Here is a 224,726-nt window from a genome sequence, read left to right as displayed (position 1 = left end):
CCGCAGGCAGGGCCTCGATCACTTCGTCGGCGAGCGAACGGCGCGCGGCCTCGCGGATGCGCGCGTCGTCGCCCATCGCCTCCAGCCGGCCGACGCCGATGTTCTCGCGCGCGGTGAGGTGGTAGCGCACGAAGTCCTGGAAGATCACGCCGATGTTGCCGCGCAGGTCGTCGAGATCAAAGTCGCGCAGGTCGCGGCCGTCGAGCAGGATGCGGCCTTCGTCGGGCTCGTAGAGGCGCGCGAGCAGCTTCACGAGCGTGGTCTTGCCCGCGCCGTTCTCGCCGACCAGCGCGAGCACCTCGCCGGCACGAAGCTCGAAGTCGAGCCCGCGCAGCGCCCAGCGCTCCGCATCGGGATAGCGGAAGCCGACGTTCTCGAACACGAAGCCGCGCTCGATCGGACGCGGCACCGCACGCGCATCGGGCGGCGACGTGATCTCCGGCGTGATCTCGAAGAACGAGAACAGGTCGTCGAGGTAGAGCGCCTGGCCGGCGACCTGCGAGAAGCCCACCAGCAGGCCCTCGAGCAGCTGGCGCAGGCGGCGGAAGCTGCCGGCGAGGAACGTCAGGTCGCCGATCGAGAAGTCGCCCTGCACGGTGCGCCAGACGATGTAGGCGTACGCGACGTAATAGCCGAGCGTGCCGAGCGCGGCGAACAGCGTGCCCCACAGCGCGCGGCGCCGGGCGAGCGCACGGCTCGCGAGGAAGAAGCGGTCGGCGAGTGCGCGGAAGCGGTCGATCAGGAAGCGGTGCAGGCCGAAGATCTTCACTTCCTTCGCCGTGTCCGCGCTCGCGCCGGTCTGGCGCAGGTACTCCAGCTGCCGTCGCTCGGGCGTCCACTGGAAGTTGAGCGAATAGCCGAGCGCGTTGAAGTGCGACTCGCCGACGAACGCGGGGACCAGCGCGACCGCGAGCAGGAGAATGAGGCCCGGCGCGTAGGCGAGCAGGCCGACCGCGAAGCTCACCACGGTGATCGCGTCCTGCAACTGGCCGAACAGCTGGCCGAGCAGGTTCATGCGGCCCATTGTCTGCCGCCGCGCGCGGTCGAGGCGGTCCTGCAGGTCGGGGTCCTCGAAATCCTCGAGGTCCAGCGTCGCGGCATGCTCCATCAGCCGCACGCTGGTCGCGTTGGTGAAGAGCTCGGAGAGCAGTGTGTCCGAATAGTTCGCGAGGCGCGCGAGCAGGTCGGCCGCCACCGCAATGCCGAGCTCGAGCGCGAGCAGCATCGCGATCGTGTCGAGCTGGCCGCTGGCCCAGGCGCCCCGCAGGTCGTCGCCGATGCCGACGCCGAGCAGGCGCACCGCCTCGTCGATAATCAGCTTGCCGATGTACAGAAGCGCGACAGGCAGCAGCGCCTGCAAGAGGCGCAGGGCGAGGCTCGCCAGCGCCAGCGAGGGGCTGGTGCGCCAGATCTGCACGAGGAACGGGCGCAGGTTGCGCAGCGCATCCAGGCGCTCGCGCAGGGGGAGGGCCGCGCGGGCGGACGATGAGGCGTTGGGAGGCATCGCGCGATTGTCGAAGCGGTCGAGCGGCAGGGCGTGAAGGGCACGATGCTCACACGATGGCGACACCGCGACGACGCCGCGCCGACCGCGCTGAATGCGCGACGACGTTCACGCTCGGGGTCGTCGCGCATTCAGCGCGGCTCGGCTAGGGTCGTGTCGTCACCGAGGAGGACCCCGCCATGAAACGACTGATGATCGCGACCGCCATCGCTGCCCTCGCGCTCGCCGGCCCCGTGGCCGCGAAGAACGGCAATGACCACGGCAAGGGCAAGGGCCACGGCCACAAGGGCAAGGCGCATGCCGAGCACGTCGTGCACGTGCCGGTGCGCGTGGTGCGCGGCCAGGTGCCGGTGGTGCACGGCCGCCACGACAACGGCCTGCACCTCGGCCACCAGAAGCGTGCCTGGGCCCGCGGCGAGCGCCTGCCCACGACGTACCTCGTCCCCCGCTATTACGTCGAGGACTACCGCGTGTACGACCTCGCCCCGCCACCGCGCGGGATGGTCTGGGTACAGCCCTACGAAGATGCGCGCCGCTTCTATCTTGTGCAGGCGGCGACCGGCCTGATCACGCAGATCTTCGGCCGCTGATGCCGCAGCGCGAAGGCCCCGCTCCGGCGGGGCCTTTTCGTGTCTGGCGTCAGCCGCCCCCGACGATCGCGAGCAGCGCCTCGACGTCGACCGGCTTGACCAGATGGTGGTCGAAGCCCGCCGCGCGGGATTCGGCGCGGTCGGTGGCGCTGCCGTAGCCGGTGATCGCCACATAGAGCGAACCCGGCGCCGGGCCGGCGCGCAGCGTGCGCGCGAGGGTGTAGCCGTCGATGCCCGGCAGGCCGATGTCGAGCAGGTAGATGTCCGACGGGTCGTGCAGGGCGGCGTCGAGGGCGGCACGCGCATCGCGATGCACCCGCACGTCGTGGCCGTGCAGGTCGAGCACCATGCCGAGCGCCTCCGCGGCGTCGATGTTGTCGTCGACGATCGTAACGCGACGTCGCCGCGCCGCGGCCGGCGCCTCGGGCGGCGCCGGCAACGGGAGCGCGACGTCCGCCTCCGGCAGCTCCACGACGAAGCGGCTGCCGCGGCCCGGGCCGTCGCTGTAGGCCGCCACCGTGCCGCCGTGCGACTGCACGAGGTGGTGCACCAGTGCGAGCCCGAGCCCGAGCCCGCCGTGTGCGCGATCGGGGCTGCGCCGGCCCTGCGAGAACAGCTCGAAGACATGCGGCAGCAGCGCCGGCTCGATGCCCTGGCCGTCGTCCGCCACGGCGATGCGCACGAGGCCGTCGCCGCATTCGACGTCGACGTCGATGCGTGAGCCGTCCGGCGAATACTTCGCGGCATTGTTGAGCAGGTTCGCGACCACCTGGATCAGGCGCGTGCGGTCGCCGCACAGCCGCGCGGGCCGATCCGGCAGGCGCACGGCGAGCCGGTGCCTGCGCGCATCGAGGTCCGCGCGCGACTGCTCGACCGCGCCGGCGACGATCGCCGCGGCGTCGAGCGGTTCCTTGCGCAGCGTGATGAGCCCGCGCGTGACGCGCGAGACGTCCAGCAGGTCGTCGACCAGGTCGCGCATGTGCCCGGCCTGCCGCGCGATGATCCGCGCGATCTCGCGAACGCGCGCCGGCTCGTCGGCGACGCGGTCGAGCAGGTGCGCCGACGTGCCGATCGGGGCGAGCGGATTGCGCAGCTCGTGCGCGAGCATCGCGAGGAACTCGTCCTTGCGGCGGTCGGCGTCTGCGAGCGCTTCCTGCGCCGTCTTGACGTCATGGATGTCGACCGACGTGCCGAACCAGCGCACGACCTCGCCGCTTGTCGGATCCCGGTACGGCTCGCCGCGCACGAGGAACCAGCGATAGGTGCCGTCGGTCGATCGCATGCGGTGCTCGATCGACAGCGCGCGGCCCGTGGCGCGTGCGTTCTCGAAGGCGGCGACGGTGGTCGGGATGTCGTCCGGGTGGATCCACTCGGCCACCGCCGGCCCGTCGCCGGCGGCATCGAGCGCGAGGCCGGTGTAGTCCGTCCAGCGGCGATTGAGGAACTCGACCGTGCCGTCGTTGCGTGTGATCCACACCAGGTGCGGGACCGCATCGGCCATCAGGCGGAAGCGTTCCTCGCTCTCGCGCAGTGCGGCCTCGTTGCGGCGGCGGTCGATGTGCGGGAACACGCGCGCGGCGACGCCGCGCAGCAGGCGCACCTCGTCCTCGCGCCACGTGCGCGGCGCGGCCTGCGTCACCGACACCGAGAACCGCCAGGCGCCGTCGCGCAGGAAGGGCACGATGACGAACGCGTGGATGCCCAGGCCGGCATACGACGCGGCGTCGACGCGCTGGTCGCGCGCGGTGTCCTCGACCGCGACCGGCTCGCCGCGCCGGAGGTCCGCGGGGAAGTCGCCGAAGAAGATCGCATCGAGCCGATGGCGACCGTGCAACGCGCGCCCCTCGCCGCGCCAGCCGGTGGCGATGTCGAGCACGCCCGCAGCCTCGTCGATCTCGCTGAACTCGCAGCTCGCCACGCCCAGCAGGCGCGTGAGCCGCTCGGCGACCTTCGCGAACACCGCGTCGAGCGCCTCGCCGCGCGCCAGGTCATCGGACAGCTCGGTGAGAAGCGCACGGTGCGCGTCCTGGCGCTTGCGCTCGCTGATGTCGTGCACCTCGAGCACGGTGCCGACCACGTCGTCACCGTCGCGGATCACACTCGCGGCGAACCAGACGTCGTAGAAGCGGCCGTCGCGATGGACGAACACCTCTTCGCCCTGCGTGCCGCGCTGCGCGAGCACGGCCTCGCCGATCGGGCAGGCCTCCATCGGGAACGGCGTTCCGTCGGGGCGCACGTGGTGGACGACGTCGTGCAGCAGTCGCCCGCGCATCTCGTCCATGCGATAGCCGGTGAGGGCTTCAGCCGCGGGGTTCATGTAGGTGCACCGGTGCGCGGCATCGAGGATGAACAACGCCGCGGTGGCGTTGTTGAGGATGTCCTCGAGGGGATTCTCGCTGCCGCTCACGGAAGGCTCGCTGGGCCGGGTGCGCGTCGAGTATCGCCGGCCCGTGTGACGAGCGACAGGGCAAGCGCGGTGGATCGCGACGCGGCGCACGCCCGCGCGGGGCTGCGCGCTCAGCGCGCCGCGTGGACCAGCAGCGCGCCGCCTGCGGCGAGCGCGAGCACGCCCAGCGTAGGCGCCGCGAGGCGAAGGTCGGCGCGCGATGGCAGGCTCGCATTGAGAAGCGTCCCCGCGACCCAGGCATGGAGCGCGAGCAGGGCGCCGTCCGCACCCGGCGCAAAGGCGGCCAGCCAAGCGATCGACGCGGGCAGCAACAGCAGCGGGGCGAGGGCGATTGCGCCGGTGCGCCACCAGCGCGGCACGAAGGCGACGGCGCCGAGCCGCCAGCCGTGTGCAGTCGGCTCCGGCCACAGGCGCGGCCGCTGCGGACGGGCACCGAGTACGAACGCGACCGCGTAGTGCGCGAGCTCGTGCGCCGCGGTCCCGGGCAGCGCGAACAGCGCATAGGCCCACATCCCGGCACGCGCGACCACCCGCTGCAGCACCAGCACGGCGGCGACCGCGAGCAGGGCCGGCAGCGGAATGTCGGCGAGACGCACGGCGAGGGCTTCGGGCATCGGCATCGATGCAGTATCGCCATGGGACGGCGCGGCGCGTAACCGGCTCCGCGAGCCCATACCACGCCCATCAACTGCGACGCCGCGCCCGGTGGCGCTACTTCGCGGCCGTGAGGATCTCGCGGCCGTCGGCGGTGACGGGACGCTTGCCGAGCGCCGCGCGATAGCGTGCGTAGAGCGCCTGCACCTTCTCGATGTAGGCCCGCGTCTCGCGATACGGCGGCACGCCGCCGTAGCGGGCGACCACGCCGGCGCCGGCGTTGTAGGCGGCGGCCACGAGCACCAGGTCGCCACGGTAGCGCTTCATCAGCTGCTTGAGGTGGCGCGCGCCCGCGTCGATCGACTCGGCGGCCGACAGCGGATCGCGCACGCCATAGTCGCGCGCGGTCTCGGGCATCAGCTGCATGACCCCGAGCGCGCCCTTGGGCGACACGGCGGCAGGATCGAAGCCGCTCTCGGCATGCGCGATCGCGCGTAGCCAGGCCTCATCCACGCCCGTACGCTTGGCCGCGGCCTTGAACTGGGCGGCGAAACGGTCGATCCGCGGCGCACCGACCTTGCCCAGGCCCATGTGCGCGGGCTCGCCCTTGGGCGTTTCGACAGTAAAGGCGAGCACCTTCTTCGAGCCCGGCAGGTTGCGCGTGCTGTAGACGGTGCGGCCATCCTGCTCGCGCTCGTAGAGCGTGCCGCTGACCACGCCGAGCGCGCCCCACAGGTTCGGCACCTTCACCGCGTCGTCGGCGACGGTCTTGGCCTCGCAGCGCGAACCGGGCTCCGGCGCCGTCGCCAGGCTGACCGTGCCGTCGCGTACGCACCGGTACACCGTGCGCGCCGCCACGGACGGCGCGAGCAGCAGGAGGATGACGAAAGTGAAGGCGCGAAACATGCGCGCAGTCTAGGGACCGCGCCTGTACCCGGCCTGTGCCGATGGTTGAGACGCTTGGCTGAGCCCGTTACATGCCACGGCTGCAGACGCGCATGCAGCGACTCAGTCGCCGCGGGAAACCCCGTACCGATCGCTGTCGCCGCCGCGACGACGCGCGAGCGAATCGTCCTGCCCACCGGCGAGGCCGTTGCTGTCGCGGTCGCGCTGATGGTCCTCGATGAACTCGCCGCGGTCGGCGAGGCTCGCGTCGTGCAGCCGGTTCTCCGGGCTGCGGCCCTCGTCGGGGCCGGTCATGTTCTCGCGGTTGCCGCTGGGGACGCCGCGGGTCGTGTCGGGGGACGTATGCGTGCTCATCTCGATGCTCCCGCCGCGAACACCACGGCGTGAATCGAGGCTCGCACCGCATGCGTTAGCCGCCGGCGAGCGATGGGTCGCGGATGCGTTACAGCGTCGGATTCACCACGTTCCGACCGCCTCGGGCCTAGCCTTGGGCCTTCGATCCCCCGGAGACGGTCATGGCGCACATCGGCATCGGCAGCAAGAAGATCCATTACGTTTGGATCGTGCTCGGCGTGATCGTCCTGCTCGCGATCGCGTACGGCTGGGCCAGCGGCGCCTGAGGCCCGCGCCGGGCCGCGCGGGTCATCCGCTGCGGCCGGGTCCGAAGAAGTCGTCCCATTCGCGGAGCAGGCGCGCGAGCGCTGCGTTCTCCGTCGATGCTGCACGTCCGGGCGCGAGCGCGTCGATCCATGCGTCGTTCGATGCCGCGCGCTGGTGGCGGCGCTGGAAATCGCGGAAGCCCATGTGCCAGGTATCGAACTGCCGTGGCACGCCGTCGGCCTGCGCGATCACGGCCACGTCCACGTGCAGGCGCGAGGCCCGGATGCGTTCGAACGTGCGCTCGACCGCGGAGGCCTCGCCTTCGAGGTACTGGACGATGCGGTCGCCCGATTTCAGCAGCGCGCCGGTGATGCCGCGCAGCGCGTTGAGCGTGCGCGAGCGGATGAGTACGAGGTCGAGTTCGGCGTCGGTGAGTTCGGTCGTCGCGCGGCTCGCATAGACGAGCGCATGGACGCGATCGAGCACGGGTCGCTCGCTCACGGGCCCGTCAGGCGGGATTGCGGTGCTCAGGCGGCTTGCGACGCCGCTGCGGCGTCGACAGGCGCGGCTGACGCCCGGACAGACTCGACGGCGGCCACGACCATGGCCGTGGCATCGTCGTGGCGCGTGCGCAGGCTGCGCGCCATCACCAGCCGCGCATCGCGCGTCACGATCGCGTGCCCGTGCTCGGCATGCTGCACATAGGCCGTGGCCGGCTCGTTGCGCACGAACAGCAGTCGCCAGCCGCCCTGCTCCAGGTGGCTCAGCTTGGCGCGCTGCGAGAGGGCAAGCCGGCGGCGCACCTCCGGGCCGGGCAGCGGGCGACAGCGGCGGCGGTCGTAGATCAGCATGGCGGGTCCGGCGGACGTCGGGATTTCCGTTATGCCAGATCGACGTGACGACGGTATCGGGACTTCCACCCAGATCCGGCTTGGCCGGCCTGAACGGTTCGGCTGCGCGGCCTGACGGTCGCCGGGTCAGTCGCCGCCTGTGGCGAGCCGCTCCTCGATCCGCATGAACGCCGAGCGGTCGCCGGGCACGTCCGGCACGCCGGTGGCGAAATAGGCGACGCCTTGCCCGGTGGCCGGGTCGATCCACAGGCCGGAGACCAGTCCGTAGGCGAGCCCCGCGTGCCCGATGCGCCTGCGGCCGTCGCCGAAGGGGTCATCGCGGCAGCCGGGGCGAGCCGTCCCGAGGATCTGGATCGCGAGCCCGAAGCCGCAGTAGAACCCCTGCGCGGACGCCGGCGCCTCGTCTTCCGCGGTCTGGCCATTGCCGGGGGCGTACTGCCAGTGCGGCGTGGCGAGCATTCGGATCGACGCCGGCCGCAGCAGGCGCCGACCGTCGACCTGGCCCTCGGCCAGGAGCAGTCGCCCGATCTGCACGAGGCCGCGCGCGGAGATGCGCAACCCGCCCTGGGGCGAGAACAGCGCGCCATTGCGCCCCGCACGCCACAGCGCGAGGTCGCAGCCACCGCCGGCGGCCGGCAGCACCGGGCACGGCGGACGGCGGCCCTGCAGGTCGTCGCGCAGCGGGCGCCGGTCCGCGTCGTACAGCACCACCGCGCGTGCGACGGCGCGATCGTCGCAGGTGGTCCAGTTGAAGCACGCATCGATGCCGAGCGGTTGGAACACTTCGGCATCGACGAGGCGGTCGAAGCGCTCGCCGGTCGCCGCCTCCATCACCGATGCGACCACCGGCGAGCCGAGGTTGGCATAACGGAAATGCGTGCCCGGCGCGTGCCCGGAATCCCAGGCACGTGGATCCGCGACGAGATCGCGCAGCGCACCGTCGAGCGGGACCGCGTAGTAGCCCGCCGCGTCGGTGAGGCCCGCGCGATGCGAGAGGAGCAGGCGCAGCGTGACCGGCACGTCGGGGTGCGCGGGATGGCGCATGCGCCAGCCGAGCCAATCGGAGACGTCGCGATCCAGGTCGAGCCGCCCGGCTTCGACGAGCCGCATGACGGCGAGTGCCGTCACGAGCTTGGAGATCGACGCGACGCGCACCGGCGAGTCGAGGTCGACCGCGCGTCCCGCAGCGATGTCGGCAAGGCCCTCCGCGTGCGCCGAGGTGATGCCGGACGCGTCGAACGCCACGCGCACCGAGGCCACGGGGGCGTGCGGCGCGGCGTGGGCATGGCCGGCGACAAGCAGCATCAGGGCGGTCAGGCACGCTCGCATCGACGTCTCCAGCGGGGGTTGCGGTCCAGCGCGCCAGGGTGGCCACAGCGGGCACGGCCGGTAGAATGCGCCCACAGGGAAGGGGGAATCCACCATGCATCGTCGTCTTCTCGCGCTGGCGTTCGCCGGCGCGTCGTTCACCGCGGCTGCGCAGAATGCGCCGGCCAAGCTCGAGACCAGTGGCGCCCTGTTCGGCGTGCGCGAGACCGTGCAGCAGGCCGACCTGTCGCCGGACGGCACCAAGGTGCTCTACGTCACCCCGGGGCCCGGGCGCACGACCTACGTGCATGTCGCGGATGTCGGCGGCAGCACGCCGCGCGTCGTCACGCGCGTGGATGGCAACCCGGAGCGCATCGCATGGTGCCGCTTCGCGACCGACGTCCGCGTGGTCTGCAACGTCCGCGGCGAGGCCAACAGCGGCGGCCTGATCATCCCGTATTCGCGGCTGGCGGCGATGGACCTCGACGGCCGCAACGTCAAGCCGCTCGGCCAGCGCGACAGCCAGTACGACGGCTCGCTTCGGCAATACGACGGGGACATCATCGACTGGCTGTCGGGTGAGACGCCGGTGATCCTCATGGCGCGCCGTTACATCGCCGAAGCCGGCAAGATGAACACGCGGATCGTCCGCAGCGAGAACGGGATCGGCGTGGATCGCGTCGATGTCACGACGCTGAAGACGGAGGAGGTCGACGCGCCCAGCAAAACCGCGGACTTCTTCCTCAGCGATGGTCGCGGCACGGTGCGGATCAAGGGCTGGCGACCCACGCAGGGCGCCACACAGCAGCTGGTCGACCGCGTGGAATACGCCTATCGGTTGCCCGGCCAGAAGAGCTGGCAGCCGTTCTCGTCATGGAGCGATGACTCGGGCATGGCCCCAATCCACGTCGACGGCGAATCCAACAGCGCCTACGTGCTCAAGAAGCTCGATGGTCGCATGGCGCTGTACCGCGTGAAGCTCGACGGCTCCCTCGCCAGCGAGCTCGTCTACAAGAACGACAAGGTCGACGTGGCCGGCGTCGCCACGGTCGGACGCAACGCCCGCGCCGTCGGCGTGACGTTCGTGGAAGACAGCCGTCGAACGATCTACTTCGATCCCACGTACAAGGCGCTCGCCACCGCGCTCGGCAAGGCGTTGCCGAACCTGCCGATGATCGACTTCATCGCGACGTCCTCCGACGGCAACCGCGTCCTCATCAATGCCTCGAGCGACGTCGACCCCGGACGCTTCTACGTCTTCGACCGCGCGAAGAAATCGGTGAACGAGATCCTGCTCGCGCGGCCCGCGCTGGAAGGCGTGAAGCTCGCGAAGGTGAAGGCGATCACCTATCCGTCCGCGGATGGCACGCCGATCCCCGCCTACCTCACGCTGCCCCCGGGCGCGGAGTCGGCCAAGGGCCTGCCCGCGATCGTGATGCCGCACGGCGGCCCGGAGGCGCGCGACGAGTGGGGCTTCGACTGGTTCGCGCAGTTCTTCGCGCACGAGGGCTATGCCGTCATCCAGCCGAACTATCGCGGCTCGGCGGGTTACGGCGACGAGTGGATGCAGGAGAACGGCTTCCGCGGCTGGAAGACATCGATCCAGGACGTCACCAGCGCCGCGCGTTGGCTCGTCGCGGAGGGCATCGCGGATCCGTCGAAGCTCGCCGCGGTCGGCTGGTCCTACGGCGGCTATGCCTCGCTGCAGGCCGGGGTCGTCGAGCCTTCGTTGTTCAAGGCGCTCGTCGCCGTCGCGCCCGTCACCGATCTCGCCTTGCTCAAGGCGCAGGCGCGGGACTACACGAGCGCCCGCATCGTGCGGGACTTCATCGGCGCGGGTGCGCATGTCGAAGAAGGGTCGCCGCTGCAGAACGTGCAACGCATCCAGGCGCCCGTGCTCATGTTCCACGGCTCGATGGACCTCAACGTGCGCATCGAGCATTCGCGCCAGATGGACAGGAAGCTGCGCGCGGCCGGCAAGTCGAGCGAACTCGTGGAATACGACGGCCTGGAACACCAGCTCGCGGATTCGAATGCACGCGCGCTCATGCTCGATCGCATGGCGGCATTCCTGCGCACGCACCTGGGTGCGCCAGCAAGGGCGGGTAGCCCCTGAGACGGCTAGAGCCGGCCTCAGATCCGTCGGTCTTCCACCCTGCGTCGCGAGCCTTGCGACGCGCTCGGCGTCGCAGACGCCGCCTACTCGGTTCCGGAGTTCAGCATGCGCCGTTCCATCCCGTTTGTCGCCCTGTCGGCTGCGATCACTTTCGGCCTGCTTGCCCTGCGGGCCACGGAGCCTACGCGGACCGTATCGGCCGCTGTGGCCGGATCCGCCGTGGTCTCGTCCAACGTGCCCATGGTGCGCCTGATGTCCTCACGCAGCGCCGTGCGCATCGACACCACCCAGGGCGAGGTCGGCGGCATGAGCTTCTCGGTGGGCTTCGCCGAAGGCAGCGGGCTGCTCGAGCTCGCGGCGTCACCGCCGGCAGGTCTCGAAGTCGTGGAATTGCCCATGCAGCGCGGCCGCAACTACGCCGCAGTGCTCCGTACGACCGCGGGCCTGCCGGCCGGCCAGTATCTGGGCAGCCTCACCGTGCGCGCATGCGCGGCGCGGCCCTGCGCGGGCGACGAGTTGGCCACCATAAGCATCCCCTACCGGATCAACGTCGGCGCGACGCGTGTGGTGGAGACGCCGGGCGAGTGGGCGACGTTCCAGGCCGACATGGGGCATACCGGCTACTTGCCGGTCCATCTCGACACGGGCAAGTGGCGCACGAAGTGGACGTGGACCCGTCCAACGTCCGGGCCGCTCGCGAACGTCGTTACGGAGGGCGGGCGCGTCTTCATCACCGAGCGCCTCTGGAATTCCGTCGCGTACGTGAATGCGCTCGACGAGCGCACCGGCACGACCGTCTGGTCCCTCTCGTATCCGAACCTCGCGCTCGGACCCGCCACCGTCGCAAACGGTCGCCTCTACACCTACGCGACGGGATCGCCCAGCTCCGCGCTGCTCGCACTCGATACATCGAATGGCGAGCAGGTCTATCGCACGTGGTTCGGTAGCGGCTACCGGAGCCCGTTGGCACCCGCCGTGCGTGACGGCATCGCGTATCCGACCGTCGAGAGCTACTACCGTTCCATCCGTGCCGTCGGGCCGACGGGAAGCGTCGCCTGGCAGGCCCCCTATGGCGACCTCGACATCGACGCCGTCGCGCTCGACGGTACCTGGCTCTACCACTACGACGGCGACTCGCTAAACGTCATCGACCCGAAAGACGGCAGCGTAGTGAAGTCGATCGCCGATCCGTACGCGTCGCCGTCCTACGACACCGCCTTCGTCGGCGCTCCGATCGTGACGTCGCCCGGGAACGTGATGGCGTTCAGCGGCAAGGCGTCGGCCTACTACGGCAACAGCGGTCGCCTGCTGGTCAACTACTCGATCGCAGAAGGCAAGGCACGCTGGCGCTCGGCACGGCCCTATGTCACGCATGCCGCGACGGGCGACGGCGTCATCGTTGCAGGCTCGAACGCACCCTTCTCGCTGGATGTGCTGAGCGAGTCCACCGGGCAGTTGCTCTGGTCGTGGGCCCCGCCGGCGAACGACTACAGCTTCCTCACGTCGACGAACGTCGTCCTGACCAAGAACCTGGCGTTCGTCAGCACGGGGAACGCCGTCTACGGTATCGATCTGGTCACCCGCAGGGCGGTGTGGTCGTTCCCCGTGCCGGGCCACCTGTCTCTGTCGCCGAGCGGCACTCTGTTCGTAATGGAGCCTTTCAACGGCGAGTATGCCAATACTCACCAGCGTGTTTTCGCGATCGGCGGCTACCGGTAACCGCGCGCAACTGTAGCGGTCCAGCGCTGCAGTCGTCGGCTGATCCGGGGCGTGCCGACATCAAGCATTGCGCGGCTGCAGGCCCTGCACCGCGTTGAGGAACGTCGCGGCATCGAACGGCTTGCGGCAGACGCGCACGTCGCGGAAGCGCTCGGGGAGCCGTTCGGGGTCGTTCGCCGTCGCGAAGACGAAGGGCAGTCCGCGCGCGAGCAGCGCGTCGGCGACGGGATAGACGGTCTCGCGCCCGAGGTTCACGTCGAGCACGGCGCCGTCGATCTCCGGCAGCGTCTCGAGCAATGCGAGCGCGTCGGCGACCGAAGCGATCGGACCCACCACCTCGGCGCCGAGGTCGCCCAGCGTGTCCGACAGGCCGACCGCGAGCACGAACTCGTCTTCCACCAGCAACAGCCGGAGCCCACGAAGGGGCAGGTCCGATGCGCTGGCCGCAGGTGCGGCCTGCGCTGGCGTCTCGCCGGCCGAGAGGATCGCGTCCGCGGCTGCTGCAGGCTCCGCCGAGGCCGATGCGGTGAGATGCACCGCTCCGTCGAGCCCGCTCATGGCAGCCGCTCGATACGGTGCTCCGCGCTTTCGCACAGTACCGCGCGCCCCGGCTCGGTCGCGCGCGCGACGACGCGCACGCGGCGGCCCTGGAGCGTCTCCGGTGATTCGACGGCCTGTGCACGGCACAGGTTCCAGCGCGCAGGCAGTTCCACCGCGATCGTGCCCGACGCGTCCGACGCGACGCGGATCACCGCGTTCCCGTCGTAGGTCCATGGCGTCATGTCGACCGCGGTGACGCGTCCTTCGAAGTGCAGTTCCGCACTGCGTGGCGCCGGCGCAGGGGTCGCACAGCCCTGTGCGAGCAGCATCGCGAGCAAGGGGAGGGCGAGGGATGTCGTGGGGCGGTGGTTCACGGCGGAGGTGTCGACGGGCAGGGGTGGATAGGATCGGCGGCCGGCCGCTCAAGTCGGGTGAAGCCTTCGCCGACGGCTGAGCACTTCAGCGCAGGTGCGCTTCACAGTCCAGCGGTGCCTTGATACGACGGCCCCACCGAGCGGCCGTCACGATGCGTCCGCGCACGGCCGCCTAATGTCGCGCCACGTCATCCGCGGAGCCGGCCCATGCCGCAGTCGATCAGACCCGAGCACGCATCGTTCGTCCAACGCAATGGGCTCACGCTCGCGTTCGCCGCGCTGATGCTGCTTTCGCTGGTCGGGCATGCGTTGACCGGCTGGTCGCGCGCCAACGAGGACCACCGCGAGCACGGCGAGGCGCCCGAGGCGTTCGCGCACTACCTCGGCAGCGGTGAATTCCTCTCGACGCTGTTCGAGAACTGGGAGAGCGAGTTCCTGCAGATGGGCCTGTTCGTGCTGCTCACCGCGCACCTGCGCCAGCACGGGGCATCGGAGTCGCGCCCGCTCGACCTGGCGGAGGAGAAGGCGTCGGAGGAGCCACTGCCCCCGGTCGAGCAGCGCCCCTGGCCGGTGCGCCGCGGGGGTGCCTGGCGCAAGGTATACGAGCATTCACTCAGCGGTGCGCTGCTCGTGCTGTTCGCCATCTCGTTCGCGCTGCACGGGTACAACAGCTGGCGCGACGAGGTCGAGGACAGCGCGCGGCATCGCGAGCCGCCGCCGACCCTCGTCGAGCACGTGACCGGCCCCGGGTTCTGGTTCGAATCGTTCCAGAACTGGCAGAGCGAGTTCCTCGCCGTGGTGTCGCTGGTGCTGCTCTCGATCGTGCTACGCGAGAAGGACTCGACCGAGTCCAAGCGCGTCGAGGATCCGCATTCCAAGACCGGAGCCTGACGTAAGAGAAACGCGCACGGCAGGCCGATGCGGCCACGTCGGAATGCGATTTCGCGACGTCGCGGGCAGATGCGGAAAATCCATCACGGGAGCGCCGAAAAGCCATTGCGTGGTCACGCGCGGCGGGCGTAGCGTCGAGCCACGTCCACCGCACGAGGAGCAGCGCCATGGCCGCCTACGCCGATGCCCCACGCAATGACGCGATCGCGCAGATCAACATCACCCCGCTCGTCGACGTGATGCTGGTGCTGCTCGTGATCTTCATGATCGCAGCGCCCGCTGTCACGCAGACGCTCGCGACGCGCCTGCCGGCGGATACGCGGATCGAGACGAAGCCGTCGATGCCGCTGCAGCTTGAAGTGACGGCCCTCGGCGAGTTCACGCTCGACGGCCGGGCGCTGGCCGAGCCGGCGCTGCGCGCAGCTCTGGCCGAGGTGGCGCGCAGGGCGCCGGACACGGTCCTTCGCATCCGCGCATCGGACGCGGCCGATTACCAGGCGTTCGCGACCGCGCTCGCCGCCGCACAGGGCAGCGGCCTGGTGAACCTCTCGGTGCAATGAACCTGTGGGCCCGCAGCACGCGGGCCCATCCTCACCCTTAGCCGTCGCGCGTCTCGCTCAGCGCGGACTGCACGGCCTGTCGCACCACGTCGATCACATTGCGCGCAGCGCCCTCCACCTCGGGCAGGTTGTCGACGAAATCCTGGAACAGGCGGCTGCGATCGATGCCGGTCTGCTTGGAGATCGCGTCGGTGAGAGCCAGCACCACCACGCCCACGCCGACCGACATTTCGCCCAGCGCCTGACCCACCGCCTCCGCGACGGAGCGCGCGAGTTCGTCCTGTTGCATCGTCGAGACCTCCACGGTTGAGGGAGGCGACGCTACACCCGCCGCGGCAATGCCGCGCGAAGACGCGCTATCAGCCGCCGGCGGCGGGCTCGGCGGCGGCGACGGCCGCGGGCTTGCGCGGCGTGGCGGCGTTGGCGGGCGCCGCAGCATCCGCGGGGCGCATGTTGCGCAGGCCGCGCGCGAGCTCCGCCATGGCCTGGCCGAAGGCATTCTTCGAGGCCGCGCGCTGCGGCTGCGGGTTCACCGACGCCGGCGACGATACGCGCGCGGGATCGTCCGTGCGGACCGGACCGGCCGCATGCGAAGGGGCGATCGACGCGGCGGCGAGCAGGAGGGCGAGGGCAGGCAGTCGCATGGTAGGGCTCCAGGGCATTCGCGGCAGAGCCTGCGCAGCGCGGGCCGCAGGGGCCGTGAAATACCGGCGCGTGCCGACGGGCGAACCGCGCGCGTATCGGATCCGCTCAGCGACGTCGCTGGGGTGTGAGCACGGCAGCCTCGCCATCCCTCGACGGACCCGAGGGCCGCGTATATGGCGCCGCGTCGGGGAACGTCGCGTGCCGCGAGCATCGTGCCGGCGCGATGCCGGCTCACTTCGCGAACAGCTGTCCCTCGATGTCCGCGAAGGCCTTGAACTCGAGCGCGTTGCCCGACGGATCGAGCAGGAACAGCGTGGCCTGCTCCCCGGGCTGCCCGGCGAACCGCACGTGCGGCGCGATCACGAAGCGCAGGCCGGCGGCCTCCAGCCTCGCGGCGAGGACATGCCAGTCGGGCAGCTCCAGCACCACACCGAAGTGCGGGACCGGCACGTCATGCCCGTCGACCGGGTTCTCGCCCTGCACCGCGCGCGGCAGGCCATCGACCTGGTGGCAGACGAGCTGGTGGCCGTAGAGGTCGAAGTCCACCCAGCGCTCGGCGCTGCGCCCCTCGGGGCAGCCGAGCACCCCGCCGTAGAAGGCGCGCGCCGCGGCGATGTCGTGCACGGGGATCGCGAGATGGAAGGGCGTGAGGCGTGGCATGCGGGCCGGTGTCATGCCGCGCTGCGCGCAGGGCGCAGGAGGTCCTTCTCGGCGCTGAGCGCGGCATCGGCCCGTAGGTAGACCGCCTCGGGGGATTCGTCAGCGGATCCGGCGCGTGCGCTGCCGACCAGAACCTGCAGTCCGGTCGCCTGCGCGAAGACCTCGGTGCCCAGGCGCAGCTTCGCCAGCGCGGCCTCGGCATCACCGTGCAGCAGCGCGACGCTCTCGCCGGTGCCGGTCACCCGGCTCACGCTGTCGCCGGGTCGCATCGCCTCGTCGAGCAGCGCGTCGAGCTGGTGCAGGGTCTTCTCGACCGCACGGTCCCCGAGCCGCTCGACGGCGCCGGCGAAGTCCTGCACCTGCAGGATCGCGATGGAATACGGCTGGCCGTCGTGCACGGCGCGCGCGGCGGGCTCGAGGTCGGCCGTGCGGCGATGGTCGCGCTCGCGCTTGGCGGCCTCCATCAGGTTCATCGTCAGTCGCGCGAGCGATTCCAGCGCGAGCCGCTGCGGCTCGCTCAGGGCGCGTGGCGCGTGGTCGATCACGCAGACCGTGCCGATCGCCTGACCGCCCGGCGTCACCAGCGGCATTCCCGCATAGAAGCGCGCGGCCATGTCGCCGGTGACGAAGGGATTGTCGGCGAAGCGCGGGTCGGCCGGCAGGTCGCCGACCTCGAAGAGCTGGCCGGGCTGGCGGATCGCGTGGTCGCAGATCGCGTGCTCGCGCGGCGAGCCCGTGCCGTCGACGCCCACCTTCGCCTTCCACCACTGGCGGTCGCGATCGACCAGCGAGACCAGCGCGATCGGCGCATCGCACAGCATCGAGGCCAGGCGTGCGATGTCGTCGTAGGCGGTCTCCGGCAGGGAGTCGACCATGCGATAGAGGTCGAGCTCGCGCTGGCGTGTGGATTCGTCGGGGCTGGGCGTCATGGGCGGGTCCGAGGTGGAGCGCGAGTGTCGCAATGCGGACGCGGCGCCATCAACCGGCCTCCCACGCTGTCTTCGCGATCGTGAATGTACGGCGCGCGGCGGCGGCCGGATTCACGTGCCACCGACCGCGCCCGTCAAGGATGGCGGAACGACCGAGGGAGCCGCCATGACCGACCGCAACGCCCGTTTCCACGTCCCGACCGTACTGATGACCGCGCTCGCCTGCGCGGTGCTCGCGGCCTGCACGCGCAGCCCCAGCCCTGCCGGCGATGGCAGCGCCGCCGCGCCGCCGGCCCCCGCGACGGGCGCAGGTGCCCCGGGCTCCGCGACCGGTACGCCCGGCATGCAGGACGGCCAGCCGGGCGCGCCGGGCAATGCGCTGCCGGTGGCGCCGGGCACGGGGGCACCGGCGACGCCGGCCGTCGTGGCCGCGCCGGCCGATGCGCAGCTCGCGAAGGACAGCCCCCTGCGCGCGCAGGTCCTGCTGGAGCGCGCCTTCTTCTCGCCAGGCGAGATCGACGGCAAGAAGGGCAGCAACATGCAGCGCGCGGTGAAGGCGTTCCAGACGGCGAATGCACTTCCGGTCACCGGCACGCTCGACCAGGCCGCCTGGGACCTGCTCAATCGCGACACCGCGCCGGTCCTGGTGCAGTACACGCTCACCGCCGAGGACCTCGCCGGACCGTTCGAGAAGACCCCGAAGTCGCCGATGGACATGGCGAAGATGGAGGCGATCCCGTACGAGTCGGCGGTGGAGAAGATCGCCGAGAAGTTCCACATGTCGCCGGGCCTGCTGAAGGAGCTCAACCCCGGCGTCGATTTCGCGGCGCTCGATACGGCCGGCGGCACCGACGCCAAGCCCGCGGGCGCCACTGCCGCCAAGCCCGCCACCGGCACGACGTCGAACGGCGGTGGTGCGGGCAGCGTGGGCGGGGCCAAGCCCGCCATGCCCACGACCGGCGCGGCCGCCAAGCCGACGACACCGGCCGCCGGCAGCACGACCGCGGGCACCCCCGGGGTTCCCACCCCGGCGACGACGGCGCCGTCCGGCCCGCCGGCCGCTGGCACCGTCATCACCGTGCTGCACGTGCAGCCGGCCGAACAGTTCCCGACGCCCGCGAAGATCGTCGTCGACAAGTCCGACTCGGCACTGCTGCTCGTCGACGGCGCCGGCAAGACGCTCGGCCAGTTCCCGGTCACCACCGGCAGCGCGCGGTTCCCGCTGCCGATCGGCGATTGGAAGGTGACCGCCGTGCAGCAGAACCCGGTCTGGCACTTCGATCCGAAGCTGATCGCCGGCAGCAAGAAGACCGACAAGGAAGCCGACGTGCCGCCGGGCCCGAACAATCCGGTCGGCCTCGTCTGGATCGGCCTGACGAAGGAGCACTACGGCATCCACGGCGCGCCGCATCCGGACCGCGTCGGCAAGACCGAGTCGAACGGCTGCATCCGCCTGACCAACTGGAGCGTGCTCGCACTGTCGAAGGTGGTGACCGAGGGCATGCAGGTCACGATGCGCGAGTGACCGACGCGCCGCGCGGGCATCGGGCCCGCGCGGCGAATGCTCACGAGAAACGCTCACGAAAAAGGCGCGGACCTTGGGCCCGCGCCTTTGCAGTGACGGGTGTTGGCCTCAGCGCTCGTTGCCGCCGCGGCCGCCCTGATTTTCACCGCGATTGCCGCCACCGCTCGCCTCGCCGCCCTTGCGGCCGGCCTCGCGTGCTTCTTCCGACGTGAACTCGTGTGCATTGCCGCTGCGATGCGCGGCGCGCCCGCCCTCGGATGCGATCTCGCGCTGCTGCTCGGTATCCATCGACGCGAAACCGCGTTCGCCCGAGCCGCTGCTGTCGCGACCGCCCTGGTTTCCACCCTGATTACCGCCGCGACTGCCCTGGTTGCCGCCCTGATTACCTGCCATTTCGCACTCCTTCGTCTGGGGTGGGCCCGGATCCCGAGCCCGCAGCCAGATTGCGTATCGGCGCGTAAGCGTCGCGGTAGAGAATCGTTCGGCGGACTTAACCCGCTTCATCGAGCTGAGCGGCACTCGACGCGCGAGGTCACGCTGCGCTCAGGGCAAGCAGCGGTGTATCCCGCCGCGCATCGGGATGACATCGCCATCAGGGCGGCGTGGCGGCGCTTATGATCCCGCCATGCCCGAGCCGCCCATGAGCCCACACGATCCCCGCGTCGACGCCTATATCGAGCACGCCGCCCCGTTCGCGCGGCCGCTGCTGGCCGAGCTGCGTCGGCGCGTGCATGCCGCCGGGCAGGAGATCGACGAGTCGATCAAGTGGCGTCATCCCGCGTTCCTACACGGGGGTCGCATCGTCGCGTTCATGGCGGCCTTCAAGGCGCATGTCGGTTTCGGCTTCTGGACGCCGAAGGGCGCCGACGATGCCGACGGCATGGGCCAGTTCGGGCGCATTACCGGCATCGAGATGCTGCCGACGCAGGCGCGCATTAACGCTGGCCTTCGCGAGGCGATCGCACGGCATGCCATGCCCGCGCCGCGTGCGCGTGCGCCGCGGCCGGAGCTCGAGACGCCTGCGGCGCTGCGTATCGCCCTGGACGCGAATCCCGCCGCCAAGGCGGCCTTCGAGGCCTTCGCGCCGAGCCATCGCCGCGAGTACGCCGAATGGATCGCCGACGCCAAGCGCGAGACGACGCGCACGCGTCGCGTGGCACAGGCGATCGAATGGCTGGCCGAGGGCCGCCCGCGCAACTGGAAGTACATGTCGCGCGGCTGAGCCGCGTCAGGACGCCCGCATCTGCAGCATCGGCGCGCGCGTCGCTACGGTGCCCGCGCCGCCCTGCTGTGCCGCCTCTGCGAGCAGTGCCTGCAGCGCACCGATGTCGACCGGCTTGCTCACGTGATGGTCGAAGCCGGCCTCCCGGCTGCGCTGGTGGTCCTGCGGCTGGCTCCAGCCGGTGAGGGCCACCAGCACCACGTCCTCGCGGCCCGACGCGCGGATGCGTCGCGCGACCTCGTGGCCGTCCATGCCGGGCATGCCGATGTCGAGCAGCACGACGTCGGGCGCGAAATCCTCGACCGCGGTCAGCGCCGACGGCCCGTCGAAGACCACCTGCCGATCCAGGCCCAGCAGGTCGAGCACCATGCCCATCGACTCCGCGGAGTCGGCATTGTCGTCCACCACGAGCACGCGCAGTCCGGTCGAATCGGCCGTGGCGACATCGGCGGGCGCACGTTCGGGCACCCGGCCACGCGGCTCGGCGGTGGCGAGCGGGAGCGTCACGATGAACTCCGAGCCGCGGCCGGGGCCGTCGCTGCGCGCGCTGACCCGCCCGCCATGCATCTCGACCATGCTGCGCACCAGCGTCAGGCCGATGCCGAGGCCGTCGTGCGCGCGATGGGCCTCGCGACGTCCCTGCGTGAACAGTTCGAAGACGTGCGGCAGCATCTCGGGCTCGATGCCGATGCCGCGATCACGCACCGTGACGTGCACCTCGTGCTCGTCGTGGCTGACCTCGACGGTGATGCGGCCGCCCGGTTCGGCATACTTCGCGGCGTTGTTGAGCAGGTTGCCGAACACCTGCGCGAGGCGCACGCGGTCGGCATCGATCCCGAGCGCGACATCCGGCATCCGGATCTCGATCGTGTGACGGCCTGCCTCGATCAGCGGCCGGCTCAGTTCCACCGCGTTCGCGATCGTGTCGGCGAGGTCGGTGCGCTCGCGGCGCAGCGTGATCGTGCCGCGCGAGATGCGCGAGACGTCGAGCAGGTCGTCGACCAGCCGCACCATGTGGTCGACCTGCCGCTTCATCATCAGGCAGAGGTCGCGGTCGTCCTCGGGCAGGCGGCCGTCGGTGGACAGCAGGTGCAGTGCATTGCGCACCGGCGCGAGCGGATTGCGCAGCTCGTGGCCGAGCATGGCGAGGAACTGGTCCTTGCGGCGCGCGGTCTCGGTGAGCGCGTCGTGCGCGCGAGCGAGGTCCTCGAGCTGGTCGCGGATCTGGTACTGGCGCTCGCGCGCCCGCAGCGCCGTGCGCACGTTGCTGGTGAGCGCCGCCAGCCGCAGCGGGCGCTCGAGGAGCATCACGTTGCCGAGCTGGGAGAGCGCGTCGCTGACGTGGCGCGACTCGCTGTCCTCGCGCGCGAGGATCATCACCGGCAGGTCCGACCAGCGCGGCTGCACCTCGATCGCACGGGCCAGCACCTGGTGCGCGCCGTAGGCGAGCAATTCTTCGCAGACGAAGACGGCGCCCGCGCCGCGCGCGAGCTCCGCGTCGAGTTCCGCGGGGCTGTGGCAGGGATGGCAGGCGATGCCCTCCCGGGCGAGGACATCGGCCGTGAGTGACGCATCCCGCTGTGTCGGCAGCAGGAGCAGCACCCGCATGGCGAGTCCCGCGCTGGCATACGACGGGCTCATCGCGGGGTCGGGGCGGTCGGAGGCGGTGGGCCGTCGGCCTCGTACGGCACGCCGGTGAGCACGCCACGGAACTGGCGCAGCGGCTCGCCGATCACCACGCCTTCGGACGAGATCGCCATCGGGCGGATGGTGCGTTCGTGGCCACCGGTGCGCTTCTTCAGCACCGAGATCGCCTGGCGCACTTCGCCGTGCGTCTCGAAGTAGCGCAGCAGGATCACGGAATCAGCGAGGTAGCTGATGTCGATCGGGCTTTTCATCTGCCCGATGAGCCCCTGCTGCGCGCTGATCAGCAGGGTGACCACGCCGCGGTGCGCGAGGTAGGTCAGCAGCTCGTGGATCTGCACGAGCATGAAGCCTTCCTCGGGCATCGCGCTGAGGTAGCCATTGAGGCTGTCGATCACGATGGTGCCGACGCCCTCCTCGACCACGCGACGGATCCGGTGCGCGAACTCCCCCGGGGAGAGCTCCGCGGGATCGATCGATTCGACCCGCAGGCTGCCGTCGTCGATGCGTGCGTCGACGTCGAAGCCGATGCTGCGCGAACGGGTGACGAGCGCGCGGATCGTCTCGTCGAAGGTGAAGATCGCCGCCTTCTCGCCGCGCGCGGTCGCCGCGAGCGCGCAGGCGGTGGCGAGCGAGGACTTGCCGGTGCCGGCGGCGCCGATCAGCAACGTGCTGGTGCCCCGGTGCAGACCGCCGCCGAGCAGCGAATCGAGCTCGACCGAGCCGCTGGACACGCACTCCTGGATCGCCTCGCGCCGGTGGTCGGCGGCGACCAGGCGCGGGAACACGCGCAGCCCGCCGGTCTCGATCTGGTAGTCGTGGTAGCCGCTCGCGAAGCGCCGGCCGCGGAACTTCGTCACCCGGAGGCGGCGGCGGTCGCCGCCGTATTCGGGGTTGAGCTGGTGCAGGCTGATCGTGCCGTGGACGATCGTGTGCACGTGCAGGCCGTGCTCGGCCGAGGCGCAGTCGTCCAGCAGCAGCACCGTGCACTGCTGGCCCACGAAGTACTGCTTGAGCGCGAGCACCTGTCGGCGGTAGCGCAGCGGCGAACCCGCGAGCAGGCGCAGCTCGGCGAGCGAGTCGAACACCATGCGGTGCGGACGCAGCGCCTGCACCTGCTCGAGGATGCGCTTGGTGGTATCGCCGAGTTCCACCTCGGACGGGTGGAACATCGTGTAGTGCGAATCGGGATCGAGCGAATCATGCGGCGGCGCGAGCTCGTGCACGTGCACGCCCTCGAGCGACCAGCCATGGGAGGCCGCGACCTCCTCCAGCTCCCGCGCCGTCTCCGAGAGGGTGACGTAGAGCACGCGCTCGCCCTGGCGGACGCCCTCCAGCAGGAACTGCAGCGCGAGGGTCGTCTTGCCCGAGCCGGGTACGCCCTCGATCAGGTAGAGCCGGTGCGGGGTAAACCCGCCATTGAGGACGGTATCGAGCCCCTGGATCCCCGAGCGGAGCGGGGGCGGAGGCGAGTCGGGGATCGGACGGTCGGTCATCGAAGCGAGCTGGGTACTGTCGAGCCGTGGACACGGCCACGGCAGGCAATGGAAGCATGCAGATGTGAAACAGGCGTTATTTTGGCCGTGCCCGGGACCGTCAACAAATGCCCCGACGCGCCGATAACGGACCCGGGGCCGCCCTGCGGCGCATCGCCAGACGCCGGACGCCGGCCCGCACGCCATGACGCATCGCCAATCGACCCCGGGCCCCAAGGCCCGCGGCGACAACCGGGAACGTCGCCCAGGACTTCAGGGCCGCGGCGTCGACCCGTGGCGGGCCGACCGTGTCTAGCTGGGTCGATGCGCTGGCGCCCTCGTCGATCCGGCGCCAGCTGATCGTCACCGTGGCCGCGGTGCTCGCGGTGCTCACGACCGCCTTCATTACCAGCCAGGTGTTGCGCCAACGCGCGGCGCTCGCGGCGGAGCATGCGCAGCGTACCGGGGGGCTCGCGGCCGGCTTGGCGGCGCAACTCGGCAGGCCGCTCGGCCGTGGCGACGCACGGGCCGCGCAGGCAGTGCTCGACGGGCTGCGCAGCCTGCCGGGCCTCCGCCACGCGGTCGTGTTCGACCGCGCGGGCCGGCGCATCGCCGGGAGCCGCGGTACCTCGTCGGCGCTCCCGTCGCCGGGGCTGGCGCCCGCACGTCCGCATTCGCTCGTGGAGTCCGCGGCCTTCGTCGAGATCGCGATGCCGGTGCGCCGTGGCGGTCGCCATGTGGGCTGGCTGCGCCTCGCCACCGACTCCCCGGAGGCGGCACGCGCGGTCGATCGCGCGCTCGGGGAGGGAATCATCGCGGCGCTCGCCGCCATCGCCATCGGCACCGCGTTCGCGCATGCGCTGGGTCATCGCGTGACGCGCAGGCTCTATGGCCTGCTGGAGGTCGCCGACGCGACCCGCGAGGGCCGGCGCGACCTGCGCGCCCGCGCGAGCCGCGTGCACGAGGTCGCGCGGCTCGCCGATTCGTTCAACGCGATGCTCGATGCGCTCGCCGAGCGCGAGCAGGCCCTCGCGCGGTCGAACGAGGAACTGGAGGCCCGCGTCGAGGAGCGCACCGCCGAGCTCGCCGAGAGCGCTGCCAACCAGCGCGCGATCCTCGAGCAGGCGAACGACGCCTTCATCATGGTCGACGAGGACGGCCGCGTCGTCGAATGGAACCGCGCCGCGCGCACGATCTTCGGCTTCACGCGCAGCCAGGCCATCGGCCGCCTGCTCACCGACCTCATCATCCCCGAGGCGCAGCACGCCGCGCATACGCGAGGCATGCGGCGCTACCTTGAGACCGGCGAGACGAGCGTCGTCGGCCGCCGCGTGGAGATGCTCGCCTGCACGCGCGATGGCCGCGAGATTCCCGTCGAGATGTCGATGCGCTCGCGCTATCGCGGCCAGCAGCGCTACTTCGACGCCTTCCTGCGCGACATCACCGAGCGCAAGCAGCTCGAGGTGTCGCTCGCGATGCAGGCGCTACACGACTCACTCACCGGCCTGCCCAACCGCCGTCTGCTGCTCGAGTCGCTGCCGCGTGCGATCCAGCGCGCCGACCGCAGCGGCACCGCGCTCGGCGTGTATTTCCTCGACCTCGACGGCTTCAAGCAGGTCAACGACACGCTGGGCCACGACGCCGGCGACGCCGTGCTCTGCGAGTTCGCCTGCCGCATCCGCGACGCTGTGCGCGCGGTCGACATGGTCGCGCGCCTCGCCGGCGACGAGTTCGTCGTCGTCGCCGAGGCGTTCAGCAATCCGCAGCCCGACGCCATGACCGTGGCCGCCAAGCTCGTGCGCGTCGGCGAGGCGCCGTACGTGATCGGCGACACCGAACGGCGGCTGTCGTCGAGCGTCGGCGTGGCGATCTACCTGCCGGGCAGTGGGGTCGACACCGCGACGCTGCTGCACCGTGCCGACGAGGCGATGTACGCCTCCAAGCACGGCGGCAAGGCGCGGGCGACCGTGTGGGCGCCTGCGCCGGCGGGGGTCGCCGCGGTCGATGCCGATCGCGCCTAGGCGAGCACCTCGACGGCGTCGCCCACGCGCAGTACGCCACGGGCGCGCGGGATCAGGTTCATCCCGAACGTGACGCCGGCGGGCGTGCGGCGGTACGTCGTCAGCGTGCGCAGCGGCTCGCCGTCGGGATCGCGTGTCATGCTCGCCGGGTCGACGGTGGTGAACACGCAGCGCGTGCACGGCTTGACCGCGTCGAACTCGACCGCACCAATGCGCACGCGTCGCCAGCCGTCCTCGGCGTGCGCCGCCGCGCCGTCGACCACGATGTTCGGGCGAAAACGCGTCATCGGCACGGGCCGCGCGAGCCGCGCATTCAGGCCGTCGAGCGCCGCCTGCGAGATCAGCAGCACGGGGTAGCCATCGGCGAAGCTGACCTCGTCGCCGCCGTGCGCGTACGCCGGATCCACGGGGCGCGCGGCCTCGTCGTCCATGTGCACCAGCTGCACCGGAAAGCCGAGGTAGGCCGTGAGCCATGCGTCCGCCTCGGGCGAGACGGCACGCGCGTCGACGCGGTCCTTCCAGATGGCGACGACCCGGCGCGGCCCGGTTGCCGGACCCGTCGCCAGCGACGCCATGCCGTCGGCCTGCAGCCGCAGGCCGTCGGGCCCGGGCTCGGCGAGGATCCCGACCATGCGCGGATGCTGGCGTGCGGTGACAAAGCGCCCGTCCGCATCTATGACAAGCCAGCGCCGATCCCCGGCGGGCCCACGATGCTCGATGTCGAGTCGCTCGACCTTCGCGGGCGCGCAGGACTTGAGCGGGTAGCGGTAGAGGCCGGCGATCTGCATGCGGCGAGGCTAAACGCGGCGCGGCCGATGGGCCAGTACGGCCGCTGCCGCTATCATCGCGGCTTTCCGGGGAGGGATCCATGAAGAAGAGCATCATCTGGACGGCGATCGCCGCGACGACGGCGTGCGCCGCATGGGCCGGCGCGTCGCGCATCGATCGCATCGCCGCGCGCGTTTTCGCGGGCAACACGACGTCGGCGCCGGCGACCGCCACGGCGCGCGGCCCGCTGCAGTCGGAGCCGGTCGTGGCACCCGCCGCAACGGCCGAGACGACGCGCAGCTCGCGCTACGGCACGCCTTCGGTCGGTGCCGAGGTCGGCGACCCCGGCTCGTTCGGTCGCTCCGTCCGCTTCCTGGGCGCGATGTTCGGCCAGGGCATCACGTTCTCGAGCAATTGCGGGGGTGTGATCGGCAACACCATCTGCGTGCCCGTCGACGCAACGACGGGCGAGGGGACCGCGAGCCTTCCGGACTTCGCCACCCAGACGCTGCCCGCCGGAAGCATGCAGAACCTCCTCTGCCACTGGGCCACGCCGTTCACCGTCGCGACGTTCAACAACCGCACGGGCGTGAACCGTCGCCGTCACTACGTCCGGCTCCAGGCCACGATCACGCTCGAGAACCCCGGCCTGGTGCTTCCGCATCGCACTGATCCGTCCACGCGTGCGCCGCTGGCCGGCTCGATCAGCTTCGGCCTGCCGTCGAGTGAACTCGCCGAGCGCCTCGACGCGACCGAAAGCTGGAGCGAGTCGCTCAGCTTTACGCGCACCTGTGCCGGCGGCTTCTTCAGCCGCAGCGTGCTGGCCACCCAGTACGGCCTGTCCGATGCCGAGATCCGCGCCGTCTATGCCAGCCCGACGCAACTGCGGATGAAGCTCGACGTCGCGACCGCCGGCGTGAGCAGCGGCAGCGCGACCTATCTCGTGCGCTGGGTCGGCGACTGATCCCTTGACCGCACCGCTACGGCGTCGCCTCGATGCGCGGGAAAGGTCGATAGGCGACGCGCGACAAGTCGATTGTTAACCGGGAAGGGAGAACGGAATGCACAGCCGATTGGCTTGGAGTATCGTCGCCGTCGCAGCGGCATGCGCGGCATGGGCCAGTGCACCAAAGGTCGAACGGCTGGCGGCGCGAATATTCGCGACCGGTGCGCGTCCTGTGGCGTCACCGATGCCGACACCGCCGATTGCGACTCCACGGCCGGCCGGGGTGGAGCCGACACCTGACCCCACGCTGACGCGCGGTTCGCGCTATGTCGGGGTTCTTCCCGGCAGCGAAGTCGGTGATCCGGCGAGTTTCGGTCGCGCGGTGAGATTTCTCGGCCTGATGTCCTCGCCCGGGATCGTATTCATGGAGGACTGTACCGGCGTGGCGCCCGGCGTGATCTGCCTCAAGCCGAACAACAACGGCTTGTCGCACAATCTCAAGGACATCGCGGTCCAAACGCTTCCTGCGGGCAGCATGCACAACTTGCTCTGTCACTGGCAGTCGCCAAGTCTCGTCGCCACGCTGAGCAATCCGAACGGACCCGAGGACCGCGTCGCCACATTCCGGGTGTGGCCGTTCCTGGTGATTGCTAATCCGGGGCTCGCTCTACCGCACCGCACCGATCCCGTCACCGGCGAGCCGCTCAACGGCGAGATCGAGCTGAGTTTGGCAAGGACCGCAATCAACCACGTCCTCGATACCGGCGAACGGATCGACGACCAGGTGAGCGTGAGCCGCACGTGCGTGGATGGCTACTTGAGCCGCGCCTATCTGAAGAACACGCTGGGAATGTCGGAGGCGGAGATCGCCGCGTTCTACAACAGCCCCACGCAGCTGCGCCTTTCGCTGTTCGTCTACACCGCAGGGGTCGAGTACGCCAGCGTGCAGTATTCCATCCGCTGGGTCGGCGACTGATCGCGCTCACCCCTGCGCGAGCTTCTCGCGCTGCATCCGCTCGAGCTCGATCTGCTCGCGCTTTTCCTGCTGGCGGCGCAGTTCCTCCTTGCGCAGCGCCTCGACCTCCTCGGGGGTCGGGGCGGCGTCGAGCGAAAGCGACACGCCGGCCGCGGCGGCAGGCTCGCCGCGCTGGCTCTTGAGCTTGATCGCCAGGCGCAGCTCGTTGGCCGAGTCGGCGTTGCGGATCGCCTCGTCGTAGGAGATCCGGCCCTCGTTGTAGAGCTCGAACAGCGCCCAGTCGAATGTGCGCATGCCGAGCTCGCGCGACTTGTGCATGATTCCCTTGAGCTCGTGGAACTCGCCCTTGAAGATCTTCTCGGCGATGGTCGGCGTGTTGATCAGGATCTCGACCGCCGCGGCGCGGCCCTTCCCGTCCTCGGTGCGGACCAGCCGCTGCGAGACGATCGCGCGCAGGTTCGCGGAGAGATCCATCAGCAGCTGCGTGCGGCGCTCCTCCGGGAAGAAGTTGATGATGCGCTCCATCGTCTGCGAGGCGCTGTTGGCATGCAGCGTGGACAGGCAGAGGTGCCCGGTCTCGGCGAAGGCGATCGCATGCTCCATCGTCTCGGCGTCGCGGATCTCGCCGATGAGGATTACGTCGGGTGCCTGGCGCAGGGTGTTCTTGAGCGCGTGATGCCAGCTGTGCGTGTCGACGCCGACCTCGCGATGGCTGATCAGCGATTTCTGCGACGTGTGCGCGTACTCGACCGGATCCTCGACGGTGATGATGTGGCCGGCGGAGGTCCGGTTGCGATGGTCGATCATCGCGGCGAGCGAGGTCGACTTGCCCGAGCCGGTGCCGCCGACCACGAGGATCAGGCCGCGCTTGTGCATCACCAGCTCTTTGAGCACCGGTGGCAGGTGCAGCGAGTCGAACTGCGGGATCTCGGCAGCGATCGTGCGCAGCACCATGCCAACAAAGCCCTGCTGCTGGAACACGTTCACGCGAAAGCGCGAGACGCCGGGTAGCGCGATCGCGAAATTGCATTCGAGCTCGGCCTCGAACTCCGTGCGCTGCTTGTCGTTCATCAGCGACTGCGCGAGCTTGGCGGTGACCACACCGGTGAGCTTCTGCGGGCTCAGCGGTGTCATCTGCCCGTTCGCCTTCATGCTCGGCGGGAAGTCGTGCGCGATGAACAGGTCCGAGCCGCCCGCCCGCGCCATGGCGGTCAGCAGCTTGTGCATGTAGTCGCGGGCCTGGTCGTCGGTGAGCTGGGTCATGCGGGCGGTCGCGTGGGGGAGGGGCGTCTCCGGTAACGGCCGCGGGGGCGTGCGATGAAGCGGCCTGCACGCGGCGTCGCCGCCGGCCGTCCGAGACTGGACGCCGGTCACAGGGCAGGAGCGCCATGGACATGCTCGCGTTCAAGCAGGCGGCCGATGCCGTTTCGCTCGTCATCGACGCGGCGGGCGTGCTCGTGATCGTCGCCGGCATCGCCTGGGCCCTCATCGGGGTGTTCCGCGCGTGCCCGACGCCCGTGCAAGGCGACCGCGGCGACGCGCGCTACCGCCGCCTGAGGCAGGACGTGGGCCGCGGCATCCTGCTGGGGCTGGAATTCATGGTTGCCGGCGACATCATCCGCACCGTCGCGGTGGAGCCGACGGTGGACAGCCTGCTGGTGCTGGCCGGCATCGTGCTGATCCGCACGTTCCTCAGCCTGTCGCTGGAAGTCGAGCTGGAGGGCCGCTGGCCGTGGCGGGCCGGGCGGCCGCGTTGACCGGCGCGTCAGCCGGCGTCGGGCACCAGGAAGTACGGCTCGACGGTACCGCGCAGCTTGAGCGTCATCGGCTGCCCGCGGCGGTCGCGTGCGCGACCGGCCTGCACCCGCACCCAGCCCTCGCTGACGCAGTACTCCTCGATGTCCTGCCGCTCCTGCCCGTTGAAGCGGATGCCGACTCCGCGCTCGAGCAGCGCCGCGTCGTGGAAGGGGCTGCGAGGATCGGTAGCGAGGCGGTCGGGGAGGGCGTCGGTCATGGCGGCGGGCTGGCGGGAAACGGGCGGCATTATGGCCGACGCACACGCTGCCGCGTTTGCATGCGCTGCGCTACCGTTCCGGCATGACCGGACCCGTGTACCGCCTCGAGCTCGATCCCCGTCCTCACCACCTGCACGCCCGCGTGAGCGGGCCGAACGACACCGTCGAGGTCTCGATCGCCTACTGGAGCGAACTCGCCGCGGCCTGCGAGGCGGGCGGCGTACGCCGGCTCCTGGTGGAGGAATTGCTCGAGGGCCAGGCAGCGCCGGACGACATGGACACGGTGGTCGAGGGCCTGCTGCAGCTCGGCTTCCATGACATCCGCATCGCGTTCGTCGACGCCACCGAGGACGCCACGCTGCTGCTCGGCGCAGAGATCCGCGCGCAGCGCAGCGGTCTCGTCGGGCGCGTCTTCCGCAGCGTCGCGGAGGCCGAGCGCTGGCTGCTCGCGGACCTCGCGGCACCGGCAGGACCACGGCCGCCTGCGGTCTGAACAGGCGACGGGCGGCCGTTGCAATTGCAGGGGATACCCTCTACGGTACCTGTGCTGCTCCGGGGGTCACCGTGACCTGTGACCCGATGCTGTAGATCTTCGATCCGCTCCATCGTTGCTAGATCACTCCTTGTGAACAGCGCCATCGTCGCCAACCGGCGGCACTTTCAATTGTTCCAGGAGTTACACAAATGTCCCGCGAATCCGGCACTGTGAAGTGGTTCAACGACGCCAAGGGCTTCGGTTTCATCAGCCGTGAGAACGGCGAAGATGTCTTCGTCCACTTCCGCGCCATCCAGACCCAGGGCTTCAAGAGCCTGAAGGAAGGCCAGAAGGTCACCTTCACCGTGACGCAGGGCCAGAAGGGCCTGCAGGCCGAGGCCGTCCAGCCGGAGTAATCCTCCCGCTGGCCCCTTGGGTCACGTGATACTGAAAGCCCGGCTTCGGCCGGGCTTTCTTTTTGCGTGTGGCGTTTTCCCGAGTCCGGCCCAGGCGGTGCGACGATGACCGGCCTGGCTGATGCGCCGGTCGCCGAGGTTGCGCGACGCACGAGCCGCGGCGAAGGTTGGCGATACACGCTGCACGGTGTTCGTCGATCCCATGACACTGCGCCACGGACCCTCGGGTCTCGTGACGCCACCTGGTGACGCTACGTGGTGACGCGATGCGCCTACGCGCCGTCGTGGACACCGTCGCCGCCGCGATGCTTGGCCGCGTACATGCGCCGGTCGGCGCGCGCGATCAGCTCCTCGACGGCCGCCGTCCCGGCACCCGGCTCGTGCACCACCACGCCGATGCTCGCGGAGATTCCGACCGCGGCCTCGCCCAGCTGGACGGGGGTGGCGAGCGCGGCACGGACCTTTTCGGCCACCTGCCGCGCCTGCCTGCGGGGATCGCGCACGTTCTCGAGCACGATCACGAACTCGTCGCCGCCGAGCCGCGCGACGATGTCGGTCTTGCGCACCGATGATGCGAGCCGGCGCGCGCATTCGCGCAGGAGCTCGTCGCCGGCGTCGTGGCCGAGCGTGTCGTTGACCTGCTTGAAGCGGTCAAGATCGACGAACATCACCGCCGTCGCGCCGTCCTGTCGCGCACTGCGGTCGAGCGATCGCGGGAGGCGCTCGAGCAGGCCGCGCCGGTTGGGCAGGCCGGTGAGCGCATCCTCGCGCGCCTGGCCTTCCAGCACCGCCATCAGCCGCTCGAGCTCGCGAGTGCGCTCGGCGACCTTTGCCTCGAGCGCCTCGTGCGCCTGCTGCAGCGCCTGCTCGGCACGCTTGCGCGCGGCGATGTCCTCGACGGCGAGGAGGTAATGCGCGGGCACGCCGTCGGCGTCGCGGCGCAGCGACAGCGTCTGCAGGGTCCAGGTGTCCTCGCCGCCGGCGTGCAGGCGCGCCTCGATGGCGACGCTTTCGACCCGTCCGGCGAGCACGTCGGCAAGGCCCCGGCCGACCGCGGCGCGGTCGTCGGGATGGAGTGCGTCCAGCAACGCGCCGTGCGCGCCGCGGGGGCCGAGCAGCGTGGCGAGCCGGCGGTTCACGCGCATCCAGTAGCCGTCGAGCCCGACGTGCGCCATGCCGATCGCAGTCTGCTCGAAGGCGAGGCGGAAGCGCTCTTCGCTGTCCTGCAGTGCGCCCAGCGCGGCCTGGCGCTCGGTGACGTCCTGCACGAGCGTGAGAATCGAGCTTACCGCGCCGCTGTCGTCGAACAGGGCCGAGTCGAACCATTCGCAGACGCGCACCCGGCCGCCGCGGGTGCGCATGCGCACGGTGTGGGTCGCGCGGCTGCATTCATGCCGGAAGAGCCGGTCCATCGCATCGCCGACGTCGCGCGCGTCGGCGGCATCGAGGAACGGCCACTGCGGCAGCGTGCGGCGCGCGACCTCGTCCTCGGCCCAGCCGAACATCTCGGTGGCACGACGCGACCAGTGCACCACGCGCAGGCGCGCATCCCATTCGATGCTCGCGAGCGGGGAATTGTCGGCATGCAGTTGCAGGCGTGCGAGCGCGCCGTCGAGCTCGCGCGTGCGGTCGGCGATCCGCCGCTCCAGCTCCTCGCGGTGCCGGAGCATGGCGTCGCGTGCGCGCACCTGGTCGGTGACGTCGCGCGCGGTGCCGTACAGGCGGCCGTCGTCGAGGTGGCGCAGCGTCCACTCCAGCCATCGCCAGCCCCCGAAGCGCGAGCGTAGCCGCATGCGATGGCCGGCGTCGCCGACGCCGCTGCGCACGTCGCGCACGAAGGCGGCCGTACGCTCGGCGTCGTCGGGATGCAGCAGGCTGGCGAGCGCGCGGCCGTCGAGCTCTTCGGCCGGCCAGCCGAGGGTCGCCTCCCACGCGGGATTGGTTTCGACGAGGCGGTCCCGCGCGTCCAACACCGCGAGCAGGTCGGGGGTGAGCGCGAAGAACAGGTCGCGCTCGGCCAGGGCACGCTCGGCGGTGTCGTCGGCCGGCTGCACGAGGAAGCCGGCCGGGCGGCCGTGCACGCCGGGCAGGGCGACGACGTCGAGGGCGATGCCACGGGTGGAAAGCGCGAGCCGCAGGCGGGGACGCTCGCCGGCGAGCAGCGGCGCGAGCGGTGGGTCGGTCGGCGCGCATCCGGCGAGCGCGTACAGCGGCGGGCAGGGGTCTCCGACCAGGGCGTGCATCGGCGCATTGGCACGCAGCCACAGGCCCTCGGCGTCGAGGCAGCCCAGCGGCGCGGCGGCGGCCGCGACCGCCTGCGCGAACGGTGCGAGCACCGGGTCGAGCGTGGCGTCGGCCGTGCTCACGCCGTCGCCAGCGCGCCGCCGGCACGCATGTGCGGCCACGGTGCAATCGCGGCGCGGGGCGCGCCGATGGGGCGGGCGGACGTCATCGAACCCCCTGTCGGTCGGACGGACGCACGGCGGGACGGCCGGTCGGGAGGCGCAGGGTGCGCCGGCGGGCGGTGGAGATCAAGGGCGTGGGCCGCGCGCGTGCCTTGTCGCTCAAGGCGTCGGCACGCCGTGGGCTCCCCGGCACAGGGCGTTCCAGCCGCTCATGGTGGCGCTTCGAACGATCATGATCGCGACCGGCGGGTCAGCCGCGGCTCGCGGCCTCAGCCGTAGGGGCGAGGCACATATCGGGGCTCGAATCCGATGCGATGCGGCGGCGCGAGGCGGGAAACGTTCGCGCGCTGAGCACGCGGTCCTTCAGGGCTCGCGGCGGGTAGGTGGCCCGGCGCCTCCAACCCCACCTCAGGCCGACGGGGGATGCGCGCCCGCTCCGTTCTGCGGCCCGTGGCCATGCGGCAGGTAGGTTCGCTCGAGTTCCCCACGGTCGAGGGCCCGCACCTGGACGATCTGATCGAGGAAGAGGTCGATCCAGCCGGCCCGTTCGGGTGCATCGAGCGCGGGCTGCTCCAGCCGCACGGTGGCGTTGGAGCCCTCGCGGCCGCTGCGGTCGAAGAACTGCTGGATCGTCGGACGGCCGGACACGATGCCGGCGAGCACCCGGCCGTCAACGAGGGTGAGCTCGACATGGGCGTCGTTGGGCAGCTCGAAGATGCGGGCCTGCAGGCGATCGATGTCGACCTGCGCGGTGTAGACGGTGTCGGCGGTGCGCATGGCGGTGGTCCGTAGGCGATGCGATGACGCTATGCGCGCCGCCGGCAACCGCGGGTGAAGCCGGGTGCGGCTTCACGCCGCCTGCCACGGCCGCTGGTCAGCATCGGCAGCGACCGGCGGGAGGCCGGAAGGAGGCGGACATGCTGCGTTATCTCCTCGTCTTCGTGGCCGGCGCCCTGCTCGGTGCGAACGTAGCCTGGTACTACGCGACGTCGCGCGCGACCGTCGCGCCCACGTCGGCCACCGCGCCACCCGCACGCGCCCAGCCGACGGTCCATCCCGATGCCGTCCGCGCGGCCACGGCCCCGGCCGACCCGCATCCCGATACGTCCCCCACGCCGGCCGTGCGGCCTGCGACGGGCGCGTCCGGCATGGCGCCGCCGTCCGCGGCGCCCGTACGCGCGCCGAGCGGCCTGGTCATCCCCGTCCAGGGCATCCGCCCCGACCAGCTGGTCGACACCTATACACAGAGCCGCGGCGCAGGCCGCCTGCACGAGGCGATCGACATCATGGCGCCGGCAGGGACGCCGGTGCTCGCGGCGATCGAGGGCCCGGTCGCCAAGCTCTTCACCAGCGAGCGCGGCGGGATCACGGTCTACCAGTTCGACCCCGAGGGCCGCCGTGTCTACTACTACGCGCACCTGCAGGGCTATGCGCCGGGCCTCGCCGAAGGGCAGGTCCTCCGGCAGGGGCAGGTGCTGGGCTACGTCGGCAGCACCGGGTCGGCGACCCCCGATGGCCCGCACCTGCACTTCAGCATCGGTGAGCTCACGCCGGAGAAGAAGTGGCACCGCTCGGTCGCGATGAACCCCTATCCGCTCCTCGCGGGCGCCGGAACCCGCTGACGGCTCAGTGCACCGTCTGCGGGCGTGCCTCGAAGCGGCGGGCGTAGTCGCGCTCGTCGGCCACGCGCTCCACGAAGTCGTCGTCCAGCTCCGGCGCGCCGTAGACGGCGTAGGCGACCTCCCCGTCCTCGCGCACGCCCAGCTGGCGCAGCCGGTAGCGCGAGGCGCCGCCGCCGGTGTTCTCGGGGTAATGCATCGGCGGCTGCGGGCCCGCCATGTCCAGCTCGCTGTTGTCCACCACTCCGCCGACGAAAAGGGCACGCAGCATGTCGTCTCCTCGCAGTTTGCCTGCGGCCAGACTGGCTCCGCCGGCGTTCGGCGGCGATGAAGCGCGCGTGGTGGATGCGGCAACGGGATCACTACACTGGCCCCCCCTGCCGGCTGGCCTGCTCGTGCACGACGACCCCGCCCTCGATGCCCTGTTCCTGCCCTTCGACGACGGCACGCTCGCGCCGCCGCGGGCAGCCGCCTTCCTCGGCGCGCGCGACGGCGCCGCGCCGCGGCGCTGGCTCGGCGACGACGCGGCGCTCGAGCAGGGCTTCCGGCCGCTCGCCGACGCGCTGGAGCGCACCGGGCGCTGGACGGTGCGCCCGGAGCTCGAGGGCGGCGCGTTCGACACCGTGCTGGTCCTGCCGCCGCGCCAGCGCGAGGAGGCCCGCGCACGTCTCGCCCGGGCCGTTTCCCTGCTCGCGCCGGGCGGACGCGTGGTCGTGGCGGCGCCCAACAACGCCGGCGCGCGCAGCCTGCAGGACGACCTCGCCGCGCTCGCCGGTCCGGTGGGCGTGCTGAGCAAGCACAAGTGCCGCGTCGTCTGGACCGCGCCGCTCGACGGCCCGGCCGACGCCGCGCTGCAGGCCGACTGGGCCGGGCTCGATGCGCCGCGGCGCATCGCCGACGATGCCTGGTGGAGCCGGCCCGGCCTGTTCGCCTGGGACCGGGTGGATCCTGCCTCCGCGCTGCTCGTGCGCCACCTGCCGTCGGGGCTGCGCGGGGATGCGGCCGACCTCGGCGCCGGCTGGGGCTACCTGTCCGCGACGCTGCTCGCCACGTCGCCCGGGCTCACCCGCCTCGACGCCTTCGAAGCGCAGCACGCCGCGCTCGAGCCGCTCGGGCGCAACCTCGCGGCATGTGCCGGCACGGTGCCGGCGACCGCGCACTGGCACGACGTCACTGTCGGCCTGTCCGGGCGTTTCGACGTGATCGTCAGCAATCCGCCGTTCCATGCCGACGACCGGCGCGACCGCCCCGAGCTCGGCCAGCGCTTCATCACCGCCGCCGCCGCGGCGCTGCGCCCGGGCGGACGCTTCTGGATGGTTGCCAACCGCCACCTCCCCTACGAGGCGACGCTGCGGAGCGCCTTTGCGCAGGTGCGCCCGCTCGCCGACGAGCGCGGCTTCAAGGTCTACGAGGCCGTGCGATGAAGCTGCTCCGGCTGGTCGCCAACCTCGGCTACGGCTCGCGCCGGCAGGTGCAGCAGATGTTCCGCGAAGGTCGCATCACCGACGCCGCCGGGGAGGTGCTCTACGGCGACGACGTGCGCGAGGCGCATGAGGTGCGCCTCGACGGCGAGCCGCTCGATCCCGGCCCCGGGCTCGCGCTCATGCTGCACAAGCCGGTCGGCTACACGTGCTCGACGAAGGACGCCGGGCGCATCGTCTACGACCTGCTGCCCGCCCGCTTCCGCCTGCGCGACCCGGTGCTCTCCACCGTGGGCCGCCTCGATCGCGACACCACGGGACTGCTGCTGATGACCGACGACGGCGCGCTGCTGCATCGGATCATCTCGCCGAAGCAGCACGTGCCGAAGGTCTACGAGGCGACGCTGGCGCAGGACCTGCGCGGCGACGAGGCCGCGTTATTCGCAAGCGGCACGCTGATGCTGGAGTCGGAGACCACGCCGCTCGCACCCGCGCAGCTGGAGGTGCTCGGCCCGCGCCATGCACGCCTGACGATCACCGAAGGCCGCTACCACCAGGTGCGGCGCATGTTCGCCGCCGTGGGCAACCACGTCGAGGCCCTGCATCGCGTGCGCATCGGCGGGCTCGACCTCGGCGAGCTGCCGGCCGGCCAGTGGCGTGCGCTCGACGCGGCGGACATCGCACGCATCTTCGCCGTGCCGCCGGCATAAGGCAGGGCTCAGTCGCGCAGCAGCCCGCGGTAGGCGGCCGCGCCGAGCCGGCGCATTGTTTCGATGTTCCTGTTGACGATCGCGTCCGCGTCCGGGAACGCCGCGACGGCGCGATCGATCGAGGCCTCCCGCAGCAGGTGCAGGATCGGGAACGGCGCGCGGTTGGTGAGGTTCGACGGATCGTTTGGGGGTTCGCCGGCGAAGACGTAGTCGGGATGGAAGCTCGCGACCTGGATCTCGCCCTCGAGCCCGAGCCGGCCCACCAGCGCATCGGCTTCGCCGAGGAAGTCGTTGTAGTCGAGGAAGTCGCCGAGCACGTGCGGGTGGATCAGCAGCGTCGTGTCGACCGCGTCGGGCGGCGTGTCGCGCAGGCGCAGCAGCTCGGCCTCGAGGTCGTCGCGCAGCGCGTCCGTTTCCGTCGCCGCACTGACGACGTAGCGCACCTGGCCCTTCACGTGCACGGCCTTCGCGAACGGACACAGGCCCAGGCCGATCACCGCGCGCTCGAGCCAGCGTCGCGTCGCGGCGACGACCTCGACGTCGGTCGGCGTCATGCGGCGATGCTCAGTCGCGGAAGTTGTCGAACTGCAGCGGGCGCTCGAAGTCGCCGGCACGCAGCAACTGCATCGCGGCCTGCAGGTCGTCGCGCTTCTTGCCGGTCACGCGCAGCTTGTCGCCGTTGATCTGGCTGTCGACCTTGAGCTTGGCGTCCTTGATCGCGGTCTGGATCTTTTTGGCGAGGTCGCGCTCGATGCCCTGCTTGACCAGCACCGTCTGCCGCGCGCCGGCGAGGTTGGTGAGCACGTCCTTGAACTCCAGGCAGCGCACGTCGATGCCACGGGCAATCAGGCGCGCGCGCAGGATGTCGGTCATCTGCTTGAGCTGGAAGTCGCTCGGCGCCGACAACGTGATCGACTCGCCCTCGTGCTCGAACTTCGCCTCCACGCCCTTGAAGTCGAAGCGCGTGGACAGCTCGCGATTGGCCTGGTCGACGGCATTGGTGAGCTCGTGGGCGTCGACTTCCGAGACGATGTCGAAGGAGGGCATGGGAACCGGGGTCGGGAAAAAGCGGGGCGACAGTGTACGGCGGACGGCAGGCGCCGCTGCGTGGCCTGCATGCCACGATCCGTAGGATCGGCCGGCGCCGCTTCCGGTGCATGCCCGTACCGCCGATGCCGCTTCTGCTGCCTGTCCTCCTGCTCCTCGCCGTGCTGCTGCTCGCGCTGCCGCTCTGGGCGTTCGGCGTCGTGGGCCGCCTGCGCCGGCCACCGCGCCCGCGCCGGGCGATGCCCTGGCAGCTCACCCTGCAAGGGCTCGTGCTGGCCTTCGGCGTTTCGGCATACGGGGCGGTGGCCTGGACGTGGCGGCCGGACATGGGCCCGGCGATCGCCGGAGGCCTGCTCGCCGGGGCGCTCGCGGGTGCGGGGTCGGCGGCGTCCGCGCGCCTCGAACGGCGCGGCGAAGCCTGGTACCAGACACCGAACCGCCTGTTCTTCCTGTTGCTCGCGATGCTCGTGCTTGCGCGCATCGGCTGGTCCGCCTACGGCGTGCTGGCCGACCTGCAGCCGTCCCAGGCACCGCTGCTCGCCGGTCTCGCGGCGATGCTGGCGGGCTATCCGCTGGCCCAGGCCTGGTGGCTGCGCGCGCGCCTGCGTCGCGCGATGCGCTTGCGCTGACCGCCGCCGCATCGCAGGCTGGTCCGCCGCCCCCGAAGGCCCCGCGTCGGTGAATACGCACCAGCCGCTCCGCGCGGCCGTCATGATGCTCGCGGCGGTCGCGGCGTTCTCGCTCATGGACGCCGGGCTCAAGCAGCTCTCCACCCACTACGGCGCCTTCCAGGTCGCCGCGATCCGCGGTGCGGCCTCGCTGCCGTTCGTGCTGGCCTGGGCGCTGCATCGCGGCGGCGTCGGGCCGCTGCTGCGCGTCCGCTGGCCGCTGCACCTGCTGCGCGGCGCGCTCGGCATCGCGATGATGGCCTCGTTCGTGTATGCGCTGAAGACGCTCCCGCTGTCGACCGCGTACTCGATCTTCTTCGTCGCCCCGCTGCTGATCACCGCGCTATCGGTGCCGCTGCTGGGCGAGCGCGTCGGGCCGCGGCGCTGGGCGGCGATCGCGGTGGGCCTGCTCGGCGTGGTGGTGCTGCTGCGACCGAGCGGCGACGGCCTGCTGAGCCTGGCGTCGCTCGCCGTGCTGGTGTCGGCGCTGATGTACGCCGTGAGTGCGATCAGCGTGCGGCTGCTCGCCCGCAGCGACAGCACGCAGGCGATGATGGTCTGGCTCCTCGTGCTCATGGCGCTCGGCGCCGGCCTGCTCGCGGTGCCGGACTGGCGCCCGCTGCGCATGGACGATGCCTGGCTCGCGCTCGGCATCGGCGTCGTCGGAGCGCTGGGGCAGTACGCGATCACCGAGGCGTTCCGCCTCGGCGAGGCCTCGTTGATCGCGCCGCTGGAATACACCGCGCTGGTCTGGGGCGTGCTGCTCGACTTCGGCCTGTGGGGCGTGCTGCCGGGCGGCCGCACGTGGCTGGGCGCCGCGATCATCGTGGGCAGCGGCCTCTACCTGCTGCGGCGCGAGCGCATCCGCGCGCAGGACACGCAAATCGTTACGACTCCGTAAAACCGACCGACGGCGCGCCACTGCGGCGCGCGCGGCCCGATCCTCGCGGCTTCCATTCCAGGGAGTCGTTTCGATGGACCGCATCCTCGCCACCACCGCCGCACTCGCCGTCTCGCTCGCGGTCGGTGCCGTCGTCGTCGCCGCCACCGCCGGGCCCGAGCAGCCGGACGAGACGCCGGCGCTCGACCGCAGGGCCGCCGACGTCGTGCCGGACGCGCGGCGGCTTCAGCTCTCGCGCGCCGCCCGCGTGGCCGCGAAGCCCGCCAAGGGCCCGACGGTGGAGGAGGTCGGCGACGTCGACTCGTTCGGGCGAAAGCTCACGTGGCTCGGCGTCACCAATGCCTTCCTGGAACTCGCGCCCACGTGCGATCCCACCAGCGGCACGCTGTGCCAGCCGCTCGCGGGCGGCTCGGCGGTCACGCCCTTCAACTTCACCGATGCCGTGCGCATCGAGCTGCCCAAGGACGCGTCGAAGTCGCTGCTCTGCTACTGGTTCTCGCCGGTGCTGACGGTGAACTATGCGAACCCCACCGCGAGTCCGGTCGTCGCGCGGCTCAATTACAACCCGACGCTCACCGTCGAGAACCCGGTGCTCGCCGATCCGGCGCTGATCGACCCGTCCACCGGCGCGCCGTTCGGTGGCCGGCTGGAGACCGGCATGACGTCGTCCGAATCGTTCCAGGTGCCGCTGCCAGCCGGGCTGTCGATCACCGAGCGCACGCGCGATTCGGCCGTCTGCATCGCCGGCTTCATCAATCGCCGCAACCTGATCGACGGCTACGGGCTCACGCCGGCGCAGGCGGATGAATTCTTCCGCCAGCCGACCACCGTGCGGCTCAACGTGCGCGGCAGCGCGCAGTACGTCGGCTTCGCCTCGCTGGTATTCGGGCTGCGGATCATCGGCGACTGACCTTCGTGCGCTTCGGAGCCGGTGCAGGGCGCGCCGGCTCCGGATCCGCTGCGATGGCGCCGTAGCGGCGCTGGCAGACGTCGCACCAGAACGCACGGCGCTCCAGCTTGCCGAGATGCCGGCAGAAGCTCAGCGGCGTGCCGTCGCGTGGGCAGGTCTTCTTGGCATGCACCTGCCAGTGCTGGCGCAGGGTGAATTCCCTCTTCCAGTGCAGGAAGTCGAAGCTGTACTCGCGTGCCTGCTTGATCATCTCGCCGAGCTTGCGCGACGGCAGGTCGCCCACGCGCGTCTCGGGGTGCACGCGCACGCGATGCAGCACCTCGTTCTTGATGATGTTGCCCACGCCCGAGAACACGTCCTGGTCGAGCAGCGCGTCCGCCACGATCGTGCCGGGCATCGCCGCGAGCTTGCGGCGCGCGGCACGCGGGTTCCACGCGTCCGACATCACGTCGGCGGACCAGTCGTAGATCTCGTCGAGCGGCTCGTCGATGTAGCGCACCGCGCTCGAGTAGAAATTGAGCTCGCGCTTTCGGGTGAACTGCAGGGACAGCCGCACCGGCTTGTCCTTGCGCGCGTCGATGCACCAGCTGCCGAACATCAGCATGTGCACGCGCACCGCGACGTCGCCGAAATCCATCAGGAAGTGCTTGCCCCAGGTGCGCGCGGCGACCAGCCGCCGGCCCCGCAGACGCTCGAGGTCGATGCGCGTGTTGCCGGCCGCTTCCTCGACGCGCAGGCCCACGAGCGGCTCGACCGCCTCGCGCAGCATCACCAGCGACGGACCTTCCGGCATGGCTTCAGCGCCGCAGCGAGTCGAGACTGCCCTGCAGCGCGGCGGCGAGCGCCGCATCGCCACTGACCAGGTCGGCCCAGCGCAGGTCCAGACCCTTGCGGCGGCCCTTCGGCACCAGGCGCAGGCCGTCGGCATCGATCGTGAGCGTATAGGCTTGGCCCTCGACGTCGATCTCGCGTCGCAGCGGGCCCTCGAGCTTGGTCGTCATGCGGCCTCCGGGCGATGCGGGCACGCTAGCCGCGAGGCGCGGCAGGACGCGTGAACGACACGGCTCCACGAGGGCTTGGTGCTCGATCGCCACGCGGTGTTCCCGTGCACGGTGCGAGCTTGCAGGGCGAATGCGCGCCACGGTCGGCGCTGCGCTCCCGATGGGGAATGTCGAATCGACGGACTAGGCATGGGGTCCGGACGGTGCCGGTCGGGCGGTCCCTCCGTGCTTGCGCTGGTGGGCTGCCGACGTCGCTACTAAGGTGGACGGCGCAGGGCCTCGGCCTCAAGACGCTCAACGGAATGACATCGCCGAGAAGTAGCCGCGTGCAATCGACGACGCCGCGCGTGGGTGCATCGACGTCGGCTGGAACGCCCAGCGCTCCGCGACAGCGTGTGCCTTGCAGCCGCGGGTCGCCACGGCGATCGGGTCATTCGGGCGTCGCGTCCGCATCACGCATCACCCGCCTGCCCGCAAGGACCGACCCGGAACGACGACGGGCCCCGAAGGGCCCGCCGATACCGCTTCGACCCTCGCGTCAGAAGCGCGCGCCGATGCCGAGGCCGACCACGACCGGGTTGGCCTCGACCTCGCCGGCCGGTGCGCCGTTGAGCTTGAGGTCCGACGAGCCGTGCAGGTAACGCACGTCGCCGCGTGCGAACCAGCGCTCGCCCAGGTTGACGTCGGCGCCGACGGTCGCCATCGGGCCCTTCGCGGTCTCGATGCCGATGCGCCGCCCGGCCAGCGGGCCACCGGCCTGCGCCTGCTCGTCGTCGAAGTTCATCTCGTAATAGCCCAGGCCTACGAACGGGCGCACCGTGCGCTCCGACGCGCCGAAGTGGTACTGGCCGCTCACCGCGTACGGCTGCGCATCGACGCTGCCGGCCTTCGTGTCCCCGACCTTCACGCGGTGGCCGAACTTGTCGGCCGCGCCCCAGGCTTCGATCGCGACGTTCTCGTTGACGTACCAGCTCGCGCCCAGCGTGGGCGCGACGTCGCCGTCGATCTCGGCGCGTGCGCCGGTCGCGGTCGTGGCGTCGCCCGTCGGCTCGGACTGCGCGACGCCGCCCACGATGGCGAAGCGCTTGCCGGTGGTGCCCGTCTCCTGCGCAAGGGCGCACGGCGCGACGGCGAGGGTGCCCAGAAGGGCGAGGGTCGAAAGATGCTTCATGGAGTGGCCTCCTTGTAATCGTTTGCATGCCCGGAACAGGCGGACCCAACCTAACCTCCGGCATCTGAACCCTCATTGCCCCGCGGACGGCTGCTTGCACGTCGACGCGACACGCGCATCGCTAGTGCGCGCGCGAATGGCGCGTGGTTGGCGCCGTCGCGCCATCGGGGCGAGAATGGGCCTCTTTGCGCTTGGGCGGAGTTCCGCATGGCTGACCTTAAGGAAGCACGCGTCCCCGACATCGGTGACTTCGATGGCGTGCCGGTGATCGAGTTGCTCGTCGCGGTGGGCGACACCGTCGCCGCCGACCAGGGCCTGGTCACGCTCGAATCCGACAAGGCCACCATGGAAGTGCCCGCGCCGTTCGCGGGCGTGGTGCGCGAGATCCGGGTCAAGCTCGGCGACAAGGTGGCCGAGGGTGCGGTGGTCGCGATGATCGAGCCCGCCGAAGCGGGCGCTTCGGGCGGCGGGGCCGCGCCGTCCTCGGAGGCCAGCGATGCACGCGGGATGGACACCGCACAGGTGGCCACGCCCGCGGGCCAGCCGCGTGCGGCCGAGACCGCCACGCAGGTCGAGCCGGTCGCCACGTCCGGCCAGCCCGACAAGCTCGCGCAGCGCGAGATCGCGCAGCATGCGCCTGCCTCGGCCGGAGCCGCAGCCGCGGTCGCAACGCCGGGGCCGGCCGCAGCCGATGCGACGCGTACGCCACCTGTGACGTTCGACGCCGGCGAGCTGCTGCCGGACCGGGTGCCCTATGCGAGCCCGGCCGTTCGCCTCTTCGCGCGCGAGCTCGGCGTCGACCTCGGCCGCGTCACGGGCTCCGCCCGGGGCGGCCGGATCACCAGGGAAGACGTGCAGCAGCACGTCAAGCAGGTGATGCAGGGCGCGGTCGCCGCACCGTCGGCGGCGAGCGCGCCCTCGCTTGGCGGCGGCCTCAACCTGCTGCCATGGCCGAAGGTCGACTTCGCGAAGTTCGGCGAGATCGAGACGCGCGAGCTCTCGCGCATCCAGAAGCTCTCGGGTGCGAACCTCGCGCGCAACTGGGCGATGATCCCGCACGTCACGCAGTTTGATGATGCCGACATCACCGATCTCGAGGCGCTGCGCGTGTCCCTCAACGAGGAGTACGCCAAGGCGAAGGATCCGACCAAGCTCACGATGCTCGCCTTCCTCATCAAGGCGTCCGTCGCCGCGCTGAAGAAATACCCGACGTTCAATGCCTCGCTCGACGCGACCGGCGAGAACCTCGTGCTCAAGAAGTACTTCCACATCGGCTTCGCCGCGGACACGCCCAATGGCCTCGTCGTCCCGGTGGTCCGCGACGCCGACAAGAAGGGCGTCGCGCAGATCGCGCACGAGATGGGCGAGCTCGCGAAGAAGGCGCGCGACGGCAAGCTCGGCCCGGCCGACATGTCCGGCGGCTGCTTCTCGATCAGCTCGCTCGGTGGCATCGGCGGCACCAAGTTCACCCCGATCGTCAACGCGCCGGAAGTCGCGATCCTCGGCGTGTCGAGGTCGGCGATGCGCCCGGTGTGGGACGGCACGGACTTCCAGCCGCGCCTGATCCTGCCGCTGTCGCTCAGCTACGACCATCGCGTGATCGACGGCGCCGCGGCGGCACGCTTCACCGCGTATCTCGCGCAGCTGCTCGGCGACATGCGGCGCGTCCTGCTCTGACGATGGCGAACGGCGCGGCACGCCGGATCGACGCCGCGGGTGACCGCATGCGCGATGTGGCGCAGGACGGCTGGAAGGGGCTGCAGCCGCTGCTCGACTTCGAGCTGTTCCGCGTCGCCGGGCTCGACCTCACCGTCGGCGAGCTCGTCGCCGCCCTGCTGTTGCTGATCGCGGCGTTCATCGTCTCGAAGATCGCCTCGCGCGCGCTCTGCCGCTTCGGCGAGCAGCGCGGGGCCAACGCGGCGGCGGTCTACACGATGAGCCGCGTACTGCGTTACGCGCTACTGGTGATCGGCGTGCTGCTCGCGCTCGAAGTCGCGGGCATTCCGATCACGAAGTTCGCGGTATTCGCCGGCGCCCTCGGCGTGGGCCTGGGCTTCGGCCTGCAGGCGATCTTCAACAACTTCGTCTCCGGCCTGATCCTGCTCTTCGACCGCTCGATCAAGGTCGGCGATTTCGTCGAGCTCGAATCCGGCGTGCATGGCATCGTGCGCGACATCAAGATCCGCGCCACGCGGATCATGACGAACGACAACCTCAACATCCTCGTGCCCAACTCCGAGTTCGTCAGCGGGCGCGTGGTGAACTGGACGCTGCTGGAGACCACGCGCCGCCTGCACGTGCCCTTCGGCGTGGCCTACGGCACCGACAAGGAGCTGGTGAAGCGCGCCGCGCTCGAGGCCGCGCACGAGGTGCCGTTCACGCTCACGCAGGACGGCCCACGCGGGCCGCAGGTCTGGCTGGTCGGCTTCGGCGAGAGCTCGCTCGATTTCGAGCTGGTGGTCTGGATCGATGCGGACGCCACCAAACGGCCGAGCGCCGTGAAGGCGGCCTACTACTGGGCGCTGCACACCGCGCTGGTGAAGCACGGCGTGGAGCTGCCGTTCCCGCAGCGCGACCTGAACCTGCGCAGCCTCTTCGGGCACACCGGCCCGGGCGCGGTGGCCATGCTGCGCGGTGACGCCGTGGCCTTCGAGCCCGCGATGCCGCCCGAGGCCCCACCGCCGAGCGAGGCCGAGCGCGCCGCGCTCGCCGACAATGATGCGCAGCACGACGTCGAGCGCGAGGCGCGCGAAGAACCCCTGATCGAGCCGCCCGTGGCGGCCGGTCCCACGAGAAACGAGGAACGCTGATGGCCCGCCAGATCGAAGTGAAAGTCCCCGACATCGGCGACTTCGACGCCGTGCCCGTGATCGAGGTGCTGGTCGCGGTCGGCGATCGCGTGTCGAAGGATCAGGGCCTCGCCACGCTCGAATCCGACAAGGCGACGATGGAGGTGCCGTCGTCGGACGCGGGTGTCGTCCGTGAGTTGCGAATCAAGGTCGGCGACCGAGTCGGCGAGGGCGTGGTGATCGCGATCCTCGAGGCGGAAGGTGAGGGCGACGCGACGCCGGCCGCGGCGGCATCAGGCACACCGGACCAGCACGCCGCGCCCACGACGTCTTCAGCGCCGAATGAGAACGCACCGGGCACCGCGAATGGGGCCGCGCCATCCGGGGACGCGGGTGCCAAGGGCTATGGCGATGCGAAGGGCGGCGCGCCGTCGGCGTCCTCCGCGGCGACCGCGGCGCCGTCGCCGGCCGCTGCACCGGCGACCGGGCGCAAGGCGGACATCGAATGCCGCATGCTGGTCCTCGGCGCGGGCCCCGGCGGCTACACGGCCGCGTTCCGCGCCGCGGACCTCGGCCTCGACACCGTGCTGGTCGAGCGCTACGCCAGCCTCGGAGGCGTCTGCCTCAACGTCGGCTGCATCCCGTCGAAGGCGCTGCTGCACGCCGCGGCCGTGATCGACGAGGCGCAGCATGCGAAGGACTACGGCATCACCTTCGCCGCGCCGCAGATCCAGCTTGACGCCCTGCGGACCTACAAGGAAAAGGTCGTCGGCCAGCTGACCAAGGGCCTCGCCGGGATGGCGAAGCAGCGCAAGGTGCGCACGGTGCAGGGTACCGGCCGCTTCGTCTCCCCGAACGAGGTCGAAGTGCAGGGCGAGGCCGGCACGCAGCTCATCCGCTTCGAACACTGCATCATCGCCGCCGGCAGCCAGGCGGTGAAGCTGCCGAACTTCCCGTGGGGCGATCCGCGGATCATGGACTCCACCGATGCGCTGATGCTCGCCGAGATCCCGAAGTCGCTGCTGGTCGTGGGCGGCGGCATCATCGGGTTGGAGATGGCGACGGTCTACCGCGCGCTCGGCTCGCAGGTCACCGTCGTCGAGCTCGGCGCGCAGCTGATGCCGGGCGCGGACACCGACCTCGTCAAGCCGCTCGCCGATCGCCTGAAGAAGCAGGGCGTCACCGTGCACCTCAACGTCAAGGCCGCGGGGGTCGAGGCGTCGGAGGCCGGCATCCGCGTCACGTTCGAGGCGATGCAGCAGGGTGGCAATGCGCCCGAGCCGCAGACCTACGACCGCGTGCTCGTCGCCGTCGGCCGCAGCCCGAACGGCGCGAAGATCGGCGCCGAAGCCGCGGGCGTGCAGGTGGGCGAGCGCGGCTTCATCCCGGTCGACCGCCAGATGCGCACCAACGTGCCGCACATCTTCGCGATCGGCGACATCGTGGGTAACCCGATGCTCGCGCACAAGGCCACGCATGAGGGCAAGCTCGCCGCGGAAGTCGCCGCCGGCGAGAAGCGCGATTGGGTTGCGCGCGTGATCCCGTCGGTGGCCTACACCGATCCCGAGATCGCGTGGGTCGGCGTCACCGAGACCGAAGCGAAGGCGAAGGGCCTGAAGGTCGGCGTCGGCAAGTTCCCGTGGGCGGCGAGCGGTCGCGCGATCGGCATCGGCCGCACGGAAGGCTTTACCAAGCTGATCTTCGACGAGGCCACGCACCGCGTGATCGGCGGTGGCATTGTCGGCGTGCATGCAGGGGATCTCATCGCCGAGGTCGCGCTCGCGATCGAGATGGGCTGCGAGGTCGCCGACATCGGCATGACGATCCATCCGCATCCGACGCTGAGCGAATCGGTCGGCATGGCCGCCGAAGTCTTCGAAGGCACCATCACCGACCTCTACATCCCGAAAAAGAAGTGATGCGCACCCTCGGCCTGATCGGCGGCATGAGCTGGGAGTCCACGCTCCCGTACTACCGGCTCGTCAACGAGCGCGTTCGCGAGCGCCGCGGCGGGCTGCATTCGGCGAAGCTGCTGCTCTACAGCGTCGACTTCGCGGAAGTCGCGGACCTGCAGCATGCCGGTGACTGGGACGGCGCCGCTGCGCTGATGGTCGATGCGGCGCGTCGGCTGCAGGCGGGCGGTGCCGAGGCGATCGTGATCTGCACCAACACGATGCATCTGCTCGCGCCCGCGATCGCGGGCGCCGTCGACCTGCCGCTGCTGCACGTCGCCGACGTGGCCGCGGCCGCGATCCGCGCGCGAGGGCTCAATCGGGTCGCGCTGCTCGGCACACGCTTCACCATGGAGCAGCCGTTCTATCGCGAGCGTCTGGAAACGCACGGCCTGGACGTGCTCGTCCCGGAAGCGGACGAGCGCGACGACATCCATCGCGTGATCTACGACGAGCTCTGTCGCGGCGAGATCCGCGGCGACTCGCGCGAGCGCTACCGCGCGATCATCTCCGCGCTCGTCGCGCGCGGCGCGCAGGGCGTAGTTCTCGGCTGCACGGAGATCGGCCTGCTCGTCGGCGCCGGCGATGCCGATGTCCCGCTGTTCGACACCACGGCGCTGCATGCACGCGCCGCAGCGGATTGGGCGCTCGAAGAGCAATAGGATCCGCGCCGTCGCGTCGGCTTCGAAAGGGGCGGGGCGCGGCGCTCGGCTGATCGCCCTGGGGCGGCTGACGGTCGCTCGTAGTACCACGCATGCGCACCGCGTCGCGGCGGGCGGCTCCATCCCGAGGGCATCGTGCGGTGTGGCCCTGCATCGTCGGGCGCTCGTCCAACACGTCGATACGGCCTGCGAGCGGTGCATGTCCCGGTCGCCGGAAAAGCGAAGCCCCGGCGGGGCCGGGGCTTCAGCCCGTCACGGCGCGACCGTCGACGAGGAGAGAGGGCGTCGCGACGGAGCGGGCCTCCATAGGAGTCCGCACGCCCCGGTAAGTTCCCGGACGCGGCGCGGCGGTCCTACCGTTCGTCGTACGCCCCGGCCGAGCCCGCGGCACGCCCGTGGCGAGGGCGCGCGTCACGGCGGGCGCTCGAGGACCGGGCTCGCAATCCACACGCATATCCTTCGCGCGCACGGCCGCGCCGGCGGGCTTGCCGCCCCCCAAGGGGCGAAGCGGCCGACGCGATCAGGCCCGTGTCCGCGGCGCGCCGCTTCGAGTCGGCATGCCACGCAAATCCTCCAGCGCGTCGCCTTGGCGCATCCGAGCCGCCGCCGGGCCGGGCGATCGATCGGGGGCCCAGCGCACCGGGGACCGGGGCCGCGCCCGGCAGGCATGGCTTTCCGCGGTTGCCCGGAAACCTCACGCGTTCTATACTTTTCCGGCTCCCCAGGGCGCTTTTGCGCGCCCACCCCTCGACCAGCGAGACCGACGTGCAGCCCTCCTTGTCAGTCGCTCGCCGCACCGCGGTGCGCGCGTCCGTCTGGCAGCTCGGCGCCGTCCTCCTCCTGGCCTTGGTGCTCCGTCTGGCCGCCGGTCCCGCGCATGCGGGTGCGGCACTGGCCGGCGGGCTCGCGATGACCCTGGGCAGCGCGCTCTCGGCCTGGTTGATGGTCGGCGGCGGCGTCAGCCCGGCCGGCGTGGTGCTGGGCCGATGGTTCCTCGGCATGGTCGCCAAGTGGTTCGTGGTGTCGACCGGCATCGGTCTCGCACTCGCGGCCTGGCACCTGCCGGCACTGCCGGTCCTCGGGGGCGTGGTCCTCGCGCTGGTCGTGAACGTGCTCGTGGCGACCCGGCGCTAGCCATCCGGGCGGTATTCGAATCGCGGAGTTCCAAGAGATATGGCGTCCGAAGCGGAACTGACCCCTTCCGGGTACATCCAGCACCACCTGCAGAACCTGACGTTCAAGGTCGACGAGGGCGGCTTCTGGACGCTGCACGTCGACACGCTCGCGATGGCGCTGCTGATGGGCCTCGTGATGGTCGGCATGTTCTGGCTGGCCACGCGCCGCCCGACCGCGGGCGTGCCGGGCAAGTGGCAGGCGTTCGTCGAGATCTGCCTGGAGTTCGTCGACCGCCAGGCGAAGGACACCTACCACGGCAAGAGCAAGCTGGTGACGCCGATCGCGATCACCCTGTTCTTCTGGATCCTCCTGATGAACCTCATCAAGATGATCCCGGCCGACTTCATCGCCAAGCCGCTCGAGCTCGTCGGCGTGCACTACTTCAAGCCGGTGCCGACCGCCGACGTGAACGCCACGCTCGGCATGTCGATCAGCGTCTTCTTCCTGATGCTCTTCTTCGCGCTGCGCGCGAAGGGCATCGGCGGGTTCACGAAGGAATTCCTGACGGCGCCGTTCGGCAAGTGGATGCTGCCGTTCAACCTGATCCTCAACATCGTCGAGTGGCTGAGCAAGCCGGTGTCGCTGGCGATGCGACTGTTCGGCAACATGTTCGGCGGCGAGATCGTCTTCCTGCTGATCTGGGTCCTCGGCGGCGCCGGCATCCTCGGTGCGCTCGCCGGCGGTGCGTTCGGCCTCGGCTGGATGCTGTTCCACCTGCTGGTCATCCCGCTGCAGGCCTTCATTTTCATGATGCTGTCGATCGTCTACCTGAGCCTGTCGGAAGACGCGCACTGATCCTGCCCGCTGCACCCCTTTTCAGTTCCACCTTCACCTTCAACTAGCGCTGTCCCGGAGAGAACCATGGAAAACTTCCTCGCACATTTCGCCGCCGTCGAAGCCTCGACCGCCCTGGCCATCGGCATCATGATCGGTCTCGCCGCGCTCGGCGCCGGTATCGGTCTGGCCATCATGTCGGGCAAGTTCCTCGAGTCCGCCGCGCGTCAGCCCGAGCTGATCCCGGTCCTGCAGGTCCGCATGTTCATCACCGCCGGCCTGATCGACGCCGCGTTCATCATCACGGTCGCCGTCGCGCTGCTGCTCGCGTTCGCCAACCCGCTGTCGGGCCGCGTTGCTGCCGCGAACACCGGTACGGCCGCTGCCGCTGCCCAGTAATCCGGGCACGAGTGCCGCGGGCCAGTACGGCTCGCGGCACGGTGGTCACGCAGGCGCCTCGCGCCTCGCCGTCCCCTCCAGGCAGAGCGTCAGCAGATGAATATCAACCTCACCCTATTCGCCCAGGCGCTGGCCTTCGCAGGCCTCATCTGGATCATCGCGACCAAGATCTGGCCGCCGCTGCTCGGTGCCATCGAGGAGCGCCAGCGCAAGATCGCCGAAGGCCTGTCGGCCGCCGACAACAGCCAGAAGGTGCTCGAGCAGGCGCAGTCGAATGCCGACGCGGCGGTGCGCGAAGCGCGTGGCAAGGCCAACGAGATCATCGAGCAGGCGCACCAGCGCGCCAACCAGATCATCGAGCAGGCCCGCCAGGAAGCGATCGCCGAAGCCAACCGCCAGAAGGCGCTCGGCGAAGCCGAACTCGTCGCGACCGCCAATCGGGCCCGCGAGGAACTGCGCGGCCAGGTGGCGACGCTCGCCGTCGCCGGCGCCGAGAAGCTCCTGCGTCGCGAGATCGACGCGAACGCGCACCGCGCATTGCTCGACGAGCTCGCGCAGCAGCTCTGACCGGAGTCCATCGATGAGCCAGGCCCTGACTCTCGCCCGTCCCTACGCCCGCGCCGCGTTCAACGCCGCGAAGGACGAAGGCCGCGTCGCCGCGTGGTCGCAGGCGCTGGCCTTCGCCGCGCGCGTGGCGGCCGACCCGCAGGCGCACGCGGTGCTCAAGCATCCGCAACTGACGTCCGCGCAGGCGGCCCAGCTGCTCGTGATGGACGGCGGCGACGCGAGCGTCGCGCGCTTCGTCCAGATGCTCTCCGACAACCGCCGCCTCGAGCTGCTGCCCGAGGTCGCCGGCCTGTTCGAGCAGTTCCGCGCCGAGGCCGACCGCGTGGTCAAGGCGCGCGTCACCTCGGCGACGAGCCTGTCCGACGCCGAGCTGGCCGCGATCCGCGACGGGCTGCGTCGCCGCTTCGGCCGCGAGGTCGAGCTGGAGACCGCGATCGACGCGACGCTGATCGGCGGCGCGGTGATCGACGCCGGCGACGTCGTGATCGACGGCTCCGTCCGCGGCAAGCTCGAGCGCCTGCAGTCGGCGCTCGCCGCGTAACGCCCCGAATTCATCTACTCCCGGGCCCGCGCCCGGAACCAGGGAACCTCCCATGCAGAACACGCTCAACCCGTCCGAAATCAGCGAACTGATCAAGACCCGCATCGAGCAGGTCGGTCTGGCCGCCGAGGCCCGCAACGAAGGCACCGTGACCTCCGTGTCCGACGGCATCGTCCGCATCTTCGGCCTGGCCGACGTGATGCAGGGCGAGATGATCGAGCTGCCGGGCGGCACGACCGCGCTCGCGCTGAACCTCGAGCGCGATTCCGTCGGCGCCGTGGTGCTGGGTGACTACGAGCACCTGCGCGAGGGCGCGGTGGCCAAGACCACCGGCCGCATCCTCGAGGTGCCGATCGGCCCGCAGCTGCTCGGCCGCGTCGTCAATGCACTGGGCGAGCCGATCGACGGCAAGGGCCCGCTGGGCGCCGCACTGAGCGCGCCAGTCGAGCGCGTCGCGCCGGGCGTGATCTGGCGCAAGTCGGTCGACCAGCCCGTGCAGACGGGCTACAAGTCGGTCGACTCGATGATCCCGATCGGCCGCGGCCAGCGCGAGCTGATCATCGGCGACCGCCAGACCGGCAAGACCGCCATGGCCGTCGACGCGATCATCGCGCAGAAGGGCACCGGCATTAAGTGCATCTACGTCGCGATCGGCCAGAAGAACTCGACCGTCGCCAACGTCGTGCGTCGCCTGGAAGAGCAGGGCGCGCTTGCGCACACGATCGTCGTCGCGGCCACCGCGTCCGAGTCGGCCGCGATGCAGTACATCGCGCCGTACGCGGGCTGCGCCATGGGCGAGTACTTCCTTGACCGCGGCGAAGACGCACTGATCATCTACGACGACCTGTCCAAGCACGCCGTCGCCTATCGCCAGATCTCGCTGCTGCTGCGCCGCCCGCCGGGCCGCGAGGCGTACCCGGGCGACGTGTTCTACCTGCACTCGCGCCTGCTCGAGCGCGCCTCGCGCGTGTCCGAGGAGTACGTCGAGAAGTTCACCGGCGGCCAGGTGACTGGCAAGACGGGTTCGCTGACCGCGCTGCCGATCATCGAGACGCAGGCGGGCGACGTGTCCGCATTCGTGCCGACGAACGTCATCTCGATCACCGACGGCCAGATCTTCCTCGAGACCGACCTGTTCAATGCCGGCATCCGCCCGGCCGTGAACGCCGGCATCTCGGTTAGCCGCGTCGGTGGCGCCGCGCAGACCAAGATCATCAAGAAGCTCTCGGGCGGCATCCGTATCGCGCTCGCCCAGTACCGCGAGCTCGCGGCGTTCGCGCAGTTCGCCTCCGACCTCGACGAGGCGACCCGCAAGCAGCTCGAGCGCGGCCAGCGCGTCACCGAACTGATGAAGCAGAAGCAGTACGCCCCGCTGCCGATCGCGCTGCAGGCGTTGTCGATCTACGCCGTCGACAAGGGCTACATGGACGACGTGCCGGTCTCGAAGATCGGTGCCTTCGAAGCCGGCCTGCACGCGCACTTCGTCAATACGCAGGGCGAGCTGTCGAACCGCATCACGCAGACCGGCGCGTGGGACGACTCGATCGAGGGCACCTTCAAGCAGGTGATCGCCGAGTTCAAGCAGACGGGCAGCTGGTAATCCCAGCGGTCATTGGGGGCGCGGTCGCCGCGCCCCGATCCCGGTAGCAGCAGAAGAGCGAGCGAGAGATGGCAGGCGGACGCGAAATCAAATCCAAGATCAAGAGCGTGCAGAACACCCGCAAGGTGACGCGCGCGCTCGAGATGGTCTCCGCCTCGAAGATCCGCAAGGCGCAGGACCGCATGAAGACCTCGCGCCCGTATGCGCGGGTCATGAGGCAGGTGATCGGCCACCTCGCCCAGGCGAGCAGCGATTACCGGCATCCGTACATGGTCGAACGCGAGAGCGTGAAGCGCGTGGCCTATGTGATCGTCTCGAGCGATCGCGGCCTGGCCGGCGGCCTCAACAACAACATGTTCCGCAAGCTGGTCGGCGAGTTCCGCCGCTGGCAGGAGCAGGGCGTGGGCGTGGACGTGGTCACCGTCGGCCAGAAGGCCGCGGTGTTCTTCCGCCGCCTTGACGTCGAGACGCTCGCCACGGCGACGCATCTCGGCGACAACCCGAAGCTCGAGCAGCTGATCGGCGTGGTGAAGGTGGTGCTGGATGCGTACGAGGCCGGACAGGTCGATCGCGTCTTCCTCGCCTACAACCACTTCGTGAACACTATGAGCCAGCAGGCGACGTTCGACCAGCTGCTCCCGCTGCCGCCGGCGACGGAGACGGTCGCGCGCCACGACTGGGACTACATCTACGAGCCCGACGCGCCGACGGTGCTGGAGCACGTGATGCAGCGCTACATCGAGGTGCTGGTCTACCAGGCGGTGCTCGAGAACATCGCCTCCGAGCATGCCGCGCGCATGGTCGCGATGAAGGCCGCGAGCGACAACGCGACCAAGCTCATCGGCACGCTCAACCTCGTCTACAACAAGGCCCGCCAGGCCGCGATCACCCAGGAAATCTCGGAGATCGTCGGCGGCGCCGCCGCGGTCTGATGCCACCCCGCTGAGCGCGTCGCCCGCGCTCGCACTCACCGAATCGGCTTACCAAGGAAACATCCCATGAACGCTCAGGTCACTCCCAGCACCACGGGCACCATCGTCCAGATCATCGGCGCGGTCGTCGACGTCGAGTTCCCGCGCGACGCGGTGCCGCGCGTATACGATGCGCTGAAGGTCGACGGCACGGCGATCACGCTGGAAGTCCAGCAGCAGCTGGGCGACGGCGTCGTGCGCACGATCGCGCTCGGCTCGACGGACGGCCTGAAGCGCGGCCTCGTCGCCAACAACACCGGCCGCGCGATCGCGGTGCCGGTCGGCGCCGGCACGCTCGGCCGCATCATGGACGTGCTCGGCACGCCGATCGACGAGGCCGGCCCGGTGCAGGCGTCGGACTTCTGGGAGATCCACCGTGCGGCGCCGTCGTACGAGGATCAGTCGTCCGGTTCGGACCTGCTCGAGACGGGTATCAAGGTCATCGACCTCATGTGCCCGTTCGCCAAGGGCGGCAAGGTCGGCCTGTTCGGCGGCGCCGGCGTCGGCAAGACCGTCAACATGATGGAGCTCATCAACAACATCGCGAAGGCGCACTCGGGCCTGTCGGTGTTCGCCGGCGTGGGCGAGCGTACCCGCGAGGGCAACGACTTCTACCACGAGATGAAGGACTCGAACGTCCTCGACAAGGTCGCGATGGTCTACGGCCAGATGAACGAGCCGCCGGGCAACCGCCTGCGCGTCGCGCTGACTGGCCTGACCATGGCCGAGTACTTCCGCGACGACAAGGACCCGGCCACGGGCAAGGGCCGCGACGTGCTGCTGTTCGTGGACAACATCTACCGCTACACGCTGGCCGGTACTGAAGTGTCGGCGCTGCTCGGCCGCATGCCGTCGGCCGTGGGTTACCAGCCGACGCTCGCCGAGGAAATGGGCGTGCTGCAGGAGCGCATCACCTCGACCAAGACCGGCTCGATCACCTCGATCCAGGCCGTCTACGTGCCCGCGGACGACCTGACCGACCCGTCGCCGGCGACCACGTTCGCCCACCTTGACGCCACCGTCGTGCTGTCGCGAAACATCGCCTCGCTGGGCATCTACCCGGCGGTCGACCCGCTGGACTCCACGTCGCGCCAGCTCGACCCGAACGTCATCGGCACCGAGCACTACGACGTGGCGCGCAAGGTCCAGTCGACGCTCCAGAAGTACAAGGAGCTCAAGGACATCATCGCGATCCTCGGCATGGACGAGCTGTCGGAAGAGGACAAGCAGGCCGTGTCGCGCGCCCGCAAGATCGAGCGCTTCTTCTCGCAGCCGTTCCACGTGGCCGAAGTCTTCACCGGCTCGCCGGGCAAGTACGTCGCGCTGAAGGACACGATCCGCGGCTTCAAGATGATCGTCGAGGGCGAGTGCGACCACCTGCCGGAGCAGGCGTTCTACATGGTCGGCGGCATCGAGGAAGCGTTCGAGAAGGCCAAGAAGCTCGCCGGCTGAGCCGGATGACTTCCGCGGGGCCGGCCTGATCCGGCCCCCGATGCTCCACGAACCGAACGGGAACACCATGGCATCCACGATCCGTTGCGACATCGTCAGCGCCGAGCAGGAGATCTTCCACGGCGAGGCCGAGCTGGTCGTCGCGACCGGCGAAATGGGCGAGCTCGGCATCGCGCCGAAGCACACCCCGCTGATCACGCGCCTGAAGCCGGGCAAGGTCGTCGTGACCCTGCCGGGCGGCGAGCACCTGGACTTCGCGATTTCCGGCGGCATCCTCGAGGTGCAGCCGCACGTGGTGACGGTGCTGGCCGATGCGGCGATCCGCGCCGAGGACATCGACGAGGCCGCGGCGCGCGCCGCCAAGGCCGAGGCCGAGCGCATCCTTGCGCAGAAGGACCCGAAGATGTCGCTCGAGCAGGCGCAGGCCCAGCTGGCGATGTCGATCGCGCAGCTCAGCGCGCTCGAGCGGCTGCGGCGCAACCTCAAGCACTGAGGCGTCACTCCGACCTGAAGAAACGCCGGCCCTGCGCCGGCGTTTTTTGTTGGGGGTGACCGACGGTATGCCCGGGCTTGGATACTCGTGCGGTGTCGAGGTCGATCGTCATGGGTCGTCCGATCGACACGGGAGCGCGGCGCGGATGAAAAGGGTCGGCGGCCTCAAGTGTCCGCGACGAATCCGTCGTCACCGGAGTGTTCCGCAGTCGGAGCACATCGGATTGCCGCGTCACCACGCCCTATGTGCGGCTAGGTGCGCCCGATACGAGGACACATGCCGTACCGGCATCGACGGAGCACGTAACGTGGTGGGTTAGCGCCGATACACCCAATGGCGCGAAAGCCCGAAGCCCACGATGCCGAGCACGAGCTCGACCGCCGGTTTGGCGAGCCAGGCCGACTGCAGGCCCACCGTGTTCTCGATCATGCCGAGCGACCAGGTCGACACCGCGGTGGTGCCGAGCCACATCAGGCCGAAGCGTGCGAGCTGCGGGCCGCCGACCGTCGTGTGCTCGCCGGCGAACGTCACGCGGCCGTTGAGCCAGAAGCCCAGTGCCGCTCCGGCGATGCGGCCGAGCACGTTCGCCGCCTCGATCGACAGGCCTGCATGGCTCAGCGCCACCACCATCGCCCAATCGAGCAGCCATTGCAGGATGCCGATGGTGAGGTAGTTGCGGCCTTGGCGGGTGAGGCTCATCGGAGGCTCGATGCTGGAATGCGCCACCACTCTAGGTCGCTGGTGATCACGGTGGGGTCGGCGCCCAGCCGGGCGAGCGCCGCACGGCGGCTGGGATGCAACTGCGACGTGCGGCCGAACGCATGCGCGATCTTCTCGCGGCGTAGCAGCGCCGCCCAGCACGTGCCACTTGGGTCGCGATCACATGCCGCGGCGGCCGCGCTCAGGCGAGGCGAATACCAGGTCGCGGTACGACCCGCCGCGCCAAACTCCGCGTGTCCGCTCCCGGTGAGGTCGAGTACCGCGCCCGCGCCGCCTCGCTCCCGGATCACGGCGGCAACGCGGCGCTCGGGCGCGTACTCGTCGAAAAGCGGCGCGTCCCTACCCGCGGCCGCGAGGGCGCGCTTGACGCCACCGGTGCGCAGGGTCCAGTAGGCGTTGCCCAGGTAGGCGAGGTTGAGGGCGCATAGCAGGCCGAGCGCTCGCATCGCGTGTCGCGTCGACAGGCTCCGTTGCAGCACGAGGAGCGCCGGCGGAACCAGCAGCACGAGGCCGACTACGGCGTAGCGGGCGTACTGGATGAAGACGAGCGGGAGCAGCAGCGCGACCGCGCCGCATACGACGGCTAAGCGCGTCCTGCGTTCCCGGAGCGCGGCGAGCATCGCGCCGCCGAGTGCCACGAGCGTGAATCCCAGTGCGCCATCCCACCCTTCGAAGAAGCGGGATGTCGTGAAGGTCAGGTCCCACGGGAGCCGAGGCCCGAAGCCGGTGAGCCAGCGCGTGTCAGTGAATTCGACCGCCGGAAACGCGGGCGAACGGAAGACGTGGTTGAACAGCGGGAGCACGGGGTTTCCGCTGATCCATGCAGCGTACGCATAGCTCGACCCCCCCACGCCCAGCGCCGCGGCGAGTGCCATAACCACCGCGGCGGGCATCGTTCGAAGCTGCGCTCGCCAGCGCCAGAGGCCGGCGGCCACGATGCCGACGGCGGCCAGGCCGTGCAGGCTCTTCAGGCCGCACAACAGTCCGCCGAGAAGCCCGGCCGCGAGGAGATGCCGCCGGTCCGGGCGACCGTGCAGCACAAGCGCCATCAGCGCGACTGTCGGTGCCGTCGCCGGCAGCTCGGTCTGCATGCCGCCGAGCTGCGCCAGCACGAACGGCGTGCTCGCATGGAGCGCCAGCGACAGCCAGCGCATCCACGGCACGAGGCCTAGTGCACCGCCCAGCGACCAGAGCGCGGCCGACGCCGAGGCCAGCCACAGCAGGTTGACCGGTCCCCGGGCCTCGCCGCCGGCGATCGTCTGCGCGATCGCCTGCAGCACGTCACCGGCCCATGGGGCCAGCGACCACGCCTGGTGCGTCGGATCGAGCATGTAGCGACCGGACGTCGCCAGTTGCCACGGCAGGTTGAGGTGATAGGCGAGGTCGTCGAACTGGACCGTTGGCAGCCAGCTGCCGGTCGAGGCGAGGCCGACCACCGCCATGACGACCGCCGCGGTTCCCGGCGCCGCGACGACGGCGCGTCGCCACGCTCCCCGCGCCACCCGCAGTTGCAGGGCGACGTGCCTGCGTCGCCAAGCCACCAGCGTGACGAGCACCGGTAGGTAGGTCCAGGCGTGATGGACCGGTAGGGGCAGCAGCCATCCCGTTGCTCCGGCGATGACCGCGGCGCCAAGGAGCCCGGAGAGTCCCGGTGACCGCGGGAACCCGGCCAGCGAGCCGATGGCCATCGCGCCGAGCGCGAGCAGCAGCGCGGCCCCGGTGGTGGCCACGCCCGCCATCGCCACCGCGCCGATCATCCACACTGCCAGCAGGGCCGATGCCCAGGACCACCGGCGAACGCGCACCGGCACGACGGCCGCGAGTGCCGCCAGCGCGACCAGGACGAGTGCTTCGACGATCCGCAGGCGTGACAGGTCTTCCCACATCGCGTGGCCGACGTATCCGGCCGCGCATGCGAAGAAGCCCGCGCCGACGAGCACGCGCTCGACGCCGGGGCGCGGGGGAGGGAGGGAGGCGGGGGACGACACGGCCGGCATCCTAACAGCGCACCGCTAGAATCCCGGTTCCCGAACACTCGCCGGACCGCCATGACCGCGCCCCTGCACGTCATCATCCTCGCCGCCGGCGAGGGCAAGCGCATGAAGTCGACCCTGCCGAAGGTGCTGCAGAAGGTCGCCGGCCAGCCGATGCTGCAGCACGTCGTCGACACCGCACGGTTGCTCGGCGCGCGCGGCATCCACGTCGTCTACGGCCATCGCGGCGAGCAGGTGCTCGAGGCCTTCGCCGGGCAGGACGACCTCGACTGGGTCGAGCAGACGGTGCGCCTGGGCACGGGCCATGCGGTGCAGCAGGCGATGCCGCAGGTCGAGCAGGACGCGCGCGTGCTGATCCTTTACGGCGACGTGCCGCTGATCCGCGAGGCGACCCTGAGCCGCCTGCTCGCGGCGGAAGACCGCATCGCGATGCTCGCGGCCGAGCTCGACGACCCGACCGGCTACGGGCGCGTGATCCGCGACGCGGCCGGCAAGGTGGCCCGCATCGTCGAGCACAAGGACGCGACGGACGACGAGCGCGAGATCACCACCGTCAACACCGGCATCCTCGTGGCCGATGCCGAGCCGCTGCGTCGCTGGCTTGCGCACCTGTCGAACGACAATGCGCAGGGCGAGTACTACCTCACCGACGTCTTCAACGCCGCCGCCGACGAGTTCAGCCCGGCCGAGATCGTGCGCGTCGACGATCCGCAGGAGGTGGAGGGCGCGAACGATCCATGGCAGCTCGCGCAGCTCGAGCGCGCGCTGCAGCGGCGCTGCGCGCAGGCGCTGTGCGTGGCGGGCGCGCGGCTGGTGGACCCCGCGCGCTTCGACCAGCGCGGCACGGTGCGCGTGGGGATGGACGTGGAGATCGACGTCGACGTGATCCTGGAGGGCGAGGTGACGCTCGGCGACGGCGTGCGCATCGGCCCGTTCTGCCGTCTCAAGGACGTCGTGCTCGGGCCGGGCACCGAGGTGCGCGCGCACTGCGACCTCGAGGGCGTGGTGGTCGAGGGCGCGGCGCAGATCGGCCCGTTCGCGCGGCTGCGGCCGGGCACGGTGCTCGCCGACGGCGTGCACATCGGCAACTTCGTCGAGACGAAGAACACGCGCATGGGCGTGGCGAGCAAGGCGAACCACCTGAGCTACGTGGGCGATTCGATCGTCGGCACGCGCGTGAACATCGGCGCCGGCACGATCACCTGCAACTACGACGGCGCGAACAAGCACCTCACCACGATCGAGGACGAGGCCTTCATCGGCTCGAACACCGCGCTGGTGGCGCCGGTGACGGTCGGCCGCGGCGCGACGATCGGCGCCGGCTCGGTGATCACCCGTGACGCGCCGCCCGGCGAGCTGAGCGTGGCGCGCGCGCGGCAGGCGACGATCGAAGGCTGGCAGCGGCCGAAGAAGCAGCCGAAGTAGCGATCCAGAGCGGTCGACCTGCCGGGGGCGCCGCGGCGGGCGGCTCGCGCTCGCCAGGCTCGTGGCAGGCGCAGGGTCCGGCGGATGTCGGCGCCACCGTGTCAGCGTCCCGCTGCCGTTCCAGGCCGACATGCGCCCCGATACGGCGACGCAGCCTTTCGCCGCGCGGGCTTCCCGTCGCATGCCGGACCCAGCCCCGGACCCGCCCCCGCAGGCATCCCGTGATTCCCGCATGACTGCCGCCGCGGCGCACACAAGCAAGATCGCGCCACAGGGGCCGATGCGCGGCGGGGACCGCCGGGCGTGGGGGTTTCCCCCTGCCGACGTGGTGGAAATCCCGGCTGGGCCTGCGGGCGCCAGGCGAGGAGAGTCGAAGGCCCCCCACTCCGCCGGGAGCCCGCCATGCGCCATCTCGTCCCCCGTTCCATCCTGGGCCTCGCCATCGCCGCGGGCCTCGGGCTGTCCAGCACCGCCGACGCGGCCGCGTTGATCTCGCCCGAGCTGCAGCAGCGCCTCGCGCTGCAGCCCACGCACCGGGTGATCGTCACGTTCAGTGACCGCGCGCAGATGCCGCGCCTGACGACGCTCACCTCGCAGATCCTGCCGCTCAAGTCGCTGCCGATGGCGGGCGCGCTGCTGACCTCCGCGCAGGTGCGCGAGGTGGCGAAGTGGGAGGGCGTGGAGAGCATCTATTTCGACGCGCCACTCAAGTACTTCAACTACGACGCCGGCCAGATCACCGGCGGCCATGTCGTGCAGGACGCGATCGGCCTGACCGGCAAGGGCGTCGCCATCGCGGTGCTCGACTCGGGCGTGGATGCCACGCATCCGGATCTCCCGCGCGGCGCGAAGGTGATCCAGAACGTGAAGCTCGTCGGCGACCTCGGCACTGCCGGCGCCTCGACCTACATCGAGAACGTGCCGAACACCGACACCACCAGCGGCCACGGCTCGCACGTGGCCGGCACCGTCGCCGGCACGGGCGAGGCGTCGATCGCCGACGCGCGGCGCCCGCGCGCGCATGCGGGCATCGCACCGGGCGCGCAGCTCGTCGGCCTCGGCGCCGGTGAGGGCCTCAGCATCCTGCACGCGTTGATGGGCTTCGACTACTCGATCGCGAACCGCGAGAAGTACGGCATCGACGTCATCACCAATTCCTGGGGCGCCTCCGGCGGCGCCTACGACCCCAGCAACCCCATCAACAAGGCGAGCTACGAGGCCTACCGACAGGGCATCGTGGTGACCTTCGCCGCCGGCAACGACGGCCCATCGGAAGACGTCCTCAATCCGTACGCGATCGTGCCCTGGGTGATCAACGTCGGCTCCGGCACGAAGGCGAAGGATCTCTCCGACTTCTCGAGCCGCGGCCTCGAGGGCGACTTCTACAAGCACGTCGACGTGGTCGCGCCGGGCTCGAGCATCATCTCCACGCGCGCACTCAACACGATCCTGCCGGCCCTCGGCCCGGTCCTGGACCCCGCGAACCCGACCTACACGCAGTACTACGCGAGCATGAGCGGCACGTCGATGGCGACGCCGTTCGTGGCGGGCACCGCGGCGCTGCTGCTCGAGGCGAACCCCGACCTCTCGCCCGACCAGATCGAGAACATCCTGGTTTCGACCGCGTCGCCGATGAACTACCCCTACCACGTGGTGGGCGGCGGCTACATCGACGTGCTCAAGGCCGTCGACGTGGCGAGCCGCACCGTCGGCCAGCGCGGCGCCTTCCTGCAGGGCGTGCGCCAGTGGTCGAGCAAGGGCGCCTGGCTCATCGCCAACGAGAGCGACGCGCTGATCAGCTACAGCGGCAGCTGGTCGACGGCGACGGGCAGCAACGCCACCGACGGCACCTTCCAGAAGGCGACCGTCACCAAGAAGTCGGCGCCGCGGCTCACGCTGGCCTTCGAGGGCCGCGACGCGCAGCTGCTCTATCCGCGTGATGCGCGCGGCGGCCTCGCGGACGTCTACGTCGACGGCAAGAACGTGGGCCGGATCAGCTTCTATGCCGAAACGCCGGTGCGCAGCAGCTTTCCTCTCACCGGGCTGGCCGCGGGCCTGCACAAGGTGGAGCTGCGTGGGTTGTCGGGCAACATCTATTTCGACGGCAGCCTGACCGAGGGCAAGCTGTACCCGACCACCACCACGCTCAGCACCACGGCGCAGCGCTACACCGGCACGATGGGCCCGTCGGCGGAGAACCTGGAAATCGACGAGTACGCGTTCGAGGTCGGTGCCGACGTCATCTCGATCAAGGCGGTGCTCGGCTGGACCGGTGGCGTCGACATCGACTTCGCGCTGGTCGACCCCGACGGCGTGGAAGTCGCCACCGCGGCCACGCTCACCAACCCCGAGACCTTGGAATACGCCGTCACCAAGCCCGGCACCTACACCTACCGGGTGAAGGGCTATGCGACGGTGCTGGCGAACTACACGATCGACGGCACGCTGACCCGCGCGACGACGACCGTCGCGCGCTGACCCTGCGTCGTGGACCGCGCGATGCGCGGCCGGCCGGCGCCGGTCGCCCATCGCGCGGTTTTTTCGTGGCGGGGCGCGCGACCGCGAGGGCGGATCAGTCGGGCAACGTCATCGAGACGCAGAGCCCGCCGTCACTGCGGTTGGCGAGCGAGACGCGGCCGCCGTGCGCCTCGGCGATCTCCCGCACCAGCGCCAGCCCGAGGCCGGTGCCGTTGCGCTTGGTCGAGTAGAACGGCAGCAGCGCGTTCGCGAGCACGGCCTCGTTCATGCCCTGGCCGCGGTCGAGCACGTCGAGTCGCCAGGCGTCGGGCAGGCGCCGCACGAGCAGCTCGACCTGCTCCGCCGGCGAGCCCGATTCGTGCGCGTTCTTAAGCAGGTTCAGGAGCGCCTGCTCCATCTGCGCGGCGTCCAGCCGCGCCGCGCCCTCGATGTCGGTCGTGCCCGCGAACGCCACCTGCGACCGCAGCTGCGCGAGGAAACGCGCCCATTCGACCGTCTCCAGCCGCGGCGCCGGCAGCTTCGCGAACCGCGCGTAGTCGCGGATGAAGCCCTCGAGATGCCGGGCACGCTCCTCGATCGTGGTGAGCGCGATGGGGAGCTTCTCGTACTGCCCGCGGCGCAACAGCTCGGCGCCCGAATGCGCGAGCGAGGCGATCGGCGCGAGCGAATTGTTGAGCTCGTGGCTGATCACGCGGATGACTTTCTTCCAGGTCTGCACTTCCTGCCGGCGCAACTCCGCGGTGAGCTGGCGCAGCAGCACCAGCTCGTGGCGCCGGCCGTTGAGGCGGAAGTGCCGGCGCGACAGGTGATAGATCTCCTCGGCATCGGCATCGCCCACGGTGAACATCGCGTCGCCACCGCGCTCGAAGGCATCGCGGAAGGCCTCGGGCGCGCGCTCGAGCAGTTCGCCGAAGGCCTGGCCCTCGAGCCGGCGGCCGTCGCCGAGCATGCGCCGCGCCGCGAGGTTGCCGTGCACCACGCGCCGCGCCGGGTCGACCAGGACCATCGCGACGGGCGTGTTCTGCACCATGGTGTCGAGCAGCAGCTCGCGCTGCACGAGCGCGAGGCGTTGCTCGCGCAGCACCTGGCCAAGCTGGTTGTGCGCGTCGACGAGCTCGCCGAGCTCGCCACCGCCGTCCCAGTTCAGCCCGAAGCTGAAGTCGCCGTCGCGATAGCTCGCCACGGTGCCGGCCAGTGCACGGAACAGCGAGCGCGCGGGCGAGGTGAGCCGGCGTGCATGCAGCGCCAGCAGCGGGGCAATGGCCAGTGCGACGGCCGCCGCGGCGATCCAGCGGTGCGCGACGAACGGCTCGAGTGCGAGCGCGACCAGCGCGCCGCCGAGGACGTAGGCCCACGCCACCGCGGTGAACTTCAGCCACAGCGGCAGACGGCGCAGGCGCCTCAGCATGCGGGCTGCCCGTGCGCCATCGGGATCACGCGCCCGCGCGCCCGAGGCCGAGCCGCTCCATGCGCCGGTACAGCGCCTGGCGGCTCAAGCCGAGCTCCTGCGCGGCCTGCGCGACCACCCCGCCATGCCGCGCGAGCGCCGCTTCGATCGCGGCGCGGTCGGGCTCGTCGCCGGTGCTCGCCGGCGGGGCCGGCAGGCCCAGGTCGGGCGCCGCGATGGCGTCCGCACGGGAAAGCAGGGCGGCGCGCTGGATCACGTTCCGCAGCTCGCGCACGTTGCCGGGCCATGCATGCGCGAGCAGCGCACGCTCGGCATCGGTGCCGAGGCGCTTGCCGGTGGGAAGGAAATGCCGTGCGAGCGGGAGGATGTCGTCGGGACGCTCGGCGAGCGCGGGCACGCGAACCTCGACCGCATTGAGGCGATAGAAGAGGTCCTGGCGGAAGGTGCCGGCGGCGATCATCGCAGGAAGGTCCGCATTGGTCGCACTGACCACGCGCACGTGCACGCTGCGCTCGCGGTTGCCGCCAAGGCGCTCGAAACGCCCCGTCTCCAGCACGCGAAGCAGCTTCACCTGCCCCGCGGGCGGAAGGGTTCCGATCTCGTCGAGGAACAGCGTGCCGCCGTCGGCGGCCTCGAACTTGCCCTCGCGGGCGCGGTTGGCACCGGTGTAGGCGCCGGCCTCCGCGCCGAACAGCTCGGCCTCGATCAGCTCGGCGGGCAGCGCGCCGCAGTTGAGCGCGACGAACGGCCCCGAGGCCACGGGTGAGTTCGCATGCACGATCTCGGCGAATTTCTCCTTGCCGGCCCCATTCGGCCCGGTGATCAGCACCGGCAGTTCGGAGCGCGCGACCTGGCAGGCGAGCGAGAGCGCGGCCTCGGTGGCCGCGTCCGCGAACACCACGCCGCGCAGCTCGAACTCGCGCGAGAGTGCGTCCTGGCGACGCTTCTCCGACGTCCGACGCCGCGTGATCTCCTGCCGCGCCTGCGAGAGCTCGAGCAGGTTGTTGACCGACGCGAGCAGCTTGCGGTCGTCCCAAGGCTTGCCGAGGTAGTCGGCGGCGCCGGCGCGCACGAGGTCGACCGCCGCCTCCAAGTGGGTCCACGCGGTGAGCAGGATCACCGGGAGGTCCGGATGCCGCGCGCGGATCTCCGCGAACAGTGCGCGGCCTTCCTCGCCCGAGGTCGTGTCGGCGCGGAAGTTCATGTCCTGCACGACGAGATCGATCGGCTCGCGATCGAGCAGCGCGAGGCCGTCCTCGGGCGACTGCGCCGCGACCGTCTCGATGTCATGCAGCGAGAACAGCACGTCGAGGGCGGTGGCGACGGCGGGGTTGTCGTCGATGACGAGGATGCGGGCCATCAGCACTCGGCGTGGAGTGCCGCCTCCGCACGGGCGGAGGCGGCGGGTGGTGAGTCGATCGTCCCCGAGGGACGCGTCAGGCGCTGCGGGTCGCGATCGCCGGCGGCACCGCGGACGCGCGCCAGGCCGGTCCGTATACCGCCAGTATGCCCAAGCCCCAGAGCGTGAGCATGCCGAAGGCAAGGTATTCCAGCGGCAGGCGCGGCAACTCGAGCTTCGCGACGAGCAGCTGGTTCAGCCCCAGCGCGAGCGCGACGCCGAGCACGATGCCCACCGTGCTGATCATCGCGTTCTCGACGAGGAAGTAGCGCAGGATGTCGAAGCGCCGCGCACCGAGCGCACGCCGCACGCCGATCTGCTTGCGACGCTGCGTGACCCACAGGCTGGCGAGGCCGACGATGCCGCTGCCGGTGACCACGAGCAGGCCGATCGTGACCGCGAGCAGCATGCCCGCGACCGACTTCTCGGCCTGGTAGCGCTGCGCACGCGCGGTCTCGGCCGCATCGTTGAAGATCAGCACGCGATCGTCGCGCAGCTTGGCCAGCTGGTCCTCGGCGGCGCGCATCACGCGCTCGCGCTGCCCCGGCTCGGTGCGCACGATGTAGCTGGCCTGCGCGGCGAGTTGCCGCACCGGCAGCACGAAGCTGCTGTAGGCGTTGTCGCTCGACTGCGCGAACGGCGTCATCAGCTGGTCGATCACGCCGACCACCCGCATCGGGCGTGCGTCCGGCCCGCTGCCCAGATGCACGGTCTTGCCGACGACGTTCGCGTCATCCGGCCACAGGCGGCCGGCGAGCTGCTTGGTGACGATCACCACGTCCGCGCCGACGTTGCCCGTCTCCGGATCGAACGTCTCGACTTCCTGCGGCGTGAAATCGCGGCCCTCGACGAACTTCGAGCCGTAGGCCTCGGTGACCGTGTCCGGCGTGAAGTAGGCGGCCGCCCCCAGGCCCGACGACGGGTCCGTCGGGCGGGTCGAGAGCGACAGGCCCCAGCCGCTCTGGGTCATCGGGAACTGGTTCGTCCACGCGGCGCTCGCGACGCCCGGGATGGCCTTGAGGACTTCGACGTCACGCTTCTGCATCGCTTCCGTGTCCGGGATCTCCCCCGTGCCGTCGAAGGTCAGGTAGAAGGTGTTCGCCTCGTCGATGCCGCTGGGTCGCGCGGAGCGGTCGAGCCGGTCCTTCACGATGTAGAGCGCATTGGAGATGATCGCGAGCGTCAGCGCGATCTGCGCGGCGATGAGTACCGCGCCGGTCTTGCTGCGCAGCAGGGAGGAGAGGATGGGGCGGATTTCCATGACGTTCTCCGGTCACTGCGACTTGAGTTGGACGGCCGGACGCACCAGGCAGGCGCGCCAGGTGGGCAGCAGGCCGGCGAGCAGGCTGGCGCCGAGCGACAGGCCGAACGCCGTGGCGAGCATCACGCCGTCCATGCGCGCCATCGCCTCGATCTGCTCGGACTGCGAGGCCATGTAGGCGAGGATCGCGAAGGCGAGCCCCACGCCGACCACGCCCCCGACCACGCCGACCACGCCCGACTCGATCAGGTACTGCTTGAACACCTCGGCGCGCGTGGCGCCGAGCGCGCGGCGTACGCCGATCTCGCCGCTGCGCGCGGTGAACTTCGCGAGCAGCAGGCCCACCACGTTGACCAGGCAGACCAGCAGGAAGCCGAAGGCGAGCCACGTCTGCAGGCGGCTGTCATCGCCGACCACTTCCTGCTCCTCCAGCCACTCCATCACGCTGTAGAGGCGGTTGTTGACCGGTCGCTCGAAGCGGCCGAACTTCTTCTGCTCGGTCACGTAGTTGTCGAGGAATGCCTTGTACTCCGTGCGGGCGCCGGCCGACGCGAGCTCGACCCAGAACTGGACCCAGACGCATTCGGAGTTCATCAGGCCCTTGTAGCCAGGCTCGAGCTCGCCATTGATGTTGCAGTTGACCGAGCCCTGCGGATCCATCTCGTTGGCGATGGCGTTCGCAAAGGGCAGGTAGATGTCCTCGAAATCGAAGGTGTTCCCGCCGATCAGGCGATAGAACTTCGGCAGGGGCGCCCAGTCGCCGACCACGCCGGTGACGGTGTAGTCGCGACGGTCGAAGCGGACGGTCTTGCCGACGGGATCGGCATCGCCGAAGGCACGCTCGGCCAGGTCGCGCGAGATCACGGCCACGTTCCCGCCGCGCGAGTCGTCCTCCGCGCTCCAGGCACCACCGCGATCGAACGGGACGTCGAACATCGCGAAGAAGTCCGCATTGACCGCCGCACCCTGGGTCAGCATCGGGCGGGCACCCGCCTTGCCGGTCTCCACCGCGCCGCCGATGCCGAGCAGCGCCGTCGAGCGCTGGCTCTTGCCGGATGCGCGCAGGGCCATCGCATCGCGATAGGTGAGCTGCGGCGGCGGGTCGTCGCTGGGGTCGGGTTGCTGCGCGGGTGCATTGTCGAGCAGCGGCACGAACAGGCGGTCGGACTTCTGCGGGATGGGATCGCCGCTCATCACGTACAGCAGCGTGAGCGAGGACATGCTCGCCGCCACGCCGACGGCCAGGGTGAGCACCATCAGCGCGGTGAGCACCGGATTTCGCCGCAGGTTGCGGACGCCGAGCTTGAGGTAGTAACCGAGCATGGCGGCGTCCTCAGACCGGCTGCGAGGCGAGCGAGGCGGCCACCGCGCTGAGCGCCGGGCCGTGCGAGATGTCGGTCACCTGCCCGTCGATGATGTGCACGTTGCGCTGCGAGCGTGCAGCCAGTTCGGGATCGTGCGTGACCATGATGATGGTCGTGCCCTCGCCGTTGAGCTCCTCGAGCAGCTCCATCACGCCCCGCGCCATCTGCGAGTCGAGGTTGCCCGTGGGCTCGTCGGCGAGCAGCAGGCGCGGGCTGCCGGCCAGCGCGCGCGCGATCGCCACGCGCTGCTGCTGGCCGCCCGAGAGCTCGGCCGGGTAGTGCTTCATGCGCGAGGACAGGCCGACGCGCTCGAGCGCCTGCTCGATGCGCTTCTTGCGATCGGCCGCGCTGAAACCGCGGTAGCGCAGTGGCACATCGACGTTGTCGAAGAGATTCAGGTCGGCGATCAGGTTGAAGCCCTGGAAGATGAAGCCGATCTTCTCGTTGCGCAGGCGCGAGCGCTGGTTGTCGTTGAGCCCGCGCGTGTCCACGCCGTCCAGCCAGAACTCGCCGCCGGAGAAGTCCTCCAGCAGGCCCGCGATGTTGAGGAACGTGGTCTTGCCTGAACCTGAGGGGCCGGTGACCGCGACGAATTCGCCTTCCTTGACGTGGATGTCGAAGCCCCGCAGCGCGTGCGTCTCGATCATGTGGGTGCGGTAGACCTTGCTGAGCTGGGACATGCGGAGCATGGCGGGATCCTTCTGCGGGGATGGGAATGCGGTTACTGGGCGATGGAGACGCGCGCGGCGTCGCCGAAGGTGTCGCTGCCGGCGATGACCAGGCGATCGCCCGGCTTGGCGCCGTCGAGGATCTCGACCGCGGCGATGCTGGTCGCGCCGATGCGCAGGGGGCGCTTCTCGGCCGTATCGCCGTCGACGAAGTAGGCGTAGCGGCCGCCGTGCGCGTCGACGAACGGGCCGCGCGCCACCATCAGCACGCCCGGCTTCTCCTCGATCAGCACGCGCGCGGTCACGCGCTGGTTCTGGCGCAGGCCGGGCGGCTGCTTGCCGTCGGCGAATCGCACGCGGGCGAGCACCTGGCGGTTGACCACCTCGGGCGAGACGGACGCGATCGTCGCGAGCGCGGTCACCGCGCCGATGCGGACTTCCGCGGTCATGCCCAGGCCGAGGTCCTCCGCATACGTCTCGGGCACCTCGAGCTCGACCTCGAGCTGCGAGAGGTCGACGACGGTGAGCAGCGCGGTGTTCGCTGCGACGACCGCACGCTCGGCGACGAGCGTGGTGCCGATCACGCCGTCGATCGGTGCGCGCACCTCGAGCTCGGCCACGCGGCGTGCGAGCTCGGAAACCACCAGGCGCTGGCGCTGCGCCTGCTGCGCGCTGGTCTGCACGCTGAAGCCGGCGCTGCTGCCGGCAAGCTGCGCACCGCGCACCGCGTTGCGATGGCGGATCTGCGCGGTCTTGAGCGCGTCCTGCGCGCGCAGGTAGTCGATCTCGGCGAGCGCACCGCCCTCGAAGCCGCGGCGCGTGCGGTCGAGGTCGCGCTGCGCGGCCTGCAGCGCGATCGCGGCCTCGTCCGCTTCCTGCTTGGCGTCCAGCCGGCTGCGCGAGGCGGCGATGCGCGCGGTGCCGGATTCGGCCTCCATCTGCTGCAGCGTGGACCGCTCGCGCAGCAGTTCGCTCTCGAGCTCGGGCGAGACGAGCCGCGCGAGCACGTCGCCCTTCTTCACGGTGTCGCCCGCCTTCTTCTCGAAGACGACGGTCGCGGAGACGGGCGCGTACAGCGTCGGGCTGACCGCCGCGACCACGCGCCCGTTCACGGACGCGTCGCGCACCAGCGTGCCGCGGGTGACCTCGGCGATGCGCAGGCGGTCGGCGTCGATCGAGCGGCTGCCGCCGAAGCGGGCGGAGACGCCGAAGGCGAGGAGGGCGGCCACCGCGGCGCCACCGCCGGCCAGCAGCAGGCGCTTCCGGCGCCGGCCCGGTGCGGGCGTCGAGACGGGGATGTCCTGCGCGGAGGTGTCGCGGATGCTCATGGAATACGGCTCGCTCGAACGATGCGTTGCAAGCGGCTTTAAGCACGGAACGTGCCAGCGGCAAGTACTTGATCGCAAAGGCTCCGATGCGCGCGGCCGGTGTCCGCGGACACCCGCACTGTCCGGCGGACAGGGGTGCCGGCGGCTACACTAGCCGCCTTCCCGGAGGAGCTCCCCCCAATGTGCGGCATCGTCGGCGCGATCGCGGATCGCGATGTGGTCCCCGTCCTCGTCGAGGGCCTCAAGCGCCTCGAGTACCGCGGCTATGACTCCGCCGGCATCGCCGTCATCGACCACGACGAGGTCCGCCGCGTGCGCCGCACCGGCCGGGTGGCCGAGATGGAGGCCGCCGCGCGCGAGGAAGGCTTCGCGGCCTCGATCGGCATCGGCCACACGCGCTGGGCCACCCATGGCGGCGTGACCGAGGCCAATGCGCATCCGCACACCAGCCACGGCGTCGCGCTGGTCCACAACGGCATCATCGAGAACCACGAGGCGCAGCGCGAGCGCCTGCGCGCGCTCGGCTACACGTTCGAGTCGCAGACCGACACCGAGGTCATCGCGCACCTCATCCACTCGCACCTCGCGCAGGGCAACGACCTGCTCGGCGCGGTGCAACGCGCCGTGCGCGAGCTGCACGGCGCGTACGCGCTGGCGGTGGTGAGCCGGCAGGAACCGGGTCGCCTCGTGGCGGCGCGCATGGGCTGCCCGCTGCTGGTCGGCCTCGGCGAGGGGGAAAACTTCGTCGCCAGCGACGTCTCGGCGATCGTGCAGGCCACGCGCCGCGTCATTTTCCTCGAAGAGGGCGACACGGCCGACGTCACCCGCGCCGGGGTGCGCGTCTTCGACGGCGAGGGCAAGGCGATCGAGCGCTCGGTGCACATGTCCGACGTCTCGCTCGCCTCGCTGGAGCTCGGTCCCTACCGGCACTTCATGCAGAAGGAGATCCACGAGCAGCCGCGCGCGGTCGCCGACACCATCGAGGCGCTGATGGACGAGGGCCGCTTCGACGCGAACCTGTTCGGCCAGGACGCCGAGAGCGTGCTGCGCGACGTCGAGGGCGTGCAGATCCTCGCCTGCGGCACCAGCTACTACGCCGGCCTGACCGCACGCTACTGGATCGAATCGATCGCCAAGCTGCCCTGCAGCGTGGAGATCGCGAGCGAGTACCGCTACCGCGATGCCGTCGCGAACCCGAAGCACCTCATCGTCACCATTTCGCAGTCGGGCGAGACGCTCGACACGATGGAAGCGCTCAAGTACGCCAAGAGCCTCGGTCACGAGAAGACGCTGTCGATCTGCAACGTGCCCGAGAGCGCGATCCCGCGTGCGAGCCGGCTCGTCTACTACACCCGCGCCGGCGCCGAGATCGGCGTGGCCTCGACCAAGGCCTTCACCACGCAGCTCGTCGCCCTCTTCACGCTGACCTGCACGCTCGCGAAGCTGCGCGGGCACCTGTCGGCGGAGCAGGAAGCGGCGCACATCGATGCGCTGCGCCAGCTGCCGGGCACGGTGCAGCACGCGCTCAACCTCGAGCCGCAGGTCATGGCCTGGAGCGAACGTTTCTCGCCGAAGCAGCATGCGCTGTTCCTGGGCCGCGGCATGCATTACCCGATCGCACTCGAGGGCGCACTCAAGCTCAAGGAGATCAGCTACATCCACGCCGAGGCGTACCCGGCGGGCGAGCTCAAGCACGGCCCGCTCGCGCTTGTGGACGAGGCGATGCCGGTCGTCGTGATCGCCCCGAACGACGCGCTGCTGGAGAAGGTGAAGTCCAACATCCAGGAAGTGCGTGCGCGCGGCGGCGAGATGTTCGTCTTCGCCGACGCGGACAGCCAGTTCGGCGAGTCCGAGCAGGTGCACGTGATCCGCACGCCGCGCAATGTCGGCGTGCTCTCGCCGATCGTGCATGCGATCCCGGTGCAGATGCTGGCCTACCACGCCGCGCTCGCCCGCGGCACCGACGTCGACAAGCCGCGCAACCTCGCGAAGTCCGTCACGGTCGAGTAGGGCGCGTGGCCTGGCTCGCCGTGAAGTACGCGATCACCGCCGCGCTGGTGGTGATCGTCTCCGAGGCGGCCAAGCGCAGCGATCGCCTGGGCGGCCTCGTCGCGGCGCTTCCGCTCGTCACGGTGCTCGCGCTGGTCTGGCTGCATGTCGAGAAGCAGCCCGAGGCCAAGATCGCGAGCCACGCCTGGTACACGTTCTGGTACGTGCTGCCGACGCTGCCGATGTTCCTGCTGTTCCCGATGCTGCTCGCGCGCTTCGGCTTCTGGCCGGCGCTCGGCGCGTCCGCCGCGATCACGATCGCGTGCTTCGTGCTGACCGCGTGGGCGGCGAAGCCGTTCGGCATCGTCCTGCTGCCCTGAGCCGCAGCGTGACCGCGCTCACGCCACGAGGCTGAGCGTTTCACGAACCTTCGACCGCGCCCTCTTGAGTCGGCGTGTAACTGCTGCCTACAGTCGAAGCCGGCACGGCCGATGACCGTGTCATGGCTCCCGGGCGCCTCGCGCCGTCGCGAGGCCCTCGTGGGCGGCTTCGACGCGAGGTGTGTATGTCCGCAATGCTGCAGGGTGCGCCTGCCGAGCTGTGGCAGGCCCTGGTCCATGAGGCAGGGGCGCGCGCGGGTTGTCCGCTCGACGCGCATCGCGAGAGCTACCTGGTCTTCGTGCTGCTGCGCCACCAGCGCGACGGGCAGCTCCTCGCGCGCACGCAGGCGCTCGAATGGCTGCAGGCGCAATCGCAGGCCGGCAGCCTGCGCGAGGAGATGCTGCGCGACGTCGGCGACCACTGCCTGCTGATCGCCGGCTTGTACCCGGCGTTGGCCGAGCGCCGGCGCGTCACCGTCGACTACTTCGTCGAGCTCGGGCGCAGCGCCTATCTCTCGATCGCCGACGCGGGGCGTTCCGCCTATGCGGCGCTGTTCGGGCAGATGGCGGGGAGCTATATCGAGCTGGTGCGCACGCTGCGCGCCGTCCGGCCGGTGGCGCCGGACCTGCCCTGGCAGGAGCCCTGGCTGCTGCCCGCCGGTGCACGCCACTGATCCACGGGCGGCACGGTTTCCTGTCTAATCGGGGCTTCGCCCTCGGGCAAGGGCAGGGAGCCCACGTGGTGGACGGCGACGCGATCTTCTCGGCACTGCCGCGCGACTCGGAGACGGTCGCGATGCTCCTGCGTACCGACTGGTCGGCCACGCCGCTCGGGCCCGCCGAGACCTGGCCCGAGGCGCTGCGCGTCGCGGTCGGCATCTGCATGAACTCGCGCTTCCCCATGTTCGTCTGGTGGGGCGGCGAGTTGATCAATGTCTACAACGATGCCTACACGCCCATACTCGGTGCGCGGCATCCGGCGGCGTTCGGCCGCCCCGCCCAGGGCACGTGGCAGGACATATGGGACGTGGTCGGCCCACAGGCGCGCGCCGTGATGGAGCGCGGCGAGGCGACCTGGAACGAGCGCGTCCTGCTGGTGATGGAGCGCCACGGCTACACCGAGCAGACGTGGTTCACGTGGTCCTACAGCGCCATCCCCGACGGGCGCGGCGGCATCGGCGGCCTGTTCTGCGCCTGCACGGAAGAGACCGGGCGGGTGCAGGCCGAGCGCGAGCGCGACATGCTGCTCGAGGAGCTCGAGTACGAGCGCGGGCAACTCGCGCAGGCCTTCGAGCAGTCGCCCGCGTTGATCGCCCTCACCCGTGGCGCCACGCACGTCGTGGAATTCGCGAACGACCGCCTGCTCGACCTCGTCGGCGGTCGCCCTATCCTCGGCCTGCCCGCGCGCGACGCCTGGCCGGAGGCGGCGGCGGTCCACGCGATCCTCGACGACGCCCGGGCGAGCCACGAGCCCATCGTCGCGCGCGAGTTGCCGCTGCCGGCCCGACGTGAGGCCGACGGGCCCACCGAAACGCGCTACGTCGACTTCACCTTTCGCGCCCGTCGCGGGCCCCACGGCGAGGTCACCGGCGTGCTCGCGCACGGCGTGGACGTCACCGAGCGCCGGCACTCGGAAGCGCGCGACCGCTTTTTCCTGCGGCTGGACGAGTCCGTGCGTGCGCTCGCCGACCCCGCCGCGATCATCGGCACGTATACGCGGGCGGTCGCCGAACACCTGCAGGCCGACCGCTGCGCCTATGCCGACGTCGACGAGGCGGCGGGCACGTTCGACCTCGTCGGCGACCACGCGCGCGGCGTGCCCACGATCGTCGGCCGTTACCGGCTCGAGGACTTCGGCGAGCACTTCGCGCGGCTCACGCGTGCCGGCGCGCCCTACCGCATCGACGACATCGAGGTCTCACCGCTCGCGCCGCCCAACCTCGAGGCGTACCGCCGGGTCGGTATCCGTGCGGTGGTGAGCGTGCCGGTCATGAAGGGCGGGCAGGTCGTCGCCTGCATGGCGGTGCACCAGACCGCGCCGCGCGCCTGGACCGACGAGGACGTCGACCTGCTCCGGCAGGTCGCGTCGCGCTGCTGGGACTCGTTGGAGCGTGCGCGCATCGAGCGGGAGCTTCGCCTCAGCGAGCGTCGCTACCGCGCGGCGCTCGATGCGACGAGCTCGATCGTCTGGAGCTTTTCGTCCACCGGCGAGATGCAGGTGCCGCAGCCGGGCTGGGAGGCGTTTACCGGGCAGACGTTCGAGGCCAGCCGCGGCTACGGCTGGGTCGCCGCGCTGCATCCCGACGACGCCGACGCCGCGCTCGCCGCGTGGGCCGATGCGGTCGCCGGCGAGCACGCGCTCCACCAGCGCCAGCGACTGCGCCGGCGCGACGGCGCCTGGCGCATCTGCGACGTGCGCGCGGTGCCGGTGCGCGACGAGGACGGGCAGGTCCTCGAATGGGTCGGTACGCATGCCGACGTCACCGAGCGCGTCGAGTTCGAGCGCTCGCTGCAGGAGAGCGAGGCACGGTTCCGCACCATGTCCGACCAGGCTCCCGTGATGGTCTGGGTGACGCGCGCGGATGGCTTCTGCGAATACCTCAACGCCCGCTGGTACGAGTTCACCGGGCAGCGCGAGGCCGAGGCGATCGGCTACGGCTGGCTCGATGCCGTGCATCCCGACGATGCGGAGCGTTCGAAGGCCACGTTCGTGCGTGCCAATGCCGCGCACGAGGCGTTCTCGTTCGAATACCGCCTGCGTCGTGCCGATGGCGCCTGGCGCTGGTGCGTCGACAGCGCGGTGCCGCGCTTCGACGGCGAGGGCACGTTCCTCGGCTTCGTCGGCTCGGTCATCGACATCACCGAGCGCAAGCGCGTGGAGGATGCGCTCACGTCCGAAAAGCGGGTGCTGGAGCTGATCGCGACCGGTTCGCCGCTGCACGACGTGCTCGAGACACTGCTCCTGCGCCTGGAGAGCCAGTCCACCGACGGCATGCTGTGCTCGGTGCTGCTGCTTGCCGAGGACGGCCAGTCGCTGCTGCGCGGTGCCGCGCCGAGCCTGCCGGAGCCGTACCGGCAGGCCTCGCACGGCTTGCCCGTCGGCCCGGGCGTGGGCGCCTGCGGCAGCGCCGCCTACGAGCGCCGTATGGTGATCTGCGCCGACATCGCGCACGACGCGCGGTGGGAAGGCGCGCAGGAGATCGCGGCCGAGCACGGCCTCGCCTCGTGCACGTCCAATCCGATCCTCGGCAGCGACGGCCGCCTGCTCGGCACGCTCGCCCTCTACTACCGCACGCCCCGTGCACCGGGCAGCCGCGACATGGAGCTCGCGCGGCTGGGCACGCATCTCGCGGGCATCGTGATCGAGAAGCACCAGCTCGACGAGCGCCTGCGCCGCTCGCTGGAATCCGAGCAGCAGGCGCGGCGCGTCGCCGAGCGTGCCAACCGCATGAAGGACGAGTTCCTCGCCACGCTGAGCCATGAGCTTCGCTCGCCGCTCAATGCGATCCTCGGCTGGGTCTCCATCCTGCGGCTGCGCAGCGGCCTGCCGCCCGAGGTCGTGCAGGGCGTCGACGTGATCGAGCGCAACGCCCGTGCGCAGGCGCAGATCATCGAGGACCTGCTGGACATGAGCTCGATCATCTCCGGCAAGATCTCGCTGGAGCGGCGCGAGGTCGACGTCGCCGCGCTCGTCCACAGTGCGATCGAGACCGCCCTGCCGAATGCACAGGCGCGTGGCCTGCAGCTCGAGGCGCGGATCGACGACGACGCACGCGTCGCGGTCGAGGGCGACCCGAACCGGCTGCAGCAGGTCATGTGGAACCTGCTCAGCAACGCCATCAAGTTCACGCCGAACGGTGGCAGCGTCGACGTGCACGTGCGGCGGGCGGACGGGCACCTCGAGATCGCGGTGCGTGACACGGGTGCCGGCATCGACGCCGCCTTCCTGCCGCATGTCTTCGAGCGCTTCCGCCAGGCCGACGCCTCGATGAGCCGACGCCACGGCGGTCTTGGCCTCGGGCTCTCGATCGTGCGGTCGCTCGTCGAGCTCCATCACGGCACGGTGCGCGCCGAGAGCGCGGGCCTCGGGCAGGGCGCGGCCTTCGTCGTCGCGCTGCCCCTGCCGGTGCGGGCGCGGGTCGAGGCCACGCGCGACGACGGGCGCGCGGGCGGCCGGCTGCGGCTCGACGGCCTGCGCGTGCTGGTCGTCGACGACGATCCCGATGCGCGCACCGTGACGCGCTGGCTGCTCGACGAGGCCGGCGCCGCTGCCAGTGCCGCGGCCGATGCGCAGGATGCGCTCGAGCAGCTGGCGCACGCCGAGTTCGACGTGATGGTGAGCGATATCGGCATGCCGGGCGTGGACGGCTACGAGCTGATGCGCCGCGTCCGCGCGGGCGTCGCGCAGCCCGACATCCCCGCGGTCGCGCTCACCGCCTACGTTCGGCCGCAGGACCGCATCCGCGCGCGTGAGGCGGGCTTCCACGCCCACCTCGCCAAGCCGGTCGATGCACAGGCGCTCGTCGGCCTGCTCGCGCAGTGGGTGCGAGCGGCGTCCTGATGCGCGAAGGGGCCGCGTGTGCGGCCCCTCCGTGGTCCCGAGACGAACGCTCGCTCAGGGCGTCGGCGCGTAGCGCAGCGTCAGGAACCAGGTGCGGCCGGGCTGGTTGTAGAAGGCCACGGTCTCGTAGTCGCGGTCGAAGACGTTCGCCACGCGCGCCTGCAGGCGCCAGTCGCGCGCGAACGCGTATTCCGCGCGCAGGTCGACCAGGCCGTAGCCGCCGAGGCGACGGGTGTTTGCGAGGTCGTCGTAGCGCTCGCCTTCGGCCGACGCGGTGACGCCGAACCGGAAGGCGCCGAACGACCGGTCGAGATCGATGCGGCCGCTCGAGCGCGCGCGGCGGGGCAGGTACGGATCGACGCCGGCCACCGAACGATCGCGTGCATCGACGCGGCTCAGGCTGCCGGCGAGGTCCCAGTCGGCGAACGTCGCATTGACGGTGAGCTCGGCGCCGCGCAGGCGTGCGCGCTGGATGTTGTCCGGCGCGAACAGCAGGAAGTTGTAGGCGATCAGGTCCTCCACGCGCGAGTCGTAGGCATCGAAGCGGACGGCCATGGCGTCACTCGTCCAGCCGATGCCGGCCTCGACGGTGCGCGAGCGCTCCGGCTCGAGCTCGGGATTGCTGAAGCCGGGAAAGTAGAGCTCGTTGAACGTCGGCGCCTTGAACGCATTGCCCGCGCCGACCGTCGCCCGCCAGCCGCCGCCGAAGTCGACGCCCAGCGCGAGGTTGCCGGTCGAGTACTCGCCGAACTGGCCATTGTCGTCCTGCCGCGCGCTCGCCTGCAGGTCGACGGCGCCGAAGTCACCGAGGTACTGCGCGAACAGCGCGCGGTTGCCGCGGCGCGTGCGGTCGAAAGCGGTGGTGCTGCGCACGACGTCGCGCGTCCAGTCGAAGCCCACGCTGACGCGATGCGCGGGAGCCAACGCGAAGTCGCCCTGGAGCGTGGCGCTGTCGCGGTCGGTGGAGAAGAAGTTGCTGAAGATCGTGTCGTTGCGGAAGTTGTCGGACCCGTCGCGATTGCGACCGCCGGACAGGCGCAGCGTCGCGCTCTCAGACGGCGTCCACGCGAGCTCGCCGCCGACGACCTGCTGCACGGTCTCGGAGCGGTTCACGAACGAGCCGTCGTACTTGTTGTCGCCCTCCGCGCGCAGGGCATGGCCGGCGAAGGTGAGGCCGTCCGTGATCTCCAGGCCGCCGCGCAGCGAAAGCGCGTCGCGCGCGTAGCCGTCGCGATCGGGCTCGGTGGTGAAGCAGCCGGCGAATACCGGCGCACCGAAGCCGCGGCAGGCGTTGATGCCCTCCGACTGCTGCCGCGAGAAGTCGGCACCGATCCAGCCGCGGCCGATCGCGCCGCCGAAGCCCGCGCTCGCCTCGTACGTCTCGTGGCTGCCGATGCCGACGGCGAAGCGCGGCGCGGGCGCGCCCTTGTCGCGTCGGGTGAAGATCTGGATGACGCCGCCGATCGCCTCGCTGCCGTACAGGCTCGAGCGCGGGCCGCGCACGATCTCGATGCGCTCGATCAGCTCGATCGGCAGGTCCTGGAACGCGACCAGGCCCGACGTCGCCGAGCCCATGCGCACGCCGTCGACGAGGACCAGCACGTGGTCGGATTCGCTGCCGCGCAGGAAGACGGTGGTCAGCTTGCCGAGCCCGCCCTGGTTGCCGATCGAGACGCCCGCGCGGCCGCGCAGCAGCTCGGGCAGCGAGCGTGCCTGGCTGCGCTCGATCTCCTCGCGCTCGATGACCTCGACGGGCGCGACCGCATCGCGCACGGCCACCGGAATGCGATTGGCGGTCACCACGACCTCGTCAAGCGCGTCGGCCGACTGTGCGACGGCGGTCGGGGCGAGCGCGGCGAGCAGCGCGGCGGACAGGATTCGGAACTGCATTGGGTACGTCTCCGGCGGGCACGCGGCAGGCGTGCAGGAAAAGGTCGCGGAGGACGCACGAGCGGATGCGGCGCAGCAGCGCGCCGTGGCCGCTGCGACGCCCTCCGCATCGCATCAGTCGAGGGAAATTCCCCGTGCTCCAGGCCGGTCTCCGGGCTCGCGAGTGGATGCGGTCGCATCCGCCGCCGGCGCCTTCCCGTGACGTGGCGTCACAGTGGCCGATGCCGGGGCTTGGCTCGCTTACCGTTGCGGGGGCAGCGCCGGACTGGCGGATCGCTTCGATCGCGCGTCACCGGCTTCCCGTTTCAACCCGGCACCGAAGGCGGCGGGTCACCTGAAAGCGCGCGCAGTCTACGGCAACGGCCGCCGACATGCCTGCCGGCAATCAGAACGACAGCGTGTCGGGTGTGTCGGCAGTGGCATCCGCGTCGATCGCGGCCGGGTCCATCGCATCGCCCTGGATCACGATCACGTCGGATGCCGCCGGCGTGCGGCGCGAGCCGGGCAGCAGCGCGACCGCGGCCTGCGCCTGCGCGGCGAGCTCGCTGCGACGCATGGGATCGACCTGCTGCCAGTGGCAGCCCATCAGCGCGCCTTCCAGCGCGTAGAGCAGGTTGAGGCTCGGCTTGAAGCCGGCGCGCTTGACGCGTACGTAGGCCTCGAGCGCGCCGACTGCGAGCAGGTCGTCGTGCGTGCGCAGCCCGACCTGGCGCAGCCACGCCGACGACTTGCCGCCGATGTTGAGCAGCTTCGGCGCGGCGTCCATCAGGCGATCGACTCGACGAACGCGCGTGCGATCGCCTCGAGGCCGTGCTGGTCGTCGGCGTCGAAGCGGTCGGGTTCCGGGCTGTCGAGGTCGAAGACGCCCACGAGCGTGCCGTCCGCCGCGATCAGCGGCACGACGACTTCCGAGCGCGAGGCCGAATCGCAGGCGATGTGGCCGGGGAAGGCATGCACGTCGGGCACGCGCTGCGTCTCGCGCGTGCTCGCGGCCGCACCGCAGACGCCCTTGTCGAGCGGGATGCGCACGCAGGCCGGCAGCCCCTGGAACGGGCCGACGACCAGCTCGGTGCCGTCGAAGAAGTAGAAGCCCACCCAGTTGAGGTGCGGCAGCGCGTGGTAGACCAGCGCCGACAGGTTCGCCGCATTGGCGATGCGATCGCGCTCGCCATGCAGCAGGCCACGGGCCTGCTCGAGCAGCTGCGCGTACTGGTCCGGCTTGCCACCGGTCAGCGGGGAAGCGATGAAGGTCATGCGCGCAGTCTACCAGCGGGGTTCCGGCCGCCTGCCCGTGCAGGAGGTCATCGCACCGCCCAGCGCCGGTGGGCGCCGTCGCCCCCGACTTCCGGCACGTGATCGCCGGATCCGGCCACTCCTAAACTGGCGGGTACAGAATTGAGGAGAGCCGCATGCGTCGGGTCCTGTTGATGTCGGTCGTGCTGGTCGCCGGGCTTGCGGGACTCACCGCATGCGGGGGCGGCGATGCCAAGGGCCCGGGCGGCCCAGGCGGTGGCCCGGGCGGGCCGGGCGGTCCGCCGGGTGGCATGCAGCTTCCGGTCGAGACGTACGTCGTCAAGCCGCAGTCCTTCGCCGCCGGCGTGAGTGGCGTCGGCAGCCTGCGCGCGGACGAGCAGGTGGTGGTGCGGCCGGAAGTCGGCGGCCGCATCGCGCAGATCCACTTCACAGAAGGCACCTCGGTCCGTGCGGGGCAACCGCTGTTCTCGCTCGACGCGAGCCTCGCGCGTGCCTCGCTCAACGAGGCGGCCGCGAACCTCGAGAACAGCCGTCGCGCCGCTGCGCGCACGGGCCAGCTCATCGGCCAGCAGATGATCTCGCGCGCCGACCACGACCGCGCGCGCGCTGCCCTCGGTGTCGACCAGGCACGCGTCGCCTCCGCTCGTGCCGCGCTGTCGAAGATGACCCTCACCGCGCCGTTCTCCGGGCAGGTCGGCCTGCGCGAGGTCAGCGTCGGCGAGGTGGTCAACGCCGGGCAGGCGCTGGTCACGCTGGTCCGGCTGGATCCGATCGAGGTCGACTTCAGCGTGCCGGAGAGCCAGATCCCGAACCTGCGCCGCGGCCAGAAGGTGCGCATCGAGGTGGACGCCTATCCGGGCGACAGCTTCGGCGGCGAGGTGGTGGCGATCGACCCGGTGATCGACCCGGTCAGCCGCAGCTCGCGCCTGCGCGCACGCATCGGCAACCCCGATGGCCGACTGCGCCCGGGCCAGTTCGCGCGCCTGCAGCTCGACACCGGCGCAGGCCAGACCACGGCGCTGCTCGTGCCGGAGCAGGCGCTCATGCAGGACGGCGCGACGCGCTTCGTCTACACGGTGGTGGCCGGGAAGGCCAAGCGCACCGAGATCCGCACGGGCGCGCGTACGCCGGGCTTCGTGCAGGTCACCGACGGCCTCGCCGCGGGCGACGTGGTGATCACGGCCGGGCAGGCGAAGCCGATGATGCGCGATGGCGTGCCGGTGGCGTCGGTGAATGCGCCGGCAGCCCCTGCGAACGCGGCGACGCCGGCGAAGCCGTCGTCGACGACTACTGCACCGGCGAAGTAACCAGCGAAGGCCCGGAGCGGGCCACACGGATCCGAAGTCGCCCGCGACGAGGATCCACGAAATACCAGCGTGACGCGCCCGCCCGCACTCCGATGCGGGCACCGAACCGACGAGGCGACCCGTGGTCCTTTCCGACATCTCCATCCGCCGCCCGGTCTTCGCCTGGGTGATCAACATCGTGGTCGTGCTGGTCGGCATCGTCGCCTACACGCGGCTCCCGGTGCGCCTGATCCCGAACGTCGACACGCCCGTCGTCACCGTGAGCACGAGCTATCCCGGCGCGAGCGCGCAGGTGATCGAGTCGCAGATCACCCAGCCGATCGAGGACGCGCTGTCGGGCGTGGAGGGCATCGAATACATCCAGTCGGTGAGCCGCGAGCAGTCGAGCCAGGTCTCGATCCGCTTCCGCCTCGACCGTGATCCCGAAGCGGCCGCGTCCGACGTGCGCGACCGCGTCGGTCAGGCGCGCGACTTCCTGCCCGAGGAAGCGCGCGAGCCGATCGTGCAGAAGCAGGAGGCCGACGCCCAGCCGATCATCTGGATGGCGTTCACATCCGACCGCCACACGAAGCCCGAACTCGCCGATCTCGCCGACCGCCTGGTCAAGGACCGCGTGCAGACGATCCCCGGCGTCGCGCAGGCGCAGGTGATGGGCACGCGCCACGCGATGCGCATCTGGCTGCAGCCGCAGCGCCTGGCCGGCTTCGGGCTCACGCCGCAGGACGTCGAGGCCGCGCTGCGCCAGCAGAACGTGGAGATCCCCGCCGGACGCGTCGAAGGTACGGCGCGCGAGTTCAGCGTTCTGTCGGAGACCGACCTGCGTACGCCCGCGCAGTTCGGCGAGATCTCGCTCGGCGAGTCCAACGGTGCCGTGGTGCGCTTGCGCGACGTCGCCAAGGTCGAGCTCGGCGCGCAGGAGGACCGCTTCCGTGCCCGCTTCAACGGCCGCGATGCAGTGCCGCTGGGCGTGGTCAAGCAGGCGGTCGCCAATCCGCTGGAAATCAGCGCGGGCCTCAAGGCGATGATCCCGGAGATCCAGCGCACGCTGCCCGAAGGCGTGAAGGTCGAGATCGCCTACGACTCGACGGTCTTCATCGAAAAGTCGATCGAGGAAGTGCGCAACACGATCGTCGAGGCCGTCGTGCTCGTGGTGATCGTGATCTTCCTGTTCCTGCGCAGCTGGCGCGCGGTGCTGGTCCCGCTGATCACCATCCCCGTCTCGCTGATCGGCGCCTTCGCGTTGATGTACGCGTTCGGTTTCACCATCAACACGCTCACGCTGCTGGCGATGGTGCTGGCGATCGGCCTGGTGGTCGACGACGCGATCGTGATGCTCGAGAACATCTACCGGCACGTGGAGGAGGGCATGCCGCCCTTCGAGGCGGCGCTGAAGGGTTCGAAGGAGATCGGCTTCGCGATCGTCGCGATGACGCTCACGCTGGTGGCCGTCTACGTGCCGCTCGCCTTCTCGACCGGCCGCACCGGCAAGCTGTTCGTCGAGTTCGCGCTGACGCTCGCCGGCGCGGTGCTCGTGTCCGGCTTCACCGCGCTGACGCTGTCGCCGATGATGTCGTCCAAGCTGCTCAAGACCAACGAGCAGCACGGGCGCTTCTACCTGGCCGGCGAGCGCGTGCTGCGCCGCCTCGACGACGCCTACCGCCGCGTGCTGCAGGCGGCATTGCGCTGGCGCTGGGCGGTGATCGCGGGCGGCCTCGCGCTGTTCGTCGGCGCCGGGGCGCTCTACATGTTTCTGCCGAAGGAACTCGCGCCGCAGGAGGACCAGGGCCTGGTCATCGGCTTCGGCGTCGCGCCCGAAGGTTCCACGGTCGAGTACACCGACAAGTACGCGCGCCAGATGGAAGGCATCTTCGCGAAGACGCCGCATGTCGACCGCTACTTCCAGATCGTCGGCTTCCCGTCGATCACGTCCACCATCGGCTTCGTGGGCCTGGAGGACTGGTCGAAGCGCGACATGAAGTCCTCCGACGTGCAGGGCATGCTCTTCCCGCAGTTCATGGGCATCCCGGGCGTGATGGCCTTCCCGACGCTCCCGCCCGCGCTGGGCCAGCAGGGCTTCGGCCAGCCGGTGAGCTTCGTCGTGCAGACCACCGGCTCGTGGGACGAGCTGGGCGCCACGGTGCAGAAGCTCATGGCGAAGATGGCGGAGAACCCGCAGCTCACCAATCCCGACACGGACCTCAAGCTCGACAAGCCGCAGCTGAAGATCGACGTGAACCGCGACAAGGTCGCCTCCGTGGGCAGCAACGTCTCGGCCGTGGGTCGCACGCTGGAGACGATGCTCGGCGGGCGCAACGTGACGCGCTTCAAGATGGGCAGCGAGCAGTACGACGTGATCGTGCAGGTCGAGGACGCGGATCGCCGCACGCCGGGGGATCTCTCCAACATCTACGTGCGCGGCAGCGATGGCGCGATGGTGCAGCTGTCGAACCTCGTCGACGTGCGCGAGACCGTGGCCGCCAAGGAGCTCAACCACTTCAACAAGCTGCGCTCGGCGACGATCAGCGCGGGCCTCGCGCCCGGCTATGCGATGGGTGATGCGCTGACGTGGATGGAGGGCGCGCTGAAGGAGGTCGCGCCGGATGCGCAGTACGACCTCTCCGGCCAGAGCCGCGAGCTGCGCGAGTCGTCGAACGAGTTCGGCTTCATCCTCGGCCTTGCGCTGCTCTTCATCTTCCTCGTGCTCGCCGCGCAGTTCGAGAGCTGGGTCGATCCGTTCATCATCCTGCTTTCCGTGCCGCTCGCGGTCTTCGGCGCGTTCCTTGCGCTCAAGTTCACCGGGGGCAGCTGGAACATCTATTCGCAGATCGGCATCGTCACGCTTATCGGCCTGATCTCGAAGCACGGCATCCTGATCGTGGAGTTCGCGAACCAGTTGCAGGAGCGCGGCGAGGCGAAGCTGGAGGCCGTGGTCGACGCCGCGGCGCTGCGCCTGCGGCCCATCCTGATGACGACGGGTGCGATGGTGCTCGGCGCAGTGCCGCTCGCGATCGCGACGGGCGCCGGTGCCGAGGCGCGCAACCAGATCGGCTGGGTGATCGTGGGCGGCATGACGATCGGTACGCTGTTCACGCTGTTCGTGGTGCCGGTCGTCTACCTGCTGCTTGCGCGCGATCACCGCGCGGCGGCGCAGCGCCTGCAGGCGCACGACGTGGCGCGCCCGGTGGGAAATCCGGCGCACTGAGGCGCGTCGCGGCGTTGGAGCGTCGAGGTGCTGGAAACGGCCGGGAGTTCCCGGCCGTTTCCGTTTTCGGGCGCATGCGTGGCGACTGTCGTTATCGCGCCCGCGATCTCTTCTGCGGACATCGACACTGGGCGCCGGGCATGCGGGCCGGTTCGTGCGAGTTGCAGCAGGTGGCGAACGTGCGGGGTCGATGGTCGGAGTAGCGCTGCGCCGAGAGGCGGCCGGTGCTTAGCCGGGGTGTGGTGCCCTCGCCGGGTAAAGCGGTATCGATGGGACGCCGCGCGTGGCGACGCGTTCGTCGGCGCGGGCATGCGGGTGTCCACCTTGCGCCAACAAAAAAACCCGGCAGCCGAAGCTGCCGGGTTCGATTTCCAGTGGGAACTGGAGAGAGCGGTTACTTGTTCTTCTGGCCGGTCGCGGCGTTTGCGGCCTGCTGGGTCGCCTCGGTGGCGCCCTTGGTGGCCTGCGCGAACTGCTCCTGAGCCTGCTTGACGGTCTCGTTCGCGCCACGGGCGGCGGCTTCGAACTGGCCCTTGGCGATCTGCGCGACGGCCTCGTTGGCCTTCACGACGCGGCCCAGGACGTCCTGGCCGGTGGTCAGCGTGCGCTCGACGTTCTCGCGCGCGACCTGCGCGCCCTTCGGCCACAGCGCCTTGGCGCCGTCGAAGTCACGGACCTGCGAGGCCTCGCCGAGGAAGGCGAAGGTCGCCGTGGCGCGGTCCTCGATCGCGGCGAGCTGCAGGCCGAAGATCGCCTGCGCGTTCTCGAGGGCGAGACGGTTGATCCGGGCGGCCGTGTCGGCAAACTCGCGGGTGGCGTTGGCGAACTGGTCGTTCATCTGTGCGTACATGGCGGACTCCTGATGCGGCCCGAAGACCGGTACTGCGTGGATGGTGCGTTGCAGCATAGGCGCGCCCATGTTGCGCTGCAACAACCGTTCGTCGGACGTTGCCGGCAGCTCAGGAACCTGATAGCGGCTGTAGCGCGGCGCCTACGGCCGTTCGATCACGCCACTTCTGGCGCCGGGCCGGTGTAGCGGCAGCCGGAGGTGCAGGTCTCGTGCACCGTGACCTCGGCCAGCAGCGGCAGCGAAGGCGCCAGCCGGTCCCAGATCCACATCGCGAGCCGTTCGCTCGTCGGGTTCTCCAGGCCCTCAATATCGTTGAGGTAGTGGTGGTCGAGCCGGTCATAGATCGGGCGGAATGCGGCCTTGATATCCGCGAAGTCCATGACCCAGCCGGTCTCCGCGCCCGGCTCGCCCCGGACCCGGATCTCCACCCGGAACGAATGCCCGTGCAGTCGCGCGCACTTGTGGCCGGACGGGACGTTCGGCAGCCGGTGGGCGGCCTCGAGCGTAAAGACCTTGAAGATATCCATGCCGCCATTGTACGGACGCCACGCGGCCGGCCGCCCGGTGTGCAGCCGGCGTGAAAATGACGTCTGTTAACGTGCGGTTTCCCCCGATTCCGTACGCGCAACGTGCCGCTCAACCCCCCGAATCCCCCGTTCCAGTCCGGCCCGACGCCTCCGGGGCGCAGCGGGCGGCCGTGGGTGATCACCGCGCACGTCCTGCTGCTCGCGGCGGCGTATGCGCTGCTCGCCTATCCGGGGCTGCGCTGGGGAATCGTGCACGGGGTCGGCGCCCCGGTGTGGCCGGCGGCCGGCGTCGCGCTGGCGGGGCTGCTGTTCGGCGGGGCCCGCCTGTGGCCGGGCGTCCTGCTGGGTTACCTGCTGGCCGCTGCGCTCAACGGCTCTCCGCATGCCCCTTGGGCGATCACGGTGGTCGCGACGGGCAATACGCTGGCGGCGCTTGCCGGATGGTGGATGCTCCGGCGGCTCGGCTTCCATCCCGCGATGGAGACCTCCCGCGACTACATCCTGTTCCTCGGCGCGGCCACGCTCGCCGCCGGCGTTGCGACCGCGGTCGGCACCTTCACGCTCGGGGTCTCGTTCCGGCTCGACGCGGCGGGCCTGCAGGCGTTCGCGTCGCACTGGTTCCTCGGCGATCTGGGCGGCGTGCTGCTGGTCGGTACGCTCCTGCTGGCCTGGACGCAGGCACGCCTGGTGCGGGTGCCGGGCGGCGCGCTGCAGTTCGCCGGCTGCCTGGGACTGACCGCGATGGTCGGCGCCTACGTCTTTCTGCGCCAGGACGAGCGGCTCTACACGTTCCTCGGCTTCGTCCCGCTGATCTGGGCCGCGCTCGCGCTGCGCCTGCGCGGTGCGAGCCTGGCCTGCACGATGATGGCCCTGTTCGGCATCTGCGGCACGGCGCTCGGCTACGGCCCGTTCTCCAGCGAGGATCTCGACCAGCGCTACCTCGACCTGCAGCTGTTCGTCGTGGTGATGGCGGTGGCGATCCAGGTGCTCGCGGTCGTCGCCGACGAGCGCCGCGCGCAGAAAGCGCTGATGCTCAGCGAGGCGCGGCTCAAGCTGGCGCTCGAGGCGTCGGACACCGGGCTCTGGAAGCTCGACATGGCGACCGGCGCGATGAGCTTCTCGCCCGAGTGCAGCCGCATCACGGGCTTGGGCCCGCGCGCGTTCGACGGCACGCGCAGCGGCGTGGTGCAGCTCCTGCATCCCGACGACCAGCCCGGCGTGCGCGCGGCATTCCGGCGGGCGATGGAGACGCGCGGCCTGTTCGAGGCGCAGTTCCGGCTGTGCCGCCCCGACGCCGGGGATCTCTGGATCGAGGCGCGCGGCCGTGCGCTGTACGGCTCCGACGGGCGTGCGCACACCGTGCTCGGCACGCTCACCGACGTCACCGAGCGCCGCGAGGCCGCGCGCCGGCTCGCCGACCAGGCCCGCCTGCTCGACCTCACCACCGACGGCATCTACATCCGCGACCTCGACGGCACGATCAGCTACTGGAACGCCGGCGCGGCGGCGATGTACGGCTACAGCGCCGACGAAGCCATCGGCCGCAAGGCCTGGCAGCTGCTCAATACCGAGTTTCCGGAGCCGTTCGGCGACATCGAGGCGCGGCTCCACGCCGACGACCGCTGGGAAGGCGAGATCGCGCAGTACCGCAGCGACGGCGGTCGCCTGCACGTGCACGCGCGCTGGGTGCTCACGCGCGATCCCGAGGGGCGCCCGCAGGGCGTCATGCACACCAATACCGACATCACCACGCGCAAGCAGGCCGAGGAGACCGGCGTCTTCCTCGCCGAGCTCGACCGCCGCATCGCACAGGCCGGCAGCGCGGACGAGGTCGGCGACGCGGGTCTTGCGCTGCTCGGCGAGCACCTGCGCCTGCTGCGCTGCACGCTCACCGACATCGATCTCGACCACGGCCGCATCCGCACGCTGCACGAATGGACCGATGGCGCGCCGCGTGTCTTCGGTGCGTTCGACGCGCGCGAGTTCTTCACCACCGAGCTGGGAATGGCGCTCGCGTCGGGCGAGACGGTTGCCGTCAACGACCTGCGCAGCGATCCGCTCACCGCGCCGTTCGCGGCGAACTACCTCCCCTACGGCACGGTCGCGCTCGCCGCGGTCTCCTATGTGGTCGAAGGGCGGCTCACCGGCACGCTCACGATCGCTTCGGGTCGTCCACGCACCTGGCGGGCACACGAGCTGAAGCTGTTGCGCGAGGTCGTCGCGCGCCTGTGGCCGGCGATCGAGCGCGCGCGCTCGGTGGCGGCGCTGCGCGAATCCGAGGCGCGCTTCCGGCAGATGGCCGATACCGCGCCGATCATGATCTACGTCACCGAGCCGGACGGCCGCTGCACCTACGTGAGCCGGCGCTGGTCGGAATTCACCGGCCGCATGGCGGAGGCGGAGCTCGGTTTCGGCTGGGCCGACGTGCTGCACCCCGACGACCGCGAGCGCGTGCATGCCGCATTCGAGGCCGCCAACGACGCGCAGGAAGCGCACGTGCTCGAGTACCGCGCGCTCCGCTGGGACGGCGCCTATCGCTGGATGCATGCGACGGGCCGCCCGCGCTTCGGCGCCGGCAGCGAGTTCCTCGGCTTCATCGGCGGCATCCTCGACATCACCGAGCGCCGCGAGGCCGAAGAAGCGCTGCGCGAGGCCGATCGCCGCAAGGACGAGTTCCTCGCCACGCTCGCGCACGAGCTGCGCAACCCGCTCGCGCCGATCCGCAGCGGCCTGCACGTGCTCAACCTCACGGCCGATGCCGAGATCGCGCGGCGCACGCGGCAGATGATGGACCGCCAGCTCGACCACATGGTGCGGCTCGTCGACGATCTGCTCGACGTCTCGCGCATCACCAGCGGCAAGGTGGTGCTGCAGCGCCAGCGCATCAGCCTGCAGGACGCCGTGCGCGCGGCGATCGAGTCGGCGCGGCCGTCGATCGAATCGGCGCGCCACCGGCTCGTCGTCGACCTCGACGAGGCGCCGCTGTGCGTCGATGCCGATCCCACGCGCATCGCGCAGGTGATCGGCAACCTGCTGACCAATGCGGCGAAGTACACGCCCGATGGCGGCGAGGTCCGGCTGCATGCGCATGCCTGCGACGGCGAGGCCTGCCTCAGCGTCACCGACACCGGGCTCGGTATCCCGCCCGAGGCGATCGGCGAGGTCTTCGGCATGTTCGCGCAGGTCAACCGCACGCTCGATCGCGCGCAGGGCGGCCTCGGCATCGGCTTGGCGCTCGCGCGGCGGCTCGTCGAGATGCACGGCGGCGCGATCGTCGCCGAAAGCGCGGGCCTGGGGCAGGGCAGCACGTTCACGGTGCGCCTACCTCTTGCCGCGGAAGCACCGGCGGGCGACGTCGCGATGCGCGGGGACGCACCGACGCCGCACGCGCGGCGGGTTCTCGTCGTCGACGACAACCGCGACGCGGCCGAGAGCCTGGCGATGATGCTCGAGCTTGAAGGGCATGCCACGCGCGGGGCGTTCTCCGGCGCGGACGGGCTCGAGGTCGCGCGCGGCCTCGGGCCCGACGTCGCCTTCCTCGACCTCGGCATGCCCGGCATGAACGGCTACGAGCTTGCCCGCGCACTGCGGGCGCTGCCAGGGCTCGATGGGATCTACCTCGTCGCCGTGAGCGGTTGGGGCGGCGAGGAGGACAAGCGACAGTCGGCGGACGCGGGCTTCGACCTGCACCTGACCAAACCGGTCAGCGTGGCGACGGTGCATGACGCGATGCGGCGCCTCGATGGGGTGGAGGCGGCAGCGGTCGGCTAGATGCGTCGCTGCGTGGGCCCCCGCGGCGTGCAGTCGGTCGCAGCGTGCGAACCGACCGATCATCGTCTGCGACCTACGCAGTACCTGCCGTGCGACCAGAACGATGGCGGCTTAATGAGCGCGACACGGCGATTTGATCGGCTCTTCATTTCACGCCGCGTAGAACCTGCGAATCGCTCCCACGGCCGCATCCATGTCCGCCCGCGCCTCCTCCGACTGGACTCTCAACCTCACCGAGGCGACCGCCACGCACGTGTCGGGCGTCACCGTCGTCGCCATGCCGGCGAGCGGCCGTCGGCGCTACCGCGTGATGCCGTTGCCGGGCACGCTGCCGGTGCCCGGCATGGGGCTGTCGGAGGAGGACTACGAATTCCTCGCGCAGGTGATGGGCGAGCGCGTGCGCGAGGGCTGCCGCCTGCTGCTCGAGCAGCTCCGGCGGCATCGCCTGCCGACGCTGGCGATCCATTGACCGCGCCGATTGCGTACCGTGAGGCACGCATGGCCCCGCCGTCGCCGCACGTGCAGGCCGTGGAGCCAACCGAATAATGCGATCGGCGTGACGGGTCGCAACCGCCTGTAGACTGCAGCTCCCGGCTGGCTGGCGTCGACATGTCGAACTTCGGTTCCGTACTGAAAGGTGAGATCGCGCGCGTCGCCCGCAAGGAGATCAGGGGTGCGGTCGATCCGCTGCGCAAGGCGAACGCGAACCATCGCCGCGAGATCGCGGAACTGAAGCGGCAACTCGCCGCGCTGCAGAAGGAGCTTCGCCTGCTCACGCGGCCGGTGCGCGCGCGCGCGGCTGTTGCGGAGGGCGACGCGGCCAAGACGCGCTTCGCTGCGAAGGGCCTGAAGTCGCTCCGCGCGCGCCTGGGCCTGTCGGCGTCGGACTTCGGCCGGCTTGTCGGCGCGAGCGGCCAGTCGATCTACAACTGGGAAGCCGGGAAGGCGGTGCCACGCGCCGCGCAGCAGGCCGCGCTGGTGGCGGTGCGTGGCCTGGGCAAGCGCGAAGCGTCCAAGCGGCTCGACGCGCTGTCGTAGGACGTCACCCCGCCCGGACCGGCGCCCGGCGAGGGTGCGTGTCGGGCGGTGCGCATGACATCCCCGGTATCGGGCCGGGTGCGCACGATGCTCGCGCCGGGGTGTCGCGTCCCGCCCGCAGCGAGGCCTGCTTCCTCCGACGCACCTTCTTCAGCCGGTGGTCCCGCGGTGCGGTGCGCCCCGGCGTGTTACGGCAGCGGCACCGTCGACGACCGGCGTCCTGCCACGGTATGGACTGAAACCCAGCATACGACCCAGCCACGTGCCGCGGATCAGCAGCTGATAGCTCGCGAGGAGCACGACCGATGCGGAAGCGAGCAGGAGGGGCAGCTCGACCGCGAAGGGTGCGTGCACGCGCGAGAGCAGGACTTGGCCGGCTGCGATCACCGGCAGGTGTGCGACGTAGATCCAGAACGACGCATCGGACAGGTAGCGGCGCCAGCCTGCGGGCCGGTCGGCGAAGGCGAGCAAGAGCCCCACGAGTGCGAAGACCCACGCCCAGCCGCTGACCGCGTACAGCGTGGCGAACGCGGCGGTGCGTGTCGCGCCGCCGGCTACCGCAGGATCGGCCGAGGGGCTCGCTCCCACCCACGCCAGGCACGCGACGGACGCGATCATCGCGACGCCGAGCGCGCTCCGCCAGGACGTGCGGTGCGCCGCCATGCCGTCCGCAACGGACTGCAGCAGCCAGCCATAGGCGAACGCCGAGCCGTATGCGAGCACCGCCGCCACGTTCGGATACAGCGACCGGTCCGGCGTCGGCACGCCGAACCACGGCATCCACTCCGGGAGCATCAGCAGCCCGATCGCCATGGGCAATGCAACGAGCCAGCGCCCCAGCGCGTGCGTGCCCACCGCGCCCGCGGCCCGACGTAGGCGCTGCATGAGCGCCGGCGCGACCCATCGCCCGGACGCCGAGCGTCCCACGAGCGCGGCGACATAGAACAGGACCAGCACATGGAGAAACCACAGGTGCGTGAGTGGAAAGCTGTCGGCCGTAAAGCGGGGTCCGGGCGGTGGCGAGGCCGGTAGATGGCCGCCATTGCGCAGCCAGGCGTTCCAGATCATCACGGCGATGATGGCTGCAAAGACGGGTGGCCACGCCGCGAGCAGGGGCACGAGCACGCGCCTTGCCCGGTTGCGCACGAAGCCGAGGGGCCCGCGCCGCTCCACGAGTTGCCGCCCGAAGTAGCCGGCGAGCACGAAGAACACCAGCATGCGGAACGAGTGGATCCAGAAGAATGCGCCTGACGCCACAACCGACTGCGCCGGGTCGGACACCAGCCAGAACTGCGAGGCACCGGGCATGTAGGACATGCACGCATGGAGCACGACGCCGAGCAGCAGCGCGCCCGCGCGCAAGGCGTCCAGTCCGTGGATCCTGTCGATCGTTGCGTGCGCGCTCATCGGAGTTCCTTTGTCGAGGTCCTCCGTGATTGGCGCGGGCGCACCGGTTTGTCACAGCGTGCGTCGCCCGGGGGCGCATCGCGCGCGGCTCTACCTCGGCACCCGCACCATCCGCTCCAGCAGGTGCTCCACGGTGCGTTCCGGATCCGCGCACCGCCCGGTGTGCACGGGCGAGGTCTGGATCAGCGCACTGCGCTTGGCCGTCAGCCAGTGGAAGCGCGCGCGTCGCGGGAGCTCACCGATCGGGCCGCTGCCGGGCCGTCCTTCGCAGATCGCGACGATCGCGCCGAGCTGCTGCGCCACCAGCTCCAGGTCGACGGTCGGGCTGAGCGTCAGCAGTCGCGCGCGATCGAGTTCGACGCGCGCCAGCAGGATCCGCCCCGATGCCGTCGCGAGCAGCACGCCGGCGTTGAGGAATTCCTCGCGCTCCACGCGGGGCACGACCCGCAGGATGGCGTAGTCGTAGAGCTCACCCGTGTGCACGGCGCGCCTCCTCCACGAAGGCACCGCGCTGCTCCAGGCGCGCGACGAGATAGTCGACGTAGCGTGCGCGCATGGCAACGGGTGCCTCCCCCAGCCAGTCGTCGGGCACGCGGCCCAGCACGTCTTCGAAGAGGTCACGACCGAGGCGCGCCGCAAGCTCGGCGTCCACATCGGCGATGCGCGATGCCGCAGGCAGCAGCACATGCTCGCGGACGAGCGGGAATGCACTCGACGGATCGGCGGGCTGCGAATCCCAGCCGTGGTGGAAGTACAGGGCGGCGCCGTGGTCGATGAGCCACAGATCACGATGCCAGACCATCAGGTTGGGGTTGCGTGCAGTCCGGTCGACGTTGCTGATGAAGCTGTCGAACCAGACGATGCGCGACGCCAGCATCGGGTCGGGCAGGCCGGCCACGGGATCGAAGTTCGCGGCCCCGGGCAGGAAGTCGAGCGCGAAATTGAGCCCCGCGCTCTTCCTCACGAGTTCCTGGATCTCGGCATCGGGCTCGGTACGGGCAAGCTCGGGGTCGAGCTCCACGAGCGCCTGCTCCGGCACGCGCAGGCCGAGCGCCTCGGCGATCCCGCCCGCGACGACCTCGGCGACGAGCGCCAGCACACCCTGTCCCGCACCGCGGAATTTCAGGACATGCAACCCGAGGTCGTCGCCTTCCACGATCGCGGGCATCGAGCCGCCTTCGCGCAGCGGCGTGACGTAACGGGTGGCGACGACGGTTCGGAGCACGGCGGTGCCTGGGGGTGCGGCGCTCCAGTATCCCGCACCGGAGCCGTGGCGATGCCGATGCACCGCCCGGCGGCGGGAGGGACAGACCGTGGTGGCGGGCCGCAGCGCGTTGGATCGGGTTGTCGCGCGGGCGCCGGCCGTCGACGCGGCAGGTCGCGAGGCACATCCGCGCCGGCGGAGCGAGCGCGCGATCGACGCGGATCCGCGGCGCCTGCAGGCCGTGAGAAGCATGCCGACGCCACCCGCACGGCTCCATGTCGGGACGGCAACAGACCACGCACGGCATTCGCACGCCACCTCCACGTGTACGTGCGCTGCCGCGGCGACGCGCGGACTCACTCCGCCTTGAAACCCCGCCCTGCATGCTCCGGCCATGCGCGAAGAACAACGCTGGCCGTCCACGCTCTGGATCACGCGCCATGGGCAGTCCGCGGGCAATGTCGCGCGCGACGCCGCGCAGGCGGCGCGTGCGCTGTCGATCGACTACGACGTCCGCGACGCGGATGTCCCCTTGTCCGACCTCGGCGCGCACCAGGCTGAGGCGCTCGGCGCCTGGTTCGCGCGCCTTCCGGAGGCCGAGCGTCCGAACGTGTTCCTGTGCTCGCCCTACGTGCGCGCGCGGCAGACGCTCGAGCATGTGGTCGCCGCGATGGGCGTGGCGCCGCAGGCCATCGTGCAGGACGAGCGCCTGCGCGAGCGCGAGTTCGGCATCTTCGACGGGCTCACGCGGCTCGGCGTCGAGGACCGCTATCCTGACCAGGCGCGTGCGCTGACGACCATCGGCAAGTTCTACCACCGCCCGCCCGGCGGCGAGAGCTGGTGCGACGTGATCCTGCGCCTGCGCAGCGTGATGGACACGCTCGCGCTGGAGTACCGCCACTGCCGCGTGCTGATCGTGGCACACCAGGTCACGGTGCTCTGCTTCCGCTATCTGATCGAGAAGATGACCGAGGCCGAGGTGCTGGCGATCGACCGCGAAGGCGACGTCGTCAACTGCGGCATCACCGAATACGGCCTCGTCGCCGATCCGGAGCCCGTGGGCCGCCTTGCGCTGCGGCGCTACAACTTCGCCGCGCCGCTGATGCAGGCGGGCGAGGCGGTGACGACGCAGCCCGACCGGCCCGTGGGCCGCAAATGAGCTCGCGGCGTCCGACGGCGATCGATGCGGCGTGGCTGCGACGGCATCCGCTGCCAGCGCCGGACCACGAGGGCGACAAGCGCGCCCGCGGACAGGTGCTTGTGGTCGCCGGGGCAGGCGAGATGCCGGGCGCCGCGGTGCTGTGCGCCGTCGGCTGCCTGCGCGCGGGTGCCGGCCGGCTGCAGGTTGCCACCACCGCGGCGGCGGCCCCGCTCGTCGCATCGGCCGTTCCGGAGGCGCGCGTCATCGCCCTTCCGGAGACGCGCGGCGGAGCGTTGGCGAAGGCCGCGCAGGCGCGGCTGGATGCCCTCGCGGCGGATGCGGACGCCGTCGTCGTCGGCCCCGGGCTTCTCGATGCCGACGTCACGGCGCGGATGCTCGCCGGCTGGCTGGCCGCGCTGCCGGCGATCCCCGCGATCGTCGATGCCGCGGCACTCTGCGCGCTGGCGCATCGGGGGCCCGGCGCTGGTGGCGACGCCACGTTGATCCTCACGCCGCATGCGGGGGAGGCGGCGCGGCTCCTCGGGCGGCCGCGCGAAGCGATCGAGGCCGACCGGCTCGGTGCCGCGCACGAGATCGTGTGGAGGTTCGGCGCGATCTGCGTGATGAAGGGCGCGACGAGCTACGTGGTGGGCCCGAGTGCCACGAGTGCACCTCCGACCGTGCTGGAGAATTCCCGCGGCAATGTCGGGCTGGCCATGTCGGGCTCGGGCGACACCCTCGCCGGCATCGTCGCCGGTCTGGCCGCGCGCGGCACCGATCCGCTCGACGCCGCGGCCTGGGGCGTCCACCTGCACGCCGCCGCGGCGGAAGCGATCGCTGCGCGCCAGGGCGTGCTCGGCTTTCTCGCGCGGGAACTGCTCGACGAGATTCCGTCGATCATGAACCGGGCGCCGTTGCAGAAGCGGCGATAGCGAAGCGAGCGTCGGTGCGCCGCGCGGCGTGCATGCGCAAATGCTCGGGTGCATGACGCCGTGATCAGTGCCTTGCAAGCGCGATTTCGATGCGTCGGCCACGCGTGCATCCGCGCCGCGCCCGCGTAGTGCATGCGCATGTGCGATGGAGTCGCGCGGCTGACGCGTGACTCGTGCCCATCTCGATGGCCCGGCCAAGCGTGGAAAGCAACAGAGCCGGATGTGCGATGGGTTTACCCGCTGCGGATCGGGCTCGCGCGTCCAGTCGAGTCAACGGCGATGCGCTAGCGCAGTGCCCTCTGCATACGTTCTGTGCAGACACGGGGCGCACGGATGCGGGCGGGCCGGTGCAGCGTCGCAACCAGCGAGGCCGGTGGCCGGGGGGCCATCAGCGCCAGCGCGGTGCACTAGTGTCGCGAGTTGCCTCTCGGATCGTTCGCTACGCTGCGCCCGGCATCCTGTGTCATCGGCCTTCAAGCTGAAGCGCGCGCTCCACTACCGGCATCGCCCAGCGCGGCGTGTCGGCGAGCTCGCGCGGTGTCGTCGGATAGAGCACATGCCCGTCCTCGACCTGCAGAACCCGCCGCGGCGTCGGCACCACGCCATCCGCGCCGGCCTCCTCGCTGTTGTCGTAGACGCCGAGCACTGCCAGGTGCGGCAGCAGATCGATCAGGTTGCGGAGCGAGGATTCCCACCGCGCGCGGATCTTCGCCTCGTCGATGTGGTGCCCGCCGCGCGCGACGCGTGCGGCGACGCGGGCGAGGTGGCGTTCGAGCGAGTCGAGCCCGCAGAACCACATCATGACGTCGTGCGTGTCGGCCGCGCGTGCTAGCAGCGCCGGAATCGTGCGGCCGCCCAGCGTGGTTTCGAAGGCGTGGGACCTGCGCCGGTCGAGCGCGATTTCCAGGCGCTCGCGGCCCTCGTGCCATGCCCGGGAGTTGGCCTCGTCCGGCGACAGGCCCGCGGCGATGTAGGTGCGCGTCGCCTCGTCCGGGTTGTACCAGTCGTCCCGGTCCACGCCGAGCGACTCGAGGTGCAGCCCGCCCACCGAGCTCTTGCCGGCACCGTTGACGCCGGCGAGTACGAAGACGACCGGCCGGGCCGTCATTAAAACCGGTCGCCCGCCTTCAGGCGTCCACCAAGGTCGACGCGCGTGCGCGCCGCGTTCCGCAGCCGATCGCCGAATTCCGACTCGTCCCGGGTGGCCAGCCGCTCGAGGAACTGTTCGCGCAGTCGATCCACCGAGGGCACGTCGCCCGTGAGCTTCTGGACGCGTTCGCGCAGTTCGCCGATCTCGCGATCGAGCCGTTCGAGTTCCTGCCGCGAGACGACCACCGCCTCGACGTCGCCGTGGTTGGTCACCACGACGCGTCCGCTGCTGCGGACCATCGACAGCACGCGGCGCCAGGTCTTCTGGACCTGCGTCGACGTCGCCTGCGGCACGTCGCGAAGGGACGGGGTATCGACGCTCAGGGGATAGCCCATGGCACAACTCCGGCTTCAGTCGCTGCTGATAATACGCAAAATGCGGAAACTGCGTATGAACCGGTGAGCCGGTGGCGAATGCCGATCCCGGGTGGACGCTTATGGCCACGCGCTCACGCCGGGCGCAATCGGGCCTTCCCGAGAGCCTACGAATCCCGGCAGGTCGAATTCCGCTGCCTGGACGGGAAACGTGCATCGCGCTGCAGCCGTAACACGTCCCGGGCGCGCGATCACTCGCCTCACCAGCGAGGCCATTAAGGCGTACCAAGCACCGCCCATCTATTGCAATATTAGCCAATTAGCTAATAGTATGCCTTGCATGAACATTGATAAGACGTTCGAAGCCCTCGCGTCACGACCTCGGCGGCAAATACTTGCCTACCTGTCAGAGCTCGAGCTCACGACGGGTGAGCTGGCAGAGCGGTTTGGTATGAGCGCGCCGACGATCTCCCGCCACCTGTCGCTGCTCGAGGATGCGGGACTGGTATCGAGCGAGCGCCAAGGGCAGCGCGTGCTGTATCGACTCAATCGCGACACGCTCGTGAATTCGCTGACCGGGTTCGCATTCGAGATCTGCCCGGTGGGCGGGCCGCTGAAGCGCGAGTCCCGTCGCGTGGCCGCTGCAGGCAAGGGCGAGAAATGACCCGACTCCCCGGCTGCATCGCGGGACACCGCGTGCGCGCGTTGGCGCTGCGCTCGGTCGTCGACGGGGAAGTGCGGTACGCGCCGCGCAAGTCGTTGTGGTTCATGGGCATGGCCGCGGCCGCGATCTTCGGCGGCGGATCCACCTTCAGTCTGGCGGCGTTCGCGCTCTTTATCGTGACGACCGCGATCGTGCTGCTTTTTGGCCACTCACTCGGCAGCCATCGGAAGCTCATCCACGACAGCTTCCAGTGTCCTCGATGGCTCGAGTACACGCTTGTCTATCTTGGGGTTCAGGTCGGCCTCGCAGGCCCGTTCGGACTGCTTCGGCAGCATGAGCTGCGCGACTACGCGCAGCGGCTGCCCGAATGCCATGACTACCTTCGGCATGGCAGCGGCTTCTGGCGCGATGCCTGGTGGCAGCTCAATTGCGAACTGCATCTGCGCTCCGCACCGGCCATCGACATCGAGGCACGCATCGCGGACAACCGCTTTTACCGGTTCCTTGAGCGGACGTGGATGTGGCAGCAATTGCCCTGCGCCCTTGTCTTCTTCGCCTGGGGCGGCTGGGGCTTCGTGTTCTGGGGCGTGTGTGCGCGCGTCACCGCCGGCGTCTTCGGCCACTGGTTGATCGGGTATTTCGCGCACAACCACGGTGCGATGCGCTTTCTCGTGCGCGGCGCCGCGGTGCAGGGGAGGAACATCCCGCTGGTGTCGCTGCTGACCATGGGCGAGTGCTGGCACAACAACCACCATGCCTATCCCGGCTCGGCCCGGCTCGGCCACGCTCGTGGCGAATGGGATCCGGGCTGGTGGGCCCTGTGCGCGATGCAGCGTCTGGGATGGGTGCATTCGCTGCGCCTGCCGGAGCACCTGGCGCCACGTCCTGAACTCGAAGCCGTGGCAACCGAAGCCGCGAGCGCCGCAATGAACCGCCGTTTCTATCCGGCCGCGCAATGCCATGACTGATTCCGCGTCGACCGACCCGCGCCAGCCTTCGCTTCCACTCTCCTGGTTCTGGCCGATCGCAGCGGGGGTCCTGGCCGGACTCGCCTTGCGCTTCGTGTTCTCCGGCAAGCCAGGTGACTCCTACGCAACCATGATGGCGTCCTTCATTCTGCTCACGCCGCTGGTGGTGGGTGCATCGACCGTCTACGTTGCCGAGCGGCAGCGCCAGCGCACCAGGCGCTACCACTTCTTTTCGGCTGCATTGTCGAATGTGTTGTGCGTCATCAGCTCGATGGCCGTCCTGTGGGAAGGCCTGATCTGTGTCGTCTTGGTCGCCCCCTTGTTCGCGATCGTCGGTGGCCTGGGCGGAATGCTCATGGGAGAGATCTGTCGCCGAACCAAGCGGCCGGGGTCGTCCCTTTCCAGTTTCGCGGTGCTGCCTCTCGTTCTTGGTTTTCTGGAGACCGGCTTGCCGCTTCCCCAGAGCATTCGCAGCGTCGAGCGGCAGGTCCACATCGATGCGCCGCCAAGCGTGGTGTGGCGGTACCTGCAGAATACCGGCCAGATCACGGCCGCCGAGGTCGAGCAGGGCTGGATCTACCGCATCGGCGTGCCGCTGCCGGAAATCGGCGTCACCGAGCACGGCGTCCAGGGCAGCGTCCGGCATCTCCGGATGGGGAAGGGGATTCACTTCGACCAGGTCGTGGCGGAGGAACGTCCGGGCCGGTACATCCGCTGGACCTATCGCTTCGCGCCTGACTCCGTGCCGCCGCGCGCCCTCGACGACCATGTCGCGATGGGTGGCGCGTACTTCGACATGCTCGATACCTCGTACACGCTTAAGCCAAGCCGGTCGGGTACAGACCTGCGCATCCGCATGCAGTATCGCGTGAGCACCCAGTTCAACTGGTATGTCGCACCGATCGCCGATGCGTTGTTCGGGAATTTCGAGGAGACCATTCTCCGGTTCTATCGCAGACGCAGCGAATCGGCTTGACCGACGGGTAATCCCGGTCGAAATGCTCGCCTTTCCGGGCTAGCGCAGAGCGCAGGGTCGAGGCAGTTGCACTCACAACGATTCGGAAGGGCTCCGCCTTGTCGCCGTGACTTCCCGATTGGAACGCCGCTGGCGAGCGGGCGCCGTCCGCACGCACGGTGCGTTGGCCCACCCAATACCCAGGTCTGCTATTGGCCGAAAGCGGACATTGGCGGTCAACGCTACGCTCAGGTGCCATCAGCCCGGAGCGTCCCCAATGCTGCATCACAGACTAGTACTAGCCGCGCTGGGGCTCTCGCTTCTCGCGGGATGCCAACTCGCCCCGACGCAAGGTGCTGAGAGCACTGGACTGGCCGACGCCCACACACACCTTTCTTGGTACGGCGAAGAAGCACTTGCCGCGTTGGCGGCCGCTGGGGTCACCGCGGTCCGCGATTGCGGCGGGGACGTCGAGACGTTGCGACGTTGGAACACCGAGATCGCGGATGGATCGCGAGCCGGCCCGAAGATCTACATGTCGGGGCCCGCCATAGACGGACCCAAGGACGCGAAGTTTCGCCTTAAAGTCGCCTCGCCACAGGAAGCGAGAGAAGCGGTGAGGAAGCTCGCTGCCATGCGTGTCGATTTCATCAAGACACACAACGCACTCCCTCGCGATGCCTATTTCGCGGTACTCGCTGAGGCGAGCGTCGTCGGACTGCGCGTCGCATCCCACTTGCCTAAGGGTGTGGCCGCTTGGGAGGCCGCGGACGCAGGGGTGGACAGCATTGAGCATGCGGCCGAGTCATTACTGGCAAGCCCCATCTACGCCGGCTTCGCAACCGATGTGGATAGCGCGATGACGTGGTGGGATTCACCGGCGGGTGATGCAGCGATCCGACACCTGGCGGACAGGCGAGTGGCAGTGACTCCCACGCTGGTGACCTACGCGGAAATGTCCGAATTACGGCGCGGTACGGATGCGTACGACGGACGGCAGCGCGTCCTGGCCTTTCTGATCAGGCTCACCGGACGCTTGCACCGCGGCGGCGTGACGATTCTGGCGGGCAGCGATTTCGCGGGTACGGAGCTCCCAATGCGGCCTGGTACATCGCTGCTTGCCGAGTTGGCGCTGCTGGAGCAGGCCGGTCTATCGCGCGCCGAGGCGCGAAAAGCCGCAGGAGCCAACATTCTTGAGTGGGTCAAGCCCACCGGACCGCAAGGGTAGTCGAACCCGCCCCGGTGCAGTGCTGCTCAATCGTCCACGACAGGCGTGCCAACAACATTCGGTGGTGTCCGCTTTCGACCCAAAGCAGACATGGCCGCGCAGGATGGGGATTCCCGACCCGAGTCGATGCCTGGAGCAGCTCAGTCAAGGCATTGCGTGGCTCTCTCCTTGAACCCCAGCAGCCGCCGGCAGGCCGCCACTATTAGTTCATGCCGCCGCTCCGCGACGCTGTCCGCAATGCCGACTGCGTCAAATCCCACAAACCGGCTGAGCGCTTCCGGGTGTCCAAGATCTTGGGACAACGTCGCAATGAGGCTCGCGGCGACATCCGGGTTGATTCCTTCGGCGAGCACGAGCGATGCGATCATGTAGGCGTCATCTAGGTTGCCGATGGCGCCATTCTCGCCATCGGCCTCGAGATCTCGTTCCTTCGCAAGGCGCTTTGCGCTCCCGTCATGCTCAGGCCGCACGGCTAACTCAGTTCGGTTCGGGCGACAAAGCCCCTAAGAAGGCCTCGAGGTCGGCTATATCGCGCTCGCTGAGCCGAATCCTCGCGCGGCGTAGGCCGTGTCCACGCGATAAAAGCTCGGACTGGCCGGTCGCCGCTTTCGGTGCAGCCACGTAGTGCGCAATGACACCTCGCAGAGAGGCGATCTGACCCGCATGCATGTAGGGAGGACGATCCGCGACGCCTCGCAACCCGGGCGTCTTAAACGCACCTTCCATTGACGGGTCTTCATCGGTGAGAAACGCGAGTTCCTGGCACTCATTCGGATCAGCATCGCTGTATCGGCCGATGCAGCTGAACTCGTCAGCTTTGATCTTCCCGAGGACGTCCGCTCGCCCCCGATCAGCCGGGGCGCCGCCGGCCGCGGGTACACCCGTATTGTGAAACGAGCTGTCTGTGAGCAGCGGCCCGTTGTGGCACGTGACGCATTGACCACGCCCAATGAACACTCGCAGTCCTGCGATTTCGCTCGGAGTGAGAGCACTTTCCCCTACCGGTCCGCGTTGTTTTGCGGTCAGGGCGTAGCGGTCGAACCGCGACGGCTTGTGCGTGACCGTCCGCTCGAACGCCGCAATTGCCTTTCCCATGTTCGCGTAGGCTCGATTCACGACCTCCTTAGTTGCAGGGTCAAGTGCAGCCCAGGCAGTCCGCTGGGCCGGCGTACCCAATGGACCTGCCTCCGTCGGGATATTGGCCATCTCAGGCAATGGGCCGAACACTCCCTCGTATGCGTCGGAGTAGTACTTCGCTAGAAGACGGACGAGACCCACACGGGTACCGCCATGCTCGGCAGCGTCTTCAAGCGGGCCCAAGGCCTGTGACCACAAACTGTCTTTTCGACCGTCCCAGAAAAGCCAGGGGCTATAGACGGCATCGGCGACAGGCATCGAGCGGCGCTTCCCCGTGCCGACACCGACGCCGACAGGTCGGCCGTCCTGGAACCCCCGCCCCGGGTCATGACAACTGGCACAGGCCACTAGGCCGTTGCTGCTCAATCGCTTGTCGAAAAACAAGGCTCGGCCAAGCGCGGCCGCGGCGGGGTCGTCCGCGTAGCGGTTCGATGGGTCTGGCGGCGGCGCGGGAAGCTTGTCGAGCCGAAGGGAATTGATAGTCGCGAGTTCGTCCGCCGTCCATAGGGGCGTGGAAGGTCTGGAGGCCGACGCTCCCGCGAGAAGGATGGGACAAGCGAGTAAGACTGGATACAGGCTGCGGCGGGCTTTCATGACCAATGCCCGTCATTGAGCGGAGCTGCCCAGCACGGTGTTGAACGTCACCGTGTCGGACGCCTGCTGCGCGTCGAGCTTTAAGCGTATTTCCCACCATCCCGACATGTTGAACTTCATGCCCTCAAGCAGGTAGACGCCTTCGCCAACCTCTCGGGTGACCCGTGGCTGAGTAGGAAATCCGTGGCCGTGTTGCGGCATGCCACCGTCGACGGCGATTCGTGCGTTACGAACCGGCGCACCTGTGATATCGACCACCCGGATTTGCCAGGAATGGAGCTTGTTGACCGCTGGCGTCGTCGGAGGTGGCTCGAGCTCGACTACAAAAGCCTGATGGTCGGTCGGGTGCTTCAGCGTCAGGTCCAGATCTGCCGGAACCGACGCGCACGCCGACATTGCTAGGAACAGTGATACGAGCAGGACGGGTCTGATAGAACGGATCATGGCAATGCATCCTTGGTAGGGCGCCCGAGCGCTGGCCGCACGACGCCATTCACGCCTAGCGGCGCGGGAGAAAATTGAGCTCTTGAAGCGTTGCGCTTGCGCTAGCTGCTATGCGGCGTGACTGGCGAACCGCTCGCGATACGCCTTGGGTCCGATACCGAACTGCCGCTGAAACGCCCTTCTTAGGGCCTGCTCATCGCCGTAGCCGGTGTCGTCGGCCACCGTCTTGAGTGGCAGGTCTGTCGACTCCAAAGCGCGGCACGCCGCTTCCAGTCGAATGGCGTCCACCATCTTCGCCGGCGTGACGCCCATCTTGGCCGTGTACATGCGTGCAAACGTACGCGGGGTCATGTTGAGGTGCTCCGCGAGGCGGTCAACGGTGAGGTGGGCGCGAAGGTTCGATGCGATCCATTCGTGGAGGTCACCAAAGCCACCCGGGTCACGAACTTGCGCGGATAGCGGTGTGCTGAACTGGGATTGGCCGCCCGAGCGCTTGATGAACATCACCAGGCGCCGGGCCGTATCGATGGCGACGTGATGCCCGAAGTCGTCTTCGATCAGTGCCAAAGTCATGTCGATCCCAGCGGTCACCCCGGCCGAGGTCCAAAGTGACCCATCGCGCACGAAGATCTTGTCTGCATCCACGGCGATGTCGGGATGGCTATCCCGTAGCCGTGGCGCCCATTCCCAGTGGGTGGCCACAGTCTTGCCGTCCAGTTGTCCGGCCTTCGCGAGAAGAAATGCGCCGGTGCATACCGAGCAGAGGCGCCGCACTGACGGTGCCCGCCGCGCGACCCAGTCGATTAACTTCTGGGGCGCGCTGTAGGTCTCGCCCTTGCAGCCGCCCGGCGCGATCAACGTGTCGATGACCTCGTCATCCAGTGACGCGACCGCGATCGTGTCGATCGCCAGGCCCGAGCTGGTCATCACCAAGCCGCCGTCAGCCGATGCCACAACCGTGTCGTAGCGCCCAGGCGAATTGACCCCGCAATGGCGCGAAGCGGTGGCCAGGGCCTGCAGCGGCCCGCACAGGTCGAGCACGTTCATGTGCTCATACGCCAGCAGGACCACCCGGTAGGGGGGGGCCGATCGAGATCTCAACTCGGTAGGCATATCGAGACCCTCAAGTCTCAGCGACAGGTTCAACGGAGGTAGCCTGGGTACTCGAAGTCGAGCGCAACGCTCTTCGCCGTCTGCTTCCCGTACCGCGCAGCAATGCCCGCGAGTGCCGAGTCGAACGCCTTGCCCGGCGCCACGTCCGTCAGCGGCGGGAGCAGCAGGTCGACCTCTTTCGTCTTCCCCACGGCATCGGGGACGAACCGAAGCCCGAACCGTGTAGTGACGGGATCGGGGGTCCTACTGACCGAAAGTGCCTGGCTTCGACCCGTGCGTGAGTAAGCGTCTGCCGTGATGGCCAGACTGATCTCGTCCATGCCCGCAACCAAGGGAACCCCCACACGCTGGTCGCTACGTAGGTACGGATTTACGACGTACTGCATGGCAAAAGCGCTGAGGTTGCCGAAGCGGGGCCGGAAAGACTCGCTGTCGTGGCGCGGGCTGTAGTCCGCCACGCCCATCTCGGCGGCGAGGGCAGCCGCGCGCTCCTTGCCCGCCATGGCCTCGACGAGTGCAAGGGACGTCGGCATCGCGGCGCTGATCCCGGCGCTGGAGATCATCTTTCCATCGGATACGTATCGCGTATTGCGGACCCAGTGGGTCAACGGGTGCATCTGGATGCGCGCGCTCTCAGATGCCCAATGAGCCGTCGCCCACTTGCCGTCCAGCAGTCCCGTGGCGCCGACCGTGAAGGCGCCATCGCAGATGCTGACCACAGTAGCCCCCTTACGGGCCTGCTCCCGGATCCACGCGGACACGGTCGGGTCCTTGTAATTCTTCAGTGCGGGCACGATCACGTAGTCCGCACCTTCGGGGTGCTGCTCGTCGAATTCGGCCATCGTGGTGTCGAGCTCGGCCTGGAGTGCCGGCAGGAACTTCATGGGGCCTTCGTGGGCCGCGACGGCCACGGTCTCTATTCCGGCCCGCCTGAAGACGCCGTACGGGATCGCGAAGTCGGTCAGTTCGGTACCGCCGTTCTCGGCAGCGATCGCGACGAGGGGGCGGTCCCCACCATGACCAGGAATCCACGCAGGAATGGAGGTGGGTGGCGCCGAGCCGTTCTGCGGCGGCAGAGCTGCCGCAGGTGTGGCGAGACCGGCAATGCCGGTGGCAATTGCTGCAGTGGCGGCGAGCAGCACCGGGGGCCGGCGGCGAGCGGTGAGCGGGTTCATGAGGAGATCCTTCGAATGAGGGTGGGGGCTGGCGAAAGTCTCTGGCGGCCCAATGCTGGGCGAAAGGACAGCGAACCATCACTTCCTGCCATCTGTATGCCGGCGTCAAACCGGCACGTCCGTCCGTCGGTGGCACGATCTGCCCCCTCGACCAATGCCCCGACCAAGCGGAAGATCAGCGGGGCGCTCCCGTTTCCAGGAGCGACCCGAACTGGCGCTTCAATGCGAGGTGCAGCGGCACGTCTGGCCGGTCTGACAGCCGCAGGTGCATCCCGAAGCAGGCGCCGGGGTCCGGCAGCCGCAGGAGCACGAAGGGCCCGAGCAGGGATTGCAGGTACAGGGCGCGCTGGCCGTGGTGTCGTTCATTTGGCTACTCCAGTGATCGTGGGCGGGAGTGCCCACGCCACGAAGCTTCCGCCCCGCGCCCCTTCAGGTCTTGAATTTTTGGGCTGACCTTTCAGAAGCGGCCATGAGTACTGCAGAGCCGACGTCAGAGTCTCGGAAGCGACCGATAGCCGGAGTTGGCCGCGTCATCGTCTGGCCTGGAGCCAGCATCTGGATCGGTCGGCATGTGGGCTACGTGCGTGAGCACGCTCACCACGCCATTCAGATTTCGCTCGCACTCGAGGAACCTTTCCGGATCAGGGACGTGGTCGCGGACGAATGGCGGGACGTACGGGGTGCTGTGATCCAGCCGGACCGATCTCATGAGCTGGATGGTCGTGACCAATCCGTAGCGACGCTCTTTATTGAACCTAATTCGTCCGCAGGCTTCGCGCTCCGCAGGCGCTTCGGCGGACGCGACGTCGCGACGCTCTCCGTAGACGAGAGTGAGCACGCTGTGGCAGCGATACGTACCCAATACAACGCGGCCGAGTCTAATGACGTACTGGCAGGATGCGCACAGGGAGCGATCTGCCGCATTGCTGGCAATGCTGCCGAAGGTAGCCCGTCTGACCCTCGCATCACCGCTGCACTAGGTTGGATGCGCGAGCGGTTGTCGACACCGCTGCGCCTTGAGGAGGTTGCAGGCGCCGTCCACCTATCACCCGGTCGCTTTCGCCACTTGTTTGTCGCGCAGACGGGTACGTCGTTTCGCGCTTGGATCCTTTGGGCAAGGGCTGAAGCGGCCATCGAGGCAGCGACACATGGCGGCTCGTGGACCGAGGCGGCTCAAGGCGCTGGGTTTGCTGACGCTGCCCACTTCACCCGTACCTGCCGTCGAGTCTTCGGCATAGCGCCGACCATGCTGGTCTTCGAGTGACTGGCCGGTGACCCAAGGAGCACTGCGGGGCTGGCCCGATGTCTGCTATTGGCCGAAAGCGGACATCGGCCAGCCCCCGTACATCCCTACGGCTGTCCCTTCCAGATCGGTGGCCCGGACCTGGCCTTGCCGTACTTCGAAACGCCGAATGCGCGCTTCGCGTTCGATGGGGGGCTTGACAGGCCCGGCCACGCCAGCGCCAGGACCACGGCACCTCCGGCGCCGGTGCCGGCGCGCGCAGTGCACCGATGACGCGACCCGTCCGTGCGGTGGCGCCGCATCAGCGTGCGGGGCGCTCGCGCTTCGCCGCCTCGAGGCGCTCGTCGCGCGCTTGGCGCTCCTGCCCGAGCGCGGCGTCGCGTGCGCCGCGGCTGGCTTGAATCGCGGCATCCCGCCGGGCCCGGGCGGGGTCGATGATCCCATCGCGCTTGGCCTTTGCGCGCTGCAATGCCCCATCGCGGACCGCGATGCCGATGCGCTTCGCGTTGTAGTCGAGATGGACGTTTCGACTGATCTCGTTGTATTTCCGGTGGGCGGCGGCACTGAGGCAGTTGTATCGCGCGTGATGCGTCGCCGAGGTCTCATTGTAGGCACCGTGCTGTTCGCCCGAGGCGCAGTTGTAGCGGCGATGCGCGTTCGCCATGCGCTCGTTGAACAACGCGGTCAGTGTCGCCGCCGTGTCGGCGGCAAGGTATTCGCCACCCCCGGCGGCGGCGATCGGGCGCAGTTGCTCCGCCGTGCGCGCATCGACGCCGAAGCCGATCACGTTGACCGTCACCGCGATGCCGGACTCGCGCAGGGCGCGCGCTGCCGCCGTCGGGTCGCCGTTGCAGGTCTCTTCGCCATCGGAAACCAGGTAGACGAGATTGCGTCCGCCGGCGCCTTTGGGAAAGTCGTTCGCGGCCGCCTGCAGCGCAACGGCGATCGGCGTCCATCCGCGCGGTTCGAAGCTCGCCATCGCGGTGCGGAAACGCGCGGCATCGAGCGTCGAAAACGGATGCACGAGCGTGGTGCCGCGGCACGACTCGGCCTTGCCCGCCGGCGTGTTGTCGCCGGTGTGGCCATACACGCGCAGCGCGACCTGTGTCCCGTTCCCGAGCCCCTCCACGAATGTGGTCAGCGCGCTCCGTGCCGCGTCCATCTTGGTCGTCGCGCCGAGGCGCGCGGCCATCGAGCCCGAGGCATCGAGCATGAGCAGCACGCGCGTCGGGCCGGTCGTGCCGACCGCGTCGTCAGCGCATTCAACCGCACGTGCGTCCACTGCCGCCGGGCATGCGTCGTAGTCGCCGCCGAAGCGCTGCACCAGGCTCGCGTAGTACGTCGCGTCGTCGGCGGCCACGGCGCCCTGAGGGGATCGCGGTGCGGGCGTCGCTTCGGGCGCGGGCTGTCGCGAGCATGCGACGGCGACGACCGCGACAAGTGCGGCGCACGCGCAGGTGCGGGAAAAGGGTTCCATCCGACCGGCTCCTATTTATGGCACGTGCGCATTCTCGCGGACGGCCGTTAGGCCGGGATGAGGCGCCGCGCCGCAGCTGCCCATGGTCCGTTACATCGACTCCGACAGACAGGCCGATGCGATGCTGCCCGCTCCGGCCAGTGCACTAACAGCGACTCGGGGCCGAGGAGGTAGGTGAGTGGCCGAAGCACCATGGCGCAAGCAAGCCAGGCAACGTAGGTGGGTCGTTGATACAGCAGCCAGACGCCGGCTCCCCATGCGCGCTCAACGGCACCGCCTTCAGGATTGCGGGGAGCATGAGGCTCGCGAACGTGCCGTCACTCGACGACTCTGGGTCAGCCGGTGCAACAGCTGGCTGTGCAGAAGGAAGTAGACGCCGGCGAGCACCATCAGCACCAGGTCCACCGTGCGCGGTAGCGGCCTGCGGTCGCCGCCTCGGCGAATGCGGATTGCCATTGAGTGCACCACGAGGCGACGGCCGTCGGGCGTGCAGGATAGGAGACGAATGCGCCAAGTCCTCTGTCAGGCGCGCTGCCTGGATCGCCGCCAAGCCGGTGTCGATCCACGCGTGAGCGTGATGCCCCAAGGTCTGCAAGCGACCCGAAGTGGACATCGCATCTGCTACTGCGTCCGTGATGGCTCGACTGGCGCATGTTGCCAGCCGCACTCGTGCGCAGGCACGGGCGCAAAGCCGTTGTTGCACGCGCAAATCCGTTCGGTGGATTACGGGCGCGCCCCAGAGCCTAGCGGGGGCGAGGGCGATGCCGGCTGGGATGCGGGCAGACCCGGCGTGGCCGCCCGTGTCGGGAACGACGTGGAAGCGGGCGTTGGCGACGCTGACGATGGCGTCGTACCGGGCGTCGTCGACGTCGGGACGGTGGGTCCGGGAATCACCCCTCCGCCCGGCGTGGCCCGCGTGTCGACTGCAGACGGCGTCTGCGGGCGCGGCGTGCCGGAGGTCGCGGGCGAGGCAGCCACCTGGGATCGCGCAGCGCTGCCGGCGGCATTACCGGGCGTCGCCGTGGACGCGGTGTTGCCCGCGCCGGGCGAAAGCGATCCTCTCGAAGCGGCTGCAGGCGTCGTCGTCGCCGTCGATGGAGCCGACACCGCGGGCATTGAGACGGGCGTGGCCGCACGGCGTGCATCCTCGGCTGCACGTTGTGCAGCTTGGCGCGCGGCGCGTGCGGCTACCGGATCCTCCGACGCGGTCGCCGCGGGATTGAGCGTGCTGGCGCGGATCCGGTCGGCCTGCGCCTGGTTGGCCATCTGGTTGAGCGGCAGATAGTCGCTGCGGAAGTTGAGCTCCACCGACGAGTTCAATTCGAGATCGGTATTCATCTCCTCGGTCGACTGCGTGCGCTGCGTCGACACGTAGCCGATCGTGTTTTCCACCTCCGCGCTCGCGCCCCACGGCCCCACGCCAAAGCTGCCGCCGCCTTTGATGCGGTTCTGCACACTGGTCTGGCTGCCACGGTCCTCGTTGGCGGCGCTGCGGGTGTCGATGTGGAAGCGCATCGCCGCGTTGATCTTGCCGCTGTCGACGACGATGCGCTGCATGCCCATCATCACCATGGTGGCGAGCATCTGTTGACGCTGGCGCGCGAGATGCCGGCGCGCGAGCGGCACGAGTTGCTCCGGATTGCTGGTCGACAGCTCATCCTCCGGTGCCATGCCGAGGGTCGCGCGGATGATCTCGGGCGGTGGCATCGAAGCGCCTCCGCGAAGCCGCAGGCGGGCCTCGGCGACCTCCTCAGGATCCGGCGCCTCGCCCGGTTCGACCTCGGGCGCCTCGTACTCGATCGATTCCGGGAACTGATCCGCCAGCCATTGGCGCACGCGCATCAGCCCGAACTGCGTGCCCTCGAAGCCTTCGGCCGATGCCGAGACCGCATTGAGCAGGTTGACGTACTGCTGCATCTGCGTCTGGTTGGAGTCCAGCATCGCGCGGAAGACGCCGTTGATGAGATCGGTGACGAAGCGCGGGAATGAGACCGCATTGAGCACGTTCTGCGTCGTCTGGGCGATGCGGTCGGCGGCGGCGCCAAACGCCGGCTGCGACTGCGCGCGCGCGAGCGGCGCAGGCGCGGGCGCGGTCTGCGTCTTCGCCTCGTCTTCTTCCTCGATCAGGCGCGCGGCGAGCGCCGAGACGCGCACCATCGCGTGGGCGAGTGCGCGTCGGGCGCCGGGATCGAGCTCGCGATAGCCCGACGCGCGCTGCAGCACGTCGCGCACGGCGTCACGGATCCAGCCGGGCGGCTCGCCATCGTGCATCGTCGTTGCCCCCGACGTGCGCCGGGCCGCTTGCTGCGCGGGAGTGGGTCGCGGTGCGTGCAGGACCGCAGGCATGGCGGCCTCAGGCGGCGACGGGCAGGGGCAGGGCGGCCGGAGCGCCGACCGGGCGCGGCGACGCTGCGGCGTCCAGCCAGCGCTGTGCGGCCATCACGAGCGCACCGGTCTCCGCGTCGCGCGGGTCGAGCGCGAGGCTGTCGCCGTCGTAATGACCCGCGAGCCAGGCGAGGACCGTCTGCCCGGCACGGCCGCGATCGGCATGCCGCTGCACCGCGCCGGCGTCGCCCGGAGTCACGCCGTCGCCACTGGCTGCCGTGGCGACCAGCGACCACAGCGAGTGCGTGCCGAAGGCGACCTGCAGCATGCGGTCGCGGAGGAAGGCGATCGCCAGGTTGAGCGTCTCGACGACGTCGCGCGCCGCGATCGAGGCCATGGCGTCGATGCGCTGCGCGAGGAACTCGGCGAGTGCCTGCGCGGCGCCGGCGAGGCCGACGTGCTCGTGCAGGTCGGGCCTCAGGCCATCGACGCCCGCATTGTCGGCCTGCGCCACGATCGCGCGGCACAGCGCCGTCATCAGGCGCTCGAAGTGCGGCGCCTCGATCACGCGCGCGAAGATCGCCTCGCGCTCCTCGGCCTGCAGGCGCTCGCGGCGGCTGCGCCAGAAGGCATGGATCGACTGCGCGGCCGGGCCGAGGGGCTGGGTGATCGCGCCGCTCGCGAACAGGCCTGCGACAAGCTCCGCGCACCGCAACAGGCCGGCTGCCTCGAGCTCGGCGGCGAAGTAGAGCGGCCCGGCCGCGCGCAGGGCCGCGGCGTCCATCGCATTGGGCGCGCCGGGCGGGAGGTCGATCGCGCCGGGGTCGAAGACGAGCGCGCGTGCGAAGGCCTGTTCGTGGCCCGCCACCTGCGCGGCGGCGAATCCGAGGGCCTCGACCAGCGCGGCATGCGCCGGTCGCCACGGCAGTCGCACATCCGGCGGCGGCGCGGCGACGCGCACGACGCCCTCAGGCGGTGGCGGCCGCGCGCGGCGGCGGCAGGTTGGGGTCGACCGGCGTCGAATTGCCCTGGATCGCCGCGATCATCGCCGGCGAGGCGAGCTTCTCCATCGGGAAGTAGTCGCTCTTGAAGTTCACGCGCACCTCGCCGGTGAGCTTGGCCTTCATCTCCTGCTTCGACTCCGACGTCTCCTCGACCGACGACGCGACGGTCGTCATGTGGCTCTGCACGTTGGTGTTGCGGCTGGCGGCGCCGCCCCAGCCGAAGTGCGCGCCGGCCACGGTCGTGTTGCGGTTGTAGCTGGATTGCCGGTCGGTGAGGCTCGAGCCAGCGGTGCGCTGCGCTTCGTCGCTCGCGCGCATGTCGAAGACGACCTTCGCATTGATGGTGCCATCCGTGACCACGATGCGGTTGATGCCGAGGATCACCATCGACGACAGCAGCTGCTGACGGCTGCGGGCCATCTGCAGGCGCGCGGCCTGCACGATGCGCGCCTCCTGCTCAGCGTCGGAGAGGTCGGTGATCGGTTGCGCGAGCTGCAGCTCCTGGTTGATGCGCGTGAGCGCGGCGTCAGGATCCTCGACGTCGTTCATCGTGATCGCGGGGCCGGCCTCGCCGTCGCCGATCGAGAGGTCGGCGGGGAACTTGGACACGAGCCAGTCGCGCGCGCCGTCCATGCTGATGTTGTCTTGCGCGAACTCGTCGATCGACTGCGAGACGGATTTCAGAAGCTCGCCGTAAGCGTTCATCTGCTGGATCGAGGCGTTGACGATCGCCTGGAAGACGTTCTGGATCAGGCCGCCGACGAAGGCCGGGAAGTCCACCGAGCCGACGAATTTCTTGAAGTTGTCGGCGCCCTGGCGCACGGAGCCGGCGTCGAAGTCGCTGCCCGCGAACGTGCCGACCTTGTCGGACGCCTTGCGCTTGGCCTGGTCGACGGGGTTGTTGAGCGCGCGCACCGGCACCGGCGCCGGCACGCCCAGGGCGAGCGCGATCGGCGCGGGCGCCGAAGAGAGCCCACCGACCGCCTGCGGCTCGTCGCGACGCAGCACGCCCTTGCCGGGCGTGAGTTCCTGCCGTGCGAGGTCGTCGGGATTGGCCATGTAGGAGGCGACCCGCACCATGTTGCGCGCGATCTCCTGCTGCTCGTGCGGCGGCAGCGCACGGAACCCGGGCGAGGACTGCAGCATCTGCCGCACCTGCGGGCGCACCACGTCGAGCGTGGCGTCGCCCAGCCATGCGGGTTCGCTGCGGGGAAGGCGTTGCGCGACGGCGGACATGGCGGGGGCTCCGGTGTCAGGCGATGGGGGCGGCGGCCGGTACGGGCGCGGCGGGCGAGGGGGGTGCCGGCCGTGCGGCGAGCGTCTTGACCATGCCGGGCTGTGCATTCATCTGGATCGCGGCGATCGACTCGGGATTCGCGAGCTTCTCCAGCGGCACGTAGTCGCTCTTGAACTTGACCTTCATCGTGCCGGCGAGCGAAGCCTTGGCGGTGAGCTGCGAGTCGCCCTGGGTCTGCGTGATCGACTGCATCGAGATCAGCGGCTGGCTGACGCTCTTATAGTCGCCGCGCGTGTAGAAGCTCGCATCGCGGCGCTGCTCGATGATCCGGCCGTCCGGCATGCGCGCGAGCGTGCGAGTGGGGCCGCTGCGCGAGATCTCGCCGCCGGCGACCTGCTCGGTGGTGACCGTCGCGTCGCCGTAGTCGAAGGCCTGCGCCGTGTGCTGGAACTGGAAGTTGTCGCGCGCCTGGAAGTCGTACATCACCTTCGCCGTGAGTTCGCCATCGGTGACCACGATCCGGTTGATGCCGAGCATCACCATGGTTGCGAGCAGTTGTTGCCGGCCGCTCGCGATCTGCGTGCGGGCGGCGGGCACCAGCAGCGCCTCGACCAGCTCGTCGTCGAGCCGCTCGATCGGGCGGTCGAGGGGGAGCGACTGGTTGATGCGCGCGATGGCGGCGGCCTCGTCGACGTCCTCGCGGACGACCACCCGCGGCTGGGGCGCGGCCGGGGCCTCGTTGAACGCGCCGGCGCCGAAGCCGAAGGGATCGTCGCCGCCCGTCTGCAGCTGGAAGACGTCCGGGAAGGTCTGCACCAGGTGGTCGCGGCCCTGGTTCTGCGTGGTGTTCTCGTCGCGGAAGTCGTTGAGGCTCTTGGAGACGTCGGCCACGAGCTTGGCGTAGGCCTCCATCTGCTCGATCGAGGTCTGCACGATCGAGTGGAAGACGCCGTTGATCAGGCCGGCGCAGAAGTCGGGGAAGTTCACCTGCTGCAGCAGCGCGCCGGCGACGGCCGCGCCCTCGCGCGCGCCCTGCGCGTCGAACTTGGGGACCGACGGCGGCGCGTGCGGATCCTCGCCTGCGAGCGCGCGCACCTGCGCGGTGGGGCGGGCGACGTCGCCGCGCGGCGCGACCAGCTCCTCGCCGATGCGCACCATGCCCTGCGCGAGCTCGCGCTGCGCCTGCGGCGAGAGCTGGCGGAACGCGGGGCTCGCCTCGAGCAGGCCGCGCACGGCCTGGCGCACCGGCGTGCGGGCGTCGGGCGCGGGCCGCGCATAGGTGCGCGAGGCCGGTGGGAACAGGGAGGCGCGGGTGGCGGACATGGCGGGCTCCGGAAAGGTCGGCGGTCCGAGGGCGTGGCGGCGACGCTGCGGACGCGTGTCCGCCACCGTCCGCTACTGCAGCGCGCGGGCCTCCTCGAGGGTGTCGCGCATCTCGAACTCGATCGGCCGCACGTAGAGGCTGATCCGCGCGGGTGAGACGGGGTTCACCCGGATGCTGAGCACGGAGAAGTGACCCTCGTCGCCGCTGTCCATGCCGAAGGCATCGAGCCAACGGGTGAGCGCGGCGAGCTGGCGCGGGCGCTCGGACAGGCCGAGCTTCAGCAGGTCGAGGAAGCGCGAGGGCAGGTCGGGGATCGCGGCGAGCAGCACCTCGAGCTTGAGCTCGGCGCCTTCCGGCGTCTCGCGCACGCCAACCAGCACGCCGCCGGGCGGCAGCTCGAAGCGCCCGCCAAGCGCGACGCCGACGATGCGCATCAGGCTCGGCAGCTGGTGGCCGATCCCGAGCCGGTTCATCAGCGGCCCGAGCGAGGACACGGCCATCGGCCCGCGATGGAGGAACGTCACCCGCTGGCTGCCGGTCTCGCGCTTGCAGCCGATGCTGGTGAAGATCGGCATCAGGTTCGGCATCTCGGCCATCACCTGCCGCGTGAGGTTCGCGAGCCCGGGCGCGAGCGCGTCGATCTGCGTCGGCAGCAACTCGTAATAGATTTTCGCGGCGTAGAGCCCGTCCTCGTCGAAGGCGCTGCCGAACCAGGCGCCGTAGTTCATCCACGACAGGCCGCCAAAGCCCCGCCACTCCTCACTGCGCGAGTCGAACCACTTCAATGCGTCGCGCCCGAAGATCGGCGCGATGAGCCGGCGCATCTCGCGCGTGGCCTCGTCACGCCGCGCGATCGGCGTGGCGCTGGGGCCGAGCGGCTCGATGGTGAAGCGCAGCTTGCCGGGCTCGGTCTCCGAGAACGACGGCTCGTAGGGTACGGCCCCCGGTGCGAGGGAGTTGTGCGCGTAGGAATAGTCGTCGTCGGGCAGGTAGAACGTGCGCTCGATGAGGCCGTCGATGTAGGGCATCGGGTCGCGCGTGCCGAGGGCGCGCGCGGCCGACTGCAGCGACTGCGTGACCAGGTGCTTGACCGGTCGCGCCGCCGTGTCGCGGGGGAAGATGGAGACGTTCATCGCGATGCTCCGGGCTTCAGGGCCGCCGCGTCAGAGGGAGGGCAGGCTGATGCCGGCCTGGTCGAGGATCGCGCGCGCCTCCGCGGGCAGGCCGCCGCCACGCCCGATCGGCAGGCTCGGAATCGCCGGCGTCTCCACCGACTGCGCATAGCGCTCGATGCTCGACTCCTGCACGCCGCCGACGGCGAGCCACTGCTCGCAGGCCTGCACGAGGTCCCAGTCGTTGGGCGTGAGCATCGGCTGGTCGCTGCCGCTCATCTGCGGATTGGTGAGCGCGTTCACGCTGATGACCTCGCCGTAGCGCCCGGCCAGGCGATCGCTGTGGTTCGCCAGCCAACGGATGATCACCGCGCTCGCGCGCGCCTGCGTGCGGTGCTGGTGCGTATTGCGCAGGCCGCCGAGGTAGTTGGCATTGATCTGGTCGATCAGCTGCCACATGTCGCGGGCGCCGACGCAGGCGCGCAGCTCGGCGTCGCTGAGCACGTCGCGGAACTCGAGGATCGTCTGCTGCAGCTCCGCCGCGGCGAAGCGGACGATGCCGAAGCTGTGCACGGACAGGTTCGCGGCGAGGTCGCGGCCCGCCTTGCGCACCTGCTCCTGCGACACGGCCACCGGTACGTTGGTGCGCAGCATGCGGTCGACGGAGAGCTGCCGGCCGAAGTTCGAGACCGCGGCCATGAATCGCAGCCACAGCTCCTTGTACTCGGGGTTGCCGGGCAGCGCGGGATCGCCCTCGTTGCGCCCGAGCACCTGCCGGTACAGGTCGAGCCGCTCGTTCTGCGTCATGCGCTCGGCGGACTTCTTGAGGTAGCCGTAGAGGTAGTCGCCGGCCTTGCCGCGGCTGATCGGCAGCAGGCCCATGCGGAACAGGTCGACGCACTTCTCGACCACCTGGAACATGCCCATGTCCTCGCAGTGGGCGGCGAACGCCACCGCCTGCGCACCGAGCAGGTTCTCGCGCACGGCAACCTGGTCGGTGACGTCGTCGAACTCCGGCAGGGCGATCTCGGTGGACGAGATCGGCGCGCCCTCGAGTACGCCGGCCTGCATGTCATAGCCGTTCTGGATCCGGCTGGCGAGCCATGGGTCGTTCGCCGTCACGCCCGAAGACGCGAGGCGCCGGACCAGCGCGGCGACGTTGCGCGCCGACAGCGCACAGACGATGTCCTTGCCGGTCGGGCGCGATGGGTCATCCGCACTGAAGGTGCCGCGGCGCGCGTTCGGATCCTGCCCGGGGTGCTCGCAGCCGATGATGTCGCCGTCGATCAGGCCGGCCTCGATCTGCGACTGCAGCGAGACCTTGTACTGCTCGGAGAGCTGGGCGAAGGCGGCGTCGAACAGCGCGCGGTTGGCGCGGTACTCGCCCTGCGCGGTGCTGATGTGGCGCACCAGCCCGGCCTTGTCGCGCGTGGCCTCGACGTGGTTGTCGAGCTGCAGGATGCCGGCGATGCCTGCGATCTCGCGTTCGCCGTCCTCCAGCCGCTGCAGCAGGTTGGCGGGTACCCGCTGGCTGCCCATCAGGCCGTATTCGTGCACGAAGCGGTTGTCGCGGGCGAGCTGCGCCCAGGGCTGCTGCGCGACGGTCTCGGCGACCACGCGATAGAACGGGTCGGCGGTGAGGTCGGTCGACAGCGCTGCCTTGATCGCCTCGTACTCGCGCTGCTGCGCGGGATTGAGGCCGTCGAGGTTCTTGTTGGCGAGGATCGATTCGAACTTCAGCTTGCGTCCACGCAGATCCTCACGGGTCTTGTGCTCGCGCTCGCCGAGATCGACCAGCAGGATGCGGTTCATGGCGGTTCTCTCGTCGTGGGTGGGTGTCGCGGGGTTCGATCGCGCAGCGGCGGCGGCGCGGGCTTCTGCTTCGGCCTTCGCCCGTGCCTCGGCTTCGGCACGGGCCTTTTCGTCGGCGGCGCGGGCTTCCGCGTCGGCCTTGGCCCGTGCTTCGGCCTCCGCGGCCGCCTTCGCGCGCGCCTCGGCCTCCGGGTCCTGCCTGCCGTGCATGGCATTCCCCGGTGCGCCTCCGTGACCGCCGCGGCTCGCGCCGGCGGCGCGTGTCGGCTTGTCGGCACCGCGGGCGCCGGCCTTTCTCGATTTGCGTGGGGTCGCCATCGCAGGTCTCCTCGTGGTGCGTCAGGCCGCGGCGAGCGCGGGTGGGGTCTCGGCCGGCGCGCCACCGTCGGCGTCGCGCAGGTGCAGGTCGATGTCGGCGTCGAGCGCGCGGAGCGCCGCGGCCGCGTCGAGCACGCCGACGCCGCAGCCGGCGACGCCGGCGCGGGCAAACGGGCGCGCGCTCGCGACGAGCAGGCGGCGGCAGTCCTCGCCGGTGAGCGGCCACGCGCGGCGCTGCGCGCGCGAGGCCATCAATGCGCAGACCGCGGTGACGAAAGGCGCGGCGAAGCTGGTGCCGGTGGCGCGCTGGTAGCCGTCCAGCCCGCAGGTGACGATCTCCCGGCCGGGCGCGCACAGCGCGACGTGCATGCCGCGGGTGCTGAAGGACGCCGGCCGGAGGCTGTCGTCGACGGCGCCCACCGCGATCACGCCTTGGTGCGCAGCGGGGTAGAAGCGCTCCTCGAGGCCCGAGTTCCCGCTGGCCGCGACCAGGATCACGCCGCGCGCGAGCGCATAGCGCACGACCTCCTCGTGCGGCCGCGGCGCGTCGGCGGCGAGCAGCGAGTCGGGCGTGCCGAAACTCATGTTGATCACCTTCACGCCGAGGTCGATCAGTCGCTTCATGCCGATGTCGATGTTGTCGAGCGCGCCGACGCCGAAGCGCTTCGCGTCCGGACCGACCGCCGCGCCGAGCACGCGCACGGGCGTCAACCCGCACAGTCCCGCGCCGCCCGAGGGCATGCCGGCGCCGCGCGCCGCGAGAATCCCCGCGCAACCCGTGCCATGGCCGACGTCGTCGTCCGGGCGCTGACCGCGGTGCCTGAAGTCGCCGACGAGCGTCAGGCCGCCCACGGCGTCCGGGTCCAGGTCGACGCTGTCGAAGCCGGCGCGCACGCGCGCGTCGAGCTCGGCATGCCGCGTGGCCACGCCGGTATCGGCGAGGCCCACGACGACGGCGGGATCTCCCGGCTCGAGCTGCAGTGCCTGCGGCAAGCGCACGGCCCCGTGCGCCCAGGCGTCGCCCCGCGCGCGGCGGGCGTCGAGCGCGACGGCCGGCGCGTCGAACGGCGCACGGCAGAGGTAGTCCGGGCCCACGCGCTCCACCATCGGCAGCTGCGCGAGCGCGTCGATCAGGTCCGGCATGCGTGCGGCCTCGCGCACTTCGATGCGCAGCACGCGCGCCACGCCGCTCAGCTGCTCGACGTCGTCGAAGCGACGCGCGCCGGTCACCGCACGCTCCGCGCGTCGCACGCGCGCGCTGTGCAGGCGCGCGGCACGCAGCGCGCCGCCGTGGTGGCGCAGGAGGCGGTCGATGACGCCGCCGTCGACATGGTCGGCCGCCGGCGTGCCGTAGCCGTGCACCGCGCGCAGCCCCGGAATGTGCTCGGGCAGCTCGCCGAGCTTCAGCGTGAGCAGCAGGCGGCGGGGGACGGTGTGCGCGATCACGACGCGGTCTCCCAGCGCCCGAGCTCGCCCTCGGCGAGGTGCACGCGGGCGAACTCGCCGTCGCCGAAGTCGACCTCCGCCTCGCAGCCGAGCTGCATGGCCATCGGCGCGAGGACGATCTCGCCGTCGCCGGCGGCGACCACCGGCACGGCATTGCCGGCCGCGCGCACGAACGGCAGCCGACCGGCACGCAGGCCCGGCGCATTGAGATGCACGCGGCCGACGTGCCCGTCGCGCTCCACGCGCGTCACCCGCGGCGCCGCGGCGCGCATCATGGCCTGCTGCAGGCGGTTCACCGGCATGCGCGAGAGGCGGGCGATGACGTCCGCGCCGGCGGTGGCCTTGAGCTCGTTGAGCTGGGTGATCGTGCGCACGCCGATGCGCTCCAGGCGGCGCTGCTCCTCGTCGGAGATCTGGTCGCCGAGCGCCTCCTTGAGGCCGAACTTCGGATCCTCGGCTTTGAAGTCGACCGCGTTCTCCTCGACCATCGCCTTGGTGATGGTGGTGAGCGCGAGCTTGACGGTGCTGGCCTCGGTCTCGCCGGGGCCGGCGGGGCGCACGAAAACCTCGTCGTCGACCATCTGCACGAAGGCGCGCAGGTCGATCGAGACATCCTTGACCGCGAAGGTGAGCGGCATGCGCGCGACGCGCGCCTTGATCGCCATCGAGGCTTGCGCCTTGTCGAGCTGCTCGGTGAGTGCCTGGATGAACAGGTCGAAGGGCACACCCGAGTCGCGCACCAGCGGCGGCAGCTGCGCGCTCATGAGCGGTGCTCCGCACGCCGGGGAAGCTCGGGTGCGCTCCAGGCGATCACCAGCCTCGACGGGCTCGCCATCCAGCCGTCGACGGCCCTCTGGCGCGGCACGTCCGCGAGCAGCACGCAGCCGCCGTCGCGGAAGACGGGACGCAGCTCGAGCGGCAGGGTCATGTCGACCTGCGAAAGGCGCACGCCGCCGGTCACCTCGATCGCGCTGAGTCCAGCATGCAGCTCATCGAGCAGTTGGTGGAGTTCGCGGAGCATCACGCGCCTCCCGTGCCGGGCGCCGGCGCCGCCGGTGCAGGCATCGCGCCGCGCAATGCGGGTGCGTGGCGCTGCACGAGCGAGGCCTTGACCGGATCGACCAGCTTGTCGAGCGGCAGCGTCTCGCTGACGAAGTTGAGCTTGACCTCGCCGAACAGGTCGGCGCGCACGCTCGACTCGTTCTGCGCATTCACCGCGAGCGTCGAGACCATCGTCGAGCCCTGGCCCGAGTAGCTCGCCGCGCCGCGCTCGCCCCAGTTGTTGACCGACTTCGGATCGCTGGCGGTGGCGTACTGCAGGCCCGCGGCGTCGCGCGCCGCCGCGCGGAACATCACCTTCGCGCTGATGCTGCCGTCGCGCACGGCGACGCGGTTCAGGCCCATCAGCACCATGGTCGAGAGCAGCTGGTGGCGCTCGGCGCCGATCGCGCGGCGCACCTGCGGCAGAACGTGCTGCTCGAGCAGCTCGGGCGTGAGCTCCTCGCCCTCGATGCCGTAATCGGCGAGCCATGCGGGCGCAAGGCCTTCGGTGCGCGGCACGACCTGCGGCTCGGCGCGCTCGCCGCCGTCCGGCAACAGCAGGCCGACGTCGCCGGGATAGCGCGTAGCGAGCCAGTCGCGCGCCTGGTTGAGCGTGACGTTCGCCTCGGTGAACTCGTCGACCGTCTTCGCGCAGGCGCTCACCAGCTCGGAATAGCTCTCCATCTGCCGGATCGAAGCGTCGACGATCGCGTCGAACGTGCCGTGCACCAGCTGCGCGACGAAGCCCGGGAAGTCGATCTCGTCGACCATCGCGCCTGCGCGGCGGGCGATCGTCTCGGTGGCCTGGGGCTTGGCGGCGGCGGGCGCCGGGGCTGCGGCGGGGTCGGCGAGCGCATACGAAGGCGCGGTGCGCGCCTGCGGGCCGCGCGCGACCCCCGGCGGGAAGATCCCGGCACGGGGGCGGGTGCCATCGAGGGGCGGGCGCACGGACATGGCGGCGGCTCAGGCGGCGAGGCTCGTGTCGGTCCAGCGGTTGCTGCGCTCGTAGCGGCCGTCGCCGCGCAGGCGCAGGTCGATCCGAGCGGTCGGCGCGCCCTGTGCGAGCCCGCTGAAGCGCACGTCGATGCCGACGCGCAGAGTCGCGACGCCATCGCTGTCGGCTGCGTCGTCGATCCGCGCGACCACGTCGACGCCGTAGCCGAGCGGAGTCGGCGTGCCCGCGGTGATCACGACGTTGCCGATCGAGCCGTCCGCCTCGCCGCGGAAGCGCACGGTGAGCGGCAGCGGCGCGGGCTCGCCTTCGAGCGCCGGCCATTCGCCCAGGTCGATGACCACGTCGGTGGCCTGCAGCGACGATGCCGACATCGGCGGCGACTGCGGCGCCTTGCGGCCTTCGAGCTGGTCGAGCGACCACCGGCTCGCGCCGGCAGTGCCGCGGACGACGGTCATGCGCGTGCCGGGAACGCGGGAGGGCTCGATCGGCTCGGGCGCGTCGCCGGAAATGCTCAGGCTTCGCGGCGCAGGCGCGAGCCGGTAGCCGCGGGTGGACAGCGACTGCGCCTGCGCCTGCGCCGCGGTGGCCGGCAGGTGCAGCACCCGCCAGTTGCCGTAGTCGGGCTCGGCCATGCCGCCGAAGTCCGCGGCGAAGGCCTCGAAGGACATCCAGCCCTCGTGCCCGCGGTTCGGCGGGTTGAACGCGACCGGATCATTGTCGAAGGCGGTCGTCGTGTCCCACGGATTGAGGACGTAGACCTCCGTCGCCGCGGCACCGGCGAGGTCGCCGCGGATGCCGGAGACCACGACGGCATGCGGCGCGCCGACGATCACCACCCACAGCGGCCCGAAGTCGCGCAGCCACTGCGCCCACTGCGTCGGTGCGTGGTAGAGGCTCGCGTTCGACGGCTGCTCGATCACCCGGAAGCCGTAGTGGTCGCGCACGCGCTCGAGCTGGTCCCAGCCGTAGGAGGTGGCCAGGGAGCCGCCGGCCTCGCGGACGAAAGCCTCGGGGTCGAACGAGGCGTCGCTGCGGAAGGACTTCAGCATCGTCATCGCCGCGGCCCAGCAGGCGTTCTTGTCCGGCTGCGGGACGAGCGCGACGCGGTGCTCGACGGCGTCCGTCGAGAGCGCGCGCGGCGCACCGAGCGCGAACGTGGTCGCGCGGTCCTCGATGTAGTCGATCTTCCGGGGCGTGATGAAGCAACCCGTGTTCACACCCTGGGCGGCGCGCTGGCCGCTCACGTGGATGGCGCAGACATACGCCTGCAGCCCGTCGCCGTCGTCGCGCAGCGTATAGACCGGCGAGCCGCTCGCCCCGGCGAGCGAGAGGATCGGATAGTCGATCGTCTCGTGCGTGTGCATCTCTCGCGCATACCCGCCGTGCAGGTGCTGCTTGTAGCCGTCGATCGCCGCAGTCAGGTCGGGCACCGCGCGCGACTGCGCCGAATAGCCGCAGACCACGAGCGGCATGTGCGCCGACGGGGTGGCCTGCAGGAAGCGGAACCACGCACCGCCCGGGGCCGCGATCGGCACGTTGTCGATCACTGCGATGTCGTTGTCGAACGAGCGGTTATCGCGGTACTTGCGCGGCACGCGCCAGCTCGCATCGGTCACGGTGCAGTCGCCGAACGGCTTCACGCCTGCGCCGTTCATGCCCGGCGTGATGGTCACGCTCGCGGCGTCGACGAGGTTGTGGCCGCAGGTCAGGATCCGGTTCGGGCCGATGTAGAAGCCGGTGCCGGCGCCGGCGTCGTTGCCCTCGCTGTCCCACATCTGCAGGTGGCAGATCGCCGAGTGCGGGAAGGCGTGCGTGCTGTCGACGCCGACGAACCACTCCTCCATCGCCTGGCTGAAGGCGTTGTTCTGGCACTGCAGCGCGGTGGCCGGGTCGGAGGGGTCGTAGTAGGGCTGGATGATCTCCTGCGCGCGCGCCATGGGACGGCGCGAGAGCGCCTGCGACGTCGTGGGCACCTGGCCTGTCGAGCTGCCCTGCGCGAACGCGTCAACCGCGAGCTGCACGCATTGCATGTAGGTGTCCCAGTCCCAGTAGGACGAGGGGCAGTCGTGGTTGTCGGCCGGCGTCGCTTCGATGTGTCCGACGATGTGCTCGCGATCGGCGGGGATCCCGTGCTGCGCGCACAGCCACGCGACGAGGTGTGCGGAGGCCTGGTACTGCTCCATCGTCGGCGGCAGGTCGCGGCGGTTGAGCCGGTAGGGCTTGTTCGCGTTGTGCTCGATGCCGATGCTGCGGCTGTTCGCGCTGGACGCGTGGTAGGCCGTGTCCGCGTCGCGCACCATCTGCACCACTTCGCCGTCGCGCCCCACGATGTAGTGCGCGCTGCTCGGGCCTGCCTGCCGGCCCGTGGTCCGGTCGCGGCGCTCGCCGTCCTGGAACCAGGCGATCGTGCCGTCGATGCGCGGCCCGCCCGCGGTGATGTGGATGACGATGCGGTCGATCACCGCGCCGCGGCGGCGGCCGGCGCGGAAGTTGCGCGAATGCGCGGGAACGAAGCGGCTCGCGCCGGGGTAGTCGGGCGTGGCGGTCGTGAGGGCACGCGCGCGGACCGTCTGTGCCTCCGCGACCGCGCCGTCGTCCTCCACCGGCTCCGGCACGTGCGCATAGAGTTCCGCCTGCGCATAGGCCTCTTCGTCCGATGCGTCGCCGGCGTCGGACAAGGCGCGCGCGCCGAGCGAGAAGCTCAGCGGCTGGTTCCAAGCCGCGGCCTGCTGGCGGATCCACGCGAGCTTCGCCGGCGTGATCCGGCAGCCGAGGTTGGTGGTGTCGCCGTGCCCGGCCACGTGGACGCCGACCATGTGCGTGCGCGGCGCGTCACCGTCCTCGATGTAGTAGACCGGCGAGCCGCTGGTGCCGCCGAGCGACTGCAGGTCGTAGTCGAACGTCTCCTCGCTCGGCAACGAGCGGATGTGGCCGCCGTGCATGTGCTGCCTGTCGGCGTCGATGGTGGCATTGACCACGCTGTCGATCAGGCCATCGGGGTCGGAATATGCGGCATAGCCGGACACGACCACGCCCTCCGGGCGCGACTGCGTGAGCTCCTCGACGAGGTCGAAGTAGTTCGTCGAGGCATGGCCCGACGGTACGCGGATCAGGGCGATGTCGAAGTCGCGGCTCGAAGCGACGTAGGACGGGTGCTTGACCATGTCCGCGGCGGACACGCGGAAGCGCCCGAACGGCTCGTTCGCCGCGCCCGTTCCGGCGCCGTTCTTGCCAGGCACGATGATCAGCTCGCTCTGGCGGTCGACCACGTGCGCCGCGGTGAGCAGCAGGTTCGGCGCGATGAAGAAGGCGGTGCCGTGCTGGCCGCCCTCGGCGCTGCCGTCGACGGTGCGTGCCTGGCAGATCGCGCTGTGGGGCATGACGGTGGTGTTCTCCACCCCGGCCCACCACTGCAGGCTGGAGGCGAAGAAGCCGATCTGCGTGCGCAGTGCATCGAGCCAGTCGCTCGGGCTGTAGTAGCTGGAGACGACGCGGAGTTCGCGTGCCGGCGTGGCCAGGCGCGAGGGCGCTGGCGTGCGTGGCGTGGCGTGGCGCGACGGCGCGAAACTCCGTGGCACGGTGGACGCGCGGGATGCGGTGGGCATCGGGCCGAAGCCGTCGTCGTAGTCGTCGCGGTGCGCGGCGAAGCTGCTCTGGGGGCGAGGCGCTCCGTTGCCCGCGAGGCGGACGCTCTGCGTGGCGGCCGGGGCGGTGCCGGTGCCGGTGCCGGCGTCGGCGGTCGGCGCGGGCGTCGGGGCTGCGTCCGCGGAGGGTGCCGTGGCCGACGGTGGCTGCTGCCACAGGTCGTCGGAGTAGCCGTCGTTGTAGGGCACGGGCGTCGCGCCGCTGCTCCCGTTCCCACCCCGCGTCGGCGTCGCACCGTCGGCGACCGCGTCGCCGCCCCACGTCGGCGCGGCCGCCGGCGCACCGTACTGCGCGCCGTTTCCGGGCGTCGCCCCGCGCGTGACGCGCCGCAGCCCGCGCTCCGTCAGGCCGCGCAGGCTCACGTACATGTGCCCGCTGTCCGGGCGGCGCACGCTGATCGGCTTGCTGCGGTCGCCGTCGGCATAGCTCGCCACGCCGAAATACAGGCGCGGCTGGCCGACGAATCGGGCAACCACCGCCGGCGGTACGAGGTAGACCGCATCGCTGCGCGGTCGCGTGGGCTGCAGCGGGCTCGCGAAGAAGTTGCCCGCGGTGCGGCGCGCCCGGTGCTCGGGCTTGAACAGCTCCGGGTCGGTCGCGAGCCCGACCTCGTACAGCGGGTGGTCGGCGTTGACGGTGAACCCGAGCACGCTAAAGCGATCGTCGATCGATTCGCGATTGGCACGGATGCGGGTCATGACGGGCTCCTGGCTTGCCGCGCGACAGGGGAGGGAAGGACGGGATCGGGCTGGGCGGGCGGAATCGGGATGGCGACCGGCACCGCCGGCGGCGCTTCATCCAGTGCAGTGGAGATGCGCTCCCAGAAGCGCTGCTGCGCATCGATGCCGATGCTCTCCAGGTGCGGGCGCACGAAGTCGATCACCGCATCGAGGTTGCGGAAGAAGGCGCGCTGGCCGCTCTGAATGTGCTCGACGGAGCCGCGCCACTCGGTGACCGCGGCCTCGCCGTCGCCCCGCTCGCACCAGACGCGGACGATGAACACGGCAGTGCGGTCTTCGAGCAGGGCCATCACGGAGCTCCGGTGGCGACGTATGGGGCGAGGCTGCGCCGAAACGATCACCGGCCGATCACGCATGGATCACGCGTGGATCACGCGGGAGCGCTTCCGCGTGATGTCGGGCGCAGCCGCGTGACGCGGCGCCGTGTGACGGCACGGCCGCGGCCGCCCGACCCCGCGCGGATGCGGAGACGCCCGCCATGGGGCGGGCGTCTCAGGCCGGGGAGGTGGTGCGGTGCGTGTTGGCGCGCGGCCGGCACGGCCGCGCAGCGCGACCGTCAACCGAGCAGGCGCAGGCTCAGTTGGAGCTGTGCATCGGCCGCGGCCAGGTGCGCGCGCGCACCGTGCAGCAGCGATTCCGGTCGCGCATCGGCCGGTTCGCGCGACGTCGAGGGCGGCGTGGCACGCGCCACCGGCGGCATCGCCACGTCGGTGGAACGACGTCGGTCTCCCTGCAGCGAGACACGCCGGTCGATGGCGACGCCGCCATCGTCATCGCGTTGCAGTCCGACGGCGCTGTCGGCGATCCGCCGGTACAGGGCCTGGGTCTCGCGCATCGGCTGGATCGCCAGCTCGCGCCTTAGCAGCTCGCGACAGCACTCGAACTGCCGCAGCGCCAGCGCGCGCTGGCCGCTGGCCACGTACAGCTGCATTAGGTCGCGATGCACGTCCTCGCGCAGGGGATCATGGTCAAGTATCCGCTGCGCATGGCCGATGCCTTCGAGGTACTGCCGGCGCAGCGTGGCGATCTGCATCAGGCGGTAGAGCGCATTGAGGAAGCCGCGGCGGTAGCGCTCCCGCGCGCGTAGGGCCCAGTCGTCCGAGAGCTCGACCAGCAGGTCGGCCTTGTACAGGCGCACCCCGCGCTCCAGGGCGTCTGCGTCATCCTCCGTCAGGCGCTCCGGTGCGCGCGCGAGGGCGGGCGACACGAGCCGGTCGAACTCGGTGACGTCGAGCCAGACGTCCGTATGCGGGCACATCGCGATCGCGCCGCGGCGGTCACTGGTGATGAGCGTGCCGTGCGCGAGCGGCGGCGTTTCCAGCAGGCGCCGCAGGCGCCAAAGCGCTGTGTTGAAGGAGCCGGTCGACGCGCTCGCGCCAGGGTCAGGCCACAGGCTCGCGAGCAGTTCGGACCGGCTGAAGCTCCGGCCCTGGCCGAGGGCGAGGTAGGCGAGCAGGCTCGCGCTCCGCCCGGCGACGGCCACTTCGGGTGCATCGTCGCGCCCGGTCGCGAGCGCCATCGAGCCGAACAGGGAAATCCGCAGCATCGACGTGCCTCCGCTATGGCCGGCGTCCTGCCGGCGCGGTCGGCGCCCCTGCGCGCCGCTGTCACGTGTCGATCACGCGCCAATGCGTGCCGTGATGCAAGCGCTTCTGCAGGCAAGCGGGCCTGCCCATGATTTGCCCGGCGCGCGCTTCGCGGCGATGCCGACGAAAGGACAGCGCGACTGGACCGCGTGGCGACAGAATCGCTGGCAGGGCAGTCGTGCTGGCACGACGCGCCGCCGCGCCGGACACGGACCGTCCTCATCCACGCCGTAGGAAGAAGGCCATGATCTCATTGCCCCAGCGCATCCGCCGTGCCCGCACGCAGGCCGGGCTCACTCAGGGCGCGCTCGCCGGGCGGCTCGGCATCAAGCGCAGCGCCGTCACCCAATGGGAGCATCCGCACGGGACGCGGCCGAGTGTCGAGCACTTGATCCAGATTGCTACCGAGACGGGCGCGGGCTTCGAATGGCTCGCGACTGGCCGGGGCCCCTGCCGCCTGGATCCATCCGAGGCGACCCCGGCGGTGCGGACCGACGAGTTCGCCGGCGATGAGCTCGAAGCGCAGGCGTTGATTCACCTGCGACGCATGACGCCTGTACGCAAGCGGGTGGCAGTCGTGGTGTTGGAGGCTTTAGGGCGTTAGGTCGCTAGGGCTCTGACCGATCGCAACGGACTCATGCCATGAGGCGATCGAACCATGTTCGTCGGCATCGTGCGCTGGTGCCACTGACTCAGCCTTCCAGTCCTTGCGCACCGGCGCGCCAATGCCGACCAGCCCGATGTCCGCATCCGACGCAGGGCGGACGTCGGGCGTGGACGCGAGCCGGAGCTCGTTGAAAGGATCAAGAGGCCGGTTTCGCTCACGCCTTTCCAGCAGGACCGACGTGACGGGATGCTTGTCCTGCGCGTAACGCGTGACAACTTGGAAGCTCGTGCACGGGTAGGTGGGCCGTCACTTCTCTTGGCAACCCTGCGTCGCCTAGTCCGTTTGCCAGCGCGAGGGCCAGGGGCAGAGGTCGGCGCGGGCTGGCGCCACTAGGCAATCCCCGCAGAGCATGCGGCCGACGTGCGCTTCCTGGGCAGTGGCGATCGCCTGCCGCGACCCGGTACGCTGGCATGCGGCTTGCTTGAAGTTCCTCGTGAGGCAGCTTATGCAGCACTCGGATCGACGCGGCGCAACCGATCGCTGGTGGGCGATCTATCCTGCTGTGCCGGTCCTGTGGCTCGCGGCGTTCGCGCTAGCTCGTGTGCTCGAGCATGCACCCCATGCAAGTCTGTGGTTTCCACCGGCCGCCGTGACGCTAGCCTCCATCCTGATCCTCGGGGCCCGGGCGCTGCCCTTGGTCGTCATTTGTTGCGCGCTTGCGACAGTGCTGAGCGACAGGATGTACGGCGGCGGCGCCTCGATCCTCACCCTTGCACTCGCATGTGCCGCATTCGCTTTCGCCCACACCACGGGTTTCGCGCTAGCAGCTTGGGCCATACGTCGCTGGGGCCGGGTCGAGAATGGAGCACCGACGATCGCGACGGTCTTCGGATATCTCGGCGCGACCGCGCTCGGTGCGTTGTTCTCGGCGTGGTTCGGAAGTCATCTCCTAGCGACGGCCGGATTGATCGATGAGGTGCCCACCATGGAATTCGTCACCGCCTGGTGGCTCGGCGACTACGTCGCCGCGGTGACGCTTATGCCGGTGTGCGCGGCTTTGCTGCTCGCCCTAGCGGGTCCGGGCAATGCGAAGGCACCCCAATGGATGCCGGGAACCTCGACGGCTGCAGCACGGCGACCGCCCATCCTCGCTCTCGTGAGCTTTACCGTAGTCACGGTAGGCGTGCTGAGCATTGCTCGCCTTTCCGAGAAGCAGGCGATCCTTCTGGCGCTGCTGGTCGTGCCGCTTCTGCTCCAGCTATGGATCACGTATACAGCGCCTCGCCGCTATACGATCGCGAGCGTCACTCTGTTTAGCGTGCTCACCGTGGGCGCGTCCAGCTTCTCACCGACAAGTGCCGCGCTGGTGCTGCAATGTGCCGCCCTTAGCCTCGCCGCAAATGCGTATCTCGGCCTTTCCGTCCCAGCGCTTATCGCCGACAACACACGGATGCGCGAGCAACTGGCGCGGGATCGTCTGACCGGCGCGATGAGCCGCGCGTGCTTCGAGGATCGCTCACGTGCCGCCGTCGAGGTCGCTTCGGCATCGCTACAGCCCTTGTCGATCGTGCTGTTCGACCTGAATGGCCTCAAGGCGATCAACGACCGGCTCGGGCATCTCGTCGGCGATGCTGTTCTGGTCTCGGCTGTGAAACTCTGCCAAGGCTGCCTGGGCGCCGATGATGCGCTCGCGCGGCTCGGCGGCGATGAGTTCGTTATCGTGTTGCCCGGATGCGACGAAGAACGGGCGCTCGACGTCGTCGAGACGCTCCGTAGCGCGCTCGCGACGCTGGAAATCGAAGGCGTGCGTGGGACCGTATCCGCCAGCTTCGGAGTTGCGAGCTGGGTACGGGGCGATACGGGCGAAGCGATGCTCGCGCGCGCCGATGCTGCCATGTATGTCGACAAGCGGGCTGCGCGGGGCAGGGCGAGCCGACACCCGGTCGAAGATGGAGCACCGGGTGATCCGTCGGGTACGTGCGACTGATTCGAGCAACTCCCGCGCTTGGCCGCGCCCGAATCGTGGGCATTCATTCGCGCGGTAGAGTCATGACCCGCTTCCGAGAGGCCGTGCAATGAGCGGCCGCGGGCGTGAAGCGGCCGCCAAGCGCCGAGCCCCCGCCTGGCGCCGCGGGGTAGAAGCCCACCGCACTTGCCGACCGATGGGATCGACGGTTCGGTATGAAGCGTCGTCGCACGTTCTCGCTACGAGTCACCACGGTCCGACGGGAGCAACGGCCTCCCATGGCTCGAATTGCGTACTTCGGGGGCTAGCGGAGCGGTTCACCGACAGGCGGTGCGCCGACGAAGTGTGACGGGCGTAGTGTTTTCCCCACTCAGCTGGGACTGAAGGGAGAGTGTCGTGGCCGGTTCCGCCGGAACTGGACAAAGGCGTTCGACCCGGCTGCGCCGCCACATGGCAGGCCTGTCCCGCGCTGCGAGCGCCGTGCTACGGGTAGACGCTTCCGGCCAGCATGCGTTCGTCACGCTGTCACCCGTCGCGGTGGACACCCTTGAAGTCGACCGCGTCAGCCTGTGGGAACGCGTCGAGCCCGGGCGGCTCGAGTGCCGATGGACGTGGCCGCTCTCGGAGATCCACGTCGGACTCGGCCGCCGCGAGTCATCCTCCTCCGCGGCCGTCCGCCCCGAAGCACACGAGCAACTGGCGACGGACATGCCGGGCTGGCTCGGCGAGCTCGCTCGCATGGGCGTGCACGCGGTGCTCGACGTGCCTGTCGTCGTGGGAGGCGATGCCTGGGGCCGCATGGCGTTCGAATGCGATCGCACGCGCCGGTGGACGCAGGACGAGGAGGGCGCGGCGCGGCACTTCGGGGACGTCTTCGGCATCGCGCTGGAGCGCGAGCGTCGTCGCTCGGCGGAGGCGCACCTGACCTATCTCGAGATGTATGACGACACGAGCGGCGTGGCCAACCGGTCGCTCTTCGTGGCCAACATGCGGCAGTACATCCAGCGGTTGCGCCGTCGTCCGTCGTGCGGCGGTGCGCTGCTCTTCATCGACGTCGACCGCTTCCATTCGGTGAACGAATTCTTCGGCGAGGCCGGCGGGAACGGGGCACTGGCGACGCTCGCAGAGCGGCTTAACGCGGTCACCCGTGACGATGCGCTGATCGGCCGCCTCGAGAGCGACTGCTTCGGCGTGCTGCTGCCCGACCCGGGACCCGAGTGGCACGCCGTGACGGTCGCGGAAGGGATCCTTGACGCGGTGTCGCGACCGATCGTCCAGGGCGACCGCACCTGGGAAGCCACCGCCAGCATCGGCATCGCATTCGCCCGCGCGAGTGCAGACTTCACCGCCGAGGAGTGGCTGCGCAACGCGGACATGGCGAGCAAGGACGCCAAGCAGGCGGGCCGCAGCCGCATCCATGTCTACGACCCCAGCCAGCACCAGTCGCTCATGACGCGCCTGTCGATCGAACAGGGGCTCCGCGAGGCCCTGCGGGACCACCGGATCGACATTGCGTATCAGGCCGAATTCGACTTGAACACCGGCGAGGCGATCGGCGCCGAAGCCCTCGCCCGGTGGCGTCGCGTTGACGGCGTGCTCGTTGCGGCGGGCGACTTCATCGACGTCGCGGAGGCGACCGGGCTGATCGAACCGATCGGCAAGATCGTCCTCGTCGGCGCCTGCATGGAAGCGCGCGACTGGCCGCCCACGCGCGACGGAGCCCCGCGCTCGGTGCGCGTCAACGTATCGGCCCGGCAGTTCACGAGTGGCACGCTCGTCGCCGACGTCCACGAGGCACTCGAGGCGTCCGGCATCACCCCGGACCGCCTGTGCCTGGAAATTACCGAGACCACGGTGATGGCCAAGGCCGAGGAATCGCTGGAAACCCTGGGTGCCCTGAAGGCGCTCGGGGTCTACCTGGCGATCGACGACTTCGGCACGGGCTATTCCTCGCTGGCCTACCTCAAGCGGTTTCCCGTCGACGCGCTGAAGCTCGACAAGTCGATGGTCGACGGCGTCGAGGACGACGAGACTGTCCGCGCGATCCTGCGCGCCGTCCATGGCCTCGCGCTCAGCCTGCAGCTCGACGTGGTCGTCGAAGGCGTGGAGCATGCGGTGCAGATCGACCCGCTGCGTCGGCTCGGCATCCATCGCATCCAGGGGTTCTACTACGCGCGTCCGGAACCCTCAGAGCAGTTGCGTGGGCGGTTCCGGGCGCACCCGGAAACCGAATGATGTCGGGACCACGTTTCCATGGGCCACCGAGGGCCGAGGTGATCCACGGCTGCCCTGCAGTCCTTCGGCCAGACGCAACTGCATGTCGTTGACGTCGATAACGGCGTTCGACTACGCAGCAGCATCGAAGCGCATGCAGGGGCGGTGAGGAGAGTGCGTTTCGATGGCGAACACGGCCTGCTCAGCTGCGGTGAGGACGGTCGCGTGCATCGGTGGGACCTTCGGCAAGGGTCTAGCACCTTGATCTCGTCGCACGACAATTTCGCGAGCGATGTTCTCCCGCTAGGGGCGGGTCGATGGCTCAGCTGTGGCTACGACGGGCGGATCAGGCGTGCTGCGCTTTCCTGCGGGTCCCACTCTCGCCCCGGTACGTCAGACCGGCTTTCGGCTTAGCTGTGCATCAAGCACTGCGTGTGCTGTGCTCATGGGCCACCTCAAGACGGCCGTAGGTGGGCTGGGTAGGGAAAGAGACGAATTTGCCCAAACGCAAATCATGTTCTTAGCGCATGATACCCGGCGCTATGCTCAAGATTGTCGCAAACATACTCTCTCAAACCGGTAAATTTTGGCGGAACGCGTCGACCACGTTCTCGGACGTGCTCAAAAAGTTCGAGGCAGAAGGTATTGGGAATTGCGGCGACTCGAGTTTAGTTCGCCGTTGTCAGGCCGCCTACGCGGTTCTACTTCCAGCACGACAGAGGAGCTCGCGAGCAGGATCAGTAGGTCTAAGGCTGAGACGTGACAGGACTCACGGCCAAACTGAAGACGACGTTCTCGCGTGGGTCGCCGGAGAACGCAACGTACCTCCGCAGAAACGATCGCGCGGTGGATACGTGTTGAAATACCTGCGGCCGCTGTCGCGTTTCTAGGAGAACTGCTCCGACTTCTGGATTAGCCGACTAAGCAACGATCCGAGCAGTGGTCGGCTCGCGCCATCAAGACCTCAGATCAGTCCGCATCGGACGGCTGAAGCAAACCAGCCGCTTCAACTGCAGCCAGCGCTTCAAGAGCAAATTTGGCCTGCTTTGCAGACGGCTTCTTGAGCCAGCTTCCCGCCGCGTAGCTTGCCAGCGTGCGGCAAATACCAGCCATCTTCCAATGCAAGACACCGCTTTGCTGACCTAACTCTGCAGTGCGCAGCCATGTGTGGCTGTCGACTAGCATGCACTGCGCCACTCGATCCAAGTCGTGCGCAGCCAGCTCCACATCGGCAGACGATCGCGAAGAGCGCCCACCAGATCCTCTGGCACCCGCCGAGCCTGCAATCTCCGCAGGCAACGGATCAACCAAGGTAGGCAGGCTGTCTCTGACAGCCTCCCAGCAGTCCGCCTTCTTGAACCACTCTCCAGGATTGCGCTGTCCGGCGCTCTCACGGAGGAGGCGGTCAACTTCGGGAGCCCAAGAAGTCAGGACAGCCTCGAGCGCCGGCGTGATCGATTGCTTCTCCCAAACCTTATCGAAATCCAGTCGCCCGCCGGTTCGATGGCTCAACCCCGCAATCATGTAACTAACAATCTGCGCCCGATACGCAGGTAGCTTCAGCGCTCTAACGATACGCTCAGTCGTCCTGTACAGGATCGCGAGCGCGACCAGCTTTTTGAACCAGCTCTCATCGACAATGGGGGCTCCCTGATCCTTAATGCGCTGCATAAAGAGCTGGAAGTTCTTCTGCCCACCCATGCAGACACGGAACGGAAGGCCTTCCCAGGCTGACATGTACCGGGCCAAGTCCAATTTGCTTAGACGGCGTGCCTTCGGACTCTGCGCCCGAAACGCTTTGAGCTCCGTCGCGCGCAGGGCAGCTTTCTGCTCGGCCGCCAGATAGCCGCCGCGTGCCCGCTCGTAGAACCACCGGCGCTTGCCATCTACAAGCCAAGTGTTGTTCGCAGCGTTCTCAACCTGTTGATGGAAAGGATCATTGGCTGAGAAATCCGCCGGCTGAACTGAGTTTTGCCGGTTAGCGGCTTTAGAAACCGACGTAACAAGCTCATCTAGATCGGTATTTCGCGCACGGATTATCTTGGCGGGGACCAGAACCTCGTCGAGCTTAATGCTCTCCTTGCGCCTAGCCCTATGCAGCGACGCAGTTGTCTGCCCACCGTTAACTATCTGAAGCCCGTTGAGCTTGCTTATCGTGCAGAGCCCAGACGAGTCAACGTCTGCGTCAACCTCGTCGACGGTAGCAACCAAGCCGTTGTTAAACGCGAGGAACATCGACGGCTTCTCTACGATCGTACGGCGCAACTCAGCATTGACGCTCTTGCGGCCTTGGATGCCTAGGAACGCGCGGACGTTGAGCTCCAGTAGCCGCGTTCCATGCAAGTCATAAACCTTTGAAAGCAGATCGCCAGGCACGGCAGTCAGATACGTGTCATAGCCGCCAACCTCAGAAGGTAAGTAAAGGGCAGGTAGCGGACGTCCGGTCATCGCGACTACGTCGACCGAAATGTCAGCGCGAGTCTCCCCTTCGCCGAGAACACGATGCAGCCGGACGATGTCGTAACCAACATATTCGACCGTGCACTGGCCAATACTGGAATCCTGAGGAACCCCTCCAGCAAACTCGCCATCGGTAAGGACAACGATCCGAATACGCCGTAGCTCGCCCTTTTTCCGTTGGATGCTACGAGCGAAATCGCTTGCATCAGTGTTGGACGGCTCGAGCTTGTCCGCCAATCCCTCCATTGCTGCACGAGCAAAACGAAGCGCCCTCTCAGCCGCCTTCGCAGTCTCGGGCGATGAAATGCGAGAGACGGCCGAATCACCCTTATAGATCGTGGTGAAGAGATCGAGAGTATCTGCGTCATCTTCCATCGCAAAGCCGTCGATGCGATAGATGGCATTGCCAAAGTGACCTTCCTGGTACAAGCAAAATGTCTGCGAAAAGTGCCCGGCTTCTTCAAGACGGTCGAGGACTACGCTAGTAAATAGCTCGCTGCGTGAGTCGCCCTGGCCAAGCTCGGCCAGCTCGTCGACTTCAAGAGCAATTTGGTTTAGAAAGCTTTGCGCTGCGCTAGAGCCCATGTTCACGGCTTCCAAAAATCGGCGACGGCTTCTTTAAAGTCGATCGCGTAACTCCTGAGCTGCGAAGTGTCCAGCTCGTATGTCGCGTCGGATACGCCAAGCGGCACTGACGCGCGCGTTAGCCGCGGAAAATCTCCGACGATGCGCCAAGCCCTGAGCTCTTGAGCACTCAGCTTAAGCGAACCGTCTTCCCACCTCTCGCCCGGAAGCAGCCCGCGTCGCAACAAGGCATTCGAAAACACCCTCTTCTGGTCCGGCCGCAGCTGCTCTTCCACCCTTCCTATAAGTTCGGGTAGCGACAGACCGTCCTCAGACTCGACGAAACGAACGTAGCAAAGAAAAAGTCCTTGCAGGGACGAGTTGTCAAGTTGATCAAGCGTCGACACGTGCACGCGCCCGCCAAGCCCTAATGTCGCTTTAGCCTCCATCGCGACAGATCCGCGCCGAAAGTCCCATAGGCCATCAGACGGTGACTCCCAAAAGTCGACCGCTCTACCGTCCACGGCGCATAGCTCTCTGAGCACTGCGAGCTCCCCCGCCACTCCGACGAGCTCTCGAACTCCAAGCGAATCGCCCGATCTCAGAAAGGAACACCAAGCAGCAAGTCGCGCTACCACCAACTTGAGTGCTGTATCGCCCGCCTCTTGGCCGGCGAATGCGACGATGTCTGCACAGACCCGGGCAAAGAGCTCAACCTGTGACGGCTCCTCCAGCGCCAGAACCAAAAGTACTGACCCCCCGTGGCTTACTCTGTACGTGCGCAGGCTCGCTGTATCAAAGTCATCGCGCACAAGCAAGGGATTCGGTAGGTCAAATAGCAGACATGGCGCGCTGTCTTTGAACCGTATCGCCGCGTGCACGCCCAAGCCAAGGCTTTGCGAATCCAGACGGCGCGACGTAAACATCCGGCCCGACTGCGCAGTTCGCAACTCCCTCCATTCACCTAAGAGGGCATCTGCTGAAACGCACATCACGTCAGCCGTTCCTTCTGCAGGATGCGGTTCTCAATCTGGAACGCCTGAACGGCCGTAGGGCTGTCCGGAAAGCTGACGACTACTCCGAGGACAGGACGGTCGGCGCCCTCAGGCGCTCCAGCCGCCTTCGGATCCATTGGATAAACCAGGAGCAGGCCTCGATCGGCCGATCGGGCTGCGCGCACGCTTGGCCCACTAGGGTCAACCTTTGGCGGTTCCTTCTTTTCTTCTTGCTCCCGATTGGTCATCGCTAAGGCGCGCTCGAACTCCTCATCTGTCAGATCGATGGCCTCGTCTGGCGGATTCAGGATCGACTTAACGATGAACCTTGAGTCGGAGGAGCGGCGCAGCGGCGCACGCTGAATGCACTCGATGTCCCATTGCCCGACTCGCAGAACTTGGCCACGTCCTTCGGCGAGGAACACGCTCCACGATACGAGCTCAGGCCGACTCTGCGAGAGCTGCTGTTCGATATACCCCGCCAACCGACTTGAGTCCAAATCGATGCCTTCGGGGGGAAGTTGAAGGTTACGTAGGAATCGGACGATCGTCTGGCCATCGGTCGACCATAAGAGCCCTTTTGCAACGCCGCGCCCAAAAGGACGCTTCGGATTCCTGATCGGCTCTCCGAGCCCCTGCAGCATGGACTCCAAAGCCAAGGCGTTGCTATCGAGGATCGCCTTGTCTTTGAACATCACTGTTTGAATCTTCCCTTCTCCCGAATAGCTAGTTCGCCTTTCCTTTGCATAGCGCTGCTTCGATGGCGCGGTCACAGTCATGATGCTGTGCGCTTGGATCTTCAGGCCGTAGTCCTTAGGCGTCTTCAGCAGAAGCTTCATGTGGACGATCTGAGACCTTAAGTCTGCGCTGGCCGTAGCTACATGGCGAAGCCAGCGCTCCATATCGAAAGTAGTATGCAATCGGCAAACGTCTGCGTATCCGCGCCTGTAGCCGAACCAACGCCCCATTTGTAGGAGGCTGTCGTACTGCTTGCTAACGCGAAGAAAGTAGCTCGTGGTAAGACCCTCCAGCGTCAGCCCACGGGACAACTTGTCGCCACCGACGGCAATAACCGACAGACCCGAATCCCTGTAGCGATCGTAGTCGAGGCCTGTTTTTGCTTTGCCGTTTGCCGTAATGACACGGATCTTGTCCGTACTATCCGCGAGTACGGATCGCACGTCGTGCCAAGTAACCGGAATAAGGCCGCGACCGAATACTGAACCCTCGAGCCTGCATCGCGTAGTTTCAAAATCGTTCGTCCAGCGCGCGTGCAAGCCATCCATCACCTCATCGTCGTTTGCAGAGATTCGCGCCTTCACCTCGTCGAGGTAGGTTTCGACCTGCCGATGAACGTGCTCGTGCACATCGACGAACCTCGAGACATGCACGAGCATCGAGTTGTGAGCCGTCTTCTGACCACGTGCGGCCCGGACTGCGCATGCGATAACAAAGTCGTCGATAGCTTGCTTGAGGCTGGGAGGCACCTCGTCACACCCGTCCCATTGCGGAACGAGGGTTTTGTCATGCGTATCTGGGATCCAATTCTCTTCCCCCTGTGGCACATGTCTCACCAGATCCAGGCCGGCGTTTGCGCCATCCGTGGTTCCGAAGACCGCGACAGGGCCGAAATAGTCGTCAGGCGCAGACAGCGAAAGGATAAAAGTGGACGGGAACAGGTCAAAACCATAGTTGGCCGCGCTGCGCTCGTCATGAATGAGGATGTTTGCGAAGGGAGTGGCCGTATATGCCACGTACGCTGAACGTTTGAATGCGCCTAGCAGCTTTCGAATTGCCCCGTTAACGCGAGTGGGGTCGTAATCCTCAACGAAAGTCCCGTCGGATAGCGTTGGCTGATCCTTCGTATCGATCGACGCTTGGTCCGCCTCATCGTCGATGAGCAGGAAGGGAGCGTCGCGAACCTCCTCCGGGAGGCCGCGGATCCAGTTGTTCAGGTTTTCCAGAATCGCAGCGTTCTTCTTAACAACGAACACGCAGGGCTGCGATAGCGGTGCAAAATTGGCTTGACGTGTGAACGCCAGACTGAAGTCGCCGTTGTTAGCGGCGAATGTCATGCTGCCAACGCTCAAGCGCGGAGGAATCTTTCCGACGCCCACCAGGGGTGGCCCGGCTGAGGTGCGATTGTCAGGAGAGGTGTCATAGCCCAGCACGTCCGACTCGAGCCGCTGTTGAGTCTGCAGACGCAGGACGTTATGCATGCCTGCAAGAACTACGATGAGGCGATAACCCGCATCGATTGAACGATTGATGACACCGGCATAGTGAGCAGTCTTGCCCGACTGCACATCGCCAACCACCAGCCCTTTCCAGCTCCATGGTCCATCGCGCTTTGGATCCTCGATGAGTTCAACGACCCTGGCGGTGCTGTCTCGAAGCTCATCGACGGATCGTCGTGGCCATCCATCTTCCGACAGCTTCTGAATGTAGCGGGACATGAAAGGGCCTGGCTTCCGTCGCTCTCCCACATACCACTCGGTTGGCGTGTTGTTCGAATCTACAAGCGATACTGCCTCGCCTTGGCCAACGGCATACACCGTTTCCAGAAGACGAACTACATGAGTTATTTCACTCTCGGCGAAGTCGTGTTTAGTGAGCGCGGCGACCACGGGCGCCATTGCAAGAACGGCTTGCTTGATCTTCTCCCGATCCATGTCGGATGTCGGAACGCCGTCTAGTATCTGACGCGAAGTGTTCTCCAGCGAGCGCAAGGCAGACATCAAGAAAACTCCCCTATATTGACTAGAACCCGAGCGCGTACCGCCGGCTCGGTTACGTGCAGCTGATCAAGCAATCGCTCGGCGTGCTCTTGGTTCGCGAGCATAGGCCTTACCGCCAGCAGTGCATCTGACAGTTGGGTAACCTGCTGCTCCATGTCTTCTGAGGTGATCGGTTGTGCCGCGCCGCCAGACTCAGAGACTTCGAGCCAGATCCTCTCGACAGGTACGGTCTGTTCTATTAGACGAAGAACCATCTCGAGCTGATGGGCCGAAAGGTGACCGCTCACCATTTCGGAAATGACAGGGTGGCTTCGATTCAGCAAGTATCGGCTGCGGCCATGGATGGTCGCGCGTTGCCAAATCGAAGCCGGCGAAGATGTTTTCGTCTTCGGTGTTCCCCCGCCGCGCCATGCGAAGACCTCACGGGCTCGCTTCCGGCAGGACTCCGCCAGAACCGTCAGACGCTTTCGTACGACAGCTGGCGGTCGTGCAACGGACTTTCGAACATCAATGCGCCACAGGTGGTCGCAGTCAGTTGGGAGGTCAAGCGAGATGCGAGCAAGCTTACTGGCCTCGTCACGTGTCCAGCTTCGGCTGCCGCCGAGCCCTAACCAGCCGCCCGCCACCACAACGCGATCGCCTCGGTATACATAGAAGCCTTGGCGTTCCGTCCAGCCGTTTAACCCGCCAGCTGCTTCATATGCTTGCTCGTTCGGATACCGATCCTGATGTGGCAGGACGTACCGACAGACTAGAGCGGACGCAGATCCCATTGGGATCCTCTCGGGTGCGAGCCGAATTGTTGCGGTGTGGTCACGCTGAAAGGGATCCCAGGGCGCTAGGGGCCGACCATTGACGCTGATGCGGACGCATTGCGCTTGTCCCGACAGGAAGCGATGGAAAACCATGCTCAGGTGAGCTCGCACACCTAGCAACCGCTCAAGAAAGTCAGCCTTACTGTCCGTATGCAGGCTGCTCATCTCGTCTATGTATTCCCAGCGCACGACGAAGCCACTGGCAAAGTCAGCGAGCCTATTGAGACCCTGGGCTAAATCGACCCCCGTAAGGAGCTGGACCTCCCACCGGCGAGAGTTCGCGACATGGTCGACGTCCCATGCCATGCCCACCGTTTCCGTGTCACGCTTCGTAGTGACCAGCATCCGCCGACACTGCGAGAGAGAAGCTGTTTTGAGACCAAGGCCGAATCTGCCCAGGTCATCACTCCTCCGCGGGGAACTAGGCCCCTCCCCACCGAAGCGCATTGCTGCCTCGAGACCGTCACGGCTGAGGCCGGTGCCGTTGTCAACGATCTCGACTACCGGCGCACCGTCGTTCCAGTCCGCGAATATGTCTATCCGCGTCGCGCGAGCACTTAGGCTGTTGTCGATCAGGTCTGCAATTGCGGTTTCGGCTGAATAGCCCAGCCCCCGTAGCGATCCCAATAGTGCCGAAGCACTTGGTACGACCTCGATAGTGGCCAAAAGACCGCTCCCCCTGCTGGATCCCTAGACTAAGATCTACAGCACCATCTCTTCAATCTATCCGCGAGCCGCACATGAAGGTCTACGAGTTCGAAGAGCTCGCTTACTCTCCGCTCGTGGTGGACGCGATCTACCGTGGCGGGCGGCGAGGAAACGCAGCCGACGATCCTCTCGGTCGCCTCCTTCAAGTGAGCAACAGCGGCGGTTTTAGGTACCGAGGAAGGGTAGGTGCCAAACTAGATCTGGTCGTCTTGACGACTACTCTCGCTGAGCCGGATTGGCCTGACAGTATCGACCGGGAGACCGGCATATTCACGTATTACGGCGACAACCGTAAGCCCGGGAGAGAGTTGCATGACACCCCTCGCAAAGGCAATCAGCTGTTGAGGGATGTCTTTAGCGACGCGCACGCCGGCCAAGTCACCCGCCGCCGCGTGCCACCCATATTCTTGTTCGCCTCGACGGCGGAATGGCGCGACGTGCAATTCCTAGGGCTCGCGGTGCCTGGCGCGAATGACTTGATGCGCAGCGAGGACCTTTCAGCTATCTGGCGCGTAGCGGGCTCGCGCTTTCAAAACTACCGCGCCAAGTTCACCGTCCTCGACTGCTCATCAATCTCTCGAGATTGGCTGGAGACTCTTATCGCTGGTGTCCCTGCCGATGACAAGGCGCCGCCGGCTTGGCTTCACTGGGTCGCGACGGGCCGGGCGAAACCGCTCGCTGGCCCGAGGTCGATTGATCACCGCTCAAAAGCCGAGCAGCTGCCAGAGACCCAAGACGCCCGGGCTCTGCTTTCGATTGTCCATCAACATTTTGCGGGGCGGCCACACGATTTCGAACACTTTGCAGCAGCCATAGCGCAGATGATGCTGCCCGATATTTCGGCGATCGACGTGACTAGACCTTCAAGAGACGGTGGACGAGATGCGGTCGGAAAGATGCGGATCGGCGCCGGCCCTAGCGCCATAACCGTCGACTTCGCGCTCGAAGCGAAGTGCTATGGCCCCACGAATTCGGTCGGCGTCCGCGACATGTCCCGATTGATCTCGCGACTGAGACATCGGCAGTTCGGGGTTCTCGTAACCACCAGCTGGGTGGATACGCAAGCGTATAAAGAAATAAAGGAAGATCAGCATCCGGTAATAGTCATATCCGGCGGCGACATCGTGCGCCTCCTGCAACAGCGCTCGATAGCCCGCGCTGGTGAACTGCAGGATTGGCTGCAAGCCGAGTTCGGCAGTACGAAACTGGAAGAGTAGTGGAGGACGTGAACCCTGTTTAAAGCTTTACACAATAGGTTCAACGCGCTTCTCGATCGCTTTTGACGCGCCCGGGATCCCAACCTAAAGCATTGTGGCGCCTCCATGCGAGGATGGCCGCTCCGACTGTAAATGACTAAGCATTGTTCTCGCGATGAAAAGCGCTTGCAGATCACCTTCAAAGGCCAAATCGATCGCGTGATGCAGCACGGCCCGCATGTCGTCCCTGTTCTGTCTCCACTTCCTTGGTAGAGGTCGGCGGGCCGGTTGAACAACCCTTGGTTCAACTCGGCCTACTGAGAAACTGACCTGAAGGAATTGTGCTCCGACGGGCAGTGACGCAATGTCGAGATCGTCCGCGACTTGGAGTAAGAAAAATCTGAGGATTCGCCTTTTGCGGCGCAGGTCCTCTCGAGCCCCGTAAGTGCGCTCATGGCGCTTTTGCCCATAGATGAGGCGCGATAACGACGGCACGTCAGCATCAACATATGGTTCATCGCTCACCGGCGTTGCGGATCATTCCTACCTGGTACCGCCGGCAGACAAGTTCTGTATATAGCGCAGAAGTCCGATGCCGCGCCCGCTCGCCACGTAATGCTCCGCGGTGTCGCCTCCCGGCTCGGGTAAGGGCTGCGACGAGTACCAAGACTCGGCTTGGCTTAAGTCGCAATCTAGTAGCAGCGCAATCTGATGTATCACAGTGGTGCGTTGGCTGATTCCTTGGGGCATCGGCGGGCTTCGGCTGTGGAGCTTGCGGGATTGGCGTTCGCGTCGCCGACGCAACAAGTGACATTTTCGCTTACTGTGCGCTCAGCTACCTACTGGGAAACGCGCGGTGTCACTTCTAGACCAATTGCCGCTGGCGACGAGTCGTATCGGCAATACCTACTTCAGACTTCCGATTGCGGGCGAGAGGCATGGGATTAGGCGCGAGCGCGTCTATTGCTACGAGCTCTACCATCAGTTGCGAACGCTGTTGACTGCGGAAGTACTGACGCTGACCGGAGAGCCAGATAAGCGCGGAAGGTCGGACTTCCCGGGAATCAACCCAGACTTCATTCTGCACGCACCAGGAACTCACGAGTCAAACTCGGTCGTCATGGAAGTCGAGTGCCGAGTCGGCTACCGGCATATCGTCAAAGATCTCAACAACTTGCTTGTGATGAGACGCCGTGGTTACCAGACGCTAGTCTTGCTGCTATTCGCAGTTGAGCAGGTACCTTGGCCGATGATTTGGCGCGCAGCTGAAGAGGTCGCTATCTCAACCAGTGACTTCTTGGTATACCTCCATCGGCGGGCAGGGGAACCTGCGGCAGTTGTGCCACCGCCAAGCTCGGTTATAGCCGCTGAGCCCCTAAACCCGCCCCTCGTGGTGTCGAGCAGCAATGCAATCTGAAAACTCAGTAGTCGGGCGCGTATTCGGGGACAACGGCCGCGCCTACGCCGACTTGGTCTCTGCACTTGTCGAGGAGACTTCACGGTCGCGGGTTAGGTATGCGTACCTGGATCCGGAGATATTCCGGAAGTTGGCGATCAACGCTCCAGAACGGGCGATGCATGTCTACTGGCACGAGATGCTGGGGCGAGCACATCTCGCCGCCACGACTTCGGTGCTGCGTGCTGGACAATGGCTAAACGGAGTCGCATTCGCGGCCGAAGCACAGCTCTACCTTCCCTTCTGCGGGAACTTGCGTTCGCTGCTGGAAGCAGCGGCAGACTCTGTCGCTGCTTTGGCGGGCGTGTCGCAATCGTTGGCGGAACAACGCGCCGGCATCAATAACGCACTGGCTTCAAAACCCGGTCCGATCCTGATAAGCAGCGAAATCGAGAATCAGCTAATTCACTACTCGCACGCGCGGAAGACCTCGAAGAACGAGGACGTGCCGGCCAACCATGCTGCCGCCACTGCCAGGAGCTACCTAGATAAAGTCGAGCGCCTCGGGCTCCCAGACGCCCATGCAATCTACTCACGTCTGTGCGAGATAAGTCACCCAGCAGCTGCTACAGTGCGCCACTTCCTAGAAGAGTCAGGCGAGGGTGAGTTCGTCCTGACAGCGCATAACGACAAGACTGCGATTGCTCACTTTATGCACGAACATCAGCAGTTTCTTGAAGCCGTGACGCGCTATGCGTTCAACCCTTCGGTGGTGCTGCTAAAGGTTCTTCTGCACCTAGATGCCACCGAGTATCACAGTTCGACCGTGGCTCGACTTGATCTTGGATCCATGCTTGGTTGGCAGAAATGTGCGCGCATCATGGGCGTCGTCTGACGCTAAGAGTGAGCGGTCGTCGCCGCTGCAGGGAGAGAAGCGCGCACAAGGGTCTAGGCAACCTTGGCAGTGCCTACTGCACCGGCCAGGATATCTCGATGTAGCCGTTCCCCTACGGCTCTCGCCAGGATCGGCGGGACTGCATTGCCAATCTGACGAAAGGCCGCATTCATGGCGCCAGCGAATTCAAACGCATCGGGGAAGGACTGCAATCGCGCGGCCTCGCGCACTGAAACGGTCCGCTTCTGCCGACTATCCCAGTGAATGTGCGAGTAAGTGTCCTTGCCCATGTGTGCAGTTAGTGTCCTAGACGGCAGCGACGGGTCGAGTTTCCACCACTTGTTCGGGAACTTGGACGGGTCATAAGGCGGCACGATGCGCGCCCAAAGATCCCGATATGTCTTAGATGCCGGCCTGGGCGTCGGGCTTAGGGATTCCATTGCTCTCTCGAAGATCTTCAGAGCAACTTTGTGCGCGTGCGGGTAATCGCCGCCCTGGGTCATCTTCCCAAAAATTGGGTAATCCCTCGGAGTCAGGCGAATCAAGTGGCCAGACGTGTCCCACGTCGTGCCGAGCCAAGTTCGCATCAGCCGCGCATACTCACTCGGCTCAGCGTCATGTCTGTAGCTCAAGCGGTCAGCTAGCTTGCGGCGCCTAATACGGTCTGGGGCGCGCAAATGGTCAGTAATTTCTGGCAGATCTCTAAGTGCGTCGCTGGTGGTCACGGCCGGTGTCAAACCATCGCTTGCCACGGGCGCCGGCACGTACCTGGATCCGGATTTCGGAACGTGCTTCAGAGCAACCGTGCGCGCGCTCCCGTAGCCACCAGGTAGCTTGAGGAAGTGCGTCGGCTCCGGAAAGGTAGGTACCTGCCCGAGTGACTCATGAAGCGCGACGAGAAAGAATCGCTCCCGCATCTGCGGTACGCCATAGAACGCCGAGTTGAGCAGCGAGTACCGGCTCTTATAACCCCGGGCTTCGAGGTTTTCGCAGATGACTTCAGCAATGTTCTGCCCGCCGAAGTTGAGAATATCTGGCACGTTTTCGATCAGAACTGCCAGCGGCTCAACGGCGTCGACAAACTCTAGGAAACGCTCATAGAGCTTGGCTCGGGCATCGTTCTTGAAAGCATTGTCGTCGCCAGTGACGGCCCTCAGCTTCGATCGGCCAATGCGGGCGAACGCTTGGCATGGAAGCCCGGCCACCAAAAGATCAAAGTGCTGCTTAGCGTCGCCCGCCAAACCTAAAGCGCGGACGAGCTCTTCGGGATGGGTGCCGAGCATGTCTCGCGCCTGATCCCACTCACCACGCGGAAGACCCTCCGGCGGTGCGAAGTTGCGCGCATACGTTGCTGCCGCGACGGCATCAGATTCGACATGTGCCACCATTTCAAAGCCTGCCGCCTGTAGGCCGAGAGACAGTCCCCCACAACCGGCGCAGAGCTCCAGGGCGCGAGGCGCAGCGCCCGTCCGAAGGCGTGAGATTTTGCTCAGGGAGCTTTGTCGCGCGTTGATCCGCATTTCGGTCCCAAGAATTCAATTAGCCGCGCCCGTAGGTGCTCGGGACTCGCGGTCTCGCATTCCCAGATGATAAGGCAACCCCATCCATCGGCTTCTAGCTGTTCCACGGCACGGCGGTCTCTTTCGACATTACGCGCGAACTTCGCGGACCAGAATGGGATGTTCGACTTGGGCTGGTATGCCTTCTTGCAGCTCTCATGCCGATGCCAGTAGCACCCGTTCACGAAGATGACCTTCCTAAGCCCGGGGAACACCAAGTCCGGGGTGCCGGGCAGGTCCTTCCGATGCAGACGATGCCTGTAGCCAAGCGCGTGTGCAGCGCGTCTTACCTGCCACTCAGGCGTCGTATCCTTCCCCCGAATCCGGGACATCAGTCTGGAGCGGGACGTTGGGTCGAGACGGTCAACCAAGGCTATGCCTCGGGGTCGACGAGCGTGAGCCGCGCCGCAGACCGGAAATTTCTCGGCGGCTCTTTTAGCCAGGGCCGCTGGAGCTGCACAGAATGCATCAATATGTGCAAGTTCGCTTGAGCCAATAAAGGAAGTGCATCGTCTCGCTCCTTCATGAGCATCTCGGTAAGCGCGATCGCGTCGTCCAGCTTCTGCGCTGTGACCTCCTCCTGATGAGGCGCGGAAATCAACCCGAGCGCCGCCAACCGAGTTTCTTTGCGGAGACCTCGATATCGCGTCCGGTTGAGCGCGGAGGGCTCTATGCCCACATCGCGCGCCGAAGCTGAGAGCGAAAAGCGTGTATTCGCTAGCACCCGTAATGGTGACGCGGACTTGAAATGTTCAAACGCCATTCTAAATGTTGCTTTTGCCGGCGACACTCTTGCTTACCTTAACAATGTTCGCGATCGGATTTGAATGGATCGGGTCTGGTACTCCAGTGCCGTCGCATGGAGTGAGTCGGCGTCGACCAATTGGACCGACCCTGGAGGCGGTCCAATAGCTGCAGGAGCAGCGGCTGACTATCTATAGCGACGGTAGACATCGAGCGTGCGTTCGGTCGGAGGAACTGAAGTGGAAGCCTTGGAGTGACGCGCGTCGCGCGCGCAGCTGGTTCGGGGTCGGAAGGCCGCACTTGGTCGGGCGCCGGGCGAGCCGCGCCGGGAACGACTCGGGCTCGGCCTCCACCGGCTTCCTGTCCAGGCCAATGAGCCCACTTGCCGGCGCGACCTCAACAGGCGCCTTGTCGCGGAACGTTGCAGCTCCAGCGTCCCGTCCTGGTGCCTCTCTTGGCGGCGTGTTAGCCAAACCTTCTCCCTGTGCGCGTCGCCTGCAAGCGCTCACGGGAAAGGCTTGTGGGAGGGGCGGTTCGAGCTTCCTGAATGCCCCGTTTTTGGACGGAATTCCTACCGAGGCGCCTCTAGTGTGGGCGCTGCCCGAGGTAGCGAGTGAGCACGGTAATTCCCCCAAGGTCGGACATCAGGGCCCGGTTTCGGGCGGGTGGTGCAGTTCGAGGACTGCTCCTGAGCTTGCGTGCAATCCGCACTAATCGGTTGCCGGCGGACAAACGTGGCCCGTTTCCGCAAGCGCGTTGAAAAGTACCCTTATATTCAGGCACTTGCAGCAACGGGGTAATCCTGCCGAAGGCGGACAGAATGTGGAATTGGAGGCTGCGATGACGGATGACCCCAGCATGGCACGTGCTGTGCTCGCACCCGTAGCAACTAAGTCACGCTGAGCTCCGTGACGCGATAGCCGGAAGGTTGGATCAGCAAAGCCGCCGCACATGGAGCCGCCGGGTAATTCACAGCGCTTGAAGCGTTTCACTTCTCGGCCGCCACTCATCCATCCCAACCTGATCCAACCGCGCAAACACCCGCTCGATTCCGTTCGGCTCTACGATCAGATCCATTGGAACCAGACCGTCGCCCGGATCCGGCCGGTGCAGAAAACGCGCGACGGCGTCGATGCTGCCGAATGCGTCACCCAATGCGCGATTGAGGCGCGTCAGACGCATTGCGCGGACGCCTTCTGGAGAAGATGGGCTGATCCGCGCATGGCCCGCGAGCAGGCAGCGCGACTGTGCTTCGCTGATCGAGAGCACGCGGCCCAGGAGCGTCGCGTCCAGGCCGAGGGTGCGGGCGACGTGGCGCAGGTCGCGGGTCAGCAGATCGGCTGCAGCACGGCAGTCAAAGAAATCCGTGGTGTCGCCGTCGGCCATGAGCCACGTTAGAAAACGTGGCTGTGATCGAGGCGTATATGCCGCCTCGCATGCCCGACGGATTCAGCGAGGCGCGGTCGACGACGGCATGGGGGGCGATCGAATCAGCTGAACTGCCCGCGCTCGATGCCTTCGCGCCACAACTCCGGGCACGGATCCCAAGGCCCGTCGCCGAGCACGGCTTCGATCAGGTTCCGCACCGGGAACCCGAGCGCGTCCTCGGCGGCGACGCCTGCGTCCGCACCGTCGGCGCGATTGACGAACTGTCGGAAGGCGTTGAAATCGCCCGCGGCGAGGCGCGTGATCTTGGTCGCCAGGTCGTACGAGAGCATGCAGCCCTCGTCGGGCCGGACGAACGACTTTCCCGACCAAAACTCCTGGATGGTCTGCTCGTTCCAGAAGGCCGCGTGCTTGGCGACCATCTCTTGCGGAAAGTACTGCTGGGCACGCGGGTCGGCGAGCGCCGGGAAGAAATGGTGTTCGGTGTTGACGGCGATGCCCTCGTTCAGCCACGCGGGCAGGGGCAGGTGGCACACGAGACAATGCGCGAGTTCGTGGGAGATGACGGGCTCGATCACTTCGTAGCGCTCACCTTCCGCCGCCAGGAAGTGGCCGTAGCCGGAGTCGATGAACATGCCGCTGGACATGGCAAATTCGCCCGGCGGGTAGTAGTTCGATACGTAACCGTAGTAGTCGTCCTGATCCGCGAAGGTGATCAGGACGTGCTTGCCCATGCGTTGCGGGGAGGCGATGCCGGGCAGGAACTGCAGGATGCGACGGCGCGAGCGTTCGCAGAACGCGAGGGTGACCTCGCACTCGCGCGGCGAGGCGCTGGAGAGCAACAGGAAGTGGTCGGACTCGTGGACGGGCAAGTGCGGCTCCCATCTTTGGCCCATCCGCTCGAGCCACCGATAGGCGCCTTCGGTCCAATAGGCGTCACGACGATCGTCGTCCCAGTCGGGCCGTTGCGCGTCGGCGATGGCCTGCCAGTCGGGGATCGGCCAGTCCGCGTCAGCCATCCACTCCAGCTCGACGGGTTCGCGCGCCACGCGCACGGGCGCACTGCGTGGACGCTCCGGCGCGCTCCACATGGCTTTCAGACGGGCCAGCATCGTCACCCCCAATGACGCGATCGGTCGAAGCTTATCGGATGCATGCGACGTCGCGCCCGGATGTCGTACCCCATCTCGCGTGACGCGACGTGCTCTTCCGATTACGACCCTGGGTCCACCGCGCGGATCGACGCCCAGTCGATGCCGAACCGCGCGAGGTATTTGCGGAGCCGGTCGGCATCGTTCGTGCTGGAGCGCTGCGCGCGTGATGCGGCGAACAGTTCGCGGCCGGCGGCGGACAGGTTCTTCGCGCGTCGGCAGACGGTGACCACGGCTTCGAGCTGTGCGCGGTCGAAGGCGTCAAGCGCACCCGGGTTGTCGACTAGGCCATCGAGGACCGACGCGCCCTGCGCGACACGCCATTGCCGGCGCAGGCGCTGGATCTCCTCGTCGACGACGTCGATCTGGATGCGTCCCGCCATCGCGAGCGTCGCCATGCGCATCACCGAGGCGCCGAGGTCGCGGAAGTTTCCGGTCCAGCGTGCATCGGCGCTCGTCGCGAACGCGAGATAGCGCTGGCGCGCCTCCTTGTTGAACGCGACGCGATGGCGCTGCTCGGCCGACCAGCGCTCGAGTTCGAAGTCGAGGTTCGGCTCGATGTCCTCCATGCGCTGCGCGAGGCCGGGCAGGTGGTAAGTCCACAGGTTCAGGCGCGCGAGCAGGTCTTCGCGGAAGCGCCCCTGGTCGACGGCGTCCTGCAGGTCGCGGTTGGTGCCGGCGATGAGCTGGAAGTCGCTCTCGACCTCCTTGTCGCCGCCGGCGGGGAAGAAACGCTTCTCCTCCAGGGCGCGCAGCAGCATCGCCTGTTCGTCGAGGCCGAGTTCGCCGATCTCGTCAAGGAACAGGAGCCCCTGGTGAGCCGAGCGCAGAAGGCCCGCGCGATCACTCGTCGCGCCGGTATAGGCGCCCTTGACGTGTCCGAAAAGCGTGCTCATCGCGCCGTCGCCGCGCAGCGTCGCGCAGTTGACTTCGACAAACCGCCCGGGGAGCTGGTGCTTGAGCTTCTTGAGCTCGAACACGCGCTTGGCAAGCTGGCTCTTGCCTGCGCCGGTCGGGCCCATCAGCAGCATCGGCGCCTTCGAGCGCGTGGCCACCGTCTCGATCTGCTCGATCATCCGGTTGAAGGCCGGATTGCGCGTGGCGATGCCGCTCTTGAGCAGCGCGCGGTCCTCCAGGCTCTGTTGCGCGAAGCGCTGGGCGATCGCGTCGTAACGCGAGAGATCGAGGTCGATGATGCTGTAGGTGCCCGCATCGCCACCGCCCTGCTTGCGCGGCGGCGAGGTCTGCAGCAGGCGCCCGGGGAAATGCCGGCTCTCGGCCAGCAGGAACCAGCAAATCTGTGCGACGTGGCTGCCGGTGGTGATGTGGACGTAGTAGTCCTCGTCCTCGGGATGAAAGTCATAGCCGCGCACGAAGTCGTGGAGCGTGGCGTAGACGGTTTCGAAGTCCCACGGGTCGGCCAGGTGCATGTCGTGGCGGCGCACGGTGGTCTCGGGAGAGGCCTGCACGATGTCCTGTGTCACGCACTCGGAGAGCGCGGCGTATCGGCGCTCGTCGCAGATCAGCTCGAACCGGTCGACAAGGAAGTCCTCGTACATGGCGAGCGCGACGGTCGGCCGCCACTTCTCCCAGCGACCCGGGCCGGTGCCTGCGTCGAGCTGGGTGCCGAGCATTCCGATGATGACTTGGCGCTTTGCCATATCCGAATGGATAAAAGTAGATAACCCAGTATACGCATTCTGAAGCCGGGCCGCGGTGGCCAAGGTTCAAGACGCGCGCTAACGCATTGATCTGGAACGGAAAGGTGCTTCCGGTCGAAAGTTGGCACGCCGGTTGCTGTAGTGGGGGCACGACGCAGGCTGTTCCTGCCGAGGAGCCCACCATGGCCAACCTGTCCCTCTTCGAGTCCATCCGCGGCGCGCTCGCCCCGGTGGCGAACGCCCTCAACGAGGAGGGCGCCGCTGCTTACCAGCGCACCCCGGAAGGCGCGCTCGCGCTCTATGCAGCGACGGGCTGCCTCAACGGCACGTTCTACGCGACCGACGAGGCACAGCTCGCCACCGTGCTGATGCTGGCCGCGCAGGTCTCGCCCGACTTCGTCGCACGGACCGCGGTGTATGCCCGCCAGACCGCACACATGAAGGATATGCCGGCGCTGCTGCTCGCCACATTGAGCACCCGCGACCCGGACCTGTTCGCCGCGGCCTTCCCGCGCGTGGTGACCAACGGCCGCATGCTCCGCAGCGTCGTGCAGATCCTGCGCAGCGGTCGTGTCGGTCGGAAGTCGCTGGGTTCGCGGCCAAAGCGCCTGGTACAGCAGTGGATCGCGAACGCGTCGACCGATGCGCTCATCAACGCGGCGATCGGCCAGCAGCCTTCGCTCGCGGACGTGATCCGCATGGTCCACCCGAAGCCGGCCGATGCCGAGCGTGAGGCGCTGTACGCGTGGATCGTCGGCCGGCCGTATCGGGAGGAAGCGCTACCGCAGAAGCTGCGTGCGTACGAGGCGTTCAAGCGTGATCCGTCGGGCGAGCTGCCGGACCTGCCGTTCCAGTACTACACGTCGCTCCCGCTGGCGCGCGAGCACTGGACGGCGCTGGCCCGCAACGCCTCGTGGCAGACGCTGCGGATGGGCCTGAACACGTTCGCCCGCAACGGCGTCTTCGATGAAGCCGAGGTGGTCGCCGAGGTCGCGGCGCGACTGCGCGATCCGGAGGCGATCGGCCGCGCACGGGTCTTCCCGTACCAGCTGCTGATGGCGTTCCAGGCCGCATCCACGTCGATGCCGGCCGCGATCACCGAGGCCCTGCAGGACGCGATGGAGACCGCGACCCGTCGGGTGCCGGCGATCGCCGGGAACGTCGCCATCGCAGTCGACACGTCGGGTTCGATGTCGTCGCCGGTCACCGGCTTCCGTCGGGGCTCGACGACCGCGGCGCGGTGCGTGGACGTGGCGGCGCTCGTGGCCGCGACGCTGCTGCGCACCAACCCGCAGGCCCGGGTGCTGCCGTTCGACACGGAGGTCCGTGACGTCCGGCTCAACCCGCGCGACAGCGTGATGACCCAGGCCCGCCAGCTGGCCGCGTTGTGTGGAGGCGGCACCTCGGTCAGCGCGCCGATCGCACGGCTCAACCGCGACAAGGCGAAGGTCGACCTCGTGGTGCTGGTGTCGGACAACGAGAGCTGGCGCGACACCCGGGGCGGCGCGACGCAGACGATGCGCGAGTGGGCCCGGCTCAAGGCGCGGTGCCCGCAGGCTCGGCTGGTCTGCATCGACCTGCAGCCCTATGCCACCAGCCAGACGGTGGACCGCGAGGACGTGCTGCACGTCGGCGGCTTCAGCGACGCGGTCTTCGAACTGCTCGCAGGCCAGATCGCGGGCGATGCCACGCCGGCGCGCTGGGTCGAGCGGATCGCGTCGGTCGAACTGTAGGAGGAGTGCCCGGCCGGCAATGGGGCCGGCCGGGCCGGGAACTCAAGATTTCAGGAATGCCCGGCCAGCAATGGGGCTGGCCGGGCGGGAGGAGCAAACGTTTTCGGATGCGGCCGGATGCCGGCCTGACTACATGGGTTCGCCCGTTCGACTCGGGCAGTCAGGCCATGACTCGCCGTCCGCATCCACCAAGTTGTCGGCGGCGTTTTCGAATGCCGATGGAACTACAGCCTTCTAAGCTCCAGGTCGCGGGTTCGAATCCCGTCCGCCATGCGGCGGTAGCTCAGGGGTAGAGCAGGATGTTCCGTCACCTTCGTCGAAAACGCCGGCGACACCGTTGCACCGTTGTCTGGATGCGAATGCCAGTGGAACTCCATGGGTCGCGGGTTCGATTCCCGCCCGCGGTAACGCGGTAGCTCAGTCGGTAGAGCAATCGATTCCACGCCCCGTTTTGTCGCTGAAGGACGACATCCATACGCGGCTTGCGCCGCACCTGTTTCGCGGTGAATGCCGGTGGAACTACATCGGTTCCCCTTTATTGGGTTGGGTTCGATTCCCACTGCCAAAGGCTCAAGGCCTGCGTGCAGAGCGTTCCACCACCTTTGTCACCGCACCTTTTTCAGCAGGCATGCAGTGCCTGCCCCCCCAAGCTAGGAAGCATCATGAACACCGCCACGAACTACGATCTCATCCACGAGCAGGGTCATGTCCCGATCAAGACGTGGACCCGCGGCGTCCCGCTCGAGGACGAAGCGCGCAAGCAGCTGCAGAACATCGCCCGGCTGCCCTTCATCCACCAGCACATCGCGGTGATGCCCGACGTGCACCTGGGCAAGGGCGCGACGGTGGGTTCGGTGGTGCCGACGATCGGCGCCATCATCCCGGCCGCCGTCGGCGTCGACATCGGCTGCGGCATGATCGCCGCGCGTACCACCCTCACCGCCGGCGACCTGCCGGACAACCTCGCCGGCCTGCGCAGTGCCATCGAGCGTGCCGTCCCGCACGGCCGCACGGTCGGTCGTGGCAAGCGCGACAAGGGGGCATGGGACACGCCGCCGCAGCGCTCGGTGGAGGGCTGGTCGACGCTGTCGGAGGATTTCGCGCGCATCACGGAGCGTCATCCGCGCCTGAAGAACACCAACAACCTCCAGCACCTCGGTACGCTCGGCACGGGCAATCACTTCGTGGAGGTCTGCCTCGACGAGGAGAACCGCGTGTGGTTCATGCTGCACTCGGGCTCGCGCGGCGTCGGCAATGCCATCGGCACGCACTTCATCGAGCTAGCCAAGCAGGACATGCGCCGGCACATGATCAACCTGCCGGACGAGGATCTGGCGTACCTGCCGGAGGGCACTGACCACTACGACGACTATGTCCACGCCGTTGAATGGGCGCAGCGGTACGCCCGCATGAACCGCGAGATCATGATGCAGCACGTAGTGGATGCGGCCAGGCGGGTGATCGACAAGCCGTTCGAGGCGCAGGCAGAGGCGGTGAACTGCCACCACAACTACGTCAGTCGCGAGCACCACTTCGGGCAGGACATCTTCGTGACCCGCAAGGGCGCGGTGAGCGCGAAGAAGGGCGAGCTGGGAATCATCCCGGGCAGCATGGGCGCCAAGAGCTTCATCGTGCGCGGCCTCGGCAATGCCGACAGCTTCCACAGCTGCAGCCACGGGGCCGGCCGGGTCATGAGCCGGACCCAGGCCCGCAAGCTGATCACGGTCGAGGAGCACGCCAAGGCGACTGCGCACGTGGAGTGCCGCAAGGATGCGGAAGTCGTCGACGAATCACCGCGGGCCTACAAGGACATCGTGGCGGTGATGGAGGCGCAGAAGGATCTGGTGGAGATCGTCCACACGCTGCGCCAGGTGGTCTGCGTCAAGGGCTGACGCCCGGAGGCGTCGCGCCGACAATGGAAACGGAGATCCCGGGTGGCAGGCGCCACCCGGGCAGGATGGAACGCATGGAACTTCTCGAACTCGATGGCCGGGCCGGCGGCGGGCAGCTGCTGCGCTCGGCGCTGACGCTGAGCCTGTGCACGGGCACGGGCTTTCTCATGGAGGGCATCCGCGCCGGTCGCTCGCGCCCGGGCCTGATGCGCCAACACCTCACCGCCGTGCAGGCCGCGTGCGCCATCAGCGGCGGCGAAGTGCATGGCGCGACGCTCGGCTCCACGACGCTGCGCTTCGTGCCGGGGCCGGTGATGGCCGGCGACTACAGTTTCACCATCGGCACCGCCGGCTCGACGATGCTCGTGCTGCAGACACTGCTGCCCGCGTTCTGGCAGGCCGGCGGCACCTCGCGACTGCGACTGGAAGGCGGCACGCACAATCCGCTCGCGCCCAATGCCGACTTCATCGCGGAGACGTACCTGCCGGCGCTGCGGCGCATGGGCGTGTGCGCGAGCATAGAACTCGAGAGCCATGGCTTCTACCCTGCCGGCGGTGGCGTCGTGACGGCGACGGTCGAGCCGTGCTCGCAGCTCGCGCCCGCGGAGTTCGCCTCGCGCGGAAGCCTCGTCGGCATCCGTGCCACGGCACTGATGTCCGCGCTGTCGGCGAGCATCGGGCGTCGCGAGCTCAACGTGCTCGGCAAGCGCCTCGGCCTGCCCGAGGACTATTCAGAACTGCGCAGCGTCCGACCTGCGGTCGGCCCTGGCAACGCGGTCCTCGTTCGCGTGGAGCACGAAGGCCACGTCGAGCTCTTCACCGGCTACGGCGAACGCGGTGTGCCGGCGGAGAAGGTGGCCGAGCGTGTCGCGACGGCAGTGCGGCATTACCTGGACTCGCAGGCCTGCGTCAGCGAGCACCTCGCCGACCAGCTGCTACTGCCGATGGCCTTGGCAGGCGGTGGCGAGTTCACCACATCCACCGCAAGTGACCATCTCACGAGCAATGCCGCGCTCGTCGAGAAGTTCCTCCCGGTCGAGATCACCTGGGAGCCCGATGCCGACCAAGCCTGGCGGGTGCGCGTCTCGCCCTGACCGCAGCCGCGGCCCGGTGCCGCTTAGCGGGCAATTTCGATCACGGTGCTGGCGACCAGCGCATGGGTGATTGCGTGCCCATTCCAGTGGTAGTTCAGGTGCGGGCCTTGGCGTACGCCTGACACGAGGTCGGGATGGAAGAGTGCGGCGCACTGCCCGCCGGGGTGCCGGACGCTGTCGTAGACGAGGCCATCACTGCCGGCGACCCGCAGCTCCAGCGCGAGCCTCTGGCTGGCGAGATAGCTGTCGGGATCGTGGATCTCCGGGTAGCCGCCCCGCACGTCGTGCAGATCCGCGCCGATGTCCGACAGGTAGCAGCACATCTGCAGCACCGTGGGCGCTTCCTGCGTCCTGGCCAAGAAGCGTGCGGTGTGGAACACGGTCTCGGCGACCGCCGTCTCCAGCGCCAGCGCGGTGTAATAAACGCCCCACGTTCCGTTGGTGAATCGCGAGCCTTCGGAATTGAGATGGGTAAAGGCCGCCATGACCGGCGTCGTCCCGGGACCGCAGACACGTCGCGCCGGGGGCACTAGCGTGAGTTGGCCCATCTCCTCGCGCAGGCGCGGATTGGTCGCGCCTTCGATGAGGAACAGGGCGTCGAGGTCCGCGGGCTCGGCGATGTCGTCGAAAATCCCGACGGGTGGGAACCGGCTGGAGACGATGCGGTAGCTGGGTCGCCACTCGATCCGTGAGCGTTCCGGCATCAGCCCCAGCCCCGTTGGGCGTCGAGGTACTGGCGCACGACATAAAGGTCAGCCACCTGGCCGCGCAGCATGCGGCTGAGTGCCGGCTCGCCCGCGAACAGCGGTGCCGTGTTCGGGCGCCGGACCCAACCGTAGGCCTGCGCGGGATCGGTGAATATCAGGCGAAGCGCCTTATGGATGCCCAGCAGGTAGCTGATGCGCTCGAGCACGTCGCGTGGCAGGTCGCCCGCCTTGTCCTTCTTCCAGCGAAAAAAGGTGGACCGGCTTGGGCTCCCGAGCAGGATGCGCTCCTCGTCCGTACTCAGGTTCCAACGCTTCGAGAGGGCGAAGAATGCGCGCAGGGCAGGGCCGTCGAGGTCGCGACTGGCGGGGACGGTGGCAGGGTTCACGGTCATCGCTCTGTCTCACGTGGCACCCATGCTTGAAGATAGTCCTAAATAGGACTGGGTGCAATTCCTTCCGGGGTGGGCTCGGGGCGCTAGGACTCGTCCCTGCAGACAGGCTCTGAGCTCGGTTTTACGACACAGCATCGAGTGCGCGGCCGGCGCGTACCGGCCCCAAGGGTCCGCGCCTGAGCTGGCTTTACTTGCCTGCTCAACCGGTCGCACGGCGACCGGAAACACGGCTCGGGTTTGCACCGAAACCGGACGACAGATCGGCTGGATTGGACGCCTCGGATACGTCGAACACGCGCGTCCAAGTCCCCGACGCCTGTACATCGCGCGAGTAGCACCGGCGTTCCCGGCGTCCAGACGAGGGGGTAAAGTCCCGTTTTGGCTTCCGGGATGGGCCTCGAAACCAAGTCGGTCACGCCCGTACGCATGGGCAGGATCGAGGGCTCCAAAACGCAAAAAACCCCGCGATTTGCGGGGTTTTTTCACGCGGGCTCTAAAGCCGGTCCGCATGTACATTGGTGGCTATGGGTGGACTCGAACCACCGACCCCAGCATTATGAGTGCTGTGCTCTAACCGGCTGAGCTACATAGCCATGCGGTGAACCGCGAATTCTTCCGGCTTCACCGTCGCCTGTCAATCCGACGCGGTGATGCACGTTCGCTTGTTGTCCACCCGGTCGCGTGGCAGAGTCGGTCGCAGTGGCCTAGTGCCTAAGACCTCGAGGTCCGCATCGTGATCGATCCGGACGGCTATCGCCCCAACGTGGGCATCGTCCTCATGAACACGGATGGCCGCGTGTTCTGGGCCCGCCGCGTGCATCGCGACGGCTGGCAGTTCCCGCAGGGCGGGATGAACAGCGACGAGACCCCGCTCGAGGCCATGTACCGCGAGCTCCGCGAGGAGACCGGCCTCCTGCCCGAGCATGTCGACGTCCTCGCGGCCACGCCGGGCTGGCTGCGCTACCGCCTGCCGCAACGCGCGATCCGTCGGCGCGACCGCCTCGTCTGCATCGGACAGAAGCAGGTCTGGTTCCTGCTCCAGCTCACCGGCGCAGAGTCCGAGGTGCGCCTCGACCTGACCGAGAAGCCCGAGTTCGACCACTGGCGCTGGGTCGACTTCTGGTACCCGCTCGAGCACGTCGTGACGTTCAAGCGCGGCGTCTATTCGCGCGCGCTGCGGCACCTGGCGCCGGTCGCGCGGCGGATCGCCGGGACCGGCGTCGCACCGCCGCCCGCGGATCCCCGCGACGTCCGCGGCGCCCGCCCCGAGCGCTCGCGCGCACGCCCGCGGCTGTCCGGCGGCGGAATCGCCCGGCTCGGCGAATCGCCTGGCTGATTGACAATCATTCTCATTCATGGCGGAATGGCGGCGTACCAATCGAGCCCGACCGCCATGTACGTCTGCATCTGCAACGGAGTGACCGACCGCCAGATCCGCCAGGCTGCCGAAGCCGGTTGCCGGACGATGTCGGAGCTCACGATGCGCACCGGTGCCGGCGCGACCTGCGGCAGCTGCGTGGAGATGGCCACCGCGCTGCTCGATGAAGTGCAGGCGATGCGCGATTTGCCGTTGCCGGTGCTGTCCGTCGCCGCATGATGACCGCGTGATCGATGCATGACGCGCGAGCGCGTGGCGAGATGCACTCGATTCGCGTTACGTCATTGGATTCCGCGGATCGCTAGAGTGTCGGCTCTCATCGTCGTAATGGAGCCGGCGCCATGAAGGGCGATCCGAAAGTCATCGAATTCCTTAATCGCGCGCTCTACAACGAGCTGACCGCGATCAACCAGTACTTCCTGCACGCCAAGATGCTGAAGAACTGGGGCTTCAAGGAACTCGCCGACCACGAGTACCACGAGTCGATCGACGAGATGAAGCATGCGGACAAGCTGTCCGAGCGCATCCTCTTCCTCGACGGCCTGCCGAACTTCCAGGCGCTGGGCAAGCTGCGCATTGGTGAGAACGTGCGCGAGCTGCTCGGCTGCGACCTCGCGCTCGAGTACGAGGCGCTGCCGGTGCTGCGCGAGGCGATCGTGCATTGCGAGCAGGTGGGCGACTTCGTCAGCCGCCAGCTGTTCGCCGACATCCTCGATTCCGAGGAGGAGCACATCGACTGGATCGAGACGCAGCTCGGCCTGATGGACCGCGTCGGCGACCAGAACTACCTGCTGACCAAGATGGGCAGCACCGCGGACTGATCACGTCCCGCCGGGCTGCGCGCGACCGCGCAGCCCGCGCCGCAGCCGGCGCCACAGCCACCAGACGGGCAGGGCGACGGCGAGGCTCAGCAGCACCACGATCGCGAGCGCGATCAGCGGGTGGCTGAAGGCGAGCGCGAGGCCGCCGACCACCGCGACGTCTTCCGTCGCCGATGCCGTCCAGTTCGTGACCGGCTCCGGCGAGGTATTGATCAGCGCGCGCGAGCCCGCCTTCAGCGCATGGCTCGCGAACGCGACGCCGGCGCCCGTCGCGAGGGCGCCGACGCCGAGGTCCCCATCCGGCGAGAGCGCGGCGGCAGCGAGGAAGGCGCCGGCCGGTACGCGCAGCAGCGTGTGCAGCAGGTCCCAGACCGAATCCACGCCCGGGATCTTGTCGGCGAAGAACTCGGCGACCGCGAGCGTGCCGGCGACCCCGAGGACCCACGGCGAGCGCGTGACCTCCAGCGCATCGGGCAGGTCGAGCCAGCCGAACGCGCCGGCGAGGCCCACGCCGAAGACGGTGAGATAGACGCGGATCCCGGCGAGCCAGGCGAGCACGAGGCCGAGCGCGAACAGGTGGGCTTCGGACATGGCGGCTTCCTCCGCAGGTCATGGAACGCGCCGTGGCGTGCACGCGCCGTCGGTGTAGGCTCGCACGTCACGAAGCCGCCGTCGCCCCATGGACTCCAGCTCGCATCCCCATGCCGCCCGCGCCAGTGCCGGCCTGATCGTCGCGTTGCTGGTCTTCCTCGCCGCGCTGCTGTTCGGGGCCTGGGGTCTGTGGCAGGTGGGGCGCGTCGGCGACGCGCCACCGTGCGATCCGGCGGCGAACGAGGTGCTCGAGCAGCGCGTGGCGACGCTGACCCGCTCCGACCAGGTGAGCCGCGCGGCGAACGTCCGCCTGCAGGCGCTTCTCGCCGAGCGCGAGGAGGAGATGGCCGCCCTGCGCGCCGACGTGGACTTCTACGAGCGCCTGGTGGGCGCCACCAGCCAGCGGCGCGGCCTGAGCGTGCATGCGCTGCGGATGCGCGCGCAGCAGCCGGGCGCCTGGCATTTCACCGCGGTGCTCACCCAGAACCTCGTGCGCGGCGCCATCAACAGCGGGCGGCTGACGCTGTCGGTCGAGGGCAGCCAGGGCGGTCGCCTGCAACGGCTGGACTGGGCGGCGCTGCGCCAGCAACCCGGTGCGGCGGGCGTGGAGTATTCGTTCCGCTATTTCCAGGAAGTCGAGGGCGACGTCTTCGTCCCGGCCGGCTTCACACCGGTGCGCGTGATCGCGCGGCTGCAGCCCGAGCGCGGCGCGGCGGTCGAGCATTCGGTCACCTGGGCCGAGGCCACCAGCGCCCCGGCCGCCGCTCGCTGACGGGCCGGCGCTGAACGTGCGGCGGGGCGGGACGTGGCATCGCGCCCGTGGCGCTTGAAGGTGCGGCGCAGGGCCCTATGCTGGCGGGATGGAAACGATCGACCTGCCCACCGCCCCCGGCTACCAGTCGCTGGAACGCCCGCTCACCTTCACTCCGGCGGCGGCCGGCAAGGTCCGCGAGCTGATCGCCGAAGAGGGCAACGACGCGCTGAAGCTGCGCGTCTACATCCAGGGCGGCGGCTGCTCGGGCTTCCAGTACGGCTTCGAGTTCGACGAGGCGCAGGGCGAGGACGACCTCGCGATCGAGACCGACGGCGTGGTGCTGCTGGTCGATCCGCTCAGCCTGCAGTACCTGATGGGCGCGACGGTCGACTACACCGAGAGCCTCCACGGCGCGCAGTTCGTGATCCGCAATCCGAACGCGAAGACGACCTGCGGCTGCGGTTCGTCGTTCTCGGCATGAGCCCCGCGGCCGACGCGGCACCCTTCGCGTTCGCCGATCTCCTACCGCATCGCGCCCCCCTGGATCGCGCCGAGCACCTGCGCGGCGATGCCGATGCACTCGACGCGCTGTGGCCCGCGGCCCGCGTGATCACGCTCGACGACGCAGGCCGCGCACGCTGCGCGGAGGACGGCGCGCCGCACGTACGCGACGGCGCGGACGTCGACGCCGCTGCGGAAAGCGCATTGTTCCTGGGGCTCGACGACGAAGGTCGCGGCTGGTTCGCCGTCACGTCGACGCCGGCCGACGGCGAGGCGGGCTGGTGCGACCTGCGCACCGCCGCGGCGCACTGGCCGGCGGCGGCGATCATGGCCTTCGCCACGGCGCGTGCGCTGCTGCACTGGCGTTCGCGCACGCGCTTCTGCGGCGCCTGCGGCGGCGGGACGACGCCGACGCGCAGCGGCTGGCTCGCGCCGTGCGCGGGCTGCGGCCTCGAGCACTATCCGCGGACCGACCCCGCGGTGATCGTCGCGGTCGGCGACGGCGACCGCCTGCTGCTCGGGCGCCAGCGCAGCTGGCCGGCACGACGGTACTCGGTGATCGCTGGCTTCGTGGAGCCGGGCGAATCGCTCGAGCAGACGGTCGCGCGCGAGGTGCTGGAGGAAACCGGCGTGCGCGTGCGCGCCTGTCGCTACGTGGCCTCGCAGCCGTGGCCCTTCCCGTCGGCACTGATGCTCGGCTTCGTCGCGGACGCGGAGCCCGGCGCCCCGGCACGCGCGGGCGAGGAGCTCGAGGACGCGCGGTGGTTCACGCGGGCGGAAATCGAGGCGGCGCTCGCAGCGGAAGCGCGCGGCACGCCGGGCGACGGACCATTCCTGCTGCCTGCACGGATTTCGATCGCGCATGCGCTGGTGCGCACGTGGATCGCGGGGCGCGGCGCCTAGATCTCGCGGCGCATGCGCACCAGCGGCACGCGGACGTCGCCCGGCAGTTCGAGATCGAAGTTCTCGATGGCATCGAAGCCGGCGTTGCGGTAGAGCGGCACGCCCGGGAGAGTGGCGGCGAGCTCGAGCGCGCGGAAGCCCGCGGCCGTGGCCGCCTGCGTGCAGGCGTCGAGCAGCTGGCGGCCGAGGCCGCGGCGCGCCATCGTGGGATCGACGAAGAACGCGCGGATGCGTGCCGGCTCCCGCGCGGGATCGAGCAGCGGGTCGACGTCGCCCTTGTAGCGGTCGGCGCCGAACAGCGTGACACGCCGGCTCCAGCCGCCGCAGGCGACGATGCGCCCCTCGTGCTCGATGACGAAGTAGGTGCCGTCGTCGATCAGGCGGCTGTCGACGCCGAAAACGTGTCGCGTGATCGCCTCCGTCTGCTCCGGCGTGTAGAAGCCGGTGCTGAGGCCGCGGCCCGAGGCCTCGATGAGGTGCTCGAGCGTCGGGATGTCCACGCGCGTGGCGAGGCGCAGGCTCATCATTGGCCCTCGCATCGATGCATCGCGAGCCGGCCGTGCACGCCGCTCAGCCCGGTGCGAGCGCCGCGAACGGCATCCACGGCAGGTTGCGCAGCACGCCGAAGGCGATGACCGCGCCGAGCCAGAGACGCGCGTCGTAGAGCCGCCGCGCGACGGCCGCGGGTAGCAGACTGCGGCCGCGCAGTTCGCTCGCGGCCATCAGCGCGAGCGCCGGCAGCATCGCCATCACCATCGCGTTCATGCGGATCGCCTGCGCGGGATCACCGTGCACGAGCGCATGCAGCATGCGGGTGAGGCCGCAACCGGGGCAGTACAGGCCGGTCATCATCAGGAAGATGCAGCGCGGGAACAGGCTGTCCGCCGCGTTCGGGTCGAACCGCAGGAGCAGGCCCACGCCGAGCGCGGCCGCCGCGAGGGCGGCCGCGATCATCCAGTGCGTGGGCTGCCGTGCGATCACTGCTGCAGGTTCTGGAGCGCGTTCATCTGCTCCATGTAGCTCGCCATGCCGCCCGTGGCGATCAGGCCGATGTTGATCAGGACGCCAACAATCACGAGGCCAGTGGTGATCCAGCACCACAGCTTCGCATTGCTCGAGGCGTCGCGCGCGGCGGCGAAGTCGCCACGGTCGAGCGCGCTGTTGACCTTCGAGGCGAAGACGATCGCGACGATGCCCGGGATCGTGCCGACGATGCAGCAGACGCACAGCGAGAGGACGGTCATCACGATCGCCCACGCCATGTGGTTCGGGACGGGCCCCGCGCCGGACGGCTGCACGGGGGCATTCGGCGCTTGGTAGGGCGGGCTGGGCGGAACGGGCGGCGGCGTGCTCATGGAGATCCTTCGTTGTGCGGATGCCGGGCCGCGGAGGTGCAGCCCCGCGTGAATGCTATCCCAGCCGTCGCGTCCGGGTGCATGGCCTCATGCGGTCATGCGGCATCGCCGCGCAGGGCGCGCACCGTCGCCTCCAGCGATGCGGCGCTCGCCGCTGCGCCGTCGACCGGCGCATCGGCCACCACCTCGACGCGGGCGCGCATGCGCCGCGGCACGCGCATGCGGCCCAGGCGCGTGTCGCGCCGGCTCCACATGCTCGCCCACATGCCGCGCAGCGCCATCGGCACCACCGGCACCGGACGACGCGCGAGGATCTTCTCGACGCCCGACTTGAACGCCGCGATCTCGCCGTCCCTGGTGAGCGCGCCCTCGGGAAAGATGCCGACGACCTCGCCCGCCGCGAGCGCGGCGTCGATCTCGTCGAAGGCGCGCTGCATGAGCGCGGGGTCCTCCCTTGCCCCGGCGATCGGGATCGCGCGCGCGATGCGGAAGATCCAGCGCATCACCGGGATGTTGAAGATGCGGTAGTACATGACGAAACGCACCGGCCGCGGGATGCTGCCGGCGAGGATCAGCGCGTCCATGTAGCTCACGTGGTTGCAGACGATCAGCGCCGCGCCCGTGTCGGGCACGTGGCGCTCCACGCCATGTACGCGCAGCCGGTAGAGCGTCTTCACCAGCAACCAGCTGACGAAGCGCATCGCGAACTCGGGCACGATGCTGAAGATCCACAGCGACACCAGCGCATTGACCACCGCGAGCGCCAGGAACAACTGCGGGAGGGTCCAGCCGAGCAGTTGCTGCGCGCCGAGGCTCAGGCCCGTCGCGACCACGATCAGGAACGCGTTCTGGATGTTCATGCCCGCGATGACGCGCGCGAGCTCGTCCCTCGGCGTGCGCGACTGGATCAGCGCGAACAGCGGCACCACGAAGACGCCCGCGGACAGGCCGATGCCGAGCAGGTCGATGCAGGTGCGCACGCTGCCCGGCTGCGCGAGGAAGCCCGCGACGCCCAGCCGGGAGACCGTCGCGGCGATGGGTTGCGCGAAATAGAGGTCGACCAGGAACAGGCTCATGCCGAGGGCGCCAAGCGGCACGAGGCCGATCTCCACCACGCGCCCCGAGAGCTTCTCGCAGGCCAGCGAGCCGATGCCGACGCCGACCGAGAACAGCGCGAGCGCGAAGATGTAGAGCGTCGGCGTGCCGCCGAGCACCTTCTCCGCGTAGACCGGCAGGTTCGAGGTCAGGATCGTGCCGACGAACCAGAACCACGAGACGCCGAGCACGCTGTTGCGCACGGCCAGCTGGTGCCGGGTGAGCTTCCAGACGCGCACCGATTCCGGGATCGGATTCCACTGGATGCGAAGGTCCGGCGCGCCCGCGCCGACGGCGGGGATCGCGCGGCTCGCGAGGTTGCCGGCGATCGCGAGCGCCACCACCGCGGCGCCGGCGATCCACGGCCCGTTCGCGTCGGCCATCGCGAAGATCAGGCCGCCGCCGATCATGCCGACGAGGATCGCGAGCGACGTGCCCATCTCGACCAGCCCGTTGCCGCCGGTGAGCTCCTCGGGCCGCAGTACCGAAGGCAGGATGGAGTACTTCACGGGCCCGAACAGCGTCGATTGCACGCCGGTGAGGAACAGCGCGGCGAGCAGCACCGGCATCGACTGCAGCACGAAGCCCGCGGCTGCGAGCGACATGATCGCGATCTCCATCGCCGTGGTGATGCGGATCAGCCGCGACTTCTCGAGCTTCTCGGCGATCTGCCCGGCCGTGGCCGAGAAGAGGAAGTAGGGCAGGATGAAGATGGCCGGTGCGAGCTGGGTGTACGTGGCCTTCTGCGAATCGTCGATGGCCATGTAGCCGAGCAGGCCGATGATCGCCTGCCGGAAGACGTTGTCGTTGAACGCGCCGAGCAGCTGGACGACGAAATACGGCAGGAAGCGGCGCTGCCGCAGCAGTTCGAACTGGTCGTGCGCCATGCGCGGTGTCTCCCCGGATCGGCGCGAATCTAGCAGAGGCCGATGGCCGCGCCGCGGCGTGATGCAGGCCGCCGGGGGCGAAGCGGGGGGCGGCAGCGGATCGACGCGCCGCGCCGTGCGTCAGTTTGCGTCGCGTGCGCCGGCCGCCGGCGCGCCCACGATCGGCAGGCCGAGCGGGCGCTTGGGCGCATCAATGCCCAGGCCGTACATCAGGCTGCGGGCGATCCGCTGCGCATGCTCGACGAACTGCGCCGCGTGCACGGGCGGCAGCTCGGCCTGCACGGTGGCGGTCCACAGCGCCAGCCAGTCCGCGAAGTGGCCGGCGTCGATCGGATGCGGACGATGCAAGGCCATCGGATGGCCGCGGTAGCTCCCCGTCTTCAGGGCGATCGACGACCAGAAGCGCACGAGCGTGGCCTTGTGCTCCGGCCAGTCGTGAACCGCGGGCACGAAGACCGACCCGAGCGTGGGATGCGCCTGCACGGCGTCGTAGAAGCGATCGACGACCCGAGCGATGTCGGCTTCGGTGAGGGCGGGCGGATCGGCAGTCGGCATGCCGGCATTGTCCGCCGGCCCGGCGCTCGGTGGGGCGTCCGGTGGCTGCGCCGTGGGGGGCGACCGCACATCGGGCGGTCGCCCCCCACGGGGACACCGGCGCGGCCGAGCCGTCATACTGTCGCCCCTCAATCGCGCGGCGGCCGACGTGCACGTTCCGTTCGACGCGCTGTTCCACGCGTCGCCCAATGCCTACATGGTGGTGGACCGCGAGCTGCGGTTCCTCGAGGCCAACCGCGCCTACGAGCTGCTGACCGGCGTCGATCGCGGGCAGCTCCTCGGCCGCGGCCTCTTCGAGCTCTTTCCCGGCAGTGCCAATCCCGACGGCACCGACCAAGCGGCGATCCTGCGCCAGTCCATCGAGCGCGCCTTCGCCACCGCCGAGCGCGACACGCTCGCGCTGATCCCCTACACGATCGAAGCGCAGACGCCCGACGGGCCTGCGGTGGACGTGCGCTACTGGAGCGCGACCCACACGCCGCTCCGCGATGCGGCGGGCCGGGTCGTCGCCGTCATGCAGCACACCACCGACGTGACCGAGGTGCAGCGCCTGCGCGAAGCCGTCCGCCGGGCGCGCGAGTCGACCGGGCTCACCGCGGAGCAGCTGGAAGGCGGCGTGCTCTCGCGCGCCGCAGCCGTGCAGCGCGACAACGTGCGCCTGTCCGCGCGGCAGGCGTTCCTGATCGACCTGTTCGAACAGGCCCCCGGGTTCATGGCCGTCCTTCGGGGGGCCGACTATGTCTTCGAACTCGCCAATGTCGCGTACGAGGGGCTGGTGGGTCGCACGGGCATCGTCGGCCGGGGCGTTCGCGACGTGCTGCCCGAGGTGGCGGAACAGGGTTTCATCGCGCTGCTCGACCAGGTGCGCGAGACCGGCCGCGCCTTCGTGGGCCGGGGCATGCCGGTGGTGCTGCGGACCGGCGACGGCGGCCAGCGCACCGCCTACGTGGACTTCATCTACCAGCCCGTCCGCGATGCGGACGGCGCCGTCGAGGCGATCTTCGTTCAGGGTGCGGACGTCACCGATCGCGAGACCGCGTTCATCGCGCTGCGCGAGAGCGAGAACCGCTTCCGGACCATCGCCGACCTGGTGCCGCAGATGGTCTGGTCGACGCGGCCGGACGGGCACCACGACTACTACAACCGACGCTGGTACGACTTCACCGGCATGCCGCCCGGCAGCACCGACGGCGAGGCCTGGAACGGGATGTTCCATCCCGAGGACCAGGACCGTGCATGGGACCGCTGGCGCCACAGCCTCGCCACCGGCGAACCCTACGAGATCGAGTACCGGCTGCGCCATGCATCCGGTGAATACCGCTGGGTGCTGGGCCGTGCGTTGCCGGTGCGCGATGCCGACGGCCAGATCGTCCGCTGGATGGGCACGTGCACGGAGATCCACGAGCAGAAGCGCGTCCAGGAGATGCTCGAGCGCAGTGAGGCGGCACTCCGCATGGCGGACCGGCAGAAGGACCAGTTCCTCGCGATGCTGGCGCACGAGCTGCGCAATCCCCTCGCGCCGATCGCCACCGCCGCGCAGCTGCTGCAGATGGCGCCCGATCGCGTGGACAGCGTGCGCCACGCGGCCGAGATCATCAGCCGCCAGGCCATGCACATGCGCAGCCTCGTCGAGGACCTGATGGACGTCTCGCGCGTCACGCGCGGGCTGGCCACGCTGCAGTTGCAGCCGGTGCGGCTCGGCGACGTCGTCGCCGCGGCGGTCGAGCAGACCGCGCCGCTCGCGACGCGGCGCGGGCACCGGCTGGAGGTGGTCGATGCGTCGCCGGGCCTGGCGCTGCGCGCCGATCCGCTGCGGCTCACCCAGATCCTCGCCAACCTGCTCAACAACGCGGTCAAGTACACGCCGCCGGGCGGCGAGATCGTCGTCGAGGTGCTGCGCGACGGTGGCGAGGCGGTGATCCGCGTGCGCGACACGGGCGTCGGCATGGACGAGGCGCTGATCGCGCGCGTCTTCGACCTGTTCGCGCAGGCCGAGACCACGCCGGAGCGCCACGAGGGCGGCCTCGGCATCGGCCTGGCGCTCGCGAGGAGCCTGGCGCAGCTCCATGGCGGGCGGCTCGTCGCGAGCAGCCCGGGGCCGGGTCGTGGCTCGACGTTCGAGTTGCGGCTGCCGCTGCAGGCGCCGGGGGCCGTGGCGCAGGCCTGAGAGCGGCGTGGCGGAGCGCGTCGCGAAACGCGCGGCTTTTCGCGAGTCGTTCCGTCCGACGGGCGAGGCCGGCGATAGCGAGCCGGCGCGCGATCGCGGCGCCGGCAGCCGCCGCTCAGGCCTCCACGCCCTCGCGCGCGACGGCCCGCCAACCGATGTCGTGACGATGGAATTCGCCGTCCCACGAGACGCCGGCGACGAGCGCGTACGCGCGGTCCTGCGCCTGCGCCACGGTCTCGCCGAGCGCGCAGCAGCACAGCACGCGCCCGCCCGCGGTCTCGACGTGCCCGCCGACCAGCCGCGTGCCGGCGTGGAAGATCTTGCTGCCCGGCTCCTCGGGCACGTCCCAGGCGCTGATCACGTCGCCGGTGCGTGGCGTGTCCGGATACCCGGCCGCCGCCATCACCACGCCCAGCGACGCGCGCGGATCCCACTGCGCCTCGACCGTGTCGAGCCGGCCCGCGATCGCCGCCTCGACGAGGTCGACGAGATCCGACTGCAGGCGGAGCATCACCGGCTGCGTCTCCGGATCGCCGAAACGCACGTTGAACTCGATCACCTTCGGCGCGCCGGCCGCGTCGATCATCAGCCCCGCGTAGAGGAAGCCGGTGAACGGCACGCCATCCGCGGCCATGCCGCGCACCGTGGGCTCGACCACCTCGCGCATCACGCGCGCATGCACCTCGGGCGTCACCACCGGCGCCGGCGAATACGCGCCCATGCCGCCGGTATTCGGGCCCGTGTCGCCATCGCCGACGCGCTTGTGGTCCTGGCTCGTCGCCATCGGCAGGGCGATGCGGCCGTCGACCATCGAGATGAAGCTCGCCTCCTCGCCGTCGAGGAATTCCTCGATCACCACGCGCGAGCCGGCGTCGCCGAAGGCATTGCCGGCGAGCATGTCGCGGACCGCGGCCTCGGCCTCGTCGAGGGTCATCGCGACGATCACGCCCTTGCCGGCGGCGAGCCCGTCGGCCTTGATGACGATCGGCGCACCCTTTTCGCGCACGTGGGCGAGGGCCGCGTCGACTTCGCTGTGGACCGCGTAGTGCGCGGTCGGAATGCCGTGGCGGGCGAGAAAGTCCTTCGCGAAGGCCTTGCTGCCCTCGAGCTGCGCGGCCGCGGCGGTGGGCCCGAAGATGCGATGGCCCGCGGCGCGGAAGCGGTCGACGACGCCGGCGACCAGCGGGCCCTCCGGCCCGACGAGGGTCAGCGAGATCCCCTGGTCGGCGACGAGCGCGAGCAGGCCGTCGATGTCGGTGGCGCGCACGTCGACGTTGCGGCACTTGGCCTCGCGCGCGGTGCCGGCATTGCCCGGGGCGACCAGCACTTCGGATACGCGCGCCGACTGCGCGAGCTTCCAGGCCAGCGCGTGCTCGCGACCGCCCGAACCGATGACGAGGATCTTCATGCCGGCGCTACCGTTCTGCGAAGCGGCGGATTCTACGTGAGCACGCGGGCGCGCCGCGGTGCCGTTCAGTACGCGACTTCGCAGCCGCGCCGCTCGAGCTCGCCCGGCGCGGGCCGGTAGGCGCCGTCGCGCCAGGGCAGCCGGAGGCTGTTGCGCACGGCCCGTCCCGCGCGTCGGCCCGAGACCTCCACGCGCAGGTCGAAGTGGCCGTCGCGCACGGGGCGTTCGACGTCGGGGACGATGCGGCAGTCGAGATCGACCTCGGCGCGTCGGCAGGCGGCGCTGTCGACCTCGTGGTCGCAGGCGCCGCCGTTGCTCACGTGCCCGCGCAGCGCGAGCACCTGCACGAACGTGCCGTCGCGCGCGACGTGCAGGCTGAGGTCGTCGCTCGTCCAGCCCATTCCGGAGTAGGGCGAGCCGAGCAGGAACGCCTGCCGGCCCGGGCCGATCGCGATCAGGTCCACGGACCCCGGATTGCCCATGCTGCCCGTGCCGACATCGCGCAGGCGCGCGACCACGCCGGCGACGTCGGCCTTCGGCGCGAGCAGCCAGAGGTCCACGGTGCCGGGGTCGGGATGGCCCGCATCGGCATAGGCCGTGCACACCGCCACCGCACGGCGCCCGGCCGCATCGGCCGGGCCGAGCGCGCAGACGCGACGCTCGCCGTCCGCGCCCGCCGTGCCGGGCCGCGCCTTCCACGGCGCCGCAAGGGCCACGGGCTCGCGATACTCGACCTGGAGCGCGCGCCGCACGGCGTCGTCGTCGACGGCCTGCACAGGCGCCGGCGCGGCCGCGCGCGGCCCCTGCCCGAAGGCGAGCACCGGCGCGAGCAGCAGCCCCGGCAGAAGCATCGACGACGTGCGCATCATGAGTTCCTTCGCAGCCGTCGATCAGTGGCGGAAATGGCGGATGCCGGTGAAGACCATTGCGAGGCCGTGCTCGTCGGCGGCCGCGATCACCTCGGCATCGCGCATCGAGCCGCCCGGCTGGATGACCGCCTTGATCCCGGCCTCGGCCGCGGCATCGATGCCGTCGCGGAACGGGAAGAAGGCATCCGACGCCATCACCGAGCCCGGCACGACGAGCCCGGCGTCGTTCGCCTTGATGCCGGCGATGCGCGCGGAGTAGACGCGGCTCATCTGGCCCGCGCCGACGCCGATCGTGCGGCCGCCCGACGCATAGACGATCGCGTTCGACTTCACGTACTTCGCCACGCGCCAGGCAAACAGCAGGTCGGCGAGCTGCGCCTCCGTCGGTGCCACCGTCGTGACGACCTTCAGCTCCTCGCGCGTCACCTCGCGGATGTCGGCGGTCTGCATCAGCAGCCCCGAGCCCACGCGCTTGACGTCGACGTTGTTGCGGCCTTCGCCGTGCGGAATGCGCAGCACGCGCACGTTGGCCTTTTTCGAAGCAACGGCGAGCGCAGCGTCGTCGTAATCCGGCGCGATCAGCACCTCGACGAACTGGCGATCGAGGATCGCCTTCGCGGTCGCGCCATCGAGCGGGCGGTTGAAGGCGATGATGCCGCCGAAGGCGGACGTCGGATCGGTTGCATAGGCCAGCTCGTACGCCTGTGCGTTGTCGGCCGCCTCGGCCACGCCGCAGGGATTGGCATGCTTCACGATCACGCAGGCCGACCCCTCGAACTGGCGCACGCATTCCCAGGCGGCATCGGCATCGGCGAGGTTGTTGTAGCTCAGCTCCTTGCCTTGCAGCTGCGTGAACGTGGCGAGCGTGCCCGGCACCGGCCACAGGTCGCGGTAGAACGCGCCCTGCTGGTGCGGGTTCTCGCCGTAGCGCAGGTCCATCACCTTGATGAAGCTGCCGTTGGCCTGCTGCGGGAACGGCGAGCGGCAGGCGACATCGTTCTCGCCCACTTCGACGATCGACGACAGGTAGTCGCTGATGCAGGCGTCGTACTGCGCGACGCGGTTGAACGCGGCGACGGAAAGCCTGAAGCGCGTGGCCGCCGACAGCGCACCGTCGCTCGCATCGAGCTCGGCGAGGAGCGCGTCGTATTGCGCGGGGTCCGTGGCGACGGCGACGCGCGCGAAGTTCTTCGCCGCCGAGCGCAGCATGGCCGGGCCGCCGATGTCGATGTTCTCGACGATCTCGTGCATCGGGGCGTCCGGGTTCACCGAGACCTTCTCGAACGGATACAGGTTCAGCACCAGCAGGTCGATCGCGCCGATGCCGTGCGCCGCCATCACCGCATCGTCGGTGCCCGCGCGGCCGAGCAGGCCGCCGTGCACGATCGGATGCAGCGTCTTGACGCGGCCGTCCATCATCTCGGGAAAGCCGGTGACGTCGCTGACGTCGCGCACGACCAACCCCGCCTCGCGCAGCGCCTTCGCGGTGCCGCCGGTGGAGACGAGCTCGACGCCATGGCGCGCGAGCGCCTGCGCGAGCGGCAGCAGACCGGTCTTGTCGGAGACGGACAGCAGGGCGCGGCGGATCTTCACCGACGGGCCGTTCAAGGCAGCGGTCATGGCGTGGGGGCGGTGTGGGGAAGCCACGAATTATAGCGGCGTGGCCCCGCGCGGCCGGACGCCGCTCTCAGCAGCAGCGCGTGGATCAGCTGCTCAGGCCGTACTCGCGCAGCTTCTTGCGCAGCGTCGCGCGATGGATGCCGAGCATCTGCGCGGCGCGGCTCTGGTTGCCGTCGCAATGGCGCAGCACCTCGACGAACAGCGGGATCTCCAGCTCGCGCAGCGCGATCTCGTAGAGCCCCTCCGTGTCGCAGCCGTCGAGGTCCCCGAGGAAGCGCCGGATCGACACGGCGACGTGCTCGCGCAGCGGGACATGGGCGGGGAGGTCGAGTTCGGCGACGGCGGCGTTCAAGCGGGCCTCGGGACTGCAGGCGATCGGCGCGGAAGTCTAGCCGGGCGACGTCGCGCAGGCCCGCGCGACGGTCTCATTTCAGCTGGAAGTCGAACGACACCACGCGCGCGGCCGGTTCGCGGACGTCGAAGGCGATGTCGACGCTCGCACGCGGCGCCACGAGTGCTTCGGAGGCGCCGGCGTAGTCCCGCGGCGGCACCGCGCGCGCGCCGACCACACGGCCGTCGATGTCCGACAGCTGCAGCACGACGACCGGCAGCGGCTGCGGCCACTGCGCATCGTTGCGCACGGTGGTGGTGACGCGCAGGACGCCCGGACGACGCGGATCCGGGCGCACGCCGCGGGCGAGCATCGCGAACGCGGCGGGCTCGCGCCATGGCGGCAGCACGCAGCCGAGCACCGAGCAGGCCGCGGCGACGACCGGCCGCCAGCGCGCATCGCGCGCGAGCTCGTGGCGCTGCGCCAGCAGGAGCTGGACGGCGAGCAGGAGCGCGAGGGCCGCGGTCGCGGCGATCGCCGGCCACCGGCGGGCGCCTGCGGTACGGCGTGCCGCAACGCGGCGCGCGAAGGTCGGGGCGTCGTGCGCTCGGGGTGCACTCGCTTCGTCGTGCTTGTCGACTTCGGGGAGCGCCGGATCCATCGCGGCGGCGGCGTGGGCCTGCTGCGCCGCCGCGACCCCTGCCGTCGCTTCGTCCGCGGGCGCATCGTGGGGCACGCTGGCCGTCGTCCAGGACGATGCCTCCGCGCGCGGTTTCCCGGCGTCGGACGACATCGTTTCACCCGCGGTCGGCGCGTGCGCGTCGCGCCTCACGTCAGGCGTCGAGCGCGCGCTCGAATCGTCTGGGTGCTGCAGCGGATCGACCGCCGCGGCGTCGGTGCGCGGGCGGCGGAGCGACGGCACCCCGGTCGCGGCGTCGGTACGCGGCGCCAGCCCGTTCACGGCCGCAGGTTCGCCGCGCGCCGGGTCCAGCGTGTCGGCCGTCGCTTCGACGAGTGCGCTACCACAGCGCGGGCAACGCTGGCTCGCCTCGCGCCCGCGGATCAGGGCAACGAGGAATCCGCAGTTGGGGCAGGGTTTGAACATTCGGCTACTCGACCCGGGGCTTCACGGACGGTGGGCACCCGCCGGCAGGCGATGTCGATGTCATGGCGTGCCCTGCCCGGATGTCGCGTAATCCTAGCGTCGTCGGCCGCTGATGCGGACCCAGTCGTCCTGCCGCGCGACCTCGATGGCCTCCAGCGCGTCGGCGTAGGCGGCGATCACGTCGTCCTCCTGGCCCGTGAGGATGCCGGACATCGCGAGATGCGCACCCGGCGCGCAGCGCGAGACGATCGTTCCGCGCAGGTCGATGAGCGCGGTGGCGAGGATGTTGGCGACGACCACCGGATACGTCGTCACGGGCTCGTCCTGCGGCAGGTACACGGCCATGCGGGCATCGACGCCGTTGCGCCCGGCATTGTCGAGCGTGGCGGTGACCGCCTGCGGATCGTTGTCGACGCCCACCGCATGCGCGGCGCCGAGCTTGAGCGCGGCGAGCGCGAGGATGCCCGAACCGCAGCCGAAGTCGAGCACGGTCGCATCGTGCAGCACGGCGTCGTTCGCGAGCGTGTCGAGCCATTCCAGGCACAGCGCCGTCGTCGGATGCGTGCCGCTGCCGAAGGCGAGCCCGGGATCGAGCCGCACGACGGCGGCGTCGGCGGCATCGGCGCCTTCGGGCAGGTCATGGTTCCAGGGGACGATCCACGTGCGCGCGCCGAACTTCAGTGGCGCGTACTGGTCCATCCACGCGCGTTCCCAGTCCTGGTCCTCGACGTCACGGAACTCCGCGCGCGACCAGTCGAGCCCTTCGTCCGCGGCGGCGAGCGCATGCAGCAGGCCCTCGCGCGGCGTGCCGGCCTCGAACAGCGCGGTGAGCACCATCTCGCCCCACAGCGGCTGCTCGCCGACGCCGGGCTCGAAGATCGCCTGCTCGTCGGGCGCATCGGCATGCGCGTCGACCAGGGTGACGGCGAGCGCGCCGACATCCTCGAGCGCACGCTCGTAACGCGGCTGCTGGGTCTCGGTGCAGGGCAGGGACAGTTCGAGGAAGGGCATGGGCGAGGACGATCAGCCGATGGCGATCGCCTTCTCCTTCTGTTCCTTCAGGCGCTTTTCGAGGTAGTGGATGTTCTGGCCACCCTGCTGGAATCCGGCGTCGCTGAGGATGCGCTGCTGCAGCGGGATGTTGGTCTTGATGCCGTCGACGACCATTTCGTTGAGCGCCACGCGCATGCGCTGGATCGCGATCTCGCGCGTGGGGCCGTGCACGATCAGCTTGCCGATCATCGAGTCGTAGTTCGGCGGCACGCGATAGCCTTCGTAGATGTGGCTGTCGACGCGCACGCCCGGGCCGCCCGGCGCGTGGAAGTGCTGGATCAGGCCGGGGCAGGGCATGAACGTGTCGGGATCCTCCGCATTGATGCGGCACTCGATCGCGTGGCCCTCGAGGACGATGTCCTCCTGCTTCAGGCGCAGCTTCTCGCCGGCGGCGATGCGCAGCTGCTCGGTGACCAGGTCGATTCCGGTCACCAGCTCGGTCACCGGATGCTCGACCTGGATGCGGGTATTCATCTCGATGAAGTAGAAACGCCCGTTCTCGAACAGGAACTCGAACGTGCCGGCGCCGCGGTAGCCGATGCGGATGCAGGCCTCGACGCAGACCTTGCCGATCTCCGCGCGCAGCTCGGGCGTGATGCCCGGCGCCGGCGCTTCCTCGACCACCTTCTGGTGGCGGCGCTGCATCGAGCAGTCGCGCTCGCCGAGGTGGATCGCGTTGCCCTGGCCATCGGCGAGGACCTGGATCTCCACGTGGCGCGGGTTCTCCAGGAACTTCTCCATGTAGACCATGTCGTTGCCGAACGCGGCCTTGGCTTCCTGCTTGGTCGTCTGGATCGCGGTGACGAGCGCGGCCTCGGTGTGCACGACGCGCATGCCGCGCCCGCCGCCGCCGCCGGCGGCCTTCACGATGACCGGATAGCCGATCTCGCGCGCGATCTTCACGTTCTCCGCGGGGTCGTCCCCGAGCGGGCCGCCGCTGCCGGGTACGCAGGGCACGCCGGCGGCCTTCATCGCGCGGATCGCCTCGACCTTGTCGCCCATCAGGCGGATCGTGTCGGCTTTCGGGCCGATGAAGATGAAGCCGCTCTGCTCGACGCGCTCGGCGAAGTCGGCGTTCTCGCTGAGGAAGCCGTATCCGGGATGGATCGCCTGCGCGTCGGTCACCTCGGCGGCGGCGATGATCTGCGCCATGTTGAGGTAGCTCTGCGCGGACGCGGCCGGTCCGATGCAGACGGACTCGTCCGCCATCGCGACATGCTTCAGGTTGCGGTCGACGGTGGAATGCACGGCGACCGTGCGGATGCCGAGCGCGTGGCACGCGCGCAGGATGCGCAGCGCGATTTCGCCCCGGTTTGCGATTACGACTTTGTCGAGCATGGTGGGTTCCGGCGGGCGGACGCACGAGGCATCCGCGGAAGGCGCAGGGACAGGCGGGCTCATGCCGGAGCCGATGCGCGTGGCGTCATCGGCTCGGCGGTGCCTCAGCCGATCACGAACAGCGGCTGGTCGAACTCGATCGGCTGGCCGCTCTCGACGAGCACCTTGAGCACGGTGCCCGACACGTCGGCCTCGATCGGGTTGAACATCTTCATCGCCTCGATGATCGCGAGCGTCTCGCCGGCCTTGACCTGCTGCCCCACGCTCACGAATGCCGGCTTGTCCGGCGCGGGCGACGCGTAGAACGTGCCCACCATCGGCGCGCGCACGACGTGGCCGTCGGGCATGTCGCCACCGGCCTTCGCGCTGCCGCCGGTCGCGGCCTCCGACGGGCTGCTCATCGGCATCGGGCGCTCGGCCTGCGGCTGCGGCGCGTGCTGCATCGGCGCCGGCGCGTAGGCGTACTGCACCGGGCCGGTGCTCGTGCGTGCCAGGCGCACCGTCTCCTCGCCCTCCTTGATCTCGATCTCGGAGAGGTTGCTCGCCTCGAGCAGGTCGATCAGCTTCTTGATTTTCCGCAGGTCCATGTCGGGCCTCTAGGTGGAATGCGTCGGGAACGCCGCGGATCACGCGGCGATCGGGTGGAGATCAGGAACGGTTGGCCTGCGAGGCCGCGCGCTTGTCGAGCCAGATCAGCGCGGCGTCCATCGCGAAGCGGTAGCTGTCGGCGCCGAAGCCGGCGATCACGCCCATCGCGAGGTCGCTGAAGTAGCTGTGCTTGCGGAACGGCTCGCGCGTGTGCGGATTCGACAGGTGCACCTCGATGAAGGGCAGGTCGACCGCGGCGATCGCATCGCGCAGCACCACGCTGGTATGCGTAAGGCCGGCGGGATTGATGATCAGGAAGGCGGTGCCGTCGCCGCGCGCGGCGTGCAGGCGGTCGACCAGCTCGTGCTCCGCGTTCGACTGCATCGACTCGAGCGTGTGGCCGTGCGCTTCGGCGTCCAGGCGCAATGCGCGGTCGATCGCGGCGAGCGAGGTGCGCCCGTAGATCCCGGGCTCGCGCTCGCCGAGGAGGTTGAGATTGGGGCCATGCAGGACCAGCAGCTTCGCCATGACCGGACTCCCCTCGCACGTCGGACGCGGCAGTCTGCGCCACCGCGTGAAGGGTGTCCAGACGTTCGCCACCGTATCGCCGACGATGGGCGAAATTCAATCGCGGGTTTGAAGCGTGTCCACGTCGCGGGCCCAGTCGTCGAGGTCCGGCGCCTCGAGCGGGCCGACCCACTGGCGCAGGATGCGGCCGTCGCGGGCCACGAGCACGCTGTAGGGCAGCACGCCGCGCGGATTGCCGAGGCGCACGCCCGCATCCGCCGTGCCCGGGGTCTCCACCAGCACCGGATAGCGGACGGGCGTACGCGCCAGGAAGGCACGCACGGCGGCCGCGTCATCGAGCGCGATGCCGACCACTTCGATGCCGTTCGGTGCCTGCGAACGCGCGAAGCGGTCGAGCAGCGGCATCTCCTTGATGCACGGGCCGCACCAGCTCGCCCAGACGTTCACGAGCAGCGGACGGCCCGGGGCGATCGCGTGCAGGTCGCGCGGCTGGCCGTCGAGACCCGGAAGCGAGATCGCCGGCAGCCGGTCACCCACACGTGCGACCGGCACCGGGGCCGACGCATCCGGCGCGCGCAGCAGGTAGTCCTGCCCGACGCCGGTACGCGCCAGCCAGCTGCGGTCGACGGACAGGCTCGCGAGCAGGCCGAGGCCGCCGGCGATCGCCGCGGCGGCGAGGACGTGCCCGGTCTTCACGGCGCGGCGCCGGTGAGCGCCGCCTCGAGTGCGCCGGCGGTCAGCACCGTCGGCAGCACGCGCGGCTCGCCGCCTTTCGGATAGACCACGTAGAGCGGCACGCCGACCGCGCGATGCGACTGCAGGAAGGCGGTGAGCGCGGGGTCGACGTCGGTCCAGTCGCCGACCATGTAGACCGCGCCGGTGCGCTGCATGAGCTCGCGGAATGCCGGGCGCGCGAGCACCGTGCGCTCGTTGGCCTTGCAGGTCACGCACCAGTCGGCGGTCACGTTGACGAACACCGTGCGGCCCGAGCCACGCAGCGAGGCGAGGCGCTCGGCGGAGAACGGCACGCGGTCCTCGGCGACCGTCCGGTTCGCGGACGGCTCCGGCCGCGGCAGGCCCTCGATCGTGACGAGTGCGAATCCGGCGATCACCAGCCCGGTGAGAAGCCCGGTCAGGCCCCAGGCGCGTCGCGCATCGCGTGCGCGGTTCCACGCCCAGGCCGCGAACGCGAGCGCGACCATCGCCACCAGCCCCCAGCCGATCGCATCCGCGCCGCGCTGCCGGCCGAGTACCCACAGCAGCCACGCCGCCGTGAGGTACAGCGGGAACGCGAGCGCCTGCTTGAGGGTCTCCATCCACGCCCCGGGTCGCGGCAGCCGCGCCGCCAGGGCCGGCACCGTGCCGATGAGAAGGAACGGCAGCGCGAGGCCTACCCCGAGCATCAGGAATACCGCGAGGGCCATCGGCGCCGGCGCGACGAAGGCCCAGGCGAGCGCCGGGACCATGAAGGGGGCCGTGCAGGGCGTCGCGACCACGACCGCGAGCACGCCGGTGAAGAAGTCTCCCGCGAGCCCCTCGCGCGCGGCGAGCGACTGGCCCGCGCCAACCCAGCGGCCGCCGAGATGCCACAGGCCCGACAGGCTCAGGCCGAAGACGAACATCACCAGCGCCAGCATCGCCACCACCAGCGGCTGCTGCATCTGGAAGCCCCAGCCGAGTGCCTGCCCGGTCTGGCGCAATCCGAGCGCGAGCACGCCGAGCGCCAGGAAGCTGAGCACCACGCCGGCGGTGTAGGCGAAGGCATGGCGTCGCGCATCGGCAGGCGTGCCGCTCTGGGTGAGTGCGAGCGCCTTCAGCGACAGCACCGGCAGCACGCAGGGCATCAGGTTGAGCACGAGGCCGCCGAGCAGCGCGAACAGCAGCGCGGTGCCGATGCCGGCGAGCGCCTCGCCCGTGGATCCGGCGGCATCCGTGACCGCTGCGGTCGCCGGGCGCACCGGTCGCGCACCGACGTCGCCACGCGGCAGGTCGACCGACACCGTGCGCGTCATCGGCGGATAGCAGATGCCGTCGGTCTGGCAGCCCTGGAACGTCGCGATCAGGCGCAGGCGCAGCGGGCCGGGCGTGCGACGGATGATCGGCAGCGGCACGTCGACGGTGTCGAAGTAGACCTGCACGTCGCCGAAGTGCTCGTCCCGATGCGGCGTGGCGGCAGGCCAGCGCGGTTGGCCCAGCGTGAGCCCGGCCGAGCGGCTCTCGGCGTCGAGGCGCAGCGTGGTGCGGTCGCGATAGAGGTAGTAGCCCCGCGCCGGCGCGAAGCGCAGCAGCACGGTGTTGCCGTCGCCCGCGATCGCCTCGAAGCCGAAGGCCTGCGCCTCGGGCAGGGGCATGGCATCGACGCCGGCGCCCGGCGCACCGAACGGCGCCCCGCCGAACGGCATGGCGCGCGCGAGCCCGCCCGCCGCAGCCGGCAGCTCCACCGCGATCCGGCGCGTCTGCGGTGGATAGCAGATGCCGGCGTCGGCGCAGCCCTGGTACTTCACCGTCAGCACGGTGCGCGCCGCGCGCGGCGTGCCCGGCAGCAGCGCGACGAGCGCGCCGCGGTAGGTCTCGACCGGGCCGAAGAACTCGTCGGTGTAGGCCTTGCCCTTGGGCAGGCGCAGCGCGCCGGCCTCGAAGCCCGGATCGCTCGCGACCGACATGCGGTGACGATAGAGGTAGTAGCCCGGCGCGATCGTCCAGCGCAGCTCGATGCCCGCCTCGGTGCTGCGCGTGGTGAGCGCGAAGGCCTCGTCCACCGGCAGCAGGTCGTCGAGGCTCACCGCTGCGCGCGCCGGGGCGAACGCGGCGAGCAGGCACAGCACGAGGGCGGCGAGCGCGGCGCGCAGGCCGTGCGGAAAGCGGAGCAGGTCAGGCATCGGCACGGCTCTGGGCGACGACCCAGTCGAGGTATTCGGGGAGTCCGCCGCAGGCTTCGACCGCCAGCAGCTCGGGCAGTTCATACGGATGGAGTGCGCGGACGGAGGCGATCACGGCATCGAGGCGATCCGTCGCCGTCTTGATCAGCAGCAGGACTTCCTGCGCCTGTTCGACACGGCCTTCCCAGCGATAGGTCGAGCGCAGGGCGGGCAGCTGCTGGACACAGGCCGCGAGGCGCGCGTCCACGAGCGCGGTGGCGATGCGGTCAGCGACCTGCGCGTCCGGGCAGGTGCAGTGGACGACGAGGGCGGGCATCGGGCGATTGTACCGGCCGCGTCCGGGCAGCCCGGGCGCGCAGGTCGCATTGCCTATGTCCGACGCGCATGACGCGCCCGGCGCGGCGTCGGCGATCGAGGCGTGCAGGTGCCGCGCCGGGCGCCGCGACGCAGTGCGCAGTGCGTGCGCGTCGCGGTCCATTGCAGCGCAACACCGGAGCGAGCTCGGCGGCGATCACCCATGCAGACGCGACGACGCCCGCCGGATCGCGGCGGGCGTCGGTGATCGCGTGCGGTGATCGATCAGTTGAGCTGGCAGGTCGCCGGCTTCGTGGACGTGAACAGGGCCGCGGTCGCCCACTCCGGGTGGTCGACGAACGGATTGCGGTTGCCCTGGAACTGCGCGACCACCTCGTGGCGGTTGCGCTCGAGCGTGTCCGGCGGATCGGCCTGATGCCATGCGAGCAGCGTCGAGAGCAGGCCCATGTAGGCCGGCGAGGCCGACGTGATCACGATCTTCGAGCGGTCGTCGGTCATCTCGAGGTCCGGCTCGCCCTGGCCGCGCGAATCGGTGCCGCCTTCGTAGCGCATCGCCATGTAGAGCACCGCGCGCGCGAGGTCGCCCTTGCGGCGGCCCCAGGCCTGGAACGAGCCGGCGTTGCCGTCCGGCCCCTGCACCCAGTTGGAATTGCCCGGGTAGACACCCGTGCCACCGCCTGCGCCGGCGTTGAGTTCGGTCGCGCGCTCGCCGCAGCCGCCCGACGCCGCGCAGTTCGCATACGGCTTGTTGCCGCGATCGGCGTTGTAGGTGGTGTCCGACAGATACAGCATGTGCAGGTCGGTGTACGGCGCGTGCGGCAGGCCGAGATCACCCGTCGCCGAGCCGAAGCCGAGCGAGTTCGGCCACGTGTGCTCGCGGTTGTAGGTGATGCCCGTGCCGGTGCCTGCCCGCTCGCTGCCCTTGAGGTAGCTGCGGTTGCGGTAGACGTCGAGGATGCGGTTGGACGATGCCGGATCCTCGTCCGCGATCTCCAGCACGTCCCACGTGTCGGTGGTGCTCGCGCTGTACGGATAGACCGTGTGGTTCCGGATCGTCGCGTGGATCGAGCAGCGCAGCTGGCTCGCGCTCGAGGTGTTCACCTTCGACCAGTAGCCTGCGGTGGCATTGGCGACGGTGAAGCTCGCGGTGGTGTTCGCCGCCGGCCGCGCACCGCCCGCATCGGTGATGCCCGATGCATTGACGGTGAGCGTGCAGGTCTCGCCGCCGCGCAGCACGGTCGTCTTGCTGAGCGTGAAGCTGGTGCCGCTCGTGGCATGCGAAAGCGCGACCGCACCCGACAGGCTGCATTGCAGCGCGAACGCACCACTCGAGGCGGTGACCGGCTCGCTGAAGCTCACCGCGAGGTCGGCCGCGCCGGCCACGCCGGTCGCGCCATTGGCCGGCGTGGTCGACGTCACCGACGGGGGCGTGTTCGGTGCGCCGAAGGTCTGGCCGCGGTTGCAGGCGCCGAAGGTCTGCGTCGCCGAAGCGTTCCAGCCGAAATTCGAATAGCCGGTGCCGGTACCGCCGAGCTGCAGTGACGTACCCGCCGCGGTCGTGCCGGCTTCGGCGACCGGCAGGTCCTGGCTCGTGCGCCCGCCCGCAGGCCCGCCCGATCCGGTGATCGCGCCCTCGTAGCTGACGAACTGCACCAGCTGGCCGCTGGCGTTCACCAGGGCGATGCCGTCGTTCGGCCCGTTCTGGATGCCGTTGCTCGCATAGCTGACGACCGCGATGCGCACCTGCGCGCCACAGGTGACCAGGCTGCCGGCCGGCACCGGATCGTTGTCGTAGGCCACCGCGGCCGACGGCGTCGAACCGTTGTAGAGGTGCACCCGGTAGCCCGAGAGGCTCTCGCCCGCGGTAGCCACGATCTCGACCCGCTCGCCGACGTCGCCGGCCGACGTCGCATCGTCGTAGTGGATCTCGTTGATGAAGACCGCCGCCGGCGAGGCGAGCGGTGCGGCGGCGAGCAGCAGGGGGGCGAGGCGGAACGACAGGCGCATCGTGAGCTCCGGGCGGGGGAAGCCGGCGATGCTACGGCCGCCGCGTGACCGTTTCGGGACCGTTTGTCCGTTTATGGCGAATCGCTCAGGGCATCGGGCGCCGGGCGCGCTTGCCGCTGCGGAGCTCGGCCATCTGTTCCATGAGTTCCACCAGCGGTGCGCGGCTGCGCGCGGAGATCTGGCGGAACGCCGCGATCAGGCGCAGTTCGAGGCTGTCATCGATCAGTGTGCCGTCGGCCGCCGCCACGTCCTCGAGCGTCTCGTCGGCCGACAGCGCCATGCGGCCGCGGCCCGTGGCGAGCCATTCGAACTGCACCCCCGTGGTGGTCGCGACGCGCCGGAGGTTCGCCATGCTCGGGGACTTGCCATCCACCGCCTCCCAATGGCTGACCGCGCTGCGCTGCACGCCGACGGCCTTGGCGAGGCCGGATTGGGACAGGCCTGCGTGCCGGCGGGCCAGTCGGATGCGTTCCTGGGCGTTCATGGGGCTCCAAAGTGACGCACTGCGTCACATGAATGCAGCGGCAGGTCGGTGGTGCTATCGATGCTAACGCAGCTACCAATTTCTACGTCACCTTGTCTGAAAACGATAGCTGACTAGCGATTAAACGGTAGAGATTAGGGGAAAAACGCGACACTGTGCCCATGCGCTACCGAAGTTCACCATCGATCGCCCGGGGTGCCACTAGTCATGGGTGACGCGGCGAGGCCACAATCGCCCCACGTCGACAGGAAGTCGATCGGACATGGGGTCAGGTACTGGAGAGGCGCGCTGGATCGCGCGAGCTTGGATAGCCAATCTCCTGCACCAGAGAGCGCGTTTCTTCGGGACGCGCTCTTTTTTTGCGCCCGCGTCCGGGGTGGCCCGCCAGCCGGCACCACCGACCTGCCGACGAAATTTCGATGAACGCCCCTTGAAAGCCGCGCGGGGCGTCCCATATCCCGCCCCGTCCGCAATGCGGGCGTTCTGCGGCCGGACTTTGGCACTCGCCTTGTCCGACTGCTAAAATTTCCCGTCTTTTGCCGTAATTTCAACTACTTACAATTCCATCCGGAGGTTCGTGCATGAACATCAAGCCGCTCTACGACCGCGTGGTCATCAAGCGCATGGAAGAAGAAAAGGTCTCGGCCGGTGGCATCGTCATCCCCGACTCGGCCACCGAGAAGCCGATCAAGGGCGAAGTGATCGCGGTCGGCGAGGGCAAGGCCTTCGACAACGGCTCCGTGCGCGCTCCCAAGGTCCAGGTCGGCGACAAGGTGCTCTTCGGCAAGTACAGCGGCACGGAAGTGAAGCTGGACGGCAACGAGTTCCTGGTGGTGAAGGAAGACGACATCTTCGCGATCCTCGGCTGATCGCGTCCTTCCGCATCCCGAAATTTCCCACGAACAACTTTTAGCTAGAGGTCACTGCAATGGCTGCCAAGGAAATCCGCTTCGGCGAAGACGCGCGCACCAAGATGCTGCGCGGCGTGAACGTTCTCGCGAACGCCGTCAAGGCGACGCTCGGCCCGAAGGGTCGCAATGTCGTGCTCGAGAAGAGCTTCGGCGCCCCGACGATCACCAAGGACGGCGTGTCCGTCGCCAAGGAGATCGAGCTCGCCGACAAGTTCGAGAACATGGGCGCGCAGATGGTCAAGGAAGTCGCGTCCAAGACGTCCGACAACGCCGGTGACGGCACCACCACCGCCACGGTCCTGGCGCAGGCGCTGATCCGCGAGGGCATGAAGGCGGTCGCCGCCGGCATGAACCCGATGGACCTCAAGCGCGGCATCGACAAGGCGGTCACCGCCGCCGTCGAGGAGCTGAAGAAGATCTCTAAGCCGTCCTCGACCAGCAAGGAAATCGCCCAGGTCGGCGCGATCTCGGCCAACTCCGACCAGAACATCGGCGACCTCATCGCGCAGGCGATGGACAAGGTCGGCAAGGAAGGCGTGATCACCGTCGAGGACGGCTCGGGCCTGGAGAACGAGCTCGACGTCGTCGAGGGCATGCAGTTCGACCGCGGCTACCTCTCGCCTTACTTCATCAACAACCAGCAGTCGATGCAGGCCGAGCTGGACGACCCGTTCATCCTGCTGCACGACAAGAAGATCTCGAACGTGCGCGACCTGCTGCCCGTCCTCGAGGGCGTGGCCAAGGCCGGCAAGCCGCTGCTGATCATCGCCGAGGAAGTCGAAGGCGAAGCCCTGGCGACGCTCGTCGTCAACACGCTGCGCGGCATCGTCAAGGTCTGCGCCGTCAAGGCGCCGGGCTTCGGTGACCGTCGCAAGGCAATGCTGGAAGACATGGCGATCCTCACGGGCGGCACCGTGATCTCCGAGGAAGTCGGCCTGCAGCTCGAGAAGGCCACGATCAAGGACCTCGGCCGCGCGAAGAAGGTGCAGGTCTCGAAGGAGAACACCACCATCATCGACGGCGCGGGCGAGACCTCGGGCATCGAGGGCCGCATCAAGCAGATCAAGGCGCAGATCGAGGAGACCTCCTCCGACTACGACCGCGAGAAGCTGCAGGAGCGCGTCGCGAAGCTCGCCGGTGGCGTGGCCGTGATCAAGGTCGGTGCCTCGACCGAGATCGAGATGAAGGAGAAGAAGGCGCGCGTCGAAGACGCCCTGCACGCGACGCGTGCGGCCGTCGAGGAAGGCATCGTGCCGGGCGGCGGCGTCGCGCTGCTGCGCGCGCGTGCGGCGATCTCGGGTCTCACGGGCGTCAACGAAGACCAGAACCACGGCATCCAGATCGCCCTGCGCGCGATGGAAGCCCCGCTGCGCGAGATCGTGACCAACGCCGGCGAAGAGCCGTCGGTCATCGTCAACAAGGTGAAGGAAGGCAACGGCTCGTACGGCTACAACGCCGCCACGGGCGAGTATGTCGACATGCTGGAAGCCGGCATCCTGGATCCGACCAAGGTCACGCGCACCGCGCTGCAGAACGCGGCGTCGATCGCCGGCCTGATGATCACGACCGAGGCGATGGTCGGCGAGCTGCCGAAGAAGGACGAGCCGGCCATGGGTGGCGGCGCGGCCGGTATGGGCGGCATGGGCGGCATGGATTTCTGATCGGCGCCAGACGGGACGCGCAGGCGGCGCAGTTCCAACGCGTCGCCGCGCGCTCCGTGAGTCGCACGTCGTCCAAAGAGGTATCGCAAGACGAAAAGCCCCGCCTCGTGCGGGGCTTTTCCTTGTGCGTGCCAGCCACGTCGCGGTCGCCGCGTGCGTCGCGGTCGTCCGCTACGGGCTAAGCGGACCATTGCGTGACCGCGCAGCAGTTCTCGACGTCGACCTCCCGACCATGCTCCGGTTTCTGCGCAGCTGGGTCGACGGCATCCCGTGTCCAAGCCCATCAATACCGCGTACCGCTGCTCGCCCGAACTGAGGCGGTCGGGCACCAAGCCCTTGATAAATCAGGGGTATCTCTTGGCCGGCGGGCCTTTAATTCTATCGGTCCCTGAACGATAAAGATTTTGCTGCAGCGCAGCGTGCATTCCCCGTCACGCCCATTTAACAGTAGACCTGCACCCGACGTGGGGGAGGGAGCAAGGCCCACTGCCGGCAACGGCAGTGGGCTTCTTTTTGTCCGGAGCGTCAGCGGCTGCATGACAGAATCGTGGGCATGAGCCTGCCCGACGGCGCCGATCCCCTGCAGTCCCGCATCGATCGCGCCTGGCAGCGCCTCGGCGTCCAGGCCGAGGCCGATCGGCAGCGCATCGCGGCCGTCGCCGTCGCGAGCGACTTCGCGATCGACACGCTCGCGCGCGATCACGTGCTGCTGAAGCGCCTGCTCACCGACGACGGCATCGCGCCGACGCCGGTCCCCGAGCTCGATCCGACACGGCCCGAGGCATGGCCCGAGCAGCTGCGCCGCTATCGCGCCGCGGAGTCCACGCGGCTCGTCTGGCGGGACGTGCTCGGCCTCGACGATGTTGACGCGACGCTCGCCGGCAGCACCGCGCTCGCCGAGCGCTGCCTGCAGCTCGCGCTCGCCGCGCTGGAGCAGGCCTTCCGCGAGCGACACGGCGTGCTGCGCGACGCAGCGGGGCGCGAGGTGCGCTTGGTCGTGTTCGGGCTCGGCAAGCTCGGTGGCGGCGAGCTGAACTTCAGTTCCGACGTTGATCTCGTCTACGCCTTCGATGAACCCGCGACGTCGGATGGTGCACGGCCGCTCGACGCCGAGCCCTACCTCACGCGCCTCGGCCAGCAGCTCGCGAAGCTGCTCGACGAGGTCACGCCCGACGGCTTCTGTCATCGCGTCGACCTGCGCCTGCGGCCCTTCGGGACGTCCGGGCGGCTGGTCTGGTCGTTCGCCGCGCTGGAGCAGTACTTCCAGCGCGAGGGCCGCGACTGGGAGCGCTACGCCTGGCAGAAGGCGCGACCGGTGGCGGGCGACATCGAAGCCGGTGAGCGCTTTCTCGCGACGCTGCGGCCGTTCGTCTACCGGCGCTACCTCGACTTCGGCGCGCTCGACGGCCTGCGCGAGATGAAGGCCTCGATCGCCGCGGAGGTAGCACGCCGCGAGCTCGTCGACGACATCAAGCGCGGCCCCGGCGGGATCCGCGAGGTGGAGTTCCTCGTGCAGGCACTGCAGCTGATCCGCGGCGGACGCGAGCCGGCGCTGCGCGAGCGTCGCCTGCTGCCGGCGCTGCGTGCACTCGTCGAGTCCGGCCACATCGATCCCGTAACCGGCGATGCGCTCGCCGACGCGTACCGCATGCTCCGCCGGGTCGAGAACCGGCTGCAGATGCTGGGCGATGCACAGACGCACGCCTTGCCGACCGATGACGAGGCACGGCTGCGCATCGCGCGCGGGCTGGGGCATGCCGACTGGGGCGGGTTCGCGGCCGGGCTCCAGGCGGTCCGCGGCCGCGTGGCGGCGGAGTTCGCGGTGCTCCTCGCACCGCGCGAACGCACCGAAGCGCCCGATGCGCTCGCGACCTACTGGCGCGCGCTACCGACCGACGGCGATGCGGGCGTGCTCGCCGATGCCGGCTTCGACGCGGCGGCCGAGGCCGATACGCTCCTGCGCGATTTCGCGCGTGCGCCGGCCGTGCAGGCACTGTCGGACAGTGCGCGCGCGCGCCTCGATCGCGTCATGCCGGCGCTCCTCGCCGCGGCGTGCGCGTCGCGCGAGCCGATGCTCGCGCTTCGTCGCCTGCTCGCGCTCGTGGCCAACATCCTGCGGCGCAGCGCCTACCTCGCGCTGCTCGACGAACAGCCCGCCGCGTTGTCGCGCCTGGTCGACGTCGTCGCGCACAGCGCGCTGCTGGCCGAGCGCCTCGCCGCGTACCCGCTTCTGCTCGACGAATTGCTCGATGCGCGCATCGCCGGCGCGGCGCCGGATCGCGAGAGCCTCGCACGGGCCTGCCGCGCGGCGGTCGATGGGCTCGACGACACCGAGCATGCGCTGCGCGCGCTCAACGAGGCGCGACAGGCGCTGAGCTTCCGCATCGCGATGGCCGTGCGCGACCGTCGACAGACGGCGGCGGAAAGCGCGCGGCAACTCGCCTGGCTCGCCGACGCTGTGGTCGATCGCGTGGTAGACCGTGCCCGGGCCGAGATGTGCGCGGCGCACGGCGAAGTGCCTGGCGCACGCTTCGCCGTGCTCGGCTACGGCAGCCTGGGCGGCGAGGAACTCGGCTTCGGCTCGGACCTCGACCTCGTCTTCCTCTACGACGCCGCATCGGACGCCGAGTCCGACGGTGCGCGCCCGCTCGATGCGCAGCGCTGGTTCGCGCGCTTGGCGCAGAAGGTCGTCGCGCTGCTCGGTGCACCGACGGGCGCCGGGCGCCTGTTCGACGTCGACGTGCGCCTTCGCCCCGACGGCGCGAAAGGCCTGCTGGTCTCCAGCCTGGCGAGTTTTTCGGGTTACCAGCGCGAGCGCGCCTGGACGTGGGAGCATCAGGCGCTCGTGCGCGCCCGCTGCATCGGCGGCGATGCTTCGCTGTGCGCGGACTTCGAGGCGCTGCGCGCCGGCGTGCTCGCGCGACGCCGGCGCTGGGACGAGGTGATGCGCGACGTCGCAGCCATGCGCCAGCGCATGCGCGGCGAGCTCGACCGCTCCACGCCCGGGGTCTTCGATCTCAAGCAGGGCGAAGGCGGGCTCGTCGACCTCGAGTTCGTACTGCAGGCGCTCGTGCTCGCGCATGCGGCGGACGCTCCGTCACTGCTGGCGCCGCGCAACACGCGCGAGCTGATCGCAGTGGCCGCGGGCGCGGGGCTGCTGTCGATGCAGCTGGCGCAACCGCTGGCCGAGGCGCATGCACTGCTGCTCGCACGCGGGCTCGACTGCACGCTCGACCGCCGCGCGCGCCGCATAGCGGTCGATCCGTCCATCGATGCGGCGCGGGCGATCGTGCGCGAGGCCGCGCGGGCCTGCGGCCTGCACTACTGAGCCGCGTCGAGTCCCAGGCGCTCGCGCAGCACCGCGGCGACGCGCGCGGTCTCGCGCAGCGGCTCGGCCTCGAACGGCGGCAGCGCTGCATCGAAGACGCGCAGCCGACCGCGCTCGCGCAGCTCGTGCAGGAAGCGCCGCGGGCGCCCGCGCGCGCGGTCGAGGCCCACGACGTAGACCGGCGCGCGCGTGGCGCAGGCCTCGGAGACCATGTTCACCGAGTCCGCGGTGCAGACGACGCGGTCGGCCCAGCCGAGCAGCGCCGCATACGGATTGCGGCCGTCGACGGAACCCGTCCAGACCAGGCCCGGCAGTCCGCCGAGGCCGCGGCGCACGCGCTCGACCAGGGTGGGCGGCGTACGGCGCGACGTCGTCGCCAGCACGCTGCCGCCGTGCTGCTCGATCCAGCCGCGCACGTCGCGCAGGCGGCGGTCGAGCTCCCGGGTGCGCAGGCGCACGTCGTCGGTCGGCCCGCCCACCAGGAGCGTCACGCGCGGGCCCGGCAGCTCGCCGAGCTTCGCGAAGGCGGCGCGTGCGGCACCGAGCCAGGTGTCGGTAACGGGATTCAGGCTGCCGATGAGGTCGAGCACGTTCGCCCCGCGCAGACGGTCGTGGCGCGGCGCGACGACGGCGTCCCAGTGCGAAGGCGTGATCCGCGGATCGAGGATCTGCACGGCGCGCGCACCGCGCTCGCGCAACAGCCGCGTGGCCAGCGCCGCCTGGCGGCCGCAGCCGATGACCAGCGTGGAGGCGAGGTCCGCATCGCCCAGGCGCTCGGCGAAATCGCCACCGAAGGCGCCCTCGCTGCCGGGCAGGCGGCGAGGCGCGGCCCAGCGCCACGGCAGGCGCGGCTGAAGCGCGATGTCGTGCAGCGGCAGTCGCAGTGCATCGCCGAGCGCGCGCGCCTGGCGCAGGTTGCCGGCGTGGCCGTCGGTGAGGGTCCAGATCCGGGAGAGGGGCGGGCGTTGCACGGGGCGATCGATGCGTTCCGGCCGACGGCCGGCCGGCTCCGGGGGGCAGACTCTACACTGCGACTCCCCCTTTCCACGGAGTTCCCGGATGTCGCAGCCCCTGCCGCCGGAGGCCCTCGACCAGCTGTTCCGCACCGCGCGAACGCACAACCGCCTTACCGGCGACGTGCCGGACGCGACCCTCCACGCGCTCTACGAGCTGGTGAAGTACGGCCCGACGACGGCGAATGCCTCGCCCGCGCGCTTCGTCTTCGTCAAATCGCCGGAGGCCAAGAAGCGGCTCGAGCCGGCGCTCGACGAAGGCAACCGCGCGAAGACGATGGATGCACCGGTCACCGTGATCGTCGCACACGACCTCGCCTTCTACGAGAAGCTCCCGTACCTCTTCCCCCACACCGATGCGAAGTCGTGGTTCGAGGGGAGCCCGGAGGCCAAGCTCGAGACCGTCGCGCTGCGCAACGGCTCGCTCCAGGGTGCGTACCTGATCCTCGCCGCACGCGCGCTCGGCCTCGACACCGGTCCGATGTCCGGCTTCGACAACGCGAAGGTCGATGCCGAGTTCTTCGCCGGCACGCGCATCCGCTCCAACTTCCTCGTGAACCTCGGGCAGGGCGATGCCGCCCATATCTTCGCCCGCTCGCCGCGGCTGTCGTTCGACGAAGCCGCGCAGATCCTCTAAGCGTTCCTACCGGAGACTCCCATGTTCAAGCGCCTCACTCTCGCCATCGCATTGGCCACGGCCGCCACCATCGCCGTCGCCGCACCGGTCAGCTACAAGATCGATCCGAACCACACCGACGTGGTCGCCAGCTGGAGCCACCTCGGCTTCTCGAACCCGGTCGCGCACTTCGGCCAGGTCGACGGCACGATCGTCTACGACGCCGAGAACGTCGGGGCGTCGAAGGTCGAGGTCACGATCCCGCTCGCGGGCCTGAACTCGCATGTCGAGGCCTTCGACAAGCACCTGCGCAGCGGCGACCTGTTCGACGCGGAGAAGTTTCCCACCGTCACGTTCCGCAGCACCAAGGTGGAAGCGGCGGGCGCCAACCGCCTGCGCGTGACCGGCGATCTCACCATCCGCGGCATCACCAAGCCGGTGGTACTCGCCACCACGCTGAACAAGATCGGCGAGCACCCGATGGCCAAGCGCCAGGCGATCGGCTTCGACGCCACGACGACCATCAAGCGCAGCGACTTCGGCATCAGTTACGCGGTGCCGGCGGTCAGTGACGAGATCCGCATCCGCATCACCACCGAGGCGATGGTGCCGAAGGCGGAGGGCGCCGCGGCGGCGCCTGCGCGCGTGCGCACCTCGCTGCCGCCGAAGAAGACGAACTGATCCCATGATCATCGAGCGCCCCGGCGATGCGCGCGGCCACGTGACGCACGGCGGCTGGCTCGACAGCCGCCACACGTTCTCGTTCGGGCAGTTCTACGACCCGAAGTGGATGGGCTTCGGGCCGCTGCGGGTGATCAACGAGGACCGCGTGGCGGGCGGCGGGGGCTTCCCGCCGCACGGCCACGCGAACATGGAGATCCTCTCCATCGTCCTCGATGGCGCACTCGCCCATCGCGACAGCGCGGGCGGCGGTGGCGTGGTCGCGGCGGGCGACGTGCAGTGGATGAGCGCCGGCCGCGGCGTGCAGCACAGCGAGTACAACGCCTCGCCCACCGAGCCGGTGCACTTCCTGCAGGTGTGGATCCAGCCGGACCGCTCCAATGCGGCGCCGGCGTATGCGCAGATCACGCCGCCGGCGCTCGAGCACGGCTGGCAGCTGCTCGCCGCGCCGGACGGCGCCCAGGGCAGCCTCGCGATCCGCCAGCAGGCCTGGCTGCGTCGCGGGCGCGGGGTGGTGGGCGAAGCCCTCGAGTGGACGCTCGAGGCCGGCCGGGCCTACTGGCTGCAGCTCACGCGCGGTCGTGCCGACGTCGGCGGCCGCACCTTCGTTGCCGGCGACGCGCTCGGCTTCGTCGATGAGCCGGGCACGCTGCGTGTCGAGGCGGTCGAAGGGCCCGTCGAGGTGCTGCTGTTCGACCTTCCGCCGGCCTGAGACCCGCAGGCGGTTCCAGCGCGGCTGGTAGAATCGCGGCCCGCTCCGAGATCGACGCCGCCATGACCGCATCCGACCGCTCCGTCCCGGCCGACGCCCCCGGCGCCGAGCCGGCCAATGCCCGGCAGCGCTACGTCGTCGGCCGCGCGGACCTGCCGCTGAGCTGCCCGCTGCCGGAGATGGCGCTGTGGAACTCGCATCCGCGGGTCTTCCTGCCGATCGAGGCCGAGCGTGAGGTGCAGTGCCCGTACTGCGGCGCCCATTTCGTGCTCGAGGAGTGACGTCGGCGTCCGCTGCAACGGACCCTCGCAGGCGTCGGTGCCGGGCGCTCACCCCGCGGTCGTGCATCGGCACATGCCGCGGCCGGACCTCAGCTGCTTGACGTCGCGATGCGCCCGCTGACCATCCTCCAGTTGCTCCCGGCGCTCGAGTCCGGGGGCGTGGAGCGCTCCACGCTCGAGATCGCCGAGGCGCTCGTCCATGCCGGGCATCGCGCGATCGTGGTGTCGCGCGGCGGCCGGCTGGTGCCGCCGCTGGAAGCGCTGGGCGCGACGCACATCGAGCTCGACATCGGCCGCAAGTCGCCTGCCGTGCTACTCCGCGCGCGCGCTCTGCGCCGCCTGTTCGAGCGCGAAGGCGCCGACATCGTCCACGCGCGTTCGCGCCTGCCCGCGTGGGTCGCACGGCTGGCGTTGCGGGGGCAGGGTGGCACGCGGCCGCGCTTCGTCACCACCGTCCACGGGCTCAATTCGCCCTCGCGCTACAGCGCGGTCATGGCGAGCGGCGAGCGCGTGATCTGCGTGTCCGAAACCGTTCGCGACTACGTGCTGCGCCACTATCCCGCGACCGATGCGGCACGCCTGCGCGTGATTCCGCGCGGCATCGACCCGGCGATGTTTCCCCGGGCGCCGCAGCTTGATCCAGGCGCACGCGCATGGGCCGCCGCGCTGCATCCCGCACTCGGGGGCGACGGGCCGCTGCTGCTCCTTCCAGGACGCGGCACCCGGCTGAAGGGCCACGCCGACGGCCTCGCATTGCTCGCGCGGCTGCGCGCCGACGGGCTCGATGCCCGCCTGTGGCTGCCCGGCGCACGCGAGCCCGGCCGCGAGGCCTACATCCACGAGCTGGAGGCCGAGGCGCAGGCGGCGGGCGTCGCCGACGCGATCGCCTTCACGCCTCCGACCGACGCGATCGCGCGGGCCTACGCGGCCAGCGGCCTCGTCCTGCAGCTCTCGCGAAAACCCGAGGCGTTCGGCCGCACGGTCCTCGAGGCGCTCGCTGTGGGCCGGCCCGTGCTCGGCTGGGCGCACGGTGGCGTGGGGGAGCTGCTCGCGCGGTTCCAGCCCGGGGGCGCGGTCGCGCCGTTCGATATGCCCGCCCTGAATGCGACGGCCGGCGCGCTCCTCGCCCGGCCGCCACGGCCGCCCGCTACGATCCCGCTGACTCTGCAGGCGATGCAGGAGGCCACGCTTGACGTCTATGCCGAACTCGTCCGCTGACGCCGCGCCCGGCTGGCGCTGGGCGCCCGCGTGGGTGCTCGCCTACGTGGCGCTGTGGCCGACCAAGGGCGTCGCCGAGGGCGTGATGACGCTGGGCGCGCTCGTCGCGATCGCGCTGCTGCTGCGCTCGCGGTTCTCGCGCGGCACCCGCCTGCTCAGCCGCGAAGCCTGGGCGCTCACCAGCGTGCTGTTCGCGGCCTACTGGGTGCCCGAACTGATCTCGGCGGTCGACGCGGTCGATGCGCCGCGCGCGCTGCGCGAAGCCGCCGCGGACCTGCGTTACCTGCCGTTCCTGTGGCTCGTCGCCGCCTCCGCCGCCACCGCGCAGGCACGGGCGACCACGTTCGGCGGGCTCGCGGTGATCGCCGCGATCTGGTGCGGCGATGCGCTGCTGCAGGCCGCGAGCGGCGGCAGCCCGCTGTACGCGGCCCTCGAGACGATCAAGCAATCGCTCACGGGCAAACCCGTGTGTGCGCCGGACGAGGCGCATGCGATGGGCCGGCTCACCGGCATCTTCAGCGACTGCAATCCGAAGCTCGGGCAGGTGATCGCGAGCCTGTCGCCGTTCGTGCTGCATGCCGCGGCGAAGCGCTTCCGCAGCATCGGCTGGCTGCTCGCCGCGGCGGGCATCGGTCTGGTGATCGTGCTCTCGGGCTCGCGCGCGTCGTGGATCACCTACGGCCTCGTGCTGCTGTTCTCCGGCTGGCGCCTGCTCGGCTGGAGGCGCCTGCTCGGCGTGTTCGCCTTCGGTGCGATCGCCGTGGCCGTGCTCGCGGCGACGGTCGCGCCGGTGCGCGAGCGCGTCGAGCGCACCGCGCTCGCGATCACCGGCGACGGCAGCGACGTCGACTCGGCGCTCTCGGGCCGCAGCCGCATCTGGGGCGCGGCGGCGTGCATGGCGCGCGAGCATCCGGTCAACGGCGTCGGCGCACGCGGCTTCCGCGAAGCGTTTCCCGCATGCGATCCCGAGGCCGGCACACGCGCGGAGTGGGGGATCGGTCCTGCGCTGCATGCGCACCAGCTGGTGCTGGAAGTCGCGAGCGAGACCGGCGGCATCGGCCTGCTGCTCTGGCTCGCCGGCGCCGCGCTCGGATGGCGCGCATGGCGCTACGCCGATACGCGCGCCCGCCTGCAGGCGCGGCCGGCGATGCTCGCGCTCGCGGTCACCGTATTCCCGCTCAACACGCACCTGGCCTTCTATTCGACCTTCTGGGGCGGGCTCACGCTGATGCTCTGCGCGCTGTATGCGGGCAGCCTCTGCGCCGCCGATCGCGCGCCACCGGAACAGCGGACCGCATGACGACGCCCGCGCCCACGCCGACCGATCCCGGCCCGCCGCCGCGCGGGCCGCGGCACGGGTCCACGTGGCTCGGCGTCGGGCTGCTGGCGGCGGCGGGACGGCTCCCATGGCCGGTGCAACGCGCCCTCGGCCGCATCCTCGGCGCGCTCGCCTTCGCGCTGGCCGGAAGCCGTCGCCATGCCGCGCGCGTGAACCTGCGCCTGTGCTTTCCCGAGCTCGACGAGGGCGCACGCGAGCGCCTCCTGCGCGACAGTTTCCGCGACTTCGGCATCGGCCTGTTCGAATTCGCGCGCGCCTGGTGGGGCGATGCCACGCCGGTGCGCCGCGACGTCGTCATCGAAGGCCTCGAGCACCTGAAGACGCTGCAGGCGCAGGGCCGTGGCGTGCTGATGGTCTCGGGCCACTTCATGACGCTCGAGATGTGCGGTCGCCTGCTGTGCGACCACGTGCCGCTCGCCGGCATGTATCGCCGCTACCGTGACCCGGTGATGGAGTGGGCGGTCAAGCGCGGTCGCCTGCGCTATGCCGCGGCGATGTACACGAACGAGGACATCCGCCCCGCGATGCGGCACCTGAAGCAGGGCGGCTTCCTCTGGTACGCGCCGGACCAGGACATGCGCGGGAAGGACACTGTCTTCGCGCCGTTCTTCGGCGTGCCGGCCGCCACGATCACCGCGACGCACCAGTTCGCACGGCTCAGCGGCTGTGCGGTGGTGCCGTTCTTCCATCGACGCGACGGCGGACGCTACGTGCTGCGCATCGCGGCGCCGCTCGAGGATTTCCCGTCGAAGGACGCCGCGCACGACAGCGCGCGCGTCAACGCCGCGATCGAGGCGATGGTGCGCGAGGCGCCGACGCAGTACCTGTGGATCCACCGGCGCTTCAAGCGGCGCCCCGACGGCGAGGCGCCGCCGTACTGATGGCCGCCACGCCCCCACGCGCAGATGCCGTCGAGCGCCTGCTGCGCACCCTGTACTCCGCCGCGCTCTACCTGCTCACGCCGATCACGGTCTACCACCTGATCTGGCGCGGGTTCCGGCAGGCGGCCTACTTCGAGCGCTGGAACGAGCGCTATGCGAGCTACGGGCCGCCGCGCGCGCGCCGCGTGCTGTGGATCCACGCGGTGTCGGTCGGCGAGGTCAATGCCGCTGTGCCACTTATCGACGCGCTGCTGCGTGACCGCCCGGACCTGCGCCTGCTTGTCACGACGATCACACCAACCGGTTCCGCGCGCGTTGCGGCGATCTGGGGCGAGCGCGTCGAGCACGTCTACCTGCCGTACGACCTGCCCGGCGCGGTCGGCCGCTTCCTCGCGCATTTCCGGCCGTACGCGGCGCTCATCATGGAGACGGAGCTGTGGCCGAACCTGCTGTTCGGCTGCCGCGATCGCGGGATCCCGCTCTACGTGCTCAATGCGCGCCTGTCCGCGCGTTCGCTGCGCGGCTACCAGGTGCTCGCGCCGCTGGTGCGTCGCGCCGTCGCGACGGTGCAAGGCGTCGCGGCGCAGTCGCATGCCGATGCACGGCGCTTCGTCGCGCTCGGCGCGTGGCCCGAGCGCGTCGTCGAAAGCGGCAACATCAAGTACGACCTCGTGCTGCCGGCGAGCGCGGCCGAGATTGCGCGGGAGTGCCGCGCACGCGCCGGCGCGCGTCCGGTCTGGATCGCCGCGAGCACGCATGTCGAGGAAGAAGCGCCCGTGCTCGCGCTGCATCGACGCCTGCGTGCCCGCTGGCCGGACCTGCTGTTGCTCTGGGCACCCCGGCATCCGGAGCGTTTCCGCGCTGTCGCCGAGCAGGTCGAGGCCGCAGGCCTGCGCACCGAGCGCCGCTCCGAGGCCGTCTGGCCGGGCACGCAGACCGACGTCTTCGTCGTCGACACGCTGGGCGAGCTCACCGCCTTCTATGCCTGCGCCGACATCGCCTTCGTCGGTGGCAGCCTGCAGGACGTCGGCGGCCACAACCTGCTCGAGCCGGCCGCGACCGGCACGCCGATCGTGACCGGCCCGCACCTGCACAACTTCGTCGAAATCTCGCAGCGCCTGCGCGAGGCGGGTGCGATCCGCATTGCCGCGGATGTGGACGGGGTCGGCGACGCGCTCGAGTCGCTGCTGGCCGATGCCGACGCGCGCGCTGGCATGGCCGATGCCGGGCGCGCGCTCGTCGAATCCGGACGAGGCGCCCTGGCACGCATGCTCGAACTCGTCGCGCCGTCGCTTCCGCCCAGGCGAGAGTGACGTTGTCGAGGTAAATATGGGGCGTTCGTCGGCGACGTTGCGTCGCGCAGCGCCCCGGGCAGTGTCGTCGCGAAATGCTGCCGGTCGAATCGACGCCCTTGAAGCAGGAAGGCCCGCCCGGTGCTCCGGACGGGCCTCTCGCTGGCTGCCCGAACGGGCCGCTTACGGCGTCGGCGCGGTCGCCGTGAGCAGGCGGTTGACGTCCTGCACGTCCTCGACGTCGAGCGTGCCGGCGGCTTGCTCGAGCACGAGGCGGTTCTGCAGGAAGTTGTAGCGCGCAAGCGCATAGGCACGCTGCGCATTGAACAGGTTCTGCTGGTTGTTGAGCACATCCAGCACCGTGCGCGTGCCGACCTCCAGGCCCACCTGCGACGCCTCGTATGCGCTGCGCGCCGAGACGAGCGCGAGGCGACGCGCCTCGACTTCGCTGATGCCCGCGACGAGCGTCTGGTAGGCATTGCGCGTGTTGCGCACGAGCGCGCGGCGCTGCTGCTCGAGCTCGTCGGCGGACACGTCGCGCTGGGCGATCGCCTGACGCACACGCGAGGCGGTCGCGCCGCCGTTGAAGATCGGCACGGAGAGCTGGATCCCGATCGTCGGGCCGCGGTTCTCACCATCGATGTCATTGACGGACGGACTGCGGCCGGGGAACGACGAGGTGCGCTCGCCGGTGGTCTTGTTGAAGTCGTAACCGCCGCTCGCGTAGAGCGTGGGGAAGTAGCCCGAGCGCGCGGTCTCGACGTTGGCCTCGGCCGACTGCACGCGTTCCTGCTGGGCGCGCAACGCCGGGTTGTTGTCGATCGCTGTCGCGACCCAGCTCTCGGCCGCGCGATTGTCCGGGAGGGCGGGCTGGAAGCTGTCGGGCAGCGCCTTGAGGTTGGTCACCGGCGTGCCGGTGATCTCGGCGAGCGCCTGGTAGGCATCCTCCACGGCATTGCGCGCGACGATCGTATTGGCGCGCGCGTTGTCGTACTGCGCGCGCGCCTCGTGCACGTCCGTGATCGGCGCGAGGCCGACCTCAAGGCGCTTGGACGCGAAGTCGAACTGCTTGCGGAGCGCTTCTTCGGCGGCCTTGGCGGCTTCGAGCGTCTCGAGCGCGACCAGCACGTTGAAGTAGGCGGCGGACGTGCGCGTGATCAGGTTGTCACCGGCGGCCTCGACCTGGAAGTCGGCGGCGCGGGCAAGGGCGCGCTGGCTGCGCAGCGTGGTGAAGCGCGCGCGGTCGAAGATCATCTGCTGCGCCCCCACGCCGAGGGCGCCCGAGGTCTGTACCGTCTCGGTGTCGCCCGACAGCGTGGCGAATGCGCCGGTCGGAAGGCCGGTCGCCGGATCGGTCACCGGGACCTGCGTCTGCGACGGTCCTTCGCTGCGCGAATGGCGCACCGACGCATCGCCGGTGATCTGCGGCAGCATCGCCGCGCGGGCCTGCACCGCGCCTTCGCGCGTGGCACGGGCGCCGCCCTCGGCTGCGGACAGCTGCGGATCCCCCTCGCGCGCGGCCTGGTAGACGTCCATCAGGTCGGCGGCCGAGGCGGCGGCGGGGAGCAGGGCGAGGGCGAGGGCGAGTACGAGCGGGCGGCGGATCATCGGAAACGGTCCTTGAAGCCTGGGGTCGGAAGGCCGCGGTGGCGGCCCGTCACGTGGGGACTGCGGCTCCGGGTGCCTCGGTCGGCGCCCCCCCGGCGATGCAGTCGCATCGCGATCGGGGCGTCCGGGCGGGGCGGCCTCAGAGATGAAACGTCGGCACCGGCGCGGCACCGGCGAGGTAGGGAATATCGGTCTCGAACAGCGATTCGATGCGCGGCGAGGCGCCATCGACACGCACCAGCACGGCCTCCATTGCCGGCGAGCGCCCGCGCACGATGAACATGCGGCCGCCGGGCTTGAGCATCTCAACGAACGAGGCGGGGATCTCGTTGACCGCGCCGTTGACGCAGATCGCGTCGAAGCGGCGATCGCTGCGCAGCGCGAGCGCATCCGCGACGTCGAAGCGCACGTTCGCGATGCCCTGCGCGGCGAGGCGCGCACGCGCGGCCTCGATGAAGTCGGCATGGCGATCGATGCTCACCACCTCGCGCGCGAGCCGGGCGAGGCAGGCCGTGACGTAGCCGCTGCCCGTGCCGATCTCCAGCACTTCGTCGGCATCCGTCGGCAGCAGCGCCTGCAGCGCGCGGCCCTGCAGCACCGGCTTGAGCATGAGCTCGCCGTGGCCCAGCGGGAGCGAGACATCCGCGTACGCGACGCCGAGGTACTCCTGCGGCACGAACTGCTCGCGCGGCATCGCGGCAAGCACGTCGAGCACGCGCGGGTCGAGCACGTCCCAGGGGCGGACCTGCTGTTCCACCATCAGTTCGCGGGCGAGGGCGTAGTCGGGCGTCATCGTCATGGGTCGGAGGAGGGAAGGGCGGCAATTCTACTGGGCACGGCCGCGCAGTCCCGGCGGCCGCAGGATCGCGTGCGGGGCCGTAGGGACCGAGTGCCGGAAGTCACCGGGACGCTCGTCATGCCTGCGTCAGCGCGCTGCATAGGCGCGCAGGAACAGGTCGACGCAGGCCTGCACGTGCGCCTCGGGCGTGAGGTGCGGCGCGCCGGCGCAGCCGCAGCCCATGACGAGGCGCGCATGCGGCTCGCCCTTGAGCAGGGTGAAGAACTGCGAGGCGGCGAGCGCGGTGTCGTCGATCTCGAGCTGCCCCGCCTTGACGCGCGCATCGAGCAGCGCGGCGAAGCCTTCCTGCACGCGGCGCGGGCCCGCGTCCCAGAACATCTGCGGCAGCGGCGTGCCGGTGAGCTGCGGCGAGCACAGGATGCGATGCCCGGCGATCGCCTCGGGCGAACTGATCATCGCGTAGAAGTGCGTGGCGATCTCGGTGAGGCACTCGCGCATCGGCACGGACGGGCGATCCTCGAACAGCGACATCGGCATGCCCTGCTCGCAATGCGACTTCACTGCTGCGGCGAACAGCGCCTCCTTGTCGCCGAAGTGGCTGTAGACCGTGAGCTTGGAGACGCCGGCCTCGGCGGCGATCTGATCCATGCTCACCGCGTCGAAGCCCATCTGCACGAACAGGCGCTTGGACGCCTCGAGGATCGCCTCGCGCTTGGCGAGATCCTTCGGACGGCCGGGCCCCGCCGCCTTGGGGGCCGGGGCCGTGGACGCAGTGCGGGACGGGGATTTCGCCATTGGTCGGGAGTCTAGCGGAAATACTGGACCGGCGGGTTCGATAATTTTACAGTACCGCTCGGTTCATTAATTGCCCCTGAGGCTCCGATGCGCGCGCGTCCTCTTTCCCTCGCCCTGGCCGGCCTGCTGCCGGTCGTGCTGGCCGCCTGCTCCGCCGATTCCGCACCGGTCGAGGCGGCCCGCACGGTGTTCGTCGTGCACCCCACCGCGGGCGAGTCGGGCGGGGCGCTCGCCTACGCCGGTGAAGTGCGGGCGCGCGAGGAGAGCCCGCTCGCCTTCCGCGTCGGCGGCAACCTCGTGGAGCGCCATGTCGACGTCGGCGACCACGTCCGCCGCGGCGACCTGCTCGCCACGCTCGACCCGGGCGACCTGCAGGCGCAGGCGCGCGCCGCCCGCGCGCAGCTCGCAGCGGCCCAGGCCCAGCTGCAGCGTGCCCGTGCCGACCAGGCGCGCTTCGCCGCGCTCGGGCGCGAGCAGCTCGTGAGCCGCTCGACGGTCGACGCGCAGAACGCCGCCACGGCCGCCGCGCAGGGGCAGGTGGCCGCGGCCCGCGAAAGCCTTGCGGTCGCGAGCAACCAGGCCGCCTACACCCAGCTGCGCGCACCGCGCGACGGCGTGATCGCCGCGCGCCAGGCCGAGGCGGGGCAGGTGGTCGCCGCCGGGCAGGCGGTGTTCGCGCTCGCCGCGGACGGCAGCCGCGAGGTCGCCTTCGCCGTGCCGGAGGGCGCCGTGCGCTCGGTCCGGCCCGGCCATGCGGTGCAGATCGAGCTCTGGTCGCAGCCCGGCCGGCGGCTGCCGGGCCGGGTGCGCGAGATCGCGCCCGCGGCCGACCCCGTGACCCGCACCTATGCGGCGCGTGCGACGTTCGATGCCGGCGCCGACGGTGTCGACCTCGGCCAGAGCGCGCGTGTGCACCTCGACCGCGGTACCGGCGCGGGGCTCACCGTGCCGCTCGCGGCGATCCAGCGCAGCGCCAAGGGTGATGCCGCGGTCTTCGTCGTCGACCCCGCAACGGCCACGCTGCGCCTTCGCCCCGTGCAGGTCGGTGCCTACGGCAGCGAGCACGTGCCGGTGCTGCGCGGCGTCGCGGCGAACGAGTGGGTGGTGGCCGCCGGCGCCCACCTGCTGCGCCCGGGCCAGAAGGTGCGCCCCGTCGACCGCGACAACCGCCCGGTGCGCTGACCCGCCTCCGCTCCTGCCGCCGGCACCGCCGGCCCGATTCCGCGAGCCTCCCGAATGCGTTTCAACCTCTCCGAATGGGCGCTGCGCCATCGCAGCCTCGTCGTCTACGCGATGGTCGTGCTGGCGATCGCCGGCACGCTCGCCTACCTGCGGCTGGGTCGCAGCGAGGACCCGAAATTCACCTTCAAGGTGATGGTGGTGCGCACGCTGTGGCCCGGCGCCACCGCCGACGAGGTTGCCTCGCAGGTGACCGAGCGGATCGAGAAGAAGCTCATGGAGACCGGCCAGTACGAGTTCATCCGCTCGTACTCGCGGCCCGGCGAGTCGCAGGTGATCTTCGTCGCCAAGGATTCGATGCGCTCGGTCGACATCGCGCCGCTGTGGTACCAGGTGCGCAAGAAGGTGGGCGACGTGCGGCCGACGCTGCCGCGCGACATCGTCGGCCCGTTCTTCAACGACGAGTTCGGCGACACCTTCGGCAACATCTACGCGCTCACCGGCAAGGGCTTCGACTATGCGGTGCTGAAGGACTATGCCGAGCGCGTGCAGCTCGACCTGCAGCGCCAGCCGGACGTCGGCAAGATTGAGCTGTTCGGCGTGCAGGACGAGCGCATCTGGGTGGAGATCGACAACACGCGGCTGGCCACGCTCGGCGTGCCGGTGGCCGCCGTCTTCGACGCGCTCAACCAGCAGAACGCGATCGCGCCGGCCGGCTTCTTCGAGACGCCGTCCAGCCGCGTCGCGCTGCGCGTGGAAGGCCGCTTCGGCTCCGTCGACGAGATCCGCGCCTTCCCGGTGCGCGCCGGCGACCGCACGTTCCGGCTCGGCGACCTCGCCGCCGTCAAGCGCGGCTTCGCCGATCCGCCCGCGCCGCGCATGCGCTTCATGGGCGAGGACGCGATCGGTATCGGCGTCTCGATGAAGGAAGGCGGCGACATCCTCAAGCTCGGCAAGACGCTCGAGGCCGAGTTCGCGCGCCTGCAGGCCACGCTTCCGGCCGGCATGGAGCTGCGCAAGGTGTCCGACCAGCCGGCCGCGGTGGAGGAGTCGGTCGGCGAGTTCGTGCGCGTGCTCGCCGAGGCGGTCGCGATCGTGCTTCTGGTGAGCTTCTTCTCGCTCGGCTGGCGCACCGGGCTCGTGGTCGCGCTGTCGATCCCGCTCGTGCTGGCGATGACGTTCGCCGCGATGCACTACTTCGGCGTCGGCCTGCACAAGATCTCGCTCGGCGCCCTCGTGCTCGCGCTCGGGCTGCTGGTCGACGACGCGATCATCGCCGTCGAGATGATGGCGATCAAAATGGAACAAGGTTATTCCCGCCTGAAGGCCGCGGCCTTCGCCTGGGATTCCACCGCTTTCCCGATGCTCACCGGCACGCTGATCACCGCGGCGGGTTTCCTGCCGATCGCGACGGCGCAATCGAGCACCGGCGAATACACGCGCTCGCTGTTCCAGGTGGTGACCATCGCGCTGCTGGTCTCGTGGATCGCCGCGGTCGTCTTCATTCCGTACCTGGGCGACCGCCTGCTGCCGGATGGCGGCCACGCACCGCCGCCGAAGCCGGGCTCGCTTCGCGCACGCTGGTATGCCTGGCGCGCCCGCCAGGCCGAGCGGCGCCCGATGCTGCGCGACCTGATCGCGCCGCCGCCGGCGCACGCCGAGGGGCATGTCCACGATCCGTACGACACCGGGTTCTATCGGCGCTTCCGCGGCTGGGTGCTGTGGTGCGTGCGTCGGCGCAAGACGGTGCTCGCCCTCACCGCCGGTGCGTTCGTCGCCGCGATCCTGCTGTTCCGCTTCGTGCCGCAGCAGTTCTTCCCGGACTCGGTCCGCCCGGAGCTGATGGTCGACATGGAACTCGCCGAAGGCAGCTCGCTGCGCCTCACCGCCGCGCAGGCGGAGAAGCTGGAGAAGGTCCTCGCCAAGCGCGAGGACCTCGAGAACTACGTCGCGTACGTCGGCACCGGCTCGCCGCGCTTCTACCTGCCACTCGACCAGCAGCTACCCGCGCCGAACTTCGCGCAGTTCGTGCTGATGCCGCGCGACGTCGAGGCGCGCGAGGCCGTGCGTGCCTGGCTGATCGCCGAGGTCTTCCCGCAGTTCCCCGACCTGCAGCTGCGCGTGACGCGGCTGGAGAACGGGCCGCCGGTCGGCTATCCGATCCAGCTGCGCGTGTCGGGCGAGCACATCGAGGAGGTGCGTGCGATCGCGCTGCGCGTGCGCGAGAAGGTGCTGGCCAATCCGCATGTCACCAATGTCAACCTCGACTGGGACGAGCCGAGCAAGGTGGTGCGCCTGAAGGTGGACCAGGAGCGCGCCCGCGCGCTCGGGGTGTCGTCGTCGCAGCTCGCGCAGGCGTTGTCCGGTGCGCTGTCGGGCGCGCCGGTGGGGACCTACCGCGAAGGAAACGAGCTCGTCGAGATCCAGGTGCGCGGCGCCACGCGCGAGCGGCTCGAGCTCGAGTCACTGCGTTCGCTGATGGTGCCGACGTCGAGCGGCCGCAGCGTGCCGATCACGCAGGTCGCCGCGCTCGAGTACGGCTTCGAGGACGGCATCGTCTGGCACCGCGACCGCCTGCCGACGATGATCGTGCGCGCGGACATCCGCGACAAGACGACACCGCCGAGCGTCGTGCAGCAGCTCATGCCGGACGTCGAGGCCCTGCGCGCGAAGCTGCCCGTCGGTTACTCGATCAACGTGGGCGGCACCGTGGAGGACTCCGCGCGCGGGCAGAACTCGATCAAGGCCGGCATGCCGCTGTTCGTCTTCGCGGTGTTCACGCTGCTGATGCTGCAGCTGCGCAGCTTCTCGCGCTCGCTGATGGTGTTCCTGACCGCGCCCCTGGGCCTGATCGGCGTGACGCTGTTCCTGCTGATCTTCCGCGTGCCGTTCGGCTTCGTCGCGATGCTCGGCACGATCGCGCTGGCCGGCATGATCATGCGCAACTCGGTGATCCTGGTGGACCAGATCGAGCAGGACCGCCACGATGGCCTGGAGGCCTGGCAGGCGATCGTCGAGGCCACGGTGCGACGCTTCCGGCCGATCGTGCTGACCGCGCTCGCGGCGATCCTGGCGATGATTCCGCTTTCGCGCAGTGCGTTCTTCGGGCCGATGGCGGTCGCGATCATGGGCGGCCTCACCGTGGCCACCGCGCTCACGCTGCTGTTCCTGCCTGCGCTCTACGCGGCGTGGTTCAAGGTGAAGGTGCCGGACACGGCGCGCGCCGGCTGAGCGATCAGTCGCCCGCGCCCCAGGGCGCAGGCGGAGGCGTTACCGGGCGCATCAGGTCGAATCTGACGCGGAACAGGCGGCCCGGCCGCGCGAGCTCGTAGACGAGCGTGCGACCGGGCACGTGCTCGATCGCCCAGGTGTTGTCGATCGAGACGGCGCGGCCCTGCGCGACGAACATCGCCTTCGACTCGGCATCGGCCGGGAATTCCTGGCGCGTGGCGGTTCCGGAGTCGCGGGTGTCGCCGCCGTACATCGTCAGTGTGTCGGACATGCCGTCGACATGGCGGTGGTCGTGCTTGAGCCGCAGCCCCTGCCACGTGCGCGCGATCACCCAGGTGCGTGACCGGTCCTCACCGACGTGGAACGGAATGCGGATCGACTCGCGCGTGCACTCTCGCACGTGCATCACGAGCGGCCGCGCCGCGAACGGATCCGCGCCGGTCGGGGCGGGCGTGTCCACCTCGACGCGGCCTTCGAACGCCTTGCCGCACAGGCTGGCGAGCTGCCGGAAGAAGGCATCCTGCGGCGCCGCGGGCGGCGTGCTGGCGCAACCGGCCACGAGGACGACGAAGGCGAGACGGGCGATACGGTGCAGGTTCATTGCGCCACCGTAGTCGCGTGCGCCGCGTTAGACCAGTTCGGCGCGCGGGCCGGCCACGGGCGAGACCCAGACGCGTGCGCCGTAGCCGGCCGCGGCGAAGCCCGCGCGCATCGACGGCGCGGCGGCCTCGGCGGCCTCGCGCGAGGCGAACCACGCGAACACGCTGGGGCCTGCGCCCGACAGGCTCGCGCCGATGGCGCCATGCGCCACGGCGGCGGCCTTCACCGCATCGAAGCCCGGCACGAGTTCCGCGCGGCGCGGCTCGACCAGCACGTCCTGCAGGCCTTCCCGGATCAGGTCCGGATCGCCGCGCTCCAGGCCCGTCACGAACAGCGCGAGGTGGGCGCCGTGGCGCACGACGGTCGACAGCGGATACGGATCCTGCAACACCTCGCGCGCGCGGCGCGTCTCCAGCACCTGGTCGGGATGCACCACCACGCAGTGCAGCCAGTCCGGCACCGGCAGCGGCAGCAGGCGCGTGAGCGTGGCCAGCGTGATGCCGCCGAGCAGCATCGGCCCCACGTTGTCGCCCTGCCGGCTCTGGCTGGAGGCGAACTCGCCTTCGATCGCATACGGGTACAGCGCCTCGCGCGGCAGCGGCGCGTCGAGCAGTGCGTTCGCGGCCACGAGCGCCGCCACGCACGAGGCCGCCGAGCCGCCGAGCCCCGCGCCGATCGGGATGCCCTTGTCGAGCTCGATCTCGAAGCCGTACGGCAGCGCGAGCCCGGTGGCGAGCGCGCGCACCGCGAGGCCGGCCGTGTTGCGCTCGGGATCGAGCGGGATCCTGGACACGGCGTCGCCGTCGCCGCGCACCGCGACGATACGCACGCCGGGCGAGGCGACGCGCCGCACGGTCGCCCGATCGCTTGGCCCGACGATGGTGTGTCCGAGCAGGTCGAAGCCGACGCCGATGTTGCCGACGCCGGCGGGCGCGGTGGCCGTGGCGGTGGGAGGGGTGTGCGTCATGGGCGTCGCCATCGCGGCCGCTCGCCGCGTCGCGATTATGGGTCTTCGCGCGGCCGCTGGCCCGGCACCGCCCGGCATGTTCAAATGCCCGCCGAAGCGGGGGTACCGGTCATCGACCGGTTGAGACAGACCCTTCGAACCTGATGCGGTTGAGACCGCCGTAGGGAAGCTTCGCCGGACGCAGCGCGTCCGCGCGCCGCCCGCTCGCCTTGCCGGAAGCCTGCTTCCGGTCGCCGCCCCTCGGGGCGCCCTGCAGCGGACGAATCGAATGAACGCAGTCGCCACCGAACTCCTCCAGCAGGCCGAGAAGCTCTCGGCCGACGTCGTCCGCCCGATCCCGGGCTCGCGCAAGATCCACGTGGAGGGCTCGCGCCCGGACATCCGCGTGCCGATGCGCGAGATCGCGCTGTCGCGCACCGGCACGCTGTTCGGGGGGGAGGAGAACGCACCGTTCACCGTCTACGACTGCACGGGCCCCTACACCGACGAGACCGCGACGATCGATCTCGCACAGGGGCTCGCGCCGCTGCGTGCGGGCTGGATCGCGGAGCGCGGCGATACCGAAGTTCTGCCCGGCCTGTCGTCCGAGTTCGGCCGCGCCCGCGAGCATGATCCGAAGCTCGCGCACATCCGCTTCGGCAACCGCGTGCTGCCGCGTCGCGCGGTCGCGGGCGCCAACGTCACCCAGATGCACTACGCCCGCAAGGGCATCGTCACGCCGGAGATGGAGTTCATCGCGATCCGCGAGAACCAGCGCATCGAGGCGATCCGCGAGGCGCACCTGTTGCGCCAGCACGCCGGCGATTCGTTCGGTGCGAACATCCAGAAGCTGATCACGCCGGAATTCGTGCGCGACGAGGTCGCCCGCGGCCGCGCGATCATCCCGAACAACATCAACCACCCGGAAAGCGAGCCGATGATCATCGGCCGCAACTTCCTAACCAAGGTCAACGCGAACATCGGCAACTCGGCCGTGTCGTCGGGCATCGCCGAGGAAGTCGAGAAGCTCGTCTGGTCGATGCGCTGGGGCGCCGACACGGTCATGGACCTGTCCACCGGCAAGCACATCCACGAGACGCGCGAGTGGATCATCCGCAACAGCCCGGTGCCGATCGGCACGGTGCCGATCTACCAGGCGCTGGAGAAGGTGGACGGTCGCGCCGAGGAACTCACCTGGGAGATCTTCCGCGACACGCTGATCGAGCAGGCCGAGCAGGGCGTGGACTACTTCACGATCCACGCCGGCGTGCTGCTGCGCTACGTGCCGCTCACCGCGGGTCGCGTCACCGGCATCGTCTCGCGCGGTGGCTCGATCATGGCCAAGTGGTGCCTCGCGCACCACAAGGAGAACTTCCTCTACACGCACTTCGAGGACATCTGCGAAATCATGAAGGCGTACGACGTCGCCTTCTCGCTAGGCGATGGCCTACGCCCGGGCTCGATCGCGGATGCCAACGACGCCGCACAGTTCGGCGAGCTGGAGACCCTCGGGGAGCTCACGCAGATCGCGTGGAAGCACGACGTGCAGACCATGATCGAAGGCCCCGGCCACGTGCCGATGCACATGATCAAGGAGAACATGGACAAGCAGCTGCGCGAGTGCGGCGAGGCGCCGTTCTACACGCTCGGGCCGCTCACCACCGACATCGCACCCGGTTACGACCACATCACCTCCGCGATCGGTGCGGCGATGATCGGCTGGTTCGGCACTGCGATGCTCTGCTACGTCACGCCGAAGGAGCACCTGGGCCTGCCGAACAAGCATGACGTGCGCGAGGGGCTGATGGCCTACAAGATCGCCGCGCATGCCGCCGACCTCGCCAAGGGCCACCCGGGCGCGCAGGCGCGCGACAACGCGATGAGCAAGGCGCGCTTCGAGTTCCGCTGGGAGGACCAGTTCAACCTCGGCCTCGATCCGGAACGTGCACGCGAGTACCACGACGAGACGCTGCCGAAGGACGCGCACAAGACCGCGCACTTCTGCTCGATGTGCGGCCCGCACTTCTGCTCGATGAAGATCACGCAGGACGTGCGCGACTTCGCCGCGTCGGAAGACGCCAAAGCCGCCGAGATCGAGAAGGGCATGGCCGAGAAGTCCGCCGAGTTCCGCGCGGCGGGCGCGGAGGTCTACCACAAGGCGTGAGTCCCGTCGGATGTGCCACGCGGTTGCGCGGCGCAGGCCACTACGAAAAAGGCCACCCTCGCGGGTGGCCTTTTCGCTTTCCGATGCGGCCGATCAGTAGTTCGGCTTGTCGCTCGAATCGTTGAAGCGCTGGATCGCCTCGACGAGGATCTGCTTGGCCTCGGCCGCGCCGCCCCACCCGTCGATCTTCACCCACTTGCCCTTCTCGAGATCCTTGTAGTGCTCGAAGAAGTGGCCGATGCGCTCGCACCAGTGGGGCGAGACCTGCGGCAGGTCGTGGATGTGCGAATAGCCGTTGAAGATCTTGTCGACCGGCACGGCGAGCAGCTTCTCGTCGGAACCCGCCTCGTCGGACATCTTCAGCACGCCGACCGGGCGCACGCGGATCACCGAGCCCGGGATCAGGGGGAGCGGCAGGATCACCAGCACGTCGGCCGGGTCGCCGTCGCCGCAGAGCGTGTGCGGGACGTAGCCGTAGTTGCAGGGGTAGCGCATCGGCGTGGACAGGATGCGGTCCACGAAGATCGCGCCGGATTCCTTGTCGACCTCGTACTTGACCGGCTCGGAATCCTTGGGGATCTCGATGATCACGTTGATCTCGTCCGGCGGGTTCTTGCCGGTGGGTACGCTGCCCAGGCCCATGTCTGCTCCAGATGCGAAGGGCCCGCCGGGTGGCGGGCCGAGGGTGGCGGATTCTACGTGGCCGTGCTGCAGCGCACCACGGCCCCCGGGCCGGCGGGTGGGGACGAGGATCCCACCCGCCGGCCGCCTGTCACGGCGCGCCCGGCGGGCGACGGCGCAGGTAGTCGTCGGCCCAACGCTGCGCGATCTTGCCGGCGGCGTCGCGGCCGCCGAGCCCGAAGGCGAGTGCGACGGCCACCGCGACCGCGCCCAGCACCAGCCCGAAGGCCAGGTTGACGATGTCGTCGGCCACGCCCATCGCACGCAGGCCCATGGCGATGACGAGGCCCAGGATGGCGACGCGCGCGATCCGCGCCATGCCCGCCGCCTCGGGGTTCGCGCGCTCGATCGCACGGGCGGCCACGTCGGCGAGCCACCAGCCCACCGCCAGGATCACCAGGCCCAGCAGCACGTCCGCGCCGAAGGCGATGAACTGCTCCAGCAACTGGTTGATGCCGGCGAAGCCGAGCAGCGAGGCCGCCTCGACGGTGGCGAACAGCATGATGAAGAAGAGCGCGAGCTTGCCGCCAAGCGCGGAGAGCGTCGTGCCGGACGACGCGCCGTGCGTCGCCGGGGTGCGTGCCATCGCGTCCGCAGGCGGGGTGAACGTCGCATTCGGGTCCTGCGCCGACTGCTGTGCCAGCGTGGTCGTGCTCATCAGCGCGTCGGAGCCGGTGGTCGGCGGCGTGGCGGGCGTCGACGACGGGTCGCGGAAGGCGTGGCCCAGGCCCAGGCGGCCGGGGAGCCGGTCGAAGCCGAGTTCCGACAGCAGGCGCTCGACGAGCCCGGCCACGAAGCGGCCGATGAACCAGGCGAGGATCAGGATCGCCGCCGCCGCGAGCAGGTTCGGCACCGCGCGCAGGAAGATGTCGAGCATCCGGGTGAGCGGCGCGGAGATCGCCTCGATGCGCAGCGCGTCGAGCGCGGCGATCAGCGTCGGTACGATCACCATCACGAAGGCGAGCGTGCCGCCGAGGTCGGAGAGCCTGAGCCCTCGCGTTTCCTCGCGGCTCTCGCTGAAGCGATCGATGCCGGTGGTGGCGAGCAGGTTGCTCACCAGCCCACGCACGGCCTTGGCGATCAGCCAGCCCACGCCCGCGATGATCACCGCCGCGAGGATGTTGGGCAGCATCCCGAGCAGGTCCGAGGTCATCCCGCTCAGCGGCCCCATCAGGCCCTCGATCTGCAGCGCGCCCACGATCGCCGGCAGGAACAGCAGCAGCACCAGCCAGTAGGCGACATTGCCCATCGACTGCGAGAGCGGCTTCATGTCCGCGCCCTTGGCGAGCTTCTCGTCGACGCGGGTGCGCGACAGCACGCGGTTGACGACGGTACGCACGATGGTGGCGACGAGCCAGGCGACCACCGCCAGCGCGATCGCGAGCAGCAGCCGCGGCAGGTACATCATCACCGTGGTGGCGAGCGTATTGAGCGGCCCGGACACGCCCTCAACGCGCAGCACGCTGAACATGCCCATGATCGCGAGCAGTAGGATCGCCCAGAACACCACGCGCCCGGCAATCTTCTCGAAGTCGAAGCTCGACTGGGTATGCGCGCCGAGGCGCTGGTTGGTGCCGGCCGCGCCGAGGGCGCGGCGCGTTGCGGCCGATGCGATCAGCGCGATCACCCAGCCGACGAGGAGGATGGCGAGGCCGCCGAGGATGCTCGGCAGGTAGACGCCGAGCGAGTTCTGCAGGGATGTCTGCCAGGGATGGTCGGGCACGGAACGGTCCTCCTTGGGATCCGGGCGCGGGACCGCGGCCGGAAGGGCCTGAACCGTAGCCAAGCGGGGGTCAAGGGCGCGTGTCGTCGACATGCCGCCCGGCGATCGCGACGCGCCCGTCAACCTGACGGTGCTTGCGCAGGCGCTCGCCATATCGGCAAAAAAAGAGGGCGGCCGAAGCCGCCCTCGTGATGCCGGAACCGCCGCTCAGTTCACCAGCAGCGGCACCATCAGCAGCGCCACGATGTTGATGATCTTGATCAGCGGATTGATCGCGGGGCCGGCCGTATCCTTGTAGGGGTCGCCCACCGTGTCGCCGGTGACCGCGGCCTTGTGCGCCTCGGAGCCCTTGCCGCCAAAGTGGCCGTCCTCGATGTACTTCTTGGCGTTGTCCCAGGCACCGCCGCCCGTGGTCATCGAGATCGCGACGAACAGGCCGGTGACGATCGTGCCGATCAGCAGGCCCCCGAGCGCGCGCGGCCCGAGCAGCAGGCCGACGACGACCGGCACCGCGACCGGCAGCAGCGACGGGATGATCATCTCCTTGATCGCCGACTTGGTGAGCATGTCGACGGCGCGGTCGTACTGCGGCTTCGCGGTGCCCTGCATGATCCCGGGGATCTCGCGGAACTGCCGGCGCACTTCCTCCACCACCGCGCCCGCGGCGCGGCCGACCGCTTCCATCGCCATCGCGCCGAACAGGTAGGGGATCAGGCCACCGATCAGCAGGCCGATGATCACCTCGTGGTTCGACAGGTCGAAGCGGAAGGTTTCGACGACCGTGCCGGCCTTCGCCGCGACCGTCTGCGCCGCGGCGTCGAGGTTCGCCGTGTAGTCGGCGAACAGCACCAGCGAGGCGAGCGCGGCCGAGCCGATGGCGTAACCCTTCGTCACCGCCTTCGTGGTGTTGCCCACCGCGTCGAGCGGATCGGTGACCGCGCGCACCTCGGACGGCAGCTCCGCCATCTCGGCGATGCCGCCGGCGTTGTCGGTGATCGGGCCGTAGGCGTCGAGCGCCACGATCATCCCGGCCATGGAGAGCATCGACGTCGCCGCGATCGCGATGCCGTACAGGCCGCCGAGCTCGAAGGCGCCCCAGATCGCCGCGCAGACCGCGATCACGGGCAGGGCGGTGGACTTCATCGAGATGCCGAGGCCCGCGATGATGTTGGTGCCGTGGCCGGTGGTGGACGCCTGCGCGACGTGCCGCACCGGCTTGTACTGCGTGCCGGTGTAGTACTCGGTGATCCAGACGATCGCGCCGGTGAGCACCAGGCCGATGAGCGCGCAGCCGTAGATGGCGGTCGCGCCGTAGCGGGAGGTGTCCATCAGCTCCGCGGTGACGAACCAGAACGCGATGGCGGAGACCACCGCCGACACGATCACGCCGCGATACAACGCGCCCATGATCGAGCCGCCGTCCTTCACCTTCACGAAGAACGCGCCGATGATCGACGCGATGATCGACACGGCGCCGAGCACCAGCGGATAGACCACCGCGTTCTCGCCCGCCTCGGCCGCCACCAGGCCGCCGAGCAGCATCGTCGCGATGATGGTGACCGCATAGGTCTCGAAGAGGTCGGCGGCCATGCCGGCGCAGTCGCCCACGTTGTCGCCCACGTTGTCGGCGATCACCGCGGGATTGCGCGGGTCGTCCTCGGGGATGCCGGCCTCGACCTTGCCGACGAGGTCCGCGCCGACGTCTGCACCCTTGGTGAAGATGCCGCCGCCGAGGCGGGCGAAGATCGAGATCAGCGACGAGCCGAAGGCGAGGCCGACGAGCGCATGCAGCGCGTCCTCCTCGCTGTAGCCCAGGTGCAGGTGGAGCAGCGCGAAGTAGCCCGCCACGCCCAGCAGGCCGAGCCCCACCACCAGCATGCCGGTGATCGCGCCGCCGCGGAACGCGACGTCCATCGCCGGGCCCATGCCGCGCCGCGCCGCCTCGGCGGTGCGTACGTTCGCGCGCACCGAGACGTTCATGCCGATGTAGCCGGCCAGACCCGAGAGCACCGCGCCGATCAGGAAGCCGATCGCCGTGGCCCAGCCGAGGAAGAGTCCGATGAGGATCAGGAGCACGACGCCGGCGACGGCGATCGTCATGTACTGGCGGTTGAGGTAGGCACGGGCGCCTTCCTGGATCGCGCCTGCGATCTGCTGCATGCGCTCGTTGCCCGCGGGTTGGGCGCCGATCCAGCGCGCCGAGATGATCCCGTAGAGGATCGCGATGACGGCACATCCCACCGCCAGTGCCAAGCCGTACTGCTCCAGCATGAACCCCTCCCTGCAATTAGAAAGTGGACATCGGACAACGGATTTTCGCGGCCCCGACGGCCCGGGGCCGCGCGACTGCCCGACTATGGCACACGGTCGCGGCGCGCCATGCTGCAGTGCGTGATCGGTGCCGTGAACCCGCGGTTCAGTGCATGCCTGCCAGCCTGCGCGGCGTCCCGAACGGAGCCCCTCCATGCGCATCGCCCCTGCAGTCCTCGCCGCTGCCGTCGTCTTCGCCTGCTCCGCGGCGCAGGCCGCGCGTCCCGAGATCGAGCGCCCCGTCGGCACGCCGCAGGCGCGTGGCGCCGCGCATACCGTGCGCGCACTGCCCGAGGCCTGTGCCTGGCTGCAGGGCACGTTCACCGGCGACGCGGCCGCGCCCTATCGCGTCGTGCCCGTCCGCACGAGCCCGACCTGCCAGGCGCGCGCGCGCCTCGTGAGCCCGGACAAGGCGAAGCCGACGTCCGGTGCCGGCTGGATCCTCAACGACCTCGTCCGCATTCCCTCGAAGGAATGCCCGACGCGCATCGCGGTGGTGGAGGTATGGCGCAAGCCCGGCCAGGCGCAGCCGCCGAAGCTCGATGCGCAGGGCCGCTCGCGCATCTACCTGCAGGAGTCGAAGGCGAAGGTGGCCGCAGGCGACATCGCCGCGATCACGCAGTTCACCGCGACGGTGCGGGTCGAGGGCGCGGTCTGCGGCTGAACCACCGAAGCCACGCGCAGGTGGCCTCGGTGGATGCCGGTTATAAATTGGTCCGCGCCGCGACGGTCGTTACCGGGCGGGATGGCAGCGCGAGATCGGACGGCCGTGGACGATGCGGCGGCGACGTCGATGCGCTCGGTGCCCGGGTCGGCCGCAGCGTCGAGGTCAGGCCCAGTCGGGCAACTGGCGCGGTACCTGCGGTAGGGCGGGCGTGAGGTAACGCGGAAGCCCGTCCCGCCCGTAGGGCGGCGGGGCCTCGCCGCGGATCAGCGGCTGCAGGTAGCGGCGTGCGGCGTCGGTGATGCCGTAGCCGTCCTCGCGGATGAAGTCGGCCGGCATCGTGCGCTCGTGGTTGGCGATGTCCGCCAGCGGTGCCGCATCGATCCGCCAGCGGTAGGGGCGATCCTTCGTGCGCACGATCACCGGCATCACCGCATTGCGCCCCTTCATCGCGTACTCCACCGCCGCGCGGCCGACCGCGAGCGCCTGCTCGAGATCGGTCGCCGAGGCGAGGTGGCGCGCCGAGCGCTGCAGGTAGTCGGGCAGCGTCCAGTGCACCTTGTAGCCGAGCGCGTCCTTGACACGCCCTGCGAGGTGCGAGGCGACGCCGCCGAGCTGCGTATGGCCGAACGCGTCCTTGCCGCCGCCGGCATCGGCGACGAAAGTGCCGTCGGCCGTGCGGATGCCTTCGCTCGCGACCACCACGCACCAGCCCACGCGCTCGACCGTCGCGCGGACGTTCGCGAGGAAGTCGGCCTCGTCGAACGGCCGCTCGGGAAACAGGATCAGCTGCGGTGCCGCGTCCGGCGAGGTGCCGGCGAGCCCCGCGGCCGCGGCGAGCCAGCCGGCATGCCGGCCCATGGCCTCGTAGACGAAGACCTTCGTCGAGGTGTCCGCCATCGCGGCGACGTCGAGCGCCGCCTCGCGCACGGACACCGCGGTGTACTTCGCCGCCGAACCGAAGCCGGGGCAGGTGTCGGTCACCGCGAGGTCGTTGTCGACCGTCTTGGGCACGCCGATGCAGGTGAGCGGATAGCCGAACTCGGCGGCGAGCTGCGAGACCTTGAGCGCGGTGTCGGCCGAGTCGTTGCCGCCGTTGTAGAGGAACCAGCGCACGTCGTGCGCGCGGAAGACGTCGATGAGGCGCGCGTAGCGCTCGCGGTCGGCTTCGAGCGACTTCAGCTTGAAGCGGCAGGAGCCGAACGCGCCGCCCGGCGTGTGGGCGAGGCGTCGCACCTCGGCGGCCGACAGCCCCGAGGTGTCGAGCAGCTCCTCGCGCAGCACGCCGAGGATGCCGTTGCGCCCGGCGAGCACGCGCAGGCCGTGCCGGCGACCGGTCGCGATCACCGCCGAGGCGGTCGCGTTGATGACGGCGGTGACGCCGCCCGACTGGGCGTAGAGGAGGGTTCCGGCGGCCATGGGGATTCCGAGAAACGGTGCGGTATGGGGTAAGCTGACGCCATCATGCCGGCATCGACGGCCGCGGGTGTGCAGCGCCCGCCAACGTGCCGGCTTCTACCTGCTGCGGGAGCGACGAATGCGACTGGTACTTCTGGGGGCCCCGGGCTCGGGCAAGGGCACGCAGGCCACGCGGCTCAAGGAGCACCTGCAGGTACCGCACATCTCCACCGGCGACCTGCTGCGCGCCGAAGTCGCCGCCGGCAGCCCGCTGGGGCTCGAGGCGAAGGAAGTGATGGCGCGTGGCGAGCTCGTCAGCGACGCGATCTTGCTCGGCATGCTGGAAGACCGCTTCTCGCGCCCCGACACCGCAGGCGGCTTCATTCTCGACGGCTACCCGCGCAACCTCGTGCAGGCCGGTGCGATGGGCCAGCTGCTCGAGCGCATCGGCCAGCCGATGGACCACGCCGTGTTCCTCGACGTGCCGACGGAGCTGCTGGTCGAGCGCATCGCCGGCCGCGCCAAGGCCGAGGGCCGCGCCGACGACACGCCCGAGTCGGTGCGCAAGCGCCTGCAGATCTACAACGACTCCACCGCGCCAGTCGTCGACTACTACCGCCAGCACGGCCAGCTCAAGGTGGTGCAGGGCGTCGGCACGCTCGACGAAGTGTTCGTGCGCATCCTCGACGCGATCGCGCCGGTCAAGGAAGTCCAGTAAGTCCCCGCGCGGCTCAGGCCGCGCCCGATCCCCGCGGGACCCTCGCCGCGGCGGCACGCATGCCGCGATGCGGCGCGATGACGCCCCGCCTGCCAGAGTTCGCGCCATGAAACTGCACATCCTCGGAATCGCCGGCACCTTCATGGGCGGCGTCGCCGCACTCGCGCGGGAACTCGGCCACGATGTCAAGGGCAGCGACCAGGCGATCTATCCGCCGATGTCGACCCAGCTCGAGCAGCTCAGCATCAACTACGGCATCGGCTACACGCCGGAATTCATCGATGCCGACAGTGACGAGATCGTGGTCGGCAACGCGCTCTCGCGCGGCAACGCGGCGGTCGAGCACGTGCTCGACGAAGGCCTGCGCTACACGTCGGGTGCGCAGTGGCTCGCCGAGAACGTGCTGCCCGGCCGCGACACGCTCGCCGTCGCCGGCACGCACGGCAAGACCACCACGACCTCGATCCTCGCCTGGCTGCTCGAGTCCGCCGGGCGCGATCCGGGATTCCTGATCGGCGGCGTCGCCGAGAACTTCGGCGTGTCCGCGCGCGTCGGCACCGGCAAGGAGTTCGTCGTCGAGGCCGACGAGTACGACACCGCCTTCTTCGACAAGCGCAGCAAGTTCGTGCACTACCGGCCGACGGTGGCGATCCTCAACAACCTCGAGTTCGACCACGCCGACATCTTCCCGGACGTCGCCGCGATCCAGCGCCAGTTCCACCACCTGGTGCGCACGGTGCCGCGCCGCGGCCGGCTGATCGTCAACGGCGAGGACCGCCGGCTCGCAGAAGTGCTGCAGATGGGCTGCTGGACGCCGGTGGAGACGTTCGGCACGTCCGAGGCCGCGGGCGTTTCGACCACGCCGTTCGACTGGGTCGCCGAGCTCGTCGAGCCCGACGGCACGCGCTTCAAGGTGCTGCACCAGGGCCGCGAGGTCGGCGAGGTGTTCTGGTCGCTGATGGGCCGGCACAACGTGATGAACGCGCTCGCCGCGATCGCGGCGGCGAACGCCGTTGGCGTGCGCCCGCAGCGCGTGATCCCGGCGCTCGCGCAGTTCCGCAGCGTGAAGCGGCGGATGGAGATGATCGCCCAGATCGGCGGCGTCACCATCTACGACGACTTCGCGCATCACCCCACGGCGATCGAGACGACGCTCGCCGGCCTTCGCAGCAGCGTGGGCGACGCGCGTATCGCGGTCGCCATGGAGCCGCGCAGCAATTCGATGCGCCTCGGCGCGCACGCGGACGCCCTCGCGCCGTCGCTCGCGCAGGCCGACATCGTGGTCTTCCTGCATCGCCCCGAGCTGCCGTGGGACGCAACGAAGGTGATCGAGGCGATCCGCGGCGATGCGTTCGCGGTGCCCGACGTCGACACGCTGGTGAATGCCCTGCGCGACCGCACGTTCAGCGGCGACCATGTGGTCTTCATGTCCAACGGCGGCTTCGACGGCGCACCGCGCCGGTTCCGCGAGCTGCTGGAGACGCAGGGCGTGAAGCCGGCGGAGGCTTGAGCCGCGGCGGCCGGGGTTGGCCGCCGAGCACGCGTACGTCGAAGTGCGCGTCAGGCATTGGGCTCCGTGCTTCGCGCCCGGTGGCTCGCGCCTTGTTGAGCTCTCAGATGTCGCCATGCCGCGCTGCGGTGGGCACGGGGCACGCGCGCGGGGCCCGGCGTCTGACGCGAGGGCGCTGACCGCCTGCGGCTTGTGCATTGGCCGTTGCGCGACACGCGCGCACAGGCGGACGTAGCCCCCTCAACGTGCTGCAGGCGCCGCAGGTTCTGCCCGGGTCGAGGCCGCACTGCGCAGGCGCATCACGTCCACGCCGCGATCGGGATGGCGCTCGCGGCGATGCGGGAAGGCCTCGAGCGGCGCCAGCATCGCGCGCGCGCGTACCGCGTCGTAATCCACCGGCCGCCACAGCACGAAGACGCCGAACGGCCGCGTCAGCACCATGCGCTGCGTGGCGCCGACCCACAGCGATTCGCCGGAGCCGAGCGCGGCCGGTGCCGGCCAGAGGCGCAGGATCTCGCGCTCGCTGTCGGCCACGTCGCGCACCAGCAGCAGCGACTCGGCACGCGCGTCCAGCGTCGACGGGAGCACGGCCTGGCGCGTCGGTGCGGTGTCGTCGTCGAGCAGGCGCAGCGTCTCGCGCCAGCCGGCTTGCGGCTGCTCGCGCCAGCCCTGTGCGGCGAGCGCGGCACGCACCGGGGCGAGCGGGCCGGCGATCTGCACGTCGAGCGGCCAGCGGCCATGGCGGGCATGCTCGTCACGCAGCACCGGCAGCTCGCGCCAGCCTGCGGTCCACCATTCGCGCGCATCCATCACCTGCACGGGATTCGCCGGTGCGAAGCGTTGCAGCAGCGTGACCGACGCCCGCGGCGCGTGCCAGCCGGCGGCGACCACCAGCGTCGAATAGAAGAGGATGGCGAGGGGGCGCATCCAGAACGACCGCGCCACGTGCCGGCGGTAGGCGATGCCGAGCACCAGCAGCCAGCCGATGCCGAACAGCGTGCCGCCCAGCAGGTCGCTCGCCCAGTGCGCGCCGAGATACAGCCGCGCGAAGCCGACCAGCGCCGTCAGCACGCCCGCCAGCAGGTAGGGCCAGACGCGCCGACGGCCGGGCAGCTCGCGCGCGATCAGCACCGCGAAGAAGCCGAGCACCACGGTCATCATCGTCACCGCGACCGACGGGAAGCCGAAGCCTTCCGGCGCGGTCGGCGGACGCGGCATGTCGATCGCGGCCTCGAGCATCGCGGTGAAGGCGAGCCCGAACACCACGGCGGCGAGCCAGTGCGCCGCGGCCATCCATCGCCGGCGCCAGACGAGGTAGAGCAGGGCGACCGCCGCCGCCGGCCCGAGCACCTGCGCATCGCCGAGACTCGCGAGCCCCGCCATCAGCCGATCGGCAAGCGGGTTGCGCAGTGCGCGCATGAACTCGTGGATCGAGTGGTCGATCGCGAGCGGCCCGCCGTTGGCGAGCAGGCCGGCGATCAGGGTGAAGCAGACCCAGCTGATCGCCAGCAGGCAGACGGCGAGCATCAGCAGCGACGGTGACTCCGGGCGGTTCGGGTCGACCAGCGCGACGGTGTAACGCCCCAAGCGCGGGTGCGCGCGCGACCAGGCGAGCACGCGACGCAGGAGGTTGTCGGCGTGCACCGCGAACCAGCGCCACGTGTAGAGGACGCCGGCCCAGGCCAGGCCGACCACCACCACGAGCGCGCCGATCACGAGCGCAAGGCGGTCGGCGACCGCCGCCACCGCCTCGTAGGAGGCGCCCAGCAGCCAGCCCGGCGCGAGGAACGCCGCCGCCCAGCCGATGCAGGCGACCGCACTGGGAAGCAGGTAGCGGCGCAGCGGCACGTGCAGCATGCCGGCGATGGCCGGGATGAAGGGCCGCACCGCGCCCACGAACCGGGCGATGAAGATGCTCTTGGTGCCGTGGCGGCGGAACATCGCCTCGCCGCGCTCGAGCCACTGCGGATACCGCGCGAACGGGCCGCGCGTGCGCAGTTGCGGCCCCCAGCGGCGCCCGATCCAGTAACTCAGGCCGTCGGCCACGAAGGCCCCGGCCGCGGCGCAGACCAGCGCGTACGGCCCGTTGATGTGGCCGAGCCCGATTAGCGTGCCGGTGGCGAACAGCAGCGGCAGCGCGGGCACCACCACGCCGGCCACGATGATCGCGTCGCAGAACGCGACGAGAAAGATGAGCGCCCCGGCGGCGACGGGATGCGCGGCGATCCACGCCGTCGCCGATTCGATCCAGGAAGAATCCATCCGCGGATTATGGCGACGGCTGCCGGGGCCGGATACGGCGGCCGGCCGCGCCCGTAGACTGCGCGCGATGACGTCCCCGCAAGCCGCGCCACCCGGCGCCTCCCGCCCGCGCCCCGCCGAGACCGCCGTCGAGCGCCACGCCCTGAAGGCCGACAGCTTCGGCCGCATCGCCCTGATGGACGGCCCGGACGGGCCGTTCGTGCGCCGCGACCTGCGTCATGTCCCGCTCTGGCTGCGCCTGCCCGCCTGGTGGCTGGCGCGCCGCGAGGCCCGCGGGCTCGAGGCCGTTCGCGGCGTGCCGGACGTGCCGCGCCTGCTCGGCTGGGACGGGCGCCGCCTCGATCGCAGCTACATGGCCGGCGCCGCGATGTACCAGAACCCGCCGCACGGCGATCTCGCCTACTTCCGCGCGGCGCGGCGTCTTCTCGCGCAATTGCATCGCCGCGGCCTGGCCCACAACGACCTCGCCAAGGAGGCCAACTGGCTGGTCCTCGACGATGGCCGCCCCGCGATCATCGATTTCCAGCTCGCCAGCCGCGGCCGTCCGCGCTCGCCGTGGATCCGCCTGCTCGCGCGCGAGGATCTGCGCCACCTGCTCAAGCACAAGCGCACCTACTGCCGCGCGGCGCTCACGCCGGTGGAGCTGCGCGTGCTGCGGCGCCGCTCCTGGGTGCGCGAGCTGTGGTTCGCGACCGGCAAGCACGTCTACCGCTTCGTGACCCGGCGCGTCCTGCGCTGGGAGGACAACGAGGGGCAGGGGCCCAAGCCCTGAACGGACCCGCGTGGCCTGCCGTCGCGGCAGCGTGGCATCACGCGCCGGCGCGTCGAGACGTGGCCGTCGTGCAGCAGGGAGCCACCGCGCCGACCGCCGCAGGGTCCGGAACGATGCATCGCGGCGCAGCCCGGGCTCGATGCATGCCGGCCGCCGGGCTAACCTCGCACCGACTTCCCGCACGGACCGCCCGATGTCGCTCGCCGGCAAGACCCTCCTTATCACCGGCGCGTCCCGTGGCATCGGCCGCGCGATCGCGCTGCGCGCCGCGCGCGACGGCGCCAGCATCGCGATCGTCGCCAAGTCGGGCGTCCCCAATCCGAAGCTGCCCGGCACGATCCATTCGGTGGCCGAGGAAGTGCGCGCCGCGGGCGGACAGGCGCTGCCGCTCAAGTGCGACATCCGCGAGGAGGACGAGGTCCGCGCGGCGGTCGCGGCCACCGTCGACGCCTTCGGCGGCCTCGACATCCTCGTCAACAACGCCAGCGCGATCTGGCTGCGCGGCGCGCTCGACACACCCATGAAGCGCTTCGACCTGATGCACGGCGTCAACGCGCGCGGCACCTTCCTCGTCACGCAGGCCTGCCTGCCGCATCTGCTCGCCGCGCCCGACCCGCACGTGCTCACGCTCGCGCCGCCGCCGAGCCTCGACCCCCGGTGGTGGGGCCCGCACACCGGCTACACGCTCGCCAAGATGGGCATGAGCCACGTCACGCTCGGCCTGGCGGCGGAGTTCGGCGACCGCGTCGCGATCGATGCGCTGTGGCCGAAGACGATCATCGCCACCGACGCCATCAACATGATCCCCGGCGTCGACCCGGCCATGTGCCGCCGCCCCGAGATCGTCGCCGACGCGGCCCACGCGATCCTGGCGCGCCCGGCGCGCGAGGGCGGCGGCCGCTTCTTCATCGACGAGGATGTGTTGCGCGAGGCCGGCGTCACCGATTTCTCGCCCTACGCCGTCGATCCTTCCAAGCCGCTGCTGCCCGACCTGTTCCTCTGAGGTGATCCGATGAAGTACCTCCACGCCATGGTCCGCGTCCGCGACCTCGATGCCTCGCTGCGCTTCTGGTGCGAAGGCCTCGGGCTGGTCGAGAACCGCCGCCGCGACTACCCGCAGGGCCGTTTCACGCTCGTCTACCTCGGCGCCCCGGAGAACCCGGAGTCGGAGATCGAACTGACCTGGAACTACGACGCCGAAGACTACGGCACGGCGCGCAACTTCGGACACCTCGCCTTCGCCGTCGACGACATCTACGCGAGCTGCGAGCACCTGATGGCGATGGGCTACACGATCCATCGCCCGCCGCGCGACGGGCACATGGCCTTCGTCCGCTCGCCCGACCTGATTTCCGTCGAGCTTCTGCAGAAGGCCGGGGCGCTGGAGCCTCGCGAGCCGTGGGCGTCGATGGCCAATACCGGCGTCTGGTAGGCGCGCCGTGCGCCGCGTCTGGACGGCTTGTGCAGCCGCAGGGCGCTGACTGACGCGTGGGGCGGGCGCGCCATTGGGCGCGCCAGCGACGGCACGCGCTGCGGCGCCGCCGTAGTGGTTTCGATGCACTTCGACAAGGGATCGCCGTGGAGCCGTCGATGCCTGCTCCGAGCCGCTGAGTGGCCGGTATTCCATGGCCCATGGCTGCTGACGCAAGCCACTCGCGGACGGACTCGGATCACCGAGTCGGCGAGCCTTCCGGCTGCAGTGGCGTTCCCGGCGGGCCACGGTCGACCGGTCCCGGTGAGAGAATCGCGACTTTCCTGCCGTGACACCGCGCCGTGACCTCCAGCGAATCGCTCTTCGCGCTCTCCGAGCGTTACTACGTCCCCGTCTACCGCCCCCGCCGCATCGTGCTCGACCACGGCCGCGGCTCGCGCGTCTGGGACCGCGACGGCCGCGAGTACGTCGACTTCGGCGCCGGCATCGCGGTCAATGCACTCGGCCATGCGCACCCCGCGCTGGTCGCGGCGCTGACCGAGCAGGCCGGCAAGCTCTGGCACACGTCGAACGTCTTCGTCAGCGAGCCGCCGCTCCGGCTTGCGGAGGCGCTGGTCGGAGCCTCGGGCTTCGCCGAGCGCGTCTTCTTCTCGAACTCCGGCACCGAGGCGAACGAGGCCGCGATCAAGCTCGCGCGCAAGTGGGCGACCGCGCAGGGCCGCGCGCCGGATCGCCGCGTGGTGCTCACCTTCCACGGCAGCTTCCACGGCCGCACGCTGGCTTCGGTCACCGCCACGGCGCAGCCCAAGTACCACGAAGGCTTCGAGCCGCTGCCGCCGGGCTTCCGCTACGCGCCGTTCAACGACGTGGCGGCCGCCGAGGCCGCGATGGCCGGCGGCGACGTCTGCGCCGTCATCGTCGAGCCGGTGCAGGGCGAGGGCGGCGTCACCCCGGCAACACCCGACTTCCTCGCCCGCCTGCGCGAGCTCTGTGATGCGCACGGCGCGCTGCTGGTCTTCGACGAGATCCAGTGCGGCATGGGCCGGACCGGCCACCTCTTCGCCTGGCAGGGCTACGGCGTGCGGCCGGACGTCATCACGCTCGCCAAGGCGCTCGGCAGCGGCTTCCCGATCGGCGCGATGCTGGTCGGCCCGCAGGCCGCGCAGACGCTGCAGTTCGGCGCGCACGGCACCACCTTCGGCGGGAACCCGCTCGCCGCGGCGGTCGCGGGTGCCGCGCTGCGCGAGCTGTCCTCGCCGGCGCTGCTCGCGAACGTCGAGTGGCAGGCGCGGGCGATCCGCGACGGGCTCGCCGCGCTCGATACCGAACTCGGCCTGTTCCGGCAGGTGCGGGGCCGGGGGTTGATGATCGGCGCGGAGCTGCGCGAGGCCCACGCCGGACGCGCGGGCGAAATCCTCGATCGCTGCGTGGAGCACGGCCTGCTGCTGCTGCAGGCCGGGCCCGATGTGCTGCGCTTCGTACCCGCGCTGAACATCGGCGACGCTGACATCGCCGAGGGCATGCGACGCCTGCGCGCGGTGCTGGTGGACTTCGCCGGGACGGGCACCGCGACGGGCTGACGCTACAGCGGCAGGTGACGCGCCAGCACCTCGCGCAGCTGCGCCGGCGAGGCGACGTGCTCCGCCCGGAGTCCTGCGCGCCGCGCGCCGTCGACGTTCGCCGGCGCGTCGTCCAGGAACAGCGCGTCCTCCGCCACGTGCCCGAGCCGCGCCAGCGCGAGCGCGTATACCGCGGGGTCGGGCTTCACGCGCCCCAGCGATGCGCTGCACAGCGCATGCTCACCGAACAGCGCCGCGAGCGGTGGCAGCAGCCGGGGCAATTGCTCCACGAGCAGGCAGCCGTTGTTGGTGAGCAGGGCGACGTCGCGGACCGAGGCGACCTGCGTGACGAGCGAGACGGTGTCGTCCGAGAGGCGCATCGCCGCGCCGCGTGCGGCGGCCCAGAGCGCCACGTCGACCGGCCGCCCGATCGCCTCGCCGAGCATCGCGAGATAGCGCGCCGTCGAGACCGTGCCGGCGTCGAACCGCGCTTCCAGTCCGCTATCGAACAGGGCCTGATGGACGACCGGCTCCGGGGCGCCGGTCGCCTGCGCGAGGTATCGCACCCGTCGCGCCCGGTCGTACTCGACCAGCACGCCGTCGAGGTCGAACAGGACCAGCGCCGGCGCGCGCGAGGTCACAGCGTGGCGAACGCCTCGCGCGCGGCCTGCAGCGTGCGCGCGATCTCGGCCTCGCCGTGCGCGCTGGACACGAAGCCCGCCTCGAAGGCCGAAGGGGCGAGATAGACGCCACGCTCAAGCATCGCGTGGAAGAACCGGTTGAAGCGCGCGGTGTCGGACGCCTTCGCGTCTTCGAACGTCTCCACCGGCCCCTCGCGGAAGTACAGGCCGAACATGCCGGGCGCGCGAACAGTGTGGAAGGCGATCCCGGCATCGCGCGCGGCCGCCTCGAGCCCGTCGCACAGCGCATGCGTCGTGCGCTCGAGCGCCTCGTGGAAACCGGGCACGCTGATGAGTTCCAGCGTCGCGAGCCCCGCCGCCATCGCCACCGGATTTCCGCTCAGCGTGCCCGCCTGGTAGATCGGGCCCGCCGGTGCGATCTGCTGCATGAGGTCGCGGCGCCCGCCATAGGCGCCCACCGGCATGCCCCCGCCGATGATCTTGCCGAACGTCGACAGGTCCGGCGTCACGCCGTAGAGCGCCTGCGCGCCGCCGAGCGCCACGCGAAAGCCCGTCATCACCTCGTCGAAGATCAGCAGCGCACCGTGTCGCGTGCACAGCGCGCGCAGGTGCTGCAGGTAGCCGTCGCGCGGCAGGATGCAGTTCGCATTGCCGACGATCGGCTCGATGATCAGCGCGGCGATCTCGCTGCCGATCTCGTCGAACAGTGCGGTGGCCGCGTCGAAGTCGTTGTAGGGCAGGGTCGAGGTGAGGTCCGCGAGCGCCGACGGCACGCCCGGCGAGTTGGGCAGGCCGAGCGTCATGACGCCACTACCCGCCTTCACCAGGAAGCTGTCGCCGTGTCCGTGGTAGCAGCCCTCGAACTTCACGATGCGCGTGCGCCCGGTCGCGCCGCGCGCCAGCCGGACCGCCGAGAGCGTGGCCTCGGTGCCCGAGTTCACCATGCGCACCATCTCGCAGCTCGGCACGATACGGGTGATCGCCTCGGCCATTTCCACCTCGAGCGGATTGGGCACGCCGAAGCTCAGGCCATTGCGCATGACACGCTCGACGGCGCCGAGCACCTGAGGGTGCGTATGCCCGGCGATCATCGGCCCCCACGAGCCCACGTAATCGACATAGCGGTTGCCGTCGACATCGTGCAGATACGCGCCTTCCGCGCGCTCGGCGAAGAACGGTGTGCCGCCGACCGACTTGAACGCACGGACCGGGGAGTTCACGCCGCCGGGCAGGAGGTCGCAGGCACGTTCGAAGAGGTGCTGCGAGCGGGAATGGTTCATGCGGGAAGCTCCTGGAAAGCGTCGAGATAGGTGCGCACGGCGACACGCGGTTCGGGCGCGTCGAACACGCCACTGATCACCGCAATGAGATCGGCACCGGCCTGCACGAGCGCCGGCGCGTGCGCGGGCGTGATGCCGCCGATTGCCACACGCGGCACGCCGAGGCCTGCACTGTCGGCGAGCAGCGCGCGGTCGGCGCGCCGCGCGCCGGGCTTGGTGGGTGAAGGGTGGAACGCGCCGAAGGCGACGTAGCTCGCGCCGCGCGCGACCGCGTCGTGCGCGCGATCGAGTGCGTCGTAGCAGCTCGCGCCGATCAGCGCGTTCGCGCCGAGCCGCGCGCGCGCGTCGGCGACGTCGCCGTCGTCTCCACCCAGATGCACGCCGTCGGCGCCGATCGCGGCGGCGAGTTCCACGTCGTCATTCACGATCAGCGGAACGCCGTGCGCGCGGCATCGCGCGAGCAGTGCGCGTGACTGCTCCGCCCGCAGCACGTCGGACGCCGGCTTGTTCCGGTATTGCAGCCACGCGACGCCCGCGTCGAGCACCGCGTCCACGCGCGCGACCAGCCGGCCGGTGTCCGGCTCGTCGGGCGTGATGGCGTAGAGGCCGCGCTGCGGCCATGGGGTAGCGGGAGGCATGGCTAGGCGCCGGAAGAGGCGGGTGGGACAATGCGCGTCCCTTCGAGACGCATTATCCGCCCATGTCCACGTCCGCCGCGAATCCCCCGTACCGCACCTGGATGTGCGTGGTCTGCGGCTACATCTACGACGAGGCGAAGGGCATTCCCGAGGAGGGCATCGCCCCGGGCACGCGCTGGGAGGACGTCCCGGACACGTGGACGTGCCCGGACTGCGGCGTCACCAAGGACGACTTCGAGATGACCGAGGTCTGAGCTCAGCGCCCCGCATCGATCCCGGGGCCGAAGCGGATCTCGGCCCCGTCCTGCAGGCCGAGCTCGGCCGCCTTGCCGGCATTGAGCTCGAGCACATAGCGCGCCGGCGCAGCGCTGGGATACGGCGGGCATCCGTCTCCGAGCGAGCACGGTGGCACATCGCGCTGCTGGCTCACCAGGCGCCGCCGCCCATCGAAGTACAGGATGTCCAGCGGGATGCGCGTGTTCTTCATCCAGTAGGCGAGCGGCTCTTCGGATTCGTGCAGGAACAACATGCCGCGGTCCGCTGCGAGCTCGTCACGGAACATGAGTCCACGCGCACGTTCGGAGTCGTCATCAGCGATTTCCACGGTGAAACGCCGCCCCCCGATCTCCACCCAGCTGTCGCGGCCCGATGCGCAGCCCGACATCGCAACCAGAAGCAGCGGTACGACCCATCGCAGGTTCAAACGGTCTTCTCCAGCATTAATGAATCGTCAGCCGACGTCGCACGGCCGCTCGCCTGAATCGTTGTAACCGCGCGACCGCGAAGCGCTTCCAAAATGCCACGGGCCGACGCAGAATGCGCGCCCTAATTCGCGACACTCGCGAGGCAGGTGGGGAGAGAAGGGGTCACGCCGCAGTACATCGCGGACGATGAACGCAATCTCGATTCGCGCATCACGACCGCTTTACACGTCGATGCGACTTCCCCATAATGGTCGACCCAGCCAAGAGCGGCGCCGCGGAATGCGGGTGACGCGGGAGGTAGGGGAAGCGGTAGAAGAAAGTCGATCACGGGGTGTTGACAGTGATCGAAGATGCCCTAAAATG

199 protein-coding genes, 1 tRNA gene, 1 pseudogene and 2 riboswitches (1 of these 203 running past the window's edge) are annotated in these 224,726 nt (G+C 69.6%); of the genes and pseudogenes, 88 read left to right on the top strand and 113 right to left on the bottom strand.

Going from position 1 to position 224,726, the window contains the following annotated elements; genetic code table 11:
* Positions 1 to 1,504 carry the 5' portion of an ABC transporter ATP-binding protein gene (locus ACYVJJ_RS04715; protein WP_460831522.1) on the bottom strand. It extends 359 nt beyond the left edge of the window, so only the first 1,504 of its 1,863 coding nucleotides appear in the window; it begins with the start codon at positions 1,502 to 1,504; its stop codon lies beyond the left edge, outside the window.
* A gap of 179 nt (positions 1,505 to 1,683) precedes the next feature.
* On the opposite strand from ACYVJJ_RS04715, the gene ACYVJJ_RS04710 reads away from it, so the two are divergent.
* A complete protein-coding gene (locus tag ACYVJJ_RS04710; protein ID WP_460831520.1) occupies positions 1,684 to 2,094 on the top strand; it encodes an RcnB family protein in 411 nt (136 codons plus the stop codon).
* 49 nt (positions 2,095 to 2,143) lie between these two features.
* Here the strand turns inward: ACYVJJ_RS04710 and ACYVJJ_RS04705 are convergent, their stop codons facing one another.
* From ACYVJJ_RS04705 to ACYVJJ_RS04675, 7 genes are all read right to left on the bottom strand, one after another.
* A complete protein-coding gene (locus tag ACYVJJ_RS04705) occupies positions 2,144 to 4,501 on the bottom strand; it encodes a hybrid sensor histidine kinase/response regulator (RefSeq protein WP_460831519.1) in 2,358 nt (785 codons plus the stop codon).
* A 110-nt stretch (positions 4,502 to 4,611) separates the two neighbouring features.
* Positions 4,612 to 5,121: a hypothetical protein gene (locus tag ACYVJJ_RS04700; RefSeq protein WP_460831517.1), complete on the bottom strand. Its 510-nt coding sequence runs from the start codon at positions 5,119 to 5,121 to the stop codon at positions 4,612 to 4,614.
* A gap of 91 nt (positions 5,122 to 5,212) precedes the next feature.
* Positions 5,213 to 6,001, bottom strand: a complete 789-nt coding sequence (locus ACYVJJ_RS04695; RefSeq protein WP_460831516.1) for a lytic transglycosylase domain-containing protein — start codon at positions 5,999 to 6,001, stop codon at positions 5,213 to 5,215.
* Between the two features lie 102 nt (positions 6,002 to 6,103).
* Positions 6,104 to 6,355 carry a hypothetical protein gene (locus ACYVJJ_RS04690; RefSeq protein WP_460831514.1) on the bottom strand — a complete coding sequence of 84 codons (252 nt, stop codon included), beginning with the start codon at positions 6,353 to 6,355 and terminating at the stop codon, positions 6,104 to 6,106.
* A 288-nt stretch (positions 6,356 to 6,643) separates the two neighbouring features.
* On the bottom strand, positions 6,644 to 7,102 hold the full coding sequence (locus ACYVJJ_RS04685; protein ID WP_460831513.1) for a BLUF domain-containing protein: 459 nt from the start codon (positions 7,100 to 7,102) through the stop codon (positions 6,644 to 6,646).
* Between the two features lie 26 nt (positions 7,103 to 7,128).
* Positions 7,129 to 7,452: a hypothetical protein gene (locus tag ACYVJJ_RS04680; RefSeq protein ID WP_460831511.1), complete on the bottom strand. Its 324-nt coding sequence runs from the start codon at positions 7,450 to 7,452 to the stop codon at positions 7,129 to 7,131.
* 126 nt (positions 7,453 to 7,578) lie between these two features.
* Positions 7,579 to 8,781, bottom strand: a complete 1,203-nt coding sequence (locus tag ACYVJJ_RS04675; RefSeq protein ID WP_460831509.1) for a serine hydrolase domain-containing protein — start codon at positions 8,779 to 8,781, stop codon at positions 7,579 to 7,581.
* A 94-nt stretch (positions 8,782 to 8,875) separates the two neighbouring features.
* On the opposite strand from ACYVJJ_RS04675, the gene ACYVJJ_RS04670 reads away from it, so the two are divergent.
* Positions 8,876 to 10,876 carry an alpha/beta hydrolase family protein gene (locus tag ACYVJJ_RS04670; protein ID WP_460831508.1) on the top strand — a complete coding sequence of 667 codons (2,001 nt, stop codon included), beginning with the start codon at positions 8,876 to 8,878 and terminating at the stop codon, positions 10,874 to 10,876.
* A gap of 252 nt (positions 10,877 to 11,128) precedes the next feature.
* Positions 11,129 to 12,595: an outer membrane protein assembly factor BamB family protein gene (locus ACYVJJ_RS04665; RefSeq protein ID WP_460831506.1), complete on the top strand. Its 1,467-nt coding sequence runs from the start codon at positions 11,129 to 11,131 to the stop codon at positions 12,593 to 12,595.
* Between the two features lie 60 nt (positions 12,596 to 12,655).
* Here the strand turns inward: ACYVJJ_RS04665 and ACYVJJ_RS04660 are convergent, their stop codons facing one another.
* Together ACYVJJ_RS04660 and ACYVJJ_RS04655 are read right to left on the bottom strand one after the other, a co-directional pair.
* Entirely contained in the window at positions 12,656 to 13,153 is a 498-nt protein-coding gene (locus ACYVJJ_RS04660; protein WP_460831504.1) for a response regulator, read from the bottom strand.
* On the bottom strand, positions 13,150 to 13,509 hold the full coding sequence (locus tag ACYVJJ_RS04655) for a hypothetical protein (protein WP_460831502.1): 360 nt from the start codon (positions 13,507 to 13,509) through the stop codon (positions 13,150 to 13,152). Before ACYVJJ_RS04655 ends, ACYVJJ_RS04660 begins: the two co-directional genes overlap by 4 nt.
* A gap of 207 nt (positions 13,510 to 13,716) precedes the next feature.
* Between ACYVJJ_RS04655 and ACYVJJ_RS04650 the strand changes: the two genes are divergently transcribed.
* Both ACYVJJ_RS04650 and ACYVJJ_RS04645 read left to right on the top strand, forming a co-directional pair.
* A complete protein-coding gene (locus tag ACYVJJ_RS04650; RefSeq protein WP_460831500.1) occupies positions 13,717 to 14,400 on the top strand; it encodes a DUF6766 family protein in 684 nt (227 codons plus the stop codon).
* A gap of 167 nt (positions 14,401 to 14,567) precedes the next feature.
* Positions 14,568 to 14,960, top strand: a complete 393-nt coding sequence (locus ACYVJJ_RS04645) for an ExbD/TolR family protein (protein ID WP_460831498.1) — start codon at positions 14,568 to 14,570, stop codon at positions 14,958 to 14,960.
* A gap of 37 nt (positions 14,961 to 14,997) precedes the next feature.
* Here ACYVJJ_RS04645 and ACYVJJ_RS04640 read toward each other — a convergent pair whose 3' ends face one another.
* The 4 genes from ACYVJJ_RS04640 to ACYVJJ_RS04625 all read right to left on the bottom strand — a co-directional run bounded on the left by ACYVJJ_RS04640 (position 14,998) and on the right by ACYVJJ_RS04625 (position 17,194).
* Positions 14,998 to 15,249: a hypothetical protein gene (locus ACYVJJ_RS04640; protein WP_460831497.1), complete on the bottom strand. Its 252-nt coding sequence runs from the start codon at positions 15,247 to 15,249 to the stop codon at positions 14,998 to 15,000.
* Between the two features lie 70 nt (positions 15,250 to 15,319).
* On the bottom strand, positions 15,320 to 15,604 hold the full coding sequence (locus tag ACYVJJ_RS04635) for a hypothetical protein (RefSeq protein ID WP_460831496.1): 285 nt from the start codon (positions 15,602 to 15,604) through the stop codon (positions 15,320 to 15,322).
* Positions 15,605 to 15,836: 232 nt separating this feature from the next.
* Positions 15,837 to 16,280, bottom strand: coding sequence for a VOC family protein (locus ACYVJJ_RS04630; protein ID WP_460831494.1), 444 nt, complete (start codon positions 16,278 to 16,280; stop codon positions 15,837 to 15,839).
* Complete coding sequence (locus ACYVJJ_RS04625) at positions 16,277 to 17,194, bottom strand: GAF domain-containing protein (protein ID WP_460831492.1); 918 nt, start codon at positions 17,192 to 17,194, stop codon at positions 16,277 to 16,279. The genes ACYVJJ_RS04630 and ACYVJJ_RS04625 overlap by 4 nt, the downstream gene beginning before the upstream one ends.
* Positions 17,195 to 17,360: 166 nt before the next feature.
* On the opposite strand from ACYVJJ_RS04625, the gene ACYVJJ_RS04620 reads away from it, so the two are divergent.
* Complete coding sequence (locus ACYVJJ_RS04620; RefSeq protein WP_460831491.1) at positions 17,361 to 18,719, top strand: L,D-transpeptidase family protein; 1,359 nt, start codon at positions 17,361 to 17,363, stop codon at positions 18,717 to 18,719.
* 108 nt (positions 18,720 to 18,827) lie between these two features.
* Here the strand turns inward: ACYVJJ_RS04620 and ACYVJJ_RS04615 are convergent, their stop codons facing one another.
* Complete coding sequence (locus tag ACYVJJ_RS04615; RefSeq protein WP_460831781.1) at positions 18,828 to 19,007, bottom strand: KGG domain-containing protein; 180 nt, start codon at positions 19,005 to 19,007, stop codon at positions 18,828 to 18,830.
* A gap of 352 nt (positions 19,008 to 19,359) precedes the next feature.
* Between ACYVJJ_RS04615 and ACYVJJ_RS04610 the strand changes: the two genes are divergently transcribed.
* Positions 19,360 to 19,941, top strand: coding sequence for a YdeI/OmpD-associated family protein (locus tag ACYVJJ_RS04610; RefSeq protein WP_460831489.1), 582 nt, complete (start codon positions 19,360 to 19,362; stop codon positions 19,939 to 19,941).
* Between the two features lie 6 nt (positions 19,942 to 19,947).
* Here ACYVJJ_RS04610 and ACYVJJ_RS04605 read toward each other — a convergent pair whose 3' ends face one another.
* Together ACYVJJ_RS04605 and ACYVJJ_RS04600 are read right to left on the bottom strand one after the other, a co-directional pair.
* Positions 19,948 to 21,582: a hybrid sensor histidine kinase/response regulator gene (locus ACYVJJ_RS04605; RefSeq protein WP_460831488.1), complete on the bottom strand. Its 1,635-nt coding sequence runs from the start codon at positions 21,580 to 21,582 to the stop codon at positions 19,948 to 19,950.
* Positions 21,579 to 23,081: an ATPase domain-containing protein gene (locus ACYVJJ_RS04600; protein WP_460831487.1), complete on the bottom strand. Its 1,503-nt coding sequence runs from the start codon at positions 23,079 to 23,081 to the stop codon at positions 21,579 to 21,581. The genes ACYVJJ_RS04605 and ACYVJJ_RS04600 overlap by 4 nt, the downstream gene beginning before the upstream one ends.
* A gap of 287 nt (positions 23,082 to 23,368) precedes the next feature.
* On the opposite strand from ACYVJJ_RS04600, the gene ACYVJJ_RS04595 reads away from it, so the two are divergent.
* Positions 23,369 to 25,081, top strand: a complete 1,713-nt coding sequence (locus ACYVJJ_RS04595) for a diguanylate cyclase domain-containing protein (RefSeq protein ID WP_460831485.1) — start codon at positions 23,369 to 23,371, stop codon at positions 25,079 to 25,081.
* On the opposite strand, the gene ACYVJJ_RS04590 is transcribed toward ACYVJJ_RS04595, so the two are convergent.
* Entirely contained in the window at positions 25,078 to 25,869 is a 792-nt protein-coding gene (locus ACYVJJ_RS04590; RefSeq protein ID WP_460831483.1) for an MOSC domain-containing protein, read from the bottom strand. The genes ACYVJJ_RS04595 and ACYVJJ_RS04590 overlap by 4 nt on opposite strands.
* Positions 25,870 to 25,949: 80 nt before the next feature.
* On the opposite strand from ACYVJJ_RS04590, the gene ACYVJJ_RS04585 reads away from it, so the two are divergent.
* Both ACYVJJ_RS04585 and ACYVJJ_RS04580 read left to right on the top strand, forming a co-directional pair.
* Entirely contained in the window at positions 25,950 to 26,813 is an 864-nt protein-coding gene (locus ACYVJJ_RS04585) for a hypothetical protein (protein ID WP_460831482.1), read from the top strand.
* A 97-nt stretch (positions 26,814 to 26,910) separates the two neighbouring features.
* Entirely contained in the window at positions 26,911 to 27,771 is an 861-nt protein-coding gene (locus ACYVJJ_RS04580; protein ID WP_460831480.1) for a hypothetical protein, read from the top strand.
* Between the two features lie 108 nt (positions 27,772 to 27,879).
* On the opposite strand, the pseudogene ACYVJJ_RS04575 reads toward ACYVJJ_RS04580, so the two are convergent.
* A pseudogene (locus tag ACYVJJ_RS04575) lies at positions 27,880 to 29,034 on the bottom strand (PilT/PilU family type 4a pilus ATPase); the annotation flags it as partial.
* Between the two features lie 125 nt (positions 29,035 to 29,159).
* Between ACYVJJ_RS04575 and ACYVJJ_RS04570 the strand changes: the two are divergent.
* On the top strand, positions 29,160 to 29,528 hold the full coding sequence (locus ACYVJJ_RS04570) for a DUF1622 domain-containing protein (RefSeq protein WP_460831479.1): 369 nt from the start codon (positions 29,160 to 29,162) through the stop codon (positions 29,526 to 29,528).
* An 8-nt stretch (positions 29,529 to 29,536) separates the two neighbouring features.
* Here ACYVJJ_RS04570 and ACYVJJ_RS04565 read toward each other — a convergent pair whose 3' ends face one another.
* Positions 29,537 to 29,785, bottom strand: coding sequence for a DUF3297 family protein (locus tag ACYVJJ_RS04565; protein WP_460831478.1), 249 nt, complete (start codon positions 29,783 to 29,785; stop codon positions 29,537 to 29,539).
* A gap of 83 nt (positions 29,786 to 29,868) precedes the next feature.
* Here ACYVJJ_RS04565 and ACYVJJ_RS04560 point away from each other — a divergent pair, with 83 nt between their 5' ends.
* Both ACYVJJ_RS04560 and ACYVJJ_RS04555 read left to right on the top strand, forming a co-directional pair.
* A complete protein-coding gene (locus ACYVJJ_RS04560) occupies positions 29,869 to 30,279 on the top strand; it encodes a hypothetical protein (RefSeq protein WP_460831476.1) in 411 nt (136 codons plus the stop codon).
* Positions 30,280 to 30,470: 191 nt separating this feature from the next.
* A complete protein-coding gene (locus ACYVJJ_RS04555) occupies positions 30,471 to 30,677 on the top strand; it encodes a cold-shock protein (protein WP_460831474.1) in 207 nt (68 codons plus the stop codon).
* Positions 30,678 to 30,949: 272 nt separating this feature from the next.
* Here the strand turns inward: ACYVJJ_RS04555 and ACYVJJ_RS04550 are convergent, their stop codons facing one another.
* Positions 30,950 to 33,043, bottom strand: coding sequence for a sensor domain-containing protein (locus ACYVJJ_RS04550; protein ID WP_460831472.1), 2,094 nt, complete (start codon positions 33,041 to 33,043; stop codon positions 30,950 to 30,952).
* A 447-nt stretch (positions 33,044 to 33,490) separates the two neighbouring features.
* A complete protein-coding gene (locus ACYVJJ_RS04545) occupies positions 33,491 to 33,859 on the bottom strand; it encodes a DUF3247 family protein (protein ID WP_460831471.1) in 369 nt (122 codons plus the stop codon).
* A gap of 140 nt (positions 33,860 to 33,999) precedes the next feature.
* Here ACYVJJ_RS04545 and ACYVJJ_RS04540 point away from each other — a divergent pair, with 140 nt between their 5' ends.
* A complete protein-coding gene (locus ACYVJJ_RS04540) occupies positions 34,000 to 34,704 on the top strand; it encodes a M23 family metallopeptidase (protein WP_460831469.1) in 705 nt (234 codons plus the stop codon).
* Between the two features lie 4 nt (positions 34,705 to 34,708).
* On the opposite strand, the gene ACYVJJ_RS04535 is transcribed toward ACYVJJ_RS04540, so the two are convergent.
* Positions 34,709 to 34,969, bottom strand: a complete 261-nt coding sequence (locus ACYVJJ_RS04535; protein ID WP_460831780.1) for a hypothetical protein — start codon at positions 34,967 to 34,969, stop codon at positions 34,709 to 34,711.
* Positions 34,970 to 35,096: 127 nt separating this feature from the next.
* Here ACYVJJ_RS04535 and ACYVJJ_RS04530 point away from each other — a divergent pair, with 127 nt between their 5' ends.
* Both ACYVJJ_RS04530 and ACYVJJ_RS04525 read left to right on the top strand, forming a co-directional pair.
* Complete coding sequence (locus ACYVJJ_RS04530; protein ID WP_460831467.1) at positions 35,097 to 36,125, top strand: methyltransferase; 1,029 nt, start codon at positions 35,097 to 35,099, stop codon at positions 36,123 to 36,125.
* On the top strand, positions 36,122 to 36,832 hold the full coding sequence (locus ACYVJJ_RS04525; protein ID WP_460831465.1) for a pseudouridine synthase: 711 nt from the start codon (positions 36,122 to 36,124) through the stop codon (positions 36,830 to 36,832). Before ACYVJJ_RS04530 ends, ACYVJJ_RS04525 begins: the two co-directional genes overlap by 4 nt.
* Positions 36,833 to 36,840: 8 nt before the next feature.
* Here the strand turns inward: ACYVJJ_RS04525 and ACYVJJ_RS04520 are convergent, their stop codons facing one another.
* Together ACYVJJ_RS04520 and ACYVJJ_RS04515 are read right to left on the bottom strand one after the other, a co-directional pair.
* Positions 36,841 to 37,386, bottom strand: a complete 546-nt coding sequence (locus tag ACYVJJ_RS04520; protein WP_460831463.1) for a DUF1415 domain-containing protein — start codon at positions 37,384 to 37,386, stop codon at positions 36,841 to 36,843.
* A 10-nt stretch (positions 37,387 to 37,396) separates the two neighbouring features.
* Complete coding sequence (locus tag ACYVJJ_RS04515; protein WP_460831462.1) at positions 37,397 to 37,879, bottom strand: YajQ family cyclic di-GMP-binding protein; 483 nt, start codon at positions 37,877 to 37,879, stop codon at positions 37,397 to 37,399.
* 125 nt (positions 37,880 to 38,004) lie between these two features.
* On the opposite strand from ACYVJJ_RS04515, the gene ACYVJJ_RS04510 reads away from it, so the two are divergent.
* From ACYVJJ_RS04510 to ACYVJJ_RS04500, 3 genes are all read left to right on the top strand, one after another.
* Positions 38,005 to 38,508, top strand: a complete 504-nt coding sequence (locus ACYVJJ_RS04510; RefSeq protein ID WP_460831460.1) for a hypothetical protein — start codon at positions 38,005 to 38,007, stop codon at positions 38,506 to 38,508.
* A gap of 49 nt (positions 38,509 to 38,557) precedes the next feature.
* Positions 38,558 to 39,448, top strand: a complete 891-nt coding sequence (locus tag ACYVJJ_RS04505; protein WP_460831459.1) for a DMT family transporter — start codon at positions 38,558 to 38,560, stop codon at positions 39,446 to 39,448.
* A gap of 73 nt (positions 39,449 to 39,521) precedes the next feature.
* On the top strand, positions 39,522 to 40,358 hold the full coding sequence (locus tag ACYVJJ_RS04500; RefSeq protein ID WP_460831458.1) for a hypothetical protein: 837 nt from the start codon (positions 39,522 to 39,524) through the stop codon (positions 40,356 to 40,358).
* Here the strand turns inward: ACYVJJ_RS04500 and ACYVJJ_RS04495 are convergent.
* The 3 genes from ACYVJJ_RS04495 to ACYVJJ_RS04485 form a co-directional block, all read right to left on the bottom strand.
* The gene (locus tag ACYVJJ_RS04495; RefSeq protein ID WP_460831457.1) at positions 40,345 to 41,151 is read right to left on the bottom strand and encodes a DNA-formamidopyrimidine glycosylase family protein; all 807 of its coding nucleotides are present in this window, start codon (positions 41,149 to 41,151) and stop codon (positions 40,345 to 40,347) included. The genes ACYVJJ_RS04500 and ACYVJJ_RS04495 overlap by 14 nt on opposite strands.
* Positions 41,152 to 41,155: 4 nt before the next feature.
* A complete protein-coding gene (locus tag ACYVJJ_RS04490) occupies positions 41,156 to 41,359 on the bottom strand; it encodes a hypothetical protein (protein ID WP_460831455.1) in 204 nt (67 codons plus the stop codon).
* Positions 41,360 to 41,897: 538 nt separating this feature from the next.
* A complete protein-coding gene (locus tag ACYVJJ_RS04485) occupies positions 41,898 to 42,530 on the bottom strand; it encodes an OmpW/AlkL family protein (RefSeq protein WP_460831453.1) in 633 nt (210 codons plus the stop codon).
* A 75-nt stretch (positions 42,531 to 42,605) separates the two neighbouring features.
* Between ACYVJJ_RS04485 and ACYVJJ_RS04480 the strand changes: the two genes are divergently transcribed.
* From ACYVJJ_RS04480 to ACYVJJ_RS04420, 13 genes are all read left to right on the top strand, one after another.
* Entirely contained in the window at positions 42,606 to 44,207 is a 1,602-nt protein-coding gene (locus ACYVJJ_RS04480) for a dihydrolipoyllysine-residue acetyltransferase (RefSeq protein ID WP_460831451.1), read from the top strand.
* Between the two features lie 2 nt (positions 44,208 to 44,209).
* Entirely contained in the window at positions 44,210 to 45,340 is a 1,131-nt protein-coding gene (locus ACYVJJ_RS04475; protein ID WP_460831449.1) for a mechanosensitive ion channel family protein, read from the top strand.
* On the top strand, positions 45,340 to 47,238 hold the full coding sequence (gene lpdA, locus ACYVJJ_RS04470) for a dihydrolipoyl dehydrogenase (RefSeq protein ID WP_460831447.1): 1,899 nt from the start codon (positions 45,340 to 45,342) through the stop codon (positions 47,236 to 47,238). The genes ACYVJJ_RS04475 and lpdA overlap by 1 nt, the downstream gene beginning before the upstream one ends.
* Positions 47,238 to 47,933 carry an aspartate/glutamate racemase family protein gene (locus ACYVJJ_RS04465; RefSeq protein ID WP_460831445.1) on the top strand — a complete coding sequence of 232 codons (696 nt, stop codon included), beginning with the start codon at positions 47,238 to 47,240 and terminating at the stop codon, positions 47,931 to 47,933. Before lpdA ends, ACYVJJ_RS04465 begins: the two co-directional genes overlap by 1 nt.
* A gap of 777 nt (positions 47,934 to 48,710) precedes the next feature.
* Positions 48,711 to 49,067, top strand: a complete 357-nt coding sequence (locus ACYVJJ_RS04460) for a hypothetical protein (RefSeq protein WP_460831444.1) — start codon at positions 48,711 to 48,713, stop codon at positions 49,065 to 49,067.
* Positions 49,068 to 49,106: 39 nt separating this feature from the next.
* A complete protein-coding gene (gene atpB, locus ACYVJJ_RS04455) occupies positions 49,107 to 49,904 on the top strand; it encodes a F0F1 ATP synthase subunit A (RefSeq protein WP_460831442.1) in 798 nt (265 codons plus the stop codon).
* A gap of 66 nt (positions 49,905 to 49,970) precedes the next feature.
* Complete coding sequence (atpE, locus tag ACYVJJ_RS04450) at positions 49,971 to 50,282, top strand: F0F1 ATP synthase subunit C (RefSeq protein ID WP_460831440.1); 312 nt, start codon at positions 49,971 to 49,973, stop codon at positions 50,280 to 50,282.
* A gap of 96 nt (positions 50,283 to 50,378) precedes the next feature.
* Positions 50,379 to 50,849 carry a F0F1 ATP synthase subunit B gene (locus tag ACYVJJ_RS04445; RefSeq protein WP_460831439.1) on the top strand — a complete coding sequence of 157 codons (471 nt, stop codon included), beginning with the start codon at positions 50,379 to 50,381 and terminating at the stop codon, positions 50,847 to 50,849.
* 13 nt (positions 50,850 to 50,862) lie between these two features.
* Positions 50,863 to 51,390: a F0F1 ATP synthase subunit delta gene (locus ACYVJJ_RS04440; RefSeq protein ID WP_460831437.1), complete on the top strand. Its 528-nt coding sequence runs from the start codon at positions 50,863 to 50,865 to the stop codon at positions 51,388 to 51,390.
* A gap of 52 nt (positions 51,391 to 51,442) precedes the next feature.
* Positions 51,443 to 52,990, top strand: a complete 1,548-nt coding sequence (gene atpA, locus ACYVJJ_RS04435) for a F0F1 ATP synthase subunit alpha (RefSeq protein ID WP_460831435.1) — start codon at positions 51,443 to 51,445, stop codon at positions 52,988 to 52,990.
* 68 nt (positions 52,991 to 53,058) lie between these two features.
* Positions 53,059 to 53,922, top strand: a complete 864-nt coding sequence (gene atpG / locus ACYVJJ_RS04430; protein WP_460831434.1) for a F0F1 ATP synthase subunit gamma — start codon at positions 53,059 to 53,061, stop codon at positions 53,920 to 53,922.
* A gap of 66 nt (positions 53,923 to 53,988) precedes the next feature.
* Positions 53,989 to 55,413 carry a F0F1 ATP synthase subunit beta gene (gene atpD / locus ACYVJJ_RS04425; RefSeq protein ID WP_460831432.1) on the top strand — a complete coding sequence of 475 codons (1,425 nt, stop codon included), beginning with the start codon at positions 53,989 to 53,991 and terminating at the stop codon, positions 55,411 to 55,413.
* Between the two features lie 67 nt (positions 55,414 to 55,480).
* Positions 55,481 to 55,906 (top strand): F0F1 ATP synthase subunit epsilon, encoded by a 426-nt coding sequence (locus tag ACYVJJ_RS04420; protein ID WP_460831430.1) that lies wholly within the window; start codon positions 55,481 to 55,483, stop codon positions 55,904 to 55,906.
* A gap of 315 nt (positions 55,907 to 56,221) precedes the next feature.
* On the opposite strand, the gene ACYVJJ_RS04415 is transcribed toward ACYVJJ_RS04420, so the two are convergent.
* Entirely contained in the window at positions 56,222 to 56,605 is a 384-nt protein-coding gene (locus tag ACYVJJ_RS04415; protein ID WP_460831429.1) for a GtrA family protein, read from the bottom strand.
* Positions 56,602 to 58,614: a hypothetical protein gene (locus tag ACYVJJ_RS04410; protein WP_460831427.1), complete on the bottom strand. Its 2,013-nt coding sequence runs from the start codon at positions 58,612 to 58,614 to the stop codon at positions 56,602 to 56,604. Before ACYVJJ_RS04410 ends, ACYVJJ_RS04415 begins: the two co-directional genes overlap by 4 nt.
* Before the next feature lie 60 nt (positions 58,615 to 58,674).
* Between ACYVJJ_RS04410 and glmU the strand changes: the two genes are divergently transcribed.
* Positions 58,675 to 60,045: a bifunctional UDP-N-acetylglucosamine diphosphorylase/glucosamine-1-phosphate N-acetyltransferase GlmU gene (gene glmU, locus ACYVJJ_RS04405; RefSeq protein WP_460831426.1), complete on the top strand. Its 1,371-nt coding sequence runs from the start codon at positions 58,675 to 58,677 to the stop codon at positions 60,043 to 60,045.
* 402 nt (positions 60,046 to 60,447) lie between these two features.
* Positions 60,448 to 62,523: a S8 family serine peptidase gene (locus ACYVJJ_RS04400; RefSeq protein ID WP_460831424.1), complete on the top strand. Its 2,076-nt coding sequence runs from the start codon at positions 60,448 to 60,450 to the stop codon at positions 62,521 to 62,523.
* 94 nt (positions 62,524 to 62,617) lie between these two features.
* Here ACYVJJ_RS04400 and ACYVJJ_RS04395 read toward each other — a convergent pair whose 3' ends face one another.
* The 6 genes from ACYVJJ_RS04395 to ACYVJJ_RS04370 form a co-directional block, all read right to left on the bottom strand.
* Positions 62,618 to 63,931, bottom strand: a complete 1,314-nt coding sequence (locus tag ACYVJJ_RS04395; protein ID WP_460831423.1) for a sensor histidine kinase — start codon at positions 63,929 to 63,931, stop codon at positions 62,618 to 62,620.
* A 25-nt stretch (positions 63,932 to 63,956) separates the two neighbouring features.
* Positions 63,957 to 65,291: a sigma-54-dependent transcriptional regulator gene (locus tag ACYVJJ_RS04390; RefSeq protein WP_460831422.1), complete on the bottom strand. Its 1,335-nt coding sequence runs from the start codon at positions 65,289 to 65,291 to the stop codon at positions 63,957 to 63,959.
* 76 nt (positions 65,292 to 65,367) lie between these two features.
* The gene (locus ACYVJJ_RS04385) at positions 65,368 to 66,591 is read right to left on the bottom strand and encodes an ABC transporter permease (protein WP_460831420.1); all 1,224 of its coding nucleotides are present in this window, start codon (positions 66,589 to 66,591) and stop codon (positions 65,368 to 65,370) included.
* Between the two features lie 12 nt (positions 66,592 to 66,603).
* Complete coding sequence (locus ACYVJJ_RS04380; protein WP_460831418.1) at positions 66,604 to 67,914, bottom strand: ABC transporter permease; 1,311 nt, start codon at positions 67,912 to 67,914, stop codon at positions 66,604 to 66,606.
* A 10-nt stretch (positions 67,915 to 67,924) separates the two neighbouring features.
* Positions 67,925 to 68,644 (bottom strand): ABC transporter ATP-binding protein, encoded by a 720-nt coding sequence (locus ACYVJJ_RS04375; protein ID WP_460831417.1) that lies wholly within the window; start codon positions 68,642 to 68,644, stop codon positions 67,925 to 67,927.
* 32 nt (positions 68,645 to 68,676) lie between these two features.
* Entirely contained in the window at positions 68,677 to 69,951 is a 1,275-nt protein-coding gene (locus tag ACYVJJ_RS04370; protein ID WP_460831416.1) for an efflux RND transporter periplasmic adaptor subunit, read from the bottom strand.
* A 180-nt stretch (positions 69,952 to 70,131) separates the two neighbouring features.
* Between ACYVJJ_RS04370 and glmS the strand changes: the two genes are divergently transcribed.
* The 4 genes from glmS to ACYVJJ_RS04350 all read left to right on the top strand — a co-directional run bounded on the left by glmS (position 70,132) and on the right by ACYVJJ_RS04350 (position 76,881).
* Positions 70,132 to 71,961 (top strand): glutamine--fructose-6-phosphate transaminase (isomerizing), encoded by a 1,830-nt coding sequence (glmS, locus tag ACYVJJ_RS04365; RefSeq protein WP_460831414.1) that lies wholly within the window; start codon positions 70,132 to 70,134, stop codon positions 71,959 to 71,961.
* A gap of 5 nt (positions 71,962 to 71,966) precedes the next feature.
* A complete protein-coding gene (locus tag ACYVJJ_RS04360; RefSeq protein ID WP_460831413.1) occupies positions 71,967 to 72,320 on the top strand; it encodes a DUF3147 family protein in 354 nt (117 codons plus the stop codon).
* Between the two features lie 185 nt (positions 72,321 to 72,505).
* Complete coding sequence (locus ACYVJJ_RS04355; protein WP_460831412.1) at positions 72,506 to 72,994, top strand: hypothetical protein; 489 nt, start codon at positions 72,506 to 72,508, stop codon at positions 72,992 to 72,994.
* Between the two features lie 65 nt (positions 72,995 to 73,059).
* On the top strand, positions 73,060 to 76,881 hold the full coding sequence (locus ACYVJJ_RS04350; RefSeq protein ID WP_460831411.1) for a PAS domain S-box protein: 3,822 nt from the start codon (positions 73,060 to 73,062) through the stop codon (positions 76,879 to 76,881).
* Positions 76,882 to 76,935: 54 nt separating this feature from the next.
* Here the strand turns inward: ACYVJJ_RS04350 and btuB are convergent, their stop codons facing one another.
* From btuB to ACYVJJ_RS04335, 3 genes are all read right to left on the bottom strand, one after another.
* Entirely contained in the window at positions 76,936 to 78,771 is a 1,836-nt protein-coding gene (gene btuB / locus ACYVJJ_RS04345; RefSeq protein WP_460831410.1) for a TonB-dependent vitamin B12 receptor, read from the bottom strand.
* 125 nt (positions 78,772 to 78,896) lie between these two features.
* Positions 78,897 to 79,124, bottom strand: a riboswitch (cobalamin riboswitch).
* Positions 79,125 to 79,156: 32 nt separating this feature from the next.
* The gene (locus ACYVJJ_RS04340) at positions 79,157 to 79,537 is read right to left on the bottom strand and encodes a TfoX/Sxy family protein (protein ID WP_460831409.1); all 381 of its coding nucleotides are present in this window, start codon (positions 79,535 to 79,537) and stop codon (positions 79,157 to 79,159) included.
* Complete coding sequence (locus tag ACYVJJ_RS04335) at positions 79,537 to 80,025, bottom strand: GAF domain-containing protein (protein WP_460831407.1); 489 nt, start codon at positions 80,023 to 80,025, stop codon at positions 79,537 to 79,539. The genes ACYVJJ_RS04340 and ACYVJJ_RS04335 overlap by 1 nt, the downstream gene beginning before the upstream one ends.
* Before the next feature lie 155 nt (positions 80,026 to 80,180).
* Here ACYVJJ_RS04335 and ACYVJJ_RS04330 point away from each other — a divergent pair, with 155 nt between their 5' ends.
* Together ACYVJJ_RS04330 and ACYVJJ_RS04325 are read left to right on the top strand one after the other, a co-directional pair.
* On the top strand, positions 80,181 to 81,332 hold the full coding sequence (locus tag ACYVJJ_RS04330) for an efflux RND transporter periplasmic adaptor subunit (RefSeq protein ID WP_460831406.1): 1,152 nt from the start codon (positions 80,181 to 80,183) through the stop codon (positions 81,330 to 81,332).
* 121 nt (positions 81,333 to 81,453) lie between these two features.
* Positions 81,454 to 84,534: an efflux RND transporter permease subunit gene (locus tag ACYVJJ_RS04325; RefSeq protein WP_460831404.1), complete on the top strand. Its 3,081-nt coding sequence runs from the start codon at positions 81,454 to 81,456 to the stop codon at positions 84,532 to 84,534.
* A 394-nt stretch (positions 84,535 to 84,928) separates the two neighbouring features.
* Here ACYVJJ_RS04325 and ACYVJJ_RS04320 read toward each other — a convergent pair whose 3' ends face one another.
* Positions 84,929 to 85,384, bottom strand: a complete 456-nt coding sequence (locus ACYVJJ_RS04320) for a phasin family protein (protein ID WP_460831402.1) — start codon at positions 85,382 to 85,384, stop codon at positions 84,929 to 84,931.
* 155 nt (positions 85,385 to 85,539) lie between these two features.
* Positions 85,540 to 85,911, bottom strand: a complete 372-nt coding sequence (gene queD, locus ACYVJJ_RS04315; protein ID WP_460831400.1) for a 6-carboxytetrahydropterin synthase QueD — start codon at positions 85,909 to 85,911, stop codon at positions 85,540 to 85,542.
* Between the two features lie 102 nt (positions 85,912 to 86,013).
* On the opposite strand from queD, the gene ACYVJJ_RS04310 reads away from it, so the two are divergent.
* The 3 genes from ACYVJJ_RS04310 to ACYVJJ_RS04300 all read left to right on the top strand — a co-directional run bounded on the left by ACYVJJ_RS04310 (position 86,014) and on the right by ACYVJJ_RS04300 (position 90,720).
* The gene (locus ACYVJJ_RS04310) at positions 86,014 to 89,682 is read left to right on the top strand and encodes a PAS domain S-box protein (RefSeq protein ID WP_460831399.1); all 3,669 of its coding nucleotides are present in this window, start codon (positions 86,014 to 86,016) and stop codon (positions 89,680 to 89,682) included.
* A 193-nt stretch (positions 89,683 to 89,875) separates the two neighbouring features.
* Positions 89,876 to 90,151: a hypothetical protein gene (locus tag ACYVJJ_RS04305; protein ID WP_460831397.1), complete on the top strand. Its 276-nt coding sequence runs from the start codon at positions 89,876 to 89,878 to the stop codon at positions 90,149 to 90,151.
* A gap of 140 nt (positions 90,152 to 90,291) precedes the next feature.
* Positions 90,292 to 90,720, top strand: coding sequence for a helix-turn-helix domain-containing protein (locus ACYVJJ_RS04300; RefSeq protein WP_460831395.1), 429 nt, complete (start codon positions 90,292 to 90,294; stop codon positions 90,718 to 90,720).
* A 150-nt stretch (positions 90,721 to 90,870) separates the two neighbouring features.
* Here the strand turns inward: ACYVJJ_RS04300 and ACYVJJ_RS04295 are convergent, their stop codons facing one another.
* The 3 genes from ACYVJJ_RS04295 to ACYVJJ_RS04285 all read right to left on the bottom strand — a co-directional run bounded on the left by ACYVJJ_RS04295 (position 90,871) and on the right by ACYVJJ_RS04285 (position 93,352).
* Positions 90,871 to 92,127, bottom strand: coding sequence for an acyltransferase family protein (locus tag ACYVJJ_RS04295; protein WP_460831393.1), 1,257 nt, complete (start codon positions 92,125 to 92,127; stop codon positions 90,871 to 90,873).
* Between the two features lie 90 nt (positions 92,128 to 92,217).
* Positions 92,218 to 92,610 carry a DUF3037 domain-containing protein gene (locus ACYVJJ_RS04290; RefSeq protein ID WP_460831391.1) on the bottom strand — a complete coding sequence of 131 codons (393 nt, stop codon included), beginning with the start codon at positions 92,608 to 92,610 and terminating at the stop codon, positions 92,218 to 92,220.
* Complete coding sequence (locus tag ACYVJJ_RS04285) at positions 92,597 to 93,352, bottom strand: HipA family kinase (protein WP_460831389.1); 756 nt, start codon at positions 93,350 to 93,352, stop codon at positions 92,597 to 92,599. Before ACYVJJ_RS04285 ends, ACYVJJ_RS04290 begins: the two co-directional genes overlap by 14 nt.
* Positions 93,353 to 93,725: 373 nt before the next feature.
* On the opposite strand from ACYVJJ_RS04285, the gene ACYVJJ_RS04280 reads away from it, so the two are divergent.
* The gene (locus ACYVJJ_RS04280; RefSeq protein ID WP_460831387.1) at positions 93,726 to 94,490 is read left to right on the top strand and encodes a histidine phosphatase family protein; all 765 of its coding nucleotides are present in this window, start codon (positions 93,726 to 93,728) and stop codon (positions 94,488 to 94,490) included.
* The gene (locus ACYVJJ_RS04275; RefSeq protein ID WP_460831385.1) at positions 94,487 to 95,404 is read left to right on the top strand and encodes an NAD(P)H-hydrate dehydratase; all 918 of its coding nucleotides are present in this window, start codon (positions 94,487 to 94,489) and stop codon (positions 95,402 to 95,404) included. The genes ACYVJJ_RS04280 and ACYVJJ_RS04275 overlap by 4 nt, the downstream gene beginning before the upstream one ends.
* Positions 95,405 to 95,867: 463 nt before the next feature.
* On the opposite strand, the gene ACYVJJ_RS04270 is transcribed toward ACYVJJ_RS04275, so the two are convergent.
* Together ACYVJJ_RS04270 and ACYVJJ_RS04265 are read right to left on the bottom strand one after the other, a co-directional pair.
* Positions 95,868 to 96,512: a hypothetical protein gene (locus ACYVJJ_RS04270; RefSeq protein ID WP_460831384.1), complete on the bottom strand. Its 645-nt coding sequence runs from the start codon at positions 96,510 to 96,512 to the stop codon at positions 95,868 to 95,870.
* Positions 96,512 to 96,889, bottom strand: a complete 378-nt coding sequence (locus ACYVJJ_RS04265; RefSeq protein ID WP_460831382.1) for a hypothetical protein — start codon at positions 96,887 to 96,889, stop codon at positions 96,512 to 96,514. Before ACYVJJ_RS04265 ends, ACYVJJ_RS04270 begins: the two co-directional genes overlap by 1 nt.
* Positions 96,890 to 97,208: 319 nt before the next feature.
* Between ACYVJJ_RS04265 and ACYVJJ_RS04260 the strand changes: the two genes are divergently transcribed.
* From ACYVJJ_RS04260 to ACYVJJ_RS04245, 4 genes are all read left to right on the top strand, one after another.
* Entirely contained in the window at positions 97,209 to 97,532 is a 324-nt protein-coding gene (locus ACYVJJ_RS04260) for a metalloregulator ArsR/SmtB family transcription factor (protein WP_460831381.1), read from the top strand.
* Positions 97,529 to 98,500, top strand: coding sequence for an acyl-CoA desaturase (locus tag ACYVJJ_RS04255; protein ID WP_460831380.1), 972 nt, complete (start codon positions 97,529 to 97,531; stop codon positions 98,498 to 98,500). The genes ACYVJJ_RS04260 and ACYVJJ_RS04255 overlap by 4 nt, the downstream gene beginning before the upstream one ends.
* On the top strand, positions 98,493 to 99,476 hold the full coding sequence (locus ACYVJJ_RS04250; protein WP_460831379.1) for an SRPBCC family protein: 984 nt from the start codon (positions 98,493 to 98,495) through the stop codon (positions 99,474 to 99,476). The genes ACYVJJ_RS04255 and ACYVJJ_RS04250 overlap by 8 nt, the downstream gene beginning before the upstream one ends.
* A 256-nt stretch (positions 99,477 to 99,732) precedes the next feature.
* A complete protein-coding gene (locus ACYVJJ_RS04245; RefSeq protein WP_460831377.1) occupies positions 99,733 to 100,683 on the top strand; it encodes an amidohydrolase family protein in 951 nt (316 codons plus the stop codon).
* A gap of 140 nt (positions 100,684 to 100,823) precedes the next feature.
* Here the strand turns inward: ACYVJJ_RS04245 and ACYVJJ_RS04240 are convergent, their stop codons facing one another.
* From ACYVJJ_RS04240 to ACYVJJ_RS04220, 5 genes are all read right to left on the bottom strand, one after another.
* Entirely contained in the window at positions 100,824 to 101,153 is a 330-nt protein-coding gene (locus ACYVJJ_RS04240) for a hypothetical protein (protein ID WP_460831376.1), read from the bottom strand.
* 7 nt (positions 101,154 to 101,160) lie between these two features.
* Positions 101,161 to 102,414, bottom strand: a complete 1,254-nt coding sequence (locus ACYVJJ_RS04235; RefSeq protein WP_460831374.1) for a cytochrome-c peroxidase — start codon at positions 102,412 to 102,414, stop codon at positions 101,161 to 101,163.
* A 12-nt stretch (positions 102,415 to 102,426) separates the two neighbouring features.
* Positions 102,427 to 102,858, bottom strand: a complete 432-nt coding sequence (locus ACYVJJ_RS04230; RefSeq protein ID WP_460831373.1) for a FixH family protein — start codon at positions 102,856 to 102,858, stop codon at positions 102,427 to 102,429.
* 108 nt (positions 102,859 to 102,966) lie between these two features.
* The gene (locus ACYVJJ_RS04225) at positions 102,967 to 103,971 is read right to left on the bottom strand and encodes a GlxA family transcriptional regulator (protein WP_460831778.1); all 1,005 of its coding nucleotides are present in this window, start codon (positions 103,969 to 103,971) and stop codon (positions 102,967 to 102,969) included.
* A 29-nt stretch (positions 103,972 to 104,000) separates the two neighbouring features.
* Positions 104,001 to 105,146, bottom strand: coding sequence for a DJ-1/PfpI family protein (locus ACYVJJ_RS04220; RefSeq protein ID WP_460831371.1), 1,146 nt, complete (start codon positions 105,144 to 105,146; stop codon positions 104,001 to 104,003).
* 571 nt (positions 105,147 to 105,717) lie between these two features.
* Here ACYVJJ_RS04220 and ACYVJJ_RS04215 point away from each other — a divergent pair.
* Positions 105,718 to 106,410 (top strand): helix-turn-helix transcriptional regulator, encoded by a 693-nt coding sequence (locus tag ACYVJJ_RS04215; protein WP_460831369.1) that lies wholly within the window; start codon positions 105,718 to 105,720, stop codon positions 106,408 to 106,410.
* A gap of 280 nt (positions 106,411 to 106,690) precedes the next feature.
* On the opposite strand, the gene ACYVJJ_RS04210 is transcribed toward ACYVJJ_RS04215, so the two are convergent.
* From ACYVJJ_RS04210 to ACYVJJ_RS04145, 14 genes are all read right to left on the bottom strand, one after another.
* Positions 106,691 to 107,749, bottom strand: a complete 1,059-nt coding sequence (locus ACYVJJ_RS04210; protein WP_460831368.1) for a VWA domain-containing protein — start codon at positions 107,747 to 107,749, stop codon at positions 106,691 to 106,693.
* Positions 107,750 to 108,589: 840 nt separating this feature from the next.
* Positions 108,590 to 110,137, bottom strand: a complete 1,548-nt coding sequence (locus ACYVJJ_RS04205) for a hypothetical protein (RefSeq protein WP_460831366.1) — start codon at positions 110,135 to 110,137, stop codon at positions 108,590 to 108,592.
* A gap of 82 nt (positions 110,138 to 110,219) precedes the next feature.
* Entirely contained in the window at positions 110,220 to 111,152 is a 933-nt protein-coding gene (locus ACYVJJ_RS04200; RefSeq protein WP_460831364.1) for a hypothetical protein, read from the bottom strand.
* Positions 111,153 to 111,159: 7 nt separating this feature from the next.
* On the bottom strand, positions 111,160 to 112,431 hold the full coding sequence (locus ACYVJJ_RS04195) for a hypothetical protein (protein WP_460831362.1): 1,272 nt from the start codon (positions 112,429 to 112,431) through the stop codon (positions 111,160 to 111,162).
* Positions 112,432 to 112,447: 16 nt separating this feature from the next.
* On the bottom strand, positions 112,448 to 113,755 hold the full coding sequence (locus tag ACYVJJ_RS04190) for a hypothetical protein (protein ID WP_460831361.1): 1,308 nt from the start codon (positions 113,753 to 113,755) through the stop codon (positions 112,448 to 112,450).
* A 72-nt stretch (positions 113,756 to 113,827) separates the two neighbouring features.
* Positions 113,828 to 114,889, bottom strand: coding sequence for a hypothetical protein (locus ACYVJJ_RS04185; RefSeq protein WP_460831360.1), 1,062 nt, complete (start codon positions 114,887 to 114,889; stop codon positions 113,828 to 113,830).
* Positions 114,890 to 114,919: 30 nt separating this feature from the next.
* The gene (locus ACYVJJ_RS04180; RefSeq protein WP_460831358.1) at positions 114,920 to 116,890 is read right to left on the bottom strand and encodes a hypothetical protein; all 1,971 of its coding nucleotides are present in this window, start codon (positions 116,888 to 116,890) and stop codon (positions 114,920 to 114,922) included.
* Positions 116,891 to 117,019: 129 nt separating this feature from the next.
* Positions 117,020 to 118,444 (bottom strand): S8 family peptidase, encoded by a 1,425-nt coding sequence (locus ACYVJJ_RS04175; protein WP_460831356.1) that lies wholly within the window; start codon positions 118,442 to 118,444, stop codon positions 117,020 to 117,022.
* Positions 118,441 to 119,208: a hypothetical protein gene (locus ACYVJJ_RS04170; protein WP_460831355.1), complete on the bottom strand. Its 768-nt coding sequence runs from the start codon at positions 119,206 to 119,208 to the stop codon at positions 118,441 to 118,443. Before ACYVJJ_RS04170 ends, ACYVJJ_RS04175 begins: the two co-directional genes overlap by 4 nt.
* Positions 119,205 to 119,465 carry a hypothetical protein gene (locus ACYVJJ_RS04165; protein WP_460831354.1) on the bottom strand — a complete coding sequence of 87 codons (261 nt, stop codon included), beginning with the start codon at positions 119,463 to 119,465 and terminating at the stop codon, positions 119,205 to 119,207. The genes ACYVJJ_RS04170 and ACYVJJ_RS04165 overlap by 4 nt, the downstream gene beginning before the upstream one ends.
* Positions 119,465 to 120,439, bottom strand: a complete 975-nt coding sequence (locus ACYVJJ_RS04160) for a hypothetical protein (protein ID WP_460831352.1) — start codon at positions 120,437 to 120,439, stop codon at positions 119,465 to 119,467. Before ACYVJJ_RS04160 ends, ACYVJJ_RS04165 begins: the two co-directional genes overlap by 1 nt.
* A 9-nt stretch (positions 120,440 to 120,448) precedes the next feature.
* Positions 120,449 to 124,783 (bottom strand): N-acetylmuramoyl-L-alanine amidase, encoded by a 4,335-nt coding sequence (locus ACYVJJ_RS04155; protein ID WP_460831351.1) that lies wholly within the window; start codon positions 124,781 to 124,783, stop codon positions 120,449 to 120,451.
* Positions 124,780 to 125,115: a hypothetical protein gene (locus ACYVJJ_RS04150; protein ID WP_460831349.1), complete on the bottom strand. Its 336-nt coding sequence runs from the start codon at positions 125,113 to 125,115 to the stop codon at positions 124,780 to 124,782. The genes ACYVJJ_RS04155 and ACYVJJ_RS04150 overlap by 4 nt, the downstream gene beginning before the upstream one ends.
* Positions 125,116 to 125,381: 266 nt before the next feature.
* Positions 125,382 to 126,371, bottom strand: coding sequence for an AfsR/SARP family transcriptional regulator (locus ACYVJJ_RS04145; protein WP_460831348.1), 990 nt, complete (start codon positions 126,369 to 126,371; stop codon positions 125,382 to 125,384).
* A gap of 284 nt (positions 126,372 to 126,655) precedes the next feature.
* Here ACYVJJ_RS04145 and ACYVJJ_RS04140 point away from each other — a divergent pair, with 284 nt between their 5' ends.
* From ACYVJJ_RS04140 to ACYVJJ_RS04125, 4 genes are all read left to right on the top strand, one after another.
* Complete coding sequence (locus ACYVJJ_RS04140; RefSeq protein ID WP_460831347.1) at positions 126,656 to 127,015, top strand: helix-turn-helix domain-containing protein; 360 nt, start codon at positions 126,656 to 126,658, stop codon at positions 127,013 to 127,015.
* 484 nt (positions 127,016 to 127,499) lie between these two features.
* Entirely contained in the window at positions 127,500 to 129,005 is a 1,506-nt protein-coding gene (locus ACYVJJ_RS04135; RefSeq protein ID WP_460831345.1) for a sensor domain-containing diguanylate cyclase, read from the top strand.
* A 429-nt stretch (positions 129,006 to 129,434) separates the two neighbouring features.
* Positions 129,435 to 131,219 carry a putative bifunctional diguanylate cyclase/phosphodiesterase gene (locus ACYVJJ_RS04130; protein ID WP_460831344.1) on the top strand — a complete coding sequence of 595 codons (1,785 nt, stop codon included), beginning with the start codon at positions 129,435 to 129,437 and terminating at the stop codon, positions 131,217 to 131,219.
* Positions 131,220 to 131,273: 54 nt separating this feature from the next.
* Positions 131,274 to 131,612: a hypothetical protein gene (locus ACYVJJ_RS04125; RefSeq protein WP_460831777.1), complete on the top strand. Its 339-nt coding sequence runs from the start codon at positions 131,274 to 131,276 to the stop codon at positions 131,610 to 131,612.
* Positions 131,613 to 132,167: 555 nt separating this feature from the next.
* Here ACYVJJ_RS04125 and ACYVJJ_RS04120 read toward each other — a convergent pair.
* The 4 genes from ACYVJJ_RS04120 to ACYVJJ_RS04105 form a co-directional block, all read right to left on the bottom strand.
* Positions 132,168 to 134,243 (bottom strand): AIPR family protein, encoded by a 2,076-nt coding sequence (locus tag ACYVJJ_RS04120; RefSeq protein WP_460831775.1) that lies wholly within the window; start codon positions 134,241 to 134,243, stop codon positions 132,168 to 132,170.
* Between the two features lie 2 nt (positions 134,244 to 134,245).
* The gene (locus ACYVJJ_RS04115) at positions 134,246 to 135,214 is read right to left on the bottom strand and encodes a PD-(D/E)XK motif protein (protein ID WP_460831343.1); all 969 of its coding nucleotides are present in this window, start codon (positions 135,212 to 135,214) and stop codon (positions 134,246 to 134,248) included.
* The gene (locus tag ACYVJJ_RS04110; RefSeq protein WP_460831341.1) at positions 135,214 to 137,889 is read right to left on the bottom strand and encodes a Z1 domain-containing protein; all 2,676 of its coding nucleotides are present in this window, start codon (positions 137,887 to 137,889) and stop codon (positions 135,214 to 135,216) included. Before ACYVJJ_RS04110 ends, ACYVJJ_RS04115 begins: the two co-directional genes overlap by 1 nt.
* 65 nt (positions 137,890 to 137,954) lie before the next feature.
* Positions 137,955 to 139,397 (bottom strand): ATP-binding protein, encoded by a 1,443-nt coding sequence (locus tag ACYVJJ_RS04105; RefSeq protein ID WP_460831774.1) that lies wholly within the window; start codon positions 139,395 to 139,397, stop codon positions 137,955 to 137,957.
* A 113-nt stretch (positions 139,398 to 139,510) separates the two neighbouring features.
* On the opposite strand from ACYVJJ_RS04105, the gene ACYVJJ_RS04100 reads away from it, so the two are divergent.
* A complete protein-coding gene (locus ACYVJJ_RS04100) occupies positions 139,511 to 140,695 on the top strand; it encodes a restriction endonuclease (protein WP_460831340.1) in 1,185 nt (394 codons plus the stop codon).
* 1,385 nt (positions 140,696 to 142,080) lie between these two features.
* Positions 142,081 to 142,965 (top strand): hypothetical protein, encoded by an 885-nt coding sequence (locus ACYVJJ_RS04095; RefSeq protein ID WP_460831338.1) that lies wholly within the window; start codon positions 142,081 to 142,083, stop codon positions 142,963 to 142,965.
* 53 nt (positions 142,966 to 143,018) lie between these two features.
* Here ACYVJJ_RS04095 and ACYVJJ_RS04090 read toward each other — a convergent pair whose 3' ends face one another.
* The 6 genes from ACYVJJ_RS04090 to rtcR form a co-directional block, all read right to left on the bottom strand.
* The gene (locus ACYVJJ_RS04090) at positions 143,019 to 144,485 is read right to left on the bottom strand and encodes a DNA cytosine methyltransferase (protein WP_460831336.1); all 1,467 of its coding nucleotides are present in this window, start codon (positions 144,483 to 144,485) and stop codon (positions 143,019 to 143,021) included.
* Positions 144,455 to 144,895 (bottom strand): very short patch repair endonuclease, encoded by a 441-nt coding sequence (locus ACYVJJ_RS04085; protein ID WP_460831334.1) that lies wholly within the window; start codon positions 144,893 to 144,895, stop codon positions 144,455 to 144,457. The genes ACYVJJ_RS04090 and ACYVJJ_RS04085 overlap by 31 nt, the downstream gene beginning before the upstream one ends.
* A gap of 2 nt (positions 144,896 to 144,897) precedes the next feature.
* Complete coding sequence (locus ACYVJJ_RS04080) at positions 144,898 to 145,287, bottom strand: hypothetical protein (RefSeq protein ID WP_460831333.1); 390 nt, start codon at positions 145,285 to 145,287, stop codon at positions 144,898 to 144,900.
* A 950-nt stretch (positions 145,288 to 146,237) separates the two neighbouring features.
* Positions 146,238 to 146,654, bottom strand: a complete 417-nt coding sequence (locus ACYVJJ_RS04075; RefSeq protein WP_460831332.1) for a hypothetical protein — start codon at positions 146,652 to 146,654, stop codon at positions 146,238 to 146,240.
* 104 nt (positions 146,655 to 146,758) lie between these two features.
* The gene (locus ACYVJJ_RS04070) at positions 146,759 to 147,766 is read right to left on the bottom strand and encodes a hypothetical protein (RefSeq protein WP_460831330.1); all 1,008 of its coding nucleotides are present in this window, start codon (positions 147,764 to 147,766) and stop codon (positions 146,759 to 146,761) included.
* 101 nt (positions 147,767 to 147,867) lie between these two features.
* A complete protein-coding gene (gene rtcR, locus ACYVJJ_RS04065; RefSeq protein ID WP_460831329.1) occupies positions 147,868 to 149,466 on the bottom strand; it encodes an RNA repair transcriptional activator RtcR in 1,599 nt (532 codons plus the stop codon).
* Between the two features lie 182 nt (positions 149,467 to 149,648).
* Between rtcR and ACYVJJ_RS04060 the strand changes: the two genes are divergently transcribed.
* The 3 genes from ACYVJJ_RS04060 to rtcA all read left to right on the top strand — a co-directional run bounded on the left by ACYVJJ_RS04060 (position 149,649) and on the right by rtcA (position 154,185).
* A complete protein-coding gene (locus ACYVJJ_RS04060; RefSeq protein ID WP_460831327.1) occupies positions 149,649 to 151,199 on the top strand; it encodes an RNA-binding protein in 1,551 nt (516 codons plus the stop codon).
* A gap of 662 nt (positions 151,200 to 151,861) precedes the next feature.
* The gene (locus ACYVJJ_RS04055) at positions 151,862 to 153,091 is read left to right on the top strand and encodes an RtcB family protein (RefSeq protein ID WP_460831326.1); all 1,230 of its coding nucleotides are present in this window, start codon (positions 151,862 to 151,864) and stop codon (positions 153,089 to 153,091) included.
* Positions 153,092 to 153,165: 74 nt separating this feature from the next.
* Positions 153,166 to 154,185: an RNA 3'-terminal phosphate cyclase gene (rtcA, locus tag ACYVJJ_RS04050; RefSeq protein WP_460831324.1), complete on the top strand. Its 1,020-nt coding sequence runs from the start codon at positions 153,166 to 153,168 to the stop codon at positions 154,183 to 154,185.
* A gap of 23 nt (positions 154,186 to 154,208) precedes the next feature.
* Here rtcA and ACYVJJ_RS04045 read toward each other — a convergent pair whose 3' ends face one another.
* The 3 genes from ACYVJJ_RS04045 to ACYVJJ_RS04035 form a co-directional block, all read right to left on the bottom strand.
* Positions 154,209 to 154,889 carry an RES family NAD+ phosphorylase gene (locus ACYVJJ_RS04045; RefSeq protein WP_460831322.1) on the bottom strand — a complete coding sequence of 227 codons (681 nt, stop codon included), beginning with the start codon at positions 154,887 to 154,889 and terminating at the stop codon, positions 154,209 to 154,211.
* Positions 154,889 to 155,284: an MbcA/ParS/Xre antitoxin family protein gene (locus ACYVJJ_RS04040; protein WP_460831320.1), complete on the bottom strand. Its 396-nt coding sequence runs from the start codon at positions 155,282 to 155,284 to the stop codon at positions 154,889 to 154,891. The genes ACYVJJ_RS04045 and ACYVJJ_RS04040 overlap by 1 nt, the downstream gene beginning before the upstream one ends.
* A gap of 516 nt (positions 155,285 to 155,800) precedes the next feature.
* Positions 155,801 to 155,877, bottom strand: a tRNA-Met gene (locus ACYVJJ_RS04035).
* 140 nt (positions 155,878 to 156,017) lie between these two features.
* Here ACYVJJ_RS04035 and ACYVJJ_RS04030 point away from each other — a divergent pair.
* The 3 genes from ACYVJJ_RS04030 to bfr all read left to right on the top strand — a co-directional run bounded on the left by ACYVJJ_RS04030 (position 156,018) and on the right by bfr (position 157,483).
* On the top strand, positions 156,018 to 156,620 hold the full coding sequence (locus tag ACYVJJ_RS04030; protein WP_460831318.1) for an RNA pyrophosphohydrolase: 603 nt from the start codon (positions 156,018 to 156,020) through the stop codon (positions 156,618 to 156,620).
* 57 nt (positions 156,621 to 156,677) lie between these two features.
* The gene (locus tag ACYVJJ_RS04025; protein WP_460831316.1) at positions 156,678 to 156,881 is read left to right on the top strand and encodes a (2Fe-2S)-binding protein; all 204 of its coding nucleotides are present in this window, start codon (positions 156,678 to 156,680) and stop codon (positions 156,879 to 156,881) included.
* 122 nt (positions 156,882 to 157,003) lie between these two features.
* A complete protein-coding gene (gene bfr, locus ACYVJJ_RS04020; protein WP_460831314.1) occupies positions 157,004 to 157,483 on the top strand; it encodes a bacterioferritin in 480 nt (159 codons plus the stop codon).
* Here the strand turns inward: bfr and ACYVJJ_RS04015 are convergent, their stop codons facing one another.
* Positions 157,484 to 158,074: a DUF4126 domain-containing protein gene (locus ACYVJJ_RS04015; RefSeq protein ID WP_460831312.1), complete on the bottom strand. Its 591-nt coding sequence runs from the start codon at positions 158,072 to 158,074 to the stop codon at positions 157,484 to 157,486.
* An 88-nt stretch (positions 158,075 to 158,162) separates the two neighbouring features.
* On the opposite strand from ACYVJJ_RS04015, the gene ACYVJJ_RS04010 reads away from it, so the two are divergent.
* The 3 genes from ACYVJJ_RS04010 to nudC all read left to right on the top strand — a co-directional run bounded on the left by ACYVJJ_RS04010 (position 158,163) and on the right by nudC (position 160,232).
* On the top strand, positions 158,163 to 158,846 hold the full coding sequence (locus ACYVJJ_RS04010; RefSeq protein WP_460831310.1) for a DUF6776 family protein: 684 nt from the start codon (positions 158,163 to 158,165) through the stop codon (positions 158,844 to 158,846).
* A gap of 88 nt (positions 158,847 to 158,934) precedes the next feature.
* Positions 158,935 to 159,309 (top strand): iron-sulfur cluster insertion protein ErpA, encoded by a 375-nt coding sequence (gene erpA / locus ACYVJJ_RS04005; RefSeq protein ID WP_460831308.1) that lies wholly within the window; start codon positions 158,935 to 158,937, stop codon positions 159,307 to 159,309.
* A complete protein-coding gene (gene nudC, locus ACYVJJ_RS04000; RefSeq protein WP_460831306.1) occupies positions 159,306 to 160,232 on the top strand; it encodes an NAD(+) diphosphatase in 927 nt (308 codons plus the stop codon). Before erpA ends, nudC begins: the two co-directional genes overlap by 4 nt.
* Here the strand turns inward: nudC and ACYVJJ_RS03995 are convergent.
* The 5 genes from ACYVJJ_RS03995 to ACYVJJ_RS03975 all read right to left on the bottom strand — a co-directional run bounded on the left by ACYVJJ_RS03995 (position 160,229) and on the right by ACYVJJ_RS03975 (position 164,124).
* Positions 160,229 to 160,756 (bottom strand): GNAT family N-acetyltransferase, encoded by a 528-nt coding sequence (locus ACYVJJ_RS03995; protein ID WP_460831304.1) that lies wholly within the window; start codon positions 160,754 to 160,756, stop codon positions 160,229 to 160,231. The two genes, nudC and ACYVJJ_RS03995, sit on opposite strands and share 4 nt — an antisense overlap.
* A gap of 46 nt (positions 160,757 to 160,802) precedes the next feature.
* The gene (locus tag ACYVJJ_RS03990) at positions 160,803 to 161,213 is read right to left on the bottom strand and encodes a DUF2752 domain-containing protein (protein WP_460831303.1); all 411 of its coding nucleotides are present in this window, start codon (positions 161,211 to 161,213) and stop codon (positions 160,803 to 160,805) included.
* Positions 161,210 to 161,587: a CD225/dispanin family protein gene (locus tag ACYVJJ_RS03985; protein ID WP_460831302.1), complete on the bottom strand. Its 378-nt coding sequence runs from the start codon at positions 161,585 to 161,587 to the stop codon at positions 161,210 to 161,212. Before ACYVJJ_RS03985 ends, ACYVJJ_RS03990 begins: the two co-directional genes overlap by 4 nt.
* 95 nt (positions 161,588 to 161,682) lie before the next feature.
* Complete coding sequence (locus tag ACYVJJ_RS03980; RefSeq protein ID WP_460831300.1) at positions 161,683 to 163,569, bottom strand: MFS transporter; 1,887 nt, start codon at positions 163,567 to 163,569, stop codon at positions 161,683 to 161,685.
* Positions 163,570 to 163,689: 120 nt separating this feature from the next.
* A complete protein-coding gene (locus tag ACYVJJ_RS03975) occupies positions 163,690 to 164,124 on the bottom strand; it encodes a group III truncated hemoglobin (protein WP_460831298.1) in 435 nt (144 codons plus the stop codon).
* A gap of 148 nt (positions 164,125 to 164,272) precedes the next feature.
* Between ACYVJJ_RS03975 and ACYVJJ_RS03970 the strand changes: the two genes are divergently transcribed.
* Positions 164,273 to 166,291: a PAS domain-containing sensor histidine kinase gene (locus tag ACYVJJ_RS03970; RefSeq protein WP_460831296.1), complete on the top strand. Its 2,019-nt coding sequence runs from the start codon at positions 164,273 to 164,275 to the stop codon at positions 166,289 to 166,291.
* Between the two features lie 115 nt (positions 166,292 to 166,406).
* Here ACYVJJ_RS03970 and purD read toward each other — a convergent pair whose 3' ends face one another.
* The 14 genes from purD to ACYVJJ_RS03900 all read right to left on the bottom strand — a co-directional run bounded on the left by purD (position 166,407) and on the right by ACYVJJ_RS03900 (position 180,816).
* Positions 166,407 to 167,699: a phosphoribosylamine--glycine ligase gene (purD, locus tag ACYVJJ_RS03965; RefSeq protein WP_460831294.1), complete on the bottom strand. Its 1,293-nt coding sequence runs from the start codon at positions 167,697 to 167,699 to the stop codon at positions 166,407 to 166,409.
* Positions 167,700 to 167,764: 65 nt separating this feature from the next.
* A complete protein-coding gene (locus ACYVJJ_RS03960) occupies positions 167,765 to 168,565 on the bottom strand; it encodes a hypothetical protein (protein ID WP_460831292.1) in 801 nt (266 codons plus the stop codon).
* A 24-nt stretch (positions 168,566 to 168,589) separates the two neighbouring features.
* Positions 168,590 to 170,188: a bifunctional phosphoribosylaminoimidazolecarboxamide formyltransferase/IMP cyclohydrolase gene (gene purH, locus ACYVJJ_RS03955; RefSeq protein ID WP_460831291.1), complete on the bottom strand. Its 1,599-nt coding sequence runs from the start codon at positions 170,186 to 170,188 to the stop codon at positions 168,590 to 168,592.
* 85 nt (positions 170,189 to 170,273) lie between these two features.
* Positions 170,274 to 170,540: a DNA-binding transcriptional regulator Fis gene (fis, locus tag ACYVJJ_RS03950; protein ID WP_460831289.1), complete on the bottom strand. Its 267-nt coding sequence runs from the start codon at positions 170,538 to 170,540 to the stop codon at positions 170,274 to 170,276.
* 73 nt (positions 170,541 to 170,613) lie between these two features.
* Entirely contained in the window at positions 170,614 to 171,624 is a 1,011-nt protein-coding gene (locus ACYVJJ_RS03945; protein WP_460831287.1) for a DUF3426 domain-containing protein, read from the bottom strand.
* Between the two features lie 93 nt (positions 171,625 to 171,717).
* Positions 171,718 to 172,635, bottom strand: a complete 918-nt coding sequence (gene prmA / locus ACYVJJ_RS03940) for a 50S ribosomal protein L11 methyltransferase (protein WP_460831285.1) — start codon at positions 172,633 to 172,635, stop codon at positions 171,718 to 171,720.
* A gap of 12 nt (positions 172,636 to 172,647) precedes the next feature.
* On the bottom strand, positions 172,648 to 174,015 hold the full coding sequence (gene accC / locus ACYVJJ_RS03935; RefSeq protein ID WP_460831283.1) for an acetyl-CoA carboxylase biotin carboxylase subunit: 1,368 nt from the start codon (positions 174,013 to 174,015) through the stop codon (positions 172,648 to 172,650).
* A 104-nt stretch (positions 174,016 to 174,119) separates the two neighbouring features.
* Entirely contained in the window at positions 174,120 to 174,602 is a 483-nt protein-coding gene (gene accB / locus ACYVJJ_RS03930; RefSeq protein WP_460831281.1) for an acetyl-CoA carboxylase biotin carboxyl carrier protein, read from the bottom strand.
* Between the two features lie 61 nt (positions 174,603 to 174,663).
* Positions 174,664 to 175,131: a type II 3-dehydroquinate dehydratase gene (aroQ, locus tag ACYVJJ_RS03925; protein ID WP_460831279.1), complete on the bottom strand. Its 468-nt coding sequence runs from the start codon at positions 175,129 to 175,131 to the stop codon at positions 174,664 to 174,666.
* Positions 175,132 to 175,227: 96 nt separating this feature from the next.
* On the bottom strand, positions 175,228 to 175,827 hold the full coding sequence (locus ACYVJJ_RS03920; RefSeq protein ID WP_460831277.1) for a TlpA family protein disulfide reductase: 600 nt from the start codon (positions 175,825 to 175,827) through the stop codon (positions 175,228 to 175,230).
* On the bottom strand, positions 175,824 to 178,010 hold the full coding sequence (locus ACYVJJ_RS03915; protein WP_460831276.1) for a protein-disulfide reductase DsbD family protein: 2,187 nt from the start codon (positions 178,008 to 178,010) through the stop codon (positions 175,824 to 175,826). The genes ACYVJJ_RS03920 and ACYVJJ_RS03915 overlap by 4 nt, the downstream gene beginning before the upstream one ends.
* Positions 178,003 to 178,326, bottom strand: coding sequence for a divalent-cation tolerance protein CutA (gene cutA, locus ACYVJJ_RS03910; RefSeq protein ID WP_460831274.1), 324 nt, complete (start codon positions 178,324 to 178,326; stop codon positions 178,003 to 178,005). The genes ACYVJJ_RS03915 and cutA overlap by 8 nt, the downstream gene beginning before the upstream one ends.
* A gap of 263 nt (positions 178,327 to 178,589) precedes the next feature.
* Entirely contained in the window at positions 178,590 to 180,332 is a 1,743-nt protein-coding gene (locus ACYVJJ_RS03905) for an endonuclease (protein ID WP_460831272.1), read from the bottom strand.
* Positions 180,333 to 180,417: 85 nt separating this feature from the next.
* Positions 180,418 to 180,816, bottom strand: a complete 399-nt coding sequence (locus ACYVJJ_RS03900) for a helix-turn-helix domain-containing protein (RefSeq protein ID WP_460831271.1) — start codon at positions 180,814 to 180,816, stop codon at positions 180,418 to 180,420.
* Positions 180,817 to 181,397: 581 nt separating this feature from the next.
* On the opposite strand from ACYVJJ_RS03900, the gene groES reads away from it, so the two are divergent.
* The 3 genes from groES (at position 181,398) to glnE (ending at position 186,716) form a co-directional block, all read left to right on the top strand.
* Positions 181,398 to 181,685: a co-chaperone GroES gene (gene groES / locus ACYVJJ_RS03895; protein WP_460831269.1), complete on the top strand. Its 288-nt coding sequence runs from the start codon at positions 181,398 to 181,400 to the stop codon at positions 181,683 to 181,685.
* Positions 181,686 to 181,744: 59 nt separating this feature from the next.
* The gene (groL, locus tag ACYVJJ_RS03890) at positions 181,745 to 183,388 is read left to right on the top strand and encodes a chaperonin GroEL (protein ID WP_460831268.1); all 1,644 of its coding nucleotides are present in this window, start codon (positions 181,745 to 181,747) and stop codon (positions 183,386 to 183,388) included.
* 553 nt (positions 183,389 to 183,941) lie between these two features.
* On the top strand, positions 183,942 to 186,716 hold the full coding sequence (glnE, locus tag ACYVJJ_RS03885) for a bifunctional [glutamate--ammonia ligase]-adenylyl-L-tyrosine phosphorylase/[glutamate--ammonia-ligase] adenylyltransferase (protein WP_460831267.1): 2,775 nt from the start codon (positions 183,942 to 183,944) through the stop codon (positions 186,714 to 186,716).
* Here glnE and ACYVJJ_RS03880 read toward each other — a convergent pair.
* On the bottom strand, positions 186,710 to 187,687 hold the full coding sequence (locus ACYVJJ_RS03880; protein ID WP_460831265.1) for a mitochondrial fission ELM1 family protein: 978 nt from the start codon (positions 187,685 to 187,687) through the stop codon (positions 186,710 to 186,712). The two genes, glnE and ACYVJJ_RS03880, sit on opposite strands and share 7 nt — an antisense overlap.
* 88 nt (positions 187,688 to 187,775) lie before the next feature.
* On the opposite strand from ACYVJJ_RS03880, the gene ACYVJJ_RS03875 reads away from it, so the two are divergent.
* From ACYVJJ_RS03875 to waaA, 8 genes are all read left to right on the top strand, one after another.
* Positions 187,776 to 188,366, top strand: coding sequence for a malonic semialdehyde reductase (locus ACYVJJ_RS03875; protein WP_460831264.1), 591 nt, complete (start codon positions 187,776 to 187,778; stop codon positions 188,364 to 188,366).
* A 21-nt stretch (positions 188,367 to 188,387) separates the two neighbouring features.
* Positions 188,388 to 189,026, top strand: a complete 639-nt coding sequence (locus ACYVJJ_RS03870) for a YceI family protein (protein ID WP_460831262.1) — start codon at positions 188,388 to 188,390, stop codon at positions 189,024 to 189,026.
* 4 nt (positions 189,027 to 189,030) lie between these two features.
* Positions 189,031 to 189,738 carry a pirin family protein gene (locus tag ACYVJJ_RS03865; protein WP_460831260.1) on the top strand — a complete coding sequence of 236 codons (708 nt, stop codon included), beginning with the start codon at positions 189,031 to 189,033 and terminating at the stop codon, positions 189,736 to 189,738.
* A 62-nt stretch (positions 189,739 to 189,800) separates the two neighbouring features.
* A complete protein-coding gene (locus ACYVJJ_RS03860) occupies positions 189,801 to 190,019 on the top strand; it encodes a zinc-finger domain-containing protein (RefSeq protein WP_460831258.1) in 219 nt (72 codons plus the stop codon).
* A 108-nt stretch (positions 190,020 to 190,127) separates the two neighbouring features.
* Complete coding sequence (locus tag ACYVJJ_RS03855) at positions 190,128 to 191,237, top strand: glycosyltransferase (protein WP_460831256.1); 1,110 nt, start codon at positions 190,128 to 190,130, stop codon at positions 191,235 to 191,237.
* The gene (locus ACYVJJ_RS03850) at positions 191,218 to 192,537 is read left to right on the top strand and encodes an O-antigen ligase family protein (protein WP_460831772.1); all 1,320 of its coding nucleotides are present in this window, start codon (positions 191,218 to 191,220) and stop codon (positions 192,535 to 192,537) included. The genes ACYVJJ_RS03855 and ACYVJJ_RS03850 overlap by 20 nt, the downstream gene beginning before the upstream one ends.
* Positions 192,534 to 193,457, top strand: coding sequence for an LpxL/LpxP family Kdo(2)-lipid IV(A) lauroyl/palmitoleoyl acyltransferase (gene lpxL, locus ACYVJJ_RS03845; protein ID WP_460831254.1), 924 nt, complete (start codon positions 192,534 to 192,536; stop codon positions 193,455 to 193,457). Before ACYVJJ_RS03850 ends, lpxL begins: the two co-directional genes overlap by 4 nt.
* Positions 193,457 to 194,770 carry a lipid IV(A) 3-deoxy-D-manno-octulosonic acid transferase gene (gene waaA, locus ACYVJJ_RS03840; protein ID WP_460831253.1) on the top strand — a complete coding sequence of 438 codons (1,314 nt, stop codon included), beginning with the start codon at positions 193,457 to 193,459 and terminating at the stop codon, positions 194,768 to 194,770. The genes lpxL and waaA overlap by 1 nt, the downstream gene beginning before the upstream one ends.
* Positions 194,771 to 194,932: 162 nt before the next feature.
* Here waaA and ACYVJJ_RS03835 read toward each other — a convergent pair whose 3' ends face one another.
* The 3 genes from ACYVJJ_RS03835 to ACYVJJ_RS03825 form a co-directional block, all read right to left on the bottom strand.
* Positions 194,933 to 196,357, bottom strand: a complete 1,425-nt coding sequence (locus ACYVJJ_RS03835; protein ID WP_460831252.1) for a TolC family outer membrane protein — start codon at positions 196,355 to 196,357, stop codon at positions 194,933 to 194,935.
* A gap of 139 nt (positions 196,358 to 196,496) precedes the next feature.
* Positions 196,497 to 197,150 carry a protein-L-isoaspartate O-methyltransferase family protein gene (locus ACYVJJ_RS03830; RefSeq protein WP_460831250.1) on the bottom strand — a complete coding sequence of 218 codons (654 nt, stop codon included), beginning with the start codon at positions 197,148 to 197,150 and terminating at the stop codon, positions 196,497 to 196,499.
* A 132-nt stretch (positions 197,151 to 197,282) separates the two neighbouring features.
* Positions 197,283 to 197,951, bottom strand: a complete 669-nt coding sequence (locus ACYVJJ_RS03825) for a TetR/AcrR family transcriptional regulator (protein WP_460831248.1) — start codon at positions 197,949 to 197,951, stop codon at positions 197,283 to 197,285.
* Between the two features lie 87 nt (positions 197,952 to 198,038).
* Between ACYVJJ_RS03825 and ACYVJJ_RS03820 the strand changes: the two genes are divergently transcribed.
* Together ACYVJJ_RS03820 and ACYVJJ_RS03815 are read left to right on the top strand one after the other, a co-directional pair.
* Positions 198,039 to 199,133 (top strand): efflux RND transporter periplasmic adaptor subunit, encoded by a 1,095-nt coding sequence (locus ACYVJJ_RS03820; protein ID WP_460831247.1) that lies wholly within the window; start codon positions 198,039 to 198,041, stop codon positions 199,131 to 199,133.
* Positions 199,134 to 199,187: 54 nt separating this feature from the next.
* Positions 199,188 to 202,361 (top strand): efflux RND transporter permease subunit, encoded by a 3,174-nt coding sequence (locus ACYVJJ_RS03815; protein ID WP_460831245.1) that lies wholly within the window; start codon positions 199,188 to 199,190, stop codon positions 202,359 to 202,361.
* Positions 202,362 to 202,365: 4 nt separating this feature from the next.
* Here ACYVJJ_RS03815 and ACYVJJ_RS03810 read toward each other — a convergent pair whose 3' ends face one another.
* Positions 202,366 to 202,962, bottom strand: coding sequence for a hypothetical protein (locus ACYVJJ_RS03810; protein WP_460831243.1), 597 nt, complete (start codon positions 202,960 to 202,962; stop codon positions 202,366 to 202,368).
* A 27-nt stretch (positions 202,963 to 202,989) separates the two neighbouring features.
* Positions 202,990 to 203,928, bottom strand: a complete 939-nt coding sequence (locus tag ACYVJJ_RS03805) for a homoserine kinase (RefSeq protein ID WP_460831241.1) — start codon at positions 203,926 to 203,928, stop codon at positions 202,990 to 202,992.
* Between the two features lie 88 nt (positions 203,929 to 204,016).
* A riboswitch (TPP riboswitch) is annotated at positions 204,017 to 204,113 on the top strand.
* Positions 204,114 to 204,196: 83 nt separating this feature from the next.
* Here ACYVJJ_RS03805 and thiC point away from each other — a divergent pair.
* Positions 204,197 to 206,071 (top strand): phosphomethylpyrimidine synthase ThiC, encoded by a 1,875-nt coding sequence (thiC, locus tag ACYVJJ_RS03800; protein ID WP_460831239.1) that lies wholly within the window; start codon positions 204,197 to 204,199, stop codon positions 206,069 to 206,071.
* 93 nt (positions 206,072 to 206,164) lie between these two features.
* On the opposite strand, the gene ppa is transcribed toward thiC, so the two are convergent.
* From ppa to ACYVJJ_RS03785, 3 genes are all read right to left on the bottom strand, one after another.
* The gene (ppa, locus tag ACYVJJ_RS03795) at positions 206,165 to 206,713 is read right to left on the bottom strand and encodes an inorganic diphosphatase (RefSeq protein ID WP_460831238.1); all 549 of its coding nucleotides are present in this window, start codon (positions 206,711 to 206,713) and stop codon (positions 206,165 to 206,167) included.
* Positions 206,714 to 206,843: 130 nt separating this feature from the next.
* Entirely contained in the window at positions 206,844 to 208,475 is a 1,632-nt protein-coding gene (locus ACYVJJ_RS03790; RefSeq protein ID WP_460831236.1) for a mechanosensitive ion channel, read from the bottom strand.
* A gap of 207 nt (positions 208,476 to 208,682) precedes the next feature.
* Complete coding sequence (locus ACYVJJ_RS03785; RefSeq protein ID WP_460831234.1) at positions 208,683 to 210,746, bottom strand: sodium-translocating pyrophosphatase; 2,064 nt, start codon at positions 210,744 to 210,746, stop codon at positions 208,683 to 208,685.
* 193 nt (positions 210,747 to 210,939) lie between these two features.
* Here ACYVJJ_RS03785 and ACYVJJ_RS03780 point away from each other — a divergent pair, with 193 nt between their 5' ends.
* Positions 210,940 to 211,449 (top strand): hypothetical protein, encoded by a 510-nt coding sequence (locus ACYVJJ_RS03780; RefSeq protein ID WP_460831233.1) that lies wholly within the window; start codon positions 210,940 to 210,942, stop codon positions 211,447 to 211,449.
* A gap of 165 nt (positions 211,450 to 211,614) precedes the next feature.
* On the opposite strand, the gene ACYVJJ_RS03775 is transcribed toward ACYVJJ_RS03780, so the two are convergent.
* The gene (locus ACYVJJ_RS03775) at positions 211,615 to 212,868 is read right to left on the bottom strand and encodes a 6-phosphofructokinase (protein ID WP_460831231.1); all 1,254 of its coding nucleotides are present in this window, start codon (positions 212,866 to 212,868) and stop codon (positions 211,615 to 211,617) included.
* 118 nt (positions 212,869 to 212,986) lie between these two features.
* Here ACYVJJ_RS03775 and ACYVJJ_RS03770 point away from each other — a divergent pair, with 118 nt between their 5' ends.
* A complete protein-coding gene (locus tag ACYVJJ_RS03770; protein ID WP_460831230.1) occupies positions 212,987 to 213,565 on the top strand; it encodes an adenylate kinase in 579 nt (192 codons plus the stop codon).
* Positions 213,566 to 213,671: 106 nt separating this feature from the next.
* Positions 213,672 to 215,075 carry a UDP-N-acetylmuramate:L-alanyl-gamma-D-glutamyl-meso-diaminopimelate ligase gene (gene mpl, locus ACYVJJ_RS03765; protein WP_460831228.1) on the top strand — a complete coding sequence of 468 codons (1,404 nt, stop codon included), beginning with the start codon at positions 213,672 to 213,674 and terminating at the stop codon, positions 215,073 to 215,075.
* 240 nt (positions 215,076 to 215,315) lie between these two features.
* Here mpl and ACYVJJ_RS03760 read toward each other — a convergent pair whose 3' ends face one another.
* Entirely contained in the window at positions 215,316 to 217,337 is a 2,022-nt protein-coding gene (locus tag ACYVJJ_RS03760; RefSeq protein WP_460831227.1) for a bifunctional DedA family/phosphatase PAP2 family protein, read from the bottom strand.
* Positions 217,338 to 217,404: 67 nt separating this feature from the next.
* Between ACYVJJ_RS03760 and ACYVJJ_RS03755 the strand changes: the two genes are divergently transcribed.
* From ACYVJJ_RS03755 to ACYVJJ_RS03740, 4 genes are all read left to right on the top strand, one after another.
* Complete coding sequence (locus ACYVJJ_RS03755) at positions 217,405 to 218,109, top strand: protein kinase family protein (protein ID WP_460831226.1); 705 nt, start codon at positions 217,405 to 217,407, stop codon at positions 218,107 to 218,109.
* Between the two features lie 193 nt (positions 218,110 to 218,302).
* On the top strand, positions 218,303 to 219,112 hold the full coding sequence (locus ACYVJJ_RS03750) for an SDR family oxidoreductase (protein WP_460831224.1): 810 nt from the start codon (positions 218,303 to 218,305) through the stop codon (positions 219,110 to 219,112).
* Positions 219,113 to 219,121: 9 nt separating this feature from the next.
* On the top strand, positions 219,122 to 219,541 hold the full coding sequence (locus tag ACYVJJ_RS03745) for a VOC family protein (protein WP_460831223.1): 420 nt from the start codon (positions 219,122 to 219,124) through the stop codon (positions 219,539 to 219,541).
* Between the two features lie 341 nt (positions 219,542 to 219,882).
* Entirely contained in the window at positions 219,883 to 221,121 is a 1,239-nt protein-coding gene (locus ACYVJJ_RS03740; protein ID WP_460831222.1) for an aspartate aminotransferase family protein, read from the top strand.
* A 2-nt stretch (positions 221,122 to 221,123) separates the two neighbouring features.
* Here the strand turns inward: ACYVJJ_RS03740 and ACYVJJ_RS03735 are convergent, their stop codons facing one another.
* From ACYVJJ_RS03735 to thiE, 3 genes are read right to left on the bottom strand one after another with little or no spacing between them, the layout of a single operon-like run.
* Positions 221,124 to 221,741, bottom strand: coding sequence for an HAD family hydrolase (locus tag ACYVJJ_RS03735; RefSeq protein ID WP_460831221.1), 618 nt, complete (start codon positions 221,739 to 221,741; stop codon positions 221,124 to 221,126).
* Complete coding sequence (gene hemL, locus ACYVJJ_RS03730; RefSeq protein ID WP_460831219.1) at positions 221,738 to 223,021, bottom strand: glutamate-1-semialdehyde 2,1-aminomutase; 1,284 nt, start codon at positions 223,019 to 223,021, stop codon at positions 221,738 to 221,740. Before hemL ends, ACYVJJ_RS03735 begins: the two co-directional genes overlap by 4 nt.
* On the bottom strand, positions 223,018 to 223,659 hold the full coding sequence (gene thiE, locus ACYVJJ_RS03725; protein ID WP_460831217.1) for a thiamine phosphate synthase: 642 nt from the start codon (positions 223,657 to 223,659) through the stop codon (positions 223,018 to 223,020). The genes hemL and thiE overlap by 4 nt, the downstream gene beginning before the upstream one ends.
* Before the next feature lie 62 nt (positions 223,660 to 223,721).
* Here thiE and ACYVJJ_RS03720 point away from each other — a divergent pair, with 62 nt between their 5' ends.
* The gene (locus tag ACYVJJ_RS03720; RefSeq protein ID WP_460831215.1) at positions 223,722 to 223,913 is read left to right on the top strand and encodes a rubredoxin; all 192 of its coding nucleotides are present in this window, start codon (positions 223,722 to 223,724) and stop codon (positions 223,911 to 223,913) included.
* A gap of 2 nt (positions 223,914 to 223,915) precedes the next feature.
* Here ACYVJJ_RS03720 and ACYVJJ_RS03715 read toward each other — a convergent pair whose 3' ends face one another.
* The gene (locus ACYVJJ_RS03715) at positions 223,916 to 224,323 is read right to left on the bottom strand and encodes a DUF192 domain-containing protein (RefSeq protein WP_460831771.1); all 408 of its coding nucleotides are present in this window, start codon (positions 224,321 to 224,323) and stop codon (positions 223,916 to 223,918) included.
* Positions 224,324 to 224,726 lie beyond the last annotated feature (403 nt).

Source organism: Lysobacter humi (ex Lee et al. 2017) (genome assembly GCF_054781815.1).
Note: the sequence above shows the minus strand (reverse complement) of the source record. Positions and strands in the feature narration are given on the sequence as shown.

Excerpts from the sequence above, each read along its gene's own strand:
- waaA (WP_460831253.1), top strand. The coding sequence starts at position 193,457 with ATGGCCGCCACGCCCCCACGCGCAGATGCCGTCGAGCGCCTGCTGCGC.
- ACYVJJ_RS04520 (WP_460831463.1), bottom strand. The coding sequence starts at position 37,386 with ATGACGCCGACCGACGTCGAGGTCGTCGCCGCGACGCGACGCTGGCTC.
- ACYVJJ_RS04235 (WP_460831374.1), bottom strand. The coding sequence starts at position 102,414 with ATGAAAGCCCGCCGCAGCCTGTATCCAGTCTTACTCGCTTGTCCCATC.
- ACYVJJ_RS04660 (WP_460831504.1), bottom strand. The coding sequence starts at position 13,153 with ATGAGCGGGCTCGACGGAGCGGTGCATCTCACCGCATCGGCCTCGGCG.
- ACYVJJ_RS04490 (WP_460831455.1), bottom strand. The coding sequence starts at position 41,359 with ATGACGACCAAGCTCGAGGGCCCGCTGCGACGCGAGATCGACGTCGAG.
- ACYVJJ_RS04465 (WP_460831445.1), top strand. The coding sequence starts at position 47,238 with ATGCGCACCCTCGGCCTGATCGGCGGCATGAGCTGGGAGTCCACGCTC.
- ACYVJJ_RS04260 (WP_460831381.1), top strand. The coding sequence starts at position 97,209 with ATGAACATTGATAAGACGTTCGAAGCCCTCGCGTCACGACCTCGGCGG.
- ACYVJJ_RS03770 (WP_460831230.1), top strand. The coding sequence starts at position 212,987 with ATGCGACTGGTACTTCTGGGGGCCCCGGGCTCGGGCAAGGGCACGCAG.
- ACYVJJ_RS04040 (WP_460831320.1), bottom strand. The coding sequence starts at position 155,284 with ATGACCGTGAACCCTGCCACCGTCCCCGCCAGTCGCGACCTCGACGGC.
- ACYVJJ_RS04220 (WP_460831371.1), bottom strand. The coding sequence starts at position 105,146 with ATGAACCCGCTCACCGCTCGCCGCCGGCCCCCGGTGCTGCTCGCCGCC.
- ACYVJJ_RS04385 (WP_460831420.1), bottom strand. The coding sequence starts at position 66,591 with ATGGAAATCCGCCCCATCCTCTCCTCCCTGCTGCGCAGCAAGACCGGC.
- ACYVJJ_RS04630 (WP_460831494.1), bottom strand. The coding sequence starts at position 16,280 with ATGACACCGGCCCGCATGCCACGCCTCACGCCCTTCCATCTCGCGATC.
- ACYVJJ_RS04675 (WP_460831509.1), bottom strand. The coding sequence starts at position 8,781 with ATGCGAGCGTGCCTGACCGCCCTGATGCTGCTTGTCGCCGGCCATGCC.
- ACYVJJ_RS04255 (WP_460831380.1), top strand. The coding sequence starts at position 97,529 with ATGACCCGACTCCCCGGCTGCATCGCGGGACACCGCGTGCGCGCGTTG.
- atpD (WP_460831432.1), top strand. The coding sequence starts at position 53,989 with ATGAACGCTCAGGTCACTCCCAGCACCACGGGCACCATCGTCCAGATC.
- ACYVJJ_RS04500 (WP_460831458.1), top strand. The coding sequence starts at position 39,522 with ATGGACCGCATCCTCGCCACCACCGCCGCACTCGCCGTCTCGCTCGCG.
- ACYVJJ_RS03860 (WP_460831258.1), top strand. The coding sequence starts at position 189,801 with ATGACCGCATCCGACCGCTCCGTCCCGGCCGACGCCCCCGGCGCCGAG.
- ACYVJJ_RS04600 (WP_460831487.1), bottom strand. The coding sequence starts at position 23,081 with ATGACCGACCGTCCGATCCCCGACTCGCCTCCGCCCCCGCTCCGCTCG.
- ACYVJJ_RS04585 (WP_460831482.1), top strand. The coding sequence starts at position 25,950 with ATGAAGAAGAGCATCATCTGGACGGCGATCGCCGCGACGACGGCGTGC.
- ACYVJJ_RS04615 (WP_460831781.1), bottom strand. The coding sequence starts at position 19,007 with ATGGATACCGAGCAGCAGCGCGAGATCGCATCCGAGGGCGGGCGCGCC.
- ACYVJJ_RS04695 (WP_460831516.1), bottom strand. The coding sequence starts at position 6,001 with ATGTTTCGCGCCTTCACTTTCGTCATCCTCCTGCTGCTCGCGCCGTCC.
- lpdA (WP_460831447.1), top strand. The coding sequence starts at position 45,340 with ATGGCCCGCCAGATCGAAGTGAAAGTCCCCGACATCGGCGACTTCGAC.
- ACYVJJ_RS03975 (WP_460831298.1), bottom strand. The coding sequence starts at position 164,124 with ATGCCGACTGCCGATCCGCCCGCCCTCACCGAAGCCGACATCGCTCGG.
- ACYVJJ_RS04670 (WP_460831508.1), top strand. The coding sequence starts at position 8,876 with ATGCATCGTCGTCTTCTCGCGCTGGCGTTCGCCGGCGCGTCGTTCACC.
- ACYVJJ_RS04680 (WP_460831511.1), bottom strand. The coding sequence starts at position 7,452 with ATGCTGATCTACGACCGCCGCCGCTGTCGCCCGCTGCCCGGCCCGGAG.
- erpA (WP_460831308.1), top strand. The coding sequence starts at position 158,935 with ATGGAAACGATCGACCTGCCCACCGCCCCCGGCTACCAGTCGCTGGAA.
- ACYVJJ_RS04045 (WP_460831322.1), bottom strand. The coding sequence starts at position 154,889 with ATGCCGGAACGCTCACGGATCGAGTGGCGACCCAGCTACCGCATCGTC.
- ACYVJJ_RS04160 (WP_460831352.1), bottom strand. The coding sequence starts at position 120,439 with ATGTCCGTGCGCCCGCCCCTCGATGGCACCCGCCCCCGTGCCGGGATC.
- ACYVJJ_RS03785 (WP_460831234.1), bottom strand. The coding sequence starts at position 210,746 with ATGCTGGAGCAGTACGGCTTGGCACTGGCGGTGGGATGTGCCGTCATC.
- ACYVJJ_RS04415 (WP_460831429.1), bottom strand. The coding sequence starts at position 56,605 with ATGAGCCTCACCCGCCAAGGCCGCAACTACCTCACCATCGGCATCCTG.
- ACYVJJ_RS04440 (WP_460831437.1), top strand. The coding sequence starts at position 50,863 with ATGAGCCAGGCCCTGACTCTCGCCCGTCCCTACGCCCGCGCCGCGTTC.
- accC (WP_460831283.1), bottom strand. The coding sequence starts at position 174,015 with ATGCTCGACAAAGTCGTAATCGCAAACCGGGGCGAAATCGCGCTGCGC.
- ACYVJJ_RS04025 (WP_460831316.1), top strand. The coding sequence starts at position 156,678 with ATGTACGTCTGCATCTGCAACGGAGTGACCGACCGCCAGATCCGCCAG.
- ACYVJJ_RS04700 (WP_460831517.1), bottom strand. The coding sequence starts at position 5,121 with ATGCCGATGCCCGAAGCCCTCGCCGTGCGTCTCGCCGACATTCCGCTG.
- ACYVJJ_RS04540 (WP_460831469.1), top strand. The coding sequence starts at position 34,000 with ATGCTGCGTTATCTCCTCGTCTTCGTGGCCGGCGCCCTGCTCGGTGCG.
- ACYVJJ_RS04650 (WP_460831500.1), top strand. The coding sequence starts at position 13,717 with ATGCCGCAGTCGATCAGACCCGAGCACGCATCGTTCGTCCAACGCAAT.
- ACYVJJ_RS04545 (WP_460831471.1), bottom strand. The coding sequence starts at position 33,859 with ATGCGCACCGCCGACACCGTCTACACCGCGCAGGTCGACATCGATCGC.
- ACYVJJ_RS04090 (WP_460831336.1), bottom strand. The coding sequence starts at position 144,485 with ATGCGGATCAACGCGCGACAAAGCTCCCTGAGCAAAATCTCACGCCTT.
- ACYVJJ_RS03815 (WP_460831245.1), top strand. The coding sequence starts at position 199,188 with ATGCGTTTCAACCTCTCCGAATGGGCGCTGCGCCATCGCAGCCTCGTC.
- rtcA (WP_460831324.1), top strand. The coding sequence starts at position 153,166 with ATGGAACTTCTCGAACTCGATGGCCGGGCCGGCGGCGGGCAGCTGCTG.
- ACYVJJ_RS04225 (WP_460831778.1), bottom strand. The coding sequence starts at position 103,971 with ATGCCTACCGAGTTGAGATCTCGATCGGCCCCCCCCTACCGGGTGGTC.
- ACYVJJ_RS04570 (WP_460831479.1), top strand. The coding sequence starts at position 29,160 with ATGGACATGCTCGCGTTCAAGCAGGCGGCCGATGCCGTTTCGCTCGTC.
- ACYVJJ_RS03985 (WP_460831302.1), bottom strand. The coding sequence starts at position 161,587 with ATGAGCACGCCGCCGCCCGTTCCGCCCAGCCCGCCCTACCAAGCGCCG.
- ACYVJJ_RS04075 (WP_460831332.1), bottom strand. The coding sequence starts at position 146,654 with ATGGCCGACGGCGACACCACGGATTTCTTTGACTGCCGTGCTGCAGCC.
- ACYVJJ_RS04335 (WP_460831407.1), bottom strand. The coding sequence starts at position 80,025 with ATGACCTTCATCGCTTCCCCGCTGACCGGTGGCAAGCCGGACCAGTAC.
- ACYVJJ_RS04140 (WP_460831347.1), top strand. The coding sequence starts at position 126,656 with ATGATCTCATTGCCCCAGCGCATCCGCCGTGCCCGCACGCAGGCCGGG.
- atpB (WP_460831442.1), top strand. The coding sequence starts at position 49,107 with ATGGCGTCCGAAGCGGAACTGACCCCTTCCGGGTACATCCAGCACCAC.
- purH (WP_460831291.1), bottom strand. The coding sequence starts at position 170,188 with ATGACCGCTGCCTTGAACGGCCCGTCGGTGAAGATCCGCCGCGCCCTG.
- ACYVJJ_RS03780 (WP_460831233.1), top strand. The coding sequence starts at position 210,940 with ATGCGCATCGCCCCTGCAGTCCTCGCCGCTGCCGTCGTCTTCGCCTGC.
- ACYVJJ_RS04485 (WP_460831453.1), bottom strand. The coding sequence starts at position 42,530 with ATGAAGCATCTTTCGACCCTCGCCCTTCTGGGCACCCTCGCCGTCGCG.
- ACYVJJ_RS03775 (WP_460831231.1), bottom strand. The coding sequence starts at position 212,868 with ATGGCCGCCGGAACCCTCCTCTACGCCCAGTCGGGCGGCGTCACCGCC.
- ACYVJJ_RS04170 (WP_460831355.1), bottom strand. The coding sequence starts at position 119,208 with ATGAGCGCGCAGCTGCCGCCGCTGGTGCGCGACTCGGGTGTGCCCTTC.
- ACYVJJ_RS04625 (WP_460831492.1), bottom strand. The coding sequence starts at position 17,194 with ATGACGCCCAGCCCCGACGAATCCACACGCCAGCGCGAGCTCGACCTC.
- ACYVJJ_RS04495 (WP_460831457.1), bottom strand. The coding sequence starts at position 41,151 with ATGCCGGAAGGTCCGTCGCTGGTGATGCTGCGCGAGGCGGTCGAGCCG.
- ACYVJJ_RS03905 (WP_460831272.1), bottom strand. The coding sequence starts at position 180,332 with ATGCGCCTGTCGTTCCGCCTCGCCCCCCTGCTGCTCGCCGCCGCACCG.
- ACYVJJ_RS03960 (WP_460831292.1), bottom strand. The coding sequence starts at position 168,565 with ATGCGCACGTCGTCGATGCTTCTGCCGGGGCTGCTGCTCGCGCCGGTG.
- ACYVJJ_RS04420 (WP_460831430.1), top strand. The coding sequence starts at position 55,481 with ATGGCATCCACGATCCGTTGCGACATCGTCAGCGCCGAGCAGGAGATC.
- ACYVJJ_RS04395 (WP_460831423.1), bottom strand. The coding sequence starts at position 63,931 with ATGCTGAGGCGCCTGCGCCGTCTGCCGCTGTGGCTGAAGTTCACCGCG.
- ACYVJJ_RS04380 (WP_460831418.1), bottom strand. The coding sequence starts at position 67,914 with ATGCTCGGTTACTACCTCAAGCTCGGCGTCCGCAACCTGCGGCGAAAT.
- ACYVJJ_RS04710 (WP_460831520.1), top strand. The coding sequence starts at position 1,684 with ATGAAACGACTGATGATCGCGACCGCCATCGCTGCCCTCGCGCTCGCC.
- atpA (WP_460831435.1), top strand. The coding sequence starts at position 51,443 with ATGCAGAACACGCTCAACCCGTCCGAAATCAGCGAACTGATCAAGACC.
- ACYVJJ_RS04525 (WP_460831465.1), top strand. The coding sequence starts at position 36,122 with ATGAAGCTGCTCCGGCTGGTCGCCAACCTCGGCTACGGCTCGCGCCGG.
- ACYVJJ_RS04280 (WP_460831387.1), top strand. The coding sequence starts at position 93,726 with ATGCGCGAAGAACAACGCTGGCCGTCCACGCTCTGGATCACGCGCCAT.
- ACYVJJ_RS03825 (WP_460831248.1), bottom strand. The coding sequence starts at position 197,951 with ATGGCGAAATCCCCGTCCCGCACTGCGTCCACGGCCCCGGCCCCCAAG.
- groL (WP_460831268.1), top strand. The coding sequence starts at position 181,745 with ATGGCTGCCAAGGAAATCCGCTTCGGCGAAGACGCGCGCACCAAGATG.
- ACYVJJ_RS04645 (WP_460831498.1), top strand. The coding sequence starts at position 14,568 with ATGGCCGCCTACGCCGATGCCCCACGCAATGACGCGATCGCGCAGATC.
- ACYVJJ_RS04375 (WP_460831417.1), bottom strand. The coding sequence starts at position 68,644 with ATGCTCCGCATGTCCCAGCTCAGCAAGGTCTACCGCACCCACATGATC.
- ppa (WP_460831238.1), bottom strand. The coding sequence starts at position 206,713 with ATGGGCCTGGGCAGCGTACCCACCGGCAAGAACCCGCCGGACGAGATC.
- ACYVJJ_RS04070 (WP_460831330.1), bottom strand. The coding sequence starts at position 147,766 with ATGCTGGCCCGTCTGAAAGCCATGTGGAGCGCGCCGGAGCGTCCACGC.
- ACYVJJ_RS04640 (WP_460831497.1), bottom strand. The coding sequence starts at position 15,249 with ATGCAACAGGACGAACTCGCGCGCTCCGTCGCGGAGGCGGTGGGTCAG.
- ACYVJJ_RS04265 (WP_460831382.1), bottom strand. The coding sequence starts at position 96,889 with ATGGGCTATCCCCTGAGCGTCGATACCCCGTCCCTTCGCGACGTGCCG.
- ACYVJJ_RS03870 (WP_460831262.1), top strand. The coding sequence starts at position 188,388 with ATGTTCAAGCGCCTCACTCTCGCCATCGCATTGGCCACGGCCGCCACC.
- ACYVJJ_RS04565 (WP_460831478.1), bottom strand. The coding sequence starts at position 29,785 with ATGACCGACGCCCTCCCCGACCGCCTCGCTACCGATCCTCGCAGCCCC.
- lpxL (WP_460831254.1), top strand. The coding sequence starts at position 192,534 with ATGACGACGCCCGCGCCCACGCCGACCGATCCCGGCCCGCCGCCGCGC.
- ACYVJJ_RS04165 (WP_460831354.1), bottom strand. The coding sequence starts at position 119,465 with ATGCTCCGCGAACTCCACCAACTGCTCGATGAGCTGCATGCTGGACTC.
- ACYVJJ_RS04320 (WP_460831402.1), bottom strand. The coding sequence starts at position 85,384 with ATGTACGCACAGATGAACGACCAGTTCGCCAACGCCACCCGCGAGTTT.
- cutA (WP_460831274.1), bottom strand. The coding sequence starts at position 178,326 with ATGCCCGCCCTCGTCGTCCACTGCACCTGCCCGGACGCGCAGGTCGCT.
- atpE (WP_460831440.1), top strand. The coding sequence starts at position 49,971 with ATGGAAAACTTCCTCGCACATTTCGCCGCCGTCGAAGCCTCGACCGCC.
- glmU (WP_460831426.1), top strand. The coding sequence starts at position 58,675 with ATGACCGCGCCCCTGCACGTCATCATCCTCGCCGCCGGCGAGGGCAAG.
- ACYVJJ_RS04605 (WP_460831488.1), bottom strand. The coding sequence starts at position 21,582 with ATGAGCCCGTCGTATGCCAGCGCGGGACTCGCCATGCGGGTGCTGCTC.
- glnE (WP_460831267.1), top strand. The coding sequence starts at position 183,942 with ATGAGCCTGCCCGACGGCGCCGATCCCCTGCAGTCCCGCATCGATCGC.
- ACYVJJ_RS04510 (WP_460831460.1), top strand. The coding sequence starts at position 38,005 with ATGCCGCTTCTGCTGCCTGTCCTCCTGCTCCTCGCCGTGCTGCTGCTC.
- ACYVJJ_RS04370 (WP_460831416.1), bottom strand. The coding sequence starts at position 69,951 with ATGAGCATCCGCGACACCTCCGCGCAGGACATCCCCGTCTCGACGCCC.
- ACYVJJ_RS03855 (WP_460831256.1), top strand. The coding sequence starts at position 190,128 with ATGCGCCCGCTGACCATCCTCCAGTTGCTCCCGGCGCTCGAGTCCGGG.
- ACYVJJ_RS04230 (WP_460831373.1), bottom strand. The coding sequence starts at position 102,858 with ATGATCCGTTCTATCAGACCCGTCCTGCTCGTATCACTGTTCCTAGCA.
- purD (WP_460831294.1), bottom strand. The coding sequence starts at position 167,699 with ATGAAGATCCTCGTCATCGGTTCGGGCGGTCGCGAGCACGCGCTGGCC.
- ACYVJJ_RS04560 (WP_460831476.1), top strand. The coding sequence starts at position 29,869 with ATGACCGGACCCGTGTACCGCCTCGAGCTCGATCCCCGTCCTCACCAC.
- ACYVJJ_RS04190 (WP_460831361.1), bottom strand. The coding sequence starts at position 113,755 with ATGTCCGCCACCCGCGCCTCCCTGTTCCCACCGGCCTCGCGCACCTAT.
- ACYVJJ_RS03760 (WP_460831227.1), bottom strand. The coding sequence starts at position 217,337 with ATGGATTCTTCCTGGATCGAATCGGCGACGGCGTGGATCGCCGCGCAT.
- ACYVJJ_RS03755 (WP_460831226.1), top strand. The coding sequence starts at position 217,405 with ATGACGTCCCCGCAAGCCGCGCCACCCGGCGCCTCCCGCCCGCGCCCC.
- ACYVJJ_RS03900 (WP_460831271.1), bottom strand. The coding sequence starts at position 180,816 with ATGAACGCCCAGGAACGCATCCGACTGGCCCGCCGGCACGCAGGCCTG.
- ACYVJJ_RS04120 (WP_460831775.1), bottom strand. The coding sequence starts at position 134,243 with ATGGGCTCTAGCGCAGCGCAAAGCTTTCTAAACCAAATTGCTCTTGAA.
- ACYVJJ_RS03915 (WP_460831276.1), bottom strand. The coding sequence starts at position 178,010 with ATGCCTGACCTGCTCCGCTTTCCGCACGGCCTGCGCGCCGCGCTCGCC.
- ACYVJJ_RS03875 (WP_460831264.1), top strand. The coding sequence starts at position 187,776 with ATGTCGCAGCCCCTGCCGCCGGAGGCCCTCGACCAGCTGTTCCGCACC.
- ACYVJJ_RS03865 (WP_460831260.1), top strand. The coding sequence starts at position 189,031 with ATGATCATCGAGCGCCCCGGCGATGCGCGCGGCCACGTGACGCACGGC.
- aroQ (WP_460831279.1), bottom strand. The coding sequence starts at position 175,131 with ATGGCGAAGCTGCTGGTCCTGCATGGCCCCAATCTCAACCTCCTCGGC.
- ACYVJJ_RS04445 (WP_460831439.1), top strand. The coding sequence starts at position 50,379 with ATGAATATCAACCTCACCCTATTCGCCCAGGCGCTGGCCTTCGCAGGC.
- thiE (WP_460831217.1), bottom strand. The coding sequence starts at position 223,659 with ATGCCTCCCGCTACCCCATGGCCGCAGCGCGGCCTCTACGCCATCACG.
- btuB (WP_460831410.1), bottom strand. The coding sequence starts at position 78,771 with ATGCAGTTCCGAATCCTGTCCGCCGCGCTGCTCGCCGCGCTCGCCCCG.
- ACYVJJ_RS04635 (WP_460831496.1), bottom strand. The coding sequence starts at position 15,604 with ATGCGACTGCCTGCCCTCGCCCTCCTGCTCGCCGCCGCGTCGATCGCC.
- bfr (WP_460831314.1), top strand. The coding sequence starts at position 157,004 with ATGAAGGGCGATCCGAAAGTCATCGAATTCCTTAATCGCGCGCTCTAC.
- ACYVJJ_RS04270 (WP_460831384.1), bottom strand. The coding sequence starts at position 96,512 with ATGACGGCCCGGCCGGTCGTCTTCGTACTCGCCGGCGTCAACGGTGCC.
- ACYVJJ_RS04110 (WP_460831341.1), bottom strand. The coding sequence starts at position 137,889 with ATGGATCGGGAGAAGATCAAGCAAGCCGTTCTTGCAATGGCGCCCGTG.
- ACYVJJ_RS04300 (WP_460831395.1), top strand. The coding sequence starts at position 90,292 with ATGTCGAACTTCGGTTCCGTACTGAAAGGTGAGATCGCGCGCGTCGCC.
- ACYVJJ_RS04555 (WP_460831474.1), top strand. The coding sequence starts at position 30,471 with ATGTCCCGCGAATCCGGCACTGTGAAGTGGTTCAACGACGCCAAGGGC.
- mpl (WP_460831228.1), top strand. The coding sequence starts at position 213,672 with ATGAAACTGCACATCCTCGGAATCGCCGGCACCTTCATGGGCGGCGTC.
- ACYVJJ_RS04610 (WP_460831489.1), top strand. The coding sequence starts at position 19,360 with ATGAGCCCACACGATCCCCGCGTCGACGCCTATATCGAGCACGCCGCC.
- glmS (WP_460831414.1), top strand. The coding sequence starts at position 70,132 with ATGTGCGGCATCGTCGGCGCGATCGCGGATCGCGATGTGGTCCCCGTC.
- ACYVJJ_RS04590 (WP_460831483.1), bottom strand. The coding sequence starts at position 25,869 with ATGCAGATCGCCGGCCTCTACCGCTACCCGCTCAAGTCCTGCGCGCCC.
- ACYVJJ_RS03995 (WP_460831304.1), bottom strand. The coding sequence starts at position 160,756 with ATGAGCCTGCGCCTCGCCACGCGCGTGGACATCCCGACGCTCGAGCAC.
- ACYVJJ_RS04295 (WP_460831393.1), bottom strand. The coding sequence starts at position 92,127 with ATGAGCGCGCACGCAACGATCGACAGGATCCACGGACTGGACGCCTTG.
- ACYVJJ_RS03715 (WP_460831771.1), bottom strand. The coding sequence starts at position 224,323 with ATGTCGGGCTGCGCATCGGGCCGCGACAGCTGGGTGGAGATCGGGGGG.
- ACYVJJ_RS03720 (WP_460831215.1), top strand. The coding sequence starts at position 223,722 with ATGTCCACGTCCGCCGCGAATCCCCCGTACCGCACCTGGATGTGCGTG.
- ACYVJJ_RS04150 (WP_460831349.1), bottom strand. The coding sequence starts at position 125,115 with ATGGCCCTGCTCGAAGACCGCACTGCCGTGTTCATCGTCCGCGTCTGG.
- ACYVJJ_RS04275 (WP_460831385.1), top strand. The coding sequence starts at position 94,487 with ATGAGCTCGCGGCGTCCGACGGCGATCGATGCGGCGTGGCTGCGACGG.
- ACYVJJ_RS04015 (WP_460831312.1), bottom strand. The coding sequence starts at position 158,074 with ATGTCCGAAGCCCACCTGTTCGCGCTCGGCCTCGTGCTCGCCTGGCTC.
- ACYVJJ_RS04080 (WP_460831333.1), bottom strand. The coding sequence starts at position 145,287 with ATGGCGTTTGAACATTTCAAGTCCGCGTCACCATTACGGGTGCTAGCG.
- ACYVJJ_RS04665 (WP_460831506.1), top strand. The coding sequence starts at position 11,129 with ATGTCCTCACGCAGCGCCGTGCGCATCGACACCACCCAGGGCGAGGTC.
- atpG (WP_460831434.1), top strand. The coding sequence starts at position 53,059 with ATGGCAGGCGGACGCGAAATCAAATCCAAGATCAAGAGCGTGCAGAAC.
- rtcR (WP_460831329.1), bottom strand. The coding sequence starts at position 149,466 with ATGGCAAAGCGCCAAGTCATCATCGGAATGCTCGGCACCCAGCTCGAC.
- ACYVJJ_RS04475 (WP_460831449.1), top strand. The coding sequence starts at position 44,210 with ATGGCGAACGGCGCGGCACGCCGGATCGACGCCGCGGGTGACCGCATG.
- ACYVJJ_RS04145 (WP_460831348.1), bottom strand. The coding sequence starts at position 126,371 with ATGCTGCGGATTTCCCTGTTCGGCTCGATGGCGCTCGCGACCGGGCGC.
- ACYVJJ_RS04330 (WP_460831406.1), top strand. The coding sequence starts at position 80,181 with ATGCGTCGGGTCCTGTTGATGTCGGTCGTGCTGGTCGCCGGGCTTGCG.
- ACYVJJ_RS04690 (WP_460831514.1), bottom strand. The coding sequence starts at position 6,355 with ATGAGCACGCATACGTCCCCCGACACGACCCGCGGCGTCCCCAGCGGC.
- ACYVJJ_RS04195 (WP_460831362.1), bottom strand. The coding sequence starts at position 112,431 with ATGTCCGCCGTCGCGCAACGCCTTCCCCGCAGCGAACCCGCATGGCTG.
- ACYVJJ_RS04155 (WP_460831351.1), bottom strand. The coding sequence starts at position 124,783 with ATGACCCGCATCCGTGCCAATCGCGAATCGATCGACGATCGCTTTAGC.
- ACYVJJ_RS03750 (WP_460831224.1), top strand. The coding sequence starts at position 218,303 with ATGTCGCTCGCCGGCAAGACCCTCCTTATCACCGGCGCGTCCCGTGGC.
- ACYVJJ_RS03830 (WP_460831250.1), bottom strand. The coding sequence starts at position 197,150 with ATGACGCCCGACTACGCCCTCGCCCGCGAACTGATGGTGGAACAGCAG.
- ACYVJJ_RS04245 (WP_460831377.1), top strand. The coding sequence starts at position 99,733 with ATGCTGCATCACAGACTAGTACTAGCCGCGCTGGGGCTCTCGCTTCTC.
- ACYVJJ_RS04095 (WP_460831338.1), top strand. The coding sequence starts at position 142,081 with ATGCAATCTGAAAACTCAGTAGTCGGGCGCGTATTCGGGGACAACGGC.
- thiC (WP_460831239.1), top strand. The coding sequence starts at position 204,197 with ATGAACGCAGTCGCCACCGAACTCCTCCAGCAGGCCGAGAAGCTCTCG.
- ACYVJJ_RS04205 (WP_460831366.1), bottom strand. The coding sequence starts at position 110,137 with ATGCACGATGGCGAGCCGCCCGGCTGGATCCGTGACGCCGTGCGCGAC.
- ACYVJJ_RS04390 (WP_460831422.1), bottom strand. The coding sequence starts at position 65,291 with ATGGCCCGCATCCTCGTCATCGACGACAACCCCGCCGTCGCCACCGCC.
- ACYVJJ_RS04340 (WP_460831409.1), bottom strand. The coding sequence starts at position 79,537 with ATGGACGCCGCGCCGAAGCTGCTCAACATCGGCGGCAAGTCGTCGGCG.
- ACYVJJ_RS03820 (WP_460831247.1), top strand. The coding sequence starts at position 198,039 with ATGCGCGCGCGTCCTCTTTCCCTCGCCCTGGCCGGCCTGCTGCCGGTC.
- ACYVJJ_RS04180 (WP_460831358.1), bottom strand. The coding sequence starts at position 116,890 with ATGCACGGCAGGCAGGACCCGGAGGCCGAGGCGCGCGCGAAGGCGGCC.
- groES (WP_460831269.1), top strand. The coding sequence starts at position 181,398 with ATGAACATCAAGCCGCTCTACGACCGCGTGGTCATCAAGCGCATGGAA.
- ACYVJJ_RS04055 (WP_460831326.1), top strand. The coding sequence starts at position 151,862 with ATGAACACCGCCACGAACTACGATCTCATCCACGAGCAGGGTCATGTC.
- ACYVJJ_RS03850 (WP_460831772.1), top strand. The coding sequence starts at position 191,218 with ATGCCGAACTCGTCCGCTGACGCCGCGCCCGGCTGGCGCTGGGCGCCC.
- ACYVJJ_RS04580 (WP_460831480.1), top strand. The coding sequence starts at position 26,911 with ATGCACAGCCGATTGGCTTGGAGTATCGTCGCCGTCGCAGCGGCATGC.
- ACYVJJ_RS04115 (WP_460831343.1), bottom strand. The coding sequence starts at position 135,214 with ATGTGCGTTTCAGCAGATGCCCTCTTAGGTGAATGGAGGGAGTTGCGA.
- ACYVJJ_RS04515 (WP_460831462.1), bottom strand. The coding sequence starts at position 37,879 with ATGCCCTCCTTCGACATCGTCTCGGAAGTCGACGCCCACGAGCTCACC.
- ACYVJJ_RS03980 (WP_460831300.1), bottom strand. The coding sequence starts at position 163,569 with ATGGCGCACGACCAGTTCGAACTGCTGCGGCAGCGCCGCTTCCTGCCG.
- ACYVJJ_RS03805 (WP_460831241.1), bottom strand. The coding sequence starts at position 203,928 with ATGACGCACACCCCTCCCACCGCCACGGCCACCGCGCCCGCCGGCGTC.
- ACYVJJ_RS04620 (WP_460831491.1), top strand. The coding sequence starts at position 17,361 with ATGACCGACCGCAACGCCCGTTTCCACGTCCCGACCGTACTGATGACC.
- prmA (WP_460831285.1), bottom strand. The coding sequence starts at position 172,635 with ATGCCCTTCCTCGAACTGTCCCTGCCCTGCACCGAGACCCAGCAGCCG.
- hemL (WP_460831219.1), bottom strand. The coding sequence starts at position 223,021 with ATGAACCATTCCCGCTCGCAGCACCTCTTCGAACGTGCCTGCGACCTC.
- ACYVJJ_RS04100 (WP_460831340.1), top strand. The coding sequence starts at position 139,511 with ATGAAGGTCTACGAGTTCGAAGAGCTCGCTTACTCTCCGCTCGTGGTG.
- ACYVJJ_RS04250 (WP_460831379.1), top strand. The coding sequence starts at position 98,493 with ATGACTGATTCCGCGTCGACCGACCCGCGCCAGCCTTCGCTTCCACTC.
- ACYVJJ_RS04400 (WP_460831424.1), top strand. The coding sequence starts at position 60,448 with ATGCGCCATCTCGTCCCCCGTTCCATCCTGGGCCTCGCCATCGCCGCG.
- nudC (WP_460831306.1), top strand. The coding sequence starts at position 159,306 with ATGAGCCCCGCGGCCGACGCGGCACCCTTCGCGTTCGCCGATCTCCTA.
- queD (WP_460831400.1), bottom strand. The coding sequence starts at position 85,911 with ATGGATATCTTCAAGGTCTTTACGCTCGAGGCCGCCCACCGGCTGCCG.
- ACYVJJ_RS04010 (WP_460831310.1), top strand. The coding sequence starts at position 158,163 with ATGGACTCCAGCTCGCATCCCCATGCCGCCCGCGCCAGTGCCGGCCTG.
- ACYVJJ_RS04305 (WP_460831397.1), top strand. The coding sequence starts at position 89,876 with ATGTCCGCCCGCGCCTCCTCCGACTGGACTCTCAACCTCACCGAGGCG.
- ACYVJJ_RS04355 (WP_460831412.1), top strand. The coding sequence starts at position 72,506 with ATGTCCGCAATGCTGCAGGGTGCGCCTGCCGAGCTGTGGCAGGCCCTG.
- ACYVJJ_RS03945 (WP_460831287.1), bottom strand. The coding sequence starts at position 171,624 with ATGTTCAAACCCTGCCCCAACTGCGGATTCCTCGTTGCCCTGATCCGC.
- ACYVJJ_RS04130 (WP_460831344.1), top strand. The coding sequence starts at position 129,435 with ATGGCAGGCCTGTCCCGCGCTGCGAGCGCCGTGCTACGGGTAGACGCT.
- ACYVJJ_RS03835 (WP_460831252.1), bottom strand. The coding sequence starts at position 196,357 with ATGATCCGCCGCCCGCTCGTACTCGCCCTCGCCCTCGCCCTGCTCCCC.
- ACYVJJ_RS03810 (WP_460831243.1), bottom strand. The coding sequence starts at position 202,962 with ATGAACCTGCACCGTATCGCCCGTCTCGCCTTCGTCGTCCTCGTGGCC.
- ACYVJJ_RS04185 (WP_460831360.1), bottom strand. The coding sequence starts at position 114,889 with ATGAACGTCTCCATCTTCCCCCGCGACACGGCGGCGCGACCGGTCAAG.
- ACYVJJ_RS04060 (WP_460831327.1), top strand. The coding sequence starts at position 149,649 with ATGGCCAACCTGTCCCTCTTCGAGTCCATCCGCGGCGCGCTCGCCCCG.
- accB (WP_460831281.1), bottom strand. The coding sequence starts at position 174,602 with ATGGACCTGCGGAAAATCAAGAAGCTGATCGACCTGCTCGAGGCGAGC.
- ACYVJJ_RS03745 (WP_460831223.1), top strand. The coding sequence starts at position 219,122 with ATGAAGTACCTCCACGCCATGGTCCGCGTCCGCGACCTCGATGCCTCG.